The 226,862-nt window shown below is 70.7% G+C and carries 207 protein-coding genes, 1 tRNA gene, 9 pseudogenes and 1 riboswitch (2 of these 218 only partly in view); of the genes and pseudogenes, 138 read left to right on the top strand and 79 right to left on the bottom strand.

All coding sequences use genetic code 11. The annotated features are described in order from the left end of the window. Positions 1 to 534, bottom strand: the 5' portion of a protein-coding gene (gene nucS, locus WBK31_RS28440; protein WP_364061003.1) for an endonuclease NucS. 129 nt of this gene lie to the left of the window's left edge; 534 of the gene's 663 nt are visible here — the first part of the coding sequence; the start codon lies at positions 532 to 534; the stop codon falls past the left edge of the window. A 36-nt stretch (positions 535 to 570) separates the two neighbouring features. Between nucS and WBK31_RS28435 the strand changes: the two genes are divergently transcribed. From WBK31_RS28435 to WBK31_RS28405, 7 genes are all read left to right on the top strand, one after another. Then, on the top strand, positions 571 to 2,025 hold the full coding sequence (locus tag WBK31_RS28435; RefSeq protein WP_364061006.1) for a 3-hydroxybutyryl-CoA dehydrogenase: 1,455 nt from the start codon (positions 571 to 573) through the stop codon (positions 2,023 to 2,025). After that, complete coding sequence (locus WBK31_RS28430) at positions 2,022 to 2,312, top strand: ATP/GTP-binding protein (RefSeq protein ID WP_364061009.1); 291 nt, start codon at positions 2,022 to 2,024, stop codon at positions 2,310 to 2,312. The genes WBK31_RS28435 and WBK31_RS28430 overlap by 4 nt, the downstream gene beginning before the upstream one ends. Positions 2,313 to 2,323: 11 nt before the next feature. Continuing rightward, positions 2,324 to 3,028, top strand: coding sequence for an alpha/beta hydrolase (locus WBK31_RS28425; RefSeq protein ID WP_378790191.1), 705 nt, complete (start codon positions 2,324 to 2,326; stop codon positions 3,026 to 3,028). A gap of 327 nt (positions 3,029 to 3,355) precedes the next feature. After that, a complete protein-coding gene (locus tag WBK31_RS28420; protein ID WP_406673439.1) occupies positions 3,356 to 6,640 on the top strand; it encodes a LamG-like jellyroll fold domain-containing protein in 3,285 nt (1,094 codons plus the stop codon). 619 nt (positions 6,641 to 7,259) lie between these two features. Further along, positions 7,260 to 8,003 (top strand): alpha/beta fold hydrolase, encoded by a 744-nt coding sequence (locus tag WBK31_RS28415; protein ID WP_364061015.1) that lies wholly within the window; start codon positions 7,260 to 7,262, stop codon positions 8,001 to 8,003. A 425-nt stretch (positions 8,004 to 8,428) separates the two neighbouring features. After that, complete coding sequence (locus WBK31_RS28410; protein ID WP_364061018.1) at positions 8,429 to 8,854, top strand: helix-turn-helix transcriptional regulator; 426 nt, start codon at positions 8,429 to 8,431, stop codon at positions 8,852 to 8,854. Between the two features lie 5 nt (positions 8,855 to 8,859). Then, entirely contained in the window at positions 8,860 to 9,273 is a 414-nt protein-coding gene (locus WBK31_RS28405) for a VOC family protein (protein ID WP_364061021.1), read from the top strand. A gap of 281 nt (positions 9,274 to 9,554) precedes the next feature. On the opposite strand, the gene WBK31_RS28400 is transcribed toward WBK31_RS28405, so the two are convergent. The 3 genes from WBK31_RS28400 to mce form a co-directional block, all read right to left on the bottom strand. Continuing rightward, a complete protein-coding gene (locus tag WBK31_RS28400) occupies positions 9,555 to 10,823 on the bottom strand; it encodes an AI-2E family transporter (protein WP_364061023.1) in 1,269 nt (422 codons plus the stop codon). Between the two features lie 143 nt (positions 10,824 to 10,966). Further along, positions 10,967 to 12,271, bottom strand: coding sequence for a DivIVA domain-containing protein (locus tag WBK31_RS28395; RefSeq protein ID WP_364061026.1), 1,305 nt, complete (start codon positions 12,269 to 12,271; stop codon positions 10,967 to 10,969). A gap of 204 nt (positions 12,272 to 12,475) precedes the next feature. Next, positions 12,476 to 12,898 carry a methylmalonyl-CoA epimerase gene (gene mce / locus WBK31_RS28390; RefSeq protein ID WP_364061029.1) on the bottom strand — a complete coding sequence of 141 codons (423 nt, stop codon included), beginning with the start codon at positions 12,896 to 12,898 and terminating at the stop codon, positions 12,476 to 12,478. Between the two features lie 85 nt (positions 12,899 to 12,983). On the opposite strand from mce, the pseudogene WBK31_RS28385 reads away from it, so the two are divergent. Beyond that, a pseudogene (locus tag WBK31_RS28385) lies at positions 12,984 to 14,170 on the top strand (acetyl-CoA C-acetyltransferase). A gap of 7 nt (positions 14,171 to 14,177) precedes the next feature. On the opposite strand, the gene WBK31_RS28380 reads toward WBK31_RS28385, so the two are convergent. The 3 genes from WBK31_RS28380 to WBK31_RS28370 form a co-directional block, all read right to left on the bottom strand. Then, a complete protein-coding gene (locus tag WBK31_RS28380; RefSeq protein ID WP_364061035.1) occupies positions 14,178 to 14,549 on the bottom strand; it encodes a hypothetical protein in 372 nt (123 codons plus the stop codon). A 515-nt stretch (positions 14,550 to 15,064) separates the two neighbouring features. Beyond that, a complete protein-coding gene (locus WBK31_RS28375) occupies positions 15,065 to 15,736 on the bottom strand; it encodes a DUF4230 domain-containing protein (protein WP_364061041.1) in 672 nt (223 codons plus the stop codon). Positions 15,737 to 15,924: 188 nt separating this feature from the next. Then, positions 15,925 to 17,316, bottom strand: coding sequence for a hypothetical protein (locus WBK31_RS28370; RefSeq protein WP_364061044.1), 1,392 nt, complete (start codon positions 17,314 to 17,316; stop codon positions 15,925 to 15,927). Between the two features lie 228 nt (positions 17,317 to 17,544). Here WBK31_RS28370 and WBK31_RS28365 point away from each other — a divergent pair, with 228 nt between their 5' ends. The 4 genes from WBK31_RS28365 to WBK31_RS28350 are packed head-to-tail and all read left to right on the top strand — an operon-like array spanning position 17,545 to position 21,117. Further along, positions 17,545 to 18,096 carry a MarR family transcriptional regulator gene (locus WBK31_RS28365; RefSeq protein WP_364061047.1) on the top strand — a complete coding sequence of 184 codons (552 nt, stop codon included), beginning with the start codon at positions 17,545 to 17,547 and terminating at the stop codon, positions 18,094 to 18,096. Continuing rightward, positions 18,080 to 19,012 (top strand): tetratricopeptide repeat protein, encoded by a 933-nt coding sequence (locus tag WBK31_RS28360; protein WP_364061050.1) that lies wholly within the window; start codon positions 18,080 to 18,082, stop codon positions 19,010 to 19,012. Before WBK31_RS28365 ends, WBK31_RS28360 begins: the two co-directional genes overlap by 17 nt. 9 nt (positions 19,013 to 19,021) lie before the next feature. After that, the gene (locus tag WBK31_RS28355; RefSeq protein WP_364061053.1) at positions 19,022 to 19,651 is read left to right on the top strand and encodes a cytidylate kinase-like family protein; all 630 of its coding nucleotides are present in this window, start codon (positions 19,022 to 19,024) and stop codon (positions 19,649 to 19,651) included. Between the two features lie 56 nt (positions 19,652 to 19,707). Beyond that, positions 19,708 to 21,117: an NAD-dependent malic enzyme gene (locus tag WBK31_RS28350; protein WP_364061056.1), complete on the top strand. Its 1,410-nt coding sequence runs from the start codon at positions 19,708 to 19,710 to the stop codon at positions 21,115 to 21,117. A 225-nt stretch (positions 21,118 to 21,342) separates the two neighbouring features. Here the strand turns inward: WBK31_RS28350 and WBK31_RS28345 are convergent, their stop codons facing one another. Further along, the gene (locus tag WBK31_RS28345) at positions 21,343 to 21,840 is read right to left on the bottom strand and encodes a hypothetical protein (RefSeq protein ID WP_364061059.1); all 498 of its coding nucleotides are present in this window, start codon (positions 21,838 to 21,840) and stop codon (positions 21,343 to 21,345) included. Positions 21,841 to 22,032: 192 nt separating this feature from the next. On the opposite strand from WBK31_RS28345, the gene WBK31_RS28340 reads away from it, so the two are divergent. The 5 genes from WBK31_RS28340 to WBK31_RS28320 all read left to right on the top strand — a co-directional run bounded on the left by WBK31_RS28340 (position 22,033) and on the right by WBK31_RS28320 (position 27,590). Further along, entirely contained in the window at positions 22,033 to 23,061 is a 1,029-nt protein-coding gene (locus WBK31_RS28340; RefSeq protein WP_364061062.1) for a rod shape-determining protein, read from the top strand. A gap of 155 nt (positions 23,062 to 23,216) precedes the next feature. After that, on the top strand, positions 23,217 to 23,999 hold the full coding sequence (mreC, locus tag WBK31_RS28335; protein ID WP_364061065.1) for a rod shape-determining protein MreC: 783 nt from the start codon (positions 23,217 to 23,219) through the stop codon (positions 23,997 to 23,999). 503 nt (positions 24,000 to 24,502) lie between these two features. Continuing rightward, positions 24,503 to 26,425 (top strand): penicillin-binding protein 2, encoded by a 1,923-nt coding sequence (gene mrdA / locus WBK31_RS28330; protein WP_406673438.1) that lies wholly within the window; start codon positions 24,503 to 24,505, stop codon positions 26,423 to 26,425. After that, on the top strand, positions 26,422 to 27,192 hold the full coding sequence (locus WBK31_RS28325; RefSeq protein ID WP_406673437.1) for an FtsW/RodA/SpoVE family cell cycle protein: 771 nt from the start codon (positions 26,422 to 26,424) through the stop codon (positions 27,190 to 27,192). The genes mrdA and WBK31_RS28325 overlap by 4 nt, the downstream gene beginning before the upstream one ends. Then, positions 27,114 to 27,590 (top strand): FtsW/RodA/SpoVE family cell cycle protein, encoded by a 477-nt coding sequence (locus tag WBK31_RS28320; RefSeq protein ID WP_378786799.1) that lies wholly within the window; start codon positions 27,114 to 27,116, stop codon positions 27,588 to 27,590. The genes WBK31_RS28325 and WBK31_RS28320 overlap by 79 nt, the downstream gene beginning before the upstream one ends. A gap of 2 nt (positions 27,591 to 27,592) precedes the next feature. Here the strand turns inward: WBK31_RS28320 and WBK31_RS28315 are convergent, their stop codons facing one another. The 3 genes and pseudogenes from WBK31_RS28315 to WBK31_RS28305 form a co-directional block, all read right to left on the bottom strand. Then, a complete protein-coding gene (locus WBK31_RS28315) occupies positions 27,593 to 29,143 on the bottom strand; it encodes a glycerol-3-phosphate dehydrogenase/oxidase (protein ID WP_364061074.1) in 1,551 nt (516 codons plus the stop codon). Continuing rightward, positions 29,140 to 30,623: pseudogene (gene glpK, locus WBK31_RS28310) on the bottom strand (glycerol kinase GlpK). Before glpK ends, WBK31_RS28315 begins: the two are co-directional and overlap by 4 nt. A 74-nt stretch (positions 30,624 to 30,697) precedes the next feature. Beyond that, positions 30,698 to 31,444, bottom strand: coding sequence for an IclR family transcriptional regulator (locus WBK31_RS28305; RefSeq protein WP_406673436.1), 747 nt, complete (start codon positions 31,442 to 31,444; stop codon positions 30,698 to 30,700). Between the two features lie 97 nt (positions 31,445 to 31,541). On the opposite strand from WBK31_RS28305, the gene WBK31_RS28300 reads away from it, so the two are divergent. After that, entirely contained in the window at positions 31,542 to 32,162 is a 621-nt protein-coding gene (locus tag WBK31_RS28300; RefSeq protein ID WP_364061083.1) for a TetR/AcrR family transcriptional regulator, read from the top strand. Positions 32,163 to 32,211: 49 nt separating this feature from the next. Here the strand turns inward: WBK31_RS28300 and WBK31_RS28295 are convergent, their stop codons facing one another. Beyond that, positions 32,212 to 32,727 (bottom strand): hypothetical protein, encoded by a 516-nt coding sequence (locus tag WBK31_RS28295; RefSeq protein WP_364061086.1) that lies wholly within the window; start codon positions 32,725 to 32,727, stop codon positions 32,212 to 32,214. A gap of 110 nt (positions 32,728 to 32,837) precedes the next feature. On the opposite strand from WBK31_RS28295, the gene WBK31_RS28290 reads away from it, so the two are divergent. Then, a complete protein-coding gene (locus WBK31_RS28290; RefSeq protein WP_364061089.1) occupies positions 32,838 to 33,416 on the top strand; it encodes a YqgE/AlgH family protein in 579 nt (192 codons plus the stop codon). A 216-nt stretch (positions 33,417 to 33,632) separates the two neighbouring features. On the opposite strand, the gene WBK31_RS28285 is transcribed toward WBK31_RS28290, so the two are convergent. Further along, positions 33,633 to 34,247 carry a TetR family transcriptional regulator gene (locus WBK31_RS28285; RefSeq protein ID WP_364061092.1) on the bottom strand — a complete coding sequence of 205 codons (615 nt, stop codon included), beginning with the start codon at positions 34,245 to 34,247 and terminating at the stop codon, positions 33,633 to 33,635. Between the two features lie 160 nt (positions 34,248 to 34,407). Here WBK31_RS28285 and WBK31_RS28280 point away from each other — a divergent pair, with 160 nt between their 5' ends. The 7 genes from WBK31_RS28280 to WBK31_RS28250 all read left to right on the top strand — a co-directional run bounded on the left by WBK31_RS28280 (position 34,408) and on the right by WBK31_RS28250 (position 43,198). Then, positions 34,408 to 36,003, top strand: coding sequence for an MFS transporter (locus WBK31_RS28280; protein WP_364061095.1), 1,596 nt, complete (start codon positions 34,408 to 34,410; stop codon positions 36,001 to 36,003). A gap of 150 nt (positions 36,004 to 36,153) precedes the next feature. Beyond that, positions 36,154 to 36,411: a DUF3039 domain-containing protein gene (locus WBK31_RS28275; RefSeq protein ID WP_364061098.1), complete on the top strand. Its 258-nt coding sequence runs from the start codon at positions 36,154 to 36,156 to the stop codon at positions 36,409 to 36,411. Between the two features lie 75 nt (positions 36,412 to 36,486). Continuing rightward, entirely contained in the window at positions 36,487 to 37,434 is a 948-nt protein-coding gene (locus WBK31_RS28270; RefSeq protein WP_364061101.1) for a zinc metalloprotease, read from the top strand. Positions 37,435 to 37,457: 23 nt separating this feature from the next. Then, positions 37,458 to 38,843, top strand: a complete 1,386-nt coding sequence (locus tag WBK31_RS28265) for an MFS transporter (protein ID WP_406673435.1) — start codon at positions 37,458 to 37,460, stop codon at positions 38,841 to 38,843. Positions 38,844 to 39,440: 597 nt separating this feature from the next. Next, complete coding sequence (locus tag WBK31_RS28260; protein ID WP_364061107.1) at positions 39,441 to 40,688, top strand: hypothetical protein; 1,248 nt, start codon at positions 39,441 to 39,443, stop codon at positions 40,686 to 40,688. A 124-nt stretch (positions 40,689 to 40,812) separates the two neighbouring features. Next, positions 40,813 to 42,564 carry a DEAD/DEAH box helicase gene (locus WBK31_RS28255; RefSeq protein ID WP_364061110.1) on the top strand — a complete coding sequence of 584 codons (1,752 nt, stop codon included), beginning with the start codon at positions 40,813 to 40,815 and terminating at the stop codon, positions 42,562 to 42,564. A 256-nt stretch (positions 42,565 to 42,820) separates the two neighbouring features. Further along, entirely contained in the window at positions 42,821 to 43,198 is a 378-nt protein-coding gene (locus WBK31_RS28250) for an STAS domain-containing protein (RefSeq protein ID WP_364061113.1), read from the top strand. A gap of 61 nt (positions 43,199 to 43,259) precedes the next feature. Here WBK31_RS28250 and WBK31_RS28245 read toward each other — a convergent pair whose 3' ends face one another. From WBK31_RS28245 to WBK31_RS28235, 3 genes are all read right to left on the bottom strand, one after another. Next, on the bottom strand, positions 43,260 to 43,784 hold the full coding sequence (locus WBK31_RS28245; protein ID WP_378786807.1) for a hypothetical protein: 525 nt from the start codon (positions 43,782 to 43,784) through the stop codon (positions 43,260 to 43,262). A 171-nt stretch (positions 43,785 to 43,955) separates the two neighbouring features. Beyond that, complete coding sequence (locus WBK31_RS28240) at positions 43,956 to 44,525, bottom strand: nicotinamidase (RefSeq protein WP_364061119.1); 570 nt, start codon at positions 44,523 to 44,525, stop codon at positions 43,956 to 43,958. Positions 44,526 to 44,540: 15 nt separating this feature from the next. Then, positions 44,541 to 45,779 (bottom strand): nicotinate phosphoribosyltransferase, encoded by a 1,239-nt coding sequence (locus WBK31_RS28235; RefSeq protein WP_378786809.1) that lies wholly within the window; start codon positions 45,777 to 45,779, stop codon positions 44,541 to 44,543. An 85-nt stretch (positions 45,780 to 45,864) separates the two neighbouring features. On the opposite strand from WBK31_RS28235, the gene clpS reads away from it, so the two are divergent. From clpS to WBK31_RS28210, 5 genes are all read left to right on the top strand, one after another. Next, positions 45,865 to 46,164, top strand: coding sequence for an ATP-dependent Clp protease adapter ClpS (gene clpS / locus WBK31_RS28230; protein ID WP_378786810.1), 300 nt, complete (start codon positions 45,865 to 45,867; stop codon positions 46,162 to 46,164). Between the two features lie 97 nt (positions 46,165 to 46,261). Continuing rightward, positions 46,262 to 46,786 carry a DUF2017 domain-containing protein gene (locus WBK31_RS28225; RefSeq protein ID WP_364061128.1) on the top strand — a complete coding sequence of 175 codons (525 nt, stop codon included), beginning with the start codon at positions 46,262 to 46,264 and terminating at the stop codon, positions 46,784 to 46,786. 9 nt (positions 46,787 to 46,795) lie between these two features. Further along, positions 46,796 to 47,197: a Mov34/MPN/PAD-1 family protein gene (locus tag WBK31_RS28220; protein ID WP_378786812.1), complete on the top strand. Its 402-nt coding sequence runs from the start codon at positions 46,796 to 46,798 to the stop codon at positions 47,195 to 47,197. A 207-nt stretch (positions 47,198 to 47,404) separates the two neighbouring features. Continuing rightward, complete coding sequence (locus WBK31_RS28215) at positions 47,405 to 47,677, top strand: MoaD/ThiS family protein (protein ID WP_364061134.1); 273 nt, start codon at positions 47,405 to 47,407, stop codon at positions 47,675 to 47,677. Position 47,678: 1 nt separating this feature from the next. Beyond that, a complete protein-coding gene (locus tag WBK31_RS28210) occupies positions 47,679 to 48,626 on the top strand; it encodes a cysteine synthase (protein ID WP_364061137.1) in 948 nt (315 codons plus the stop codon). 185 nt (positions 48,627 to 48,811) lie between these two features. On the opposite strand, the gene WBK31_RS28205 is transcribed toward WBK31_RS28210, so the two are convergent. Beyond that, entirely contained in the window at positions 48,812 to 50,689 is a 1,878-nt protein-coding gene (locus tag WBK31_RS28205) for a DUF3352 domain-containing protein (RefSeq protein WP_364061140.1), read from the bottom strand. Between the two features lie 84 nt (positions 50,690 to 50,773). Next, positions 50,774 to 51,100 (bottom strand): hypothetical protein, encoded by a 327-nt coding sequence (locus WBK31_RS28200; protein WP_364061143.1) that lies wholly within the window; start codon positions 51,098 to 51,100, stop codon positions 50,774 to 50,776. A gap of 102 nt (positions 51,101 to 51,202) precedes the next feature. On the opposite strand from WBK31_RS28200, the gene WBK31_RS28195 reads away from it, so the two are divergent. From WBK31_RS28195 to WBK31_RS28185, 3 genes are all read left to right on the top strand, one after another. Further along, positions 51,203 to 51,994, top strand: a complete 792-nt coding sequence (locus WBK31_RS28195; protein ID WP_364061146.1) for a thioesterase family protein — start codon at positions 51,203 to 51,205, stop codon at positions 51,992 to 51,994. 148 nt (positions 51,995 to 52,142) lie between these two features. After that, entirely contained in the window at positions 52,143 to 52,967 is an 825-nt protein-coding gene (murI, locus tag WBK31_RS28190) for a glutamate racemase (RefSeq protein ID WP_364061149.1), read from the top strand. Further along, entirely contained in the window at positions 52,964 to 53,716 is a 753-nt protein-coding gene (locus WBK31_RS28185; RefSeq protein WP_364061152.1) for an MBL fold metallo-hydrolase, read from the top strand. The genes murI and WBK31_RS28185 overlap by 4 nt, the downstream gene beginning before the upstream one ends. A gap of 162 nt (positions 53,717 to 53,878) precedes the next feature. On the opposite strand, the gene WBK31_RS28180 is transcribed toward WBK31_RS28185, so the two are convergent. Then, the gene (locus tag WBK31_RS28180) at positions 53,879 to 55,120 is read right to left on the bottom strand and encodes an MFS transporter (protein ID WP_364061155.1); all 1,242 of its coding nucleotides are present in this window, start codon (positions 55,118 to 55,120) and stop codon (positions 53,879 to 53,881) included. Positions 55,121 to 55,188: 68 nt separating this feature from the next. On the opposite strand from WBK31_RS28180, the gene rph reads away from it, so the two are divergent. The 5 genes from rph to WBK31_RS28155 all read left to right on the top strand — a co-directional run bounded on the left by rph (position 55,189) and on the right by WBK31_RS28155 (position 59,569). Next, complete coding sequence (rph, locus tag WBK31_RS28175; RefSeq protein ID WP_364061158.1) at positions 55,189 to 55,908, top strand: ribonuclease PH; 720 nt, start codon at positions 55,189 to 55,191, stop codon at positions 55,906 to 55,908. After that, a complete protein-coding gene (rdgB, locus tag WBK31_RS28170) occupies positions 55,905 to 56,495 on the top strand; it encodes an RdgB/HAM1 family non-canonical purine NTP pyrophosphatase (RefSeq protein WP_364061161.1) in 591 nt (196 codons plus the stop codon). Before rph ends, rdgB begins: the two co-directional genes overlap by 4 nt. A gap of 242 nt (positions 56,496 to 56,737) precedes the next feature. Further along, on the top strand, positions 56,738 to 58,378 hold the full coding sequence (locus WBK31_RS28165) for a molybdopterin-dependent oxidoreductase (RefSeq protein WP_364061164.1): 1,641 nt from the start codon (positions 56,738 to 56,740) through the stop codon (positions 58,376 to 58,378). Between the two features lie 118 nt (positions 58,379 to 58,496). Continuing rightward, positions 58,497 to 59,303, top strand: a complete 807-nt coding sequence (locus tag WBK31_RS28160; RefSeq protein ID WP_364061167.1) for a toxin glutamine deamidase domain-containing protein — start codon at positions 58,497 to 58,499, stop codon at positions 59,301 to 59,303. Further along, complete coding sequence (locus tag WBK31_RS28155; RefSeq protein ID WP_364061170.1) at positions 59,300 to 59,569, top strand: hypothetical protein; 270 nt, start codon at positions 59,300 to 59,302, stop codon at positions 59,567 to 59,569. Before WBK31_RS28160 ends, WBK31_RS28155 begins: the two co-directional genes overlap by 4 nt. A gap of 101 nt (positions 59,570 to 59,670) precedes the next feature. Here the strand turns inward: WBK31_RS28155 and WBK31_RS28150 are convergent, their stop codons facing one another. The 5 genes from WBK31_RS28150 to WBK31_RS28130 form a co-directional block, all read right to left on the bottom strand. Beyond that, the gene (locus WBK31_RS28150) at positions 59,671 to 60,906 is read right to left on the bottom strand and encodes an FtsX-like permease family protein (protein ID WP_378786817.1); all 1,236 of its coding nucleotides are present in this window, start codon (positions 60,904 to 60,906) and stop codon (positions 59,671 to 59,673) included. Next, on the bottom strand, positions 60,855 to 62,156 hold the full coding sequence (locus tag WBK31_RS28145) for an FtsX-like permease family protein (RefSeq protein WP_406673434.1): 1,302 nt from the start codon (positions 62,154 to 62,156) through the stop codon (positions 60,855 to 60,857). Before WBK31_RS28145 ends, WBK31_RS28150 begins: the two co-directional genes overlap by 52 nt. A gap of 1 nt (position 62,157) precedes the next feature. Further along, entirely contained in the window at positions 62,158 to 62,910 is a 753-nt protein-coding gene (locus tag WBK31_RS28140) for an ABC transporter ATP-binding protein (protein ID WP_364061176.1), read from the bottom strand. Positions 62,911 to 63,031: 121 nt separating this feature from the next. Further along, entirely contained in the window at positions 63,032 to 63,715 is a 684-nt protein-coding gene (locus WBK31_RS28135) for a response regulator transcription factor (protein ID WP_364061179.1), read from the bottom strand. After that, on the bottom strand, positions 63,712 to 64,929 hold the full coding sequence (locus tag WBK31_RS28130; RefSeq protein WP_364061182.1) for a histidine kinase: 1,218 nt from the start codon (positions 64,927 to 64,929) through the stop codon (positions 63,712 to 63,714). Before WBK31_RS28130 ends, WBK31_RS28135 begins: the two co-directional genes overlap by 4 nt. Positions 64,930 to 65,093: 164 nt before the next feature. Between WBK31_RS28130 and WBK31_RS28125 the strand changes: the two genes are divergently transcribed. After that, the gene (locus tag WBK31_RS28125) at positions 65,094 to 65,564 is read left to right on the top strand and encodes a hypothetical protein (RefSeq protein ID WP_364061185.1); all 471 of its coding nucleotides are present in this window, start codon (positions 65,094 to 65,096) and stop codon (positions 65,562 to 65,564) included. 55 nt (positions 65,565 to 65,619) lie between these two features. Here the strand turns inward: WBK31_RS28125 and WBK31_RS28120 are convergent. Both WBK31_RS28120 and bcp read right to left on the bottom strand, forming a co-directional pair. Continuing rightward, positions 65,620 to 65,692, bottom strand: a tRNA-Leu gene (locus WBK31_RS28120). Between the two features lie 209 nt (positions 65,693 to 65,901). Next, on the bottom strand, positions 65,902 to 66,375 hold the full coding sequence (gene bcp / locus WBK31_RS28115) for a thioredoxin-dependent thiol peroxidase (protein ID WP_364061188.1): 474 nt from the start codon (positions 66,373 to 66,375) through the stop codon (positions 65,902 to 65,904). Positions 66,376 to 66,553: 178 nt separating this feature from the next. Here bcp and WBK31_RS28110 point away from each other — a divergent pair, with 178 nt between their 5' ends. Then, entirely contained in the window at positions 66,554 to 66,883 is a 330-nt protein-coding gene (locus WBK31_RS28110; protein WP_364061191.1) for a DUF3618 domain-containing protein, read from the top strand. Between the two features lie 49 nt (positions 66,884 to 66,932). Here WBK31_RS28110 and WBK31_RS28105 read toward each other — a convergent pair whose 3' ends face one another. Then, complete coding sequence (locus tag WBK31_RS28105) at positions 66,933 to 68,126, bottom strand: amino acid deaminase/aldolase (protein WP_364061194.1); 1,194 nt, start codon at positions 68,124 to 68,126, stop codon at positions 66,933 to 66,935. Between the two features lie 137 nt (positions 68,127 to 68,263). Here WBK31_RS28105 and WBK31_RS28100 point away from each other — a divergent pair, with 137 nt between their 5' ends. Next, complete coding sequence (locus tag WBK31_RS28100; protein WP_364061394.1) at positions 68,264 to 68,863, top strand: DUF6286 domain-containing protein; 600 nt, start codon at positions 68,264 to 68,266, stop codon at positions 68,861 to 68,863. A gap of 88 nt (positions 68,864 to 68,951) precedes the next feature. Continuing rightward, positions 68,952 to 69,467, top strand: a complete 516-nt coding sequence (locus tag WBK31_RS28095) for a hypothetical protein (protein WP_364061197.1) — start codon at positions 68,952 to 68,954, stop codon at positions 69,465 to 69,467. On the opposite strand, the gene WBK31_RS28090 is transcribed toward WBK31_RS28095, so the two are convergent. From WBK31_RS28090 to WBK31_RS28060, 7 genes are all read right to left on the bottom strand, one after another. Next, complete coding sequence (locus WBK31_RS28090) at positions 69,448 to 70,824, bottom strand: L-serine ammonia-lyase (RefSeq protein WP_378786822.1); 1,377 nt, start codon at positions 70,822 to 70,824, stop codon at positions 69,448 to 69,450. The genes WBK31_RS28095 and WBK31_RS28090 overlap by 20 nt on opposite strands. A 57-nt stretch (positions 70,825 to 70,881) precedes the next feature. Further along, a complete protein-coding gene (gcvH, locus tag WBK31_RS28085; protein ID WP_364061203.1) occupies positions 70,882 to 71,271 on the bottom strand; it encodes a glycine cleavage system protein GcvH in 390 nt (129 codons plus the stop codon). Next, positions 71,268 to 72,353, bottom strand: a complete 1,086-nt coding sequence (gcvT, locus tag WBK31_RS28080) for a glycine cleavage system aminomethyltransferase GcvT (protein WP_364061206.1) — start codon at positions 72,351 to 72,353, stop codon at positions 71,268 to 71,270. The genes gcvH and gcvT overlap by 4 nt, the downstream gene beginning before the upstream one ends. Positions 72,354 to 72,483: 130 nt before the next feature. Further along, positions 72,484 to 72,581: riboswitch (glycine riboswitch) on the bottom strand. Between the two features lie 65 nt (positions 72,582 to 72,646). Next, a complete protein-coding gene (locus WBK31_RS28075) occupies positions 72,647 to 73,339 on the bottom strand; it encodes a gamma-glutamyl-gamma-aminobutyrate hydrolase family protein (protein ID WP_364061209.1) in 693 nt (230 codons plus the stop codon). A gap of 29 nt (positions 73,340 to 73,368) precedes the next feature. Beyond that, positions 73,369 to 74,133, bottom strand: a complete 765-nt coding sequence (locus WBK31_RS28070; protein WP_364061212.1) for a 3-oxoacyl-ACP reductase — start codon at positions 74,131 to 74,133, stop codon at positions 73,369 to 73,371. A 5-nt stretch (positions 74,134 to 74,138) separates the two neighbouring features. Beyond that, positions 74,139 to 75,482 carry an aldehyde dehydrogenase family protein gene (locus tag WBK31_RS28065; protein WP_378786824.1) on the bottom strand — a complete coding sequence of 448 codons (1,344 nt, stop codon included), beginning with the start codon at positions 75,480 to 75,482 and terminating at the stop codon, positions 74,139 to 74,141. Between the two features lie 9 nt (positions 75,483 to 75,491). Then, the gene (locus tag WBK31_RS28060) at positions 75,492 to 76,862 is read right to left on the bottom strand and encodes a glutamine synthetase family protein (RefSeq protein ID WP_364061218.1); all 1,371 of its coding nucleotides are present in this window, start codon (positions 76,860 to 76,862) and stop codon (positions 75,492 to 75,494) included. A 136-nt stretch (positions 76,863 to 76,998) separates the two neighbouring features. Between WBK31_RS28060 and WBK31_RS28055 the strand changes: the two genes are divergently transcribed. From WBK31_RS28055 to WBK31_RS28025, 7 genes are all read left to right on the top strand, one after another. Further along, positions 76,999 to 77,703: an FCD domain-containing protein gene (locus tag WBK31_RS28055; protein WP_364061221.1), complete on the top strand. Its 705-nt coding sequence runs from the start codon at positions 76,999 to 77,001 to the stop codon at positions 77,701 to 77,703. Between the two features lie 121 nt (positions 77,704 to 77,824). Continuing rightward, on the top strand, positions 77,825 to 78,583 hold the full coding sequence (locus tag WBK31_RS28050) for a hypothetical protein (RefSeq protein ID WP_364061224.1): 759 nt from the start codon (positions 77,825 to 77,827) through the stop codon (positions 78,581 to 78,583). A gap of 413 nt (positions 78,584 to 78,996) precedes the next feature. After that, a complete protein-coding gene (locus tag WBK31_RS28045) occupies positions 78,997 to 80,703 on the top strand; it encodes an ABC transporter ATP-binding protein (RefSeq protein ID WP_364061227.1) in 1,707 nt (568 codons plus the stop codon). A gap of 120 nt (positions 80,704 to 80,823) precedes the next feature. Beyond that, positions 80,824 to 81,627, top strand: coding sequence for a MurR/RpiR family transcriptional regulator (locus WBK31_RS28040; RefSeq protein ID WP_364061230.1), 804 nt, complete (start codon positions 80,824 to 80,826; stop codon positions 81,625 to 81,627). 46 nt (positions 81,628 to 81,673) lie between these two features. After that, positions 81,674 to 82,360 (top strand): SDR family oxidoreductase, encoded by a 687-nt coding sequence (locus WBK31_RS28035; RefSeq protein WP_364061233.1) that lies wholly within the window; start codon positions 81,674 to 81,676, stop codon positions 82,358 to 82,360. Between the two features lie 167 nt (positions 82,361 to 82,527). Then, positions 82,528 to 83,469 (top strand): sigma-70 family RNA polymerase sigma factor, encoded by a 942-nt coding sequence (locus tag WBK31_RS28030; protein ID WP_364061236.1) that lies wholly within the window; start codon positions 82,528 to 82,530, stop codon positions 83,467 to 83,469. A gap of 139 nt (positions 83,470 to 83,608) precedes the next feature. Then, on the top strand, positions 83,609 to 84,379 hold the full coding sequence (locus WBK31_RS28025) for an MOSC domain-containing protein (RefSeq protein WP_364061239.1): 771 nt from the start codon (positions 83,609 to 83,611) through the stop codon (positions 84,377 to 84,379). Between the two features lie 109 nt (positions 84,380 to 84,488). Here the strand turns inward: WBK31_RS28025 and WBK31_RS28020 are convergent, their stop codons facing one another. Then, a complete protein-coding gene (locus WBK31_RS28020; protein WP_364061242.1) occupies positions 84,489 to 85,415 on the bottom strand; it encodes an iron-siderophore ABC transporter substrate-binding protein in 927 nt (308 codons plus the stop codon). Between the two features lie 204 nt (positions 85,416 to 85,619). Between WBK31_RS28020 and WBK31_RS28015 the strand changes: the two genes are divergently transcribed. From WBK31_RS28015 to WBK31_RS27980, 8 genes are all read left to right on the top strand, one after another. Continuing rightward, positions 85,620 to 86,936 carry an ammonium transporter gene (locus tag WBK31_RS28015; RefSeq protein ID WP_364061245.1) on the top strand — a complete coding sequence of 439 codons (1,317 nt, stop codon included), beginning with the start codon at positions 85,620 to 85,622 and terminating at the stop codon, positions 86,934 to 86,936. Beyond that, positions 86,933 to 87,271, top strand: coding sequence for a P-II family nitrogen regulator (locus tag WBK31_RS28010; protein WP_364061248.1), 339 nt, complete (start codon positions 86,933 to 86,935; stop codon positions 87,269 to 87,271). The genes WBK31_RS28015 and WBK31_RS28010 overlap by 4 nt, the downstream gene beginning before the upstream one ends. 160 nt (positions 87,272 to 87,431) lie before the next feature. Then, entirely contained in the window at positions 87,432 to 89,243 is a 1,812-nt protein-coding gene (locus WBK31_RS28005; RefSeq protein WP_378786829.1) for a [protein-PII] uridylyltransferase, read from the top strand. After that, entirely contained in the window at positions 89,150 to 89,656 is a 507-nt protein-coding gene (locus tag WBK31_RS28000; protein ID WP_406673433.1) for an ACT domain-containing protein, read from the top strand. The genes WBK31_RS28005 and WBK31_RS28000 overlap by 94 nt, the downstream gene beginning before the upstream one ends. Before the next feature lie 133 nt (positions 89,657 to 89,789). Continuing rightward, entirely contained in the window at positions 89,790 to 92,966 is a 3,177-nt protein-coding gene (locus WBK31_RS27995) for a nitrate- and nitrite sensing domain-containing protein (protein ID WP_364061254.1), read from the top strand. 21 nt (positions 92,967 to 92,987) lie between these two features. Then, positions 92,988 to 93,410 carry a roadblock/LC7 domain-containing protein gene (locus WBK31_RS27990; protein ID WP_364061257.1) on the top strand — a complete coding sequence of 141 codons (423 nt, stop codon included), beginning with the start codon at positions 92,988 to 92,990 and terminating at the stop codon, positions 93,408 to 93,410. A gap of 26 nt (positions 93,411 to 93,436) precedes the next feature. Then, entirely contained in the window at positions 93,437 to 93,799 is a 363-nt protein-coding gene (locus tag WBK31_RS27985) for a DUF742 domain-containing protein (RefSeq protein ID WP_364061259.1), read from the top strand. After that, positions 93,780 to 94,361: an ATP/GTP-binding protein gene (locus tag WBK31_RS27980; RefSeq protein ID WP_364061262.1), complete on the top strand. Its 582-nt coding sequence runs from the start codon at positions 93,780 to 93,782 to the stop codon at positions 94,359 to 94,361. Before WBK31_RS27985 ends, WBK31_RS27980 begins: the two co-directional genes overlap by 20 nt. 6 nt (positions 94,362 to 94,367) lie before the next feature. Here the strand turns inward: WBK31_RS27980 and WBK31_RS27975 are convergent, their stop codons facing one another. After that, positions 94,368 to 95,147, bottom strand: a complete 780-nt coding sequence (locus tag WBK31_RS27975) for a TetR/AcrR family transcriptional regulator (protein WP_364061265.1) — start codon at positions 95,145 to 95,147, stop codon at positions 94,368 to 94,370. A 78-nt stretch (positions 95,148 to 95,225) separates the two neighbouring features. Here WBK31_RS27975 and WBK31_RS27970 point away from each other — a divergent pair, with 78 nt between their 5' ends. Together WBK31_RS27970 and WBK31_RS27965 are read left to right on the top strand one after the other, a co-directional pair. Next, on the top strand, positions 95,226 to 96,158 hold the full coding sequence (locus WBK31_RS27970) for an ATP-binding cassette domain-containing protein (protein WP_364061268.1): 933 nt from the start codon (positions 95,226 to 95,228) through the stop codon (positions 96,156 to 96,158). After that, positions 96,155 to 96,949: an ABC transporter permease gene (locus tag WBK31_RS27965; RefSeq protein ID WP_364061271.1), complete on the top strand. Its 795-nt coding sequence runs from the start codon at positions 96,155 to 96,157 to the stop codon at positions 96,947 to 96,949. The genes WBK31_RS27970 and WBK31_RS27965 overlap by 4 nt, the downstream gene beginning before the upstream one ends. An 8-nt stretch (positions 96,950 to 96,957) precedes the next feature. On the opposite strand, the gene WBK31_RS27960 is transcribed toward WBK31_RS27965, so the two are convergent. The 6 genes and pseudogenes from WBK31_RS27960 to WBK31_RS27935 form a co-directional block, all read right to left on the bottom strand. Beyond that, positions 96,958 to 97,083, bottom strand: a complete 126-nt coding sequence (locus tag WBK31_RS27960) for a hypothetical protein (RefSeq protein ID WP_406673432.1) — start codon at positions 97,081 to 97,083, stop codon at positions 96,958 to 96,960. After that, positions 97,044 to 98,582, bottom strand: coding sequence for a choline dehydrogenase (locus WBK31_RS27955; protein WP_406673431.1), 1,539 nt, complete (start codon positions 98,580 to 98,582; stop codon positions 97,044 to 97,046). Before WBK31_RS27955 ends, WBK31_RS27960 begins: the two co-directional genes overlap by 40 nt. Continuing rightward, the gene (locus tag WBK31_RS27950; protein ID WP_378786831.1) at positions 98,579 to 99,517 is read right to left on the bottom strand and encodes an ABC transporter substrate-binding protein; all 939 of its coding nucleotides are present in this window, start codon (positions 99,515 to 99,517) and stop codon (positions 98,579 to 98,581) included. The genes WBK31_RS27955 and WBK31_RS27950 overlap by 4 nt, the downstream gene beginning before the upstream one ends. 65 nt (positions 99,518 to 99,582) lie before the next feature. Further along, positions 99,583 to 100,548, bottom strand: coding sequence for an ABC transporter substrate-binding protein (locus WBK31_RS27945; protein ID WP_406673430.1), 966 nt, complete (start codon positions 100,546 to 100,548; stop codon positions 99,583 to 99,585). A 55-nt stretch (positions 100,549 to 100,603) separates the two neighbouring features. Next, a pseudogene (locus WBK31_RS27940) lies at positions 100,604 to 102,154 on the bottom strand (ABC transporter permease); the annotation flags it as partial. A gap of 302 nt (positions 102,155 to 102,456) precedes the next feature. Beyond that, entirely contained in the window at positions 102,457 to 103,485 is a 1,029-nt protein-coding gene (locus WBK31_RS27935) for a glycine betaine/L-proline ABC transporter ATP-binding protein (protein ID WP_378790193.1), read from the bottom strand. Between the two features lie 365 nt (positions 103,486 to 103,850). Here WBK31_RS27935 and WBK31_RS27930 point away from each other — a divergent pair, with 365 nt between their 5' ends. From WBK31_RS27930 to WBK31_RS27915, 4 genes are all read left to right on the top strand, one after another. Continuing rightward, positions 103,851 to 106,514: a nitrate- and nitrite sensing domain-containing protein gene (locus WBK31_RS27930; protein WP_406673429.1), complete on the top strand. Its 2,664-nt coding sequence runs from the start codon at positions 103,851 to 103,853 to the stop codon at positions 106,512 to 106,514. Beyond that, the gene (locus WBK31_RS27925; protein ID WP_364061292.1) at positions 106,511 to 106,933 is read left to right on the top strand and encodes a roadblock/LC7 domain-containing protein; all 423 of its coding nucleotides are present in this window, start codon (positions 106,511 to 106,513) and stop codon (positions 106,931 to 106,933) included. The genes WBK31_RS27930 and WBK31_RS27925 overlap by 4 nt, the downstream gene beginning before the upstream one ends. Before the next feature lie 66 nt (positions 106,934 to 106,999). Beyond that, on the top strand, positions 107,000 to 107,314 hold the full coding sequence (locus WBK31_RS27920; RefSeq protein WP_364061397.1) for a DUF742 domain-containing protein: 315 nt from the start codon (positions 107,000 to 107,002) through the stop codon (positions 107,312 to 107,314). Continuing rightward, entirely contained in the window at positions 107,295 to 107,864 is a 570-nt protein-coding gene (locus tag WBK31_RS27915; protein ID WP_406673428.1) for a GTP-binding protein, read from the top strand. The genes WBK31_RS27920 and WBK31_RS27915 overlap by 20 nt, the downstream gene beginning before the upstream one ends. Here WBK31_RS27915 and WBK31_RS27910 read toward each other — a convergent pair whose 3' ends face one another. Then, positions 107,865 to 108,833, bottom strand: coding sequence for an SIS domain-containing protein (locus WBK31_RS27910; RefSeq protein ID WP_364061298.1), 969 nt, complete (start codon positions 108,831 to 108,833; stop codon positions 107,865 to 107,867). It abuts the gene before it with no gap. Continuing rightward, complete coding sequence (locus WBK31_RS27905) at positions 108,830 to 110,149, bottom strand: hypothetical protein (protein WP_406673427.1); 1,320 nt, start codon at positions 110,147 to 110,149, stop codon at positions 108,830 to 108,832. The genes WBK31_RS27910 and WBK31_RS27905 overlap by 4 nt, the downstream gene beginning before the upstream one ends. Positions 110,150 to 110,509: 360 nt before the next feature. Here WBK31_RS27905 and WBK31_RS27900 point away from each other — a divergent pair, with 360 nt between their 5' ends. From WBK31_RS27900 to WBK31_RS27885, 4 genes are all read left to right on the top strand, one after another. After that, on the top strand, positions 110,510 to 111,631 hold the full coding sequence (locus WBK31_RS27900; RefSeq protein WP_364061304.1) for a spermidine/putrescine ABC transporter substrate-binding protein: 1,122 nt from the start codon (positions 110,510 to 110,512) through the stop codon (positions 111,629 to 111,631). A gap of 74 nt (positions 111,632 to 111,705) precedes the next feature. Continuing rightward, positions 111,706 to 112,509, top strand: a complete 804-nt coding sequence (locus WBK31_RS27895) for an ABC transporter permease (RefSeq protein WP_364061307.1) — start codon at positions 111,706 to 111,708, stop codon at positions 112,507 to 112,509. Continuing rightward, complete coding sequence (locus WBK31_RS27890; RefSeq protein ID WP_364061310.1) at positions 112,502 to 113,281, top strand: ABC transporter permease; 780 nt, start codon at positions 112,502 to 112,504, stop codon at positions 113,279 to 113,281. Before WBK31_RS27895 ends, WBK31_RS27890 begins: the two co-directional genes overlap by 8 nt. Continuing rightward, positions 113,268 to 114,317, top strand: a complete 1,050-nt coding sequence (locus WBK31_RS27885) for an ABC transporter ATP-binding protein (protein ID WP_364061313.1) — start codon at positions 113,268 to 113,270, stop codon at positions 114,315 to 114,317. The genes WBK31_RS27890 and WBK31_RS27885 overlap by 14 nt, the downstream gene beginning before the upstream one ends. On the opposite strand, the gene WBK31_RS27880 is transcribed toward WBK31_RS27885, so the two are convergent. Then, complete coding sequence (locus tag WBK31_RS27880; RefSeq protein ID WP_364061316.1) at positions 114,311 to 114,916, bottom strand: TetR family transcriptional regulator; 606 nt, start codon at positions 114,914 to 114,916, stop codon at positions 114,311 to 114,313. The two genes, WBK31_RS27885 and WBK31_RS27880, sit on opposite strands and share 7 nt — an antisense overlap. A 126-nt stretch (positions 114,917 to 115,042) precedes the next feature. Here WBK31_RS27880 and WBK31_RS27875 point away from each other — a divergent pair, with 126 nt between their 5' ends. From WBK31_RS27875 to WBK31_RS27850, 6 genes and pseudogenes are all read left to right on the top strand, one after another. After that, positions 115,043 to 116,308 (top strand): glycosyltransferase, encoded by a 1,266-nt coding sequence (locus WBK31_RS27875; RefSeq protein WP_364061319.1) that lies wholly within the window; start codon positions 115,043 to 115,045, stop codon positions 116,306 to 116,308. A 27-nt stretch (positions 116,309 to 116,335) separates the two neighbouring features. Then, positions 116,336 to 117,732: pseudogene (locus WBK31_RS27870) on the top strand (aminobutyraldehyde dehydrogenase). A 249-nt stretch (positions 117,733 to 117,981) separates the two neighbouring features. Further along, positions 117,982 to 121,134, top strand: coding sequence for a nitrate- and nitrite sensing domain-containing protein (locus WBK31_RS27865; protein WP_378786843.1), 3,153 nt, complete (start codon positions 117,982 to 117,984; stop codon positions 121,132 to 121,134). Between the two features lie 5 nt (positions 121,135 to 121,139). After that, entirely contained in the window at positions 121,140 to 121,553 is a 414-nt protein-coding gene (locus tag WBK31_RS27860; RefSeq protein WP_201760494.1) for a roadblock/LC7 domain-containing protein, read from the top strand. A 22-nt stretch (positions 121,554 to 121,575) separates the two neighbouring features. Next, positions 121,576 to 121,983, top strand: coding sequence for a DUF742 domain-containing protein (locus WBK31_RS27855; RefSeq protein ID WP_245956307.1), 408 nt, complete (start codon positions 121,576 to 121,578; stop codon positions 121,981 to 121,983). A 28-nt stretch (positions 121,984 to 122,011) separates the two neighbouring features. Then, positions 122,012 to 122,542 carry an ATP/GTP-binding protein gene (locus tag WBK31_RS27850; protein WP_393203973.1) on the top strand — a complete coding sequence of 177 codons (531 nt, stop codon included), beginning with the start codon at positions 122,012 to 122,014 and terminating at the stop codon, positions 122,540 to 122,542. Between the two features lie 90 nt (positions 122,543 to 122,632). Here the strand turns inward: WBK31_RS27850 and WBK31_RS27845 are convergent, their stop codons facing one another. The 5 genes from WBK31_RS27845 to WBK31_RS27825 all read right to left on the bottom strand — a co-directional run bounded on the left by WBK31_RS27845 (position 122,633) and on the right by WBK31_RS27825 (position 127,436). After that, complete coding sequence (locus WBK31_RS27845) at positions 122,633 to 123,403, bottom strand: ABC transporter ATP-binding protein (RefSeq protein ID WP_364061332.1); 771 nt, start codon at positions 123,401 to 123,403, stop codon at positions 122,633 to 122,635. Positions 123,404 to 123,564: 161 nt separating this feature from the next. Next, positions 123,565 to 124,788 carry a flavin-dependent oxidoreductase gene (locus WBK31_RS27840; protein WP_406675535.1) on the bottom strand — a complete coding sequence of 408 codons (1,224 nt, stop codon included), beginning with the start codon at positions 124,786 to 124,788 and terminating at the stop codon, positions 123,565 to 123,567. Between the two features lie 19 nt (positions 124,789 to 124,807). Then, on the bottom strand, positions 124,808 to 125,626 hold the full coding sequence (locus tag WBK31_RS27835; protein ID WP_364061335.1) for an ABC transporter permease: 819 nt from the start codon (positions 125,624 to 125,626) through the stop codon (positions 124,808 to 124,810). Beyond that, the gene (locus WBK31_RS27830) at positions 125,623 to 126,438 is read right to left on the bottom strand and encodes an ABC transporter permease (RefSeq protein ID WP_364061338.1); all 816 of its coding nucleotides are present in this window, start codon (positions 126,436 to 126,438) and stop codon (positions 125,623 to 125,625) included. Before WBK31_RS27830 ends, WBK31_RS27835 begins: the two co-directional genes overlap by 4 nt. Next, the gene (locus tag WBK31_RS27825; RefSeq protein WP_364061341.1) at positions 126,435 to 127,436 is read right to left on the bottom strand and encodes an ABC transporter substrate-binding protein; all 1,002 of its coding nucleotides are present in this window, start codon (positions 127,434 to 127,436) and stop codon (positions 126,435 to 126,437) included. The genes WBK31_RS27830 and WBK31_RS27825 overlap by 4 nt, the downstream gene beginning before the upstream one ends. A 661-nt stretch (positions 127,437 to 128,097) precedes the next feature. Between WBK31_RS27825 and WBK31_RS27820 the strand changes: the two genes are divergently transcribed. From WBK31_RS27820 to WBK31_RS27805, 4 genes are read left to right on the top strand one after another with little or no spacing between them, the layout of a single operon-like run. Continuing rightward, on the top strand, positions 128,098 to 130,995 hold the full coding sequence (locus WBK31_RS27820) for a nitrate- and nitrite sensing domain-containing protein (RefSeq protein WP_406673426.1): 2,898 nt from the start codon (positions 128,098 to 128,100) through the stop codon (positions 130,993 to 130,995). Beyond that, the gene (locus WBK31_RS27815; RefSeq protein ID WP_378786848.1) at positions 130,992 to 131,414 is read left to right on the top strand and encodes a roadblock/LC7 domain-containing protein; all 423 of its coding nucleotides are present in this window, start codon (positions 130,992 to 130,994) and stop codon (positions 131,412 to 131,414) included. The genes WBK31_RS27820 and WBK31_RS27815 overlap by 4 nt, the downstream gene beginning before the upstream one ends. Beyond that, positions 131,414 to 131,836 carry a DUF742 domain-containing protein gene (locus WBK31_RS27810; protein WP_364070914.1) on the top strand — a complete coding sequence of 141 codons (423 nt, stop codon included), beginning with the start codon at positions 131,414 to 131,416 and terminating at the stop codon, positions 131,834 to 131,836. The genes WBK31_RS27815 and WBK31_RS27810 overlap by 1 nt, the downstream gene beginning before the upstream one ends. Beyond that, complete coding sequence (locus tag WBK31_RS27805) at positions 131,817 to 132,404, top strand: ATP/GTP-binding protein (RefSeq protein ID WP_364070916.1); 588 nt, start codon at positions 131,817 to 131,819, stop codon at positions 132,402 to 132,404. Before WBK31_RS27810 ends, WBK31_RS27805 begins: the two co-directional genes overlap by 20 nt. 70 nt (positions 132,405 to 132,474) lie before the next feature. Here WBK31_RS27805 and WBK31_RS27800 read toward each other — a convergent pair whose 3' ends face one another. From WBK31_RS27800 to WBK31_RS27785, 4 genes are all read right to left on the bottom strand, one after another. Next, the gene (locus WBK31_RS27800) at positions 132,475 to 133,479 is read right to left on the bottom strand and encodes a methyltransferase (RefSeq protein WP_364070918.1); all 1,005 of its coding nucleotides are present in this window, start codon (positions 133,477 to 133,479) and stop codon (positions 132,475 to 132,477) included. A 16-nt stretch (positions 133,480 to 133,495) separates the two neighbouring features. Continuing rightward, the gene (locus tag WBK31_RS27795) at positions 133,496 to 134,293 is read right to left on the bottom strand and encodes an ABC transporter permease (protein WP_364070921.1); all 798 of its coding nucleotides are present in this window, start codon (positions 134,291 to 134,293) and stop codon (positions 133,496 to 133,498) included. Next, positions 134,290 to 134,874, bottom strand: a complete 585-nt coding sequence (locus WBK31_RS27790; RefSeq protein WP_378786851.1) for an ABC transporter permease — start codon at positions 134,872 to 134,874, stop codon at positions 134,290 to 134,292. The genes WBK31_RS27795 and WBK31_RS27790 overlap by 4 nt, the downstream gene beginning before the upstream one ends. A 187-nt stretch (positions 134,875 to 135,061) precedes the next feature. Then, positions 135,062 to 136,051, bottom strand: coding sequence for an ABC transporter substrate-binding protein (locus WBK31_RS27785; RefSeq protein WP_364070925.1), 990 nt, complete (start codon positions 136,049 to 136,051; stop codon positions 135,062 to 135,064). A gap of 520 nt (positions 136,052 to 136,571) precedes the next feature. Between WBK31_RS27785 and WBK31_RS27780 the strand changes: the two genes are divergently transcribed. The 14 genes from WBK31_RS27780 to WBK31_RS27715 all read left to right on the top strand — a co-directional run bounded on the left by WBK31_RS27780 (position 136,572) and on the right by WBK31_RS27715 (position 148,113). Beyond that, positions 136,572 to 139,334 (top strand): nitrate- and nitrite sensing domain-containing protein, encoded by a 2,763-nt coding sequence (locus WBK31_RS27780; protein WP_364070928.1) that lies wholly within the window; start codon positions 136,572 to 136,574, stop codon positions 139,332 to 139,334. Between the two features lie 73 nt (positions 139,335 to 139,407). Next, positions 139,408 to 139,830: a roadblock/LC7 domain-containing protein gene (locus tag WBK31_RS27775; RefSeq protein WP_378786848.1), complete on the top strand. Its 423-nt coding sequence runs from the start codon at positions 139,408 to 139,410 to the stop codon at positions 139,828 to 139,830. A gap of 5 nt (positions 139,831 to 139,835) precedes the next feature. Further along, on the top strand, positions 139,836 to 140,231 hold the full coding sequence (locus WBK31_RS27770; RefSeq protein ID WP_378786854.1) for a DUF742 domain-containing protein: 396 nt from the start codon (positions 139,836 to 139,838) through the stop codon (positions 140,229 to 140,231). A gap of 7 nt (positions 140,232 to 140,238) precedes the next feature. Beyond that, positions 140,239 to 140,799, top strand: coding sequence for an ATP/GTP-binding protein (locus tag WBK31_RS27765; RefSeq protein ID WP_364070263.1), 561 nt, complete (start codon positions 140,239 to 140,241; stop codon positions 140,797 to 140,799). Positions 140,800 to 140,856: 57 nt separating this feature from the next. After that, positions 140,857 to 142,404: a signal recognition particle protein gene (gene ffh, locus WBK31_RS27760; protein WP_364070076.1), complete on the top strand. Its 1,548-nt coding sequence runs from the start codon at positions 140,857 to 140,859 to the stop codon at positions 142,402 to 142,404. Positions 142,405 to 142,880: 476 nt separating this feature from the next. Next, entirely contained in the window at positions 142,881 to 143,321 is a 441-nt protein-coding gene (gene rpsP / locus WBK31_RS27755; RefSeq protein WP_364070078.1) for a 30S ribosomal protein S16, read from the top strand. A gap of 1 nt (position 143,322) precedes the next feature. Continuing rightward, positions 143,323 to 143,568, top strand: coding sequence for an RNA-binding protein (locus WBK31_RS27750; protein WP_043634919.1), 246 nt, complete (start codon positions 143,323 to 143,325; stop codon positions 143,566 to 143,568). A gap of 73 nt (positions 143,569 to 143,641) precedes the next feature. Next, positions 143,642 to 144,142 carry a ribosome maturation factor RimM gene (rimM, locus tag WBK31_RS27745; protein ID WP_378786856.1) on the top strand — a complete coding sequence of 167 codons (501 nt, stop codon included), beginning with the start codon at positions 143,642 to 143,644 and terminating at the stop codon, positions 144,140 to 144,142. Then, positions 144,142 to 144,921: a tRNA (guanosine(37)-N1)-methyltransferase TrmD gene (gene trmD, locus WBK31_RS27740; protein WP_364070082.1), complete on the top strand. Its 780-nt coding sequence runs from the start codon at positions 144,142 to 144,144 to the stop codon at positions 144,919 to 144,921. The genes rimM and trmD overlap by 1 nt, the downstream gene beginning before the upstream one ends. A 155-nt stretch (positions 144,922 to 145,076) precedes the next feature. Beyond that, a complete protein-coding gene (gene rplS, locus WBK31_RS27735) occupies positions 145,077 to 145,439 on the top strand; it encodes a 50S ribosomal protein L19 (protein ID WP_364070084.1) in 363 nt (120 codons plus the stop codon). Between the two features lie 141 nt (positions 145,440 to 145,580). Then, a complete protein-coding gene (gene lepB, locus WBK31_RS27730) occupies positions 145,581 to 146,435 on the top strand; it encodes a signal peptidase I (protein ID WP_364070086.1) in 855 nt (284 codons plus the stop codon). Then, on the top strand, positions 146,435 to 147,028 hold the full coding sequence (gene lepB, locus WBK31_RS27725) for a signal peptidase I (protein WP_378786859.1): 594 nt from the start codon (positions 146,435 to 146,437) through the stop codon (positions 147,026 to 147,028). Before lepB (WBK31_RS27730) ends, lepB (WBK31_RS27725) begins: the two co-directional genes overlap by 1 nt. Before the next feature lie 53 nt (positions 147,029 to 147,081). Next, a complete protein-coding gene (locus WBK31_RS27720; protein ID WP_364070090.1) occupies positions 147,082 to 147,750 on the top strand; it encodes a ribonuclease HII in 669 nt (222 codons plus the stop codon). A 39-nt stretch (positions 147,751 to 147,789) separates the two neighbouring features. Then, positions 147,790 to 148,113: a DUF2469 domain-containing protein gene (locus WBK31_RS27715; protein WP_364070092.1), complete on the top strand. Its 324-nt coding sequence runs from the start codon at positions 147,790 to 147,792 to the stop codon at positions 148,111 to 148,113. Between the two features lie 54 nt (positions 148,114 to 148,167). On the opposite strand, the pseudogene WBK31_RS27710 reads toward WBK31_RS27715, so the two are convergent. Continuing rightward, positions 148,168 to 148,548: pseudogene (locus tag WBK31_RS27710) on the bottom strand (response regulator transcription factor); the annotation flags it as partial. Between the two features lie 267 nt (positions 148,549 to 148,815). Continuing rightward, positions 148,816 to 148,932, bottom strand: a pseudogene (locus WBK31_RS27705) (histidine kinase); the annotation flags it as partial. Between the two features lie 976 nt (positions 148,933 to 149,908). On the opposite strand from WBK31_RS27705, the gene WBK31_RS27700 reads away from it, so the two are divergent. The 8 genes and pseudogenes from WBK31_RS27700 (at position 149,909) to WBK31_RS27665 (ending at position 158,934) form a co-directional block, all read left to right on the top strand. Next, on the top strand, positions 149,909 to 150,793 hold the full coding sequence (locus tag WBK31_RS27700) for an ABC transporter ATP-binding protein (protein WP_364070095.1): 885 nt from the start codon (positions 149,909 to 149,911) through the stop codon (positions 150,791 to 150,793). Positions 150,794 to 151,182: 389 nt separating this feature from the next. After that, the gene (locus tag WBK31_RS27695; RefSeq protein WP_378786862.1) at positions 151,183 to 151,527 is read left to right on the top strand and encodes a hypothetical protein; all 345 of its coding nucleotides are present in this window, start codon (positions 151,183 to 151,185) and stop codon (positions 151,525 to 151,527) included. A gap of 656 nt (positions 151,528 to 152,183) precedes the next feature. Further along, positions 152,184 to 152,543 carry a YraN family protein gene (locus WBK31_RS27690; RefSeq protein WP_378786864.1) on the top strand — a complete coding sequence of 120 codons (360 nt, stop codon included), beginning with the start codon at positions 152,184 to 152,186 and terminating at the stop codon, positions 152,541 to 152,543. After that, positions 152,544 to 154,100, top strand: coding sequence for a YifB family Mg chelatase-like AAA ATPase (locus tag WBK31_RS27685; protein WP_406673425.1), 1,557 nt, complete (start codon positions 152,544 to 152,546; stop codon positions 154,098 to 154,100). It abuts the gene before it with no gap. A gap of 1,465 nt (positions 154,101 to 155,565) precedes the next feature. Then, positions 155,566 to 155,943: a hypothetical protein gene (locus tag WBK31_RS27680; RefSeq protein ID WP_378786868.1), complete on the top strand. Its 378-nt coding sequence runs from the start codon at positions 155,566 to 155,568 to the stop codon at positions 155,941 to 155,943. A gap of 5 nt (positions 155,944 to 155,948) precedes the next feature. Continuing rightward, positions 155,949 to 156,815, top strand: coding sequence for a DNA-processing protein DprA (gene dprA / locus WBK31_RS27675; protein WP_378786870.1), 867 nt, complete (start codon positions 155,949 to 155,951; stop codon positions 156,813 to 156,815). 1,220 nt (positions 156,816 to 158,035) lie between these two features. Continuing rightward, positions 158,036 to 158,584: pseudogene (locus WBK31_RS27670) on the top strand (tyrosine-type recombinase/integrase); the annotation flags it as partial. Between the two features lie 53 nt (positions 158,585 to 158,637). Continuing rightward, a complete protein-coding gene (locus WBK31_RS27665) occupies positions 158,638 to 158,934 on the top strand; it encodes a tyrosine-type recombinase/integrase (RefSeq protein WP_406673424.1) in 297 nt (98 codons plus the stop codon). A gap of 759 nt (positions 158,935 to 159,693) precedes the next feature. On the opposite strand, the gene WBK31_RS27660 is transcribed toward WBK31_RS27665, so the two are convergent. Next, positions 159,694 to 161,418: a peptidoglycan DD-metalloendopeptidase family protein gene (locus tag WBK31_RS27660; protein WP_406673423.1), complete on the bottom strand. Its 1,725-nt coding sequence runs from the start codon at positions 161,416 to 161,418 to the stop codon at positions 159,694 to 159,696. A 280-nt stretch (positions 161,419 to 161,698) separates the two neighbouring features. Next, on the bottom strand, positions 161,699 to 163,039 hold the full coding sequence (locus WBK31_RS27655) for an MFS transporter (protein ID WP_378786874.1): 1,341 nt from the start codon (positions 163,037 to 163,039) through the stop codon (positions 161,699 to 161,701). A 71-nt stretch (positions 163,040 to 163,110) separates the two neighbouring features. Here WBK31_RS27655 and WBK31_RS27650 point away from each other — a divergent pair, with 71 nt between their 5' ends. The 6 genes from WBK31_RS27650 (at position 163,111) to WBK31_RS27625 (ending at position 170,075) form a co-directional block, all read left to right on the top strand. Further along, positions 163,111 to 163,971, top strand: a complete 861-nt coding sequence (locus WBK31_RS27650; RefSeq protein WP_406673422.1) for a helix-turn-helix domain-containing protein — start codon at positions 163,111 to 163,113, stop codon at positions 163,969 to 163,971. An 823-nt stretch (positions 163,972 to 164,794) separates the two neighbouring features. Next, on the top strand, positions 164,795 to 165,685 hold the full coding sequence (gene rpsB, locus WBK31_RS27645; RefSeq protein ID WP_364070116.1) for a 30S ribosomal protein S2: 891 nt from the start codon (positions 164,795 to 164,797) through the stop codon (positions 165,683 to 165,685). 1,130 nt (positions 165,686 to 166,815) lie between these two features. After that, the gene (gene tsf / locus WBK31_RS27640) at positions 166,816 to 167,649 is read left to right on the top strand and encodes a translation elongation factor Ts (RefSeq protein ID WP_364070119.1); all 834 of its coding nucleotides are present in this window, start codon (positions 166,816 to 166,818) and stop codon (positions 167,647 to 167,649) included. Positions 167,650 to 167,794: 145 nt separating this feature from the next. Beyond that, positions 167,795 to 168,493, top strand: coding sequence for a UMP kinase (pyrH, locus tag WBK31_RS27635; protein ID WP_364070266.1), 699 nt, complete (start codon positions 167,795 to 167,797; stop codon positions 168,491 to 168,493). 43 nt (positions 168,494 to 168,536) lie between these two features. After that, a complete protein-coding gene (gene frr / locus WBK31_RS27630) occupies positions 168,537 to 169,094 on the top strand; it encodes a ribosome recycling factor (protein ID WP_364070122.1) in 558 nt (185 codons plus the stop codon). 141 nt (positions 169,095 to 169,235) lie between these two features. Continuing rightward, a complete protein-coding gene (locus tag WBK31_RS27625; protein WP_364070125.1) occupies positions 169,236 to 170,075 on the top strand; it encodes a phosphatidate cytidylyltransferase in 840 nt (279 codons plus the stop codon). Positions 170,076 to 170,081: 6 nt separating this feature from the next. On the opposite strand, the gene WBK31_RS27620 is transcribed toward WBK31_RS27625, so the two are convergent. Then, on the bottom strand, positions 170,082 to 171,101 hold the full coding sequence (locus WBK31_RS27620; RefSeq protein ID WP_364070128.1) for a suppressor of fused domain protein: 1,020 nt from the start codon (positions 171,099 to 171,101) through the stop codon (positions 170,082 to 170,084). Between the two features lie 119 nt (positions 171,102 to 171,220). On the opposite strand from WBK31_RS27620, the gene rlmN reads away from it, so the two are divergent. Continuing rightward, complete coding sequence (rlmN, locus tag WBK31_RS27615) at positions 171,221 to 172,321, top strand: 23S rRNA (adenine(2503)-C(2))-methyltransferase RlmN (protein ID WP_364070131.1); 1,101 nt, start codon at positions 171,221 to 171,223, stop codon at positions 172,319 to 172,321. 155 nt (positions 172,322 to 172,476) lie between these two features. Here the strand turns inward: rlmN and WBK31_RS27610 are convergent, their stop codons facing one another. Continuing rightward, the gene (locus WBK31_RS27610) at positions 172,477 to 173,148 is read right to left on the bottom strand and encodes a hypothetical protein (RefSeq protein WP_406673421.1); all 672 of its coding nucleotides are present in this window, start codon (positions 173,146 to 173,148) and stop codon (positions 172,477 to 172,479) included. Continuing rightward, a complete protein-coding gene (locus WBK31_RS27605; RefSeq protein ID WP_406673420.1) occupies positions 173,145 to 173,864 on the bottom strand; it encodes an ATP-binding cassette domain-containing protein in 720 nt (239 codons plus the stop codon). Before WBK31_RS27605 ends, WBK31_RS27610 begins: the two co-directional genes overlap by 4 nt. 115 nt (positions 173,865 to 173,979) lie before the next feature. Between WBK31_RS27605 and WBK31_RS27600 the strand changes: the two genes are divergently transcribed. Both WBK31_RS27600 and WBK31_RS27595 read left to right on the top strand, forming a co-directional pair. Further along, positions 173,980 to 174,516 (top strand): DivIVA domain-containing protein, encoded by a 537-nt coding sequence (locus WBK31_RS27600; RefSeq protein ID WP_364070140.1) that lies wholly within the window; start codon positions 173,980 to 173,982, stop codon positions 174,514 to 174,516. An 81-nt stretch (positions 174,517 to 174,597) separates the two neighbouring features. Further along, positions 174,598 to 174,936 carry a GNAT family N-acetyltransferase gene (locus WBK31_RS27595; RefSeq protein WP_406673419.1) on the top strand — a complete coding sequence of 113 codons (339 nt, stop codon included), beginning with the start codon at positions 174,598 to 174,600 and terminating at the stop codon, positions 174,934 to 174,936. A gap of 161 nt (positions 174,937 to 175,097) precedes the next feature. Here WBK31_RS27595 and WBK31_RS27590 read toward each other — a convergent pair whose 3' ends face one another. From WBK31_RS27590 to iolC, 5 genes are all read right to left on the bottom strand, one after another. Further along, positions 175,098 to 176,309 (bottom strand): AI-2E family transporter, encoded by a 1,212-nt coding sequence (locus tag WBK31_RS27590; protein WP_406673418.1) that lies wholly within the window; start codon positions 176,307 to 176,309, stop codon positions 175,098 to 175,100. Between the two features lie 61 nt (positions 176,310 to 176,370). Further along, positions 176,371 to 178,218 carry a 3D-(3,5/4)-trihydroxycyclohexane-1,2-dione acylhydrolase (decyclizing) gene (gene iolD, locus WBK31_RS27585; protein ID WP_378786890.1) on the bottom strand — a complete coding sequence of 616 codons (1,848 nt, stop codon included), beginning with the start codon at positions 178,216 to 178,218 and terminating at the stop codon, positions 176,371 to 176,373. Beyond that, positions 178,215 to 179,054 (bottom strand): 5-deoxy-glucuronate isomerase, encoded by an 840-nt coding sequence (gene iolB, locus WBK31_RS27580; protein WP_364070151.1) that lies wholly within the window; start codon positions 179,052 to 179,054, stop codon positions 178,215 to 178,217. The genes iolD and iolB overlap by 4 nt, the downstream gene beginning before the upstream one ends. Further along, entirely contained in the window at positions 179,051 to 179,959 is a 909-nt protein-coding gene (locus tag WBK31_RS27575) for a deoxyribose-phosphate aldolase (protein WP_378786894.1), read from the bottom strand. Before WBK31_RS27575 ends, iolB begins: the two co-directional genes overlap by 4 nt. Further along, positions 179,956 to 180,894, bottom strand: a complete 939-nt coding sequence (gene iolC, locus WBK31_RS27570) for a 5-dehydro-2-deoxygluconokinase (RefSeq protein ID WP_364070154.1) — start codon at positions 180,892 to 180,894, stop codon at positions 179,956 to 179,958. Before iolC ends, WBK31_RS27575 begins: the two co-directional genes overlap by 4 nt. Before the next feature lie 264 nt (positions 180,895 to 181,158). On the opposite strand from iolC, the gene WBK31_RS27565 reads away from it, so the two are divergent. The 10 genes from WBK31_RS27565 to WBK31_RS27520 all read left to right on the top strand — a co-directional run bounded on the left by WBK31_RS27565 (position 181,159) and on the right by WBK31_RS27520 (position 192,406). After that, complete coding sequence (locus WBK31_RS27565; RefSeq protein ID WP_406673417.1) at positions 181,159 to 182,553, top strand: extracellular solute-binding protein; 1,395 nt, start codon at positions 181,159 to 181,161, stop codon at positions 182,551 to 182,553. 76 nt (positions 182,554 to 182,629) lie between these two features. Further along, on the top strand, positions 182,630 to 183,454 hold the full coding sequence (locus tag WBK31_RS27560; protein ID WP_364070160.1) for a sugar ABC transporter permease: 825 nt from the start codon (positions 182,630 to 182,632) through the stop codon (positions 183,452 to 183,454). Then, positions 183,451 to 184,269, top strand: a complete 819-nt coding sequence (locus tag WBK31_RS27555) for a carbohydrate ABC transporter permease (RefSeq protein WP_364070163.1) — start codon at positions 183,451 to 183,453, stop codon at positions 184,267 to 184,269. Before WBK31_RS27560 ends, WBK31_RS27555 begins: the two co-directional genes overlap by 4 nt. Then, complete coding sequence (locus tag WBK31_RS27550; RefSeq protein WP_364070166.1) at positions 184,269 to 185,333, top strand: ABC transporter ATP-binding protein; 1,065 nt, start codon at positions 184,269 to 184,271, stop codon at positions 185,331 to 185,333. Before WBK31_RS27555 ends, WBK31_RS27550 begins: the two co-directional genes overlap by 1 nt. Beyond that, positions 185,330 to 186,523 carry a CehA/McbA family metallohydrolase gene (locus WBK31_RS27545; RefSeq protein WP_364070168.1) on the top strand — a complete coding sequence of 398 codons (1,194 nt, stop codon included), beginning with the start codon at positions 185,330 to 185,332 and terminating at the stop codon, positions 186,521 to 186,523. The genes WBK31_RS27550 and WBK31_RS27545 overlap by 4 nt, the downstream gene beginning before the upstream one ends. Continuing rightward, complete coding sequence (locus tag WBK31_RS27540) at positions 186,514 to 187,407, top strand: TIM barrel protein (protein WP_364070171.1); 894 nt, start codon at positions 186,514 to 186,516, stop codon at positions 187,405 to 187,407. Before WBK31_RS27545 ends, WBK31_RS27540 begins: the two co-directional genes overlap by 10 nt. After that, the gene (locus WBK31_RS27535; RefSeq protein WP_406673416.1) at positions 187,404 to 188,483 is read left to right on the top strand and encodes a Gfo/Idh/MocA family protein; all 1,080 of its coding nucleotides are present in this window, start codon (positions 187,404 to 187,406) and stop codon (positions 188,481 to 188,483) included. The genes WBK31_RS27540 and WBK31_RS27535 overlap by 4 nt, the downstream gene beginning before the upstream one ends. After that, positions 188,480 to 191,224 carry a glycoside hydrolase family 38 C-terminal domain-containing protein gene (locus WBK31_RS27530; RefSeq protein ID WP_378786902.1) on the top strand — a complete coding sequence of 915 codons (2,745 nt, stop codon included), beginning with the start codon at positions 188,480 to 188,482 and terminating at the stop codon, positions 191,222 to 191,224. The genes WBK31_RS27535 and WBK31_RS27530 overlap by 4 nt, the downstream gene beginning before the upstream one ends. A gap of 35 nt (positions 191,225 to 191,259) precedes the next feature. After that, positions 191,260 to 191,667 (top strand): hypothetical protein, encoded by a 408-nt coding sequence (locus WBK31_RS27525; RefSeq protein WP_364070178.1) that lies wholly within the window; start codon positions 191,260 to 191,262, stop codon positions 191,665 to 191,667. A 94-nt stretch (positions 191,668 to 191,761) separates the two neighbouring features. After that, positions 191,762 to 192,406, top strand: a complete 645-nt coding sequence (locus WBK31_RS27520; RefSeq protein WP_364070181.1) for a cyclase family protein — start codon at positions 191,762 to 191,764, stop codon at positions 192,404 to 192,406. A 9-nt stretch (positions 192,407 to 192,415) separates the two neighbouring features. Here WBK31_RS27520 and WBK31_RS27515 read toward each other — a convergent pair whose 3' ends face one another. Then, positions 192,416 to 192,907 carry an Lrp/AsnC family transcriptional regulator gene (locus tag WBK31_RS27515; RefSeq protein WP_364070183.1) on the bottom strand — a complete coding sequence of 164 codons (492 nt, stop codon included), beginning with the start codon at positions 192,905 to 192,907 and terminating at the stop codon, positions 192,416 to 192,418. 197 nt (positions 192,908 to 193,104) lie between these two features. Here WBK31_RS27515 and WBK31_RS27510 point away from each other — a divergent pair, with 197 nt between their 5' ends. The 7 genes and pseudogenes from WBK31_RS27510 to WBK31_RS27480 form a co-directional block, all read left to right on the top strand. Beyond that, positions 193,105 to 194,538, top strand: a complete 1,434-nt coding sequence (locus tag WBK31_RS27510) for a gamma-aminobutyraldehyde dehydrogenase (RefSeq protein WP_364070186.1) — start codon at positions 193,105 to 193,107, stop codon at positions 194,536 to 194,538. A 19-nt stretch (positions 194,539 to 194,557) separates the two neighbouring features. Next, positions 194,558 to 195,649, top strand: a complete 1,092-nt coding sequence (locus WBK31_RS27505; protein ID WP_364070188.1) for an ABC transporter ATP-binding protein — start codon at positions 194,558 to 194,560, stop codon at positions 195,647 to 195,649. A gap of 21 nt (positions 195,650 to 195,670) precedes the next feature. Then, a complete protein-coding gene (locus WBK31_RS27500; protein WP_364070190.1) occupies positions 195,671 to 196,873 on the top strand; it encodes a spermidine/putrescine ABC transporter substrate-binding protein in 1,203 nt (400 codons plus the stop codon). Between the two features lie 2 nt (positions 196,874 to 196,875). Beyond that, positions 196,876 to 197,727 carry an ABC transporter permease gene (locus WBK31_RS27495; protein ID WP_364070192.1) on the top strand — a complete coding sequence of 284 codons (852 nt, stop codon included), beginning with the start codon at positions 196,876 to 196,878 and terminating at the stop codon, positions 197,725 to 197,727. Continuing rightward, positions 197,724 to 198,509, top strand: a complete 786-nt coding sequence (locus WBK31_RS27490; protein ID WP_364070195.1) for an ABC transporter permease — start codon at positions 197,724 to 197,726, stop codon at positions 198,507 to 198,509. The genes WBK31_RS27495 and WBK31_RS27490 overlap by 4 nt, the downstream gene beginning before the upstream one ends. A gap of 181 nt (positions 198,510 to 198,690) precedes the next feature. Then, on the top strand, positions 198,691 to 200,085 hold the full coding sequence (locus tag WBK31_RS27485; protein WP_406673415.1) for an NAD(P)/FAD-dependent oxidoreductase: 1,395 nt from the start codon (positions 198,691 to 198,693) through the stop codon (positions 200,083 to 200,085). A gap of 214 nt (positions 200,086 to 200,299) precedes the next feature. Then, a pseudogene (locus WBK31_RS27480) lies at positions 200,300 to 200,998 on the top strand (serine hydrolase); the annotation flags it as partial. Positions 200,999 to 201,017: 19 nt separating this feature from the next. On the opposite strand, the gene WBK31_RS27475 reads toward WBK31_RS27480, so the two are convergent. Beyond that, entirely contained in the window at positions 201,018 to 202,112 is a 1,095-nt protein-coding gene (locus tag WBK31_RS27475; protein ID WP_406673414.1) for an MFS transporter, read from the bottom strand. A 4-nt stretch (positions 202,113 to 202,116) separates the two neighbouring features. On the opposite strand from WBK31_RS27475, the gene WBK31_RS27470 reads away from it, so the two are divergent. Then, positions 202,117 to 202,755, top strand: coding sequence for a hypothetical protein (locus tag WBK31_RS27470; RefSeq protein ID WP_406673413.1), 639 nt, complete (start codon positions 202,117 to 202,119; stop codon positions 202,753 to 202,755). A 282-nt stretch (positions 202,756 to 203,037) separates the two neighbouring features. Here WBK31_RS27470 and WBK31_RS27465 read toward each other — a convergent pair. Then, positions 203,038 to 203,406 (bottom strand): annotated as a pseudogene (locus tag WBK31_RS27465) (AfsR/SARP family transcriptional regulator); the annotation flags it as partial. A gap of 146 nt (positions 203,407 to 203,552) precedes the next feature. Here WBK31_RS27465 and WBK31_RS27460 point away from each other — a divergent pair. Continuing rightward, entirely contained in the window at positions 203,553 to 203,726 is a 174-nt protein-coding gene (locus WBK31_RS27460; protein WP_364070206.1) for a hypothetical protein, read from the top strand. On the opposite strand, the gene WBK31_RS27455 is transcribed toward WBK31_RS27460, so the two are convergent. The 6 genes from WBK31_RS27455 to WBK31_RS27430 all read right to left on the bottom strand — a co-directional run bounded on the left by WBK31_RS27455 (position 203,699) and on the right by WBK31_RS27430 (position 208,521). Beyond that, the gene (locus tag WBK31_RS27455) at positions 203,699 to 204,436 is read right to left on the bottom strand and encodes an isocitrate lyase/phosphoenolpyruvate mutase family protein (RefSeq protein ID WP_364070208.1); all 738 of its coding nucleotides are present in this window, start codon (positions 204,434 to 204,436) and stop codon (positions 203,699 to 203,701) included. The two genes, WBK31_RS27460 and WBK31_RS27455, sit on opposite strands and share 28 nt — an antisense overlap. Beyond that, positions 204,433 to 205,176, bottom strand: coding sequence for a cytochrome P450 (locus WBK31_RS27450; protein WP_364070210.1), 744 nt, complete (start codon positions 205,174 to 205,176; stop codon positions 204,433 to 204,435). The genes WBK31_RS27455 and WBK31_RS27450 overlap by 4 nt, the downstream gene beginning before the upstream one ends. A 49-nt stretch (positions 205,177 to 205,225) precedes the next feature. Continuing rightward, positions 205,226 to 205,933, bottom strand: coding sequence for a DUF998 domain-containing protein (locus tag WBK31_RS27445; protein WP_364070213.1), 708 nt, complete (start codon positions 205,931 to 205,933; stop codon positions 205,226 to 205,228). Beyond that, positions 205,930 to 207,135, bottom strand: a complete 1,206-nt coding sequence (locus WBK31_RS27440) for a glycosyltransferase (RefSeq protein WP_364070272.1) — start codon at positions 207,133 to 207,135, stop codon at positions 205,930 to 205,932. Before WBK31_RS27440 ends, WBK31_RS27445 begins: the two co-directional genes overlap by 4 nt. Positions 207,136 to 207,200: 65 nt before the next feature. After that, positions 207,201 to 208,001, bottom strand: a complete 801-nt coding sequence (locus WBK31_RS27435; RefSeq protein WP_364070215.1) for a DMT family transporter — start codon at positions 207,999 to 208,001, stop codon at positions 207,201 to 207,203. A 37-nt stretch (positions 208,002 to 208,038) separates the two neighbouring features. Continuing rightward, entirely contained in the window at positions 208,039 to 208,521 is a 483-nt protein-coding gene (locus WBK31_RS27430; RefSeq protein WP_406673412.1) for a DedA family protein, read from the bottom strand. 529 nt (positions 208,522 to 209,050) lie between these two features. Between WBK31_RS27430 and WBK31_RS27425 the strand changes: the two genes are divergently transcribed. Then, complete coding sequence (locus WBK31_RS27425) at positions 209,051 to 210,283, top strand: sensor histidine kinase (RefSeq protein WP_406673411.1); 1,233 nt, start codon at positions 209,051 to 209,053, stop codon at positions 210,281 to 210,283. After that, on the top strand, positions 210,276 to 211,259 hold the full coding sequence (locus tag WBK31_RS27420) for a hypothetical protein (protein ID WP_378786924.1): 984 nt from the start codon (positions 210,276 to 210,278) through the stop codon (positions 211,257 to 211,259). Before WBK31_RS27425 ends, WBK31_RS27420 begins: the two co-directional genes overlap by 8 nt. Here the strand turns inward: WBK31_RS27420 and WBK31_RS27415 are convergent. Beyond that, complete coding sequence (locus WBK31_RS27415) at positions 211,167 to 211,808, bottom strand: VC0807 family protein (protein ID WP_364070224.1); 642 nt, start codon at positions 211,806 to 211,808, stop codon at positions 211,167 to 211,169. The genes WBK31_RS27420 and WBK31_RS27415 overlap by 93 nt on opposite strands. A gap of 212 nt (positions 211,809 to 212,020) precedes the next feature. Continuing rightward, complete coding sequence (leuE, locus tag WBK31_RS27410) at positions 212,021 to 212,680, bottom strand: leucine efflux protein LeuE (protein ID WP_364070227.1); 660 nt, start codon at positions 212,678 to 212,680, stop codon at positions 212,021 to 212,023. A gap of 360 nt (positions 212,681 to 213,040) precedes the next feature. On the opposite strand from leuE, the gene WBK31_RS27405 reads away from it, so the two are divergent. The 3 genes from WBK31_RS27405 (at position 213,041) to WBK31_RS27395 (ending at position 217,921) form a co-directional block, all read left to right on the top strand. Then, positions 213,041 to 214,615, top strand: a complete 1,575-nt coding sequence (locus WBK31_RS27405; protein WP_378786926.1) for a chitinase — start codon at positions 213,041 to 213,043, stop codon at positions 214,613 to 214,615. Next, positions 214,612 to 216,051: a carbohydrate-binding protein gene (locus WBK31_RS27400; protein ID WP_364070232.1), complete on the top strand. Its 1,440-nt coding sequence runs from the start codon at positions 214,612 to 214,614 to the stop codon at positions 216,049 to 216,051. Before WBK31_RS27405 ends, WBK31_RS27400 begins: the two co-directional genes overlap by 4 nt. Positions 216,052 to 216,115: 64 nt before the next feature. Next, the gene (locus tag WBK31_RS27395; RefSeq protein ID WP_406673410.1) at positions 216,116 to 217,921 is read left to right on the top strand and encodes a chitinase; all 1,806 of its coding nucleotides are present in this window, start codon (positions 216,116 to 216,118) and stop codon (positions 217,919 to 217,921) included. Positions 217,922 to 217,923: 2 nt separating this feature from the next. Here WBK31_RS27395 and WBK31_RS27390 read toward each other — a convergent pair whose 3' ends face one another. After that, positions 217,924 to 219,501 (bottom strand): molybdopterin-dependent oxidoreductase, encoded by a 1,578-nt coding sequence (locus WBK31_RS27390; RefSeq protein ID WP_364070238.1) that lies wholly within the window; start codon positions 219,499 to 219,501, stop codon positions 217,924 to 217,926. Between the two features lie 128 nt (positions 219,502 to 219,629). On the opposite strand from WBK31_RS27390, the gene WBK31_RS27385 reads away from it, so the two are divergent. Continuing rightward, positions 219,630 to 221,039: a hypothetical protein gene (locus tag WBK31_RS27385; protein WP_406673409.1), complete on the top strand. Its 1,410-nt coding sequence runs from the start codon at positions 219,630 to 219,632 to the stop codon at positions 221,037 to 221,039. Here WBK31_RS27385 and erm read toward each other — a convergent pair. Beyond that, positions 221,034 to 221,810, bottom strand: a complete 777-nt coding sequence (gene erm, locus WBK31_RS27380) for an ErmE/ErmH/ErmO/ErmR family 23S rRNA (adenine(2058)-N(6))-methyltransferase (protein WP_406675534.1) — start codon at positions 221,808 to 221,810, stop codon at positions 221,034 to 221,036. The genes WBK31_RS27385 and erm overlap by 6 nt on opposite strands. Positions 221,811 to 222,109: 299 nt before the next feature. Here erm and WBK31_RS27375 point away from each other — a divergent pair, with 299 nt between their 5' ends. The 4 genes from WBK31_RS27375 to WBK31_RS27360 form a co-directional block, all read left to right on the top strand. Continuing rightward, positions 222,110 to 223,171, top strand: a complete 1,062-nt coding sequence (locus WBK31_RS27375; RefSeq protein WP_364070246.1) for a MoxR family ATPase — start codon at positions 222,110 to 222,112, stop codon at positions 223,169 to 223,171. Continuing rightward, the gene (locus WBK31_RS27370) at positions 223,168 to 224,940 is read left to right on the top strand and encodes a DUF2201 family putative metallopeptidase (RefSeq protein WP_364070249.1); all 1,773 of its coding nucleotides are present in this window, start codon (positions 223,168 to 223,170) and stop codon (positions 224,938 to 224,940) included. Before WBK31_RS27375 ends, WBK31_RS27370 begins: the two co-directional genes overlap by 4 nt. Positions 224,941 to 225,096: 156 nt before the next feature. Continuing rightward, positions 225,097 to 225,957, top strand: coding sequence for a hypothetical protein (locus WBK31_RS27365; protein ID WP_364070252.1), 861 nt, complete (start codon positions 225,097 to 225,099; stop codon positions 225,955 to 225,957). A 35-nt stretch (positions 225,958 to 225,992) separates the two neighbouring features. Further along, positions 225,993 to 226,862, top strand: partial view of a helix-turn-helix domain-containing protein gene (locus WBK31_RS27360; RefSeq protein ID WP_406673408.1) — the 5' portion only. It continues 348 nt past the right edge of the window; only the first 870 of its 1,218 coding nucleotides appear in the window; it begins with the start codon at positions 225,993 to 225,995; the stop codon falls past the right edge of the window.

Below are 226,862 nucleotides of genomic sequence, written 5' to 3'. Positions count from 1 at the left end.
GCGTACGGGGGCCAGGATCGGATCGCGGTTGAGCAGCTCCAGGTAGCGGGTGAGCTGCTCGACCCCGTCGATCTCGCCTCGGCGCTTGATCTCCACCGCCACCGTCGCGCCCGAGGCGTCGCGGCACAGGATGTCGACCGGGCCGATGGCCGTCATGTACTCGCGGCGGATCAGCGTGTAGCCGGGGCCCAGCGTCGTGATGTGCTCGGCCAGCAGCTCCTGGAGGTGCGCCTCGACGCCGTCCTTGATCAGGCCGGGGTCGACGCCCAGCTCGTGGGAGGAGTCGTGGAGGATCTCGGCCATCGTCAGCACCAGCTTCTCGCCGGTCTTGCCGTGGGTGACCGTCCAGGTGTCGCCGTCCTCTTTGAGCTTGCACGGCGGGTTCATCCAGTTGAGCGGCTTGTACGCGCGGTCGTCGGCGTGAATGCTCACGCTGCCGTCGGCCTTGATGAGCACCAGCCTGGGCGCCATGGGCAGATGTGCCGTGAGCCGTCCGATGTAATCCACGCTGCATCGCGCGATGACCAGCCGCATGACCGTCCACCTTAATGCCTCTGGAAAACTGGACGCATGGCGTTCGAACGGGTGGGTGTCGTCGGCCTCGGCACGATGGGGGCCGGCATCGCGGAGGTGTTCGCACGAGCCGGGCTGCGCGTGCTCGGCGTCGAGGCCGACGCCGAGGCCCTGGCGAGAGGCCGTTCCCTGCTGGAGAAGTCCACGGCGCGGGCGCTCGACAAGGGCAGGCTCACCGCGCAGGAGCGCGAGGCCATCCTCGGCCGCGTCACGCTGACCACCTCCAGGGAGGACCTGCGCGAGGCGGACCTCGTCGTCGAGGCCATCCCCGAGCACCTGGAGCTCAAGCTCAGGCTGTTCGCCGACCTCGACCGCATCTGCAAGCCCGAGACCGTGCTCGCCACCAACACCTCGTCGCTGCCGGTCACCGCGATCGCCGCCGCCACCGGGCGGCCTGGCCGGGTGGTCGGCCTGCACTTCTTCAACCCCGCGCCGGTCATGCGGCTGGTCGAGGTGGTGCGCACCGTGCTGAGCGACCCCGGCGTCGTCGGCGCGGTCGAGGGGCTCGCCGAACGGCTCGGCAAGACCGCGGTGACCGTGGGCGACCGGGCCGGGTTCGTGGCCAACCGGCTGCTGCTGCCCTATCTCAACCACGCCGCCGTGCTGCTGGAGCTGGGCGTGGCCACGCGTGACGGCATCGACGCCGTGATGCGCCAGGGCGCCGGGCTGCCGATGGGGCCGTTCGAGCTGCTCGACCTCATCGGGCTCGACACCGCGTACGAGATCATGGAAGTCCTCTACGACGAGACCCGCGACCGGCGGCACGCGCCGTCGCCCCTGCTGCGCGAGCTGGTCACGGCCGGGCGGCTGGGCCGCAAGTCGCAAGGCGGCTTCTACACCGGAGAGCCGCCGCAACCGCAGGACGCGCGGAGCTCGGGGGTGAGGACGTTCGACGTGGCCGGGCCGGGGGCCGACGAGCTGGCCGGGCGGCTCGATGCGGCCGGGTTCAAGCGCTCGGGCGAGGCCGCCGACGTCGTGCTGCGGCTGGGCGACCGGCCGGTGGTCGAGCACGCCGTACGCCTGCGCGACCCGGCGAAGCTGGTCGGGGTGCGGCTGCACGGCGACCGGGTGGCCGAGCTGGCCGTCACCGCGCTCACCTCGCAGGAGGCCGTGGCCGCCGCGTCCGACCTGATGAAGGTGCTGGGCATCACGCCCGTGCCGTGTAAGGACCGCGCCGGGTTCGTCGCCGACGCGCTGCTGCTGCCGTACCTCAACGACGCCGTCCGCATGTACGACGCCGGCTACGCCTCCGCTGCCGACATCGACACCGCGATGCGGCTGGGCTGCGGCTACCCCGCCGGGCCCTTCGAGACGCTGGAGGCCATGGGGCTGGAGCGCGTACGCGACGGGCTGCGCGCGCTCTACGCCGAATACCGCGAGCCCGCCTTCGCCCCCGCCCCCCTGCTCGACCAGCTCGTCGTCGCCGGCGCGAGCGCGTTCCCCCGCTCATGAGCCCCCGCCGCGCCCGCCGCAGGGAGTCCACCCGTCCGTTCTCCTTCCCGACCGGGATCGACAAGGTGGAGGAGTGGCCCGACGGAGAGTGGAAGGTCCGCATGCTCACCGGCGCCACCTCCACGAAGAACTACCGCTGCCCCGGCTGCGACCAGGAGATCCGCAGCGGGCAGCCCCACCTGGTGGCCTGGCCCAACTGGCCGGGCGGCGACGAGGAGCGCCGCCACTGGCACCAGGCCTGCTGGCGTAAGAGACTCGACCGCGGCCCGGGCCGCACGCGTTACTGAAGGGATCGATGGTGGAGATTCGCGCGGCGACCGTGCTGCCCGCCCGGCGCGAGCCGATCGAGCTGCACACGGCCGACGGCCTGACCCTGGTCGGCGAGCTGGCCCAGCCCCTCGACAAGCCGCCGGTGGCCACGCTGGTCACCCTGCACCCGCTGCCCACCCACGGCGGGTTCATGGACAGCCACGTCTACAAGAAGGCGGCCAACCGGCTGCCCGCCCTGGCCGACCTGGCCGTGCTGCGCTTCAACACGCGCGGCACCTCCTCAGAGCGCGGCACCTCTGAGGGCGCGTTCGACGGCGGCGAGGGGGAGCGGTTCGACGTGGCCGCGGCCCTGGAGTACGCCGAGTTCCACGACCTGCCCAGGGTGTGGGTGGTCGGCTGGTCGTTCGGCACCGAGCTGGCGCTGAAGTGGGCGCACGACCCGCTGGTGGAAGGCGCGATCCTGCTGTCGCCCCCGCTGCACAGGGCCACCGACGCCGACCTCGACGCGTGGGCGGAGTTCGGCAGGCCGCTGGTGGTGCTGGTGCCGGAGTTCGACGACTACCTGCGGCCCGACGAGGCCAAGGCCAGGTTCGCCCGGGTGCCGCAGGCCGAGGTCATCGGCGTCGACGGGGCCAAGCATCTGTGGGTGGGCGAGCCGTACGTACGGATCGTGCTCAACGAGATCGTCAAGCGCGTCAACCCGGCCGCGGCGCCGCTCCCCACCGAGATCTGACGAGCCTCGCCGCCGTGCCCGGCCGCGGGCGCCCTGCTCAGCGGGGTCTGGTGAGTCTCGCTGTCGTGTCCGGCTGCGGGCGCCCTGCTCAGCGGGGTCTGGTGAGTCTCGCTGTCGTGCCCGGCTGCGGGCGCCCTGCTCACCGGGGTCTGGCGAATCTCTCCGTCGCGCCCGCCTGCGCTGAAGAATTTCTTGAGCATTATGAGCAGAACTCTGGCCTTCGCGATCGTCGCGGGCGAGAATCCGATCGTCAATTGAAGATCGCGGAGACGCCGGGCGACGTTCATCGTCCGCGCGTAATCCCTGCTCAGCGTGGGCGAGGCGCGAATGCGAGTAGTGCACGGGCTGGTGGCGGCGGCGTTATCGATCACGACTTTGGCGGCAGCGCCTCCATCGGAGGCCGAACAGGTGCCGCGTCCAGGCCCGGCGGCCCGGCAGGAGCCGGCGCCCGTCGCAGGGCCGGAGAACTCCGAACGCGCGGCGCTCGCCAAGGCCCGTGACACCGGGCAGCCGGTCGAGGTGGAGACGCTGCGCAGCGAGATCCGTACGGTCTTCGCCCAGCCGAACGGCACCATGAAGATGGAGCTGAACGTGCGCCCGGTCCGCGTCCGCAAGGACGACCGCTGGGTGCCCGTGGACACCACGCTGCGCCTGCGTCCCGACGGTGCGGTGGAGCCGGTCGCCGCCGCCGTCGATCTGACGTTCTCCGGCGGCGGAGACGCCCCGCTCGCCCGCCTCTCGCGCGGCGCCAAGTCGATGGAGCTGGGCTGGACGGGCCCGCTCCCCAAACCCACGCTGAACGGCGACACCGCCACCTACGCCGACGTCATGCCCGGCGTGGACCTCCAGGTCACCGCCGACGTGGACGGCTTCTCCCACCTGCTGGTCGTCAAGTCGCGGCAGGCCGCCGAAAAGCTGACCGAGCTGTCCTACCCGCTCTCCGCCAAGGGCCTGAACCTGGAGATCGACAAGGCGGGCAATCTGGAGGCCACCGACAAGGGCGGCGGCACGCTGTTCATCGCGCCCACGCCGAAGATGTGGGACTCCAAGGGCGTCACCAGTCAGCAGGCGCTCAAGGAAGGCCGCTCGCCCGAGGCCCGCGAGGCCACCATGGGCGTGGAGCTGGCGGGCAAGAAGCTGCGGCTGCGGCCGGACCGCGAGATGCTGACCGACCCCGGCACGAAGTTCCCCGTCTACCTCGACCCGTACTTCTCGGCCGCGCGCAACGCCTGGACGGCCGTGTGGAGCAACTGGCCCAACTCCAACTACCTCAACTCCAGCGACGTCGCCAGGGTGGGGCACGTCGAGTCGCAGACGAACCGCTCGTTCTTCCAGATGAACACCGGCTCGGCCATCCACGGCAAGCAGATCATGAAGGCGACGCTGCGCACGTACGAGACGTGGTCGTACTCCTGCAGCGCCCGCAAGGTCGAGGCGTGGGCCACCGGCAAGATCAGCAAGTCCACCACCTGGAAGAACCAGCCCGACTGGGTCACCCTGCTGGACACCAAGAACGTCGCCAAGGGCTGGGGTTCGAGCTGCCTGCCCGGCGGCGTGGAGTTCGACGTCACCCCACAGGTCATCCAGGCCGCCGCGCTGAACTGGCCGAACGTCACCATCGGCCTGCGTGCCACCAGCGAGTCCGACGTCTACGCGTGGAAGAAGTTCAAGAACAACCCGAGCCTGGTCATCGAGTACAACTCCTTCCCCGACGACCCGTCCGCGGCCGACGTCTGGTCCGACCCGGGCGGCCCCTGCGTCTCCGGTGACGACCGGCCCGTCATCAGCACCCCCGCACCCAGGCTGTGGGCCAGGCTGAAGGACGTCGACAACACGCTCAAGGCTCGCTTCCAGTGGTTCGACGGGGACGGCAACAAGATCGGCGACTACACCACTCCGGAGGGGTCGTCGGGCACCGCGTTCAGCGTCTCGATCCCGCAGGCCTACTACGCCGACGGCGCGCTGCTGCGCTGGCGGGCACGGGCCGAGGACGGCACCGCCAACAGCGAGTGGAGCCCGTGGTGCGAGGCCACCGTGGACGCCAGCGCCCCCGGTAAGGAACCGGTCGTGAGCTCGCCCGAGTTCGAGGAGAACGCCTGGAGCGACGGCGTCGGCCTGGCGGGCACCTTCACCTTCGACCCCAACGGCGTCACCGACGTCGTCTCCTACCTCTACGGCCTGGACACCACGCCGACGACCGAGGTGGCGGCCGGCGCCGACGGCACGGCCACGATCCGGATCACGCCGTCGCACGACGGGCCCAACGTGCTCTCCGTACGCAGCAAGGACCGCGCCGGCCAGCTCGGGCCCATCCGCACCTACGTCTTCAACGTCAACGCGGGACGCGCTCCCGCCGCGCACTGGAAGATGGACGAAGGCCAGGGCGGCACGGCCGCCGACGTGAGCGGCGCCCACCCGGCCACGCTGCACGGCGCCACCTGGACCTCCGGCCGTACGGGCGGCGCGATCAGGCTGGCCGACGCCTACGCGCAGACGTCAGGGCCGATCGTCGACACCAGGCGCAACTTCACCGTCGCCGCATGGGCCCGGCTGACCGCCACCGACGGCGACGCCACCCTCATCACCCAGGAGGGCTCCGCCACCGGCGCGTTCGCCCTGCAGTACGTCAAGGCAGACGACCGCTGGGCGCTGACCATGACCGAAGCCGACGCCGACTCCGCCCCGGCCGTGCGGGCCCTGTCGTCCGCCGCGCCGCGCGTCGGCGAATGGACCCACCTGGTCGGCGTCTACGACGCGGCGGCCGGCCGGATCACCCTCTACGTGAACGGCAGGCGCGAAGGCACCGCTGCCGTCATCACCACATGGAACGCCACAGGCCCCCTGACGATCGGCCGCGGAAAGGTCGCCGGGGCGGCTTCGGACAACTGGCCAGGAGACGTCGACGAGGTGCGCGTGTACGACCGCGCGCTGTTCGCCGACGAGGTCGCCGATCTGGTCCACAGCGCTGCCACGCTGGTCGGACACTGGAAGCTGGACGAGGAGTCCGGCACCACGGCGGCCGACTCCTCGGGCCGGGCGACCGCCGCGACGCTGTCCGGAGCCGCCTCGTGGACGTACGGATGGCTGGACGGAGCGCTCGCCCTCGACGGTGTGGACGGCCACGCCCAGACCGGCGGCCCCGTGGCCGACACCAGGAACAGCTTCACCGTCACCGCCTGGACCCAGCTCGACCACCTGCCCACCGCCGACACCACCGCCGTCGCCCAGGCCGGTGACCGGGCCGCCGGGTTCCAGCTCGGCTTCGACCAGGAGCAGGGCAGGTGGGTGTTCGGCATGGCCACCGCCGACACCGACGCGGCATCGGTCGTACGGACGAGGTCCGACGCCATCCCCACCCCGCTGGAATGGACGCACCTGGCCGGCGTGTACGACGCACTCGCCGGGCAGCTCCGCATCTACGTCAACGGCCGGCTCGCATCCAGCACCGTCGTGGACCACGTGAGCACCTGGAACGCCACGGGGCCGCTGCAGCTCGGCCGGACGAAGGCGGAGGGCGCGTTCACCGGGTACTGGCCCGGGGCCGTGGACGACGTCCGCGTCTACGACTCCGCGCTGAGCGCCGAGCAGATCGCTCAGCTCGCCGCGCAGTGACCGCTGGGGCGCGAGCGGTGACCGCGGTCGCGGCCCGCCCGCCCCGGCAGCGGCCGTGAACGACGGCGACGCCCGGCACCGAAGTACCTCCCGGTGCCGGGCGTCGCCGTCTCCGGCCCTGTCGCCGTCGGCGGCCCCGGGAAGGGGACGCTCCCGCACCGGGGAGTCCCCCGGGAGCCGGAAGCCGCAAGCCGCAAGCCGCAAGCCCGCGAGCCGGAAGCTGGAACCCTGGACGTCGGGAACCGGGAGGGGGAGGCCCCTGGACGTGGGAAACCGGGAGCGGGAGGCGCCGGCCGTCGGGAACCGGGAGGGGGAGGCCCCGGCCGTCGGAAACCGGGAGCGGGAGGCCCCGGCCATCGAGAACCGGAAGCGGGAGGCCCGGGACCGAGCACCGAATATCGGCATCGAGCACTGGGAACCCGAAAACCGGGGGCGGTCGGAGTGGGATGGTGCGGGTGATTTAATCGCCGAGCAATGCCAGTTTTAGGGCGGACATTAGCCGTGTGCGACATTTAGCGCGATATTCAGCTTGGGCCATTGAGTGAATGTCGCCGTGAACCGCGTTACCGTGAGGTCCGTGCAGCTCTACACGAGATCGGCCGGGACCGGGATCCCGCTTGTGCTGCTTCACGCATTCCCGCTCTCGTCGGCCATGTGGCTGGCCCAGCGGGAAGGACTGGCCAGGGTCTGCCACGTCATCACGCCCGACCTGCGCGGCTTCGGCGGGTCGCGGCTGGGCGACGATGAGCCGTCACTCGACCTGATGGCCGACGACGTCGCCGCGCTGCTCGACGACGAGGGCATCGACAAGGCCGTGATCGGCGGGCTGTCGATGGGCGGCTACGTGACCATGGCGTTCTGCAGGCGGCACCCCGACCGGGTGCTCGGCGTCATCCTGGCCGACACCAAGGCCAGCCCGGACCCGCCACAGGCGAGGGAGAACAGAGAACGCATCGCCCAGGCCGTGCTCGCCTCCGGCAGCGAGGTGCTGGTGCGCGAGGTCCTGCCCGGGCTCATCGGGCCGACGACCAAGGAACGCAGGGCCATGGTGTTCGGCCGGGTCAAGGGGCTCGTGCAGTCGGCGCCTCCCGGCGCGGCCGCCTGGGCGCAGCGCGCGATGGCGGCCCGGCCCGACTCCTCCGACACGCTGGCCGCGCTCAAGGTGCCGCTGCTGGTCATCGTGGGGGAGGAGGACGAGCTCTCGCCGCCCTCCGACGCCGCCGCCATGGCCAAGGCCGCGCCCGACGGCCGGTTGGAGGTCATCCCCAAGGCGGGGCACCTTACGGCGGTCGAGCAGCCGGAGGCGTTCAACGCGGCGGTCACGGAGTTCCTCCGCACGGAGCTGCGCAACCACCGGCCCTGAGGTCAGGTACGTCGCACGCGCGCATCTGCGCGGCGACCGGCCTTGCCATGTGTAAGGGCTCGCGCGGCGACCGGCCCTCAGGCGCGTGCGGGCTCGCGAGGGGACCGGCCCTCAGGCGCGTGCGGGCTCGCGAGGGGACCGGCCCTCAGGCGCGTGCGGGCTCGCGAGGGGACCGGCCCTCAGGCGCGTGCGGGCTCGCGCGACGACCGGCCTGACGTGCGTGAAGCCGTGCGGTGACCGGGCCGGCCGAGTGCGAGGCGGAGCGCTGCCCGGCCGTGCCGATCCAGGTGGACAGTGGCGCAGCGGGTGACCGGGTGTGCGTGCGGAAGGGCGCGCCGCCGCCGTGACCCGGCGAGTGAAGGGCGGGGCGTGCGTGGCTGAGCCGGGGGCGGGGGATTGTCGGTGGGGTGTGCCATGCTGGGGACGTGACGCTTGAGGACCTGGTCAGGCTGCGGCGAGCACGCGATGTGATCAATCGCGACTATGCCGAGCCGCTCGACGTGCCCGCGCTGGCTCGCGTCGCCCTCATGTCGCCCGGGCACTTCTCGCGCAGCTTCCGTGCGGCGTTCGGGGAGACGCCCTACAGCTACCTCATGACGCGCCGCATCGAGCGGGCCAAGGCGCTGCTGCGGCGCGGCGACATGACGGTGACCGAGGTGTGCTTCGCGGTCGGCTGTACGTCGCTGGGCTCGTTCAGCTCCCGCTTCACCGAGCTGGTCGGCGAGAGCCCGAGCGCCTACCGCGCCCGTGACCACCACGAGGCGGCCGCCATCCCGTCCTGTTACGCGAAGAAGTATTCCCGGCCGGTGCGGCGTCAGGCGGCGAAGACAGCGTCCCGACACGTAACGTGACCGGCATGGACATCCGACTCAACACCTGCTTCATCGCGGTCGACGACCACGACAAGGCGCTCGCCTTCTACCGCGACTGCCTCGGCCTGGAGGTGCGCCAGGACGTCGGTTTCGAGGGCATGCGCTGGATCACGCTCGGCTCGCCCTCGCAGCCCGACGTCAACATCGTCCTGGAGCCGCCGCTCGCCGACCCCGACGCCTCGCCCGCCGACCGGCAGGCCATGGCGGAGCTGCTCGCCAAGGGGCTGCTGCGCGCGGTCATCTTCGAGACCGACGACTGCGATGCGACGTTCGAGCGCATCAGGGACGCCGGCTACGAGGTGCTGGAGGAGCCGACCGACCAGCCTTATGGCGTACGCGACTTCGCCGTCCGCGACCCGGCGGGCAACATGCTGCGCATCAACCAGGCGGCCAAGTGACCCTCCGGGCACTCCGGTTGCCGATGCTCCGATGGGGCGGCCCGCTGGGTCTCGGTCAGACGCGCCGGTGACGGCGCCGCTTGCCGTGACCGGCCCTCTGCTGCGTATCAGCCGGTGACGGCGCTGCTTGCCGTGGCTGGCCTTCTGCTGCGTATCAGCCGGTGACGGCGCTGCTTGCTGAGGTTCGGCCATCTGCTGCGCATCAACAGGTTGCGCGGATCACCACGCTGCTCCGGGCCGGCCCGGCCGGGGGCAGGTGCCCCGGTGGTGCGGGGCGGGGGTCAGATGCGGTCTTGGTGGGGTACGACGACCTCGCGGATGATCAGGGCGATCGCCGCCGCCACCGGGATCGCGAGCAGGGCGCCGACGATGCCGAGGAGGGCGCCGCCGAACAGGGCGGCGATCACGGTCACCGCGGGCGTGACGTCCACCGAGCGCTTCATCACCCTGGGGTAGACGAAGTAGTTCTCGATCTGCTGGTAGACCACGAAGAAGATCGCGCAGGCGATGCCCGCGGGCAGGGAGTCGAGCAGCGCCACGCCGGTGACGATGACCGCGCCGATGGTGGCGCCCACGAGCGGGATGAGGTCGGTCAGCGCCACGACGAGGGCGAGCGCGAGCGCGTACTGGACGCCGATGATCGACAGGAAGATCCAGGTCAGCACGCCCGCGATGGCGGAGATGAGCACGTTGCCGGCGACGTACCCGCCGATGCCGGTGAGGATCTCCTCGGCCATCGCCCGCGTCCGCGCCCGCCGCGAGGCCGGGACGAGCTTGAGCAGATACTCCTTGATCGTGTGCAGTGAGCCGAGGAAGTACAGCATGAGCACCACGAGCGTCACCGTGGTGAACACGCCGTTGAGCACCACCAGGCCCGCGCCCATGATGCCGCTGGCCAGCGCCGGGCCGAGCGTGGTGGTGACGAACGTACGGACCTGGGGGAGTATCTGGTACTCGGCGTCGAGCTTGCGCAGCGTGGGATGGTTGCTCAGCTCGGTGATGTAGCCCGGCAGGGCGTCGATGAACTCGGTGAGCTGCTTGCTGACCGGCGGCACGATCGCCAGCCCGAACAGCACGAACGCCACGATGACGCCGATGAACACGATCGCGATGGCGCCCCGCCTGGCCAGGCCGCGGCGCTGGAGCGCCTCGACGATCGGGTTGAGTCCGACGGCCAGGAACATCGCGACGACGACCAGGATGATCGTGCTCAGCGAGGCCACGATCATCTGGGCGAGCGCGATCGCCGTCAGCACGCCCAGGCCGCCGACCAGGCCGAACAGGAAGGGGCCGCGAGCCAGCGGCTTGCCGGGCGCCCCATAGGCCCGCCCGCCCACGCTGCCGGTGGCCTCCTCGCGTTCGGAGGGGCGTCCCGGCTCTCCGTCGCCGGCTGGCTCGCGTGATGCGGAAGGCCGCTCCGCCTGTTCGTGTTCCGGGGGTACTCCTGGCTCGCCGTCCGGTGACTGCTCGCGTACGGGAGGGTGGTCGGCCGGAGGCGGCGGGGGTGGTGCTTCGTCCCGCTTGGTCGCGGGCCCGACGTCTGCGGACAACAGAGAACTCCAGGAGGGGTCGGTGACGACGGTGCATGACGGGCTCGTACCGGTTCGTACACGCCCATCGGCAAAGAGAGAGCCTAGCGACCGTGCGGTCGCCAGGCTCTCCCCAGCCGTCGTTCAGCCCCCGTGAGCGGTCGCTACTCCTGCCACCACTCAGCGTCGTCCTCGGCCTTGGCCTCGGCCTTCGAAGCGGGCGTCGTCGCCGGGGCGGACGACTCCGAGGCCGACGTCGAGGCGGCGGCGAGTGCGGGCTTCGCCGGAGCCGCGGTGACGGGCTCGGGGGCGGGGGAGTCCATGCCCGGCAGCGGGGCGCCGCCGAGGAGCTGGCGGAGCTGCGCGAGGTGGCTGGTGATGCTGTCGCGCTGGCGGGTCAGCTCGTCGACCTGGCGCTGCATCGCGGTGCGGGTGCGCTCGGCCTCGTTCTTCGCCTCGGTGACGATGGTCTCGGCGCTGGCCTTGGCCTCGGCGACGATGCTCTCGGCGCTCTTGCGGGCGTTGGCGACGAGCTGCTTGGCGTGCAGGTCGGCCTCGCGGCGGGTCTGCTCGGCCTGCTGCGTGGCCTTAGTGGCCCGCGACTCGGCGGTGGCGGCGCGCTGCTCGGCCTCGGCGACCAGCTTCTGCGTGGCGGCCTGGGCGGTGGCGTGGCGCTCGGCCTCCTGGCGCTCGGCCTCCTCGCGGCGGGCGGCGAGCTGGATCTCGAACTCGGCTTCGTCCTGGGCCCGCTTGGCCTCGGACTCCTCCAGCACCCGCTGCGCCTGGGCGCGCATCTCGTCGGCCTGCCGCTTGGCGGCGGTGAGGATCTCGTCGCGCTCGCGCTTGGTCGAGGCCCGCAGCTGGGCGACCTCGCGCTCGGTGGTGGTGCGGAGCTTGGCGATCTCGCGCTCGGCGTCGGCGCGCTTCTCGGCGACCTCGTGGTCGGCGGTGGCGCGGAGCTTGGCGGCCTCGCGCTCGGTGGTGTTGGTCAGCTCCTCGGCCTCGCGGCGGGCGGTCGAGCGGATGTCCTCGGCATCGCGCTCGGCGCTGGTGCGCATCTCGTCGGCCTCGCGGGTGGCCTGGGCGCGCTTTTCGGCGGCCTCGGCCTCGGCGGCGGCGCGCATCTCGGCGGCCTCTACCTTCGCGGCGGCCTTGATCTCGTTGGCCTCGGACCTCGCGGCCTGGACGAGCTCGGTCGCCTGCTCCTCGGCCAGGCGGAGCAGCTGCTCGATGCGGGCGCCGAGACCGGAGTAGGTGGGGCGTTCCTGCTCCTGCAGCTGGCGCTGGGAGTCGGACAGGTCGCGCTGGAGCGCGGCGATCTGCTCCTTGGCCTGGCGGAGCTCCCCGTCGAGCTGCTTGAGATGGTCGTGGACCTGGTGCCGGTCGTAGCCGCGCAGCACGACGTCGAACTCGCGTGCTGGGGCGTCCTCGAAGAAGTTGTTGAGCTGGGCGTCGATGTCGGACTGCATGGAGGCTCGATCCTGGGTTGTCGAGACGGCTACACGGGCCGGACGGGGGGTTCGGGGCATCCGTACCAGGAGCCTGTGCCTCTCGGCAGGCCCCATGTCCGGTGGAAGGTCAAGCGTACTCCGCTGGTGCCGCGTGCGAAGCCCCGTCCAACTTTCTGCGTGACTAGTTACATATGAGCGGTTTTTACGTTTTGTGGCGGTCTGCTATCGCTTGGCGGCTTGGACCAGCTCTGTCAGCATTCCACCCACGTCTTTGGGGTGCAGGAACGCGATTTGCGAGCCCATGGACCCGTGCCTGGGACGCTCGTCCAGCAATCTCACACCCTTCTCCCCGATTTTCGACATGGCGTCAGCGACGTCGGGCACCCCAAATGCCACGTGATGGACGCCCTCGCCCCGCTTCGCCAGGAATTTTCCCACAGGTGAGTCGTCGGAGAGCGGTTCAAGGAGCTGAATGTAGGAACCCCCGCCCTCGCCGTCGGCGATGTGCAGCATGGCCTCCTTCACCCCCTGCTCCTCGTTGACCTCCCTGGCGACGACCTCAAGATCGAACAGCCGGGAGAACAGCTCGATCTTCTCTTCCAGATCTCGACAGGCGATCCCGATGTGGTCGATGCGCATGAACATGTGTGGTCCACCTCCATGGCGAGCGGCGCCTTACTCGTGGGTATGGTGTCAAAGACCCGACGCGCGAGCACAGGAGGCCGTTGTCATGTCCAGTTCCGTCATCGTCGCCGGAGCTCGCACCCCCATCGGCAAGCTGCTCGGTTCCCTGTCCGGACTGCAGGCCGTGGAGCTGGGCGGCATCGCGATCAAGGCGGCGCTCGAAAGGGCCGGAGTCGCCCCCGACGCCGTCGAGTACGTGATCATGGGCCAGGTGCTCCAGGCCGGCGCTGGGCAGATCCCCTCCCGCCAGGCCGCCGTGAAGGCCGGCATCCCGATGACCGTCCCGTCGATCACCATCAACAAGGTCTGCCTGTCGGGCCTCGACGCCATCGCGCTCGCCGACCAGCTCATCAGGGCGGGCGAGTTCGAGATCGTGGTGGCGGGCGGCATGGAGTCCATGACCAACGCGCCCCACCTGCTGCCGGGACTGCGCAAGGGCGTCAAGTACGGTGGCTCGCAGGTGATCGACTCTATGGCGCACGACGGCCTGTTCTGCGCGTTCGACCAGTGCGCGATGGGCGAGTCCACCGAGCGCCACAACGCCAGGCTCGGCATCGGCCGCGAGGAGCAGGACCGCCTGGCGGCCCGCTCGCACCAGCTCGCCGCCGCGGCCATCAAGAACGGCGTGTTCGACGACGAGATCGTCCCCGTCGAGATCCCGCAGCGCCGGGGGAGCCGGTCATCGTCAAGGAGGACGAGGGCGTACGCGGCGACACCACCGTCGAGACGCTGGCCAAGCTCCGCCCGGCCTTCGCGCCCGACGGCACGATCACCGCGGGCTCGGCCTCCCAGATCTCCGACGGCGCCTGCGCGGTCGTCGTGATGTCCAAGGCCAAGGCCGAGGAACTGGGACTGCCCTGGCTGGCCGAGATCGGCCGCCACGGCAACGTCGCGGGCCCCGACGCCTCGCTGCAGTCGCAGCCCGCCAACGCCATCAAGCACGCCATGAAGCGGCAGGGCGTCACGGCCGACGACCTCGACCTGGTGGAGATCAACGAGGCGTTCGCCAGCGTGGTGCTCCAGTCGGTCAAGGAGCTGGGCGTGCCGCTCGACAAGGTCAACGTCAACGGCGGCGGCATCGCGCTCGGCCACCCGATCGGCGCCTCGGGCGCGCGCATCGTGCTCACGCTGGCGCACGAGCTGCGCCGCAGGGGCGGCGGCCTGGGCGCGGCCGGTCTGTGCGGCGGCGGCGGCCAGGGCGACGCGCTGCTGATCAGCGTTCCGAAGTCCTGACGCCCGCTCAGGAGGGGCCGTCCTCCGGCGGCGGCTCGGTGGTCATGCTGCCGTCCTCACGGGGTGGCTGAGCGGTCATGCGGACGTCCCCTCGGGGCGGCTCTGTGGTCATGTGTACGTCGGCCGCGTTCCCAGTCGCGATGACGCCCGAGTTGTCGCCGTTGACCACCACGGAACCTGCTCCTGCATTCCGGGGCGGGTCGCCGCGGATCAACCCGTACACGGAGACCCCCAGCCCGGCGAGCCCCACGAACGCCCCGACCACCCCGGTCAGGGTGTCGGTCTCGTCCAGCCCCGTGCCCGCGGCGTGGACGCAGAGCGCCGCCAGGGCGACGACAGCGACCACGGAGCCGCTCCACACCAGTGCGCGCCTGCTCATACGAGCATCATCATCCGCCCGCGCGCGATGACACAACGTGACGAACGCCGGGCATGACGAAGCCCCGGTCCGCGCTGAAGGACCGGGGCCTCGTCGATGCCGCCTCCCGCACCGGCCAGGACTCCGGCACGGAAGTTCGGGGCCGCCCCTACGGGGGCGCTTCAGCCCGGCCGCGAGGGAGGATGCGGCCGGGCCGTCTGTGGGCGGTCATGAGGACAGCAGCCGGGCGAAGACCGAGCGGTGCCGGCGCTGCGGCCGGCCGCTCGCGTCCCGCCTGCCGCGCGCGGCGCTCCTCGGCGGCGGCGCGGCGCAGCTCGGATGCCTGGTACTGCATGACCGCGTAGTCGAATTCGGCGTTCATCCCGATGCCCCTTCAGTTCGTTCCCCTGCACTCTTAAGACTCCGCCTAAGGCCCCCTCCCGCACATCGGGCGGATGCCCTATCTCTCGGCGCCGGCCCGGATGAGGAGTACTTAGACGGGCGCACGAAGCGCCTAAGGCGCAGGTGAGGAGCGTCTAGGGCTCGTCGGTGAACTTGACCGTGACCTTGGTGAAGCCCAGGGATCTGAGCAGTCCCGACAGCATCGCCTTGGTGTTGGCGTCGGCCCTGGCCCGCAGGTCGCCGGCCACGGCCGCCTCGGTGATCTTCTTCTCGGCCAGGAGGTACAGCTCCCGCTGGTCGCCGGGCGAGCCGGACAGGAAGTCGCTCACCCGGTCGATCAGGCCGCGCTGCTGGGCGAAGACATAGGAGCGCCGGTTGTCCAGGTTGGGCTTCTCAAGCTGCGCCCTGGGCACGCGGACGGTGGCCTCGGTGCGGTCCTGCGAGACCGTCACGCCGTCCGCCGCCAGCGTGGAGAAGTCGACGTAGGCGTCCACCCCGCCCGCCCCGACGAACAACGTGCGGGTGCCCTTGATGGCGTCGGGCAGGAAGGCGGCGTCCTTCTCCAGGTCGACGACCACCTGGAAGTTCCCCGTCGCGGCCTCGAACCTGGCCAGGTCCTTGATGGACTGCAGCACCACCGGCTGGCTGCGGTCGATGGTCCGCTCGCCCAGCGGGTCGAGCCACGACCAGGCCAGCCGCCCGCCCACCACCAGCAGCACGGCCAGCACCAGCAGGCCCGCCGCGTATCGCCACCACCGGCTCCGCCCGGGACTCACCGCGGGCGGCGACGTCTGGGAAGTCGTCATGCGGCATGAGTACCCGCTGAGCGATCATCAGTGCCCGCTTCCCGGTGACAACTTGGCTCCCTTTAGGAGACGGACCCGCTTCAGGAAACGGACCCGCCGCCGGACGCGGACCCGCCTCAGGACGCGGACCCGCCTCAGGACGCGGACCCGCCTCAGGACGCGGACCCGCCTCAGGACGCGGACCCGCGTCAGGAGACGGAGCCGCCCGCCGCCTCGGGCCGGCCAGCCGACGGGGTCTGCGACGTGGTGCCGGGCGCCGCGTCCACCGTGGTCCCGGGGCCCGGGTAGACGGGGTAGACGTGGCTCGACTCCGGCGTCGGACGCACCTGCGGCGCCATGCGCGCGTGGCCCGGGCCGCCGCCGAAGTGGGTGCTCGACAGGCGGCAGCCCTGGAAGTCGGTGTAGAACATGCGCAGCCACTCGCGGCGCTGCGGCTCGCTCAGCGAGGAGAACCACTGCGTGGCGAACTGGTGCTCGGGCAGCGGAGTGCCCGGCAGCGGCTCGCCGCGCAGCCAGGCCGTCACGATCTGCCGGTAGCCCTCCGCCACCGTGGTCTGGCAGCGGGGCGCCAGCGACTCGACGTACTCGTACGCCGCCTCCTCGGCGAACCCGGCCGACAGGTCGGGCACGTGCACCGGCGCGAGCCCGTTGGCCGGCTTCAGCTCGTCGTCCAGCGGGCGCTGCTCGACCCGCGTGAACGCGGCGGGCGTGCCCGCCAGCCTGGAGGCGATCTGCGTGAACGTCGCCCCAAGCTCGGTCAGCCCCGCCCGCATGCCGGGATGCACGCACACGGTGATCGGCCACTCCTGGCAGCTGTAGGCGATGTCGACCGCCGCGGCCGGCTTGGCCTGGGTCAGCACCCGCGACACTCCCATGCCGGCCGCGAGCACGGCGAGCAGCGCGCACGCCAGCACCATGGCCTGCCTGGTCACCAGCGCCGCCCAGCCGAGCAGCAGCGCGGCCGTGATGCCGAGCAGCCAGATCGTCTGGTCGAGGAACGTCGTGCCGCTGAGGCCCTGGAACAGGTCGTACGGCTCGCCGGTGCCGGGCGCGAGCTTGTCGGCCCAGCCCCGGTCGTCGGCCAGCCAGGAGAACAGCCCGTAGCAGGCGAGCCCGGCGATCGGCGGCGTGTACGGCCGCGGCGCGACCCAGCCGGCCACCCACCCGATCACCGAGTAGAGCGCCAGCCCGGCCATGCCCATGCCGAGGCCCGAGAAGCTGAGCCGGCCCGCCTGGTCGGTGAGCACCGTCTTGACGGCCAGCACCAGCACCGTGGCGCCGAACGAGCCCAGCACCACCACCACGATCGCGAGCGGCGCCTTGAGCGCCCGCCACGTCGTGAGCGAGCGCCCGCGCAGCGCGCGGCGCTTGCGCAGCGCCACCCAGGCGGCGAAGGCCGCGGCCACGGGCCCGGTCAGCCGGAGCGAGCCGATGACCGCGGCCACGATGTTCTCCCACGCGTCTACGCCCGGGATCAGGACGTTCCACGCCGCGATCAGGCCGACAGCAAGCAGGACGGCGACGGTGACGGCCGCGCTGTGCTTCAGCTCCTCCCGTGAAACGCCCGCGTGCTCACGCACCCTTATCCCCGTTGAAGTTCATCAAGCACCCCCCGTGCCCCGAGGCGAAGCGGAGCCGGACAGTCACGGCCGGTCCCCACAGGCCGTGAACTTGGCGTCCGCGTCACCATACGTACGAGAACCATAACTGAGCGTGATGATTGACGTCCGGATTCTTGGTCAAGCAAAGAGAGCTGTCGCTGACAGTAATCAGACGAACCGGGACGAGCGGCGCGCTACCGTAGCGCTGTGTCGCAGCCCAAGCCGCTCAACCTGCCGTTCGATCCCATCGACCGCGCCGCGGAGAGCTGGCGCGCTCACTTCGGGCCTTCCGCCGCCATGGCCGCCGTCACCTCGATCATGAGAGCGCATCAGATCCTGCTGTCGCAACTTGACTCGCTCCTGAAGCCCTATGACTTGACCTTCGCCAGATATGAGGCGCTTGTCCTGTTGACCTTCAGCAGAACGGGTGCGCTGCCGCTGTCCAAGATCGGGGAACGTCTCATGGTTCATCCCACGAGCGTCACGAACACGGTGGACAGGCTGGAGAAGTCCGGTTTCGTGTGCCGCATGCCCAACCCGCGCGACGGCCGCGGCGTGCTCGCCGAGATCACCGACAAGGGCAGGGACGTCGTGCGCCGCGCCACCGCCGACCTCATGGAGGCCGAGTTCGGTCTCGGCATGTACGCCGAGGACGAACTCCACCGGATGTTCGACCAGTTGCGCACGTTGCGGGTGGCGGCGGGTGACTTCCCGGCTTCGTCCATACGGCAAGATGAAGAGCATGGCGGACTTCTCTAGGCCCGGGTCACTCTACGGAGCGATAGACCTGGGCGCGCGCAAGCAGGCTCTTGAGGCGCAGGCCCGGCGGGAGGCGGCAGGTCCCCAGGCGGCGTCGGCCTCGGTCGTCGACGTGACCGAGGAGACGTTCTCTGCGGAGGTGATCGAGCGGTCGATGACCGTGCCGGTCGTCATCGACCTGTGGTCGCCGAGGGCGCCGGGCAGCGCACAGCTCAGTCCCGTCCTGGAGAAGGTGGTCGGCGACCTGGGCGGCAAGGTCGTCCTGGCCAAGGTCAACGTTGACGCCAGCCCGCAGATCGCGCAGGCGCTGCGGGTGCAGGCGGTGCCGACCGTGCTGGCGATCTTCCAGGGCCAGGCCGTGACCGGATTCCAGCAGGTGCTGCCCGAGCAGGAGGTGCGGCGCTGGCTCGACGAGCTGATGAAGGCCGTCGAGCAGTTCTACCAGGCCAATCCGGGCGCCAGGCCGCCGGCGCAGGGCGAGGGCCAGGCGCAGGCCGCCCCGCCCGCCGACCCCGACCTGGTCGCCGCCGAGCAGGCCATCGAGGCGGGCGACTACGACGCGGCGATCGCGGCCTACGAGCGGCTGCTGGCCCGCGCGCCCGGCAACGAGGACGCCAAGATGGGGCTGGCGGGGGTCAGCCTGATCAAGCGCACGTCTCAGCTCGACCCCGCCGACGTGCAGCGGCGCCAGGAAAACCCCGACGACATCGACGCCCAGCTCGACGCCGCCGACCTGGAGATGCTGGCCGGCAAGGTCGACGAGGCGTTCAACCGCATCATCGCGGTGGTCAAGCGCACCTCAGGCGACGAGCGCGACCGGGCGAGGAAGCATTTGCTCGGCCTTTTCGACACCCTGCCCGCCGATGACCCATCTTTGGGGAAAGCGCGCAGAGCGTTGGCGAGCGCCCTGTTCTAGCCTGGGGGTATGCGGGTCGTCACCATATCGGCGACATACGGCACGGCCGGTAGCCAGATAGGCCCGGCCGTGGCCGAGCGGCTCGGCGTGCCCTTCGTCGACCGCGCGATCCCCAGCGCGGTGGCCGAGGAGCTGGGCTGCACGCTCGAGGAGGCGCTCGCCCACGACGACCGCGCCGAGCACGGCCTGGGGCGGCTGTTCTCCGGGGCGATGCGGCTGCCGACGGTGACGTTCGGGGGCGTCGACATGTACGTCCCCGGCGCGATGCCGCTCGCCCCCGAGGAGTTCGTCCGCCACACCGAGCGCCTGCTCAAGGAGATGGCCCGCGACCAGGGCGGCGTCTTCCTCGGCCGGGCGGGCGCGGTGGTGCTCGCCGGCCATCCCGGCGCGCTGCACGTGCGGCTCGACGCGCCGCTGCGGCGCCGCGTTCACCAGACGGCCACGCTCGGCTCGATGAGCGAGCGTGAGGCACGCGACATCATCGAGGACAACGACCGCGCGAGGACCGCGTACGTACGCCACTTCTACCGCGTCGATCCGTCCGATCCGTGCCTGTATCACATGGTTCTCGACAGCACCACGATTCCCATTCCCGCGTGCGTGGAGCTGATCGTCATGGCGGCCGAGGCGCGGGGTTGACCGAAAGCCCCCTAACATGGGAGGCATTCTTGGTCAGTCCCGAAGGAGCGATCGACGTGACGACCGTCCCAAGTGTGTCGTACTCCATCACCGTGCGGCTTGAGGTGCCGGCCGGCGGCAGTGCCGTAAGCCAGCTCACCCACGCCGTCGAGTCGGCCGGGGGGGTCGTCACCGCCCTCGACGTCACCAATGCGGGGCATGAGAAGCTCCGCATCGACGTGACCTGCGCGGCGAGGGACACCGACCACGCCCAGGCGATCGTCGACAGCCTTGAGGCCATCGAGGGCGTCGTCATCCACAAGGTGTCCGACCGCACGTTCCTCATGCATCTCGGCGGCAAGATCGAGATGAAGTCGAAGGTGCCGCTGCGCAACCGCGACGAGCTGTCCATGGCCTACACGCCCGGCGTGGCGCGCGTGTCGATGGCGATCGCGCGCAACAAGGAGGACGCGCGGCGCCTGACCATCAAGCGCAACACCGTGGCGGTCGTCACCGACGGTTCGGCCGTGCTGGGGCTGGGCAACATCGGTCCCGAGGCCGCGCTGCCCGTCATGGAGGGCAAGGCGGCGCTGTTCAAACGCTTCGCCGGCATCGACGCCTGGCCGATCTGCCTCGACACCCAGGACGTCGACGAGATCGTCCGCACCGTGCAGGTGATCGCTCCCGGGTTCGGCGGCATCAACCTCGAGGACATCGGCGCGCCGCGCTGCTTCGAGGTCGAGCGGCGGCTGCGCGAGCTGCTCGACATCCCCGTCTTCCACGACGACCAGCACGGCACCGCCATCTGCGTGCTCGCGGCGCTCACCAACGCGCTGCGGGTGGTCAACAAGAACATCGAAGACGTCAAGATCACCATGGCGGGCGCGGGCGCGGCCGGCAACGCCGTGCTGCGGCTGCTGCTGGCGGCCGGGGCCCGCAACGTCATCGTCTGCGACTACCTCGGCGCCGTCCACAAGGGGCGCGACGACCTCGACGACTCGCTGCGCTGGATCGCCGACCACACCAACGCCGAGGGCTACTCCGGCGACCTGCGCGGCGCGGTCAAGGGCGCCGACGTGTTCGTGGGCGTGTCCGCGCCCGGCATCCTCACCGGTGACGACATCGCCTCGATGGCGCCCGATCCGGTCGTGTTCGCGCTGGCCAACCCCGAGCCCGAGGTGTCGCCCGACGAGGCGCGCCAGCACGCCGCCGTGGTCGCCACCGGCCGCTCCGACTACCCCAACCAGATCAACAACGTGCTGGCCTTCCCCGGCGTGTTCCGCGGGCTGCTCGACGCGCAGGCCGCCGGGGTGACGCAGGAGATGCTGCTGGCCGCCGCCGGTGCCCTGGCCGCCGTCGTCACGCCCGAGGAGCTGGGGCCCAACTACATCATCCCCAGCGTCTTCCACCCCGACGTCGCCACCGCGGTTGCCGCCGCCGTCCGCGAGTCCGCGGGCGGTCGTGCCCGGGGCTTCACCGAGGCCTGATCTCCCGCGAGGCCGCGCGCCCCGGCCTCCGCGCTGGAGCCCGTCGCCGGTCCGTCCGCCTTCGAGCTTCGCGCCGAGGCCGGTCCATCCCGGTTCGGCTGCCGAGCCGGGCGCCCAGATTCCCGCGCTGAGGCTCGGCCCGTTGGAGTTCGGCCGCCGCACTGAGGCTTTGTCCGCCCCGTCCCCTTCACTCAGGGGGCGGGGCGGTCGCATGTGCGCGGCCGGTCATGAGGCGGGGACGGCGCTGGTCGCGGCGGGCATCAGGCGGTGGCTCTCCTGGAAGACCAGGTTGTGGGCGTCGGCGGCGGCGATGGCGCGGAGCGTGTCGAGCTGCCCGGCCGCGTCGGACTCGTCGAAGACGTTCAGCGGCCAGTCGCCGACCGTGTTGCCGCGCAGGTGCGGGTGGAGGAAATCGCAGCCGAAGTGGGCGACGAGCGCGATCGGCTGCACGCGGGCGGCGCGCTGCTCCGGCCAGGTGAGCGACCACATCGCGTTCAGCCCGCCCTCCCGCGACCGGGTGACGCCGCTGGCGACGACCTCCCCGGTGCCGAGCAGCAGGTCGGCATTGGCCTCGTCGAGCACCCGGCACGCCACCGGGTCGAGCAGCTCGACGGCACGGGCGAAGAGGCGTTCCTTGTCATCGCGCGTGACGGCCCCGCCGTGCACGCCGTCGCGCAGATCCGTGAAGTGCCTGATCAGGGCTTCGTTCATCGGTGTACGCATGCCCACCACCTGCCCCGCCATAGGCGCACGCCACCTCACCTTGGGTACAACTCCCGCTACAGAAAAGCTCTACTCACATGTTGCGAAAACTTGCTTATGGAGTTATAAGTTTTTCAGATGCGGGCGAAGTGTCACACCGCCCTGAGTGCTGTTCCTCTGTCACCGCGGGTCCAGTCCATTTCCTGGGGGGACATGTCTGTGCTGGATTTCCTCGGCCGTGACATGGCAGTAGACCTCGGCACGGCCAACACGCTCGTCTACGTCCGCAACAAGGGCATCGTCCTCGATGAGCCCTCGGTCGTGGCGCTCAACACCAGGACCGAGAAGATCGTCGCGGTCGGCGCCGAGGCCAAACAGATGATCGGCAGGACGCCCGGTCACATCGTGGCCATCCGCCCGCTCGCCGACGGCGTCATCACCGACCTGGAGGTGGCGGAGCGCATGCTGCGCTACTTCATCCAGAAGGTGCACCGCCGCCGCCACTTCACCCAGCCGCGCCTGGTGGTGGCCGTGCCGAGCGGGACGACCGGGGTGGAGCAGCGCGCGGTCAAGGAGGCGGGCTACCAGGCGGGCGCCCGCAAGGTGTACATCATCGAGGAGCCCATGGCGGCCGCCATCGGAGCCGGGCTGCCGGTGCACGAGGCGGTCGGCAGCATGGTGGTCGACATCGGCGGCGGCACGACCGAGGTGGCGGTGATCTCGCTGGGCGGCATCGTGACCGCCCGTTCGCTGCGGGTCGGCGGTGACGAGCTGGACGAGGCGATCATCTCGTACGTCAAGAAGGAGCACTCGCTGCTGCTGGGCGAGCGCACCGCCGAGCAGATCAAGATCGAGCTGGGCTTCGCCTGGCCGCAGGAGGAGGAGCCGAAGGCCGACATCAGAGGCCGCGACCTGGTCAGCGGGCTGCCGAGGACGGTCACGATCTCGGCGGGGGAAGTCCGTGAGGCCATCGAGGAGCCGGTGCACATGATCATCGACGCCGTCCAGACGGCGCTCGACCAGTGCCCGCCCGAGCTGGCCGGCGACCTGGTCAGGACCGGCATCGTGCTGACCGGCGGCGGCGCGCTGCTGCGCGGCCTGGACAAGCGGATGAGCCAGGCGACCGGCATGCCGATCAGGACCGTGGACAACCCGCTGCACTCGGTGGCGCTGGGGTCGGGACGGTGCGTGGAGGAGTTCGACCGGCTCCACGGCGTGCTGATCCCCGAACCCAGACGGTAGGGCCGTACACCCGACCGGCCTGCCTCAGGCGGGCCCTTTTCGAGAACGGGTGTGCCCGGCCGATCCGGTTCCCCCGATGGCCCGCCAGGGAGGGTGGCGTAAGCGCCCTCCCCGAAGTCGTTCCGGCACGTTCTGCTTTCGAGAGGTGGTGAGCGATGCGTGGGCGTCCGTTGCGGCGTCACCGGGTACTGGCGATCCTGCTGGTCGCCGGTGCCGTGCTGGTCACGCTGGACCTGCGCGGGCACGCGTCGGTGATGCGTGCCGCGTCCGCCGCCGTGGTGGGGCCGGCCGAGGAGTTGCTCGGCGAGGCCACCAGGCCGCTCGGCTCGCTCGCGGGCGGCGGTGACGCGGTCCGCCGCGCCGAGGAGGCCGAGCGGCGCGCCAACCGGCTGGCCGCCGAGCTGTGGGCCGAGCGGGCGGCCCGCGCCCGCGACGCCCAGCGCCACCGCATCGAGGCGGCGCATCCGAGCGTGTCGCTGGTCGACGCCCGGGTGGTCGCGGTACGCGGCGACAGCGTCACCATCGACGCGGGCACCCGGCAGGGAGTGGCCGCCGACATGGCCGTCGTCACCGCGGACGGCCTGGCGGGACGGGTCGTCGAGGCCGGTCCCGACGTCGCCACCGTACTGTCGATCACCGCGCCGTCGGCCGCCGTCGGAGTCAGGGTGGCCGGTTCCGGCGTGATCGGCACGGTCGAGGGCCGCCGCGACGGGCTGCTCGCGCTGCGGCTGCTCGACGCCGACACCGAGCTTCGGCCGGGCCGGCGGGTGGAGACGCTGGGGTCGAGCGGGGGCAGGCCATACCCGCCAGGCGTGCCCGTGGGCACCGTCGAGCGCGTGGACCCCGCCCGCGACCAGCTCACCCGCACCGCACTGGTGCGCCCGGCCGTCACCTTCAGCACCCTCGACGTGGTGGGCGTGATCAAGGATGCGGATTAGGCTCGCCGCGGCGGTGGCGCTGGCCCCGCTGCTCGACGTGACCCTGCTCGGGCGGCTGCCGTTCCCCGCGCCCGATCTGTCGCTGGCCGTGGCGGTGGCGGCCGGCGTGCTGACGGGGCCGGTCTCCGGAGCGGTGACCGGCTTCGCGGCCGGGCTGGTCGCCGACCTGGTGCCGCCCGCGCTGCCGCCCGCCGGGCGCAGCGCGCTGCTGTTCTGCCTGGCCGGATACGCCGCGGGATGGCTCGCCCGCAGGCTGCCGGGCACCGCCGGGGTGTTCGCCGCGAGCGCGGCCGGCGGCCTGCTCCCGGTGCTCGCCGCGCTGCTCCTGGGTGTCTGGCCGGGCGCGCCCGCGCCGGAGCCCGGCCACGTGGCGGACGCCACGGCGGCCATCGCCCTGCCGGACGCCGGAGCGGCGCTCGCCGCGTTCCCGTGCAACCTGATCGCCGGCCCGCTGATGTGGCGCCTGCTGATCCGGCGCCGCCGGGCTTCACGGAGACTTCCCGATGCGACACTCACGCTTCCGGCTGCCACTGGTGCACCTGCTGGTGGCGGTGCTCTTCATCACCTTGCTCGGACGGCTGTGGCAGGTGCAGATCGTGGACGGCGAGCGCTACACCCGAGCCGCCGTCGCCGACCACGTACGCCGCATCGCCATCCCGCCCGTGCGCGGGCGCATCCTCGATGACCGGGGCCGCCCGCTGGCCCGCAACCGCGCCGAGATGACGGTCTCGGTGGACCGCGTGGCGCTGCGCCGCCAGCCCGACGGCGGCCGCGCCACGCTGCGGGCGCTGGCCGAGCTGCTCGACCGGCCCTACAAGGAGCTGGCCAGGCGGCTCCGGCTGTGCGGGCCGAAGGTGGGCAAGCCGTGCTGGGCGGGCTCGCCGTACCAGCCGATCCCGGTCGCCGAGGGGGTGGCCGAGCGCAAGGCGATGCAGATCGTCGAGCGTCCCGAGCGCTTCCCCGGCGTGAGCGCGGCGCCCGCCCCCGTACGCGACCACCCGCGCGGCGAGCTGGCCGCGCACGTGCTCGGCTACCTGTCGCCCGGCGAGGGCAAGGGCGCCGACGGCCTGGAGGCCGCCTACGAGGCCGACCTGAAGGGCCGCCCCGGCAGCAGGGAGGTGGTGGTGGACAGCGCGGGCCAGGTGCTGCGCACGGTGCGCGAGCAGCCGCCGGTGCCCGGCTCGACGCTGGTCACCAGCATCGACGCGGACGTGCAGCGGGTCGTGGAGCGCGCGCTGAGCAAGGCGGTACGCGGCGCGCGCGGCGCTGACTCGGGCGCGGCCGTGGTGATGGAGGCGCGCACCGGCAGGATCGTCGCGATGGCCTCCGCCCCCGGCTATGACCCCCGCGTGTGGACGGGCGGCATCGACCAGGCCGACTACCGGAAGCTGACCAGGGACGACCGGCTGCTGTCGCGGGCCGTTCAAGGTCAGTGGCCGCCCGCGTCCACCTGGAAGATCGTCTCCACGGCCGCCGCCGCGGCCTCCGGCTACCCGCTCGACGGCCGCTACGACTGCCCCGGCTCGTACCAGGTGGGTGACCGTGCGTTCCGCAACGCGGGCGGCGCGGACCTCGGCACCATGAACCTGCACCGCGCGCTCGTCGTGTCGTGCGACACGATCTACTACCGCTTCGCCGAGCAGCTCTGGGGCAAGGGCGACGACGAGGCCATGCAGCGCATGGCGCGGGCGTTCGGCTTCGGCGCGAAGACCGGCGTGGACCTGCCCGGCGAGGCCGCGGGACGGGTGCCCGACCGGGCGTGGAAGAAGGCGTTCTGGGAGGCGACCAGGGACGAGACGTGCGAGGCGGCACGCAAGGGCTACCCGGAGGTCGCCAAGAAGGACCCCCGCAGGGCCGCCTACCTGAAGGCGGTGGCCGCCGAGAACTGCGCGGGCGGCTACGCCTGGAGCGCCGGAGACGCCGCGAACTTCTCCATCGGCCAGGGCGACGTGCTGGTCACGCCGCTGCAGCTGGCCCGCGCGTACGCGGCGCTGGCCAACGGCGGCACGCTGTTCAGCCCGCGCGTCGGCAAGGAGGTGCGCGGCCCCGACGGCGCCCTAGTACGGAAGATCACCCCGCCCGTCGCGGGACGCCTGCCGGTGCCCGCCAAGACCCTGCGCTACCTGCGCGACGCCCTGGCCGAGGTGCCGAGGTCAGGCACGGCGGCGCAGGCGTTCGACGGGTTCCCGTTCGGCAGGCTGGCGGTGGCCGGCAAGACCGGCACGGCCGAGGCGTACGGGGCCACCGACACGTCCTGGTTCGCCTCCTTCGCCCCCGCGAAGAAGCCGAAGTACGTGGTGGTGGCCGTGGTCTCCAAGGGCGGCGCGGGCGGCGAGGCCGCGGCGCCCGCCGTCAGGGAGATCTGGTCCGGCATGTACGGCCTGGAGGGCCGCAAGGCCGCGCTGCCCGAGCGGAGCCGCCGATGACCGCCACCCAGGATCCCCAGGTCCTGCGCCGCCTGCGCGCGGACGGCGCGCTGCCGGGCTCGCGCCGCCGCGGGCTGCTGCGGCTGCTCAAGGCCGTGGACTGGCCGCTGCTGCTGCCCGCCCTGGCGCTCTCGCTGGCCGGCGTGCTGCTGGTCTGGTCGGCGACCCGGCCGAGGATGGCCGCGGCCGGTGACGACCCGCAGACGTACCTCGTCAGGCAGTCCGTGAACGTGCTGGTCGGCCTGGCCGTCATGGCGGTGGTCGCGCTGCCCGGCCGTGGCGCGCTGCGCGCCTGGGCGCTGCCCGCCTACCTGGTGAGCGTGCTCGGCCTGGCCGCCGTGCTGACCCCGCTGGGCAGGACCGCCAACGGCGCGCAGTCGTGGCTGAGCATCGGCGGGCTTGAGCTGCAGCCGTCGGAGCCGGCCAAGGTCACGCTGGTGCTCATGCTGGCCGTGCTGCTCGCCGAGCGCTCGCGCAGGCGGGTGCCGCTCGCGCTGGCGGCGGCCGGGCTGCCGCTCGGCCTCATCATGCTCCAGCCCGACCTCGGCACCGCGATGATCATGGTGGTGACCACCGGCGGCATGCTCGTGGTGGCCGGTGTGCGCTGGCGGTGGCTGGCGCTGCTGGCCGGGGCGGGGCCGGCGCGGCGGTCGCGGCCTGGTTCCTCGGGCTGCTCCGCCCGCACCAGGTGCAGCGGCTGCTCACGTTCGCCGACCCGATGGCCGACCCGCAGGGCGCCGGCTACAACGCGGCGCAGGCGCTGGTGACGGTCGGCTCCGGCGGGCTGTTCGGGCGCGGGCTGTTCCACGGCGACCAGACCGGCGGCAGGTTCGTCCCCGAGCAGCACACCGACTTCATCTTCACGGTCGCGGGGGAGGAGCTGGGCTTCGCCGGCGCGGCGCTGCTGCTCGTGCTGCTCTGGCTGGTGCTGCACAGGGCGCTGGCGATCGCGGCGGCGGCCGCCACCCCGTACGGCAGGCTGGCCGCCGCCGGCATCGTGTGCTGGCTGGCCGCGCAGACGTTCATCAACGTCGGCATGGTGGTGGGGCTGACCCCGATCGTGGGCGTGCCGCTGCCGTTCGTCTCGTACGGCGGCTCGTCGATCGTGGCCTGCCTGGCGGCGGTGGGCGTGCTGATGTCCGTACGCCGCCAGGCGAGCCGGTGACTTCAGGCCAGCAGTTCGGCGATCTTCGCCCGGACCTCGGGCGTGTCCAGGCCGCGTACGGTGAGCGTGGTGCGGCGGCGGACGATGTCGTCCACCGTGGCCGCCCACTCGTGGTCGCGGGCGTAGACCGCCTGCGCCCAGATGTCGGGCCCGTCGGGGTGGATGCGCTCGCCGAGCGACGGGTCCTCGCGGATCATCCTGGCCAGGTCGAACGCGATCGACCCGTAGTGGGTGGCGAGGTGCCTGGCGACCAGCGGGTCCATGCGGGCATCGCGCTCGCGGTCGGTCCACAGCCGCATGGCCACCGCGTCGGGGCTGGCCAGGCCCGGCAGCGGCACCGCGGGCAGCGGGGTGACCAGGTCGTCGCCGAGCGGCCGGTCCGGCAGGTGGGCGAGGATGTCGAACACGTGCTTGCCGATGTGCCGGTACGTCGTCCACTTGCCGCCCGCCACCGACAGCATGCCGCCTGAGCCCATGGTCAGCACGGTCTCCCGCTTGGCCGCCGTCACATCCTCGGGCCCGCCGGGCAGCACCCGCAGGCCGGCGAAGGCGTAGGTGATGTCCTCGCGCCTGAGCTGGGTGTCGCGTACGGAGTGCCCGGCCTCGTCGAGGATCTGCGCGATGTCGGCCTCGGTCGGGCGGACGTCGGCCGGGTCGCCCACGTACTCCTCGTCGGTGGTGCCGAGCAGCAGGTGGTCCTCCCACGGGATGGCGAACGACACCCGGTACTTGTCGATCGGCGTGGTCAGCGCCGCCTTCCACGGCTCGTGACGGCGCAGCACCAGGTGCGCGCCCTTGGACAGGCGGATGCTCGGCGCGGCGTCCGGGTCCTCCATGCGCCGCAGGTGGTCCACCCACGGCCCGGTGGCGTTGAGCACGAGCCTGGCCGAGACGCCGAACTCGGTGCCGTCGAGCCGGTCGCGCAGCTCGGCGCCGCACACGGTGCCGTTCGTCTTGCGCAGGTCGACGACCTCGGCGTGGTTGAGCACGGTGGCGCCCGCGTCCACGGCGGCCCGCACGGTCATGACGGCTACGCGGGAGTCGTTCATCTGGTGGTCGCCGTAGACGGCCGCGCCGCGCAGCCCCTCGGTGCGCAGCGCCGGCACCTTGGCCACGGCCTGGTTCGGCGTGATCACCTTGCCCATGCCGTCGCCGAACACCGACAGCGCCGAGTACAGGAACACGCCCGCGCCCAGCTTGGCCGCGCCGTGCGGCCCGCCCTTGTAGATGGGCACCAGGAACGTCAGCGGCTTGACCAGGTGGGGGGCGATGTCGGCGGCCAGCGCCCGGCGCTCGCGGTGGTTCTCCGCCACCAGCTTGACGTTGCCCGTCTGCAGGTAGCGCAGGCCGCCGTGGACGAGCTTGGATGAGGCGCTGGAGGTGGCGCCGGCGAAGTCGCCCGCGTCCACCATCGCCACCCGCAGCCCTGCCTGGGCGGCCATCCAGGTGACCGAGGTGCCGAGGATGCCGCCGCCGATCACCAGCAGGTCGAAAGTGGTGGTGGAGAGCTCCTCGCGGACCTGTGCCCGGTCGGTGCCGATCGTGGTCGTCATGCACACTCCTCCTGCTCGACCCAGTCGAGGGTCCTGGCCACGGCCTTCTTCCAGTTGCGGTATTCGCGCTCGCGGACCTGCTCGTCGATGGCCGGCCGCCACTCGGCGGCCTTGTGCCAGTTGGCGCGCAGGCTGTCGAGATCGGGCCAGTAGCCGGTGGCGAGGCCCGCGGCGTACGCGGCGCCGAGCGCGGTCGTCTCCGACACCATCGGCCTGATCACCGGCACGGCAAGCACGTCGGCGAGCGTCTGCATGAGCAGGTTGTCGGCCGTCATGCCGCCGTCGGCGCGCAGCGTCGTCAGGTCGAGGCCGGAGTCGGCGTTCATGGCGTCGACGACCTCGCGGGTCTGCCACGCGGTCGCCTCCAGCACGGCCCGCGCGATGTGTCCCTTGGTCACGAACCCGGTCAGCCCCGCGATCACGCCCCGCGCGTCGGAGCGCCAGTGCGGAGCGAACAGCCCCGAGAAGGCGGGGACGAAGTAGCAGCCGCCGTTGTCGTCGACGGTCCGCGCCAGCGTCTCGATCTCGGCCGCGCTGGAGATCAGGCCGAGGTTGTCGCGCAGCCACTGCACCAGCGAGCCGGTGACCGCGATGGCGCCCTCCAGCGCGTACGTGGCCGGTCCCGCGCCGATCTGGTAGCCCACGGTGGTCAGCAGGCCGTGCTTGGAGACCACCGGCTCGTGCCCGGTGTTCATCAGCAGGAAGCTGCCCGACCCGTACGTGCTCTTCACCTCGCCGGGGAGAAGCAGGTCTGGCCGAACAGCGCCGCCTGCTGGTCGCCGAGCGCCGACGCCACCGGGACGCCGTCCTGCGTGCGCCCGTAGACCTCGGCCGACGGCCGGATCTCCGGCAGCATGGCGCGCGGCACCCCGAGCGCGGCCAGCAGCTCGTCGTCCCACTCCAGCGTGTGGATGTTCATCAGCATCGTGCGGCTGGCGTTGGTCACGTCGGTGATGTGGCGGCCGGTGAGGTTCCACAGCAGCCAGCTGTCCATCGTGCCGAACAGCACCTCGCCGCGCTCGGCCCGCTCGCGCAGGTCGTGCTCGTCGAGCAGCCAGCGGATCTTGGGCCCGGAGAAGTAGGTGTGCAGCGGCAGCCCGGCCCGCTCCCTGAACAGCGGCTCCCGGTCGGCCAGCGACCTGGTCAGCGCGTCGGTGCGGGTGTCCTGCCAGACCACCGCCGGGCAGACGGGACGGCCGGTGTCGCGCTCCCACAGCACCGTGGTCTCGCGCTGGTTGGTGATGCCCAGCGCGGCGATCTGGCCGTTGTCGATGCCGGCCCCGCTCACCGCCTCGGCCAGCACGCCGCGTACGCATTGCCAGATCTCGCCGGCGTCGTGCTCGACCCAGCCCGGCCTGGGGAAGATCTGCCGGTGCTCGCGCTGGGCGACGGAGATGATGTGGCCGCCTTCGTCGAAGACGATGCACCGGCTGGACGTGGTGCCCTGGTCGATGGCTGCGATGTAGTGCGGTCGAGGCACTGGGTTCCTCGCTAGTGCTCCGGGTTCGACAATGCCGAACGAATGCTATGTGGTGGGTGGTAGGTGTTCAAGTGTCATCTGGCCAGGTCACGAGTGATCGCCCGGGCGGCGTCCCGTACGTAGGAGACGTACTCCATGTGCAGCTCGCCGCCGGGCGCGAGCCGCTCGACGGCGCCGCGGATGCCGATCGCGCCCACCACCAGGCCGCGCGGGTCCTTGATCGGCGCGGCGATGGCCACCTCGCCCTCCGTCAGCTCCTCCATCTCCGCCGCCCAGCCGCGCGATCTCACCAGATCGAGCTCCCGCTCCAGCGCGGCCGGATCGACCAGCGTGTTCTTGGTGTACGGCTCAAGGGGGCCTGGCGGCTCGTCGTAGGGGTCGTAGGCGAGCAGCACCTTGCCCAGGGCGCTCGCGTGCGTCGGCAGATACGTGCCCACCTGCAGCGTCTGCATGCTGTTGTCGGGGCGGAAGACGTGGTGGATGACCAGCACGTGGCCCTCGTGCAGGGTGCCGATCCAGGCGCTCTCCCTGCTGCGGCCGGCCAGCGCGTCGGCCCAGTTGATGGAGCGGGCGCGAAGCTCGTTGACGTCGAGGTAGCTGCTGCCGAGGTGGAGCAGGGTGGCGCCCAGGCGGTACTTGCCCGTCTCCTGGTCCTGCTCGACGAAGCCCACCCGCACGAGTGTCCGCAGGATGCCGTGTAGCGTCCCCTTCGGCAGGCCGAGCGCCCTGGCCAGCTCGGCGACCCCGAGCTGGCGCGGGCCGGAGGCGAGCAGCCGCAGGATCGCGGCGGCTCGTTCGACGGACTGAATCGTCTCTCCCACGTGAGGGACACTAGCGCACTTTCGTTCGGCAATGCCGAACGCGAACCTAATGGAACGCCAGTTTCGATAAGCTGTCGGCAGACGGCGAGGAGACTCGATGGACCGACCTTCCCGTTCGGCGGGAACCGTGCGGCCGGGCGGCCGCACCGCGCGGGTGCGCGCCGCCGTGCTCGAGGCCACGCAGGACGCGCTGGTCGAGCATGGCTTCCACGCGCTGAGCATGGATCAGATCGCGGCCAGGGCGGGCGTCGGCAAGACGACCGTCTACCGGCGCTGGGGCACCCCCGCGGGCCTGGTGACCGATCTGATGAACGAGCTCGCGAACCAGTCCGCGCCGCACTCCGACACCGGCGGCATCGAGGGCGACCTGCGCGCGAACGCGCTGATGGTGCTGGAGGCGATCAACGACCCCCGGCTCGGCGCCACGTTCCAGGCCGTCATCGCCGCCGCCACCGGCGACGAGGAGGCGGCCCGCGCGCTGCGCACCTTCTACCGGCGCCGCATCGACGAGTGGGCGGCCGTCGTGGACCTCGCCGTCGCCAGGGGCGAGCTGCCCCCGGGCACCGATGGGAAAGAGCTGATCAAAGCCGTCTCCGCGCCGCTGTACTACCGGCTGGTCGTCACGCGCGAGCCGGTCACGCGGGAGGCCGCGCTGGCCTCCGTGGACCGCGCGCTCGCCGCCGCCAGGGCGGGCGCGTTCGTGGCGGAAACCGTGTGACAAGGCGTCCGTGACAGCGGGTTCGGCCTGGAAGGCGCGTGAACCCGTGTCACGATGAGCGTGGCCAGATCGAGCCGTACCACCAGAGGATCCCGCCCATCACGACCATGCCGCCCGCGGTGGCGAGCTTGCCCAGCAGGTCGGTGGGCGGGCCGGTGAACGGAAGCTGCCGGCGGTGGTGGCCCCACGGGCAGTCGTTCTCCACCCGGGTCGAGTCGATCAGCGTCTCCGGCGTGCTGTCGCTCACCGAGAACGCCTCGATCTCGGCGCTGCTGCCCCTGCGCACCTTCACGTGCCGGACGATCGACTTGCGGGCCGGGATCGACCCGCTGGCCACGCTCTCGCCGTCGGCCTTCAGGTCGAACCTGACCATCTGACGGGTCTGGTTGTGCAGCCGTACGGTCGCCCGGCCCGTACGGCAGGCCACGTCGTCCACCGTCATCGTGAACGGGTCACCGGTGTCCGACCCCGGCCAGGCGTGGGCGGGCGACGGCAGCAGCAGGGGAAGGAGCACGAGAGCCGCCAGCGGCAGGCAGGCCAGGACGAGACGAGTACCGATGCGCATGGCTCCCCCCGAACGTGATCTTCGCTACCTAAAGTTCCCAAGCGTGCACGAAAAGTAACATGGGGGGATCGGGGGAGCGCGCACCCCCGGTGAGCCTTCATGATGGATGTATGGCGGAAGCGATCTACGTCGGCGGGTTGTTGGTGGCGACGCCGCTTCTCGACGACCCCAACTTCCGGCGTAGTGTCGTGCTGATCCTGGAACACGACCACGACGGCGGAACGTTGGGCGTCGTGCTCAACAGGCCGAGCGACATCTCGGTGACGCAGGTGCTCCCGGTCTGGGATCCTCTCGTCACCGGGCCGCCGGTGCTGTTCGAGGGCGGGCCCGTGCAAACCGACAGCGCGCTCGCATTGGCCGCGGTCCCGAGCGGCGAGGAGCCCCTGGGCTGGCGGCGGCTGCACGCCGGCACCGACTCGGTGGCCAGGCTGGGCACGGTCGACCTCGACGCGCCCCCCGAGATCCTTCAGGGCGAGATCGCGCAGATGCGCATCTTCGCCGGGTATGCGGGGTGGTCGGCGGGCCAGCTCGAAAGCGAGATAGCCGAAGGCGCCTGGTACGTCGTCGACTCCGAGGTCGGCGACACCTTCCACGCCGACCCCGCGTCCCTGTGGCGGCAGGTGCTGCGCCGCCAGCGCGGGGAGCTGGCGTTCGTGGCGACCTGCCCCGACGACCCGACCATGAACTGACCGTTCTCCCCGCGAGTTTTCCCGCAAGCGCTCGCCTGCGGCCTTCGGGGGCGCGCGCTCGCGGCGGGCCTTGTACGGCCTCCGCTCGCGGCGGGCCTTGTACGGCCTCCGCCCGCGGCGGGCCCTGTGCGGCCTCGGCTCGCGGCGGGTGCGGGCGCGCTGCCGGGAGGGCGCGCCCGGGGACGCGGTCGGCGGCTCGTGCGGCGCCGCCGCGAGTCAGGGCTGCTGGTCCCACCCGGGGCGCAGGCAGCGCTCGGTCATCTCCAGCGTCTGCGCCATGCGCTCCTTGATCTCCGCCATCGACGTGGTGTTGCGCGGGCACTCCATGCCGACGCGCATGGCGGACAGCGCGAACGCCACGATCAGGTGGGCGAACTGGTCCTCGTCCGGGTCGGTGCCGCGGCGGGCGGCGATCTCCGCGGCCAGGCGGCGCTGGGTCTCCGCGCTTCTGGCCGCCGAAAGCCCGACCAGGTGCGGGTAACGCTCGAAAAGTCTGCGGAGCTTGAGGAACCTCTCCACGTCCTCCGGCGTTGACTCCTCCAGGTCGGCGAGCACGGCGCGCAGCCCGCTCATCAGCGAGGCGAACGGCGGCTCGTCGTGCGGGCGTTCGGCCAGGGCGTCGAGCATGATCGCTTCACCGTGGTCGTGGAACCACAGCACCAGGTGGTCCTTGCTGGTGAAGTAGCGGAAGAAGGTGCGAGGGGAGATCTCGACCGCCCCCGCGATCTGCTCGACGGTGGTCGACTCGTACCCTTGTTCGAGGAAGAGGTCGAGCGCGGCGTCGAGGATGGCGGCGCGCGTCTTCTCCTTCTTGCGTTCCCGCAGACCCACTGTCGTCACTCCCTCGACATCGAACTGTCACAGTGTGCCATAAGTCATAGCCCGCCATAAAAAAGTCAGTTGTGAAGTGTCATACTGTGTCATTAGATTACCTGAGGCTTGACATACATGTGCCCTGATCTTGGGCGACACGTGGGAAATAGGGGGATTTATGGCTCACGCGAAGGCGGTCGACGCACCGTCATCGCCCGGCCCGGCCGAGACGGGGACCGGGGGCAACCCGTGGCTTGTTCTGCTGGCGGTCAGCCTGGGCGTCATCATGGTGATGCTCGACGGCACGGTCGTCGGCATCGCGAATCCGGTCATCCAGGCCGACCTGAAGGCGTCGCTGTCCGACCTGCAGTGGGTGACCAGCGGCTACCTGCTAGCGCTCGCGGTCTTCCTCATCACCGCCGGCAAGCTCGGTGACCTCTTCGGGCACAAGCGGGTCTTTCTCATCGGTGTGGCGGGCTTCGCCTTGTCGTCGGTGGGCATCGGCTTCAGCGCCGAGCTCGCCGACATCATTCCCGGTGTCACCCCCATCGGCGCGCTGATCGGCCTGCGGGTGGCCCAGGGTCTGTTCGGCGCGCTGTTGCAGCCCGCCGCGCTGGCGCTGCTGCGCGGCGCGTTCCCCGGCCCCAAGCTGAACCAGGCGATGGGCGCGTGGGGCGCCATCATCGGTCTGTCCAGCGCCGCCGGGCCGATCGTGGGCGGCCTGCTCGTCGACAGCGTCAGCTGGGAGTCGGTCTTCTTCATCAACGCCCCCGTCGGCGTCATCGCGCTGATCATGGGCATCATCCTGATCAAGGAGAACCGCGCGCAGACCCTCGCCAGGATCGACTGGCTGGGCGTGGTGCTGCTGTCGGGCGCGATGTTCTCGCTGGTCTGGATGATCATCAAGGCCCCCGACTGGGGCTGGGGCGACAGCACGACCCTGACGTTCCTCGCCGTGTTCGTGGTGCTCATCGGCCTGTTCATCTTCTGGCAGAGCCGCGCGAAGCAGCCGCTGGTGCCGCTGTCGCTGTTCGCCAACCCGTCCATCTCCATCGGCACCTTCCTGATGATGATGGTCGCCTTCGCCATGTTCGGCGCGATGTTCTTCCTGGGCTTCTTCTTCCAGGGCGTGCACGGCCTGGCGCCGCTGGAGGCGGGCCTGCGCATGCTGCCGATGAGCGCGGGCATGATCTTCGCCTCGCCGCTGGCCGGCATGATGCTGAGCAGGTTCGGCCCGAAGCTCACCATGGCCGGCGGCCTGCTGATCACCGCGTTCGCGATGTTCCTCATGTCGCGGCTCGGCATCGACGCCACGTTCATCGAGAGCGCCATCCCGTTCGTGCTGCTGGCCTTCGGCCTCTCGCCGGTCTTCGTCGGCGCCACCGAGATCATCGTGGGCAACGCGCCGGTCGAGCTGAGCGGCGTCGCGGGCGGCGTGCAGCAGTCGGCCATGCAGGTCGGCGGCGCGCTCGGCACCGCCATCCTGGGCGCGGTGATGGCGTCGGAGATCTCCAGCAAGATGCCCGGCTACCTCGGCCCGATCGCCCAGCAGATCCCGCCGGAGCAGATGGCCGCGCTGGAGAAGGCCGCCGCGTTCGGCGCGGCGCCTCCCGGGCTGCCCGAGCCGATCGTCAACGCCGTGCACAACTCCTTCATGGACGGCATGCACCTCGCCTTCGTCGTGAGCACCTGCATCGCGGTGATCACCGCCGCCCTGACGATGTTCGTCAAGGCCGGCAGGAAGACCGAGGGCGCACCGGTCCACATGGGCTGAGCCCCGGCGCGCGTACGCACGGCCTCCGTCCTTCCGGGGCGGGGGTCATTGCGCACGCTGGGCCTCGGCGCGCGTACGCACGGCCTCCGTCCTTCCGGGGCGGGGGCCGTCGCGCTCTGCGGGGTCCTGGACGGGCATAAACTCGATGGGGTGAGCACGAAGATCCTCCCAGAGCAGGAGACCACTCCGCGGACGTCGCACGGCGACGGCGATCACGAGCGGTTCGCCCACTACGCGGACAAGCACAAGATCACCGAGAGCATGGTGACCGGCACGCCCATCCGCGCCCTGTGCGGCAAGGTCTGGGTGCCCAGCCGTGACCCCAAGAAGTACCCGGTCTGCCCGGAGTGCAAGGAGATCTACGAGAGCCTGCCGCCCGGCGGTGGCGAGGGCGACGACAAGCAGTGAGTGTTGCAGAGCGGTAATCCCCGTACGGAGCGTTACGGTCTGTAGCCAGATCGTCTCGCAACCGTGGGGGATTGCATGGTCCGGCGCGCGACCGCCGTCTCGTTGGCATGCCTGTTCGCGGCCGGGCTCGTCCCGCCGCTGCGGCCGGGCGCGGCGCTCCCGCACGGATCGGCGTCCAGGTCGAAGGCCGAGCCGGAGGAGCGGTGCGACGACGGGCGGCCGGAGACGGCCGCTCCTGCCCGCGCTCCCGGCCCGCGATCGCCCAAGCCCGAAGACGTCGCCAAGGTCATCGCCGAGCTCGGCCGCCGCCTGGCCGGGGTCACCCCGCCGACGCGGATCACCGTGCCCACCCGGGTCCACGTGATCGCCGGCGCCGCCGGCCGCCCGGTCTCCGACGAGGCGGTCAAAGCCCAGATCGACGTGCTCAATTCCGCGTACGCCGGCAAGTTCGGCGGCGTCGACACCGGCGTGCGCTTCCGCCTCGACGGTATCGCGGTCCGGCACAGCGAAGCCTGGTTCACCGACCCCGTCGGCAACGAGAAGGTCATGAAGAGGGCCCTGCACGAGGGCGGGCCCGGCACGCTCAACCTCTACATCGCCCAGCTCAGCGAGCTGATGCTGGGCTTCGCCAGCTACCCGTACTGGTACGAGGGCGCGCCCGCGCTCGACGGCGTCGTGATCGACTGGCGCAGCCTGCCCGGCGGCACGATGACCAACTACAACCAGGGCTTCACCGGTGTCCACGAGATCGGCCATTGGCTGGGCCTGTTCCACACGTTCGAAAACGGCTGCCGCGAGCCCGGCGACGGCATCGACGACACCCCGGCCGAGGCCCGGCCCACCGAGGCGTGCCCGCAGGACAAGGACACCTGCGCCGACCGGCCGGGCAAGGACCCTGCGCACAACTTCATGGACTACTCGCACGACCGCTGCATGTGGGAGTTCACCGCAGGTCAGGCCCGACGCATGCACGAGATGTGGGCGGCGTTCCGTGCCCCGGCGAGGGGCAGGTCGGAGGTCTGAACCGGGTGAACTACGATGTGCGGGTGACAGCACCAAAAGCACTCGACACTCCCATGAAGCCGCCAGGCATCTTCAACCCCGCATACCGGGCGGCCACCTTAGGGATCCTGCTGGTGGTCACGCTGATCGCCTTCGAGGGCATGTCGGTCGGGGTGGTCATGCCGTCCATCGCCGACGAGCTGAACGCCCTCGACCTGTACGGCATCAGCTTCTCCGCCTTCCTGATCGCCAGCCTGTTCATGAACGTCGTGGCCGGGCTCTGGTCGGACCGGCGCGGCTACCCGGCGCCGTTCCTGGCCGGCGTGGTGCTGTTCGCCGCCGGCATGGCGCTGGCCGGGGCCGCGTCCAACGCCGGGATGTTCCTTCTCGCGCGGGTCGTGCAGGGGCTCGGCGGCGGCGCCGCCATCGTCGCCCTGTACGTGATGATCGCCCGCGTCTACCCCATGGACATCCGGCCCAAGGCGTTCGCCGCGATCTCCGCCGCCTGGGTGGTGCCCGCCATGGTGGGGCCGTCCGTGGCCGGGTTCGTCGGCGACACGTGGGGATGGCGTTACGTCTTCTACGGCATCGTCCCGCTGGTCGTGCCCGCGCTGGTGATGCTCGTACCGGCGCTGCGCATGGGCTCCGAGCACGAGGCCGAGCCTGCCACGGGCCCGCGCTCCAGGCCCGTGGCGATGACGCTCGCCGCCACCGCGACCGCGGGCGGCGCCGGGCTGCTGCTGTACGGCGTGGACGGGCTGCACCGCGACGCCATGCCCGCCGCCTTGGAGAGCGCGGCCGGGCTCGCGCTGGTCGTCTTCGGCCTGTACCGGCTGCTGCCGCCGGGCGCGCTGCTGCTGCGGCGCGGGCTGCCCACGACCGTCCTCATGCGCGGCTTCTTCTCCGCCTCCTTCTTCGGCGTCAACAGCTTCATCCCGCTCGCCTTGCAGGAGGTGAAGGAGTTCGACACCACCTCGGCGGGCATCGCGCTGACCACCGGCGCGCTGGGCTGGTCGGCGGGGGCGTACCTGCAGGCCAGGCACTCCACCGAGGCGCACAAGCGGATCAGGCTGGGCGCGGGCTGCGTCACCGCCGGCATCCTCGTCAGCCTGCTGTCGGTGCTGCCGGGCGTCACGGGGTGGGTCGCCGTGCCCGCGTGGATCATCGCCGGCCTCGGCATGGGCTACGGCATCACCACCGTCAACGTCACCGCGCTCAAGCAGTCGCCGCTGAACGAGCAGGGCGCGAACTCGGCCGCGCTGTCGGTGTCCGACCAGTTCGGCTCGGCGCTGTCGGTCGGGATCGGCGGCGCGCTGGTGAACGTGATCGGCCATGCCCCGTCCCAGATCGCCACCGGATTCCTCGTCATCTCCGGCCTCATGGCCGCCATCGCGTTCAGCGGGACCCTGCTCGCCGGGCGCACCCGCTGAAATTTCCGTCCCTCCCGTCACAGCCGTCACAGTTCGCCTGCCGGCGATCGCAAGGAGTGATAGGACAGCGGGCAGGGAGGTGACATGGAGGGTGATCACCGGGTCTGGCCCCCGCTGCCGGGGCCCAGGCACCGCCGTCCTTCGGCTCCTTCGCCGTCGCCTTCCCCCGACCGGCCCCAGCTCGATCAGCCACCGCCCGATCAGCCACCGCCCGATCGGACACAACCCGACCGGCTTCCGTCCGACCGGCCCCGGTCCGACCAGCCACTGTCCGTCCGGCGACCGTACGGCCAGCCACCGCCCCGGGCCGACCAGCCACCGCCCCGGGCCGACCAGCCACCGCCCCGGGGCGCGCAGTCCCCGCCCGGCCTGACCGCGGTTCCGTCCGAGGACGCCGAGCCTCCGGCCGGTCGAACCCGGCCGCCGGGGGATGGTGCCGCGCCTTCCGGTCCGGCGCCGGGGGGTGGTGCCGCGCCCCCCGCCGGTCTCGCGCCGGAGGGCCGTGCTGCGACCTCTGCCGGTTCCGTGCCGGGGGGTGGTGCCGCGCCCCCCGCCGGTCTCGCGCCGGAGGGCCGTGCTGCGACCTCTGCCGGTTCCGTGCCGGGGGGTGGTGCCGCGCCCCCCGCCGGTCTCGCGCCGGAGGGCCGTGCTGCGACCTCCGCCGGTCCCGCGTCGGCGGGCGGCGACCCGCTGACCGCCGTACCGTCCCCGCGCCCCAGGACCATCCGGCCGCCGTACCAGGACGACCGCCGCCGGGCCGAGCAGCACTGGGCGGAGAGCCGCGGGACCGCCTCGGACCCCAGCCGGCAGCCGCCGCCCGCCTGGGGACGCAGGCGGGCGCAGGACCGCGCCGCCGAGCCCGCCTGGGGCGCGGAACCCGCCGGGCCCGCAGGCCCCCTCAGCGGGGAGGGGAGCCGCCGCAGGCGGCCGCACGACGACGGGCCGGACCGGCAGCGGTCCGGCGACCCCGGCTGGGGCGGCTCCGACGGCTCGGGCTGGGCGCGTACCGAGGCCCAGGGCTCCGGGAGGGACGGCGACGACGGCTGGGGACACGACCCCGCCTGGGCGCGTGACGAGGACGCGGGGCGGAGGCGGCGGCATCCGCTCGATCTGGAGCCGGACAAGGAGTTCTGGGGCGAGGACGACCTGGACGACGACGCGGACGACGACGAGCCGTCCTGGAACCCGCGCATCCGCGGCGCCGTCCGCCAGAGCGGCGCCGCCGACGACGACCTGCCTCCCTCGGCCCGGCTCTACCGCTCGCCCACGGCGCCCAAGCAGCACGCCACGCGCGCCCAGAGCGGCGCGGGGACGGCCAAGAAGGTCGCGGCCGTGCTGGCGGCGCTGGCGGCCGGTACGGCGCTCGTAGCGGCGGCCACGAGCGCCGCCCTGCGGTTCGTCGCCCCGCAGCCGGAGGCGGACCGCCTGAGCGACTCGCTGGCCGGGGTGGCGGCGCCGTTGCCCGAAGGCTGGCGTACGAGCCCGGTGCCGCCGGTGACGGGCTTCACCTCGGTCGCCCGCGACGGCGACGGCGCGGTGGTGATGGCCCGCCCGGTGCCGGGGCCGATCGAGGACGCGAAGAAGACCGCGGCGCAGGCCGCCCAGCTCTACTCCAGGCTGCTGCTCAAGGGCGACCGCGTGACGGTGGTGGACGACCGCGGCACCCGGGACGGCTACACGCGGGCGCTGCGCGCTGAGTACCGCGATGTGGTCAACCGCCCGGCGTTCCTGCGCGTGATGCTCGTCACTCGTGAAGACCAGCCGGTGCTGCTCGTCGGGCTGCTGCAACCCGAGGACCAGGTCCGCAGGCAGGCGCTTGAGGCGGTCATGACGAGCCTCCGATAAGCCGCATAGCACGTGAGGAGAACCTTGGCCAGAATCCTCGTCTCACGGCACGTCTTGTCGGTGGCCCCGATTACCCTTGGATCACTGTGAGAGAGCGAAGCACACCAACCCCAGAGGTGATGCGGTGAGCACCTTCGCCGCGTCCCACCTATCGCCTTCCTATCCAGATCGGGCCGCCTGGGGCACCGCTCCCAAGCTGCGCGCCTGGCAGCAGCAGGCGTTCGACCTCTACTTCAGCCGCGAGCCGCGTGACTTCCTCACCGTGGCGACGCCGGGCGCGGGTAAGACGACCTACGCTCTGCGCATCGCCAGCGAGCTGCTCGCGAGGGGCGTGGTCAAGGCGGTCACGATCGTGACGCCCACCGAGCACCTCAAGCGCCAGTGGGCCGACGCCGCAGGGCGGGTGGGCATCGCCGTCGATCCCGAGTTCAAAAACAGCCAGGGCACCACCTCGCGCGACTACATCGGGGTGGCGGTGACCTACGCGCAGGTCGCCATGCATCCGGCGCTCCACAGGGCTCGCACCGAGGCCCGCAAGACGCTCGTCATCTTCGACGAGATCCACCACGCGGGCGACGCCAAGTCGTGGGGCGACGGCGTCCGCGAGGCGTTCGAGCCCGCCACCAGGCGGCTGCAGCTCACCGGCACGCCGTTCAGGTCCGACGACAACCCGATCCCGTTCGTCACCTACGAGGAGGACGCCGAGGGGGTCAAGCGCAGCGTCTCCGACTACTCCTACGGCTACGGTCCCGCGCTCGCCGACGGGGTCGTCCGTCCGGTGATCTTCCTGGCGTACTCCGGCGAGATGAAGTGGCGCACCCGTGCGGGCGACGAGATCGCCGCCTCGCTCGGCACCCCGCTCACCAAGGATCAGCTCTCCCAGGCGTGGCGGGCCGCGCTCGACCCCAAGGGCGACTGGATCCGCCAGGTCATGCACGCGGCCGACCGCCGGCTCACGGAGGTGCGCAGGGGCGTGCCCGACGCGGGCGGCCTGGTCATCGCCACCGACCACGAGACCGCCCGCGCGTACGCCCGCCACCTGCGCAACATCACCGGCGAGACCGCCACGGTGGTGCTCTCCGACGACCCCGGCGCGTCGAAGAAGATCAAGCAGTTCTCGGCCTCGCAGGACCGCTGGCTGGTGGCCGTGCGCATGGTGTCGGAGGGCGTCGACATCCCCCGCCTGTGCGTGGGCGTCTACGCCACCTCCACCTCCACGCCGCTCTTCTTCGCCCAGGCCGTGGGCCGCTTCGTGCGCGCACGCAAGCGCGGCGAGACCGCGTCCGTCTTCCTCCCCTCGGTGCCGACCCTCCTGGGCCTGGCCAACGAGATGGAGGCCGAGCGCGACCACGTGCTCAACAAGCGGCCGCCCGAGGACGGCCTCGACGACACGCTGCTCGAACAGGCCAACCGCCAGAAGGACAACCCCGACGTCCTGGGCGACGAGCTGCCGTTCGAGACGATGGAGGCGACCGCGACGTTCGACCGCGTGCTGTTCGACGGCGGCGAGTTCGGCACCGGCGGCGCTGTGGGCTCCGCCGAAGAGGAGGACTTCCTCGGCCTGCCCGGCCTGCTCGAGCCCGACCAGGTGGCCACGCTGCTGCGCAAGCGGCAGTCCGAGCAGCAGGCGGCGCGGCGCAGGCAGCAGGCGGCCCAGCCCAAGCAGGAGCTGGCTCCGCACGAGCAGATCGCCGAGCTGCGCCGCGAGCTCAACGGCCTCGTCGGCGCGTGGAACCACCGCACGGGCCAGCCCCACGGCGTGATCCACAACGAGCTGCGGCGGGCCTGCGGCGGGCCGCCGATCGCGCAGGCGACGCTGGAGCAGATCCAGGAGCGCATCGCCATGATCCGCCGCTGGGCCACCCAGCGCCGCTGACCGTCCCGGCCGGCGGCGCTTGGCTCCCCGCCCGGGACGGGCTCTGTACCCGGGACAAGCCCTGCGCCCGGGTCGGGCTCTTCGCCCTGGACGGGCGGGAGGTCCCTGGTTATCCCAGGTCAAGGGATATGAGGCTGGCCGTCACGTTACGTGACTATGCGCATTTGGTCACAGAGCGCTGGCCATCTGTTAGAAGCTCGACGGAACCGGCAACAACACTCTTGGCTGTCTTGGGATACGCAGAAGGACTTTGCCCATGTCGTCTGAGGCCACCGGAAAGCCGACGCTCACCGTCACCTCTGGCCTCTCTCGAAACGCGATCATCATCAAGCTCGAAGGCGAACTCGACGTCAACGCGTTGCCGATCTTTCAGGAGCACATCCAGCGCATCTGGGAGCTGCCTCCCAAGCCCTTTCTCATCCTCGACCTCGGCGAGGTCTCGTTCTGCGACTCCATGGGCATGAACGAGCTCGTCCACCTCATGCAGCGCTGCGAGGCACAGGGCACCCGGCTGCTGCTCGGCGGGGTGCAGGGGGTCATGGCGCGGGTGTTGTCGATCACCGGGCTGCGGCACGCGTTCGAGGTGTTCGCCCGGTTCGACGACGCGATGCGGCTGGCCGTCACCCACGCCTGACCGGCAGGGCGCCGGCTCACTCGGCCCCGGCCGCGTGCCGCCGGCCCGTGACGCCCCCGGCTCATGTGGCGGGGATCGGGCGGCCGCTGTGGCCGTCGACCGGGGTCACGCCGGGCTTGAAGTGCAGCGGCACCGCCAGCGACGCCGTGCCGCCGCGCACGTGCACCGGCCGCGTGTAGGCGTGGCGCGACGGGTGGCGGCAGGCGCGCGGGGGCGCGTACACCCAGATCATGAGCTGCTTGCCGCGGGGGAGCAGGACCACCTCGGCACTGCCGCACTCGCCGGAGACCGCCGGCCAGGTCAGCACCAGATGCCGGCCCACCTCGGCGGAGGCGGGAACGGGCTCGTGCGCCCGGCAGGGCGGAGTGGCGGGCGGCCGGGCGGCGACGGCGCCGGTCGCGGGCGCCGTGCCCGCGTGCGCCGGGGCGGGCGGCGGGCGCAGCGCGCTCATCGCGATGGTGCCGGCCTCAAGCAGAGCCAGCGTCACGACGGCCGCCGTGCGGTCGGCCCAGGTGCCCCTGAGCAGTAACCACAGGGCGAGCGGCCCGAGAACGAGCCAGGCCACGCCGAGTGACACAGGCAGCATGGAGAACCTCCCACCGCTAGGAAGAGTGATCACTCTCCGTGGTACTCCTGCTTCGGAGCGTGGTCCGTTCTCCTCGATATCACATGACCGCAGCGTTGCAAACCGTATACGTTGGGTGAACGTGTACGGCCGCGCGCCTGAGCGGCCCGGTGCCGGTGCCGGGGCCGGGGCTCAGCGCACGACGGGGGTGCCCTCGAGGGTGACGCCGGCCTGCTTCATCTCCGCCAGCGCCGCCTCGGTCGTCTCGGGCGCCACGCCGGCCGTCAGGTCCAGCAGTACCCGCACGGTAAGGCCGTGCTCGGCCGCGTCGAGCGCGGTGGCGCGGACGCAGTGGTCGGTGGCGATGCCCACCACGTCCACCTCCGTCACGCCGCGGTCGGTCAGCCACCGCACCAGCGGCACGCCGTCCTCGGAGAGACCCTCGAAGCCGCTGTAGGCGGCCTCATAGGCCCCCTTGCTGAAGACCTCCTCCACCCGGGAGGCGTCGAACGCGGGATGGAACTCGGCGCCCGGCGTGCCGGCCACGCAGTGGGCGGGCCAGCTCGCGGCGTAGTCGGGGGTCTCGGCGAAGTGGTCGCCGGGGTCGATGTGGTGGTCGCGGGTGGCCACAACGTGGTCGTAGGGGTTCTCGGCCACGTGGCGGGAGATCGCCGCGGCCACCTCCGACCCGCCGGCCACGGCCAGGCTGCCGCCTTCGCAGAAGTCGTTCTGCACATCGACGACGATCAACGCGGTGCCCATAGATAGCACGATACGTCAGGCGAATTCGGTGGGAATCGCCGCATACCCCCGGCCGAGCTGGAGCGCCTCCTGGGGGAGCGTGGCGACGGCCGCGGCGTGGCGCTCGCGGGCGGCGGACAGGGGTTCGCGCCCGACGATCTCGCCGTCGCGCACCAGCTCGTGCAGCAGCGGCACGCCGCCCTCGGGGACGAGCCCGCCGGTGGTGATCAGCTCGGTCTCGGCGTGGCCGGACTCGTTGAGCAGCCGGTACGCGTTCTTGCGCCCGCCGCGCGACGGCTTGCCCACCGACCGCTTGGCCACGGCCTCCAGCTTGCCCGTCGCCGTCTCCCTGGCCACCAGCTTGTAGACCAGGGCCGCCGTGGGCACGCCGGAGCCGGTCACCAGCGAGGTGCCGACGCCGTAGCCGTCCACGGGGGCGGCGGCGAGCGCGGCGATGGCGTACTCGTCGAGGTCGGAGGTGACGATGATGCGGGTGTCGAACGCGCCCAGCGAGTCGAGCAGCTCGCGCACCTCCTGGGCGGCCGCGGCCAGGTCGCCCGAGTCGATGCGGACCGCGCCCAGCTTGTTTCCGGCGACCTCGACGGCCGTGCGCACGGCCTCGGCCACGTCGTAGGTGTCCACCAGCAGCGTCGTCTCGGGCCCGAGCGAGGCGATCTGGGCCTCGAACGCCGCCTGCTCCGAGTCGTGCAGCAGCGTGAACGCGTGGGCCGCCGTGCCCGCCGTGGGCACGCCGTACATCTTCCCCGCCATCAGGTTGGAGGTGGAGGCGAACCCGGCGATGTAGGCGGCCCGCGCGGCGGCCACCGCGGAGTGCTCGTGCGTACGCCGCGAGCCCATCTCGATGATCGGCCGCTTGCCCGCCGCGTTGGTCATGCGCGAGGCGGCGGAGGCGATGGCGCAGTCGTGGTTGAGTATCGACAGCGTGAGCGTCTCCAGCAGCACGGCCTCGGCGAACGTGCCCTCCACGACCATGATCGGGGAGGCGGGGAAGTAGAGATCGCCCTCCCGATAGCCGTAGATGTTGCCGGAAAACCGGTAATCGGCGAGAAACGCCAGGGTCTCCTCGTTGACGATGTTGTGCTCACGCAGAAAGGTGAGTTCATTGTCACCGAAACGGAAGTTCTCCAGCTCGTCGAGGACGCGCCCCGTTCCGGCGACGACCCCGTATCGCCGCCCACCGGGGAGATGGCGGGCGAACACCTCGAAAACCGCCCGCCGGTGCGCGGCACCGCTGCGCAGGGCGGCCTGCAACATTGTCAGCTCATAGTGATCTGTGAGCAACGCAGTGCTCATGGTCATTCTCACGACTCGAAGACTACGGCCCAGATAGGGCAGACTCATGGATGTGGGTAGCACCGCTCCAATCGCCGTTGAGCGTCCGTCATCGGACGTCCGGCCCGATCTGCCTTGGGTGACCATCGTCTGGAACGACCCCGTCAACCTCATGTCCTACGTGACCTATGTCTTCCAAACGGTCTTCGGCTACACCCGCGAAAAGGCCGAGAAGCTGATGCTCGACGTGCACCACAAGGGCAAGGCCGTCGTGTCCAGCGGCACGCGCGAGGAGATGGAAAGAGATGTGCAGATTCTCCACTCCTACGGCCTGTGGGCGACGCTCCAGCCGGACTCGGTCAAGTGAGACCCGGCCAAGTGAGACGCGGCCAAGTGAGACCCGGCCAAGTCAGACCCGGTCGAGTGGGACGCGCGGGTCGCGGCACTACCAGGAAGAGGCACAGGTGAGTTCGGGGTTCTCGCGGGGGAAGGACGGCGGGGTCGTCGCCGAGTTCGAGGCGGCGGAGGTCTCGCTGCTGCGCTCGCTGGTCTCCATGATGCTCGGCATCGTCTCGCCGGGGCAGACCAGCGACGACCCGCTGGAGCGCGCGCTCGGCATCGGCGACAGCACGGCGCCGTCCGACCCCGTGCTCGCCCGGCTGTTCCCGTCGGCGTACGAGGACGAGAAGGACGCCGCCGAGTTCCGCCGCTACACCGAGGCGACGCTGCGCGACGGCAAGCGGGCCGACGCCCAGACCGTGCACGACACCGCGCGGCCGGGCCGCGCCGAGCTGTCGGCCGAGGAGGCGCAGGCGTGGCTGCGCTCGCTCAACGACCTGCGCCTGACGCTCGGCACCAAGCTCGACGTGACCGAGGAGGTCCACGACGAGATCGCCGTGATGTCGGAGGACGACCCCCGCTACCCGGCGTACGTCACCTACGACTGGCTGACCTACCTCCAGGACAGCCTGGTCCGGGCGCTCTGGTAACTTCCGGGCATGCTGTCGATCTCGCAGGAACTGGCTGACAAGATCGTCGCGCATGCCCGCGCCGATCACCCGGACGAGGCGTGCGGCGTCATCGCGGGCCGTAACGGCGTGCCCGAGCGCTTCATCCCGATGCAGAACGCCGAACGCTCGCCCACCTTCTACCGCTTCGACTCGATGGAGCAGTTCCGGGTGTGGAAGGAGATGGACGAGCGCGACGAGGAGCCGGTCGTCATCTACCACTCCCACACGGCCACCGAGGCGTACCCGTCGCGCACCGACGTCTCCTACGCCTCCGAGCCGAACGCCCACTACGTCCTGGTCTCCACGCGGGACGAGAACGAGGTGGAGTTCCGCTCCTTCCGGATCCTCGATGGGGAGATCACCGAGGAAGAGGTAAGGTTTCTCCCATGATGGTCAGGCCGGTGCAGAGCTTCCTGTTCGCACACACTCCTGCCGTCGTCGTCTACGACTGTCCGGCCGGAGACCCGCTGGTCTCGCGCCCGTAGGACGTCTCTGTCCGGCGAGCGGCGCAGCCGGCGTACGAGCCCATGGAATCCGCACCACTCCATCGGCGTTGCTGCCGATGGGACGACGACTGACCTGAGGAGACTGACCGCGATGGCCATCGAGGTTCGCATCCCGACCATCCTGCGTAACTACACCGACGGCGCGAAGGCCGTGAGCGCCGAGGGCGCCACGCTCGAAGAGCTGATCAGTGATCTCGAGTCCCGCCACCCCGGCATCAAGGAGCGGCTGGTCGACGACGGCAGCCTGCGCCGCTTCGTCAACGTCTACCTGAACGACGAGGACGTCCGCTTCCTCGGCGGCCTCGGCACCCCGCTGTCCGACGGCGACACGGTGACCGTCCTGCCTGCCGTGGCCGGCGGGTGACATGCGTTTCGACTCGCTGATCGACTCGGTCGGCCGCACCCCGCTGGTCGGCCTGCCCAGGCTGTCGCCCTCGGGTGAGGTGCGCATCTGGGCCAAGCTGGAGGATCGCAACCCGACCGGGTCGATCAAGGACAGACCGGCCCTGTGGATGATCCAGCAGGCCGAGAAGGACGGGCTGCTCACGCCGGGCTGCACCATCCTTGAGCCGACCAGCGGCAACACCGGCATCTCGCTGGCCATGTCGGCCAAGCTCAAGGGCTACAGGCTGATCTGCGTGATGCCGGAGAACACCTCCGAGGAGCGCCGCCAGCTCCTGCGCATGTGGGGCGCGGAGATCATCTCCTCGCCCGCCGCCGGCGGCTCCAACGAGGCCGTGCGGGTGGCCAAGGAGCTGGCCGCGAAGAACCCGTCGTGGGTGATGCTCTACCAGTACGGCAACCCGGCCAACTGGCGCTCACACTACGAGACCACCGGCCCGGAGATCCTTGCGGACCTGCCGACGGTCACCCACTTCGTGGCGGGTCTCGGCACCACCGGCACCCTCATGGGCGTCGGGCGCTACCTGCGCGAACACGTGCCCGGCGTGCAGATCGTGGCCGCCGAGCCGCGCTACGGCGAGCTGGTCTACGGCCTGCGCAACGTCGACGAGGGCTTCATCCCCGAGCTCTACGACGAGTCCGTGCTGACCACCCGCTTCTCGGTCGGCTCGGCCGACGCGCTGCGGCGCACGCGCGAGCTGCTGGCCTCCGAGGGCATCTTCGCCGGCGTCTCCACCGGGGCCGCGCTGCACGCGGCGCTGGGGGTGGCCAAGAAGGCGGTCAAGGCGGGGGAGCGGGCCGACATCGTGTTCGTGGTGGCCGACGGCGGGTGGAAGTACCTGTCGACGGGCGCGTACGAGGGGACGCTCGAAGAGGCCGAAGAACGCCTCGAAGGCCAGCTCTGGGCCTGACCCGCGGGCTTCGAGTCCCAGGCGGGCTCCGGGTCCCAGGCGGGCTCCGGGTCCCAGGCGGGCTCCTGGGCGTGGTGTGACCGGCGGGCCCCGCGCGGCCCTCGCTCACCGGTGGGTCATGAGAACGGCAGGCGGCCGGCCCCTGTGCAAGGGGCCGGCCGCCTTTTCGCGTGTTCGGAAAGCCGTCAGTTGAACAGCAGCCGCATCGAGAAGTTCGCCTCGGTGTCGGTCTGGCTGCCGCTCACGCCGACGGCCCGCAGCACCTCGGCGTTGGCCTTGTCGTCACCCTGCATCGACTGGAGGTAGAGGTTCTCGATCTTGTCGAGGTCGACGAAGATGGCGAAGTTGGCGTCGTCGGCGTTCGGGATGGCCGTCTGGAACGTCTCCGACTCGCCCAGCGTTCCCTCGGTGGCCAGCTTCTTGGCGTAGTCGTCGGTGGTCGCGACGGTGAAGACGCCGTCCCCGGCGACCTTGGCGATCTGCGGGGCGGGCTGGCCGTTCTGCGCGAACGCGTTCAGCACCTTGTCCACGATCGCTTGCGCCTTGGCCGCGTCGGTGGTGACGCGCACGCCGCCCTTGATCTGGTCGGTGTTCAGGCCCTCGCTGTCGACGGCGACGGTGAAGTTCTGGCCGAGCACGGTGGCGAGGTCGGCGGGCAGGTTCAGGCCGAACCGGGTCTTGAACTGCTGCAGCATCTGCGAGACCTGGGCGTTGCCCGCGGCCGTGGCCTGCTTTTCGATCTCGGCCCACTGCTTGGTGACCATCTGGTCGAGGCCGGAGATCGAGATGGCGCCCGCCGTGGTGTCGGGGAGCGTGCCGATGTTCGCCTTGGGCAGGTCGCCGTCCGGGGCCATGCCCTTGGCGCCGCGTACGACGCCGGCGAGCTCGACGTAGGCGCTGTCGAAGCGCAGGGCGCCGGCGAACCTGGCGTTCTTGATCGCTTCGATCGACGCGACCTGATCGGCGGGGATCTCCTTCTTGGCGAGGTCGATGATGCCGCTCATGGAGGCCCAGAACGACAGCACGCCCTGCTCGCCGACCGCGCCCATGTCCTCGCTGAACTCGGCGTTGTCCGTCAGGCTGCCCTCGGCCTCGGCGTACTTGGTGGCGAGGTCCTGGGACTCGGTGATCAGCGCGTAGTCGTCACGGAAGGCGATGCCGTACTTGTCGTCCTCCATGAGCTTGGCGATGCCGGCCTTGGCGGCCTCCTGGTCCGTGACCTGGACGGCCACCGCGATGTCGGGCTCGTCCTTGCCGGACGGGACGGCGGCGACGCCGATGCGGCTGCCCAGCCAGGGGTCCACGTCCTTGGCGAAGTCGGCCTTGGCGCTGCCGTCCTCGTTGAGGAGGTCGAACAGGGCCTTGCGCGGGTCTTCGCCGGAGAAGGCGTCCTTGGTCGCGGAGAACTTCCTGGCGATCTGGAAGAGCGCCACCTTCTGGTTCGCGGCCGGGTCGAGGTCGAAGCGGGCGTAGGCGATGGAGTTCGCGGGCAGGACGTCGCTCGGCTGGGCGCCACCGCCGCCGAGCGCGCCGACGGCCCACACCGCGCCGCCGCCGAGGAGGACGACGGCCACCGCCGCCGCCACCGCGATGATCCAGCTCTTGCGGCCCTTCTTCGCGGGCTCGGCCGGGCCGAAGCCCTCAGGGCCCTGCTGTTGCCAGCCGCCTTGCTGCCAGCCCTGCTGCTCCTGCTGCCAGCCGCCCTGCTGGTACTGCTGCTGGGGTTGCTGCTGCCAGCCCTGCTGCGCGGGCTGCTGCTGCCAACCTTGCTGCTGCTGCCAGCCGCCCTGCGCCTGCTGGCCGCCGTACGGCTGCTGCGGGCCCTGCGGGGGCTGCGGCTGGCCGTACTGGGGGTTGTAGGGGGGCTGCTGCTGGCCGTAGGCCCCCTGATGCCCGTAAGCACCCTGCCCCTGTGCGGACTGCTGGCCGTAAGGCTGCTGGGGAGGGTAGGGCTGCCCCGGATACTGCGCCGTCGGCTGGTTCTCCGGCTGCTGCCCCTGGTTCCAGTTGTACGCCGTGGTCCGGTCAGGATCCTGGCCATAGGGGGGATTGTTAGCAGACATCACTCAACTCACAATGTGGACTTTTGACCACAGAGAAGGTAGCTGATGTTGCTAGACGTGCGCTTGCAATGTACTGAAGTCGGATTAGACCCGATTCAGCTCATTTCGCAGGACGCCGATGTGCACCTCCCCGCCTCCGTAGTCGACGACGTTCTCCCACGGCACGAAGGTGCAGCCGGCGTAGACGATGCGGGCCAGCAGGCGGGACAGCCAGGACGACCTGCCCTGGCGTTCGCGGGTGAGGCCGAGCAGGAACGGCGCGCGCACGCTGGAGACCACCAGACCGTAGACGGTGTGGCTCTTCTGGAGCTCGCCCTTGTGCTTGACCACGCGGATGTCCACCACGAAACCGACCCACACCCCGTTGGAGTCCCAAACGGACTGTCCGATGAGTTCGGTGACACTAGCCATGATCAAACGGTGTCAGCCGAATCACATTTTCGCAGGTAGGCGCGCTGATGGGCGAATGCTCTAGCATGTCTAGAACATAGTTCGGACGTGAGGCGGGAGCGGATGACGAAGTTCGACGAGGCCACGCAGGCGATCAAGGTCGATGATCACACCTATGACGTCTGTCTCGATCCCGGATATGCGATCGGCGGGCCGCTCAACGGCGGCTACCTGATGGCGACGATCCTGCGGGCGGCGGTGGACGCCTCGCCGTTCGAGCATCCGGTGAGCACGACGGCGCAGTTCCACAGGGCGCCCGTGGCGGGTCCCGCCCAGGTGATCGTGGAGCCGCTGAAGGCGGGCAAGACGGTCGCGTTCGCCCGCGCGAGCCTGGTGCAGGACGGCGTGACGCAGATCGAGGGCCTGATCACCACGGCCACACTGCACGACGTCGAGCCGATTTATGCCGATAAACCGGCTTACGAGATGCCGCCGATCGAGGAGTGCGTCAAGCTCCCCGACCCCAAGCCCGAGTCGAACATGACCTTCAACGCCCAGATCGAGCTGGTCTTCGACCCGCCCACGATCGGCTGGCTGCACGGCAGGCCCACCGGCCGCCCCGAGTCCCGCGCGTACTTCAGGATGGCCGAGCCGCAGGACCCCGACCCGTACGTGCTGGCGCTGGCCGTGGACGCGCTGCCGCCCGTCGTCTTCTCCTCCGGAGCCCGCGGCTGGGCCCCCACCGTGGACCTCACCTGGCACCTGCGCGCCCTGCCCGCCCCCGGCTGGCTCACGCTGCTCGGCAGCGGCCGGCTGGTCGCCGACGGCTGGTTCGACGAGGAGGTCGAGGTGCGCGACTCCACCGGCCGCCTGGTCGCCCAGTCACGCCAGCTCGCCCGCGTCGGCCGGGGCTGACGGACGCGGCTCAAGGCGGAGCCGATCGCATGTTCACAGGACCGATGGTCGCACTGTGACCAAGGCAACACCGCGACATGCTCATGGGTCACCGGTGTGAGGATTCTTACGCAGTGCTGATCGGCGCAGGTCGCCTACCCTCGAGAACGTGCCGGACGCGAGTATTGGGATCTTCGATAGCGGGGTGGGCGGCCTGACGGTCGCGCGAGCGATCATCGATCAGCTCCCCCACGAGTCCATCACCTACGTGGCCGACACGGCGCGGCAGCCGTACGGGCCGAAGCCCATCGCGGAGCTTCGGGCGTACGCGCTGGAGGTCATGGACCACCTGGTCGAGCAGCACGTCAAGATGCTCGTGATCGCGTGCAACAGCGCGAGCGCCGCCGTGCTGCGCGACGCGCGCGAGCGTTATGACGTCCCCGTCGTCGAAGTGATCATGCCGGCCACCCGCCGCGCGGTGCGCGCCACCCGCAACGGCAAGGTCGGCGTGATCGCCACCAGGGCGACGATCGAGTCCATGGCCTACCACGACGCCTTCACCGCCGCCCCTGATGTGGAGCTCACCGGCGTGGCCGCCCCGCGCCTCGTGGAGTACGTCGAGCGCGGCGAGACGATGAGCGACGAGCTGATCGAGGTCGTGCGCGAGTACCTGCAGCCCATCAGGGCCGCCGGATGCGACACGCTCATCCTCGGCTGCACCCACTACCCGCTGCTCACCGGCGCCATCTCCTACGTCGCCGGCGAGGGCGTCACGCTCATCTCCAGCGCCGACGAGACGGCCAAGGACGTCTACCGGATCCTGCACGACCGCGGTCTGGCGGCAGGAAGCGACGCCACCCCCCGGCACCGTTTCCGCGCCACTGGCGACTCCCTGCTCTTCGCCCGGCTCGGGCGGCGTTTCCTGGGGCCGGAGATCGATGCGGTCGAAGTCGCACCAGTGGGGGGTACGACCTTCAACGGGAGGCCCACATGAAGGTGACCATCGTCGGATGCTCGGGCAGCTACCCCGGGCCCGACAGTCCCGCGTCCTGCTACCTCCTCGAGGCCGACGGGTTCAGGATGGTGCTCGACCTCGGCAGCGGCTCGCTGGGCGCGCTGCAGCGCCACATCGGCCTGTACGACGTGGACGCGATCTGCCTGTCCCACCTGCACGCCGACCACTGCCTCGACATCTGCGGCTACCACGTGGCCAGGACGTACGGGCCGAACGCGCCGTACCCCATCGTCCCCGTCTACGCCCCGGCCGACGCGCCCAGGCGGCTGGCGGGCGCGTACGGCATGCCTGACGAGCCCGCGCTGGAGACGGCCTTCGAGTTCGTCCCGCTGCGCCCCGGCTCGTTCGAGATCGGGCCGTTCACGCTGACCGCCGGCCTGGTCAACCACCCGGTCGAGGCGTACGGCTTCCGCGTCACCGACGGCCGCAGGAGCATCGCCTACTCCGGCGACACCGGCGAGTCGCAGGAGCTGGTCAAGCTGGCGGCGGGCACCGACCTGCTGCTGTGCGAGGCGTCGTTCGTCGAGCGCCCCAACCTGCCTCCCGGCCTGCACCTGACCGGACGTCAGGCGGCCGAGCACGCGGCCAAGGCGGGCGTGGGCCGGCTCGTGCTGACGCATCTCGTGCCGTGGAACGACCAGGCGACCGTGCTGGAGGAGGCGTCCACCGGCGGTTACGCGGGGCCGGTCGAGCTCGCCCGCAGCGGCGCCGTCTACGACCTGTCCTGACCGCCGCCGCGGCGCCTTTCACGGCGTCCGCCACAGCATCTGACACAGCGTCCGGCCCAGTGTCCGGCCCAGCGTCTGACACAGCGTCCGGCCCAGCGTCTGACACAGAATCTGACACAGAATCTGACACTGGGCCGCCCGCCATGGCCGCCTCCGCGCGCGTCACTGGCGGGGCTGCGCCTCGGCGAAATCGCGCATGCGCGGCAGCGGTGAGAACAGCAACGGCACGAACGCCACCGCCCGGCCCAGCATGAGCAGCCACAGCGCCTCCCGCACCCCGATCTGCTGCGCCACCAGGCCGCCGAGCAGCGCGCCGAGCGGCATCACGCCCCAGGTCACGAACCGCACCGACGCGTTCACCCGGCCGAGCAGGTGGTCGGGCGTGACGGTCTGGCGGTAGGTGCTCTGGCCGACGTTCGACATGGTGGCGGCCCACGAGATCATCATCGACGCGAGCGCGAAGCAGATCACCCGCCAGTCGGCCTGCGTCATCGGCAGCAGCAGCCCGAACGGCGCCCCGATGGCGGTGGCCAGCATGGTCGCCCTGGCGGTGCCGAGGCGCCGCATCAGCCACCCGCCGGTCAGCCCGCCGAGCACCCCGCCGATGCCGCCGGACATGAGTAATGCCCCGATAGCGCCCGGGGCCAGCTTGACCGTCTCGGCGAGGAACAGCACCGACAGGCCCAGCACGCCGCTCACGCACAGATTCCCGAGCGCGGACGAGGCACTGAAGGCCCGCATCAGGCGGTCCTGCCACACGTACGCCACGCCTTCCTTGATGTCCCGCCGCATCGGGCCGCGTTCCGCCTTCTCGATCGGCGGCTTGTCCGGCACCTTCACCGTGGACAGGAAGAGCACTGACGCGAGCGCCCCGAGAGCGGTGGTCAGGACCGTCCGGGGCGCGCCGAGTAACTGCACCAGCGCGCCGCCGACGCCCGGGCCCGCGAGGAACGCGCCCGACCGCACCGTCTCGAGCTTCGCGTTGCCGTCACCGAGCTGCGTGGTGCTGACCAGGTTGGGCAGGTACGTCGAATCCGCCACGTCGTTGAACACCTGGGCCACGCCCGCCAACAGGGCCACCACCAACAGCATCTCGATGCTGAGCAGCTCGAGGCCGGCCGCCAGCGGGATGCTGCCGAGCAGCACGAATCGTGCGAGGTCGGAGGCCATCATCACCCGACGTTTGCGCATCCTGTCGACCCACACCCCCGCGGGCAGGCCGAGCAGGAGGAACGCCACCGTCTGCAGCGACGACAGCAGACCGACCTGCGCCGGACCGGCGTGCAGCGTCACCACCGCCACGAGCGGCAGCGCCACACGCGAAATATTCGCTCCGAGTTCGTTCGCGGCGTGCGAACCGAGGAACCGGAGAAAGTCAGGGTTTCGCAACACCCCCGTTGTCATTGCGTCAGGATCTATGTGATGGACACATTTGGTCAAGCGTGTGGTGGCACGGAGATAGGGTGATCTGTATGTCCCGACAGGATGGCCGCAACCCTGACCAGCTCCGTCCCATTACCATCACCAGGCAATGGCTCGCCCATGCCGAAGGATCAGTGCTGGTCGAATTCGGCGGCACCAGGGTGTTGTGCGCGGCGTCCGTGCAGGACAGCGTGCCTCGCTGGCGCCGGGGGAGCGGCCAGGGCTGGGTTACGGCCGAATACGCGATGCTGCCCAGAGCGACCAATACACGTAACGATCGTGAATCGGTTCGGGGAAAAATCGGTGGACGTACTCACGAGATTTCCCGGCTGATCGGCCGATCGCTGCGTGCCTGCGTCGATTACAAAGCGTTGGGGGAGAACTCCGTACTGCTCGACTGCGACGTGCTCCAGGCCGACGGCGGCACGCGAACGGCCGCCATCACCGGTGCCTACGTCGCGCTCGCCGACGCGGTCGAGTGGATGCGCCAGCGCGGCATGTGCCCCGGCGAGCCGCTCATCAACTCCGTCTCGGCCGTCTCCGTCGGCGTGGTCGGCACCGTCCCCATGCTCGACCTCTGCTACACCGAGGACGTCGCCGCCGAGACCGACATGAACGTCGTGATGACCGGCGACGGCCGCTTCGTCGAGGTGCAGGGCACCGCCGAGGGCACGCCGTTCGACCGCGACGTGCTCAACAAGCTTCTCGACCTCGCCGTGACCGGCTGCGCGGAGCTGACGCGGCTGCAGCAGGAGGCACTCGCTTCATGAAGATCGTGCTGGCGACCCGCAACAAGGGCAAGATCGCGGAGCTCCGGCGCATCCTCGACGGATTCGACATCGTCGGGCTCGAAGAGTTCCCCTCGATCGGCGAGGTCGCCGAGACCGGGGTCACGTTCGAGGAGAACGCCCTCATCAAGGCGCACGCCGTGGCCAAGGCGTCCGGGCTGCCCGCCGTCGCCGACGACTCGGGGCTCTGCGTCGACGTGCTCAACGGCATGCCCGGCGTCTTCTCCGCCCGCTGGGCCGGCCGCCACGGCGACGACCGCGCCAACCTGGAGCTGCTGCTCGCCCAGGTCGCCGACGTGCCCGCCGACAAGCTGACCGCCCACTTCGCCTGCGCCGCCGCGCTGGCCCTCCCGTCCGGCGAGGAACGCGTCGCCACCGGCACGCTGCCCGGGCGGCTGGTCAAGACGCCGAGGGGGACCAACGGGTTCGGCTACGACCCGATCCTCGTGCCCGACGGCGAAGAGCGCACCACCGCCGAGATGGCGCCCGAGGAGAAGGACGCGATCAGCCACCGCGGGCGCGCCTTCCGCGCCCTCGCCCCGATCGTCCGCGACTTGCTCACCCCCTGACCGTCTGAGGGCTTCACGCCTCCCCGGGCCGCGGCGTCAGTGGCCGGCATCCGCTCAGTGCGCATGTGAGGGCGTTCACGGCCCGGCCGGGGTCCCGGTGTACGCGCCTGGTGCGCAATGGCTTCAGCGGGGCGTGTGGTGCCTCCTGGGCGGTCTCCAGGGCGGCTCCGGCGGCAGAGATGCGGGGCATACGTAACCATCGCGTAAGAAACCTGCGGGGTCGGCGGGCGTAGCGTCGGAGCGTGAGCAAATCGAGCGTTCCCGCCTGGGCGGGCGGGCTTGCGGGGCTGGTGTCAGGAGGCGTGGCCCTCGGGGTCGCGCGGCTCGTGGCCGGGGTCGTCGGGCCTTCGTCGTTCCCCGTGGTGGCGGTGGGGGACACCGCCATCGACGCCGCGCCGGCGCCGCTGAAGGACTTCGCCATCCGGACCTTCGGTGAGAACGACAAGGCCGTGCTGGTCGGTGGCGTGCTGGTGGTGCTGGCCGTGGTCGCGGCGGTCATCGGGGTGTCGGCCAGACGCAGGCCGAGCCTGGGGATCGCGGGGTTCGCGGTGTTCGGGGTGCTCGGGGCGCTGGCCGTGCTCACCCGGCCCGGCACCGGGGCCGTGGATCTGCTGCCCACCGTCCTCGGCACGCTGGCCGGTGCGTGGACCCTGCGGTGGTTGCTGGGCCGTGCCACCACCCTCGTCCCTGCGTGGGCTCCCGAGCGTGCGCCCCAGCCCGCTGCGGTGCACGGCGGAGCCGCGGACGACCGGCACGAAGTGCCCGCTGACGAGCCTGAGCGGCCGGCGGTGATGCGGCCGGGCGGGGCGGTGGCCGAGTTCGATCGGCGGCGGCTGCTGACCGGCGTCGCCGGGGGCGTGGTCGTGGCGGGCGCCGCGACGGTCCTGGGTCAGCAGCTCGGCGGGCGGCAGGCGGTGGACGCCGCCAGGGCCGACGTGGCGCTGCCCAGGCCCACGACCCCGGCCAGGCCGCTTCCCGCGGGCGTGGACTTCAAGATCCCGGGCCTGTCGCCGTTCGTCACGCCCAACAGGGACTTCTACCGCGTGGACACCGCCATCGTCGTCCCCCAGGTGAACCCGAACGAGTGGACGCTGCGCATCCACGGCCTGGTGGACCGCCCGATCGAGCTGACCTACGCCGACCTGCTGGGGCGCCCGCTCACCGAGGCGGACGTCACCCTGACCTGCGTCTCCAACGAGGTGGGCGGCCCGTACGTCGGCAACGCCCGCTGGCTCGGCGTGCGCATGGCCGACGTGCTGCGCGAGGCGGGCCTGCGTTCGGACGCCGACATGCTGCTGTCCACCTCCGCCGACGGCTTCACCTGCGGCACCCCGGTGGACGTCGTCATGGACGGCCGCGACGCGCTGTTCGCGATCGCGATGAACGGCGAGCCGCTCCCGGTCGATCACGGTTTCCCGGTACGGCAGGTGGTACCCGGCCTGTACGGCTACGTCTCGGCGACCAAGTGGGTCGTGGACATCAAGGTGACGAGGTTCGACGCCGACGTGGCGTACTGGACGCCGCGCGGCTGGGCGGAGAAGGGCCCGATCAAGACCCAGTCGCGCATCGACGTGCCCGGCTCAGGCGACAAGGTGAAGGCGGGCCGCACCACGATCGCCGGGGTGGCCTGGGCGCAGCACACCGGCATCGACGCGGTCGAGGTGCGGGTGGACGGCGGCCAGTGGCGGGTGGCGAAGCTCGCCGAGGTGCCGGGACCGGACACCTGGCGGCAGTGGTCGATCGACTGGGACGCGACTCCGGGCGAGCACACCATCCAGGTACGCGCGACCGACGCGGCCGGGCGTACGCAGACCGAGCAGCCCGCCCCTCCGGCCCCCGACGGCGCCACCGGCTATCACACGATCACCGTGCGCGTGAGCTGACGTATGCGGCGTTTGCCCAGATAGATGCCCTGGCTCTTGCGGGGAATCTCGCCGACTTCGCCCCCTTGTCACCGCGCCGCCTCTACGATCGTCGTCGAAGCATGACAGGAGGCAGGCCGTGTTCCGCGAGCACAAGCCGAGTGTCCGGTGGGTCCTTCCAGATGGCCGATACAACCCCGTCGTCGCCGACGGGATGCGGTGGCTCGACTACGAGCACGCCGCCGAGACCGATGCCGACTCCGCATCCGCCGCCGCGCCATCGGACGAGCTTCTGCCCGCGACGGCCGCGCAGCCCTCTGGCGGCGGCGACTGGTTCGACGGCCCGCACCGGCCGCCCAGGCTGGCCGACAGCCGCCCCTACGGCGTGCCCGGCGGGCTCGCGCACCCCGACCCGCAGGTGGAGCGGGACCTCGCGGAGGCGGTGCGCGGCTGCGTACGCTTCCCCGACCCGCGCGGCACGTGGGTGCGCCTGGTCAACGGCGGCGGCCCGGCCGACGACCCCTTCAGGGCGTCCAACGCCGCCGACTGCGCGCTGGCGGTGCTGTCCACCTGGCACGGCGAGCCCGCGGCGGCCGCGCCCCGGCTGCCCGAGTACGACCGGATAGGCCGCCCGGTGCTGACCGGCGAGCAGGGCAGCGTGGCGCGGATCGAGCGCTGGGTCGGCCACCGCCTGCAGTACGCCGGGCAGGGCAGGCACGCCTACCCGATGATCGCCCACCGGCTCGCCGAGGCCGGTCACGGGGCGAGCGCCGTGATCGTGGTGCGCTGGCCGGGCGGCGGCAGCCACGCGTGGAACGCGGTCAACTTCGAGGGTGAGGTGATTTGGATCGACGCGCAGCGGGGCCACATGTCGGTCGAGCCGCCGTACCGGACGGTGACCGGGGTGTTCTGCGTGATCCTCGACAGGCAGGGACGGCCGCGATGAACCTGGAGCAGGCCAGAGCGCTGGCGGAGGAGTACTTCAACGGGGTCCGCCCGCCGGAGGAGGCGGTGCCCGTGGGCGTCTACGGCTTCGAGGGCGGTTACGTCGGGTGGGTGCGCGACCTGGAGCCCGACGACCCGGTCTGTCTGCCGGATACGGCCGGTGCGGGGTGCATCGTGATCGATCGGGCGACGGGCGAGGTGGTGGTGCGGCCGCTGCTCGACGTGGAGACGGTGGCCGAGCTCTGGCCCGGCCCGACCCCGCGCTGAACGCTCCCGTACGCGCGAAGCCGGGCGCCGCCCCCATGAGGCGCCCGACCTGCGCGTTCCCTCCTATCCGCTTTTTCTGGATTTATTCACAGATGTCGGATTCAGTCGGCCGCCAGCGATCCCACGATGGACGCCCGGGCCGCCCGCCGCGCCGGAAGGACGGCCGCCAGCACCCCCGCCACCCCGGACAGCGCCACGAACACCACGACCTGCGCGACGGGCACCACATAGCGCGAGTCCGGCAGCAGCGCCCGCATCGCCACCCACCCGTAGACGAGCCCGAGCGCGACGCCCACCAGCGCCCCGATCAGCCCGAGCAGCAGCGCCTCCACCGACAGCATCCGGCGTAGTTGCGCCCGGGTCAGGCCGAGGGCACGCAGCAGGGCGGACTCACGGGTACGTTCGTGCACCGACAGCGACAGGGTGTTCGCGATGCCGAGCAGCGAGATGAGGATGGCCAGCCCGAGCAGCCCCATCATGATCATCACGAGCATGTCGAGCGTCTCGTCGAACTGCCCGCGCACCTCCGTCGCGCTGTTGACGTGCACGTTCGGGTAGGGCGCGGCGGCGGCGTCCACTACCGCGCGGGCCCGCTCCGCGGGCACGCCGTCCTTGATCGAGACCAGCACCTGCGCATCGGGCACCGCGCCGAAGTAGGCGTCGAACGCCCGCTCGGGCACCGTGACCGCGGGCAGCACGGTCTGGTCGCCGTCGACCAGCGCGACCACCGTCAAAGAGACCGTGCCCGCCCGCTCGGTCGCCAGCTCAGCGGTGCCGCCGAGCCGCAGCCCGAGCCGGGCCGCCGTGCGCTCGTCCACGGCCACCTGACCGGCCGCGAACCCGTCCAGCGACCCGGCCGTCACATACGGCTCCACGCGCCCGCTGAAGGTCCCCACCTGCTGCGTCCTGCCGCCGAAGACGGCCGTGACCCGGCGGACCTGCGCCACCGAGTCAAGCTCGGGCCGCCCGCGCAGCTCCTCGCCGACCGAGCGCGGGATGACCGACTCGTGCTCCTGGTCGACCAGCACGTAGTCGATGGGGAACTGCTCGTCCAGCTTGGCCGTCATGGTCAGCCGGGTCGAGGCGCTGACCACGGAGATGAGCGTCATCAGCGTCACCCCGATCGTCAGCGCGACTGTGGTGGTGGCCGCCCGCCTGGGGTTGCGGGCCGCGTTGTCCACCGCGAGCCGCCCCGGCACCCCGAACAGCCGGCGCGGCAGCAGGCCCACGACCGCGCTCAGCGGCCCGACCAGCACGGGCCCGAGTATCAGCACCGCGAGGAACGTCAGCGCGCCCCCTGCCATGACGACGACCAGCGCGGCGTCTCCTGGTGGCATCCGGAACGCGCCCACGCCGCTCGTGCCGGCCCCGCCAGCAGGAAGAGCGCCGCGAACAGGACGCGCACCTTTCCGGTGCGGAACGCCTGCTCCTCGGGCTCGCTGCGCAGCGCGGCGATCGGCGCCACGCGGGTCGCCGCCCTGGCGGGCAGCACGGCCGCGCACACCGTGACCGTCACGCCCACGCCGAGCGCGACGCCGACGGTGACAGGGGAGAGCGAGACGGCCGCGTCGGTGGGCAGCGGGACGTCGAACGCGCCGAGCACGGTCAGCGTGAGCGTGGCCAGGCCGTACCCGGCGGCGAGGCCGGCGAGCGAGGCGAGCAGGCCCACGACGGCCGACTCCAGCAGCACCTGGCCGAACACCTGCCGGCGCGTCGCCCCGATGCAGCGCAGCAGCGCCATCTCGCGGGTGCGCTGGGCGACGAGGATGGTGAAGGTGTTGTAGATGACGAGCGCGGCCACCAGCATCGCGACGACGCCGAACAGCAGCAGGCCCACCGTGACCACCCGCCGCTCCACGCCCGCCTGCTCAGCGAGCCGGTCGGCCAGCTCCGCGCCGGTCATGACCTGGTAGGAGCCCCCGGCCGCCGCCGCGACGGCCTGCTCGAGCCCGGGGCCCGAGCCCTTGACGTCGATCTCGGCGTACCCCTTGGCGCCGGTCATGCGCCGCGCCATCTCCGGGGTGAAGCCGACCGCGCCGGTGAAGGCGAGCTGCTGGTCGAGTCCCACGTCGATGAGGCCGACGAGGCGGAAGTCGTGCCGCCGCTTGCGGGAGTCGAGCACAGTGATCGTGTCGCCGAGCCGCAGGCCCTGGGCCTTGGCGGTGTTCTCGTCCAGCACGGCCGCGCTGTCATCGGTGCCGGGGCCGGTGCCCGCGACCACGTCGGTGCGATCGAGCGGGCCGGTGACGACCGAGACGGCGGTGGTGGGCGCGTTGCCGGCGGTCTTGCCGTTCTTGCCGAGCACGGGCGCGCTGCCGCGGATGAGCCCCTGTGCCTCGGTGACGCCGGGCAGCCTCCTGATCCGGTCGAGGAGGTCGGCGGGCAGCGGCTCGTCCTGGCTCTTGGCGAGCACGGCGACGTCCACCTTGCCGGCGTTGGCGGTCACCCGCTGGGCGAAGCCCGCCTCGATGGTGTCGTTCAGCACGAACGTGCCCGCGATGAAGCCCACTCCCAGCAGGATCGCGAGCGACGTGAGCATGAGTCTCAGCCGGTGCGCGCGCAGCCCGGCCAGCGTGGTCTTCAGCACCTCACGCCTCCAGCCGGACGAGCGTGTCCAGCACGGACTGCGGCGTCGGGGCGGTGACCTCGGTCACCAGCTCGCCGTCGCGCAGGAACACCACGCGGTCGGCGTACGAGGCCGCCACGGGGTCGTGGGTGACCATGACGATCGTCTGGCCCAGCTCGCGTACGGACGAGCGCAGGAACGCCAGCACCTCCGCGCCGCTGCGCGAGTCCAGGTTCCCGGTCGGCTCGTCCGCGAAGATCACCTGGGGCTTGCTCATCAACGCCCTGGCCACCGCCACCCGCTGCTGCTGCCCGCCGGACAGTTGCGCGGGCCGGTGCGAGAGCCGCTCGCGCAGCCCGACGGTGTCGATGACCCGCTCGAACAGCGCCTCGTCGGCCTGGCGGCTCGCGATGTCCAGCGGCAGCCGGATGTTCTGCTCGGCGGTCAGCGTGGGCAGCAGGTTGAACGCCTGGAAGATGAAGCCGATCCGCTCGCGGCGCAGCAGCGTGAGCTGCCGGTCGCTCAGCCCCGTCAGCTCGACGTCGCCGATGTGCACGGTGCCGGACGTGGCCGCGTCGAGCCCGGCCAGGCAGTGCATCAGCGTCGACTTGCCGGACCCCGACGGGCCCATGATCGCGGTGAACGCCCCCGTTTCGAAGGACACGGTGACCCCGCGCAGGGCGTGGACCCGGGCGTCGCCCTCGCCGTACACCTTGGTCAGTTCGGTTGCCACCACGGCGGCGGGCGCGCGCCGCCGGGTCTCGGTGAGCGTCACGTTCACTCCTCGATCGCAGGTCACGGATGCCGAACGCGACCAACGCTAGGAGCGGAAAAGTCCCGTCTCGTGGGCCTTGAGGAGGGATTTCACCTGCGCCGCCAGATGACCCCGGTCAGACTTATGGCCGATGTGACGGCGGCTGCGGGGCGTTCTGACCGGACCCGTGGGCGGGCACGACCAGGCCGGCCTCGTACGCGTACACGACGGCCTGCGCCCGGTCCCGCAGCCCCAGCTTGGCCAGCACCCGGCCCAGATGCGTCTTGACCGTCGCCTCGGCCACCTCCAGGCGGGCCGCGATCTCCGCGTTGGACAGGCCGCGCGCCACCATGAGCAGCACCTCGCGCTCGCGCGGCGTCAGGGAGGCGGCCTCCGGCGGCGCCTGACCGTCGGGCAGGTGCTCGGCGAAGCGGTCCAGCATGCGGCGCAGCGTGCTCGGCGACATCACGGACTCGCCCGCGTGCACCACCCGGATCGCGCTGACCAGGTCGGCAGGGGGCACGTCCTTGAGCAGGAACCCGGCCGCGCCCGCCTTGACCGCCGCGAAGGCGTACTCGTCGAGGTCGAACGTGGTGAGGATGAGCACCTTCGGCCCCCTGATCAGCCGGGTGGCCTCGACGCCGTCCATGCCCGGCATGCGGACGTCCATGAGCACCACGTCCACCTCGACCCGCTGGAGCAGCTCCAGGGCCGCCGCGCCGTCTCCGGCCTCCGCCACCACCTCGATGTCCGGCTGCGCCCCGAGCACCATCTTGAAGCCCGCGCGCAGCAGCTCCTGGTCGTCGACCAGCATCACCCTGATCACGCCGCCTCCCTCGCCAGCGGCAGCCTGGCCACCACCTCGAAGCCGCCGCCCCGCCGCGGGCCCGCCGAGACCGCGCCGCCGTACATGCCGGCCCGCTCGCGCATGCCGATCAGCCCGTGGCCGCCGCCGGCGTGCGACGCGGCGGCGCCCCTGCCGTCGTCGGTCACCCGGACCTGCACGTCGCCGCCGCTCACGTCGATCTCGACGGTGGCGCTCGCACCCGGCCCGCCGTGCTTGAGCACGTTCGTCAGGGCCTCCTGGACGATGCGGTAGACGGCGAGCTGCTGCCCCTCGGGCAGCCGCGCGGGATCACCGGAGACCCGCAGCGTGGCAGGCACCGCGAACGTCGCCACCAGCTCGTCGAGCTGGGCCAGGCCGGGTTGCGGGTAGTAGTCGGCGGCCCCTGCTCTTTCCGACGCTGCCTTTCCCGGCTCTGCCTCCTGCGAGTCGTCCTCGGTCTTGCGCAGCACGCCGAGCAGCCTGCGCATCTCGGCCAGCGCGGCCCTGCCGGTGGCGGAGATGGCCTTGACGGCCGTACGGGCCTGCTCGACGTCGGTGTCGAGGGCGTAGCCCGCGCCGTCGGCCTGCACCACCATCACGCTGACGTTGTGGGCCACGACGTCGTGCAGCTCCCTGGCGATCCTGGCCCGCTCGGCCGCCGCGGCCATCCGCGCCTGCTGGTCACGCTCGCGCTCGGCGCGTTCCGCGCGCTCCTCCAGGCTCTCCAGGTAGCGGCGGCGGGTGCTCGCGTACAGGCCGCTCAGCCAGATCGTCACCACGAAGATCGAGCTGCTGAAGAACAGGCCGAGACCCGGATCGTCCCAGTTGATCATGACCATCGCGACGCCCAGCTCGGCCACCAGGCAGGCCGCCATCGCCCAGCGGAAGCGGCACCGGTAGGCCACCGCGTAAAGCGCGACGAGCACGGCCAGATTGGCGGGCATCGGGGCCAGGCCGGCCAGCCACTGACCGAAGCTGACCAGCGCGATCGCCGCGAACGACAGCACCGGCCGGTGCCGCCACAGCAGCGGCAGCAGCAGGAGCGCCGTCAGGCCCAGGTAACCGCCCAGGCCGGGCACCGCGCCGCCGTCCGAGGTGCCCGCACCGCGGCTGGCGAACGCGCTCAGAACGCAGAACAGCGCCAGAGGGCTCGCCCAGAGGGCGTTGGCCAGCTTCTCGTGGTGTCGCGACCACTCCCGCACCCTGCCGAACACAACATCACGATATGCAGGCGTTTTCTGGCTTCTGTCCGCCTCAAGGGTGAAGTGCGGGTACGACCCAGGTCTGACATGATCGGGCGGCTTACGGGCGGCTTACGGGGGCTTTGGCATCCTCCCTATCGGGAGCGCCCCTGCGGGGCGAGTAAAGGGAGATCGTGATGGCGGATCATGATCGCTACGCCGGGCCGCGCGGTGATGAGGAAGCGCCGCGCGGCCCGAACCCTGAGTGGCAGGACTGGCAGCTGAAATACGGCGAACGTGCGGATCAGCCGTACGCCGACATCCCGCCCACGCAGCCGATGGCGGCCTGGGAGACGCCTGACGAGAGCGGCCGTGCCAGGCGCCGGCGGATCGTCGGCGTCGGCCTCGCCGGCCTGCTCGCGGGGGTCCTGATCGGCGGCTTCACCGTCGCCGCGGTCACTGACGCGATGCCTCCCGGCAGGTTCGGCGTCTGGTACGGCACGCCGCACTGGCTCGGGAACGGGAGCCTGGTGATCCCCAAGCCGCCGAAGCCGACCTGCTGGGAGAGCGGCGAAGAGGTGCGCTGCACCGTGCCGCAGCCGCCGCGCCTGCCGCGGCTGCCGTCGGCCCCTGACGCGGATGAGCCCCGGCAGACCTTCACCGGTTGACCGGCGATGTGACGGGGGCCGCGGCCGGTCGGGGCGTGGAAAACCCAATCGTTTGTAGGGCCGGTGGGATTCGAACCCACACTAACAGCCACCTAAAGACTGCGCCTCTGCCATTGGGCTACGACCCCTTTGCCATTGCCATGCCCCGCGAGTTTCGGTCGGGAAATGACAATTCGGGCACGGGAAGTGCCGCGTGCCGCCAATCTTACCGCCTGCGCCCGTGTCCGGCGCCCTGCTCGTGCCCGGCTTTATAGCGCGAATTACGTCGCTCCAAGCCTCGCCTCCGCGCGCCTGAGAGCGCGCGGGACCGTTCCGGGGCCGCCGCGGGGGCGGGGTGTCAGGCCAGGCCGAGCTTCTTCTTGAGCGAGGCCACGTGGCCCGTGGCCTTCACGTTGTAGAGCGCCTGCTCGATCTTCCCGTCGCCGTCGATGACGAACGTCGAGCGGATCACGCCCACGACCTCCTTGCCGTACAGCTTCTTCGTGCCGTAGGCGCCGTAGGCCTTATGGACGGCCAGCTCGGGGTCGGACAGCAGGGGGAAGGTCAGCGCGTCGCGCTCGGCGAATTTGGCCAGCTTCTCCGGCTTGTCCTTCGACACGCCGAGAACGACGAAACCCTCGGCGGTGAGCTGGTCGAGGTTGTCGCGGAAATCGCACGCCTGCTTGGTGCAGCCGGGGGTCATCGCGGCGGGGTAGAAATAGAGGATCACGCGCTTGCCGCGGTAGTCGCCGAGCGAGACGGTGGCGCCGTCGGCGGTGGGGAGCGTGAACTCGGGTGCGGCGTCGCCGGGCGCGAGCTTGGTTTCGGTCACTTGGCCCTCCTGAATTCCTGCCGCCAACTTACCGGCTCAACCTACCGGCCCCGCCGCGTCGCCCGGCTCACCGTACGCTACGGTCGCCGTGCCGTCCGGTGCGCCGACCTGACAGACTGATCACGACCAGAACGGACGGGCCCGCCGCGAGGGCACGCGTACGGTCGAAAGGAGAGCCATGGCCGACACCGATCCCGACGAGCTGGAGCGGCAGATCGCGCGGACGCGCGCGGAGTTGGCGCGGACGGTCGACGCCATCGCCGACCGGGTGAGCCCCAAGAGGGTCGCCGAGCGCACGGTCGCCGACGTCAAGAGCAGGGCAGGTCACTTCGTCGCCGCGGTCGGCGACGCGCTGGGGGTGACGGCACGGCCGGCGCAGCCCGGCGACGACGCCGGCCAGATGTGGGAGGACGAGCAGCCCGACCTGGGACCGGTGCTGATCGGGATCGGCGCGGTGCTGGTCGTCGGGGCCGCCATCGTCCTCATGCGCCGCCGCAAGCGCCGCTGACCCGGCACGCGGGCGGTCAGAGGGTGGTCAGAGGGTGCTCTGGGGACGGTCAGAGGAAGGTGCGGCCCTCGCCCCGGTACGTCGGCACCGACTCCACCAGCGTGTCACCCTCGACCAGGTGCAGCGCGTCGAACCGTTCGCACAGCTCGCCCGCCTTGGCGTGCCTGAAGTACACCCGGTCGCCGATCCGCAGCTCCTCGGCCGCCTGGCCGAGCAGCGGGGTCTGCACCTCGCCCGCGCCCTCGTCGGGCGCGTAGCGCAGCCCGGCGGGCAGATACGGCTGCGGCGCCCGGCTGGGCCCGGTGGGGCCTGAGGCGATGTAACCGCCGCCGAGCACGGTGACGACGTCCCTGGCGGGGCGGCGGACCACGGGGAGCGCGAAGAGCGCGGCGGGCCGCCCGGTGAAGCCCCGGTAGAAGTCGAACAGCCGGGGATGGAAGAGCCCGGAGCCCGCGGCCACCTCGGTGACCGCCTTCTCGCGTACGGTCCGCTCGACGGAGCCGGTGCCGCCGCCGTTGACGAATTCGAGGTCGGCGACCTGGCGTACGGCGTTGACGATCCTGCCCCTGCGCAGCACCAGCTCCCTGGCGGACAGCGCCTGCATGAGCCTGATGAGCCGGGCGTAGACGGCGCTGCCCGGCGGGTCGTCGCCGACCCCGGCGATCTGCGCCTCGTACGCCAGCAACCCGGCCAGCCGGAAGCCAGGACGCTTGGCGATGCGCGCGGCGAGCTCGGCGGCCTGCTCGGCCTCGCGGATGGGGGAGCGCAGCGCGCCGGCCCTGAACCTGCCGCCGAGGGCGACGTAGGAGGCGTCGATGTCGAGGCAGAGCTTGATCTCGGCGCGCGGCCGGACACCGGAGACGGCGGCCTCGATGTAGTCGAGGTGGGCGGCCGAGTCGATGGTGACGGCGATGCTCGCGGCGGCCTTGGGATCCGCCGCCAGGGCGGCCAGGGCCTGCCGGTCGGCGGTGGGGTAGGCGAGGAGGATGTCGGTGTGGCCGTGCCCGGCCAGCCAGAGCGCCTCGGGCAGCGTGTAGGCCATCAGCCCTTGGAAGCCGTCCATGGCGAGCACGCGGTCGAGGACCGCCCTGCACCGTACGGACTTGCTGGCCACCCTGACGGGCTTGCCCGCGGCACGGCGTACGAGGTCGGCGGCGTTGGCCCGCAGGGCGTCGAGGTCGAGGAGCGCGAACGGCGGTTCGAGGCCGGCGGTGGCCCGGTCGTAACGCTGCCGGTGATCCATAACGGCAGCGTAACCGCATATCGGGCAAAAGAATATGAGGCTTGTTCGCGTTGATCTTCGTCCCCGTAATGATCGGGCAAACCGGCGGCGAGGGCGCGGTGTGGGCCGGGCGCCCTCCATGTACGTCTGTCGGTGTGATGACCACGCTTCAGCAGCTCCTGCCCGGTACCGTCGTCGCCCCGCGGAACACCGGGCTGCGCAGGGCGACCAGGGCACTGCGGCCGGCGCGTACCGTCCCGGGCGCCCTGGTGGCGCTCGCGCTGGCGACCGGGCTCGGGGCGACCACGGCCGAGGTGGTCGCGGCGCTGCTCGGCGCGCCGCTCGGCTGGGTGCCGGTCAACGAGCTGATCGAGCTGGCCGGCCGGAGCACCTGGCCGGAGCTGGAGACACTCGCGCTGGCCCTGGCGGGGGCGGGCGCGCTCCTGCTGGTGCTCGCGATCGTGCCAGGCCGTCCACGGCTGGTGCCGGTGGAGACGAACGACCCGCTCATCGTCATCGGCATCACCCGCTCGGGGCTGCGCCGCACCCTGCGCGCGGCGGCCCAGCAGGTGAACGGCGTGGAGCGGGCGAGCGTCCGGCTGCGCCGCCGCACGATCGAGGTGACGGTCATGACGAGCGGGGAGAGCTCGGGCCAGATGCTCAGGCAGGTCGGCGCCGTCGTGGGCGACCGCCTGGCCGGCGTCGGCACGCTGACCACCTGCGAGGTCGTGGTCCGCCTGCGCAGGAGGGCCGCGTGATGGGCCGGTTCGCAGGCGGCGGTCGGTTCGCAGGCGGCGGCCGGTACGTAGGCAGCGGTCGGTACGCAGGCAGCGGGAGGGCCGTCTGATGCGCCAATACGCAGGCAACCGTGTGGGACTCGCCGTCGTCGGGGCGATCCTGCTGGCACTCGGCGCGTACGCGTGGCTGCGCGGCCAGGACCGCTTCTTCGACCTGCCGCCGGGCGCGAAGGTGCTGCCCACCGGCGTGCGCAAGTCGCTCGCCGAGAGCCCGTGGCCGCTGTGGTTCGTCGCGTTCGGCCTGCTGCTGCTGACCCTGCTCGCGCTGCGCTGGCTGCTGCTCAGCCTCGGCTGGGGCCGCCGCGGCAGCCACAACGGCACGGGCACCGCGATGCTGTTCGTCGGGCTCAAGGGCGTGGACGGGCTGGGCAGGGCCGGCGTCCGGGTCGCCGCCGACGGCCTGCGCATCGGCCTGACCTGCCCGGCCGCCGCCGACGTCGGCGCGATCGTGAGCAAGCTCGACCAGGACATCGTGGGCCGGATCCGGCGCGAGGTCCGCGACGACGAGTGCCCGGCCGTGGTCCGGCTCCACGTACGGCGTCAGGTCAGCACTCGATCACGTTGACCGCGAGGCCGCCGCGCGAGGTCTCCTTGTACTTGTCGAGCATGTCGCGGCCGGTGTCGCGCATCGTCTTGATCGCCCGGTCGAGCGAGACGAAGTGGCGGCCGTCGCCGCGCAGCGCGATCCGCGCCGCGGTGATGGCCTTGTTGGAGGCCACCGCGTTGCGCTCGATGCACGGGATCTGCACCAGGCCGCCGATCGGGTCGCAGGTCAGCCCCAGGTTGTGCTCGATGCCGATCTCGGCGGCGTTCTCCACCTGCTCGGGCGTGCCGCCCAGGGCCTCGGTGAGCCCGGCGGCGGCCATCGAGCAGGCCGAGCCGACCTCGCCCTGGCAGCCCACCTCGGCGCCGGAGATCGAGGCGTTCTGCTTGAACAGCACCCCGATCGCGCCCGCCGTCAGCAGGAAACGGATGACGCCGTCGTCGTCGGCGTGGGGGACGAAGCGGGTGTAGTAGGTGAGCACGGCCGGGATGATGCCGGCGGCGCCGTTGGTGGGGGCAGTGACGATCCTGCCGCCGGCCGCGTTCTCCTCGTTGACGGCCAGCGCGAACAGCGTCACCCAGTCCATCGCCTGCAACGGGTCCTTCTCCGGCGGCTCTGACTGCAGGCGGCGGTGGAGCTGGTTGGCCCGGCGCTTGACCTTCAGCCCGCCGGGCAGCACGCCCTCCTTGGAGATGCCGCGCGCGACGCACTCCGACATGACCCGCCAGAGGTTCATCAGGCCGCTTCTGATCTCGTCCTCGGTGCGGCCGAACGCCTTCTCGTTCTCCAGCATCAGCGCGGAGATCGACAGGCCGGTGGCCGAGCAGTGCTTGAGCAGCTCCTCGGCGGTGCTGAACGGGTACGGCAGCACGGTGTCGTCCGGCTTGATGCGGTCGGCGCCGGTGGCCTGCTCGTCCACCACGAAGCCGCCGCCGACGGAGAAGTAGACCTTCTCCCGCAGCCGCTCGCCCGACTCCGACCAGGCGGTGAAGCGCATGCCGTTGGGGTGCTCGGGCAGCGTGATCTTGCGTTCGAAGACGAGGTGCTCGCCGACGACGAAGGGGATCTCGCGGACGCCGAAGAGCGTGACGGTGCCCGACTCGCGCATGGCGGCGATGCGGGCGTCCACGGTGTCCACGTCGACCAGCTCGGGCTTGTCGCCCGACAGGCCGAGCAGGACGGCCTTGTCGCTGCCGTGGCCCTTGCCGGTCAGGCCCAGCGAGCCGTACAGGATGACCTCCACGCGGGCCACCTGGTCGAGCAGGCCGTCCTGGTGCAGGCCGCGGGCGAACTTGTGCGCGGCGGCCATCGGGCCGCCGGTGTGCGAGCTCGACGGGCCGATGCCGATCTTGAACAGGTCGAAGACGCTGATCGCCATTGATGTGCGCCTTTCATGAAGGGCCGGGGCCCGGCCGCGCGGGCCCCGGCGGGTGGGTCAGGAGTCGCCCGCGGTGAGCGCGGCGTACTCCTCAGGCGAGAGCAGGTCCTCGGGGTCGCCCTCCACGCGGACCTTGAACATCCAGCCCTCGCCGTACGGGTCGCTGTTGACCAGGCTCGGGTCGTCCACGACCGCCTGGTTCACCTCGACGATCTCGCCGCCGACCGGCGTGTAGACCTCGTTCACGGATTTGGTCGACTCCACCTCGCCGACGGAGTCACCCGGCTCGACGTTGCTGCCGACCTCCGGGAGCTGCACATAGACGACGTCACCAAGGGATTCGGCGGCGAAGTCCGTGATGCCGACGGTCACGGTGACGCTGTCCTCGACGCCGCGCACCCACTCGTGCTCCTTGGTGTAGCTCAGGTCGTCAGGGATGTTGCTCACTTGTTCCTCCTGTAAAAGGGCAGCTCGACCAGGTCCACAGGTTCATGGCTGCCCCGGATGTCCACAGCCAGGCCAGAATCGGCGCCGCTGTCCACGTAGGCCATCGCGATGGGCTTGCCCAGAGTCTGGGAAGGCGCACCGCTGGTGACCTCGCCGACGACCGCGCCGTCTCGGGTCACCGGGTAACCGTGGCGCGGCACCCGGCGGCCCCGCGCGACCAGGCCGACGAGCCTGCGCCTGGGCTGGTCGTCCTTGACCGCCTCCAGCGCGGACCGGCCGACGAAGTCACCGGGCTTGTCGAATTTCACCACCCTGCCGAGCCCCGCGTCGAACGGGGTCAGCTCCGCGGTCAGCTCGTTGCCGTACAGCGGCATGCCGGCCTCCAGGCGGAGAGTGTCACGGGCGGACAGGCCCGCCGGCTTGAGCCCGTGCGGCTCGCCCGCGGCCGTGAGCGCGTGCCAGAGCGGGACGGCGTCCGCGTTGTGGATGAACAGCTCGAAGCCGTCCTCGCCGGTGTAGCCGGTGCGGGCGATGAGGGCCTTGCGGCCGTCCACGGTGCCGGGCAGGCCGGCGTAGTACTTGAGCCCGTCCAGGTCGGCGTCGGTGAGCGTGGCCAGGATCTCCTGCGAGCGCGGGCCCTGGACGGCGATCAGCGCGTACTGGTCGGAGCGGTCCTCGACGACCGCGTCGTACGCCTTGGCGCGCCCGGTCAGCTCGGCGGCGACCTTCTCGTAGTTGGAGGCGTTGGCGACGACCATGAACTCCTCGTCGCCGAGGCGGTAGACGATGAGGTCGTCGAGCACCCCGCCGCGCTCGTTGACGATCATGGTGTAGCGGGCCCGGCCGACGGCCAGCGCCGACAGGTGGCCGACGAGCGCGTAGTCGAGGGCCTCGGCGGCCTGCGGGCCGGTGACGAAGATCTCGCCCATGTGCGACAGGTCGAACAGCCCGGCCGCCTCGCGGACGGCGCGGTGCTCGGCGGACTCGCTGCCGTACCGGAGCGGCATGAGCCAGCCGGCGAAGTCGGTCAGGGTGGCGCCGAGGCTCTCGTGAACGTCTCGGAGCGGTGTCGGTCGGGACATTGGTCGCACCTCAGGACAGGAGTGGATGCCAGCATCCTCCCCCTCTGTCATCGGTGCCTGAGAGCTTCGCCCGACTTTTGCCGGACTTTCACCTTCGGCGAGGCCCCGAGGGCCTGCTTTCCAGAGACACCGTAGCCGTGCGGTCCTTTGCCTTGAGAGGTTCGCGGGGAGGGCTTGCTCCTTCAGGGGCCCTGACCGGCTGTCAGGGCACTCTCCCGCACGGTTTCATCGGTGATGCCCGCCAGCCTAGTGGTGTTATGGGGGTCTTGTCGCGTTCGCCGTCCGGCGAGGGTTCAGCAGGCCGCCACCAGCGCCTCGAAGAGCTTCGGGTCGGCCGCCACCTCCGGGTGCCACTGCACGGCCATCGTGAGGGCGTCCCGGTCCAGCTCCACCGCCTCGATCGTGCCGTCCGCCGCCGTCGCGGTGACCGCCAGGCCGGGCGCGAGACGGTCCACGGCCTGGTGGTGGTAGTGGGGGACCGGCAGCGGCTCCGCACCCAGGGCCTTGGCCAGCCGCGAGCCGGGCACGGGCGTGACCGGCAGGTCGCCGAAACGGCCGGGACCCGGGCAGTGGCCGGTGTGGCCCACGACGTCCGGCAGGTGCTGGTGCAGGCTGCCGCCGAGCAGCACGTTCAGCACCTGGAGACCCCGGCAGATGCCCAGGTAGGGCAGGCCGGCGTCGAGCGCGGCGCGCAGCAGCGCGAACTCGGCCGCGTCGCGGAACTCCCGCACGTAGCCGGTGCGCTCGTGCGGCGTCGCGGCGTACCTGGCCGGGTCGATGTCGCCGCCGCCCGCCAGGATGAGCCCGTCGAGCCGGTCCACGAGCGCGGCGGGCTCACCGGCCGGCGGCAGCACGACCGGCTGCCCGCCCGCCGCCGCCACCTTCTCCACGTACGCATGCGGCAGCAGCGCGGCGGGCGTGTCCCGCCACACCGTGAACGTGGCCTGCTCGACGTAACAGGTGATGCCGATGACCGGACGCCGCATGGCGTGTCCCCTTAGACCCGCGCCCCCTCTTACAGCGGTGTGACGTACGCGCCGGAGATGCCGCCGTCCACCAGGAATTCGCTGGCCGTGATGAACGACGCGTCGTCGCTGGCCAGGAACGCCACCGCCGCCGCGATCTCCGACGCCTCGGCGAAGCGGCCGATCGGCACGTGCACCAGCCGCCGCTGCGCCCGCTCCGGGTCCTTGGCGAACAGCTCCTGCAGCAGCGGCGTGTTCACCGGGCCGGGGCACAGCGCGTTCACCCTGATGCCCTCCCTGGCGAACTGCACGCCCAGCTCCCGCGACAGCGCCAGCACGCCGCCCTTGGAGGCGGTGTAGGAGATCTGCGAGGTCGCCGACCCCATGACCGCGACGAACGAGGCCGTGTTGATGATCGAGCCCTTGCCCTGCCGCCGCATGTACGGGATGACGTGCTTGCAGCACAGGTAGACGCTGGTCAGGTTCACCTCCTGGACCCGCCGCCAGGCCTCCAGGCCGGTCTCCAGGATCGAGTCGTCGTCGGGCGGCGAGATGCCGGCGTTGTTGAAGGCGATGTCCACGCTGCCGTATGTCTCGTGCGCGGTGGCGAACATGCGGATCACGTCGTCCTCGCGGGTCACGTCGGCCCGTACGAACAGGCCGCCGACCTCGCTCGCGGCCTTGGCGCCGGCGTCCTCGTCGATGTCCGCGCAGACCACCCTGGCGCCCTCCTCGGCGAAGCGCCGGGCCGTGGCCAGCCCGATCCCGCTCGCCGCCCCCGTGATGACCGCCACCCGATCCTGCAAGCGCTGCATCCGCGTCACTCCGTTGCGATGAAGACGTTCTTGACCTCGGTGAACGCCGCCAGGGCGTCAGGGCCGAGCTCCCTGCCGAGTCCGGACTGCTTGAAGCCGCCGAACGGGGTCCAGTAGCGGACCGACGAGTGTGAGTTGACCGACAGCGCGCCCGACTCGACCGCCCTGGCCACGCGCAGCGCCCGCCCCACGTCGCGGGTCCAGATGGAGCCGCTCAGCCCGTACGGGGTGTCGTTGGCGATGCGCACGGCGTCGGCCTCGTCGTCGAACCTGGCCACCGACACCACGGGCCCGAAGATCTCCTCGGTGAACGCCCGGTCGGTGACCTCGGGGGTCAGCACGGTGGGCGGGAACCAGAAGCCCTTGCCCTCGGGGCAGGAGCCCTGCAGGTAGGGGGTGCCCTCGACGAAGCCCGCCACGCGGGCCAGGTGCTCGGCGCTGATGAGCGGGCCCATCTCAGTGGCCTCGTCGCGCGGGTCGCCGACCTTGACGCCGAGCACGGCGGGGGCGAGCAGGGCCATGAACTCGTCGTACACGCTCGCCTGGACGAGCAGGCGGGAGCGGGCGCAGCAGTCCTGCCCGGCGTTGTCGAACACCGCGTACGGCGCCGTCGCCGCGGCCTTCTCCAGGTCCGCGTCCGCGAACACGATGTTGGCCGACTTGCCACCCAGCTCCAGCGTGACCCGCTTGACGTGGCGCGCGGCCTTGGCCGCGATCTCCTTGCCCACCTCGGTCGAGCCGGTGAAGACGATCTTGGGTACGCCGGGGTGCTCGACCAGGCGGGCGCCCGCGACCTCCCCTGCCCCGGGCAGCACCTGGAGCACCCCCTCGGGGAGGCCCGCCTCCAGGGCCAGCTCGGCCAGCCTCAGGGCGGTCAGCGGGGTCCACTCGGCCGGCTTGACGATCACCGTGTTGCCCGCCGCCAGCGCGGGCGCCACGCCCCACGACATGATCAGCATCGGGAAGTTCCACGGCACGATCACCCCGACCACGCCCAGCGGCTCGTGGAAGGTGATGTCCACGCCGCCCGGCACCGGGATCTGCTTGCCGTGCAGGCGCTCGGGGGCGGCCGCGTAGAAGTGCAGCACGTCGCGTACCGCGCCCGCCTCCCAGCGGGCGCCGCCGATCGGATGACCGGCGTTGGCCAGCTCCAGCTCGGCCAGCTCCGCGCCGTGCGCGTCCACCACCTCGGCGAACCTGCGCAGCAGCCGCGCCCGGTCGCCCGGCGCCACCGCGCGCCAGCCCGCGTACGCCTTCGTGGCACGCTCCACGGCCCGGTCGACCTCGGCGGCGTCGGCGAGCTCGACGTCGGCCAGGACCTCCTCCGTGGCCGGATTGATGATCTTCATGCGCCCCCGTCACATGCGCTCGAAACCACGGAACATCTCCCAGTCCGTCACCGCCGCGTCGAACGCGGCCAGCTCCACGCGCGCGTTGTTCGCGTAGTGCTCGACCACGTCCTCGCCGAACCAGTCCTTGGCCAGCTTCGACCCCTCGAACGCGGCCAGCGCGTCGCGCAGCGTCAACGGCACGGTCTCCGCGCCCGAGGTGTAGGCGTTGCCCGCGTACGGCTCCTCCAGCGGCAGCTCCTCGTCGATGCCGTGCAGGCCCGCCGCGATCAGCGCCGCCACCGCCAGGTACGGGTTCACATCGCCGCCCGGCACGCGGTTCTCCACCCGCAGCGACAGGCCGTGGCCCACCAGGCGCAGCGAGCAGGTGCGGTTGTCCACGCCCCACTTGAGCGCCGTGGGGGCGAAGCTGCCGGGCACGAAACGCTTGTAGGAGTTGATGTTGGGCGCGTACAGCAGGGTCAGCTCACGCATGCAGGCGAGCTGCCCGGCCACGAAGCGGGCGCCGAGCTGGGAGAGCCCGTGCGGACCTTCGCCCGCCATCACCGGCTCGCCGTCCAGACCGCGCAGCGAGATGTGGATGTGGCAGGAGTTGCCTTCACGCTGGTTCGGCTTGGCCATGAACGTGATCGACCGGCCCTCCTGGGCGGCGATCTCCTTGGCCCCCGTCTTGTAGATGACGTGGTTGTCGCAGGTCGCCAGCGCCTCGGCGTAGCGGAAGGCGATCTCGTGCTGGCCGAGGTTGCACTCGCCCTTGGCGGACTCGACGTACAGGCCCGCGCCCTCCATCTCGCGCCGGATCCTGCGCAGCAGCGGCTCCACGCGGGCGGTGCCGAGCAGCGAGTAGTCGACGTTGTAGAGGTTGGCGGGGGTCAGGTCGCGGTACGCGCGCTTCCAGGCGTCCTCGTAGCTGTTGTCGTAGATCACGAACTCCAGCTCCGTGCCCACGTACGCGGCTAGTCCGCGCTCGGCCAGCCGGGCGAGCTGGCGGCGCAGGATCTGGCGCGGCGAGGCGGTCACCTCCGAGCCGTCCTCCCAGGCCAGGTCGGCCATCAGCAGGGCGGTGCCCTCGTGCCACGGGATGCGGCGCAGAGTGCTCAGGTCGGGCTTCATGACGAAGTCGCCGTAGCCCCTGTCCCAGGACGACATGGCGTAGCCGGGGACGGTGTTCATGTCGACGTCGACGGCCAGCAGGTAGTTGCAGCCCTCGGAACCGTGCTGCAACACCTCGTCGAGGAAGTAGCGCGCCGACAGCCGCTTGCCCTGCAGCCTGCCCTGCATGTCGGCGATCGCGAGGAGCACGGTGTCGATCCGGCCGGCGGCGACCTCGTCGCGCAGCTCGGCCACGGACAGGAACCCGCTGCTCGCTCCATCGCTCACGCTATGCCGCTCCTCACTGGGCTCCGACCTGGCCTGACGCGCTCATTCGCCGATTGGGCTAGTCTCAGACCATTGAGGTGCATCGTGGGATCGCTTGTCAAGGCCTGAGGACACGTTGGACGAGTCGGCGCGTTTGATGACGGTGTTGCGGCCGGTCAGGGCGGGCAACGCCTTCGAGGAGACGGTCGAGCGGCTGCTCCAGGCGATCAAGCTCGGCGTCGTCCCGCCGGGCGGCAAGCTGCCGCCGGAGCGCGAGCTGGCCGTTCGGCTCGGCATCAGCAGGGTGACGCTGCGCGAGGCGATCAGGGCGCTGTCCGACGCCGGCTACCTCGACGTCCGCAGGGGCCGGTACGGCGGGGCGTTCGTCACGTACCGGCCGCCCGAGCCCGACGCCGGCACCGCCCGCCAGGCCGTCAACGCGATGGGGCCCGGCGAGCTGGCCGACGCGCTCACCTTCCGGCTCGCCGTCGAGAGCGGCGCCGCCCAGGTGCTCGCCGCCTCCGAGCTCGACGCCGCCAAGCGCGAGCTGCTGCTGCGCAGGCTCGACGAGCTGAACGCGGCCGGGCTCGACGACTACCGCCGCCTCGACACCGCGTTCCACCTGTCCATCGCCGAGCTGACCGGCTCCGGCCTGCTCGCCGCCGCCTGCGCCGACGCCCGCTCCCGGGTCAGCGACCTGCTCAACGCCATCCCCATGCTCCAGGTCAACCTCGACCACGCCGCCGTCCAGCACCGGGCCATCGTGGACGCCATACTCGCCGGCGACCCGGAAGCCGCCGGACGGGCCGTCGCCGAGCACCTGGAGGGCACGGCCGCGCTGCTGCGCGGTTTCCTGGCGTGAGGTCCTGGCCTGCTCCCCTGTGCGGGTACGGCCGGTGTGTGCGGGTACGGCGGGCTTTCCGGCGTGAGAGCAGGGCGGGCGCGACGGTCCCGCACGGCTCGTACCATCGATGGCGAGAGCCATGGGGAACTGGTTTCAACACAGCATCGTCGCCACAGGACGGCTTCCGCTGTTCTGCTACTTCGTCATGCTCATCGTGGCGTTCATCGCCACCCGCATCAACGTCCGCCTGATCAGGGCGAAGGTCGGCTGGTTCCGCAACTTCACCGTGGGCGAGATGCACATCCACCACGTGGTGTTCGGCGTCATCCTCATGCTGATCGGCGGCGTCACGCTCATCGTCTCGCCCGGCTCCCAGGTCGGCACCGCGGTCGCCGCCTCCATCTTCGGCGTCGGCTCCGCCCTCGTGCTCGACGAGTTCGCGCTCATCCTGCACCTGCACGACGTCTACTGGGAGGAAGAGGGCCGCACCTCGGTCGACGCCGTCTTCATCGCGATCGCCGTCAGCGGCCTGCTGCTCATCGGCCTGCGCCCCCTCACCTGGGACTACGGCCCGCCCGTCATCAACCCCGCCGCGCTCATCGTGGCCAACCTGGTGCTCGCCGTCATCACCCTGCTCAAGGGCAAGATCTGGACGGGGATGGCGGGCTTGTTCGTGCCGCCCATGCTGCTCGTCGGCGCCATCAGGCTGGCGCGGCCGGGGTCGCCGTGGGCGCGCTGGTTCATCGTCGAACGCTCGCCGCGCAAGCTCGCCAAGGCCGTGCACCGGGAAGAGCGGTGGCGGCGGCCGGTCATCCGGGCGAAAATCGCGTTCCAGGAGTTTCTGTCCGGCCGCCACGACCTTCCCTCCAGCCGCCGCACCCGCCGCTCGGCCCTCTGAGCTCTCGCTGGAACGTGTTCTAGGGCCGCACCCCACGAGCACCCCGTATCCCGCCTCGCTCTGGACGCTTCAGCCGCTGCCTCGCGGGCGTTGAGGCTGCGGCGGGTGGGCGTCTTCGGCGGGGGCGCCTGCGTGTCTCCGCTGAAGACGCCTCTGGCGGTGGAGGCTGGGCGCTTGGGCGCCGTTCGTGGCGCGGCGGAGGAGACAGGGCGTCTGGGGCGGTTCATAGGACGACGGTGATCTCGGGATCTCGGGAAGGCCGCAGGAATCGTCCGCCGCCTCCTCCTCAAGGAGGAGTGTCAACCAAAGTTGACATACTCAGGTCGTCAATTTAAGTTGACTGCTGTGCCCGGGTGCGGATCGCGCGGTCCCGTTCGTTGGGCGAGTCGAGAAATGTCGTGAAAGGAGCTGCGGTGGTCAAGGAGTTGCTCGCCTACCTCCGTCCGCACCGGAAGATCCTCGTCGTCGGCGGGCTGCTCGGCCTGATCGGCTCGGCGGCGGGCCTCGCCATGCCGCTGCTGGCCAAGTACGTCGTGGACGCCTTCGGCAGGAACGCCTCCATGGCGGGGCCGTTACTCGGGCTGACCATCGCGGTGGTGATCGGAGCCGCCGTCTCGGCCGGCGGCAGCTACCTGATGGAGCGCACCGGCGAGGGCATCGTGCTCGGCGCCCGGCGCAGGCTCGTGGACCGCATGCTGCGGCTCAGGGTGGCCGACGTGGACCGGCTCAAGCCCGGCGACCTGCTGTCGCGGGTGACCGGTGACACGACGCTGCTGCGCTCGGTGCTGACCAACGGCGTGGTGGACTCGATCGGCTCGGCGTTCATGCTGGTCGGCGCGATCGTGCTGATGGCCGCGATGGACGGCGTGCTGCTGCTGGTCACGCTGCTCGTCGTGGTGCTGATCGGCGGGCTGGTCGCGCTCATCATGCCGCGCATCCAGCGGGCGCAGGCGCAGGCGCAGGAGGCCGTGGGCGAGATGGGCGCCGTGCTGGACCGGGCGCTGCAGGCGTACCGGACGGTCAAGGCCAGCGGCGCGGAGGAGCGGGAGATCGCCGAGGTCGCAGGGGCGGCCGCGCGCGCCCGCGACCGCGGGCTGCAGGTCGCCGGCTGGACGTCGCTCGCAGGGGTGGCGACGTGGATGACCGTGCAGATCGCGTTCCTCGCCGTGCTGGCCGTCGGCGGCGCGCGGGTCGCGTCGGGCGCGCTCGAGGTCTCGTCGCTGATCGCGTTCCTGCTCTACCTGTTCTACCTGGTGGCGCCGATCGGGCAGCTCGTCAACGGCGGGGTCGAGCTACAGCAGGGCCTGGCCGCGCTCAAGCGCATCAAGGAGATCGAAGACCTGCCGGCCGAGCCCGCCGGAGTCGTCCCGCACGAGGAGAGCACGCCGATCGGCGTGGAGTTCCGCGACGTCGTCTTCCGCTACGGCGACGACCGGCCGATCGTGCACAACGGCGTCACCTTCGAGGTGCCCGCGGGCGGGCTGACCGCGCTCGTCGGCCCGTCGGGAGCGGGCAAGTCCACGGTGTTCGCGCTGCTCGAACGCTTCTACGACCACCAAGACGGGCGGATCCTGGTGGGCGGCCGCGACATCCGCGACTGGCCGCTCGGCGAGCTGCGCGCCGCGCTCGGCTACGTCGAGCAGGACGCCCCCGTCCTGGCCGGCACGCTGCGCGAGAACCTGCTGTTCGCCGCCCAGGACGCCACCGAGGACGAGCTGCGCTCCGTCATCGCGCGCACCCGCCTCGACGACCTCGTGGCGCGGCTGCCCGACGGGCTGGAGACCCCGGTCGGCCACCGCGGCGTGCTGCTGTCGGGCGGCGAACGGCAGCGCGTGGCCATCGCCAGGGCGCTGCTGCGCAAGCCCAGGCTGCTGCTGCTCGACGAGGCCACCTCGCAGCTCGACGCGGTCAACGAGCTGCGGCTGCGCGAGGTCATCGCCGAGGTCGCGGCGGAGACCACCGTGCTGGTCATCGCGCACCGCCTCTCCACGGTGACGGGCGCCGACCGGATCGTGGTGATGGAGGGCGGCACCGTACGCGCGGTCGGCCGCCACGACGAGCTGGTGGGCGAGGACGAGCTCTACCGGGAGCTGGCCGCCACCCAGTTCCTGGCCAGTTGAAAGCCGCTGAGCAGCACAAACGTGACCTGCGACGCCTTTTGTCACTGGTGGGCGGGATGAGAACGGCGGGTCTCGTGCGTTGCACGTTGCGTGGCGGACGGATTTCGCGGTGGGCTTGACATGCTGCTGGACGGCCGGAGGCTGTCCCCCGTTCAGCACAGGATCGCCGACTACCTCAGCGAGCACCTGGATGAGGCGATCTTCCTGTCCAGCGTCGAGCTGGCCGAGCGGGCCGGGGTCAGCCAGCCCTCGGTGACCCGCTTCGCCATGGTGCTGGGCTTCGCCGGATACCCCGAGCTGCGCCAGGCGCTGCGCCCCCTCGTGCTCGGCGGGGGCCCGGAGACGCCGCACGAGAGCCTGCTGCGCGGGGCCATCGACTGCGAGATCCGCAACCTCGTCACGGTCAGGGAACGCCTGTCCGCCTTCCCGATCAAGGAGCTGGGCGAGCACCTCGCCGCCACCGAGCCGCTGCCCGTGCTGGGCCTGCACGCCTCGTGCGGGCTCGCCACCACGTTCGCCTACTACGCCCGCCGCATACACCCCGACGTGCGGCTGCTCGTCCACGGCGGCTCCGAGCTGGCGGAAGGGCTGCACGCGGCCCAGCGGGCGGGGGCCGAGTGGGTGGTGGCCGTGGTGCTGCCGCGCTACCCGGCCGAGACGCTGGACGCGCTCGAGTACGCCGCCAAGCTCGGCCTGCGGGTCGCCGCCATCACCGACAGGGCCGGCCTGCCCGCCGAGGTCGTGCTCGACGCGCCCGTGGGCGACGGGCTGGTCTTCAACTCGCACGCCGCGCCGCTCGCGCTCGCCATGGCGCTGGTGGAGGCCATGGCCGAGGCGGTGCCGCTGCGGACGCGGGCCAGGCTTGAGGAGTACGACCGGATGGCCGAGGAGACCGGCACCTTCCGCACCCCCGACCCGGCCTGAGCCGTCCTCGTACAGGCGGGGCGGCCAAGGTCAATAAGCTGCCGCTATGACTGAACGACCGAAGGCGCTGGTCACCGGCGCTTCCCGAGGGGTCGGCGCGGCCGTCGCGCGGGCCCTCGCCCCCACCCACGACGTCCTGCTCGGCGGCCGTGACGAGCGGGCGCTGGCCGCGCTCGCCGCCGAGCTGCCCGGGGCACGGCCGTGGCCGGTGGAGCTGACGAAGGTGACGGCCGCCGACGTCGCGGGCATCGACCGGCTCGACGTGCTCGTGCACAGCGCGGGCGTCGCCACCCTCGGCCGCATCGCCGACCAGAGCGCCGACGCGTGGCGGCGCACGTACGAGGTGAACGTCGTCGCCGTCGCCGAGCTGACCAGGCTGCTGCTGCCCGCGCTCAGGCAGGCCGAGGGGCACGTGGTGTGCGTCAACTCAGGCTCGGGGCAGCGGGCCAACCCTCACTGGGCGTCGTATGCGGCCAGCAAGTTCGCGCTCAAGGCGTTCGCCGACGCGCTGCGGCTGGAGGAGCCCCTGCTCAGGGTCACCACCGTCTACCCGGGCAGGACCGCGACCGACATGCAGCGCGGCGTGCGGGAGTACGAGGGCGGCGAGTTCGAGCCGGAGCGCTACCTCACGCCGGAGACCGTGGCGCGGGCCATCGTGGCCGCCATCACCGCAGGGCCCGACGCCCACCTCACCGAGCTGACCGTGCGGCCCAGGGGCGGTCCGGTCAACTGACCGGGGCGCGCCCGTCCTCCCCCGTGTTCACCAGGCGTTTCACTGCGGTCTCCTCCTTGAGGAGGACATGCAGAACCCTCCCGCAGGCGTAGTGCTTTAGGGAATCTTTGCACGTGGCCGGACGTTGCCCGGGTATAGAACGCAGCTGCGGAACGAGGTGCCTGGGGATGGCAAGGCCTACGGGGAGTCGCACGCAGGAGCAGCACATCGCCGAGCGCGATCTGCTGGGGACCTACCTGGCCGAGATCGGCCGGGTCCCGCTGCTCACGGCGGAGGAAGAGGTTGAGCTCGCCAAGAGGATCGAGGCGGGCCTGTTCGCCGAGCAGCTGCTCGACAGCGGGGGCACGGAGCCGCGCATCGGAGACGCGGCCGACGAGGAGCTCGAACGGCTGGCGATATCCGGCCGGCGGGCGAAGGAGGAGTTCATTCAGGCCAACCTGCGCCTGGTGGTGGCGGTGGCCAGGAAATACTCAGGCCGTGGGATGCCGCTGATCGACCTGGTCCAGGAGGGGAACCTGGGCCTGGTGCGGGCGGTGGAGAAGTTCGACTACCGGCGGGGCTACAAGTTCTCGACCTACGCTACGTGGTGGATCAGGCAGGCCGTCGGGCGTGCCATCCATGAGCAGGCGCGGCCGGTGCGGCTGCCGACCCACGCGGGCGAGCAGATGACCCGGCTGATGCGGGTCAGGCGCGACATGCTGGCCGAGTTCGACATGGAGCCGACCGACGACGACCTCGCCGGCATTCTCGACCTGCCGATCGAGCGGGTGCGCGAGCTGCGGCGCTGGGCGTCCGACCCGGTGTCGTTGCAGCTCGGCGTAGGTGACGAGGACGAGACCGAGCTCGGCGACATGATCGCCGACGAGACGTGGGCCGATCCCGAGCAGCAGGCGATCGACATCCTGGAGCGCGAGCGGCTCGACCAGTGGCTCACCGGGCTCGAGGGGCCGACCAGCGAGATGCTGCGCTGGCGTTACGGCCTGGTCGACGGGCGCGAGCACACGCTCACCGAGGTGGGCGAGCGCTACGGCATCGGCCGCGACCGCGCCCGCCGCATCGAGCGCGACGCGCTGGCGCGGCTGCGCAAGATGGCCACGGCAGCCGCCTGACGGCCGCCCGCCGCAGAGGGCCGTCCGTCAGGCTCAGCCGACGGTGGCCCGCCAGGGAGGACGGCCGCCCGGCATCAGGGACTCAGGGCCCGCCGGCGCCCCTGAGGGGAGGGCGCCGGCGGGCCCTAGGCTTTTCGCCATGCATGTCGAGACCCTGCGGCGCTATCCGGTGAAGTCGATGCTGGGCGAGGAGCTCGCCGAGACCGAGGTGACCGAGCGCGGGCTGGCCGGCGACCGGGCGCGAGCGGTGCTCGACGTGGCCACCGGCAAGATCGCCAGCGCGAAGAACCCGCGGCTGTGGCGGCGGCTGCTCACCCTCGAAGGCGCGCGGGCGCCCGGCGACGCGGAGCTGTCGGAGCTGCTCGGGCGCGAGGTGCGGCTGATCGACGTGCCGCCCGAGGGTGCCGAGATGCTGCGATCTGTGCCCGAGCAGGTGCTGGCCGAGGGCATCGAGGCGGAGGTGCCGTACACGGTGAGCCCGGTCGGGGCGGGCGCTCCCGAGGGCACGTTCTTCGACTTCGCCCCCGTGCACCTGATCACCACCTCCGCGCTCGCCAGGATCGGCGCGCTCGGGCCGCGCGGGCACGTCGAGGCCGAGCGCTACCGGCCCAACCTGGTGATCGCCACCGAAGATGACGGGGACGAGGGGTTCGTCGAGAACGGCTGGGTGGAGCGGCGGCTGCGCGTCGGCGACGAGGTGGAGCTGCACGTCATCGTGGCCACCCCGCGCTGCGCGGTGCCGACGCTCGCGCACGGCGCGCTGGAGCGCGACACCGACGCGCTGCGCACCGTGGCCAGGCACAACAGGGTGCCGGTGTTCGGCATGGAGCCGCAGCCGTGCGCGGGCGTGTACGCCCGGGTGACCCGCCCCGGCCGCATCAGGGTGGGCGACCCGGTCACCGTGGTGTGAGCCGGGTCCTCGGCGCGCGGCCCGGCCGCTCACGCACGAGCGGCCGGGGCCTTCCGAGCGGCCGGGCCTTGTCACGGGCCGGGTGCCCGAAGTGGCCGGGGCTGGGAGGTCAGGCCAGCGGGGCGAGGTACTTGTCGAGGTCGTCGAGGATCTTGCCGGCCGCGGTGACGCCGATGCCGGTCATCCAGATCTCGTCGTCCACGTTGTGGGCGTTGCCCGACTTGACCGCCTTGAGGTTCTTCCACAGCGGCCCGCCGGTGACCTCGGCCTGCGCCTTGGCGGCGTTCTCGCCGTACGCGGTGTAGAAGATCGCGTCGCCGTCGGCCTTGGCGATGTTCTCCTGGCTCAGCTTGCCGAAGCGCCGGTCCTCCTGGTCCTTGAGCTGCTGGACCTCGGGCCTGGGGATGCCGGCGTCCTCGAGGACGATGCCGCTGAACGACTGCGGCCCGTACATGCGGATCTCGGTCGGCATGAACCGCACGATGCTGACCTGCAGCTCGGAGTACTTGGCTCCGATCTCCTTGGCCCTGGCCTCGTACGCCGACAGGAGCTGCTGCGCCTGCTCCTTCTTGCCCAGCGCCTCGGCGTCGAGCAGGAAGTTCTCCTTCCAGGTGATGCCGACCCGCTCGGTGAACACGGTCGGGGCGATCTTGGAGAGCTTGTCGTAGAAGGCGGCCTGGCGGAACTTCGAGCCGAGGATCAGGTCGGGCTTCAGCGCCATGATGGCCTCGATGTTGGGCTGCTGAAGGGTGCCGACGGGCTTGGTGTTCGCCAGGGCGGAGCCGAGGTAATCGGGCCACGTCTGGTTCTCCTGGGCCTGGGCGGCCCCCACGGGGGCGAGGCCGAGCGAGACCATCGAGTCGAGCTTGTCGGTGTCGAGCACGACGACCCGCTTCGGCGCCATGGGGACCTTCGTCTCACCCATGGCGTGTTCGACGGTACGGGTGGGGCCCGCATCCTGCGACGCGGTGGAGGTGCCGCAGGCGGCGAGGGCCAGAACGGGCAGCATGGCGGCGATGGCCAAGCGGAGGCGCATGGGCGTTCCTTGATCGTTAGGTAAGGCTAGCCTAAGTATCTCACGATCGATATCGCCATGCGGAAACCCGGCCTGTGAGGCATCCGAAACGCAGGCGAAACACCTGTGCGGCGAGATTCACGAATGTGAAACACACCTGGTCGAGCCACGAAACCCCGGGCGAACACGCTGTGGCCACACGTCACATGTAAGGAGGGTCGCGTCGTGAAGATCGACAGCGGCACGACTGCCTGGATGCTCACGGCCACCGCGTTGGTGCTGTTGATGACTCCGGGCCTCGCGCTTTTCTACGGGGGCATGACCAGGGCCAAGAGTGTCCTGAACATGATGATGATGTCGTTCGGCGCCATCGTCGTCGTGAGCGTCGCGTGGATGCTCTACGGTCACTCACTGGCCTTCACAGAAAGCCCCATCTCAGCGCTCAACTCTTTCGTCGGCGGCTTCGACGCCCTGGGCCTGCAGAGCCTGGTGGAGACCGCGACCAGTGACGACGGCACGGGCATGCCGAGCCTCGTCTTCTCCGCCTTCCAGATGACGTTCGCCATCATCACCGTCGCACTGATCAGCGGTGCCATCGCGGACCGCGCGAAGTTCGGCGCGTGGATGCTGTTCGCCGTCATCTGGGCCACGGTCGTCTACTTCCCGGTCGCCCACTGGGTGTGGGGCGGCGGCTGGCTCAACTCCATGGGCATCGAGGACTTCGCGGGCGGCACGGTCGTCCACATCAACGCCGGCGCCGCGGCCCTCGCCCTGGCGCTCGTGCTGGGCAAGCGGCAGGGCTGGCGCAAGGAGCCGATGCGGCCGCACAACCTCCCGCTGGTGCTGCTCGGCGCGGCGCTGCTGTGGTTCGGCTGGTTCGGCTTCAACGCCGGCTCCGAGCTGGTGGTCGACGGCATCGCCGGCCTCGCCTTCATGAACACGCAGGTCGCCACCGCGGTCGCGGTCGGTGCCTGGCTCACCGTGGAGAAGCTGCGTGACGGCCACGCCACCAGCCTCGGCGCGGCCTCCGGCGCGGTCGCCGGTCTGGTCGCCATCACCCCCGCCTGTGGTTTCGTCGACCCTTGGGCCGCGATGGTCATCGGCCTGCTCGCCGGCGCGATCTGCGCCTACGCCGTGGGCCTGAAGTACAAGCTCGGCTACGACGACTCGCTCGACGTGGTCGGCGTCCACATGGTCGGCGGTGTGATCGGCGCCGTCGCCCTCGGCTTCGTGGCCGCCTACCCCGCCACCGACGAGCAGAGCGAGGGCCTGTTCTACGGCGGCGGCTTCGGCCAGCTCGGCCTGCAGGTGCTCGGCCCGGTGGCCGTGGGCCTGTACTCCTTCGTCATCACCTGGATCATCGGCAAGATCATCGACAAGACGATGGGCTTCCGGATCAAGGCCGAGGACGAGATCACCGGTATCGACATCACCACGCACGCCGAGACCGGTTACGACCTCGGCACCGTTCACGCCTCCGGCGTGAGCTCCCCGAACGGTCCCGTCACCACGGCTCCGGCCACGAAGAAGGTGGACGCATGAGGCTCATCACGGCGATCATCAAGCCGTTCAAGCTCGATGACGTGAAGGCCGCGCTCGAACAGTTCGGCATCAAGGGCATGACGGTCAGCGAGGCCAGCGGCTACGGCCGGCAGCGCGGCCACACCGAGGTCTACCGGGGCGCCGAGTACCAGGTGGACCTGGTGCCCAAGGTGCGCCTTGAGGTCCTCACCGAGGAGGACGACGCCGAGGACGTGATCGACGTCATCACCAAGGCGGCGCACACCGGAAAGATCGGCGACGGAAAGGTCTGGTCGGTGCCGGTCGACACCGTCGTCCGCGTACGGACCGGCGAACGGGGTCCGGAAGCCCTGTGAAGATTCCGCGGCGAAGCGCGGGCACCCCTTGGCGGGCGTCCGCGCGGAGCGAGCCCCGCACGGCCGACGATGTCCGGCGGGGGATTCACAGGGGAGAGATGGACCCGAGGCGAAGCCTGGACAACGGCGTCCGGGCGGAGCTCGGCAAGGGGGCGCAGTAGTGAGGGGAGAGGCCCGTTCGTTCGCCGCGGCCCGCAAGGAGCGGACCGCGGACACCGATCGCTGGCTCAAGGATCTCTTCCGCACGGCGACCGACGGCGACCACGTCTCACTGGTCGCCGTCGGGAGTTTGGGAAGGGGTGAGCCGGCACCGGGCAGCGACCTCGACCTGGTGCTGCTCCACAACGGCCGGGCCGACGTGGCCAGGATCGCCGACCGGATCTGGTACCCGATCTGGGACGCGGCGATCGGCCTCGACCACTCCGTACGCACGGTGGAAGAGGCGGTCTCGGTGGCCCGGCAGGATCTCAAGGCCGTGCTCGGCCTGATCCAGGCCAGGCACGTGGCAGGCGACCCCGACCTGACCAGGAAGGCCAGGGAGGCGGTGCTGGCCGAATGGCGGGCCGACTCGCGGCGCCGGCTGGGCGAGCTGCGGGAGGCCGCCGATCAGCGGGCTCAGGTGAGCGGGGAGCTGGCGTTCCTGCTGGAGCCCGATCTCAAGGACGGACGCGGCGGGCTGCGCGACGTCCAGGCCATGCAGGCGGTGGCCGCCGCCTGGGTCGCCTCGGCGCCGGGGCCGCGGGCCCGCGAGGCGTACGAGTTCATCCTCGACGTGCGGCACGCGCTGCACGTCGTCACCGGACGCGGCACCGACCGGCTGGTCCTCCAGGAGCAGGACGCGGTGGCCGGGGTGCTCGGCCTCCTCGACGCCGAGGCGCTGATGCGCCGGCTGGCCGAGGCGGGCCGCACGATCTCACATGCTTTCGACGCCACCTGGCGCACGGTCGACAGGCTCGTGTCGGGGCCCGCTCCACGCGGGCGCCGCCCGCTGGCGGACGGCGTGGTGGAGCACGGGGGCGAGGTGGTGCTCGCCAGGGGTGTCGATCCGCGCAAGGACCCGGTGCTGGTGCTGCGTGCCGCGGCGGCCGCGGCGGACTCCGGGCTGCCGCTCGCACCGGCCACGGTGTCCGTGCTCGCGGCTCAGTCGCCGCCGATGCCGGTGCCCTGGCCCGAGGAGGCCCGTGACGCCCTGGTGTCGATTCTCGGCGCGGGCCGCGCCGCCGTACCCGTCTGGGAGGAGCTGGACCAGGCGGGAATTCTCGTCAAACTTCTTCCCGACTGGGAACGGGTGCGCCACCGCCCCCAGCGCAACCCGATCCACCGGTTCACGGTCGACCGCCACCTGATCGAGGCCGCCGCCAACGCCGCCAGCCACACCCGCGAGGTCTCGCGGCCCGACCTGCTGCTGATCGCCGCGCTCCTGCACGACGTGGGCAAGGGCTGGCCGGGCGACCACTCGGCGACCGGCGAGGTGGTGGTCCGCGACATCGGCACCCGCATCGGGCTGCCGCCGGCCGACGTCGAGACGCTCGCCACCGTCGTACGCCACCACTTGCTGCTGCCCGAGACGGCCACCCGCAGGGACCTCGACGACCCCGTCACGATCGAGAAGGTCGCGGCCACGGTCGGCTCGCGCGAGGTGCTCGACCTGCTGGCCGCGCTGGCGGTGGCCGACGGCATCGCGACGGGCCCGGCCGCATGGAACTCGTGGAAGGCCGGCCTGGTGGCCGACCTGGTGCGCCGGGTCCGCTCGGTGCTGGCCGGCTCGCCCCGCCCAAGCCGCCGACGCTCTCGCCCGAGCAGGCCGCGCTGGCCCGCCACGGCGGTGGAGCGGTCCGCGTGGTCGGGGGAGCGGTCACGGTCGTCGCGCCCGACCGGGTGGGGCTGCTGTGGAGCGCCGCGGGCGTGCTGTCGGCCCACCGGCTCGTGGTGCGCTCGGCCTCGTCCGCGTCCGCCGGCTCCACGGCGGTGATCGAGTTCTCCGTCGTCCCCGAGTACGGCTCCCCGCCGGATCCCGCGGCGCTGGAGTCCGACCTCCGTCTCGTCCTTGCTGGACGTCTTGACATCGAGCAACGTCTGGCCCGCCGCGCGAGGGGTGTCAGGCCGCCTCGCGTGCCGGTCGCTCCACCCCGTGTGACCTTGGTCGATGATGCCTCCGCCACCGCCACCGTGGTCGAAGTCAGGGCCCATGACAGGCCGGGGCTCCTGTGGCGTATTGGACGTGCGTTCGGCGAGTGCGGTCTTGACGTGAGGGCCGCTCGCGTGGAGACTCTCGGCGCGGAGGCGGTGGACGTCTTCTACGTTGTGGACCGCGCCGGTCGCCCCCTCAGCGACGAGGCGCAACGGGCCCAAGTCCGCGATCAAGTCCTTGCCGCACTGCGATGACCAGGAGCACACGACAACCGGCTACGTTTGTAACGATTGTGTCCGATATGCCTGTTAAGTCAGATGCTGCGGATACCTTGTGGACGGTCTGAAGACCCGTTGCGGACGGGACGATTGAGGGGTAGCGGGAGCGGTGACTACGGGGAATTCGGGCAACGGCACCACCGTGCGGCCGAGCCGTGCCGGCTGGCTACGGCGCTTCGGCCTGCGAAACTGGCGGGTGAGATGGCGGCTCACCGCCCTCATCCTGGTGCCGACCATCGCCGCCGTCGTGCTCGGGGGAGCACGCGTGGTCAGCTCGATCCAGAGCATCGCCGCCTATGACCGCACCGCCACCGCGGCCGAGCAGGCGGGACGCATCCGCGACCTGGTGCAGGCGCTCGGCCTGGAGCGCGACACAGGCGGCTGGATCGGCGCCAGCAGGGCCATGCGCAAGAAGCTCGCCAAACCGCTCGCGCAGCGCAAGGCGGCCGTGGACACGCTGGTCAAGGCCGTGCGCGCCGACCTCGACACCATGGACGCGTCCTACGGTCCCCGTGTGGTCAAGGCAGCGGAGCAGGCGAGGTACGACCTCAGCCGGCTCCCCAAGATCAGGACCGAGGGACAGACTAACACGATCCGTTACGACTTCCTCACCGATACTCTGATCAAGCTGCACGACGAGCTGGCCCTGATGTCGGACGACTCGCAGATCGTCGGCCAGTTCCGCGGCCTGAGCGCGCTCGTCGCGGCCAAGGAGGAGATCTCCCGCCAGCGCGTCCAGCTCCTGCAGGCGTCCTACGACGCCGACAGCGTGGACGCCAAGGAGGTCGAGCAGTTCATCGCCTCCAACGCCCGGCTACAGAGCGACATCGCCACCGTGGGCGCCGAGGCCGGCGTCGACGTCGGCCTGGAGCTGTCCAAGACGCTGGCGTCCCAGCCCGAGTACGTGAACATCCAGCTCACCAAGTCCCGGGCGATCGCCCTGGTCAGCGGCAAGGAGCCGGGCGCCCGCATCGTCGACAACCTGATCTCGGCCAGGGCCGAGCGCGAGGACTGGTTCAACAACAACACCGTCGCCGTCGACCTGCTGCACAACGTCGAGAAGGGCCTGGCGGAGCGGGTGAACCTGCGCAGCCAGGAGCTGCGCTCGACCGAGATCCGCAACGCGATCACCGGCGGGATCCTCGTGCTCGCGCTGCTGCTGGTCGTGCTGCTGCTCACGGTGGCCATCGCCCGCTCGATGGTCGTCCCGCTGCGGCGGCTGCGCACCGAGGCGCTGGAGGTGGCCGGCTTCCGGCTGCCCGACGTGGTGCGCCAGCTCCGCGTCAGCGGCGACCCGGCGTCCGTGCGCGAGGTGCAGCCCATCGCGGTCGACGGCAACGACGAGATCGGCGAGGTGGCCAGGGCCTTCGACCAGGTGCACCGGCAGGCCGTGCGCCTGGCGGGCGAGGAGGCCGAGCTGCGCAGCAACATCAGCGCGATGTTCGTCAACCTCTCCCGCCGCACGCAGACGCTGGTCGAGCGGCAGATCTCGCTCATCGACGGCCTGGAGAAGGGCGAGCAGGACGGCGGCCGGCTGGCCGACCTGTTCAAGCTCGACCACCTGGCCACCCGCATGCGCCGCAACTCCGAGAACCTCCTGGTCCTCGCCGGCCACGAGGCCACCCGCCGGCGCAGCCAGCCGGCCAAGCTGATCGACGTCGTACGCGCCGCCCTGTCGGAGGTCGAGGGCTACGAGCGCGTCCAGGTGCGGGTGCACCGCGGCACGTCCGTGCTCGGCAGCTGCGCCAACGACCTCGTCCACCTGGTGGCCGAGCTGGTCGAGAACGCCATCCAGTTCTCCCCGAGCAACTCCCAGGTCACCGTCACCAGCAGCCTCATCGAGGGCGGCGGCGCGCTGCTGTCGGTCACCGACAACGGCATCAGCATGACCGACGAGGAGCTGGCCGAGGCCAACCACCGCCTGGCCGAGCCGCCGGTCGTGGACGTGTCGGTCTCCCGGCGCATGGGCCTGTTCGTGGTCGGCCGCCTGGCGCTGCGCCACGGCATCCGGGTGCAGCTGCGCAAGGGCGAGGAGGGCGGCCTGATCGCCATGGTGCTGCTGCCGCCGACGCTGATCGCCGACGGCTCCCAGCAGCCGCTGCCGCAGCGGCCCGCGTTCGGCGGCGGCACGGTGCCGTCGCAGGCGGGCGCGCTCTCGCCGAACGGCGCGTTCCGGTCGTTCGGCAGCTTCGACTCCTTCGACGCCGCGCCGCCCAGGGCGGGCGCGCTGGACAACGGCTTCGGTCCCGGGCACCCGTCCTTCGACACGGGTCCGGCCAGGCCGGGCGGCCCGTCGACCTTCGACAGCGTCGGGCGGGGTCCTTCCACGTTCGACAGCGGTCCCGTCAGGCAGGGGCCGCCGTCCTTCGACACCCCCGCGCGCCAGGGCCCGGCCTCGCTCGACGGCGGTCCGGTCCGGCCGGTGCAGGGGCCGGTCAACGGCGGCGCCCGTCCCGGGCCCGGCGGCCTGCCGCGGCGGACGCCCGGTTCGTTCGAGGGCGCGCCGGGTCAGGGGCCGAGGTCGCTCGACGGCGCGCCGCAGGGCCAGGGCAACGGAGCCCAGGCGGGGCCCCAGCACACCGGACAGCAGCACGCGGGGCCGCGCGCGTTCGACGGCGGGCCCGAGACGCCCAGGCCGTCGTACGGATCGTTCCCCTCGGACCCGGGCCGCGCCGGGGTCAACGGCTTCACCGCCGACACCGACGGCGGCACCTTCCGCGGGCGGCCGGGGACGTACGACTCCGGTTCCTACCCCTCCTACCCCAGCGCCCCCGCCGGCGCATCTGGTAATGGCGCGTTCCAGAATCCGCCTGCGGGCTCCTACTCGACCAACGACGTGCGCACGCCGGACCCGGCCCCGTCGGCGGACACCCCCGCTGAGCAGGAACAAGAGGACTATCTGCCGATTTTCGCGGCGGTGGAGTCCGCCTGGTTCCGCCGGCCGCCCGCAGAAGCGGCGCAGGGCCAGGGAGAGTCCACGGGCGCGCACGCCGTACCCTCAGGGGAGGAAGCGTGGCGGACGGCCGCGGACGCCGGCTGGCAAGCGGCGAAAGCGGCCGCCGAGCCGAGCCTCGGCGGCATCACCGCCGCCGGGCTCCCCAAGCGCACCCCGAAGGCCAACCTGGTGCCGGGCACCGCGAGCCAGCCCGCGCAGGCGCAGCAGCGGCAGGCACCACCGCCGCCGCCGGTCTCCGCGGACCGGATGCGCAGCAGGATGGCCAGCTTCCAGCAGGGTGTGCGCAGGGGGCGCCAGGAGATTCGTGGACAGGAGAACAAGAGTGAGTAAGCGTCCCGCCGGGGAGGATGCGTGACAACCCTTAGTCATGAGGCCAACAAGTTCGACTGGCTGATCACTGACTTCGTCCGTAACACGCCCGGAGTCGCCCACGCCGTCGTCGTCTCGGCCGACGGGCTCTGCCTGGCCGCGTCCGAGGGGTTCCCGCCGGACCGCGCCGACCAGCTCGCCGCGGTGGCCGCCGGTCTGCTGAGCCTGACGGTGGGCGCCTCGCGGGTGTTCGAGGGCGGGGCGGTCACGCAGACCGTGGTCGAGATGCAGCGCGGTCTGCTGCTGGTCATGGCCATCAGCGACGGGTCCGTGCTCACGGTCCTGGCGGGTCCGGATTGTGACATGGGACTCGTGGCGTACCAGATGACGTTGCTGGTAGACAGGGCAGGACAGGTGCTGACTCCGGCCCTGCGCGCGGAGCTTCAGGCCGCCAGGACCCGGTGATGTGATGGAACTGATGGGAGCGGGCCGTGTACGGCACTGACGGGATCGGGGAAGAGGAGCCCCTGTTCCGTCCTTACGCGGTGACGGGTGGCAGGGCTGAGCCGCGCTACCACCTCGCGATGGAGACGTTGATCTCGTCGATGCCGATTCCGGACGAAGAGATGGCGCTGCTCACCCCCGAGCAGGAGGCCATCATGCAGCTGTGCAGGACGTTCCGGTCGGTAGCCGAGATCTCGGCCCTGCTCCGCGTCCCGCTGGGCGTGGCCAGGGTGCTCGTGGCGGACATGTCCGACGAAGGGCTTGTCCGCCTGCACCAGCCACGCCTCAGCGAGGGCCAGCCGGACCTCAACATGCTCGAAAGGGTGCTCAGTGGACTACGCAGGCTCTAGCCCCGGCCTCACGTCGACGAAGATCGTCGTCGCCGGGGGTTTCGGCGTCGGTAAGACGACTTTCGTGGGGGCGGTGTCCGAGATCCTCCCGCTCACCACGGAAGCGGTGATGACCGACGCGTCCGCGGGCATCGACGACCTCGGGCTGACCCCTCACAAGCAGACCACGACCGTGGCGATGGACTTCGGCCGTCTGTCGCTCGACCGTGACCTGATCCTCTATCTGTTCGGCACGCCCGGACAGCACCGGTTCTGGTTCATGTGGGACGACCTGGTGCGCGGCGCGATCGGCGCCGTGGTGCTGCTCGACACGCGCCGCCTGGCCGACAGCTTCCCCGCCATCGACTACTTCGAAGAGGCCAAGCTGCCGTTCATCATCGGCATCAACGGCTGGGACGGCCAGTTCCCGCACTCCGACGAGGAGGTCAGGGAGGCGCTGGCGCTGTCGCCGCAGGTGCCGATCGTGCGCACCGACGCGCGTAACCGCGAGTCGGTCAAGGCGACGCTGATCTCGCTGGTCGAGCACGTCGTACGCCTGCGCGCCGCCCCCGCCGCCTACTGAGACGCCCTACCCGGCCGCTTCACCGGCGGCCCGCCGCCGCACCAGCGCCTCGATGCCGTCGAGCACGCGCTGCAGGCCGAACTCGAAGGCGTGGTCGGGGCTGTAGGCCGCGTTCTGCGCCTCGCCCGCCGCCTGCCCGACCCGGGCGGCGATGGGGAAGCGCTCGGGGTCGGCGATGCGGCTGAAGAACGGCGCGTGCGCGGCCCACCACTGCTCGTCGGTCAGCCCCGTCTTGCTCTCGGCCTGCGCGGCCTCCACGGCGCCCCTGGCGGTGCCGTGCACGAACCCGGTGATCAGCGTGAGCACCGCGTCCATCTCGACGTCGGTCAGGCCGATGCCCTCGATGGCGCTCAGCTCGTAGTCGTACTTGGCCGTGACGTTGGGGCCCAGCACCGGCCTGCTGACCGCCACCTGCAGCAGCCAGGGGTGGCGGAGGTACAGGGCCCAGTTCTCCCTGGCGATCTGCTCCAGCCTGCCCCGCCAGCCGCCCGGCACGTCGGCCGGTCTGGCGGTCTCGCCGTAGACCGTGTCGAGCATGAGGTCGAACAGCTCCGGCTTGCCCGGCACGTACGTGTAGAGGGACATCGTCCCGACGCCCAGCCGCTCGGCCACGCGCCGCATCGACAGCGCCTGGAGCCCTTCGGCGTCGGCCACTTCGATGGCGGCGCGCACGATCCTGCCGACGCTCAGCTCCGGCTTGCCCTTGCGGCCGGTGGGCTCGCTGGTGCGCCACAGCAGCGCGAGGCTGCGCGCGGGGTCGCCCTTGCCCGAGTACTCAACGCTCACCCTCCGAACGGTACACCGTACGGTTGCCCGCCTCTACCGTATTGTGTACGGTACAGCGTACGACAAGGAGGCGGTTCTGTGGCAGCGATATCGGTACGAGGGCTGCGCAAGACGTACGGCGGGAAAACGGCCCTGGACGGCATCGACCTCGACGTCGCCCCCGGCACGGTCTACGGCCTGCTGGGCCCCAACGGCGCGGGCAAGAGCACCACCGTGCGCATCCTCACCACGCTCCTGCGCCCCAGCGGCGGGCGCGCGGAGGTGGCGGGCTTCGACGTGCGCACCCAGCCCCGCCAGGTGCGCGGCAGGATCGGACTGGTCGGCCAGCACGCCGCGGTGGACGAGCTGCTCACCGGCCGGCAGAACCTGGAGATGTTCGGCCGCCTGCACCACCTCGGCGCGGCGGCGGCCCGCGCCAGAGCGGACGAGCTGCTCGAACGCTTCGGCATCGAGCACCCAGGACCGGCCGGGGAGTACTCCGGCGGTATGCGCAGGCGGCTCGACCTGGCCGCGAGCATGATCCTGTCACCGCCCGTGCTCTTCCTCGACGAGCCGACCACGGGGCTCGACCCGCGCAGCCGCACGGAGATCTGGCAGGCGGTGCGCGACCTGGTGGCGGGCGGCACGACCGTGCTGCTGACCACCCAATACCTGGAGGAGGCCGACCAGCTCGCCGACCGCATCGCGGTGATCGACACCGGCCGGGTCGTCGCAGAGGGCACCCCGGAGGCGCTGAAAGCGCGGCTGGGCGGCGATCGGCTCGACGTGGTCGTCCATGACCGGGAGCGGCTGCTCGAGGCGGCAGAGATCATCGAGCGGGTCGCCGGCGAACCCGCCGAGACCGACCCCGGCACCCGCCGCGTGAGCGCGCCCGTCGCCGAGCGGGTGCGCACGCTCGCCGAGGCGCTGAACGCGCTGTCCGCGGCCGGCATCGAGGCCGAGGACGTCGCCCTGCGCCGCCCCACGCTCGACGAGGTCTTCCTGCACATCACCGGAGGTGACCGCCGATGACGGCCACGACCCTGCGCTGGGCGATCGCGGACGGCTGGACGGTCGCCCGCCGCGACCTGATGCACTGGGCCAACCAGCCGATGACGATCGCGGCCGGCGTGATCTTCCCCATCGTCATCACGCTCGCCTTCGGCTACCTGTTCGGCGGCGCGGTCAAGGTGCCGGAAGGCGTGGACTACTTCGCCTTCCTCATGCCCGGCATGTACGGCATGACGATGCTCTTCGGTCTCAGCTCGACCATGATCGCGGTCTCCACGGACGCGGCCAAGGGCGTGACGGACCGGTTCCGTTCGCTGCCGATGGCGCCGTCCGCCGTGCTCACCGGCCGGGCCGTCGCCGACCTGCTGCACTCGGTGCTGATCCTGGCCGGGCTGCTGCTGTGCGGGCTGGCCGTCGGCTGGCGCCCCGCCACGCTCTCCGGCGCCGCGGCCGCGATCGGCCTGCTGCTGCTCCTGCGCTTCTCGCTGCTGTGGGCCGGCGTGTACGCAGGGCTGCGCACCAGGAACCCGGGCGCGGCGGTGACGATCCAGGCCATGGAGTTCCCCATCGGCTTCCTGTCCAACGCCTTCGTCGCCCCCGCCACCATGCCCGGCTGGCTCGGGGCCGTCGCCGAGTGGAACCCGCTGTCGGCGACGGTGGCGGCGGCCAGGGAGCTGTTCGGCGACCAGGGCTGGGGCGGCGACTCCTGGGTCGCCCAGCACGCCGTTCTGATGGCCGTCGCCTGGCCGGCCGCCATCACCGTCGTCTTCTTCGTCCTGTCCGTACGGCTCTTCCAGCGCCTCGACAGGTGAGGTCCCGCTCAGGAGGCGCGGTAGAACTCGACCGGCTCCGGCGGCAGCGGGGTGTTGCCCAGGATGAGGTCGGCGGACTTCTCGGCCAGCATCATCACGGGGGCGTAGATGTTGCCGTTGGTGACGTACGGCATGGCCGATGCGTCCACCACGCGCAGCCCGTCGAGGCCGTGCACGCGCATGGTGTCGGGGTCCACCACCGACATCTCGCCGGTGCCCATCTTGCAGGTGCACGACGGGTGCAGGGCCGTCTCGCCGTCCTTGGCGACCCAGTCGAGGATCTCCTCGTCGGTCTGCACCTGCGGGCCGGGGAGATCTCGCCGCCGTCCAGGTCGGCCCAGGCGGGCTGCGACAGGATGTGCCTGGCGTGCCTGATCGCCTCCACCCACTCCCTGCGGTCCTGCTCGGTCGACAGGTAGTTGAAGCGCAGCGCGGGCTTGCGCCGGGGGTCGCCGGAGGTGATGCGGACCGAGCCGCGGGCGTCGGAGTACATCGGCCCGATGTGCACCTGGTAGCCGTGCCCGCTCGCCGGGGCCGAGCCATCGTAGCGGACGGCGATGGGCAGGAAGTGGAACATCAGGTTGGGGTAGGCCACGTCGTCGTTGGAGCGGATGAAGCCCCCGGCCTCGAAGTGGTTGGTGGCGCCGGGGCCGCCGCGCAGGAAGAGCCAGCTCGCGCCGATGAACGGCCGCCGCCACAGCGCCAGCGAGGGCTGCTGGGAGACGGGCTTGGTGCAGGCGTGCTGGACGTAGACCTCCAGGTGGTCCTGGAGGTTCTCGCCGACGCCCGGCAGGTCGTGCACGACCTTGACGCCGAGCGGTTCGAGCAGCGAGCGCGGCCCCACCCCGGACACCTGGAGGAGCTGCGGGGTGTTGATGGCGCCGCCGCAGAGGATGACCTCCCCGGCCTCGATGCGCTCGCCGTTGCACATGACGCCGGTCGCGCGCGTGCCGTCGAAGAGCACCTTCTCCACGAAGGCGCGGGTCCTGACGGTCAGGTTCCTGCGCTTGCGCACGGGGTGCAGGTACGCGCGGGCGGCGCTGAGCCTCCGGCCGCGGTGGATGGTGCGGTCGAAGGCGGCGAAGCCCTCCTGGCGGTAGCCGTTGACGTCGTCGGTCAGCCGGTGCCCCGCCTGCTGCACGGCCTCGAAGAACGCCTCGAACAGCGGGCCGCGCGCCGGTCCGCGTTCGAGCTTGAGCGGCCCGCTGTCGCCGCGGAAGTCGCTGCCCGGGTCGGCCAGGCAGTTCTCCATGCGCTTGAAGTACGGCAGGCAGTGAGCGTAGTCCCAGCTCTTCATGCCGGGATCGGAGGCCCAGCGCTCGTAGTCGAGCGGGTTGCCGCGCTGGAAGATCATGCCGTTGATGCTGCTGGAGCCGCCCAGCACCTTGCCGCGGGCGTGGTAGATGCGCCGGCCGTTCATGTACGGCTCCGGCTCGGACTCGTACTGCCAGTCGTAGAAGCGGTTGCCGATGGGGAACATCAGGGCGGCCGGCATGTGGATGAAGACGTCCCACAGGTAGTCGGGCCGCCCGGCCTCCAGCACCAGTACCGAGGTCGAGGGGTCGGCGCTGAGCCGGTTGGCCAGGGCGCATCCGGCCGAGCCGCCGCCCACGATGACGAAGTCGAACCTCAACGGGGGATCCAGTCCTTCCACACGATCTTGTTCTCTCGCACCCACCGCTCGGCGGCCTCTTCTGCGGACATCCGCTCGTTGATCATGTAGCTCGCCACGGCGTTCTGGTCGTCGTTGGTCCAGGTGAAGTTGCGGACCAGCTCATACGCCTGCCCGCCCGTCTCGGCGAACCGCCGGCTGACGATCTTGTCGAGCAGGTACGGCGGGTAGTCGCAGGCGACCTTCGCCGGGTCGCTGTCACAGCCCACCGCGTACGGCGGCAGCGCGACCTTGACGAGTTTGATCTTGCTGAAGAGCCATTGCGGTTCGTAGAAATACATCAGCAGCGGCGTCCGATTCTTCGTCGCCGCTTGGGCCGCTTTGATGAGCGCGGCCTCGCTGCCGGAGTAGACGACCTTGTAATTGAGCCCGAGGTTCTTGACGAGAGCCTCGTCGTTGGTGACGAATGTCGGATCCCCGTCAAGCACCTGTCCGGCATTTCCGGTTTTTTCGGTCCGGAAGAGATGTGCGTACTTATTGAGGTTTCGGTAGTCCGTAATGTCGGGATACTTCTTGGCCATCCACTCGGGCACGTACCACCCGATGACGCCTTTGTTGCCCGTCAGCCCCGCCGACAGCGCGACCTTCTTCTCCTCGATGTACTCCTTCTTCAGGTCGTTGTGACCCCAGCTTTCCACGATCACATCGACCTTGCCCGACTCGAAATCCCGCCAGGACTGGTCCTCTTTCGCGGGCCGCTTGTTCACCTGGTAGCCCAGCTCGTGTTCGAGCAGGTACGCCAGCACGGCGGCCTGGGCCTCGTACCCCACCCAGCCGTGGATGTCGATGTTCACGGTCCCCTTGGCCTTCGCCGTGGTCTCGGGCTCGCCGCCGGAGCAGGCGGCGAGCAGCAGGAGCGCGGCGAGCGGGCCGGCCAGCGTCTTCATTCGGATCATGAGAGGTCTCCGGTGACCGCGCCCCGCCGGGGACGGGCGCGCGGTCATGGGGGTTCAGGACGGGGTCACTGGGGGATCCAGGCCTGCCACTTGTCCGGGTTGGCCTCGATCCACTTCTTGGCGGCCTCCTCCCCGGTCATGCCGCCGTTGGTCATGTCGTCGGCCACGGCGTTCTGGTCCTCGTTGGTCCAGTTGAAGTTCTTGATCAGCTCGTACGCCTTGCCGCCGGTCTGCGCGAACTTCGTGCTGACGATCTTGTCGAGGTCCATCTCCGGGTAGTCACAGGCCACCTTCTTCGGGTCGGCGTCGCAGCCCTCGGTGTACGGAGGCAGCTTCACGCGCACCAGCTCGGTCTTGCTGAACAGCCAGTGCGGGTCCCAGAAGTAGAACAGCAGCGGCTTCTTCTGCTCCTGCGCCTGCTGGGCGCTCTTGATCAGGGCCGCCTCGCTGCCGCCGACCACGACCTTGTAGTTGAGCTTGAGGTTCTTGATCAGGGCCTCCTCGTTGCTGACGTACGAGGGGTCGCCGAACAGCAGCTGGCCCTTGCCGCCCGACTCGGAGGTCTTGAACAGGTCGGCGTACTTGTTGAGGTTCTTGTAGTCGGTGATGTCGGGGTACTCGTCGGCCATCCACTTGGGGATGTACCAGCCGATGACGCCCTTGTTGCCGGTGGAGCCGGCCTCCTGGGCGACCTTCTTCTCCTCGATGAACTGTTTCTTCAGGTCGGGGTGGCCCCAGTTCTCGATGATGACGTCCACATCGCCGGTCTCGAAGCCCTCCCAGGCGAGCTGCTCCTTGATCTCCGGCAGCTCCACGTTGTAGTTGAGCTCGTGCTTGAGCAGGTACGCCACGACGTTGGCGCTGGCCTCGTACCCGACCCAGGGGTTGATGGCGATCTTCACGGTCCCGGCGGACCCGGCGGAGGAACCGGACGCGGGCGCCGAGGAGCTGGGTGAGGTCTCCACGGTCGCCCCGCCGCAACCGGCGACGAGCCCTAAGGTGAGCAGGCCTGCGAGCAGGCGAATCTTCATGTGAACTTCCTCTTTCGGGGGACGGGCGCCTGGTGTCGGCGCCCTGCGTGATGCGGTCGAGCATGACGCCGAGGAGCACGGTGGCGACGCCGGCCACGAAGCCCATGCCGAAGTCGGGCCGCTGGGAGAATCCGGCGACCACGTCGTAGCCGAGGGCTCCGGCCCCGACCAGGCCGCCCACGACGACCATGGCGAGGGTCAGCACGATGCCCTGGTTGGCGGCGAGCAGGATGGCCCGCCTGGCCATCGGGAGCTGCACCTTCCACAGCAGCTGCCCCGAGGTGGAGCCGGCCGAGGTGGCGGCCTCGACGGCGGTGGCGGGCACGTTCTTGATGCCGTCTTCGACCAGGCGCACCACCGGCGGCACCGCGTAGATGATGGAAGCGAAGATCGCGGTGAACCTGGTGGTGCCGAAGAGCGCGAGCGCCGGCAGCAGGTACACGAACGCGGGCATGGTCTGCGCGGCGTCGAGCAGCGGGCGCTGGACGGCCGAATAACGCGGCGAGCGGGCCGCCGCCACGCCCAGCACCAGGCCGATGAGCAGCGTCACCAGCACCGCGACGGCGACCGTGGTCATCGTCTGCATGGCGTGCTCCCACACGCCGAGCAGCGCGATGCCGAGCAGGCAGGCCAGCGCCACCAGCGCGGGACGCGGGCCGCTCACCCGCCAGGCCAGGCCCAGCACCGCGAGCGCGACCAGCCACCACGGGGCGCTGGTCAGCAGTGACTCCAGCGGGTTGAGCAGCGCGTGCGAGGTGACGTCCTTGATGAACGTGGTGACCGGGTACCAGCTCGTCTCGGCCCAGCGCACGGCCGCGTTGACCTCGGCGACGACGTCGATCGTGAGGCTCTCCGGCCAGACGGGCGGCAGCACGGGGATGAGCGCGAGCCCGGCGGCGCCCAGCACCCCCGCGCCGATGAGGCCGGTCCTGCCGATCCTGGCGTGGGCGTCGCGGCGGGCGACCGCCATCATCATCCGGTCCAGCACCACCGCCATGACCACGATGGCCACGCCGGCCGGGAGCATGATGCCGACCTGCGCCCGCGACAGGCCGCGGATGATGTCGCCGCCCAGGCCGGGGGCCGAGATCAGGTTGGCGATGACCACCATTGACAGCGCCATCATGATGGTCTGGTTGACGCCCAGTGCCATCGTCGACCTGGCCAGCGGCAGGTAGACCTTGAACAGCGTCTGCCACCTGGTCGCGCCCAGCGAGGTGGACGCCTCCACCGCCGTGGGGGAGACCGACGAGATCGCCAGTGCGGTGATGCGGATGGCGGGCGGGATCGCGTAGATCATGGTGGCGATGGCCCCGGCCGGCGCGCCGATGTGGAAGAACAGCGCAAGCGGCGCGAGATAGGCGAACGTCGGCATGATCTGCATGACGTCGAGCACGGGCGTGATCGCCCGCCGCGTGCGCGCCGACAGCCCCGCCCACACGCCCACCGGCACGCCGATCGCCAGCGACAGCAGCACCGCCACCCCGACCAGGGCCAGCGTGTCCACGCTCGACTCCCACAGGCCCAGCACCCCGAACGCGCTCACGCCGCCGACCGCGAGCAGCGCGATCCGCCAGCCGCCCGCCAGCCAGGCCAGCGCGCCCATGACGCCGGTGATGCCGGGCCAGCCGAGCGCGTACAGGACGGTCTGGAAGAGCGTGTAGAGCTGGCCGACGAAGAGCCGGATGTAGTTGAGGAAGTACAGAAAGAGCGGGTTCTCGTTGCGGTGGTCGTCGATCCACTCGCGCAGCTCGGTGACGGCGAGGAACTGCGGCGCCTCCTTGTCGTGCGGCAGCGTCCCCGTGCCGCGGAAGACCAGGTACGCCGCCACGAACAGCACCGCCGCCCCCGTGGGGGCCGCCCACCTCGGCAGCCCGAGCCTGGAGGGCGTGGCGACGGCCGTGCTGCTCATGCCGTCGCCTTCACGGCCGTCTCCTGGCCGGCCAGGAAGGCCAGTATGTCGTCCCGGTCCACCACGCCTGCGAGCTCGTCGCCGTCCACGACCCTGATCGGCAGCGACGAGCCGGAGGCGACGGCGATGGCGTCCTTGATGACGGTGGTGACGGGCAGCTCGGGACCGTCCAGCGGGTCGCCGGGCGCGGGGTCGCGGCAGATCCAGCGCAGCGTCAGCACGTGGCTGCGCGGCACGTCGCGGACGAAGTCGGCCACGTAGTCGTCGGCCGGCGCGCCCACGAGCTCCTCGGCCGTGCCGAGCTGCACGATCGAGCCCGCCCGCATGATCGCGATGCGCTCGCCCAGCTTCAGCGCCTCCGACAGGTCGTGCGTGATGAAGACCATCGTCTTGCCGACCTCGCGGTGCAGCCTGATCACCTCGGCCTGCATGTCGCGCCTGATCAGCGGGTCGAGCGCGCTGAACGGCTCGTCGAACAGCATCACCTGGGGCTCGACGGCCAGCGCCCTGGCCAGCCCGACGCGCTGCTGCATGCCGCCGGAGAGCTGGTCGGGGTAGGAGTCGGCGTAGCCGTCGAGGCCGACGAGCGAGAGGATCTCGGCCGCTCGCTGGTGCCTGGCCGCCTTGGGCGTGCCCTGGATCTCCAGCCCGTACGCCACGTTGTCGATGACCCTGCGGTGCGGCAGCAGGCCGAAATGCTGGAAGACCATGCTCACCTGGTGGCGGCGGATCTCGCGCAATCGGGCGGGGGAGGCGGCACCGATGTCCTCGCCGGCGATCGTCACCTGGCCGGCGGTGGGTTCGATGAGCCTGGTCAGGCAGCGTACGAGGGTGGATTTCCCGCTGCCCGACAGGCCCATGACGACGAACACCTCGCCGGGGCGCACCTCGAAGCTCACATCGCGTACGGCGGCGGTGCAGCCGGTCTTCTCCCTCAGCGCGGACGGTTCCAAATGCCGATCATCGCTGTTCAGCACCTTGTGCGCCTTCGGTCCGAAGATCTTCCAAAGGCCTGCAACGGTGATTGCCGCGTTGCCGGGAGAATCTCCCACCTGCGCCTCCTCGATTGACGTCGATCAACATATGTGGTGAATAGCCCGTTTCTCAATGGCGTGACCTTCCGGAGATCGGGGTGCGCCGGTGGTGTTACGCGATTGGAACGAGCGAATCGCCCATATGTGGACATTGTCATTGTTAAAGGTTAATTTCGTGCTGCGGCAGCTTCGCGCATGGAGCACCAGGTTCTAACCTCATATGTCACGTGAACCAACATTTGTCGCGTTATGTTTGCTTGGCCACAAGCCATGTGATGTGTTCCAATAACCCGGCACTTGCTGATTTCCTCCGGGCACACGGCCCGATATAGGCCGATTCGGACGAGGTGCGTTCGGTGACAACACAGGTGGGCGTCAAGCAGGCCACTGAGGGCTGGCGGCTGCGCAACTGGCGGGTCCGCGCCCGGCTCGTGGCGCTCATTTTGGTGCCCACCGCGGCCGCCGTTCTGCTCGGCGGCATCCAGGTGCTCAACTCGGCCGCCGCCGCCTCCGACTACGCGCGGACGAACCAGTTCGCCCGGCTCTCGGCCGAGCTCGGCGAGTTCACCCACCTCGTCTCCGCCGAGCGCGCCAGAACCGCCTGGTACATCGCCCGCAACCGGCCCGCCGACGCCTTCGCCGAGGTGCAGTCCCACATGGCGCAGGTGGACCTGTCCGCCAAGCAGGTGCGCGCCATCGCCCAGGAGCTGCTGCCCGACTCCACCGGACGCACCGCCGACCAGCTGGAGAACCTGCTCAACCGGCTCAACGACCTCACCTCGCTGCGCCGCCAGGCCCTGGACGCCAACCTGCTGCCCGGCCCGGCCGTCGAGCTCTACACGGTGATCGTGGGCGGCCTGCTGTCGGTGCACAACGAGCTGGTCAAGGGCAGCGTGGACGACGAGCTGTTCCGCCAGACCCGCATGCTCGACGGGCTGGCCAGGGCCAAGGAGAGCGTGTCGTACCAGCAGGCCCTCATCATCGTGGCGCTGGTCGAGGGCTCGTTCGAGCCCGAGCCGCTCAAGCGGCTGCTCGGCGAGCAGTCCAGGGAGGCGGGCGAGCGCAAGGACTTCGCCGCCGAGGCCACCGCGGAGGAGCGCCGCTTCTTCGACGAGACCGTCAACGGCCGCTCCGCCGACCGCATGCTCTTCCTGCGCGAGCTGGTACTCATCAGGGCCACCACCGGGCTGCCGCTGCGCGGGCTCGACCTGACCAAGAAGGACGACGCCAGGGAGTGGTTCGAGGCGTCGAGCGTGGTACTCGACTCCATGCGCAAGGTCGAGCAGCGCCAGGCCCAGGGCATCGTGCAGCGCAGCGAGGCACTCAGCGCCGACGAGCGGCAGCGCGCCGTCGTGACCGCGATCGCCGTGCTCGCCCTGCTCGTGGCCGTGCTGCTGATCACGACCGGCGTGGCGAGATCCCTCGTACGCCCCCTGCGCCTGCTGCGCGGCGAGGCCCTGGAGATCGCCAGGCGGCTGCCCGAGTTCGTCCAGCACCTGCGCGAGTCCCGCGACGGCGCGGTCAACGTCGAGGTGCCGCCCATCGGCATCTTCACCAAGGACGAGGTGGGCGAGGTCGCGCGGGCCTTCGACGAGGTGCATCGCGAGGCCGTACGCCTGGCCGGCGACGAGGCCAAGCTGCGCTCGAACGTCAACGCCATGTTCGTCAACCTCTCCAGGCGCAGCCAGACCCTGGTCGAGCGGCAGCTCACGCTCATCGAGAAGCTGGAGCGCGGCGAGCGCGACGACGCCAGGCTCGGCGACCTGTTCAAGCTCGACCACCTCGCCACCCGCATGCGGCGCAACAGCGAGAACCTGCTGGTCCTCGCCGGTCAGGAGGCCGCGCGCAAGTGGAGCGAGCCGGTCGAGCTGATGGACATCGTCCGGGCCGCGCTGGGCGAGGTCGAAAGCTACGACCGGGTCAGCATCCAGGTCCAGTCGGACGTCGCCATCGCCGGACAGGCCGTCACCGACGTCGTGCACCTGCTCGCCGAGCTGGTCGAGAACGCGGTGTCCTTCTCGCCCGGTGACACCAAGGTCATCATCTCCAGCAGCCGCATCGACGGCGGCAGCCTGCTGCTGTCGGTCACCGACCACGGCATCGGCATGACGCAGGAGGAGCTGGCCGAGGCCAACTGGCGGCTGGCCAACCCGCCCGTCGTGGACGTGTCCGTCTCGCGGCGCATGGGCCTGTTCGTGGTCGGCCGGCTGGCCCTGCGGCACAACATCAAGGTGCAGCTCCGGCTGCAGGACACCGGCGGGCTGACCGCCATGGTGCTGGTTCCGCCCGTGCTCCTCACCGGAGTGCCGGGGCCGGTGCCCGGCGCGGGCCAGCGGCAGCGGGCGTCCCGGCAGCCGCACACGCCGGCGCACGCGGCCGCCCCGGCCCCCGCGTACCCGGCCCCGCCGTCCCCGCCGTCCCCGCCGTCCCTGACGTCGCTGCCGTCGCTCACCGGGGGACACCCGTCCTTCGACACCTCGTCAGACACAGGGGCGGCGCCGTCGTACGACGGGCTCGCGCTCCGCAACGGCGCGGCGGGCCAGGGCGCGGCCGAGCCGTCGTGGTTCGACGTCACCCCCACCCCGGCGCACGCGATGGAGCAGGCGGCCCCCGAGCCGCCGCCCGCACGGCCCGACCCGCTGACCGCGCCCAGCTCCGAGCTGGGCATCTCCCACAGGCCCGAGCCCGCCGCGCAGGACCACGCGCCCGAGCCCGTGACCGAGGTGAGCAGCTGGTTCAGCCGCTCAGCCCCCACCGCGGACCACCGAGACCAGTCCTGGCCGTCCGCGGCCGACCAGGGCCGGCAGGCCGCCGGCGCCGCCGAGCCGGTCAAGAGCGGGACCACGAACTCCGGCTTGCCGAAGCGAACCCCGCGCGCGAACCTGGTACCGGGGACCGCGAACCCGAAACCTCCGCCCGTTCCCGCTCCTCCGGTCTCCCCCGACCGGCTGCGCAGCCGGCTGGCCAGCTACCAGCAGGGTGTACGCAAAGGACGCGCCGAGCTTGAGGAGGACTCATGAAGGAGCTGAGCCAGGCCGCCAAAGACGTCAATTGGCTCGTCACCGGCTTCGTCGAAGAGGTCCCGGGCGTGGCGCACGCGGTGGTGGTCTCCGCCGACGGGCTGCCGATGGCCTACTCCCGCGGCTTCCCCCAGGAGCGCGCCGACCAGCTCGCCGCCATCGCGGCCGGCCTGGTGAGCCTGACGCAGGGCTCGGCACGGGTGTTCGGCGGTGGCGAGGTCACCCAGACCCTCGTGGAGATGCAGCGCGGGCTGCTGCTGGTGATGGCGATCAGCGACGGATCCTGCCTCGCGGTGCTGGCCGCGCCCGACTGCGACATGGGCCTGGTCGCCTACCAGATGACGATCCTGGTCGAGCGCGCGGGGCAGGTGCTCACTCCTGCCGTGCGAGCGGAGTTGTCCTCCGTGCGCCCCTGGTGATGGGAGTGAACCTTGGCATCGTGGCACGACCAGGAAGAGGAGCCGGAGCGCAGCTCGCTCGTCCGCATGTACGCCGTCACCGGCGGACGTACGGCGCCGCGGACGAACCTCGCCATGGAGGCCCTGGTGTCATCGGCCACCTCGGCTCAGCTCGGCACGACGTACACACGCGAGTACCGGGCGATCAGCGAGCTGTGCCGCCAGGTACGCTCGGTGGCGGAGATCTCGGCGCTGCTCAGCGTGCCGCTCGGCGTGGCACGGGTGCTGGTCGCCGACATGGAGGCGGACGGGCTGGTCAGGGTGTACCAGCCGCAGCTTGAGGCGGGCCTGCCCGACAGAGGCCTGCTCGAAAGGGTTCTCAGTGGACTTCGCAGGCTCTAACCCCGGGCTCACCTCGACGAAGATCGTTGTCGCCGGCGGCTTCGGCGTGGGCAAGACCACCTTCGTCGGCGCGGTGTCGGAGATCATGCCCCTCACCACCGAGGCGGTGATGACCGACGCCTCGACCGGCATCGACGACCTCGGCCACACGCCGGGCAAGAGCACCACCACCGTGGCGCTGGACTTCGGCCGGCTCTCGCTCTCCGACGACCTGATCCTCTACCTGTTCGGCACGCCGGGCCAGCACCGGTTCTGGTTCATGTGGGACGACCTGGTGCGCGGCGCGATCGGGGCGGTGGTGCTGGTCGACTCGCGGCGGCTGGCCGACAGCTTCCCCGCCGTCGATTACTTCGAGAACTCCGGCATCCCGTTCATCATCGGGTTGAACGGCTGGGACGGCCAGTTCCCGCACAACGAGCACGAGGTGCGGGAGGCGCTGACGATCTCCGCCCACGTGCCGATCGTGCGCACGGACGCGCGGGCCAGGGAGGCGGTCAAGAACACCCTGATCGCGCTGGTCGAGCACGCGCTTACTGTACGCGCGCACTGATCAGCCGTCCTCCTGGGCCGACCACCAGTAGGCCGCCACCAGCTCGGCCACCAGCGTCTCGGTGAGCAGGGCCACGTCGGGGTCGTCGTCGTGCACGTAGCGGACCGCCGCGGCGGCGTCCTTCACCTCGCCGCCCACGGTCACCACTGTGGAGCCGCGCTGCCGTACCCAGTCCATGGCCTGCTCGTCGTAGCGGGAGCCGGGGAAGAGCAGCGCGCGGTAGTCGAGGGTCTTGGTGAGGTAGACGTCCACGTGCGACCAGTCGCCGCTCTCGCAGGCGTCGGCCGGGCGGCGCGGGCCCTCCCGCAGCATCAGCGCCGACTGCTCCGCCGACGACAGGCGCTCGGCGGGGGCGATCGTGTAGACGCCGTGCGGGCCGTCCAGCAGCTCCAATGTCAGCGGCAGCCACTCGTCCCTGCGCTCCAGCAGGTCGGCGGTGGCCTCTGCGGCCCGCTCGACGAGCGCGGGCAGGTCCCGGGTGCGGCCGGTGAGCCGGCTCTCCAGGGCGAGCAGCAGGGCCAGCGTGTGCTGGAACGTCCGGCAGGCGACACCGCCGCGTTCCTCGCCCGCCCGCATCTCCACCACCAGGTCGGCGGCCTTCGCGAGCGCGGCGTCCGGGCGGTTGGTGAGCGCAGCCACGAACGAGGGCCCGCCCTGGTACGCCTCCACCGCGTCGAGCGTCTCGCGGCTGCCGCCGGTCGCCGAGATCGGCACCACCAGGGTGCCCGGGGCGGGCGGGAACGCGGCGGCGGCCGAGGCGTACTCGGCGACGGCGGCGACCCCGGCGGCGCGCAGCCTGCGGGCCGCCACCCCCGCCGCGTAGCGGGAGCTGCCCATGCCGAGGAACAGCACCCGGTCGACGTCCTCCGGCAGCCCGTCGAAGGGGTCGCCCGCCCGCAGCGCGGCGGCCAGGCCGGCGAGCGCCTCCGGCTTGCTCTCCAGGTCGGACAGGTAAAGCTCGGATTTCACGCGATGTTCTCCTCAGGTTTCTCCGCGCAGTGCCGCGAAGGGTCGTCTGCGGCCCGCGGCGCGGGCTCCTCCCCAGGGGTCTCCGTGGGGAACTGGGCGACATCCCCCGCAGGGGCGCCGGTGAGGTGCGGTGCGGGGGTGTCCGTGGGGTGCGGGGCGCCGTCTCCCGCAGGGGTGCCGGCGGGGTGCGGTGCGGGGGTGTCCGTAGGGTGCGGGGCGGCGTCTGCCGGCGGAGCGCCGGCGTCCGGCGCAGGGGTTTCCTCGGGGTACCAGGTGCGCAGGACGCCCATCGGGGCGTAGCGCCAGCGGGGCAGGTGGCGGGCGGCGTAGATCAGCTCGCGGCACTCCTGCTCCACCTCGAACGGGCGGATCAGCCGCTCATCCAGCAGATCGCTCCGGTGCCGCTCGGCCAGGCGGGCGCGGTAGGCGGCGAGCAGGGCGGCGCGGGCCTCTCGCGCCCAGGCGGCGGCCCGGTCCGGCGGGGTGCCGCGCCGCTTGATCGCCACCTGGGCCACGTGTTCGAGGCTGGTGGTGAGCTGGGCCACGTCACGGGCGGCCGGCTGGCGTGGGTCGGCGTCGGTGACCGTGGGGTTGCCGTCGAAGTCGATCACCGCGTAGCCGTCGCGCCACTTGAGTATCTGGCCGACGTGCAGGTCACCGTGGATCCTGATCAGCGGCGTGGTCATGGGTGCGGCCAGCGAGGCCAGCTCCCTGCGCATGGCGTCGGCCCGTCCGGCGAGCCACGCGCCGTCCTCGCCCTCGGTCACCGCCAGCGCCTCACCCAGCGCTTCCTCCGCCCGCTCCGCGAACGCCTGCTCCGGGCGCGTGTCCTCGGCTCGTTCCGCGGGCGCCGTCGTGGCGGCCGCCGCGTCTCCTGCCGCGCGCGCCTCTGCGGGCGTCCGCCCCGAGTCCGAGGAGGTGGGGGAGGCGGCGGGGCCGCCCGGGAGCGCGGGGCCTGCGGACGGCGGGGGCGCGGATTGCGCAGGGTGGGGGAGGGTGGACAGCGCGAGGTGGAGGTCGGCGGCGAGGCGGCCGAGTTCGGTCGCGAACGCCGTGGAGCCGGCGACGGCGTCGTCCACGCACCACTCCCAGCCGTCCCTGGCATCCGGAAGGTAACCGGTGACCAGCGCTAGGAGGTGTTCCCTGCCCTCTACCACGCCGGTCAGGACGGCGTAAGGAGGAGCGGTGTCCTTGAATCCAGCCTCAACGAGGTGGGCGAGGATGTCAGGGGTGGGATGGGGGAGGGGCGCGGGCGGGGTGAGCCACTTCACGACGACCCGCTCGTCCACCACCACCGAGTAGTTCGTCTGGTCCACGTGAGCTCCGAAGTCGCGCTCACCTGGGACCCCAGTGTGGAGATCTCCAAGCCCGTACGAGAAGGTGGGCAACGGCAGAAATCGCCGTACGGACAGAGGTGCCGGTGCCTCCTCCCCGAGGCACGCCACGAGCGCGGCGCTGAGCCCGCGATCTCGCGGGGTGAGCGGTCTCTCACCCAGAGAGAGCACCCGGCGGCGTATTGAATCCCAATTCAACTCGTGGACCAAACTTCCAGGTAGCAATGTCATCAAAAGTCTTGCTCATGTTGATTTCTGCTGCAACACTCCTGCTCTGGTCTGCTGTGTCCGGTAAGGTCGCGCGACCCCTCTTACATCTCAATTTCAGAAGGAGTAGCGGCCGTGTCCCGTTCCCGGTTCACCCGTCGTTTCCCGGCCACCATCGCGGTGGTCGGCCTCGCGCTTGCCGTCGCGGCGTGCGGCGGTGGGGCCTCGTCAAGTTCACAGGACACGACGGGGGCGGCGGCCGAGCTCAAGCCCAACGCGGACCTGACGAAGCAGTCGTTGCAGGTCACGGTGTGGGATGGCTACCTGCCTAAGGAGCTGGCCGACAAGGTCAAAGCGACCCTCAAGGTCAAGGACATGACCATCACCTTGCACGACACCAATGAGATCGCGATGACCAAGCTCACCGCCCCCGGCGACAGTGGCATCGACGTGGCGTTCGTCTCCGGTCAGTACGCCCAGGCGCTCAACGCCATGGGCCTGCTGGAGCCGATCCACCCCGAGCTGATCCCCAACTTGGCCAACCTCTACCCCGAGGCCACGCAGCTGTCCTATGACAAGGGCAACAAGTACTCCGTGCCCTACACCTGGGGCACGACCGGCATCTGCTACCGCAAGGACCTCGTGAAGAAGGTCCCGGACAGCTGGAACGATCTCCTCAAGCCGCCGGCCTGGGCCGACAAGAAGGTCACGATGATGACCACCGAGCGCTGGCTCGCCCTGCCCGCGCTCAAGGCGCTCGGCTTCTCGGTCAACACCGACAAGGACGAGGAGATCGAGCAGGCCCGCAAGCTGCTGCTCGAGCAGAAGCCCCACCTGCTCACCTACGACGACACCACGTTCGGTGAGCGCCTGCAGAGCGGCGAGGCCGTGATGGTGGAGGCGTGGGACGGCTGGTGCCCGACCACCGACCCCAAGGGCAACATCGGGTTCGCGAACCCCAAGGAGGGCAGCGACCTCTGGGTGGACACCATGGTGATCATGAAGTCCTCCAAGAACAAGGAGGCCGCGCACGCCCTGATCAACTACATCCTGAGCCCCGAGATCCACAGCTGGGCGGCCGAGAACATCAACTACAAGGTCCCCAACAAGGCGGCTATGGAGCGGGTGAAGATCCCGAAGGGTTCGCTGCTCGGCATCACGCCGGACAAGCTGCTCGACGGTGAGTCGATCATCGACCTCGGTCCGGCGTCCACCAAGTACACCCGTCTGTCCGCCGACATCCAGGCGGCGAAGTAGTTGTCGTTGTAGTGGAATCAAAGGTCAAGGCCCGGCCGGCGTCCCGCTCCCGAGGGCGCCGGCTGGGCGCGTTCGTGTTCCTGACGCCGGGGCTCACCTACCTGCTGGTGCTGCTGCTGGTGCCCCTCGCGCTGGTGCTCAGCTACACGGTCTTCCAGCGGGGGCGCTTCGGCGGGGTCGTCTACGAGTTCACCACCGAGAACTTCAGCCGCCTGCTCGACCCGCTCTACTTCGACGTGGTCGTCCAGTCGCTGAAGATCGCGGTGCTGACGACCGTGATCGCGCTGCTGATCGGCTATCCGACGGCGTACCTGATCGCGCAGCTTCCGCGTAAGTGGAAGACGATCGCGCTGGTCGCCGTCGTGCTGCCGTTCTGGACGAACTTCATCATCCGCGTCTACGCGTGGATCATCCTGCTGAGCGGTCCCGGTCTGATCAACAGCGCGCTGAACGTCTTCGGCATCGAGCCGCTGGAGCTGCTCTACAACGACGGCGCGATCGTGACCGGACTGTTGTACTCGTACCTGCCGCTCATGGTGCTGCCGCTGTACGCCGCCATCGAGCGTCTCGACCCGCAGCTCCGCGAGGCGTCGGCCAACCTGGGCGCCTCGGCGTTCACCACGTTCAGGAAGGTCACGCTGCCGCTGACCCTGCCGGGCGTGCTGACCGGGAGCATGTTCGTGTTCGTGCCGAGCCTCGGCAACTTCGTCATCCCCGAGCTGCTCGGCGGCAGCAAGTCGATCATGGTGGGCAACCTCATCAGGCAGCAGTTCCTGACGGCGCGCGACTGGCCATTCGGCTCGACGCTGGCGCTGGCGGTCATCGCGGTGCTGATCGTGCTGCTCATGATTCAGGCATGGGTGACGCGCCGTGCGTAGGTCGAAGTTCCTGTACGTCCCGTTCTGGGCCACGTACGTCTTCCTGTACCTGCCGATCGTCGTCCTGGTCGTGATGTCGTTCAACGCGGGCGACTCGGCCTACAGCTTCGACGGCTTCAGCCTCAAGTGGTACGGCGAGCTGGTCCGCGACGACCGGGTGCTCTCGGGCGTGGTGAACACGCTGATCGTGGCCGCCGGGTCCACGGTGATCGCCACCGTGCTCGGCACGCTGCTGGCGGTCGGCCTGGTCAGGCACACCAGATCCAAGGTGCTCGAAGCGATCTCGCTGATGCCCGCCGTGCTGCCCGACCTGGTGATCGCCATCGGGCTGCTGCTGTTCTACGGGGCGATCCAGCTCACGCTCGGCCTGTACTCGGCGGTGCTGGCGCACGGCGTGTTCTCGATGGCGTTCGTGGCGGCGGTGGTGCGCACCCGGCTGACGGGGGCCGACACCTCGCTGGAGGAGGCCTCGCGCGACCTCGGCGCGGGCCCGGTCACGACGTTCATGAAGATCACGCTGCCGCAGCTGATGCCGGGCATCGTGGCCGGCGCGCTGCTCGCGTTCACGCTGTCGCTGGACGAGTTCGTGATCGCGTACTTCACGATCGGCAACAGCGAGCAGACGCTGCCGATCGTCATCTATTCCATGATCAGATTCGGGGTCACTCCGAAGATCAACGCGCTGGCCGCGATCCTGCTCCTGGTGAGCTTCACCGCCGTGATCGCCGGACAGCGCCTGACCAAGATCGGGGAATCGCGTGCTCAAGATTGACGGGATCACCCGGAGATTCGGCAGTGTCACCGCGCTGGACGACGTCTCGCTGGAGATCCGCCAGGGGGAGTTCTTCGCCCTGCTCGGCCCCTCCGGGTGCGGCAAGACCACGCTGCTGCGCATCATCGCGGGCTTCGAGACGCCCGACGCGGGCGGCGTCACGCTCGACGGCGAGGACCTGCTCGCCAAGCCGCCGAACAAGCGGCCGATCAGCATGATGTTCCAGTCGTACGCGCTGTTCCCGCACATGACCGTGGCCAAGAACGTCGCGTACGGGCTGGAGCGCGAGCGCCTGCCCCGCGCCGAGATCAAGCAGCGGGTCGGCGAGGTGCTGGAGACGGTCGGCCTGTCGGCGCACGCCTCGCGCAAGCCCGCCCAGCTCTCCGGCGGCCAGCGGCAGCGGGTCGCCCTCGCCCGCTCGATCGTCAAGCGGCCCCGGCTGCTGCTGCTCGACGAGCCGCTGTCGGCCCTGGACAAGAAGGTCCGCGCCGACATGCAGCTCGAACTCAAGCGGCTGCAGAACGAGGTGGGCATCACGTTCGTGGTCGTGACGCACGACCAGGAGGAGGCCATGTCGCTGGCCGACCGCATCGCGGTCTTCGACAGCGGCAAGGTCTGCCAGGTGGACGAGCCGATCGAGCTCTACGAGCGGCCCCGCACGCCGTTCGTGGCCGACTTCGTCGGCGCCAACAACCTCTTCGAGGGCACCGTGAACGGTTCGGACGGCATCAAGAGCGAGGCGTTCGGCACGCTCGAGGGCACGCTGATCGAGGAGCTGGATGAGGGCACCGGCGCGCTGCTCGCGGTCCGGCCCGAGAAGATCGAGCTGGCCGGCGAGGACGACACCAGGGGCCTGCCGGGCACCGTGCTCGACGTCAGCTTCTTCGGCGGCGTCTCGCACCTGTCGATCGAGGTGAAGGACCGCGACAAGCCGGTGCTGGCCGCCGTCCAGGGCGCCAGCACGATCAAGGCCGGCGCCAAGGTCAAGGTGTGCTGGAAGGCCGAGGACGCGGTCATCATGGCGGCGGGTCAGTGAATCAGGTCGTTGCCCGTGGCCGCGCGGGCGTAGGAGAGGATCAGCTCGGCCGCCTCGTCCGGGCCGATCAGGGGGTGCCTGGCGGTGATGCGGTAGCCGTAGGCGTCCTCCAGGGCCACCAGGTTGCGGGCGATCGTCAGCGAGTCGGCGCTCAGCCGGAACACGCCGATCGCCGCCCCGGTGTCCAGGATCGCCTGGTACATCGAGACCTGGCGGTCGTAGAGGGAGGTGAGCAGCACGCCGTAGACGCGGTTGCGGCCCGCGGCTCCGCCCAGCTCGTTGAGCAGGCGCACGTCGGGGTCGAGCGGCCCGGTGGGCAGCCCCGACCTGATCGTGACGACCAGCTTCTCGACCGGGTCGGTGAGGGTGGCGAGCTGGCGCAGGCGCTGCTCGTAGAAGCGCTCCATGCCCGCCTGCTGCGCCTCGACCAGCAGCTCGCTGAGGTCGGGGTAGTGGTACAGCACGGCCCCGGAGGTCAGCCCGGCCTCCTCGGCGACGTGCGAGAGCTGTACGCCGTCGATGCCGTGGCGGATGATGGCCCTGCGCGCGGCCTCGATCAAGTCGATGCGCCGATCACTGCGGCTCTTACGCTGAGCCACCCTCACCACCTTCACTCGTTGGGCCACTTTTCAGTTAGCCGTGACCATAGTGCCCTTAACTTGACCTTCACGCTAGATCCGTTTTTGAATTCACCTTCAAAATAACGAGTGTCCCCAGGAGTCTCGATGTCTCTCACGTTCCTGTTCATGCCGGAAAGCGCGTACGGACCGACCAACAACTGCATCGGCATCGGCGACATCCTGCGCAAGCGCGGTCACCGCGTCGTCTTCGCCGCCGAGGCGTCATGGAAGGGCAAGCTCGAGGCCCTCGGCTTCGAGGAGGACCTGGTCGACCTGGCCCCGCCGTCCGACGAGGAGCAGGACCCGGGCCAGTTCTGGAAGGACTTCATCCGCGACACGGCGCCGGAGTACCGCAAGAGCACGAGGGAGCAGCTCGAGACCGTCATCAAGCCCATCTGGGCCGAGCTGATCGACGGCGCGAAGTACTGCGAGCCGCAGCTCAAGGCCATCATCGAGCGGGTGAACCCCGACGTGATCATCGAGGACAACGTGCTCACGTTCCCCGCTCTGATCACCGCGGGCAAGAAGTTCGTCCGGATCGTCTCCTGCCAGCCGCTGGAGGTGCGCGGCCCGAACATCCCGCCGGTCTTCTCCGGCCTGCCCGCCGGCGACCGCTCGGAGTGGGACGCCTTCCGCGCCGAGTACGAGCGCACCCACCGCGAGCTGTGGACCGCCTGGAACGAGTGGTGCGTCGAGCAGGGCACCCCGCCGCTGCCCGACCTCGACTTCATCCACGAGGGCGACCTGAACCTCTACGTCTACCCGGAGATCCTCGACTACGTCGCCGACCGCCCCCTGGGCCCGACGTGGCACCGCCTGGACTCCTCGGTGCGCGAGACCGACGAGGACTTCACGCTGCCCTTCGAGCGCAACGAGCACGCGCTGATCTACTTCTCGCTCGGCTCGCTCGGCTCCGCCGACGTGGAGCTCATGCAGCGCGTGATCGACGTGCTGGGCACCACCCCGCACCAGTACATCGTCTCCAAGGGCCCGCTGCACGAGGAGATCAAGCTCCACGACAACATGTGGGGCGAGGAGTTCCTTCCGCAGACTAAGATCATCCCACTGTGTGACTTGGTCATCACCCATGGCGGCAACAACACGACCACCGAGGCACTGCACTTCGGCAAGCCGATGATCTTGCTGCCGCTCTTCTGGGACCAGTACGACAACGCCCAGAGGGTCGATGAGCTCGGCTACGGTGTGAGGCTCTCCACCTACACCTTCGCCGACGAGGAACTCACAGGGGCGATCGCGAAGCTGCTCGGCGACACCGAGCTGCGGGCGCGCATCGCCGCCGCGGGCGAGGAGATCCGGCGCCGTGACGGCCTGCGCAAGGCCGCCGACCTGATCGAGCAGCTCGCTCGTTAGCACGACCTGAAAGTTGAAGTCTTCCTGATGCGCACACTGATCAACCCCGCCACCGGCCTCGCCTTCGCCGAGGTTCCCGACACGCCCGTGGAGGAGGTCGCCAAGGCCGTCGCCGCCGCGCGGGCCGCGTACGAGGAGTGGTCGCAGGCCACGCCCGCCGAGCGCGCCCGGGTGCTGCTGAAGGTGGCCGACCTGGTGGAGGCCGAGGCCGAGGAGCTGACCAGGCTGGAGGTCGAGGAGACGGGCAAGCCGGCGGCGGTCTTCCGCGACGGCGAGCTGCCCTTCGCCGTCGACAACCTGCGCTTCTTCGCCGGGGCCGCCCGTTCCCTGGAGGGCACGGGTGCCGGGGTGTTCAGCGCCGGCTACACCTCGGTCCTGCTGCGCAGGCCCGTCGGTGTGGTGGGGTCGATCGCGCCGTGGAACTTCCCGTTCGTGATGGCGGTCTGGAAGGTCGGGCCGGCGGTGGCCGCGGGCAACGCCGTGGTGATCAAGCCGGCCCCCAGACTCCCCGCACGACGCTGCGTCTGGCCGAGCTGTTCGCCGCGGCCGGCGCTCCCGAGGGCCTGGTACGCGCCGTCACCGGCGACGCCGAGGTGGGCCAGGCCCTCGTCACCGACCCCGGCGTGGACATGGTCAGCGTCACCGGCTCCACCGAGACCGGTCGCGCGGTCATGACCGGCGCCGCGGCCACGCTCAAGCGGGTCCACCTCGAACTCGGCGGTAAAGCGCCGGCGCTGGTGTTCGAGGACGCCGACCTGGCGGAGATGGCCCGTGGGGTGGCCATGGGGGCCACGTACAACACCGGCCAGGACTGCACCGCCGCCACCCGCGTCTACGTCGCCCGAGAGATCTTCGGCGACGCGGTGGAGGCGCTCAGGGAGACCCTGGCCGGCATCACCGTCGGCGATCCCTGGGATCCCTCGACGGACATCGGCCCGCTGATCTCCGCCGCGCACCGCGACCGGGTGCACGGCTTCGTCTCGCGGGCCGGCGGGCGCGTCCTGTACGGCGGCTCCCCGAGTGGGGGCTCCGGCTTTTTCTACCCGCCCACGCTTGTGACCGATGTCGCACAGACCAGCGAGATCGTCCAGGATGAGCTGTTTGGACCGGTCCTGGTGGCGCTCCCCTTCGATGGAGAGGACGAAGCGGTCCGGCTGGCCAACGACACTAGATACGGCCTCGCCTCGTCGGTGTGGTCGCGTGACGTGGCTCGCGCGATGCGCGTGTCCCACCGGCTGGACGTGGGCGTGACCTGGGTCAACGATCATCTGCCGATCGCCAGCGAGGCTCCGCACGGCGGGGTCAAGGGCAGCGGGTTCGGCAAGGACATGAGCCAGGAGGCGGTGCAGGAGTACTCGGTGACGCGGCACCTGATGGTGAAGCACGCGGCACCGGCCGAGCGGGATTCGTTCCGGCCCGCCTGAAAACGTGGTGGCGTCAGTGCCCAAAGTGCCTCTTTGGGCGCCTGTGATGGGATATGTTCAGTTGGCCGATCTGGTACGGGTTGTGTTCCAATTACCCGGCCGGACAGAATCCCATGCGCCACACGCGTGTCTGATTTTCTTCGAGCACGTACCGGCGAGAGGTTGCGAGACTCAGTGAGGACGAAAGACCCCAGGCACACCAGGCCAGGGGAGTACACAGGCGGACGGTTCCGGCTGGCGAACTGGCGTGTGCGCTCAAGGCTGGTCGCTCTGATCCTCATCCCCACCGTCGTGGGCGTGCTGCTCGCCGGCATCCAGCTGGCCGACGCCATCGGCACCAGCGCCGAGTACAAGCGGCTCACCCAGGTGGCCGAGCTGGTCCAGCGCGTCGGCGGGCTGAACCACGAGCTGGCCAGGGAGCGTACGCTCACCGCCTGGTACGTCGCCGACCGCCGCAGGGGCGGCCGCCTGGTGCAGCTCAAGACGCAGCGCCAGGCCACCGACAAGGCCAAGCAGCAGGTGCTGTCGGCCGCATCCGCCATCGACGCCTCCCACTCCGCGCGCGTGCGCGAGGGCGTCAGGAACATGCGCCGCTGGCTGGAGGGCCTCGACAGCCTGCGCGAGTCGATGACGGGCAACATCCCGCCCCGAGCCGTCGTCGGCACGTACAGCACGATGATCGAGACGTTCTCCAGCCTGCAGGGCGACCTCGGTGACGGCGTCGCCGACGACCGCCTGCAAGGTGACGTGGCCGCGCTCGGCTCGCTGCAGCGGATGAAGGAGGAGACGGCGCGCCAGCAGATCATCCTGATCAACACGATGATCCAGCGCGCGCTCAAGGTCGACAGCACCGACTGGTCGGACTTCCTCGGCTCCTGGGACAAGCAGCAGACCGAGCTGGCCTCCTTCGAGCAGGAGGCCGCTCCGGAGGACCTCAAGACCTACCGCGACACGGTCAAGGGCCCCGACGTCGACCTCGCCGACGCGATGCGGCAGCGCGCGCTCGCCCAGGTGAGCGCCGGCAACCGCATCCGCGATCTCGACGTCACCACCAACCGCGACCTCAACGAGTGGTACGAGGTCACCACGACCGTCTCCAACGCGATGCGCAAGGTCGAGGACGGCCTGGCCACCAAGATCGTGACGACCACCCGCGACCTGAGCGAGGCCGAGCAGCGCAACGCCATCATCTCCGGTGCGCTGATCCTCGTCCTGCTGCTCCTGGTCCTGATCATCACCACCCGCGTGGCCGGTTCGCTGGTCCGCCCGCTGCGCCGGCTGCGGGCCGAGGCGCTGCAGGTCGCCACGACCCGGCTGCCCGAGACCGTCCGCATGCTGCGTGAGCAGGGTGAGGGCGCCCAGGTGCCCGAGGCGCCGTCGGTCGGCATCAACACCCGTGACGAGATCGGTGAGGTGGCGCGGGCGTTCGACGAGGTCCACCGCGAGGCGATCCGCCTGGCGGGCGACGAGGCCAAGCTGCGCGCCAATGTCAACGCCATGTTCGTCAACCTCTCCCGCCGCAGCCAGACGCTGGTCGAGCGGCAGCTGCAGCTCATCGAGGGCCTGGAGCAGGGTGAGGAGGACGAGCAGCGACTCGCCAACCTCTTCCGCCTCGACCACCTGGCCACCCGCATGCGGCGCAACAGCGAGAACCTCCTGGTTCTCGCCGGCCAGGAGGCCGCGCGCAAGTGGAGCGAGCCGGTTCCGCTGGTCGACATCGCCCGCGCCTCGCTGTCGGAGGTCGAGGGCTACGAACGGGTCCAGATCCAGATCCCGTCCGGCACCATGATCGTCGGCGCCGCCGTCACCGACGCCGTCCACCTGCTCGCCGAGCTGATCGAGAACGCGATCTCCTTCTCTCCGCGCGAGAGCAAGGTCACCGTGACCAGCACGCCCACCGAGGGCGGCGTCCTAGTCACGATCAACGACCAGGGCATCGGCATGAGCCAGGAGGAGCTGGCCGAGGCCAACTGGCGCCTGGCCAACCCGCCCGTCGTGGACGTGTCCGTCTCCCGCCGCATGGGCCTGTTCGTGGTCGGCCGCCTGGCCCTGCGCCACGGCATCCGCGTCCAGCTCAGCCAGCGCGAGCACGGCGGCCTGAGCGCCCTGGTGATGATGCCCGACGTGCTCATCAGCACCGGCACCGGCAAGCAGCAGGGCGGCCAGTACGAGGCGTTCACCTCGTTCGACCCGAGCTCGTTCGGCCAGCCGTCGCGCAACGGCCACCCGTCGTTCGACGACGTGCCCGGCCAGGTCATGGACACCCAGTGGCCGGGTTCTGTGCCCCCGCCTGGCTCCGGCGGCAACTGGCCGTCGTTCGGCGAGCAGTCGCCGTCCTTCCCCGACCCGGCGCCGTCCGCGTTCGGTGACCAGCCGTCGGTCTTCGGCGGCGAGCAGCCGTCGGGCGCCGGCGAGCCGCAGCGGGCCGACGAGCCCCGCTGGCCGTCGTTCGCCGAAGAGCCTCCGGCCGTGCCGCAGCAGTCCGCCGGCGAGCCCCGCTGGCCCTCCTTCGCCGAGGAGACGCCGCAGCCCGCCGCGGAGCAGCAGTCGTTCGCGGAGAACCGGTGGCCCTCGTTCGCCGAGCAGCCACCGCCGCCGCAGAACGACGAGCCGCAGTGGCCGTCCTTCGCGACCGAGCCGCCGCAGCAGCAGGAGGAGGAGTCGAGCTGGTCGTCCTTCGCCGACCCGCTGCCGCGCAGGTCGCTGTTCGACGCGGGCGACCGGCCCAAGCCCCAGTTCGGCGAGGGCTACCGCTCGCCGTTCGCGGAGGAGCCCAAGCCGGCCGACCAGTTCGAGCAGAACGGCCACTCTTCCTACAACCCGTTCGGTCCCGGCGAGTACTCCTCGCAGGACATGACCGGTCCGCTCCCCGCGGTGCGCAACTCGCCGATGGACGAGCAGAACGAGGAGTACCTGCCGATCTTCTCGTCGGTCGGGTCCGACTGGTTCCGGCGTCCCGACCCGGAGGTGCTCAAGCAGCGCTCCGAGCCGGAGCCCGAGTCCGATCCGGAGAGCACCGCGGTCCATCCGCCGGTGAGCGCCGACGGTCCGCCGCCGCAGGGGGCGGCTCAGGGCGGCACGAGCCGGTCCGGGCTGCCGCAGCGCAAGCCGGGCGCGTCGGGCCTCAGCTCGTCGTGGTCGTCGCCCGCGGACTCCGGCTTCCAGGCCGCGCAGGCCGCCATCAAGCCGCAGATGGGCGGTGTGACGGCGTCGGGCCTGCCGCGGCGTGTCCCCAAGGCCAACCTGGTGCCCGGTACGGCTAGCCTGGCCGAGCCCCAGGCGACGTCACCGGCACCGCAGATCTCACCCGAGCGGTTGCGCAGCCGGCTCTCCAGCTTCCAGCAGGGTGTCCGGCAAGGCCGGGCGGTCACCCGCGGAGAAGTACACGAGGAGGACAAATGAGAGAAATGAGCCAGGGAGCGCGCGGCATTAGCTGGCTGATCACGGACTTCGTGAACAACGTGCCAGGCGTCGCCCACACGGTCGTGGTGTCGTCTGACGGGTTGCCGCTGGCCTTCTCCGAGGGGTTCCCCAAGGACCGGGCCGACCAGCTGGCCGCGGTGGCCTCCGGCGTGATCAGCTTGACCCAGGGCGCCGCGCGGGTGTTCGAGGGCGGTATGGTGACCCAGACCGTTATCGAAATGCAGCGTGGGCTCTTGATGATCATGTCGATCAGTGACGGATCCTGCTTGGCCGTGCTGGCCGCTCCCGACTGTGACATGGGTCTGGTCGCGTACCAGATGACGTTGCTGGTCGAGCGGGCCGGTCAGGTGCTGACTCCGGCCGTACGCGCTGAGCTGCAAGCGGCCCGCCCCCGCTGAAAACGGGCGGTGACAGGAGAACATGGTGTCAGGTCAGCAGGGTTGGGCTGGTGATAGTACTCCGCCGCATCCGGCGGCTCCCCGTCCGCAGAAGCCGAGCTCCCTGGTACGGCCCTATGCCGTGACCGGGGGGCGTACGGCCCCGCGGATGAAGTTCGCCATGGAGGCCCTCGTGTCCTCCGTGACGTCGGAATACCAAGACATTTCCCTACTAAGTCCGGAGTATCAGGCGATCATTCAGCTGACTCGGAACGTCCGGTCGGTTGCCGAGATCTCCGCCCTTTTACGCCAGCCTCTTGGCGTGGTCCGGGTGCTGATCGCCGACATGGCGTCGGAAGGCCTGATCCGCGTGCACCAGCCTGCGCTGGACGCGGGAAAGCCGGACCTCAACTTGCTCGAAAGGGTGCTCAGTGGACTTCGCAGGCTCTAGCCCCGGCCTAACCTCGACGAAGATCGTCGTGGCCGGAGGCTTCGGCGTGGGGAAGACGACGTTCGTGGGTGCGGTTTCGGAGATCCTGCCGCTCACCACGGAGGCGGTCATGACGGACGCCTCGGCGCACGTCGACGACGTCTCGCTCACGCCGAACAAGACGACCACGACCGTCGCGATGGACTTCGGCCGGGTCTCACTCGATCGTGATCTGATTCTCTACCTGTTCGGCACGCCCGGACAGCACCGGTTCTGGTTCATGTGGGACGACCTCGTACGCGGTGCCATCGGCGCCGTCGTCCTCGTGGACACCCGCCGGCTCGCCGACAGCTTCCCGGCCATCGACTACTTCGAAGAGGCCAAGCTGCCGTTCGTGATCGGCGTCAACGGCTGGGACGGGCACTTCGCGCACGCCGAGGAGGAGATCAGAGAGGCGCTGTCGATCGGTGAGCACATCCCGATCGTGCGTCTCGACGCCCGGCAGCGCGAATCGGTCAAGGCCACCTTGATCACTTTGGTGGAGCACGCCCTGACCCGCCACATGCACTCGCCGGTCTGACACACGTGTGACGAGGCGCCGCCCGGGAGGCCGGGCGGCGCCTCGTCGTGCGTACGGAGCCGGACACAGGGCCGGCTTTCGCAGGCGCCGTCAGACGGTGGCGTGGCCGCGCACCAGACGGCCGACCTCGGCGCGCAGGTGCACGAAGTCGGGGTGCTCGCGCGTGGTGATCTGGTCGCGCGGGGCGGGCAGGTCCACCTTCAGGTCGCCCACGACGTGCGCCGGCGCCTTGGACAGCACGACCACCCGGTCGCCCACGTAGACGCTCTCGTCGATGTCGTGGGTGATGAGCACGATCGTCATCTGGTGGTGGCCGCGCACCTTGAGCACCAGGTCCTCAAGGTCCTCCCTGGTCTGGGCGTCCACCGAGCCGAACGGCTCGTCCATGAGCAGCAGCGAGGGCCGGTAGGCCAGCGCGCGGGCGATCGCCACCCGCTGCTGCATGCCGCCGGAGAGCTGGAACGGGTATTTGCGCGCGGCGCCTTCGAGCCCCACCGACTCCAGGGCCTCCTGGGCGGCCTCGCGGCGCTGGCGCTTGTCCATGTTCTTGCGGCGCAGCGGCAGCGCCACGTTGTCGGCGACCGACATCCAGGGGAACAGCGAGCGGCTGTAGTCCTGGAAGACCACGGCGAGGTTGTCGGGCGTCCGGCGGACCAGCTCGCCCTCGACCTTGACCTGCCCGCCGGTGGGGGTGATCAGGCCGGCGATGGAGCGCAGCAGCGTGGACTTCCCGCAGCCCGACGGGCCGACGATGCAGAGCAGTTCGCCCGCGGCGACGCTCAGGTTGAGTCCTTCGATGGCGTGGTGCGCGTTGGGAGTACCGCTGCCGTACACATGGGAAAGGTTCTCTATCTCGAGCAATGGATTTCCTTGGGGGGCGAGACCGCGGGCAGTGCGGCGACTCTTTCAGAGCCGGAAATGACTCTAGCGGAGCGGTAAATGCATGACATGTCAGTCAGGTAACCCTATTCGGGGCGTGATCTTACTCTTGCGGGAACGTCACGGCCATGGGGGCCCGCGGTTCATACACTCCAGGACTCCCTTTCGTTCAGCGCGCGCACGTCGGCGTCCGAGATACTTCGCTGCGCGTCCGCCATGGCGGCCAGCTCCTCCTCGCTCAGCACCTCGCGGATGCCACCGAACCCGTTGGGGGCGCGCTCGGTCACCAGCGTGATCGTCTCTTCGATGGGCAGCGCCCGATGCGCAAGCACCAGCGCCGACGTGGGCGGGCGCCGCTCCTCCTCGTACGCCGCCAGCCCGCGCTCGGCGTCGTCGTGCGTGGCCAGGCAGCGCGCCAGCACCCGCGCGTCGAGCACCGCCTGCGACCCGCCGTTCGACCCGATGGGGTACATCGGATGGGCGGCGTCGCCGAGCAGCGTCACCCGCCCTTGCCGCCATTGCGGCAGCGGATCGCGATCGACCATCGGATATTCGAGTATCCGGTCGGTGGCGGAGAGCAAAGCGCCGATGTCGGCGAGGCGAAACTTCCAGGACGCGAAATGCGCCGACACCTCCGCCGAACTTCCCCGGCGGTACCAGTCGGCGGCGGAAACGACGCCCGGTTCGTCCACCTTCACCTCCGCGACCCAGTTGATCAGCCGCGGATTACGCGCAGAGATGTGATAAGTAACAAATTTTCCGGCGCGGTTGGAGCCGCCCACGAGCACGGTCGCGCCGTCCATGATCTGCTCGCCCTCGGCCACCCCCCGCCACATCCTGATGCCCGACCACAGCAGTGGCCCGCCGGACGGCCACAGCCGCTCGCGCACCGCCGACTGCACGCCGTCGGCGCCGACCAGCACGTCGGCCCGCTCCCGCACCAGCTCATCGCCCTCGCGCAGCGTGACGAGCACGCCGTCGCCGTCCTGCGCGACGTCCTCGAACCTGACGCCCGTGCGCACCGGCACGCCCCGCTCCCGCACCGCGGCGAGCAGCGCGAGCTGCAGCTCGCCGCGGTGAATGCTGTACTGGGGCCACCGGTAGCCGGCCTTCCGGCCGCGCGGCAGGGACAGGATGACGTTGCCGTGCCGATCGGCGAAGGTCATGAACGTCGTCTCCACGCCCAGCCCGGCCAGCGCATCGCCGAGGCCGAGCTCGGTCAGCTCGCGCACGGCGTGGGGCTGGAGGTTGATGCCCACGCCGAGCGGCCGCAGCGTACGGGCCGCCTCCACCACCACGCAGTCAAGTCCGGCGGCATGCAGGCTGAGCGCCGTGCTGAGGCCCCCGATGCCGCCGCCCACGATCATCGTCCGCACGGCAGGGACTCTAACCGACGAGGTTCCTGGCGGCGCGGTGCCAGGCGAGCACCCGCCGCTCGACGACCAGGAACAGCTCGTTGAGCAGGTAGCCCAGCACGCCGAGCAGCACGATACCGGCCCACATGGCGGGCAGGTCGAAGCTCTGGTAGGCGCCGGTGAGCTGGAAGCCGATGCCGTTGGACGTGCCGGGCAGCAGCTCGGAGAAGACCATGACGATCAGGGAGAGCGACACGGCCAGCCGCAGCCCGGCGAACATCTTGGGCAGCGTCGAGGGCAGGATCACCCGCCACAGCCGCTCGGCCCACGAGAGCCGGAACGCCTGGCAGGTCTGCAGATGCAGTGGCTCCACCGAACGGGCGCCGTCGGCGGTGTTGAGCAGCACCGGCCACACGATGCTGAAGATCATGAACGCCAGCTGCATCTTCATCCCGAACCCGAACAGCACCACGAAGACCGTGGCCAGCGCGGGCGGCGGGACCGCGCGCAGGAACTGCAGCACGCCGTCGAGGTAGTCGTACACCCGGGCCGACAGGCCCACCGCGAGGCCGAGCAGCACCCCGATCAGCGCGCCGGCGGCGAAGCCGATCGCCATCCGGCCCAGGCTGGGCAGGATGTTGCGGATGGCCTCGTCGGTCAGGAACAGCGTGGCCGGCGAGCCGGAGAACCACAGGGAGTGCATCCTGGTCACGATCGTGCTCGGCGGCGGGAAGAACGTGCTGCCCGCAAGCCGCGTGCCCAGCTCCCACAGCGCGACGAGCACGGCCAGCACGAGGACGCGGAAGACGGCCGTACGCCTGCCGCGCCCCCTAGCGAAGCCTCTCCTCATGACGGCCTCCCGAGCTGCTCGTGGTGCCAGCGGAAGGTGTGGCGCTCGACCCAGACCAGCAGCGCGTTGACCAGCACGCCGAACACCCCGACCCAGAACACCCCGGCCAGGATGTCGGTCATGCGGGCGGGCACCGCGATGCCGGCGAAGAAGATGAACACGCCGATGCCCTCGCCGCGGCCGGCCACGATCTCGGTGCTCACGGTCAGGATGAGCGCCACCCCGGACGCCAGGCGGACGCCCGTGAGGATGAAGGGCGCCGAGGCGGGGAGGCTGACGCGCATCAGGACCGACAGCGGGCCGAAGCCGTAGGAGCGCAGCGACTCCTTGGCCACGGGGTCGACGCCGCGCAGGCCGTACATGGTGTTGTAGAGGACGGGCCAGAGCGAGGCGTAGAAGACGAGCGCGACGCGCTGCTGCAGGCCGGTGCCGATGATCAGCGCCACCAGCGGGATCAGCGCCACCGACGGGATCGGCCGCAGGAACTCCACCACCGAGCGGGTGGCGGCGTCGATGATCGGCACGCTGCCCAGCAGCACGCCCAGCGGCACGGCGACCACGGCCGCCAGGCACAGCCCGATCGCCCAGGCGAGCGCGCTGGCCAGCGCGTGGGCATGGAAGGCGGGGTCGGCCACGAGCCCGGCCGCCCTGACGAGGATCTCGCTGGCGGGCGGCAGGAACTCGGGGTCGGCGAGACCCGTCCTGCTGAGCAGCTCGATCAGCGCGGCGAAGGCGAGCGCCCCCGCCGCCCGGCGCGACCACCGCGTGGCCGGTGACGCCGGGCGGGCGGGTGACAGGGTCTGCGCGCTCACCCGGACGTGGTGGGCGACATGAGCGTCTTGACGTCGATGGCCTTCGACAGCCACTTCGCCTCCAGCATCCAGTCGGCCACCCGCTGGAGGCGGACCGGGTTGTCGTTGCTGGAGAAGTAGGGGAAGGTCACCGTGGCCGCGGTGGCGGCGTCGATCTGCGTGAACGTGGGCAGCACCTTGGCCACCACCTCACGGTTGTTGGCCATGAGCTTGCCCGCGTTGTGTATGGCCCGCTGGAAGGCCGCGGCGGTCTTCGGGTGCTCGTCGTACCACTCCTGGGTGCTGACGTACCCGGAGATGGGGAACTCGGCCGCGGGGCCGGAGGCCGGGTCGAGGATCTTGCGGGCGCCCATGGTGGCCGTGGCGGCCGTGACCATGGGCTCGCCGAGATAGGCGGCGTCGATCTGGCCGCCCTTCCACGACGGCATGATGTTCTGGAACGTCACCTGCACATAGTTGATCTTGGTGGGGTCGACGTTGTTGGCCTTGAGCACCTGGGTGAGCGCCAGCTCCTGGAAGTTGTGCAGGACGTTGACGTTGATCGTCTTGCCCTCCAGGTCCTTGGGCGTTTTGATCGGTGAGTCCGGCAGGGCCATGATGCTGAGCGAGTCGGGGGCCGCGCGAGAGCCCTCGGCCAGGATGCGCACTTTCAGCGCCTGCTTGTCGTGCGCGGCGAACATCGACACGTAGTTGCCGAACATCGCGTCGATCTCGCCCTTGACCAGCATGGGTATGGCCTCTGGAGCGGCCTGGACGACTTGCGGGGTCACCTCCAGGCCCTCCTTCTCGAAGAGCCCTTGGTCGATGGCCACGTAGATGGCGGCGCTGTCGATCGCCGGCAGCGTGGCGACCTTGAGCTGGGTCTTCTCCAGCCCTCCCGCCGCGGCGGCGGACGGAGGGGCGCTGGTGTTCGGGTCGCCGCCCGAGCTGCACGCCACGGCACCGAGCGTCAAAGCGAACCCGATGATGGCGGCCCTGGCGGAACGGCCAAGCCTCATGTCAGGGACTCCTCTCGGATGGAGCCAAGGGGGGAACCGGGCGGCTTCTGCTCCCGGGGACTGTGTGCCTGACGCACAACAGAGATCGACGGTAGCACCAAAAAGCCGTTCATTATCGGAAAGCTGACACTTGTGGTTGCAATGTCTGTTTATCGCTCTATCGTGAAATTTTGGCGGACGTGTGCGATCTTGAAAAATGTCTGTTTTGGGAAGGGTGGTGCTACCGGGAACCTACGTTACTTCTGATTCTTGTCAAGCGTCTTCTGCGAGTCGGGAGGTGGCTCGCGGGGCGACCCCTCCTTGCCTGTTTTGCCTGGTAGAAGGCCGTTTATCGATTCTGTCATATTTTCTGGACATTCGGGGACAAACACCTCATCGGGGCACTAGTAGTGGTTGGCCCTTCCCCACCCGTGTGCTCAAATGACGCTTATCTCGATATGTCGTCGTACAAAACTGCCCCACCCTGCAATACCGCTGGTCCACCCGAGAATTCCCCTCCTCAAAGGGCGAGAGGTTGCGAAGGCAAGTGAGAACGCAGAACGCTGAAGCTTCCGCTGACCGCGAGCCGCACGGCCATCAGAAGCGACGGCTGTCCAAACCTTCATCGCGCAGGTTCGGACTGGGCAACTGGCATGTCCGATCGCGCCTCATCGCGCTGATCGTGGTGCCCACCGCCGTCGCCGTCGGCCTGGGCGGGCTGAACGTCATCACCTCGCTCAGCGATGCCCGCACCTACCAGACCCTCAGAGAGGTCGCCGAGCTCAGCCAGCAGCTTGGGGCCGTCACTCATGAGCTCGGCTACGAACGCGACGAGACCGCCCTCTACATCGCCGAGGGCCGGCCGGACAGCCGCGAGGCGCAGCTGCGCACCACCTACAGCCAGGTCAACGGCCTCATCGACGAGGCCAAGCAGCAGGCCAACGCACTCGGCGAAACCCACGGCGAGGCCGTGCGCCCCGTGCTGCGCCGGCTTGAGGAGATCCCGACGCTGCGGGAGACCGCGGTCAACGGCAAGATCCAGCCACTGCCGATGATCAGGAAGTACTCGGAGATCATCTCGGCGCTGCTGCAGTTCCACGACCAGGTGGGCCAGGTCGCGGTGGACGACGAGGTGGCCGACTCCGCCAGCGCGATGGCGGCCATCTCCAGGGCCAAGGAGCAGGCGTCCAGGCAGCGCGGCATCCTCGCCAGCGCGCTGGACAAGAGGGCGTTCGACAGCGGCGAGCTGGACGCGCTCACCGACGCCAAGTCGCGCGAGGAGAGCGAGGAGACGCTCTTCGCCACCCTCGCCACCCTCGACCAGCTCGAGCTCTACCGCAACACCGTCGTCGGCAGGGACGTCGACCAGACCGACCTGTTCCGGCTGCGCGCGATGGCGCAGGCGGCGGAGGGCAAGCAGCTGAGCATCGGCGGCGGCGCCGACCGGGACGTGGCCACCTGGTTCGACGTCAGCACCGGCAAGATCGACGCGCTGCGCAGCGTGGAACGCGAGCTGTCGTCCTCGGTGATCCTGCGGGCCAGGAGCCTGGAGGAGGGCGCCTACCGCGTGGCGATGATCTCCGGCGGGCTCATTCTGCTGCTGCTGATCGCGGTCATCGCGATCATCTCGCTCATCGCGCGCTCGCTCATCAGGCCGCTGCGCCGCCTGCGCCGCGAGGCGCTCGACATCGCAGGGCAGCGCCTGCCGGAGACCGTACGGCAGCTGCGCGAGAACGGTGAAGGCGCGATCGGCCCCGTCGAGCCCATCGGGGTGGACACGCTCGACGAGATCGGCGAGGTCGCGCGGGCCTTCGACGAGGTGCACCGCGAGGCGGTCCGGCTGGCGGGCGAGGAGTCGAAGCTGCGCAGCAACGTCAACGCGATGTTCGTGAACCTGTCGCGGCGCAGCCAGACCCTGGTGGAGCGGCAGATCACCCTCATCGACAGCCTGGAGCAGGGCGAGCAGGACGAGCAGCGGCTCGGCAACCTGTTCAAGCTCGACCACCTGGCCACCCGCATGCGGCGCAACAGCGAGAACCTGCTGGTGCTCGCCGGTCAGGACCCGCCGCGCCGCTGGAGCCAGCCGGTGAAGATCGTGGACGTGGCCCGCGCCTCGCTGTCGGAGGTGGAGAACTACGAGCGGGTCGTGCTCCAGGTGCCCGACGGGGTGTCGGTGGCCGGCCAGGCCGTCAATGACGTCATCCACCTGCTCGCCGAGCTGGTCGAGAACGCGCTGTCGTTCTCGCCACGCGAGACCAGGGTGACGGTGTCGGGCAGCAGGATCGACGGCGGCGGCGTGATGCTGTCGATCACCGACTCCGGCATCGGCATGACCCAGGAGGAGCTGGCCGCCGCCAATGAGCGGCTGACCGAGGCGCCCAGCGTGGACGTCTCCGTCTCCCGCCGCATGGGCCTGTTCGTGGTCGCCAGGCTGGCGCACCGCCACGGCATCCGCGTCCAGCTCCGCCCGCACAGCTCGGGCGGGCTGACCGCCATGGTGCTCATCCCCGAGAACATGCTGGGCTCCCAGACGCCCGGCTTCTCCGGCATGCCGTCCTTCTCCGGCAACCAGCCGCCCGCCCTGGCGGGCGCGGCGAGCGGCGGGCCGCGAGGGGACGAGCCCTACGCGGGGCCGCACCCCGCGCCGCCCGCCACAGACTGGCCCCAGCCGCCGGCCATGCAGTACGGCCCCGGCCATCCGTCCTTCCCGTCGAACCCAGAGCTCGGGTCCGGCTGGCCCGCGCCCAACCCGGAGGGCGCGGCGAGCTGGAGCCCGCCTCCACAGGGCCAGGACGGTGGCTGGAGCGGCACCGGGCAGGACGCCGGCGCGGGATGGGGCGCGTCCCCATCGGGGGCGTCCGGCCAGGAGCCCGGCGGCTGGGGCGCCACCCCGCCAGGTCACGACAGCGCGGGCGCGTGGGGCGCGCCGGGCTCGCTCGGCTCCTCCGGCTCATCCGGGCCGGAGGCGAGCAGCGCGTTCGGCAAGCCCTGGCAGCCCGACCCCGCGGCCTGGCCGCCGGAGCCGTACGCGAGCGACGTGTGGACCCCGGCGCGCAACTCGTCGTGGAACGGCGAGAACGGCCTGCCCAGGCGGCCGGAGTCCGAGTCGTCCGGCGGCGGCTGGAACCAGGACGGCACGTCGTCCCAGCGGCCCGGCTTCGACCGGCCGGAGCCGGGGAGCGCGAGCGAGCCGCCGTCGCGCACCGACGACCACCTGCCGATCTACTCGGCGGTCGAGTCCGCCTGGTTCGGCGCGAACGGCGCGAGCTGGGGATCGTCGAAGGCGGACGAGGGCTGGAGCGCGGCCGAGGCGGTACGCGAGCCGACCCGCGACGGCGTCACCGCCAGCGGCCTGCCCAAGCGGGTGCCCAAGGCGAACCTGGTGCCCGGCTCGGCCGACACCTCCGCCTCGCCCAAGGGCGTGTCGCCGATGCCGACGATCTCGCCCGACCGGGTGCGCAGCCGGCTGTCCAGCTTCCAGCAGGGCTTCAGAGCAGCACGTGACGACATCAGCGAGGGCAGGGCGTTTTCCTCTGGACCCTCAGGCCCTAAGGAGAACGAAAGGGAGGAGGACGCGTGAACGATCTCAGCCACGCGGCGCGTGGAGTCGACTGGCTGATCACCGACTTCGTCAACACGGTCCCCGGCGTCGCGCACGCGGTGGTGGTCTCGTCTGACGGTCTGCCGTTGGCGGCGTCGGCGGGTTTTCCTGCTGATCGTGCGGATCAGCTGGCTGCGATCGCGTCGGGGTTGGTGTCTTTGACGCAGGGTGCGGCGCGGGTGTTCGAGGGGGGTGCGGTCAATCAGACGATCGTGGAGATGCAGCGCGGGCTGATGCTGATCATGTCGATCAGTGATGGTTCGTGTCTTGCGGTGCTGGCGGCGCCGGACTGTGACATGGGTCTGGTGGCGTATCAGATGACGTTGATGGTCGATCGCGCCGGTCAGGTGCTGACTCCGGCTGTGCGTGCCGAGCTGCGCGCCAGTCAGTCAAGGTGATGTACGTGTCGGACCCCAGATGGAACAGCGGCGGTTGGGCCCCTCCACCTCAGCAGCCTCAGCCCCAGTCGCAGCTGAATCCCGACCCCGCATCGCCCGTCCGCCCGTACGCGGTGACGGGAGGGCGGACGGCTCCGCGGGTCAAGCTGGCGATGGAGGCCCTGGTGTCATCGGCGACCGCCGAGCAGCGGGAGTTCTCGCATATCACGCCGGAGTACCAGGCGATCAGCCAACTGTGCCGGCAGGTCAGGTCCGTCGCGGAGGTGTCGGCCCTGCTGCGGATCCCGCTCGGCGTGGTGCGCGTGCTGATCGCTGACATGGCGGCCGAAGGCCTGGTCCGCGTGCATCAGCCACAGCTGGACGCCGGCCGGCCGGACGTAAATCTGCTGGAAAGGGTTCTAAGTGGACTTCGCAGGCTCTAACCCCGGGCTCACCTCGACGAAGATCGTGGTCGCCGGTGGCTTCGGGGTGGGCAAGACGACGTTCGTCGGCGCGGTGTCGGAGATCATGCCGCTCACCACGGAGGCCGTCATGACCGACGCCTCCGCGGGAATCGACGACCTCGGCATGACGCCGCTGAAGTCGACCACGACCGTCGCCATGGACTTCGGCCGGGTCTCCCTGGACCGGGACCTCATCCTGTACCTGTTCGGCACGCCCGGACAGCACCGGTTCTGGTTCATGTGGGACGACCTGGTACGCGGCGCCATCGGCGCGGTCGTGCTGGTCGACACGCGGCGGCTCGCCGACAGCTTCCCCGCCATCGACTACTTCGAAGAGGCCCAGTTGCCGTTCGTCGTGGGCGTGAACGGCTGGGACGGGCAATATCCGCACAGCGACGCCGAGGTGCGCGACGCGCTCACCCTGGCGCCGCACATCCCCATGGTGCGGCTCGACGCCCGCTCCAAGGACTCGGTGAAGAACGCGCTGATCCAGCTCGTCGAGCACGCGCTGTCGGTGCGCATGGCCGTACCGGGCTGGGGCGGCTGACCCGGGCTCAGGTGCCGCGCCGGCCGGGAGCCGCGCCCTCCCGCTCGCCGGACGACGCGGCACCCAGGGCTCAGCGCGGCAGCGCCTCGATGAGGCTCGCGCCCGCGCCCAGCTCGATGACGTCGCCCATCGCCAGGCCGGCGCGGTCGAGCAGCGCCGCGTACTCGTCGCGGCTGCGCTCGGTGCCGCCGTTGAAGATCGCCAGCATCCGCAGATCGACGTCCATGCCCAGGTGCGGCTCCTCGGTGTCGGGCAGCACCACTTCCAGGATGAGCACGCGCCCGCCGGGGTTCATCGCCTCGCGGACGTTGCGGAGGATCTTGAGCGCGTCCTCGTCGTCCCAGTTGTGCAGGACGCTGGCCAGCAGGTAGACGTCGCCGCCCGAGGGGACCGAGACGAAGAAGTCGCCCGCGACCACCTCGGTGCGCTCGGTCAGGCCCTCGTCGGCGAGCGTGCGCCTGGCGTGGTCCACCACGTGCTCCAGGTCCAGCAGGATGCCGCGCATCTGCGGGTTGGCATGGAGCACCGTGGCCAGGATGTGGCCCTTGCCGCCGGCCACGTCCACCATGGTCCCGGTGGGCGGGAAGGCGTACCGCTTGACCAGGCCCTCGGTGAACGCGGCGGCCCTAGCCGTCATGTAGTCGTCGAACAGCTCGCTCGACTGCGGGTTGCGCGCCAGGTAGTCGTAGAGGTGGCCGTGGCGCTCGACGAAGGCCGAGCGGCCGGTGCGCACCGTCTCGGGCAGCGTGCCCATGGCGTACCAGAAGCCCTCCTCACCGAGCATGCGGATCGAGGAGCGCAGAAAGCCCGGTGCGTCCGAGCGCAGCGCCGCGCCCCGCTCGGTCAGGTCGTAGGCGTCGTCGCCCGCCCTGGTGACCAGGCCGAGGCCTGCCAGCGCGCGCAGCACCCTGCGCAGCGACGGGGCGTGCGCCCCCGCGCGCTCGGCCAGCTCGGCCGTGGTCAGCGGGCCCTTGGCGAGGTGGTCGGCCAGGCCGAGCTCGGCCATGGTGAGGAGGGCGGCGAAACGGGAGATGTCACCGTAGGCGCCCCACAGGAGGTCGTCGGAGTGTGGCATGAGTCCTTCCAGAAAGTCACGGGTTGCGCGTGGCCTGCCGGTGCCACACCAGCACCCGGCGCTCGGCCAGTACGAACAGGGAGTTGACGACGTAACCGAGGATGCCGAGCAGCGTGATCGCGGCCCACACCGCGGCGCCGTCGAAGCTGCGCTGGGCCTGCAGGAGCTGGTAGCCGATGCCGTCGCTGCCGCCGATCAGCTCGGTGATCACCATGAGGATCAGCGCGAGCGACAGGCTCAGCCGCAGCCCGGCGAAGATCTTCGGCGAGGCGGCCGGCAGCACGACCACGCGCAGCCGCTGCATCCTGGTGAGGTTGAAGACGGTCGCCGTCTCCATATAGGTCTTGTCGATCGCTCTGACGCCGTCGATCGAGTTGAGCAGCACCGGCCAGATCACCCCGAACACGATCGTGATGAGCTGGGTGATCAGCACGCCGTGCGGAGACTGGAAGCCGGCCTGCAGCACCAGGAACGCGGGGATCAGCAGCGGCGGCGGCAGCGCGCGGCCGAACTCGATGAGCGGATCCACGAAATCGGTGGCCGTGCGCGAGCGGCCGAGCAGCATGCCCGCCACGATCCCGACCACCGCCGCCAGGATCCAGCCGCCGAACATGCGGCCCAGGCTGGGCAGGATGTTGTCGATCGCGTCGTCGGTCAGGAAGGCGCGGCTCCCCGGGCCGGAGAACCACAGCTCGTACATCTTGCCCACGATCATCGTGGGCGGCGGGAAATCGCCGTCGCCTATCGCCCGGGTGCCGAACTCCCAGACGACGAGCACCACCGGGATGAGCCAGAGCTTGGTGAGCGCTTTCATCGCTCCGCCGCCCCCGTCCGCATCGTGTGCCAGCGGAACAGGCGGCGCTCGCCGGCCCGCAGCAGCACGTTCGCGAGCGCGCCGAGGATCCCGGCCCAGACCGTCGCCGCCCACATGAGGTCGGTCCTGTTGCCGCTGCCGGCCAGGTTGACGAAGACGCCGATCCCGGCGACGCCGCCGGCCAGCAGCTCGGCGCTGACCGCGAGCACGAGGGCGATGCCACAGGCGATCCTGATGCCGGTCGCCATGAAGGGCGCCGCGCTCGGCAGGCTCACCCTGACCAGGACGGCCAGGGGGCCGAAGCCGAAGCTGCGCAGCGACTCCTTGGCCACGGGGTCGACGTCGTGCATGCCGTACAGGGTGTTGATGAGGATCGGCCAGACCGCCGCGTAGACGATGACCGAGACCTTCATCAGCTCGTCCACCGGGATCAGCAGGATCGCCAGCGGGATGATCGCCACACTCGGGATTGGGCGCAGGAACTCCAGCACGGGCCTGATCGTCCGCTCCACCGGCGGCAGCGCGCCGAGCAGCACGCCCACCGGCACGGCGATGGCGGTGGCGATGAGCAGGCCGAGCACCCAGTTGATCAGGGTCGCGCCGAGCCCGGACAGGAAGTCGGAGTCGGCGGGCAGGCCGAAGGCCTCCTGCAGGACGGTGGAAGGCGGGGGAACTGCAGCTCCCCGTTGACGACGAAGCGGATGAACAGTTCCCCGAGAACAAGGAACCCCGCGACGCCGATGGCGCCGCGGAGCAGTCGTGCACGCGTCATCCGTTCGCCGCGGGGGCCGCGATGATCGACTTCACGTCGATCGGGCTCTTCAGGTAGCCGTACTCGAGCATGAGGTCGGCGACCTTCTGCAGGCGGTTGGCGTTCAGCTCACTGGGGAAGGTCCCGAGCGTGATCACCGAAGCCGTCTTGGCGTCGATCTTCGTGTACTTCGGCAGCATGGCCTCGATCTCCTTGCGGTCGCTGGAGACGAGCTGCTGCGCCTTGGCGATCGCGCGCTGGAAGGCGGCGAGCGTCTTGGGGTACTTCTGCGCCCAGTCCTCGGTGGCCATCCAGCCGGCGATGGGCAGGTCGGCCGTTTGACCCGTCATGGTGTCCGCCAGCTTGCGGAAGCCGTGCTGGCTCTGGTTGGCGGTGATGAACGGCTCGGTGATCCAGCAGGCGTCGGCCTGGCCGCTGAGCAGCGCGTTGCCCATGTCGGGGAACGGCTTTTCCACGAACTTGACGTCGTCCTCGGTGAGACCGGCCACCTTGAGCTGCGTGAGCGTGGCGAGCGTGGCGACGTTGTTGAGGTTGTTGACCAGAATGGTCTTGCCCTTCAGGTCCGCCACCGTCTGAATAGGCGAATCCTTCGGAACCATCAGGTTGAAGGTGTTCGGGCCCGCCTGGTACATGTCGGCGACCAGCTTGATCTTCTTGCCCTGGCTGACCGCGGCGAACGTGGAAACGTAATTGGTCTGGGAGATGTCGAGCGCGCCGCTTTCGATCTGCGGCAATGCCGCCGCGCCACCGGTGATCGTGACCGGCTGAACGGTCAGGCCCTCTTCCTTGAAGTAGCCCTTCTCGTTCGCGACATACAGAGCCACCGGGTCGGGAATGGGCAGCGCCCCGACCTTGATGGTGGTCTTCTCAAGGCCGCTGCCACCGGCCGACGCACTGCTGGGCTCGTCGGAACCGCCGCAACCGGCAAGAGTCAGAGCGACTGCGACGCCGAGAGCAATGGCGCTACAGCGCAGTTTGCGTGTCATTGGGGGGTTCTCCTACCAGGGGGAAGCTTCTGGAGATCGGCACTGCATGCCGGGCGTGAAGCGTACCGGAGGGGAGATCGAAACGGCAGCCACTATGCCTCGTTTATGCACTTTATCGGCTAAAGATGACCGTCCACGGATATAGATGTATATATATGCATAAAGTGGGTTTCTGAGCTATATGTCCGGATCGAGACTTTGGTTGCGCTCTGTGGTCAAGAGCTTGCCACGTGAACAGGGTGTCATTTGGAACGGTTGAAAACAGCCGAGACGTTGGCCTAAGTATGGGGTTTGTGCTCAAATTGGGCCTCGAACTTGCCTGCGATCACTCGTCCCTTGCGACGAAGCCGCTGAAACCCCCCAAGCAGGCCATGGCGAGAGGTTGCCACCAGTGAGGACAACAACGGCCGACTCCGGTCGTGGCAGGGCCCCGGACATTCCGGAACAGTCTGCGGGCGGAGAGGTTCCGCAGGTACAGCAGCCCGTTTCGGGCAGCCCGTTCGCGCTGCGCAATTGGCGTGTGCGCACCCGCCTCATCGCCCTCATCGCCATTCCCACGATCGTGGGCGTCATTTTCGGCGGGCTGCGGGTCACCGACTCGATCAGCAGCGCCCAGCAGTACCAGCTCATCAGCGACGTGGGACGGCTGGTCAGCCAGCTCGGCGAGCTGGCCCGCGACCTCGGGCTCGAACGAGGCCTGGCCGGCCGCTACGTCGCCGCCAACAAGCGGGCGAGCGAAGGACAGCGGCTCAAGAGCCAGCAGGAGATCGTGGACGCCAGCGCCGCCAGGACGAAGGCGGCCATCGCCGAGGCCCGCGACTCGGTGTCCGACATCGGCCGCAGGACCCTGGACCGCATCGAGGTCCGGCTCTCCCAGCTCGGCTCGCTGCGGGCGGCGTACACCAAGGACCAGATGCCGCCGCTGCCGACGGTCGAGAAGTACTCCGAGATCATCGCCGACCTGCTCCAGGTCTACGACGAGCTCGGCCAGGGCTCGACCGACGAGCAGCTCACCTCCACCGCCGCCGCGCTGCGCAGCGTCGCCCGCGCGGAGGAGGAGGCGTCCAAGCAGCGGGCGCTGCTGATGATCGCCCTGGTGCGCGGCAGGTTCGAGGAGCCGGAGTTCAAGGGCTTCCTCGACGCGGGCTCCCGCCGTGAGAGCGAGCGCTCCTCGTTCCTCGCGGTCGCCACGCCCGCCCAGCGGCAGAACTTCGACAACACCGTGGCCAGCCAGAAGATCGGCCGCGCCGAGTTCTACATCAGCCGCGCCGTGCTGCTGCACAACAGCGGCACCCCGCTGCGCCGGCTCGACAACTCCAGCACCAAGGACGTCGACCTCTGGTTCGACTCCATCTCCGAGACCGTCGACCGGCTGCACCAGGTGCAGAAGTCGCTGTCGGAGGAGGTCGCCACCCGCAGCGCCGACGTGGCGAGCGCCGACAGGCAGCTGGCCGCGATCAACATCGGCATCGTGGTCGTGCTGCTCGTGCTGGTCCTCGCGATCACCGCTCTCATGGCGGGCTCGCTGGTCCGCCCGCTCAGGCGGCTGCGCAGCGACGCGCTCAGGATCGCCGGCCACACGCTGCCCGACCTGGTCCGCCAGCTCCGCGAGAACGACATCGACCCCGACAAGATCAGGGTCCCGCCCATCGAGATCAACTCGAAGGACGAGATCGGCGAGGTCGCGCGGGCCTTCGACGAGGTGCACCGCGAGGCGGTCCGCCTGGCGGGCGAGGAGTCCAGGCTCCGCAGCAACGTCAACGCGATGTTCGTGAACCTGTCGCGGCGCAGCCAGACCCTGGTGGAGCGGCAGATCACCCTCATCGACAGCCTGGAGCAGGGCGAGCAGGACGAGCAGCGGCTCAGCAACCTGTTCAAGCTCGACCACCTGGCCACCCGCATGCGGCGCAACAGCGAGAACCTGCTGGTCCTCGCCGGCCAGGAGCCGCCGCGCCGCTGGAGCCAGCCGGTCCAGCTCGTCGACGTCGCCCGCGCCTCGCTGTCGGAGGTGGAGAACTACGAGCGCGTCGTGCTGGAGGTGCCGGAAGGCGTCTCCATCGCCGGCCAGGCCGTCAACGACGTCATTCACCTGCTCGCCGAGCTGATCGAGAACGCGCTGTCGTTCTCGCCCCGCGAGACCCGCGTCCCGGTCTCCGGCAGCCGGATCGACGGCGGCGGCATCATGCTCTCCATCAGCGACTCCGGCATCGGCATGACCGCCGAGGAGCTGGCCCAGGCCAACGAGCGGCTGAGCGAGGCGCCCACCGTGGACGTCTCCGTCTCCCGCCGCATGGGCCTGTTCGTGGTCGCCAGGCTGGCGCACCGCCACGGCATCCGCGTCCAGCTCCGCCCGCACGGCTCCGGCGGCCTGACCGCCATGGTGCTCATCCCCGAGTCGCTGCTCGGCCCGTCGGCCCCCTCGTACGCGGGGGCCGCGCCGGCCGCCTCCAGGGAAGAGCAGTTCCCGTCCGTGCCCCAGCCGGGACCGCAGGGCGGGTCGTGGCCCGCCGCGTCGTACCAGCTCGGACCCGGGCACCCGTCCTATCCCTCCTATCCCTCTGCAGAGGCGTTCCCGTCGGCCGGGTCGTGGCCGTCGAGCCCCGCACTGCCCGCCGAGGCGGCGGGGTGGATGTCCCAGGACTCCTCCAACGACGTCTGGGTCGCCTCGCGCGGCGCCCCCGCGGGCGAGAGCCGGCTCCCGCAGCGGGAGAACGGGCTGCCCCGGCGCGAGGGCTCGCTGCCCCAGCGCGGCGCCGGCGCCCTGTCCGACGACACCCGTCCGTGGACGCGCGAGCCCGCGTCCGGCGGCGACTTCGCCGACAGCGAGTCCGCGGCCACCGGCCCCCTGCCCGCCATCTCGTCCGGTCAGCCCGGTCAGTCAGGCCAGTCCGGCAACGGCAACGGCGAGTACCTGCCGATCTTCGCCTCGGTGGAGTCGGCGTGGTTCGACCACTCCGCGGCGTCCGACGACGCCAAGTGGAGCTCGCCGAAGGCGGACGAGGGCTGGAGCGCGGCCGAGGTGGTACGCGAGCCGGTGCGCGACGGCGCGACCGCGGCCGGCCTGCCCAAGCGGGTGCCCAAGGCGAACCTGGTGCCCGGCTCCGCCGAGACCGCCACGGCGCCCAAGGGCGTCGCCCCGATGCCGGCGATCTCGCCGGAACGGGTGCGCAGCCGGCTGTCCAGCTTCCAGCAGGGCTTCAGAGCCGCACGCGACGACATCAGCGAGGGCAGGACGTACGGGTCCGGGCCCAGGGATAACAGCAGTAGGAATGAGGGCGCATGAGCGAGCGTAACGAGCGGCCAGTACGACACGGCCGACTACCGTCGTCGCTCGAGCGACCGGCGAAGGAGAAGGTATGAACGACCTGAGCCACGCGGCACGCGGGGTGGACTGGTTAATCACCGACTTCGTCAACACGGTCCCCGGCGTCGCGCACGCGGTGGTGGTCTCGTCTGACGGTCTGCCGTTGGCGGCGTCGGCGGGTTTTCCTGCTGATCGTGCGGATCAGCTGGCTGCGATCGCGTCGGGGTTGGTGTCTTTGACGCAGGGTGCGGCGCGGGTGTTCGAGGGGGGTGCGGTCAATCAGACGATCGTGGAGATGCAGCGCGGGCTGATGCTGATCATGTCGATCAGTGATGGTTCGTGTCTTGCGGTGCTGGCGGCGCCGGACTGTGACATGGGTCTGGTGGCGTATCAGATGACGTTGATGGTCGATCGCGCCGGTCAGGTGCTGACTCCGGCTGTGCGTGCCGAGCTGCGCGCCAGTCAGTCAAGGTGATGTAGGTGAGCAATTCGTGGAACAGCGGCGGCTGGGAGCCCCCACCACCGCCCCCAAGATCCGAACCGCCATCGCCGGTGCGCCCCTACGCCGTCACGGGCGGGCGGACCGCGCCCAAGCTCAAGCTGGCGATGGAGGCCCTGGTGTCGTCGGCGACCGCCGAGCACCGGGAGTTCTCCCACATCACGCCGGAGTACAAGGCGATCAGCCAGCTCTGCCTGCAGGTCAGGTCGGTGGCCGAGGTGTCGGCGCTGCTGCGGATCCCGCTCGGCGTCGCGCGTGTTCTGATCGCGGACATGGCGGCGGAGGGCCTCGTACGAGTGCACCAGCCGCAGCTCGAGGCGGGTCGACCGGACGTCAACCTGCTGGAAAGGGTGCTCAGTGGACTTCGCAGGCTCTAGCCCCGGTCTGACCTCGACGAAGATCGTCGTGGCCGGTGGCTTCGGGGTGGGCAAGACGACGTTCGTCGGCGCGGTGTCGGAGATCATGCCGCTCACCACGGAGGCCGTCATGACCGACGCCTCCGCCGGGATCGACGACCTCGGCATGACGCCGCTGAAGTCGACCACGACCGTCGCCATGGACTTCGGCCGCGTGTCCCTCGACCGCGACCTGATCCTCTATCTGTTCGGCACGCCCGGACAGCATCGGTTCTGGTTCATGTGGGACGACCTCGTGCGCGGCGCCATCGGGGCCGTCGTGCTGGTCGACACGCGGCGGCTCGCCGACAGCTTCCCCGCCATCGACTACTTCGAGGAGGCGCAGCTTCCGTTCGTGGTCGGCATCAACGGCTGGGACGGCCAGTACCCGCACAGCGACGCCGAGGTGCGCGACGCCCTGACCCTGGCGCCGCACATCCCCATGGTGCGGCTGGACGCCCGCTCCAAGGAGTCGGTCAAGAACACGCTGATCCAGCTCGTCGAACACGCATTGACGGTCAGGATGGCCGTGCCAGGTTGGAGCGGCTAGCGGAGCGGCTAGGCTGGAGTCTTAGACGTACATTCGCTTCGAGGACTGGCCAACCACGTGTTCGAGACGCTATCCGACCGGCTGACATCGGTCTTCTCCTCCCTCCGATCCAAAGGGCGGCTGTCCGATGCCGACATCGACGCCACCACCCGCGAGATCCGCATCGCCCTGCTCGAGGCCGATGTCGCGCTGCCGGTGGTCAAGGCGTTCGTCGCCCAGGTCAAGGAGCGTGCCCGCGGTTCCGAGGTCTCCCAGGCGCTGAACCCGGCGCAGCAGGTCGTCAAGATCGTCAATGACGAGCTGATCGAGATCCTCGGTGGCGAGACCCGCAGGCTGCGCTTCGCCAAGACGCCTCCGACCGTCATCATGCTGGCGGGTCTGCAGGGTGCAGGTAAGACGACGCTGGCGGGCAAGCTGGCCAGGTGGCTGCGCGAGCAGGGCCACGCGCCCATGCTCGTCGCCGCCGACCTGCAGCGGCCCAACGCCGTCCAGCAGCTGCAGGTCGTGGGCGAGCGCGCGCAGGTCGCGGTCTACGCGCCGGAGCCCGGCAACGGCGTGGGCGACCCGATCGAGGTGGCCCGCAGGTCGGTCGACGAGGCCAGGCGGCTCAACCACGACATCGTCATCATCGACACCGCCGGCCGCCTGGGCATCGACCAGGAGATGATGAAGCAGGCCGCCGACATCCGCGACGCGGTTTCGCCCGACGAGGTCCTGTTCGTGGTCGACGCCATGATCGGCCAGGACGCCGTGGTCACGGCGCAGGCGTTCATGGAGGGCGTCGGCTTCGACGGCGTGGTGCTGACCAAGCTCGACGGCGACGCGCGCGGCGGCGCGGCCCTGTCGGTGCGCCACATCACCGGCAAGCCGATCATGTTCGCCTCGACGGGTGAGAAGCTCGAGGACTTCGACGCCTTCCACCCCGACCGGATGGCCTCGCGCATCCTCGACATGGGTGACATCCTCACCCTGATCGAGCAGGCCCAGAAGACGTTCGACGAGGAGCAGGCCGCCAAGATGGCGGGCAAGCTCACCTCGGGCGAGAACTTCACCCTCGACGACTTCCTCGAGCAGATGCAGATGGTCCAGAAGATGGGGCCCATCAAGAACCTGCTCGGGATGATGCCCGGCATGGGGCAGATGCGCGATCAGATCAACTCCATCGACGATCGCGACCTCGACCGCATCGCGGCGATCATCCGCTCCATGACGCCGGCCGAGCGCCAGGACCCGAAGATCATCAACGGGTCGCGCCGCGCTCGCATCGCCGCCGGTTCCGGCGTCAGCGTCAGCGCCGTGAGCAACCTCGTCACCCGCTTCTTCGAGGCACAGAAGATGATGAAGCGGATGGCGGGCGGCATGGGCATCCCCGGCATGCCGGGCGGCCGGAGCAAGGCGGCCAAGTCGCAGAAGAAGAACAAGAAGGGGCGGCGCGTCAGCGGCGACCCGCGCAAGGCGGCGCTCGGCAAGGCCGGGTCGTCGTCCGGCGACGGCGCCAAGAAGAGCGGCGGCGTGCTGGGCAACCTCGGCGGGAAGCTGCCGCCCGGGGTCGAGCTGCCGCCGGGCTTCGACCCCTCCAAGCTCCGCCTTCCCGGCCAGAAGTAGGCTGCTTCGGGTTCGCGCCGCCCCGAGGTTCGGGGCGGCGCCGCCGTGTCTTGGCGAGCTTCGCGACGACCGTCGGCTTTCCGGGTGAGCCTGCGACGACACGCCCGGCTGCTCGATGGGCTTCACGGCGACGCGCCCGGGGTTGCCTGGCGGCCGGCCGGTGTGCGGCGGGGGCTCTGGCCTGGTGGCGGGGTGGGAGCCGCCACGCTCGGCCGGAGCTCTCGCCAGGCCGTGCCCGGCGCTCCTCGCGGCGGGCTCGCCGATTCCCCGGGGATTGTCGGATCTTTGCGCCGAGCTGTGGTGACAGGTCGTGAGCAGTGCCGGGGATCTGGCAGAATGACATGTTGGAACACCGTGACCAGGCGGGTGCCCTCTCATCTCCCGCCGGACGCGTTTGTCCCTGGAGCGTCGTCGCGTCGTGCCCCACTCGGCGAGGCGCCGTTCACCCACGTGCGAATGCAGGAGAGACCACACCCGTGGCAGTCAAGATCAAGCTCAAGCGGCTCGGCATGATCCGCAACGCTCAGTACCGCATCGTCGTCGCCGACAGCCGCACCAAGCGTGACGGCCGGGCGATCGAGGAGATCGGTCTGTACCACCCGAAGGAGAACCCTTCGCGCATCGAGGTCAACGCCGAGCGTGCGGCCTACTGGCTGGGTGTCGGCGCGCAGCCGACCGAGCCGGTGCTCAAGCTGCTCAAGCTCACCGGTGACTGGCAGAAGTTCAAGGGCGAGCCCGCTCCGCCGCCGCTGAAGGTCGCGGAGCCCGCGCCTGACCGTCACGCCATCTACGAGGCCGCGGCCAAGGAGGCGCTGTCCGGTGGCGACACCGGCACGGCCGCCACCACGCCGAAGAAGTCCAAGAAGAAGGACGAGGCCGAGGCCCCCGCCGAGACCAAGACCGAGGGCGAGGCCTGACGTGCTCGAGGAGGCTCTCGAGCACCTCGTGAAGGGCATCGTCGAACATCCAGACGATGTCCGGGTCCGCGCACGCCGCATTCGCAGCGGGCGCGTCCTGGAGGTCCGGGTGCATCCCGAGGACCTGGGCAAGGTCATCGGACGCGGCGGGCGCACCGCCAAGGCGCTGCGCACGGTCGTGAACGCCCTGGCCGACGGGAAGTACGTACGGGTCGATCTGCTCGATCTGCACGAAGCAGTCCGTTAGCGTCAGGTTTCTGCGCCCTCATCGGCTTCGTACCGATGGGGGCGCTTGCGTTGATAAGAGAAGGCAGGTTCACGTGCAGCTGGTCGTCGGCCGGATAGGCCGCCCGCACGGGGTGCGCGGTGAGGTGACCGTGGAGGTGCGCACCGACGATCCCGAGCTGCGCTTCGCCCCCGGCACCGCCATCGCCACCGACCCCGCCGACCGGGGGCCGCTCGTCGTCGCCGGCCGCCGGTGGCACAAGGGCGTGCTGCTGGTGGCGTTCGAGGAGGTCCCCGACCGCAACGCCGCCGAGGAGCTGCGGGGCACCATGCTGGTCATCGACTCGGCCGACGTGGAGCCCTCCGACGACCCCGACGAGTTCCACGACCACCAGCTCATCGGCCTGACCGTGGTGACCGTCGCGGGCGAGCACGTGGGCGAGGTGGAGGACGTGCTCCATCACGGCCAGGACCTCCTCGTCGTCAAGAGGAAGGGCCAGGACGAGGCTCTCATCCCGTTCGTCAAGGCGCTGGTGCCCGAGGTCGATCCGGAGGCGGGGCGGCTGGTCGTCGATCCCCCGGAGGGCCTGCTGTGATGCGCCTCGACATCATCTCCATCTTTCCCGAGTACTTCGCGCCGCTCGACGTCTCGCTGATCGGCAAGGCGCGCGAGCGCGGCATCCTCGACATCCGGGTCCACCAGCTCCGCGACTGGACCCACGACGTCCACAAGACCGTGGACGACACGCCGTACGGCGGCGGCCCCGGCATGGTGATGAAGCCCGAGGTGTGGGGCGAGGCCATCGACGACGTGATCGGCGACGGCTCGCCGCGCATGATCGTGCCGACGCCGAGCGGGCGGCCGTTCACCCAGGAGCTGGCGCAGGAGCTGGCGGGGGAGTCGTGGCTGCTGTTCGCCTGCGGGCGCTACGAGGGCATCGACGCGCGCGTCATGGAGGAGTACTCCACGCGGCTGCGCGTCGACGAGGTCAGCATCGGCGACTACGTGCTGGCCGGCGGCGAGGTGGCGGTGCTGGTCATGATCGAGGCCGTCGGCAGGCTGCTGCCCGGCGTGCTGGGCAACGCCCAGTCGGCCGTGGACGACTCGTTCGCGCCGGGGGCGATGCGCAACCTGGTCGAGGGGCCGGTCTACACCAAGCCGCCGGTGTGGCGGGGACACGAGGTGCCCCCGGTGCTGCTGTCCGGACACCACGGAAAAGTCGCCAGATGGCGGCGTGACGAGGCGATCCGGCGTACCGTACGGAACAGGCCGGAACTGGCGGCGGCGCTCGACCCGGCGACGCTCGACAAGCATGATCGCAAACTGCTCGAAGAGCTGTCGTTTCGCCTCCAGCCGGAAGATATGGCAAACTGAATCGCTGCCGACCAACAGCGGTCGGTGCTGCGTGCCCGGGAAGAGCGACCCCGGACCCCAAGAGACAGCAAGCGCGTCCACTTCGCCGCCGTGCTCATGCCGAGTTCGGACGGGTGGACCTCCGCGTGCCCGCGAACTTTGAGGAATAGACTCTCATGCACACGAAGATCCAGGAGCTCGAGAAGGCGACCCTGCGCGATGACGTGCCGGACTTCCGCCCCGGTGACACGCTCGAGGTTCACGTCCGAGTCGTCGAAGGCAACCGTTCCCGAATCCAGGTCTTCAAGGGCTTCGTCCTGCGCAGGCAGGGCAGCGGCGCCCGCGAGACCTTCACGGTCCGCAAGGTGAGCTATGGTGTCGGCGTCGAGCGCACCTTCCCGGTGCACAGCCCGGTCATCGAGAAGATCGTCCTCGTGACCCGTGGTGACGTCCGCCGCGCCAAGCTCTACTACATGCGCGACCTTCGCGGTAAGGCCGCCCGCATCCGCGAGAAGCGCGAGACGACGGCCGCCAAGTAAAGCCTCGTTTTCCGATGGCCCGCGTGTAAGCGCGGGCCTTTCGGCTTTACAGCGGCGTTTCCTTTATGTGGAGCGACTCGTGCGTGGGTGTAACGTCGGTCGAGGGTTGTCGGGCCTAGTCATCATCTAGGCTCGTCAGCGATGACTAGCGAAAGCCAGGAGCACGGCGCTGCGCGCCGCCCTGTCGAGGACGAGGTGGACGTGGTCGCCGAAGAGACTCACAAGCCGGCCAAGGGCGAGAAAAAGGAGAAGAAGGGGTCATTCTGGAAAGAGCTCCCCGTTCTCATCGTGGTCGCCCTGGTACTGGCCCTGATCATCAAGACGTTTGTGGTCCAGGCCTTCTACATTCCGTCGGAGTCGATGGAGAACACCCTGCTCAAGAACGACAGGGTCCTGGTCAACAAGCTCGTTTACCACGTCAGGGACATCGAGCGTGGTGACGTGGTGGTCTTCTCCGGTGTCGACTCCTGGGACGGCGAGTTCCAGATGGAGGAGCCGTCCAACGCGGTCGCGGCGTTCTTCCGGTGGGTGGGCACCGCCTTCGGCGTGGTGCCCGGCGAGAAGGACTACATCAAGCGCGTCATCGGCGTCGGCGGCGATCACGTGAAGTGCTGCGACTCCCAAGGCCGCATCACGGTCAACGGCACACCGATCAACGAGGAGAGCTACCTCTATCCGGGCAACGTGCCCTCCGACACCTTCTTCGACATCACCGTGCCGGAGGGGCGGCTGTGGGTGATGGGCGACCATCGCTCGGTCTCGCTCGACTCGCGCTCCCACACCGGTGATCCGGGCGGCGGCTCGATCCCCGTCAGCCAGGTCATCGGACGGGCCTTCGTGATCGTGTGGCCGTTCGACCGGTTCGGCTCCATCGACATACCCGAGACCTTCGCTCAACCCGCGCTGCAGGCGCTCGGCGGGTCGGTCCCGCTGGTGGCCGGGTTCGGGCTGGCCGTACCCTTGGTCCTGGTTCGTCGGCGTCTGAGGAGGCGCTGATGGCCTTCTTCAAGAAGGCGGAGGGTGTGGCAAAAGAGAAGAAGAAGGGCGGTTTCCGGGAGACCGTCCTGCTGATCGTCATGGGGGTCGGCATAGCGCTGCTGCTCCAGGCGTTCGTGGTCGGGTCGTTCTACATCCCGTCGGAGTCCATGGAGAACACCCTGCTGGTCAACGACCGGGTGTTCGTCAACAAGCTCGCGGGCAAGCCGGAGCGCGGCGACATCGTGGTGTTCAAGGGCTGGAACGGCGAGGACACGATCAAGCGGGTCATCGGCGTCGGCGGCGACCATGTGAAGTGCTGCGACAAGCAGCGGCGCATCACGGTCAACGGCACCCCGCTCGACGAGGAGTCGTACCTCTATCCCGACGACTACCCTTCCGGCGACGAGTTCGACGTCACGGTGCCGGAGGGGAAGCTGTGGCTGATGGGCGACCACCGCAGCGCCTCGGCCGACTCCCGGGCCCACATGGAGGAGCCCGGAGGCGGTTTCATCTCGGAAGAGGACGTCATCGGCAAGGCCGTGGTGCGCTACTGGCCGCTGTCGCGGGGCTACCTGTTCTCCCGTCCCGAGACCTTCGACAAGGTCAAGTAGGCGTCCGCTTCAGGTCGCGGTTTGCGGCGAATGGGGCGTACGCTGCCTGTGTCATGACAGTAGCGTTCCGCCCTCGACCGAGCGTCGTCCGGCGCGATTCCGGACTCTACGCCTATGAGCGGGCGCTCGCCCGCCGCGGCCTCGCCCCCATCGCGGGCGTCGACGAGGCCGGCCGCGGCGCGTGCGCGGGCCCGCTGGTGGTGGCGGCCGTCATCCTGCGCAAGCAGGTCCCCGGGCTCGGCGACTCCAAGCTGCTGAGCCCGGTGGTGCGCGAACGCCTCTACGAGCAGATCATGCGCGTCTCCCACGTCGGCATAGTGGTCATCCCGCCTGGGGAGATCGACGCAAAAGGTCTGCACAAATGCAACGTCGCAGGAATGCGGCGAGCCGTCGCACAGTTGCCATGTGACCCGGAGTACATCCTGACGGACGGTTTCCCGGTTCCGGGGCTGCCGGCACCGTCACTGGCCGTGTGGAAGGGGGACCAGGTGGCCGCGTGCGTGGCGGCCGCGTCGATCGTGGCCAAGGTGACCCGAGACCGCATCATGGTCGCGCTCGACGAGCGCTACCCGCACTACGGCTTCGCCGAGCACAAGGGGTACGTCACACCGGGACATCGGCTGGCGCTGGAGACGCACGGCCCGTGTCCCGATCACCGTTACTCCTTCGTCACGGTGGCGAGGGGGATGGGTGAGAATGAATTGGGGGCCGGGGTTGCCTGAGCAGGCACACCGGGGGACCGGTACGACAGGAGGACCGCGATGAGCGCAGAGGATCTCGAAAAGTACGAAACCGAGATGGAGCTGCAGCTTTACCGCGAATACCGGGATGTCGTCGGTTTGTTCACATACGTGGTGGAGACTGAGCGGCGGTTCTATCTGACCAACTCGGTCGATCTCGACGTCCGTACCGCGGAGAACGGCGACGTCTTCTTCGATGTGAAGATGCAGGACGCCTGGGTGTGGGACATGTACCGGCCTGCGCGGTTCGTCAAGAACGTGCGCGTGGTGACGTTCAAGGACGTCAACGTGGAAGAGCTCGCCAAGGCGGACCTCGAGATGCCCAAGGAGGGGTTCGCGGGATAGCGCTCGCTCGCCGGGAGGAGCGCCTCTGCCGCTACGTGAGCCCCGCGCCGTGTTCTACGTGAGGCCCACGTCCTGGTCTACGTGGAGCACGCGCCGTTCTGCGTGGGCCCCGCGTCTCCACGTGAGCCCCGCGTCGTGGGCCAGGAGCGCGATCTGGGTGCGGTTGTCCAGGTCGAGCTTGGTCAGGATGCTGGAGACGTGGGCCTTCACGGTCGTGACGCCCATCGAGAGGTCTTCGGCGATGTCGGCGTTCGTACGTCCCCGCGCGATGGCCAGCGCCACCTCGTGCTCGCGCGGCGTCAGCACCGCCAGCGCGGCCCTGGCCCGCTCGTAGGCGCCCGCCTGGGCGATCGCCCGCTCCATCAGACGCCTGGTGACGCGTGGCGACAGGATGGGATCGCCCGCCGCCACCCTCGTGATCGCCTCCACGATCTGCGGACCTCGACCGGCTGGCCGGGGGCGTGTTTGCGGGCGTAGGTGAGGCCCTCCTGGATCACCCGGAGGCGGTCTTGTCCACCGGGGTGGTGGGGTGCCGGTCACCTCGTCGCGCAGCCGTACCGGCTGTCCTGCCTCCCGCGCCTCCCCGATCAGGCCGGGCAGGTCGGCCAGGCCGGGAGGCGGCTCGAACTCGTCCCGCTCGTCGTCCTGCTCGCGCAGCAGGCTGATCACCTGCCGCAGCTCCTCCAGCGCCTGCCGCACCCCCGTACGGACCACCCCCGCCGCTCGTGCGAGCTGCTCGGGGGAGGCGTCGGGACGGTACTCCAGCGCGCCCGCGTGCGTGGCCACCAGGGACAGGCGGTGGGCCAGAACGTCGTGCATCTCCCTGGCCAGCAGACGACGCTCGGCCGCACGGGCCTCCGCCACCCGGCGGCCCTGCTCGGCCTCGGCCCGGCGGGCGCGTTCGTGCAGCGAGGCGAGCAGGGCGCGGCGCGAGCGGGCCAGCGCGCCCCAGCCGAGGAGGGCACCGTACGCGGCGCAGATCAGCAGCAGCCACCACGGCAGCGAGATGCCGGAGCTGGGCCGCCACAGGCCCTGCACCAGGTGGGCCGCCATGCCCGCGGCCGCCACCCCCGCCGCCACCGGGAACCGCCTGCGCTGCGCCACCTGCAACGCGCCCAACGTCGCCGCCGGCGTCGCCACCGGGGACAGCGTGGCCAGGAGCGTCGCGGCCAGCGCGCCGCGTACCGGCCACCATAGCTGGGCCAGGGCCGCCGCCAGGCTCGCCACCGCGACCGCCACGTCCAGCGCCCAGCTCGCCTGGTCGGCCACGGCCCACAACGTGACGCCGGTGAGCGTGCCCGTCGCCAGGATGATGATGGCGATGGCGAGAGGGTACGAGGGGCGGAACGGGTACATCGGGCCAGGCTGGCCCGCGCGCCGGACAGGGCATCACCTACCAAAGTCGGAGACGTCCCCCACCGGGGGAGGGGGCGTCGCGACCTCGCGCCCGATGCGGTGGGTAGGGGCGCTCGGTCATGGTTGGCGGCATGAACGCTCCTACCCCAAGCTCACGTGCCTCCGTCCGAACGTCCACACGAGGGCCGCTCGGCTCCGTCAGAAGACCGCTCGCCGTGCTCGTCGCCGCCGCGATCGCCCTGGCCGTCTGGGCTCTGGCGGTGCCCCTCGCCGGGATCGTGCTGTCCGTGCGGATGGGGGCCTCTCGGCGGTGCCGTGGGTGGTGCGGCGATGTCGGTGCTGGTCGTGATGCATCTCGTCGTGGGTGCCCTCCTCGTGGGCGGGCTGGTACGGCGGTGAGCCCGGTCGCTTCCCGGTCGCGTACAGACAGGAGAACCCCATGACGGTCCTCGCCCGAGCGATCGACGTCACGCGCCGCTACGGCGAGGTGCGCGCGCTCGACGGCGTCTCGCTCGACATCCGGGCGGGCGAGCTGGTCGGGCTGCTCGGCCCGAACGGCGCCGGCAAATCCACCCTCATCAACCTCTTCACCGGTCTGCGCAGGCCGACGTCGGGCACGGTCGAGCTGCTCGGCGGTGCGCCGGGCGACCCCGTGCTGCGGCGCGGTATCGGCGTGACTCCGCAGGAGACCGGGCTGCCGGAATCGCAGCGGGTGGGCGAGATCGTCTCGTTCGTCGCCGCGCACTTCCCCGATCACGCTGACACGGCTGAGCTGCTCGCCCGCTTCGGCCTGGATGGCCTCGCCGGGCGGCAGGTCGGCGGGCTGTCCGGCGGGCAGCGGCGGCGGCTGGGGGTGGCGCCGGCGTTCGTGGGGAGACCGTGGAAGGTGTTCCTGGACGAGCCCACGACCGGGCTGGACGTCGAGGGCCGGCGGGCGCTCTGGGACGGCATCAGGGCGTTCCATGAGGAAGGCGGCACCGTCCTGCTCACCAGCCACTACCTGGAGGAGGTCGAGGCGCTGGCCCAGCGGGTCGTGGTCGTCGGGCATGGCCGTGTGCTGGCCGACGGCACCATGCGGGCCGTGCGGGGCATGGTCGGCACCCGGCGGGTCTCGTTCGCCTGTGATCGGCTGCCCGAGCTGCCCGGTGTCCTCGCTGCCGAACGCGTGGACGGTCGTGCCGACCTGGTCGTCAGCGATCCCGACCGGTTGGTGGTGGAGCTGGTGCGGAGTGGAGTGGCGTTCTCCGGGCTGGAGATCAGGCCGGCCACGCTCGAAGAAGCCTTCCTCGCGCTCACCGCCTCCAAGGAGACTGTTGATGCCTAGTCTCGTGCTCGCGCACACCCGTTTCCTGCTCATCGAGCAGATCAGGACCCCGATCGGGCTGCTGGCCGCCGCGTTCTTTCCGGCCGTGGCGATGGTGGCGTTCGTGGTGCCGTACGCGGGCCAGGACGCCGCGGCGGCGACCACGGCGACAAGCTCGCTGATGCTGTTCGGGGCCATGTCGTCCGCGCTGATCGGGCTCGGCACCGCCGTCGCGCAGGACCGGGAGCAGCCGTGGAGCCCGTACCTGCGCACCCTGCCGGCGGGGCCGCTGCCGCGCTTCGCCGGGCGCATCCTGTCCACGCTGGCCGTCATGCTGCTCTCGGTGATCCCTGTGCTGGTGATGGGGGCGCTGTTCACGGAGGCGGCGGTCACACCGGGCAGACTGCTGCTTGGGGTGGGGGGCGCTGGTGGTGGCCGTGGTGCCGTTCATGCTGATGGGGCTGGTCGTCGGGTACGTGCTGGCGTTCAAGGCCGCCATGGCGGTGGCGCAGCTGCTGTTCTTCCCCATGGCGGTGCTCGGCGGGTTGCTGCTGCCGCCGCAGGTTCTGCCCGGGTTCGTGCAGGTCGTCTCGCCGTACGTGCCGGCCAGGGGTGCGGCCGAGCTGATCTGGTGGGCCGTGGCCGGGACCCTGCCTGAGGTCGTGCCGCTTGTCATGCTCGCGGTGTGGACGGTGGGGATGGCGGTCGCGGCGGTGTGGGCGTACCGGCGGGACGAGGGCAGACGCTTCTCCTGAACGCGCCCGCAACGACGTACACGAAGGGGTGCCCCACCGCTACGAGGGGCCCGCCGATACGAGGGGTCCCACCGCTACGAGGGGGCCCGCCGATACGAGGGGCCCCGCCGATACGGGGGCCTACCGCTACGAGGGGGCCCGCCGATACGAGAGGGCCCGCCGATACGAGGGGGTGCCTCCACCGACAGCGCCGGCCACCGTCACTACCCGCCCCGATATTCCGCTACTGTCACCGCCCGACACGGGCAACCCAGTGCTTCCCAGGGCCTCCCGCGGGAGGGCATGCCACCGTCGCCACCCAACAGCACCCCGACACCGCAACCAGCACCGCCCTGCCACCATCGCAGTGATCGTCACCGCTCCACCACAGTGACCGTCACCGTCACGGGCGGAGCGTTCATGCACCGCCGTCACCACTCCCAGGGCGCTGGTCCACCGCCGTCACCACTCCCAGGGCGCTCGTCCACCGCCGTCACCACTCCCAGGTTCCTCATCCACAGCCGTCACCACTCCCGGGGACACACGGACACACATCCACAGGCGTCGCCACTCTTGGACCCCTCATCCACAGAATCCCGTTCGGCCCCTTCTCGCTGGGCCCGCATCCGCGATGGTCGTGCCACACCCCGCACCCACCGACAGGACGGAGTTCGGCAATGGCCACGGAGAGCAAACAAGAGCTGGGCAAACGCGGCGAGCACCTGGCGGCCGCCTACCTCAAGTCGCAGGGCATGCTTGTGCTCGAACGCAACTGGCGCTGCCGCCACGGCGAGATCGACATCATCGCCGAAGAGGGCCGCACCCTGGTCGTGGCCGAGGTCAAGACCAGATCGAGCAGGTCACACGGCTCGGCGCTGGAGTCGGTGAGCCGGGTCAAGCTGGCCAGGCTGCGGATGCTGGCCGCCATGTGGCTGGCCGGCCAGTCACGTTCGTACGAGTCGGTGCGGGTGGACGTGATCGCCGTCGAGCGCTTCGCGGGCGACTTCTCGCTGCGTCACGTACGCGGGGCGATCTAGATGGCCGTCGCCCGTACGCGAAGTGTGGCGCTGGTGGGGGTCGCGGGCCGCACGGTCGAGGTGGAGGCCGACGTGGGCAACGGCCTGGCCGGCATCCACCTCATCGGCCTGCCCGACACGGCGTTGAGCGAGGCCCGCGACCGAGTCAGGTCGGCCATGGTCAACAGCCACTACCCGTGGCCCGACGCGCGCATCATCGTCAGCCTCTTCCCGGCCAGCCTGCCCAAGCGCGGTTCGCAATTCGATCTTGCCATCGCCGTGGCGATACTCGGGGCGGCGGGCGTGGTCCCCGCCGAGCGCATCGCGGAGCCGTTCTTCCTCGGTGAGCTCGGGCTAGACGGCCGCATCAGAGGCGTGCGCGGCGTGCTCCCCTCCGTCTTGGGGGCGGCCGGCCACGGCGGCGTCACGGTCGTGGTCCCGGCGGCGAACACGGCGGAGGCCGTGCTCGTGCCCGACGTGAAGGTGGTCCCCGTCAGCGATCTGCGCCAGCTCGTGGAGTGGCTGCGCAAGGGCGACGACGCGCCGAGCCCCGTCATCGAGGAGCGCGAAGAGCCCGCCACAGAACACGTCGAGCCGCTGCAGACCACCGCCGCACCCGACGTGGACCTGGCCGACGTCGTGGGCCAGCCGGTCGCCCGCAGAGCCCTTGAGGTGTGCGCGGCGGGCGGCCACAACCTGTGGATGCTCGGCCCGCCCGGCACCGGCAAGACCATGCTCGCCGAGCGCCTGCCCACGCTCCTGCCCGACCTGGAGCTCGACCACGCCCTCGAGGTCACGGCCATCCACTCCGTGGCCGGCACCCTGCCGTCCGACTCTCCGATGATGTCGCGCCCGCCCTTCGTCAGCCCGCATCACACAGCCACGGCGGCGGCGATCATCGGTGGCGGCAGCACGACCGTACGCCCTGGGGCCGTCTCGCTGGCGCACCGGGGCGTGCTGTTCCTGGACGAGGCGCCCGAGTTTCAGCGCAGCGTGCTCGACGCCCTGCGGCAGCCCCTGGAGTCCGGGCAGGTGACGGTGTCGCGATCGGTAGGGTCGGTGATGTTCCCCGCCAGGTTCATGCTCGTCCTGGCCGCGAACCCGTGCCCCTGCGCCCAGGCGGACGACCAGAAGGACACCTGCCGGTGTACGCCGACGGTCAAGCGCCGCTACATCGGCAGGCTCTCCGGGCCGCTGCTCGACCGGATCGACATGAAGGTCATGGTCGCCCGGTCGTCACGGCGGGAACTGCTGGCCGATCGCCAGTTCGTGGAGAGCAGCAAGGTCGTGGCGGAGCGCGTACTCGCCGCCCGCGAACGCGCCGCCGCCCGCCTGGCCGGCACCCCGTGGCGCTCCAACGCCGAGATCCCGTCCTCTGTCCTGCACGCGGAGTTCCGCCCTTCCGCCGACGCCATGCGTCCCATGACGGCCTGCCTCGACGCCGGCACCCTCACCGCGCGCGGCCTCGACCGCGTGGTCCGCGTGGCCTGGACCCTCGCCGACCTGGCCGACAAGGACGCCCCCGGTCAAGACGAGACCAACACCGCCCTGGGCTTCTGGCTCGGCACCCACTCCTGACCCGACAGATTCGCTGCCTCAAGGAGCACCCATGCCCATCACCCCCACCCCACCCGCGCCCCGCCAACCCCTACGCGGCACCTCACGCACGGTACGGACCCTGCTGCCCACGCCGCCCGCGCCGTACCCGCAGGTGACCGAGACGCCAAGCCTCGAACGCTTCGGCACCCCTTTCCCGACGCCATACCCGAACGGCCTGCCGCCTTTCCCATCAGGCGCGGGCGTTGCGGCGAACATCCCACCCGGCATGGGCGTTCCAAGCGTCTCACCCGAGAGCAACGTTCCGGCGAACACCGCTACAGACGGCAGGGCAACATTCACGCCTGGGGATGCCTGTCCGGGGCGCGTACCCGAAGCAGGCGGTGCAGCCTTCGCACAAGAGACCGACGTCTCGACGCTTACGTCGCCCGTCGGCGAGGCTACCTACTGCCCACCCCAGCACTCCACGACCCCCTTCGAGACGTCGCACCGAACTTGCCGAGACAGCTTCTCCGCTGCCGGGGATGCCGACTCCCTAGCCCCGCCACTCCACGTGACACCCCTTGCCGCTCGCCACGAGGCACCGCTGACGCCCACGCCAACCGGGTCGACCTCCGGATACCCAGGCGATCACTGGACCACCGACCACTTGAGGAACACGGAGACACCGGCCGCCCAAGCCGGCACGACCGAGTCGCGGACCGGAGCCCGTACATACGAGAAGTCGAGCGCCACACCACTTCCGAGCGTCGAGGCTCGTGCGACCGGCCACCCGAGCGCCGTAAAACCACAAAGCGCCGAGGCGCGCACCGAAGTCGCGACCAGCACACACGCCAGCGCAGAACCCCACCCCGTGGCCGAGACCGATGGTTTCACCGCCGCCAAGACCAACACGTCCACCGCAGCAGCCCCGAGGAGCGGCATCACCCCCGGCACCCGAACCCCAGCCATGGGCGGGGCCGAGGGCGGGCCGGGAACCGAAGTCGGACCCTGGTCCGAAGCTGCGCCGGACACGTCCCCCGGGATGAGCGCTGGCACCCAGCCTGGTTTGGAAGCCGGCGTATGCACGGACGGCGGGACGGCCACCGGCTTCAAGCCGGAGCCCGTCACCGAGGCGCAGACCGATATCGGACCGGAGACCGAAGCTGCGCCGGGGAAAGTCGAACCGCGGACCGAAGTCGGACCGCGGACCGATGGTGGGCCGCTAACCGAAGTCGCGCCAGCGAACATGCGAACGCGGACGGAAGCCAGACCGGAGACCAAGCCTGGATCGGGCACCGAAGCCGCGCCGGACACCAACCCCGGCACCACCAGCACTGGTAGCGGGCCGGAGACCGCAGCAGGTGCTGGGCACCAAACCGGCACAAAAACTGGCATGGAGGCGGCGAGGACCGAAACCCCAGCAGAAGCCCGAGTCCGAACCAGAGCCAGAGCCAGAACCAGAACCTGGACAGGGCGCGAAACTTCCGGACCCGGCAGTCAGGGGATGAGCAGCGAGGCGGAGGCCAGGGCTGCGCTCATGCGCGCCTGCGACGTAGGCGACGTCATCATGGGCCGCCTCGTCGCCCGGTACGGTGCCCGCCAAGCCGTCGAGGCGATCCGTTCCCGAGCCTTGCCGCCGGAGTTCGTGGCGGAGGAAGCCCAGCAGGAGCGCCCGCCGGACCTGACGGCTCGCCTGCACACCTGGTACGTCCGTCTCGCCGCCGCCAACCCGGCGGCCGACCTCGAGGCAGGCACGAAGTCCGGAGCCCGCCTGATCTTGCCCGGCGACCCGGAGTGGCCCACCCAACTGGACCAGCTCGGCCCAAGCCGGCCCTGGCCCTCTGGGCGCACGGCGACGCGGACCTTCGCTTCTCCTGCCTGAAGTCCGTGGCCGTGGTCGGAGCGAGAGCCGCCACCCCATACGGTTCGCAGGCGGCGGCCGAGTTCGGGGTGGGCCTCGGTGAGTCGGGGTGGACGGTGGTGTCGGGCGGAGCGTACGGCGTGGACGCGGCCGCGCATAAAGGCGCCCTGGCGTCCGGCTCACCGACGGTCGCGGTCCTGGCCTGCGGCGTGGACGTCTGCTACCCCAGCAGCCACGAGACGTTGTTCGCCGCCATCAGGGAACAGGGAGTCGTGATCAGCGAGTGCCCGCCCGGCGTCCACCCGACCCGCGCGCGTTTCCTCATCAGAAACCGTCTCATAGCGGCCCTGTCGCGAGGAACGGTGGTGGTGGAGGCCGCCATTCGCAGCGGCGCCCTCAACACCGCCGCCCACGCCCTGTCCCTCAACCGGCACCTGGGAGCGGTCCCAGGCCCGATCACCTCGTCCATGTCCGCCGGGTGTCACAGGCTCTTGCGCGAACGCAAGGCCGTCTGCATCACTTCGCCCGAGGACATGATCGACCTGGTCGGCCTGATGGGCGACGACGCGGCCCCGCAGGTGCGTGCACCCGTCGTCCCCAGAGACCGGCTCAACGAACCCACGAAGAAGGTGCTCGACGCCGTCCCCACGCGCGGCGGCGCCGGCCCGGCCTCGATAGCTGTGGCGGCAGGCGTGACGCTGGACGTGGCCCTGAGCGCCCTGGGCGGCCTGGCCGCCGCCGGGTACATCGAACGCACCCCTCGCGGCTGGCGCCTCCGCAAGCAGACCACCTCCTACCGCAAAGCCCCCGACTCCGCCGCCCTCCAACCCCCGCTGTCCCCGGAGCCCGACCCAGCCGACATCCCACCCCCACCAGACGACCACTTCGATTGACGAAGTGTGCGGCGGCGCGCCGGCTCAGGCCGGTCGCGCAGCGTACGAGGAGCACGAAGGGCGACACATCGCCGCCATCGATGGTCGAGATCAGTGGCCAGAGGCGTGCGGCTCATGCTCGCGTCCCTGCCATGGCCGCCACGTCGCGCGCCGAGACCGGCGAGGGTGGATCACGCTCGACGTGGGCGGGGCCAGCCCCCGCTGACCTTCGACGTGGCCGACGCGGTCGCTTTGTGCGTCACCCGTCCTGCCATGGTGGGCGTTGGTGAACGCACCGGTGAGGGTGGAGGCATGCTCCTGGCCGGGCGCGATAGCTGCACGTTGATGGCGCCTGGGCGGCCGCCATGCTGCTGGAAGGGCGAGGCGCTGCGGGGAGAGGGGACCGTGGCGGCGGGTGCGCGAGGCGATGCTGGAAGAGGACCTTGTCGGCGGGGCGAGGATGTCGGCGGAGGGGACTGTGGTGGCGGGTGGGTGTGGCGATGCTGGAAGAGGACCTGGTTGTGGGGGCGAGGCGATGCTGGCGGAGAGGATTGGTGGCGGGAAAGCCCGTTGCACGCCGCAGGGGCTGGTGCACACTCCCGAGTGTTCACTGGGTTCAGTGAGCGATGAACCGAGGTCGGGGATGCCGACTCACCAGCTCCGCCAGTGCACGTGATGCTCCTTGCCATTCGTCACGAGGTGCCACTGGCTCGGCGGATGAGCGAGGGGAGCTGAGCGAGGCGTATGGCTCTGACGGCTCCCAGACTGATGTGTGCACGATTCCCGGACGGGCCCTGTGCGTAGTCCCCGGATAGTCCTGTGCGCGATCTCCGGACGAGCTTGTGCGTGGCTCCTGGGTTCGTCCACAGGGGTGGTGTACGAGTTTGACCTGGTCAGCTGGCGTGGCGTCGTGAAATGAAGACGGCCATCACGTGATCCCCGGCGACTCGGGCCCGCCGGGGATGACTGACTGGGGGGCCTCGCACACCCACCCAGAACCCGCTCCCACAGACACTTACCGCTTAACCCGCAGAAACAGGATCACGCCAAGATCGAGTCATACACCACGTCCGTGGACGTGAACCTCCTGGATGGACTGTCCGTGGTTCCCCCGGATGTGTGGCGTGCGAGGCCGTCTTCGGCCCTCGCTCCAGTTCCTCCCTAGCGCGTTCAGGTGGCCTTCGCCCGGGTGTCTGTGTGTTGGGGTTGGTGCGGGCTAGGGCTTGGGGCAGATTTGGGGGATGTGGAGGGAGATGGGTGTGGATCGGGATGAGGTTGTGGCGGAGTTCGGGCGGTATTTGCGGCTGGAGCGGGATCTTTCGCCTCATACCGTTCGGGCGTACCTGGGGGATGTGAACTCGCTGCTCGATCACCTGGGTGGGCGGCTGGAGGCGCTTGATATCGGGACTCTGAGAGAGTGGCTGGCTGAGCAGCATGCGGCGGGGAAGGCTCGGGCCACGCTGGCTCGGCGCACGGCCTGCGCCCGTACGTTCACCGCCTACTGCCATCGGCGGGGGTGGCTGGAGAACGATCCGGGGTTGTTGCTGGGCAGCGCCAAGGCAGGGCGTGAGCTGCCTGCGGTGCTTGATCAGCAGCAGGCGGAGGCCGTGTTGAATGTGGCCTCCACCGCTGACCCGAAGGAGCTGCGGGACCAGGCGATGCTCGAGTTGCTGTACGCGACCGGGGTGCGGGTGAGCGAGCTGTGTGCGCTCGATGTCGATGACGTGGATCGGGAGCGGAACGTCATCAAGGTACTGGGCAAGGGGCGTAAAGAGCGGGTGGTGCCGTTCGGGGCGCCGGCGTTGCGGGCGTTGGATCGGTGGTGCATCCACGGGCGGCCTAGGTGGGTACGGGCCGGGTCGGGGCCGGCGCTGTTCTGGGCGTACGTGGTGGTCGTATCGACGCGGGGACCGTGCGGCGGGTCGTGCATGCGAGGTTGGCGCAGGTGGAGGGGGCGCCCGACATGGGGCCGCATGGGTTGCGGCACAGCGCGGCCACGCACCTGCTCGAAGGAGGTGCGGATCTGCGTAGCGTTCAGGAACTGCTGGGGCATGCGTCGCTGAACTCCACGCAGATCTATACGCATGTGTCGATTGAGCGGTTGCGGGCGGCCTATCGGCAGGCGCATCCAAGGGCTTGATCCTCCATCCTTCGAGTGCTCAGCACTTAGCGATTAGCGTTCAGCGCTCAGGGCTCAGGGCGCGGGTTTCAGGGTCAGGGCTGGGCTGATCAGGGTGGTTCTGTGATTGAGGGCTGCTCGGAGGTCAAGGCGGCTTGAGTTAGTGGGCGGTCCCGAGGGTTTAGTTCGGAGGCTCGAGCGGGCTCGGGTGTTGGGGCCAGTGATCGGGCGGGTGGGCTTGGGTGTTTGGGGTTGGTGATCGGGCGGGTGGGCTTGGGTGTTTGGGGTTGGTGATCGGGCGGGTGGGCTCGGGTGTTTGGGGTTGGTGATCGGGCGGGTGGGCTCGGGTGTTTGAGGTTGATGATCGGGGGGTGGGTTTGAGTGTTTGGGATCAGTGATCGAGCAGGTCGGCTCGGGTATTTAGGGTCGGTGATCAGGCGGGCGGGCTTGATGCTTGGGGTCATTGATTTGGGCGGGCTAATTGCTGGGTTGGGTGCTGATTGAGTGGCTTGGGCGACTTGTGCTTGCTGGGTGAGGGCGGGGGCCGGCGGGGGGCTAGAGTCTCGGGTCTTGCGGCAGCGGCCAGTGTTTGCGGTGGGTGGTCTGGTTTGGGGGCAACCGTGCTCCCGGCTAGCGGGCGCGATTAGGGCCGTTGGGGTGTGGCTTCTGTCCCGTCCCCGCCCCGTCGTGGTTGCGTCGTGTCGTCATCGTGGGGGGTCGGCGGGGGTTAGGGCTGGTGTGGGTACGGGGAAGGCAGGCGGGGCGCGGGTGGGGCGTGGGTCAAGAATGATGGTGGTTTCTCGGTCTTGATCTTTGGCGGCGGGGGCGGTGAGGGCGGCGCTTGCGGTGTTGGCCTTTGGTAGCAGTTCGGCGGCGGGGTGTGGTTCGGTGGCCTCGGTGTTTGTGGCATCGGAGCGCTATGAGGAGCAGTGATGCCAAGAGGGCTGTTACGGCCAGGGCCGTAGTGAGTGGGTAGGACGCGGCTCGTATGAGGGTGGGGATCGGGTCCGGGCTGTCCGTGGTGGTTCGTGGGTGGCGGCGCGTGCTTTTCGAGGCTTTCGTTGTGAGTTCCTGAGGCTCGGTGGCGGCCCGCGTCTCTGCCGTGCCATTGGTGGGTGCGTCAAGTGCTGTTTCGGTCCCCTGGATGTCTCCGGCGGTGGTCTGTGTGTTGGGACTGCTTCTGACGCTCCTGACGTCTGCCAAGGGGGCGGATGCCGTGTCGCCTGCGCTGTCGGCCAATCTGATGACCTCAGCTTCCGGCCATCTTTCTCCCGTGGTGGCCAGGGTGTTGGCTGGGGGTTGGGCTGTGGCTGTCGCTGATGCGTTGGGTGCGGTGGCGGGTGGTGTGATCGCGATCGTTTGCTTGGTGGTGCTTGTGGACGGGGTTGGGAGTGCACGGGGATCCAGGGCTGGGAGTGCGCCGGCGACCGGTGAGTGGTGTGCGAGTGCGGTGAACGAGGGGTGGCTGTCGGCGGGCTTGGTGGCTCGGTGTAGGTCTGCGTCGGAGGGTTCGGTGATCTGGCGCGGGACTGCGTCGAAGGGTTCGGTGATCTGGCGTGGGATTGCGTCGAAGGGCCGAGTGTTGCCGATCGGTGCGTGTGGAGGCACAGCGGAAGGCATTGCGGTGGGGTGTGGGGTGACGGTGGTGCTGCGGTCGTGCGTGAAGCGGTTGCCAGCCTGGGGCCAGAAGGGGAGGAGGCGGGTGGGGGCGTGGCCGAGCAGGTGGAGGGGGTTGAGGTAGTGGGCGTCTCGGATGAGGCCCCAGTGCAGGCAGGACTCCGGGCAGTGCGGTTTTGAGCCGTCGATGACACCTATCTCGGTGCCTGGGGTCACCTGGTGGCCTCGGGACACGGAGGGCTTCACGGGGAGGTACGTGGTGCGCAGGCCGTTGGGGTGATCGATGGTCACCACGCCCTTCCCCGCTACCGGGCCTGCGAAGCGGATGGTGCCGGGGCCTGCTGCCAGGACCGGGGTGGCTACCGGGGCGGCCAGGTCGATGCCGCGGTGGCCGGCCAGCCAGGGCTTGGGCGGCGGAGCGAAGCGGCGCAGGATCCTGGGCTGTCCGTGCAGGGGCCAGCGCCAGGTGAGGGCTTCGGTCGGGGGCGAGGCCCTTGCTGGGATCGCTGGGAGGGGGAGGAGCGTGAATGCGGTTATGAGGGTTGTGAAAAGGGCGATCTTGATGCGGGCAGGCTGGGTGCAGGGTCTGGTCAGTGTGTACCGGGCAGGTTGAGTGCGGGCTCTCTTCGGTGAGTACTGGGCAGGTTGGGTGCGGGCTCTCTTCGGTGTGTATCGGGCTGGTTGGGTGCGGGCCTGGCTCAGTGGATAACGGGTGCGGGCCTCGCTCAGTGGATGGAGGGTGCGGGCTCTGGTCGGACAGCAAGACTGGCCTTGAGTGGCGCTGGGGTGGCCTGGAGGCAGGGGTGTGGGGTGTCTGCTGGCAGGTGTCGCTTCGAGGGGTTCGAGGGCGTTGAGGGTCGGTGGTTGGTGAGGGGGTGCGACGTTCATGCGCGGGAGTCTGGCCGGTGCGGTGGGTTCGGCGGGGCGGTGAACGTCGTTCTGTGGGTGGGAGGAGATCAGCGGGGTTGGGCTGTGGAGGAGTTGCTGAGGCGGGGCGGCAATGGCAACTGATCGTGACGGTGGTTCAGGGCGACGCTGTGGTGGTGGGGCGCGATGGTGGTCTGGCGACCGGGGTGTGGCGAGTCGGCTATCGCACAGGGCCGAGCCGAAGCCGGGTGATGGCGGGGCCGGCAGGGGCCGAGGGCAGCGGGCGCGGGTGGGGCGGTGGTCAGGGGGCGGAGTGGCGTTTCGTGGTGATGAAGGGTTCCGTGCTGGGAGGCGGTGACGGGGTGATCGGGCGGGTGGGGCGGCGGTGGCCGGGGCGGATGGGGGAGAACCAGATCCAGAACGTGGCCAGGGCTATGCCGCCGGCGCAGACGATGATCACGGGGCGTAGGCCGATGATCTCCGCCAGGAAGCCGCCCACCAGGCCGCCGAGCGACAGCACGCCCTGAATGGCGAACGTCATCGTGGCGTTCACCCGGCCCCGCAGCTGCGGGTCGGTCTCCTGCAGGACGATGGCGTTCATGCAGGTGGCGAAGGAGACCACGATGACGCCGACGGCCGTACCGGTCAGTGCCAGAACACCGAACTTCCACCACAGCGGGCCGGAGATCAGGCCGACGGTGAGGATCTCCAGGGGGAAGAAGAGCACGACCACGAGGAGTATCCGGTTCTCGCCGTACCTCTTGGAGAGGCGGGCGGTCAGCCACGCGCCCAGGAGGCCGCCGGCACCGCTGAAAGCGATCAGTACGCCGATCAGGCCCTTGGGGATGTTCAGCGTGTTGACCATGTAGAGCATGTAGACCGCCGTGTACGCCATGGCGAAGAAGTTGATCGTCACGCCGGCGAACAGCAGCGCGCGGAGCACCGGGTGCGTGATGTTCACCTTCAGGCCCTCCAGGATGTCGCGCCACATGCCTTTGGAGACGGCGGGCGTGTTCCGCTCAGGCGTACGTATGGCGCGCAGCAACAGGGCCGAGGCGAGGAAGGACAGCGCCTCCGCCAGTACGGCCAGCGGCGCCGTCAGAAGCTGCACCAGCAGACCGCCGAGGCTGGGACCGGCGACCGAGGCCACCGAGTACGTCGTCTGAAGCCCCGCCATCGCCTCCGTCCGCTGCTCGGGCCCTGTGATGGAGGCGACGTGGGGGAAGTTGGCCGCCCTGAACAGCACTCCCGCCGTCCCGATGACGAGCGCCACGATGATCAGCCAGGTCACGTTCAGCACGCCGAGCAGCCACGCCAGAGGCACCGTGACCGCGGCGGCGCAGGAGACCAGCTCGCACGCGATCATCAGCGGCCGATGGCGGGTGAGGCGGTCGGCGATGGCTCCCGATTGAAGGCCGAACAGCAGCGCCGGTACGGACGCCGCCGCCGTCAACATCCCCATCTGCGCCGGGGACGCGGCCAGCAGTGCCACGGCGGTCAACGGGATGGCCAGCTTGGAGACCTCAGAACCGGTGACCGAGATCGTACGGGCTGTCCACAGCAGCCGGTAGTCGCGCTGCTTGCGCAGGGGCACCGGGGCGGCCTTCGCGGGCTCCGGTGAATCGTGAAGGGAATGCTTCATAGATGTGAAGATAACCCTTCATAAATTGTGAAAGCAACCTTTCATAGTCTGAGGATGGGTACCGTTGCCTCATGACCGGCGACACTTCGACGCTCAGCGACCCCAAGGCGATGAGGGCGCTGGCGCACCCCGCGAGACTGGCGATCCTGAATCGGCTGGGCGTGGAGGGGAGCGCCACCGCCACCGAGGTCGCGGAGATCGCGGGCATCACCCCCAGCGCCGCCAGCTATCACCTGCGCATGCTCGCCAAGTACGGCTTCGTCGAGGACGCGCCCCCGCGCGGCGACGGCAGGGAACGGGTGTGGCGGGCCGTCGACCGCAGGCTCGCCGTCGGCATCCAGCCCGAGGACCAGCCCGAGGTGCGGACCGCCAAGCGGCATCTGATCGCCGCGTTGCGGCGTTCTGCGCATGAGGAGGCCGAACGCGCGCTGCAGGAGGTCGAGAAGGAGACCCAGGAGTGGCGCGACGCGGTCAGATTCGCCCGGCATCGCATCAGGGTGAACGCGCGTGAGCTGGCGTGGCTGAACCAGGAGATCGAGAAGCTGATCGAGCCGTACTTGGTGCGGAATCGGGATGCTGAGACGGCGCCTGAGGGGGCCAGGGTCTCCGAGGTGCAGCTCAACCTGTTCCCGGTCCCGCGCAGGCCGCGGCCCGGCCTGCCGACGGAGGATCACGGGTTCCCGCGGGGAGGGGGGAACGGGCGTCTGGGGGACGTGCCGGTCGGCTCGGAAGGTGCGGCGGCCTCTTCTGAAGGCGCGTCGGCCTCCTCTGGGGATGTGCCGTCCCCTTCGGAGGGTGTGCCGTCCCCTTCGGAGGGTGTGCCGTCCCCTTCGGAGGGTGTGCCGTCCCCTTCGGAGGGTGTGCCGTCCCCTTCGGAGGGTGTGCCGTCCCCTTCGGAGGGTGCGTCGGCCCCCTCTGCGGGAGACGAGTGAGAGGTTCCGGTGGTCGGGCTGCATGGGCGTCGCGGCCCATGTGCCGTCCACGGGCGTGGGCTGTCGCAGGGTGGCGCACGACGGCTCGCGTCGGCGGAGGGTGACACGCGCGCATCGAGCCGGCGGAGGTGACGTGGGGGCGAGCAAGCCGGCGGCTTGGGTGGTACCCGGGCGGGTCGGGGTGCTTGCGCTGTACGTGGCTGAGGTCGGGGCGGCTTGGATGGTGTTCTGGCGGGTCGCGGGTGTTGGCGCTGTGCGCCGTGGCTGCGGTTGGGGCGTCTTGTGCGCGCGTGGGTTCGTGGTGTGCTGTGGCGCGAGTGAAGCTGCGGGTGTGCGGTAATGCGTGGTTGGGTTCCTGGTGCGGTGTAGTGCGGGTGAGGCTGTGGGGGTGTGCCGTGATGGTGCGGGTCGGTTCGTGGTGCGGTGTAGTGCGAGTGGAGTTGCGGAGTGTGGACGGTGATGGCGCGGGGGTGGGTGAAGCAGGCCGTTGAGTACGGCGGGTCGTTGAGGGTGCTTCGTCACGGACGGTAGCGCCACCGGTGTGGGTGTCCGGTCACGGGGAAATGTGGACGGGGGCAGGTGAGGTCAGGAGATGTCCGTTTGACCGGGGACGGTCAGCCGGGGGCGGTGTGGGAGGTAGACTTTCCGGTGGCCTGTCACCGCAGGCCGACTTCGCATGCCCCATTGCGGACCGCACCGTCGGTCCGGGCCAGGTGCCCGGCTGGTGCGGGTTCGGGGCATCAGGGCGGCAGACAGCGCGCTGCCGCGGCACAACCGAGAACAGCGCCCATCCGCAGGGCGCCCAGACCTGGAGGACCAGCACATGGCCCCCGTCGTCACCATGCGACAGCTGCTCGAGAGCGGCGTTCACTTCGGCCACCAGACGCGGCGCTGGAACCCGAAGATGAAGCGGTTCATCTTCACCGAGCGTAACGGCATCTACATCATCGACCTTCAGAAGTCGCTGTCGTACATCGACCGCGCCTACGACTTCGTGAAGGAGACCGTCGCCCACGGCGGCACGATCCTGTTCATCGGCACCAAGAAGCAGGCTCAGGAGGCCATCGCCGAGCAGGCTTCCCGGGTCGGCATGCCGTACGTCAACCAGCGCTGGCTGGGTGGCATGCTCACCAACTTCTCGACCGTGCACAAGCGGCTGCAGCGTCTGAAGGAGCTCGAGGAGCTCGACTTCGACAACGTCGCCGCCTCGGGGCTCACCAAGAAGGAGCTCCTGATGCGCCGTCGCGAGAAGGACAAGCTCGAGCGCACGCTCGGCGGCATCCGTGACATGGGTCGTGTGCCCAGCGCCGTGTGGGTCGTCGACACCAAGAAGGAGCACATCGCGATCAGCGAGGCCAAGAAGCTCGGCATCCCTGTCGTCGCGATCCTCGACACCAACTGCGACCCCGACGAGGTCGACTACCCGATCCCGGGCAACGACGACGCCATCCGCGCCGTCGGCCTGCTGACCAGGGTCGTCGCCGACGCTGTCGCGGCCGGTCTGATGGCTCGCTCCGGCGCCGCTCGCGGTGACGAGAAGCCGGCCGCCGCCGAGCCGCTGGCCGAGTGGGAGCGCGAGCTCATCGAGCAGGGCGCGGGCGAGAACGCCGCCGAGGCGCCTGCTCCCGAGGCCGCTGCCGAGGGCGAGGCGAAGGCCGAGGCTCCGGCCGAGTCCGCCGCTCCTGCCGAGGGCGAGAACGGCCAGCAGGCCTGACGCCTTCACCCTGGGGTGACCACTGAGGGTCTGCCCCGGGCGGGTCCGGCCGTGTTCTGATGGAAGGACACGGTTCTGACCGGCTCGGTGACGGGTTCTCGGTGGTCGTCCCGCCGGGGGCGGTCGCTGCCGCCGGTCGCTCAGGTGCCCGGGGGCGGTTCCGCCGGACGGTACGGCGCTTGTGTGCCGGTGCGGATCCGGCCGGCTCGTGACGGCTCTGACAGGACCCACTGGGCGTTGGTCCTGGGCTCACACGGGCCGATCCGGGCGCGCGATGCGAGCCTGGATGTCCGGCCAGGCGAGGAGCCGGGCCGGTGTCGGGGGCCGATACCGGCATGGGGCGTCGATGCTCCGGCGGCCTGCCGGTCGGGCCTGGGAAGCCAGGGCCGTCAGCAAGGCGCACGTGACAGCTGAATACAGGCGGACCACCGCACACGGCCGCCGGGGCTCCGGCAGCCGGCCGGGCAGGGTGCCGGGCAAGGTGTACGTCGCGGTCAGGCAAACGACCGGCCTGCGACGGCACGCCGGAGCGGCTCACCCCCGCCGGGTGGGCTACTCCAGGGGCCAGGCGGCTCAGGTTGCAGCCCAAGCGGTTCGGGGCCGGCGGGCGCAGGGCTCGGTCAGGGCCTGGGGCCTGCGCCAGGCCCGGGGACCGGAAACGCGGCCACGGCTCAGGCCGGGCGCCGACCTAGGGCGAGGTCGGGCGCCAGGCCAAGGCCTGGAGCGCTTCGAACCGGGGCTCAGGGTTCGGGCCGGGGCTTGGGGCCTGTGCCAGGTACCGGGGCTCAGGGTTCGGTTCAGGGCTTGGGGCCTGTGCCAGGTATCGGGGCTCAGGTTCGGGCCAGGGCCTAGAGCCTGTGCCAGGGCTGAAACCCGGGCTGAGGGCTCAGGTGGCGGTGCTGTGGTGGTAGGCCGAGGCGAGGCTGGGCAGTATGCCGGGCGAGGCAGCGGCGAACGCTCGAACGCCGGCCCGAACCCGGTGAACGACCGGGCCAGGACCGGCGAGGACCGGTGAAAGGCACGACAAGGCTCACGTACGGCAGGCGCCCGGCCGTACGAACCAGGGTGGAGGGCTTCCCGCCCCCGCCCGAACCATGATCGACGACGATATCCCACAAGGAAAAAGAGCAATGGCTTCCGTGAACATGGCCGACGTCAAGCGGCTTCGCGAGATCACCGCTGCCGGCATGATGGACTGCAAGAAGGCGCTCGAGGAGGCCGAGGGCGACTTCGACCGCGCCATCGAGCTGCTTCGCCTCAAGGGCGCCAAGGACGTGGGCAAGCGCGAGGCCCGCACCGCGTCCAACGGCCTGGTGGCGCTCAAGCAGGACGGCGACTCCGCCGCCGCGCTGCTCGAGCTCAACTGCGAGACCGACTTCGTGGCCAAGGGCGAGCGCTTCCAGGAGCTGGCCGCCCAGGTCGTGGCGCACGTGCTGGAGACCCGGCCGGCCGACGTCCCGGCGCTGCTCGAGTCCTCCTTCGGCGGCAAGACCGTCAAGGAGCACCTCGACGAGGCCAACGCCGCGCTGGGTGAGAAGATCGAGGTCCGTCGCTTCGCGGTGCTGGAGGGCGGCTACATCGGCGCCTACATGCACAAGACCGACCCGGCCCTGCCGCCGGCCGTGGGCGTGCTGGTCCAGCTCGACAAGCCGAACGCCGAGGTCGCCAAGGACATCGCGCAGCACGCCGCCGCCATGGCGCCGCAGTACCTCAAGCCGGAGTCCGTCCCCGCCGAGATCGTCGAGAAGGAGCGCAAGCTCTTCGAGGAGATGACCCGCGAGGAGGGCAAGCCGGAGGCCGCGATCGGCAAGATCGTCGAGGGCCGCGTGAACGGCTGGTACCGCGACTTCACCCTGCTCCAGCAGGCCTTTGTCAAGGACAACAAGAAGAGCGTGGGCAAGTACGCCGAGGAGAACGGTGTCGAGGTCCTCGGCTTTGTCCGCTTCAAGGTCGGTCAGGCTTAGGCTTAGGCAAGCTGCGAGCTCAACGATCCACCGAATGAAGGAGGCCGCCGCCGTGCAGGACCACCGGGAGTCAGCCCACGAATCCACACGGACGGCGGCTTCCTCATCTCAAAACCCGCAAAGCCCGCTCAGGTGGAAGCGGGTGATGTTGAAACTGTCAGGAGAGGCGTTCGCCGGTAACGAGCCGCTCGGCATCGACCCGCGAGTGGTCGATCACCTGGCCGACTCGATCGCGGAGGCCGTCCGTGAGGGCGTGCAGGTCTCGGTCGTGGTCGGCGGCGGCAACATGTTCCGCGGCGCCACCTTGTCGCAGGGCGGCATCGACCGCGCCAGGGCCGACTACATGGGCATGCTCGGCACCGTCATCAACTGCCTGGCCCTGCAGGACTTCCTGGAACGGCGGGGTGTGGAGACGCGCGTGCAGACCGCCATCACCATGCAGCAGGTGGCCGAGCCGTTCCTGCCGCGCCGCGCGATCAGGCACCTCGAGAAGGGGCGCGTGGTCATCTTCGGCGCCGGGCTGGGTTCGCCGTTCTTCTCGACCGACACCGCGGCCTCCCAGCGCGCCCTGGAGATCGGCGCTGAGGCGCTGCTCAAGGGCACGCAGGTCGACGGGATCTATGACTCCGATCCGCGCAAGAACCCCGACGCGGTGCGGTTCGACCACCTCGACTACGGCGAGGTGCTGCTGCGCGACCTCGCGGTCATGGACGCCACCGCGATCAGCCTGTGCAAGGACAACGATCTGCCGATCGTCGTCTTCGACCTCATGGGCGAGGGCAACATCCTGCGAGCGGTACGCGGTGAGAAAATCGGCACGCTGGTGAGTCCCGCAGGCAAATGACGGAGCGAGCCCGATACCGCCAGCTAGAAGACAGGGAGCCGCTGTGATCGACGAAACCCTCCTCGAAGCCGAGGAAAAGATGGACAAGGCCGTTTCGGTGGCGAAGGAGGACTTCGCGAGCATCCGTACGGGCCGTGTCACCCCCTCGATGTTCAACAAGATCACTGCCGAGTACTACGGCACGCCGACGCCGATTCAGCAGTTGGCGTCCTTCCACGTGCCCGAGGCGCGCATGGTCCTCATCCAGCCCTATGACAAGAGCTCGATGGGCGCGATCGAGAAGGCCATCCGCGACTCCGACCTCGGCGTCAACCCCACCGACGACGGCCAGGTGATCCGCGTGACGTTCCCCGAGCTGTCGGAGGAGCGCCGCAAGGAGTACATCAAGGTCGCCAGGAACAAGGGCGAGCAGGCCAAGGTGTCGGTGCGCAACATCCGCCGCTCCGCCAAGGAGATCCTCGACAAGATGGTCAAGGACGGCGAGGCGGGCGAGGACGAGGTCCGGCGGGCCGAGAAGGAGCTCGACGACCTCACCCAGAAGCACGTCGCCAAGATCGACGAGCTGCTCAAGCACAAGGAAGCCGAGCTGCTCGAGGTCTGAGCGGCGCGCCGCACGGCGGGCCGCGTCCTGCGGGCCGTCTCGACAGGGAGGCGGGTCCCCGAACGCGGGGGCGCTGTCTCCAGCGGGTCTGCACTGCGGCCCTCGCCGCGATGGCGGGGGCCGTGGCTTATGGAGAAGTCTGTGGAGAAAAGTACGGCTGGCACCAGCTCGAGCGGCGGCAGCCGTACCGGAAGGAACCTGCCTGCCGCGATCGCGGTCGGGCTGGTGCTGGGCGCGCTGGTCCTCGGGACCATCTACACGGTCAAGGAGCTGTTCCTCCTCGTGGCCGTGGTGTGCGTGGGCGTCGGCGTGGTCGAGCTGACCAGGGCGTTCGCCACCCGTGACATCGTGGTGCCCGTTCCCCCGGTGCTGTTGGGACTGGTGGCCATGCAGGCCGGCGCCTATTGGGGCGGGCCGGTCTGGATGCTGGCGGCCTTCGCGGTGTTCGCGTTCGTGCTGCTGATCTGGCGGATGTTCAGCGCGGGCACGGACGGTTTCGTCCGCGATGCGTCGGCGTCGGTGTTCACGCTGTTCTATCCGGCGATGCTGAGCGGGTTCGTGGCGCTGCTGCTGAAGCCCGACGACGGCAGCCACCGGGTGCTGATCTTCATCGCGGTGACGGTGGCCAGCGACATCGGCGGTTACGTCGCCGGGGTGCTGTTCGGCAGGCATCAGCTCACGGCGATCAGCCCGAAGAAGACCTGGGAGGGCCTGGCGGGCTCGCTGATCGCCTGTACGGTGATCGGCGCCTGGCTGGTGACCTGGCTGCTGGGCGGCGAGCTGTGGCAGGGCGCGCTGATGGGCGCGCTGGGCGCCCTGCTCGCGACCGTGGGCGACCTGATCGAGTCGATGATCAAGCGGGATCTCGGCATCAAGGACCTGGGCACGATCCTGCCGGGGCACGGCGGGCTGATGGACCGGCTGGACTCGCTGGTGACGACGCTGGTGCCGGTCTGGCTGCTCATGACGCTCTTCTTCTGAGCACGCTCATGAGTGTGCCTGCATGGCCTGCGTGGTGATGGGGGAGAGCCAGAGCCACCGCACCGCCTCGCCCCCGAACGCAAAGCCCGACATGTCGGGCATGTGGGGTGGGTTGGCCTGCATGAGCACCCCCGAGTACTGCGGCCCCAGCGGGAACGTCGCCGGTTCGTGATACCACTTCGCCGTGTGGCCGTGGCCCAGCCAGGTCACCGAGTGCCACGGATATTGCGACAGCCAGACCAGCAGCAGCGCCGCGTCGCGCGGGTCCTCGCGGGTGGCCACGGCCAGCTCGACCCTGGCGTACGCGCCGGGCCGGTCGATCCACTGCTCGACCGTCGGCATGCGCTGGCAGCTCATCCCCACCGTCGACAGCACGGTGAACCCACGCTCGCCGTGCGGCGGACGCTCGGTGATGCCCACGGTCGGCAGCCGGTCGCCGCTGGCGTCCCAGTAGCGCCCCGCCGGGCCCAGCACCCGGTCGAGGTGGCCCATCACGAACTGCTGGAACGACGGCCACGACCCCTCGCTGTGCCGCCAGCGCCAGTAGGATCTGGCGTTCGCGATGCGGGGCCGCAGCCCTTCGAGCGCTTCCGACAGCGCCCAGGCGAACGGCGACTCGCCCACCGCGTCCCGCGCGTACCCCGGCATGCCGCGGCTCATGTCGGCCCAGCCGGGGATGACCGCGAGCAGCTCGTCGTCCTCGTAGAGCGCCACGCCGTCGCCCTCCTCGAACCACAGCGGGGTGAGCTCGCCGAGCGGGCGGCGGCCGTCGGGGTGGAGCGTGTTGGCCCTCGGCATGAGCGGCGGCAGACCGGCGTTGATGCGGGCCAGGTCGACGACCTGCGGCGCGGGACGGTGGTTGGCCAGCCAGACCGCGCCGTGCACGGTGCCGTCGGGCGAGCACAGGTAAGCCACCGAGGCGTCCTCGTCCCGCTCGACGACGAGCGTCCGGCTGCCGTACGGGTTGCCGGCGGCGAGCACGACCTCGGCGCCACCCTCGCCAGATGCCGACCGAGAAATCGCCATACGTCTCGACTGTAGATCGACCGGAGACCAGGACGCGAGCCCGACAGTGACCAGGAATTCCACCTCCGATCCGAACGTTCACTACCCTGGTCCCAAACCCCTCAAGCAAAGGCAGCACAGTGTCCCAGCCTCCTGGTCAGCTCACCTTCGTCGCCCCGCGCCGGGCCAAGCCCGCCCGGCACCTGGCCGACCTGTCGATGGCCGAGCGGCGGGCGGCGGTCACCGAGCTGGGTGAGAAGGCGTTCCGCGCCGACCAGCTCTCCCGCCACTACTTCGAGCGCCTCACCACCGATGTGCAGGCGATGACCGACCTGCCCGCGGCGTCCAGGGACAAGCTGGCCACACTGCTGCCCAACCTGCTGACCCCGGTCAGAGAGCTGACCACCGACGGCGGCACGACGCGTAAGACGCTGTGGCGGCTGTTCGACGGCGCCCTGGTGGAGTCGGTGCTCATGCGCTACCCCGACCGGGTCACCATGTGCGTGTCGTCGCAGGCCGGCTGCGGCATGAACTGCCCATTCTGCGCCACCGGCCAGGCCGGTCTGACCAGGAACATGTCCACCGCCGAGATCGTCGAGCAGGTCGTGGCGGGCGCGCGGGCGCTGGCGGCCGGCGAGGTGCCCGGCGGGCCGGGACGCGTCAGCAACGTCGTGTTCATGGGCATGGGCGAGCCACTGGCCAACTACAAGCAGGTGATCGGCGCGGTGCGGCGGCTGGTCGAGCCCGCGCCTCACGGTCTCGGCATCTCCGCGCGCAGCGTCACGGTCTCCACGGTCGGGCTGGTGCCGGCGATCGGCAAGCTCGCCGATGAGGGGCTGCCGGTCACGCTCGCGCTGTCGCTGCACGCGCCCGACGACGAGCTGCGCGACACGCTGGTGCCGATCAACACGCGGTGGAAGGTGGCCGAGGTGCTCGACGCCGCGTGGGCGTACGCGGCGCGCACCAAGCGGCGCGTCTCCATCGAGTACGCGCTGATCAAGGACGTCAACGACCAGGAGTGGCGGGCCGATCTGCTCGGCAAGCTGATCAAGAACAAGCTGGTGCACGTCAACCTGATCCCGCTCAACCCGACCCCGGGCTCCAAGTGGACGGCCTCCCGGCCGGAGGACGAGCGGGCGTTCGTGCGGCGGCTGCAGTTCCACGGCGTGCCGGTGACCGTGCGTGACACGCGCGGCCGCGAGATCGACGGCGCCTGCGGCCAGCTCGCCGCCGCCGAATAAGCCCGCGCGAAAGCGGGTGCGGCGGCCAAGTGCGGCGTCGCGCGGGGGCCCGACGGCGTGCGAGGTCGGGTCCGTCGACGTGTGAGGTCGGGCCGCCGGCGGTGTGCGGGGGCGGGCCAGCCGGCGTGTGGGGTCGGGCCCGGCGGTGTGCGCTGTCAGGCGCGGCGGTGGCGGAGCCAGGCGTACGCGGCCAGGCCGATCACGCACCACGCCACCGAGATCGGCCCCAGCTCCGGCAGCCGCTCCACGAGCTCACACCGGCTCGCCGCCCGCATCCACCCGATCAGCGGCACGGTGAGCCACGCCGGCGCCATGGCGCTGAGCAGCAGCATGGCCAGGTAGCCGAGCACCAAGGTCATGATCGAGACGGCCGGTGACGGCAGCACGGCCCTGCTGGTGAGCGCGCCGAGCGCGGTGCCGGTCAGCGCCGACACCACGTACAGGGCCGCCGCCGCGCTCAGTAGGCCGTCCGAGGGCCACTGGGTGACGCCCAGCAGGAGCGCCCATCCCATCCCGAGCGCCGCGAAGGCGGCACAGACCGCGAACGCCGCGAGCAGCCCCGCGGCCACCTCCCTGCCGCGCCCGCCCACCAGGACGGCCGACATCTCCCGCTGCCGGTCCGGCTCGGTGTCGAGCAGGCTCCGCGCCGCCCAGGCGAGCACGGGCACGAGCAGCACGGCGCCGTCGGCCAGCGCGGAGCCCTCCTGGCCGGCCGGGACCCGGCTGCCGTGCAGGATCGCGAGCAGCGCGAGGGCGAGCAGCAGCGCCTGGTAGACGCGGTGCGAGCGGACGTACGCGGCCAGGCGGTAGAGGGCCAGCGCGATCATGAGCTCTCCTCCAAGCGGCGGGCTTCATAGCCCTCCTCGCGCATCCTGGCCAGGAAACCCGGCAGCTCGTCGGCGGGCAGGGTGACGGCCACGGTGGCGCGGGCGGGCGGTGAGGGGGACGCCGCGCCCTCCTTGAGCCGGCCGTCCACGATGGCCCACTGCCGCAGCCCGGGTAACTCGCGCAGACCGCCCTGGTGGTCGGACGCCACGACGATGCCGCCCCGCCCCGCCACCTCGGTGGCGATCCCGGGCAGCGCGGCGCGGGTGTCGGCGTCGAGCCCGGCGAACGGCTCGTCCAGGATCAACAGCCCCGGCTCGGCCATCAGCGCCTGCGTCAGGCCCACCTTGTGGGCGCTGCCCTTGGACAGGTCGGCGAGCGCGGTGCCGAGGAGATGGCCCATGCCGAGCCGCTCGGCCCAGGGCTCCCAGCGGGCGCCACCGCGTACGAGGGACATGTGCCGCAGATAGTCGGCGACGGTGAACGGCTGGTCGGTGGGGAAGCGGTCGGGCGCGAAGCCGACCACCGCGGGACGGTCGGTGATCGTGCCCGAGGTGGGCCGGGCGAGCCCGGCGAGCAGGCGGAGCAGGGTGGACTTGCCCGCCCCGTTCGCGCCGGTCAGCTCGATGACGTCGCCGGGCGACAGGCTCGCGTCGGCTTCCTCGATGACGAGAGGATGACGCCTGCGGTAGCGGTAGGCGACTTTGGACAAGCGCATGATCCCGTAACGATATAGGCCGGGTCGCAGGGCCGGGATAAAGGTCCGACAATGGAAGCACCCCTGGCACCCCCCATCTCAGGAGGATTGAGGCTTGAACCGCTTTCCACGCGTCATGGGTTTGCGTTCAGGCTATGACCCCGTCGAGGTCGACGCCCTGATCGGGCGGATCGAGTCGACCTTGGGGCGGGGCTCCCACCTCCTGGAGCCCGTCACCGCCGACGAGGTGCGCAGCGCGACGTTCCGCGCCGTGCGTGGCGGCTATCAGGAGACAGCGGTGGACTTCGCGCTGGAGGCGTTCGTGGTGGCGCTGGAGGCGCAGGCCAAGCGGCCCGTACGGCTCGCGATGGCGGAGCCGACCGGCGACATGCTGCGCGAGGAGTGGTTCGAGACGCAGGCCGCCCGCGTCGAACGGGTCGGCTTCCGCACCGGCCGCATGGGCACCGGCTACAACGAGGACGAGGTCGATGCCTTCCTCGACCGCATCGTGGCCACGCTGCGCGGCACCACCCAGTACCCGGTGACGGGCGAGGACGTGCGGAATGCGAAGTTCTCGACCGTGCTACTGCGTCCCGGCTACCTGATCGCCGACGTCGACTCCTTCCTCGCGGGCATCGCCGACGTCCTCGACCAGCGCCTGAGCCGTTCGTAAGGGTCACGCCAGGGCGGCCTCGACGGCGGCGAGCAGGCAGAGCGCCGTGACAGTCGAAAGTCACGTCACATAATGAGCGCCATGGCGATATCCGTACGGCCCATCGGCCCCGAGGACGGGCGTGTCGTGGCCCGCGTGCTCACCGGAAGCTGGGCGGGCACCACCGTGATCGCGCTGGGGCGGGGCGAGCTGATCGACGCGGTGCGTGCGGTGGCGGCCGAGCGGGGGCTGGCCAGGCTCACGCTGATCACCACCAACGACAACACCCACGCGCTGCGCTTCTACCAGCGTTACGGCTTCGACCTCGTCGCCCTGCACCGCGAGGCCGTGGAACGGGCGCGCGAGCTGAAGCCGAGCATCCCGAAGGAGTCGGACGGCATCCCGATCAGGCACGAGCTGGAGCTCGAACTCCGCCTCTGAACGCGGCCGCCACGACCGAGCGGCGGGTGGCCGTCGAAAGGCGGGCGGCCGTCAAAAGCGGCTGGCCTTCAGAAGGCGGATGGCCGTCCGGGAGGCGGGCGGCCGTCACAAAGCGGCTGGCCGTCCGGGAGGCGGGTGACCGTCCGGGAGGCGGGCGGGTGCTAGGTGGCCGTTCGCAGGCCGGACGGCCCGGGTTTCGGCCCGCCGGATCCCCGCTGAGGACCCGCCCCTCCGGATTTCGGTCCGCCCGGCTGCGGCCCCGGCGGCTCCGGCCCCGATGGATGCTGGCCCGGCGGCCCGGAAGCGGCCGGTCCCGCGTCGGCGGGTCCCGCGCCGGGCGGTCCCGAGTCAGGTGGTCCCGCAGGGCCCGTATCGGGTCCGGGAGACTCCTCGTCGGCTCTGGCGCGGTGCAGCAGGGCGACGATCACCGATGTCACCGGCGCCGCCAGGAACGCCCCCGCGATCCCGGCCACCACGCTGCCCACCGCGATCGCCACCAGGATCACCGCGCCCGGCAGGTCGAGCGCCTTGCCGTAGATCTGCGGCGCCAGCACGTGCCCTTCGAGCTGCTGCACCGCCACGGTCACCGCGACCACGATCAGCGCGACCAGCCACCCCTTGGCGACCAGCGCGACGACGGCGGCGAGCAGCCCGGCGAACAGCGCGCCCACCACCGGCAGGAACGCCCCCGCGAACGTCAGCACCGCGAGCGGCAGCGCCAGCGGCACGCCGAGAATCCACAGCGCGACGCCGATGAAGAACCCGTCCACCAGCCCCACGATCGCGACACCGCGGATGTAGCGGCCGATGACGTCGAAGATGAGCGCTCCGGTCTCGGCCATCCGGGGCCGCGCGGGCGCGGACGCAAGCGAGATCAGCCAGCGGAAGAGCCGGTCGCCCGAGTGCACGAAGTAGACCGACAGGATGACGGCGAGCACCGCGCCGACCACGATCTCGCCCGCCGTCCGCACCCCGGCCAGGGCCCCGGTGGTGATCTGCCGGTTGCGCGATGACAGGTAGTCGCGGGCCTGCGCGAGGAGCTGCCGGTCGTCGAACCCGAGCCGGGTGACGAGCCCGTGCAGGTCGTCGAGCACCTTGCCGACGCTCGCGCCCAGCTCCGACAGGCTGGCCACGGTGGGCGGCACGAGCAGCGCGAACAGCGCCCCCGCGAGCAGCAGCCCGCCGGAGAAGACCACCGCGGTGGCGAGCGCGCGCCCGGCACCGCGCGACATCAGCCGGCGGGCCGGGGGCAGCAGCAGCGCCGTGAGGAAGACGCCGACGACGATGGACAGCGCCACCGTACGCAGGTGATGCAGGCAGAACAGGGCGACCGCGACGACCGCGATCCACCCCAGCAGCCGCCACGGCCCCATCGCCTTGCCCCCAATCGTGCCTGGTCAGAGGAGTTCCCCAGGCTGATCGGGGGCAATCATGCTAGGCGGGCGGCGCCAGGTGCGCGTGCTGGGCGCGCTTGTTCGCCTCGTACTCCTCCTTGGCGGACCGGGTGGCGTCGGTCGTGGCCACCTGCGCCACGGGCACGTCCCACCACGCCTCGGACGAGGGCACGTCGTCGGCGAGCCGGTCGGTGGGCACGTAGATGACCGTGGTCTCGCTCGCCGACCTGGCCGCCTCGAGGGCCTTGCGCAGATCGGCGACCGACTCGGGGCGCAGCACGGTCGCGCCGAGGCTGGCCGCGTTGGCGGCGAGGTCGACGGGCAGCGGGCCGCCGTCGCTCGCCTGGTAGGCGGTGCCGAGGCGTTCGGCGCCGACGCTCTCCGACAGCCGCCCGATGGAGGCGAAGCCGGAGTTGTCGACCAGCACCACGATCAGCTTGACGCCGTCGGCGACGGCGGTGACGAGCTCCTGGGCCATCATCAGGTACGAGCCGTCGCCCACCAGCACGAACACCTCGCGCTCAGGGGCGGCCCGCTTGATGCCGAGCCCACCGGCGATCTCGTAGCCCATGCAGGAGTAGCCGTACTCGACGTGGTAGCTGCCCGGGCCGCTGGGCCGCCAGAGCTTGTGCAGGTCGCCGGGCATCGACCCGGCCGCGCACACCACCACGCCGTCGTCGCCGGCCGCCGCGTTGACCGCGCCGATCACCGCCGCCTGCGAGATGGGGGTGCTCTCCACCGCGTACGCGGCGTCCACCTTCGCGTCCCAGGCCCGGATCAGCTCGGCGGCCCGCGCCCGGTAGGCGTCGGGGGTGCTCCAGCCCGCACACGCCTCGTCCAGGTCGGCGAGCCCCTCGCGGGCGTCGGCGACGAGCTGCAGGCCGGAGAGCTTGGCCGCGTCGAAGCCGGTGACGTTGAGGTTCACGAAGCGGGCGTCGGGCGCGAAGATCGTCCGGGAGGCGGTGGTGAAGTCGCTGTAGCGGGTGCCGATGCCGATGACCACGTCGGCCTCGCGGGCGAAGGCGTTGGCGGCCGTGGTGCCGGTCGCGCCGACCGCGCCGAGGGCGAGCGGGTGCCCGTGCGGCAGCGCGCCCTTGCCCGCCTGCGTCTCGGCCACCGGCACGCCGTGCGCCTCGGCGAAGGCCCGCAGCGCCTCGGTGGCCTCGCTGTAGATGACGCCACCGCCGGCCACGATGAGCGGGCGCTCGGCGGAGGTGATCAGCTCGGCGGCGCGGGCCAGCGCCGCGCGCTCGGGCCGGGGCCGCGCGATGTGCCAGACCCGGCGGGCGAACAGCTCGTCCGGCCAGTCGTAGGCCTCGGCCTGCACGTCCTGCGGCAGCGCCAGCGTCACCGCGCCGGTCTCGGCCGGGTCGGTGAGCACCCGCATGGCCGCGAGCAGCGCCGAAGGGAGCTGCTCGGGGCGGTTGACGCGGTCCCAGTAGCGGGAGACCGGCTTGAAGCAGTCGTTGACCGAGACGTCGTAGGAGCGCTGGTCCTCCAGCTCCTGCAGCACCGGGCTGGCGACGCGGGTGGAGAAGATGTCGCCGGGTAGCAGCAGCACGGGCAGCCGATTGATGGTGGCGCCCGCCGCACCCGTGATCATGTTGGTGGCTCCGGGGCCGATCGAGGTGGTGCACGCCAGCGTGGCCAGGCGGTTGCTCGCGCGGGCGTAGGCGGCGGCCGTGTGCACCATCGCCTGCTCGTTGCGGCTCAGGTAGTACGGCAGGTCGGTGCCGGAGGTGGCGAGCGCCTGGCCCATGCCGGCCACGTTGCCGTGGCCGAAGATGCCGACGCAGCCGCCGAAGAACCGGCGCTCGACGCCGTCGCGCTCGCTCCACTGCGCGGCCAGGAAGCGGACGACGGCCTGCGCGACGGTCAACCGGGTCATGACGTCCTCCCGAACGGCACTCTGGGGTCGATGGGCTGGCCGTCCCACGAGGAGCGGATCCAGGCGTGGCGGGGGTCGTCGCAGAAGGCCATCGACCGCTGCTCCGCCGGGCCGGCCAGGACGTTGAGGTAGTACAGGTCGTAGCCGGGCGCGGCCATGGAGGGGCCGTGGTAGCCGTACGGGATGAGCACGACGTCGCCCGACGACACCTCGGCGAGCGTGTCGATGTGGCCCCGCTCGGAGGTGTAGACGCGCTGGTAGCCGACGCCCTCACCGGCGACCTCGAAGTAGTAGATCTCCTCCAGCACCGCCTCGCCGGGGTTGGGGGTGTCGTGCTTGTGCGGCGGGTACGACGACCAGTTACCGCCGGGCGTGAGCACCTCGACCGCCATCAGCTTGTCGCACTCGAAGGCGTCGGGCGCGCAGAAGTTGTTGACCTGGCGGGTGGCCTGCCCCGCGCCCCTGATCTCGACGGACACCTCGGATGCGGGCACGTAGCGGGGGTCGAGCCCGCGCGTGGCGCGCGCCGACGGCAGCGCGATGCGGCCGGTGCCGGTCAGCGTCACCTCGGTGCCGATCGGCACGTACGCGAAGTCGGACGGCCCGTCGAAGACCGACGCCCGCCCGGTCAGCTCGAATGTCTCGCCCGGGATCGCGACCGTGCACGAGCCGGCCAGCGGCAGGACGAGGAACTCCTCCTCGCCGGTGTCGAAGGTGACCGGGGTCTCGCCCAGGTCCGTCACCCGCAGCCCCGAGTACGTCCACCCGGCCACGGACGGGGTGATCTCCACCGTCCAGGGGTCGCGGGCGGCTTTGCCGTAGGGAAGGTAGGTCATGCACGAACCTCTCGCACCAGGGCCGCGGCACCGTCGACCGCGGCCGCGACGTCGTCGTCCGGGGGATAGAGCAGGGCGCGCCCGACGACCAGGCCGCGCACCCCGGGCAGGCCGAGCGCGCGGTGCCAGTCGGCGTAGGCGGCGTCGATGTCGGGCGGGTCGCCGCCGAGCAGCAGTGCGGGCAGCGTGGTCGCGGCCATGACGCGCTCCATCTCGGCCACGGCGGGGATCTTCAGCCAGGTGTAGGCGGAGGTCACGCCGAGCGCCTGGGCGACGCTGATGGCCCTGATCACCGCGTCGGGCGACAGGTCGTTGCGTACGGCGCCCGACTCCGACCTGCGCGACCAGAACGGCTCCACCATCGCCACGAGCCGACGCCTGGCCAGGTCGCTGACCGCCCGCGCGCACGACTCCAGCGTGGAGACGGTGGCGGGGTCGGACGGGTCGATGCGGCAGAGCATCTTGCCGCCGTCGAGCCGCATGGCGTCGATGGCGTCGGCGTCGAAGCCGGTGAAGCGGTCGTCCATCTCGAAGACCGAGCCCTGCAGGCCGCCCCGGTTCATCGAGCCGAAGGCGAGCTTGCCCTCGAGGGCGCCGAGCAGCAGCAGGTCTTCGAGCACGTCGGGGGAGGCGAGGATGCCGTCCACACCCGGCCTGGCCAGCGCCACGCGCAGCCGGTCGAGCAGGTCCACCCGGCTGGCCATGGCGAGCGGCCGGTCGCGCACGCCGAGGGCGCCGCGCGCCGGATGGTCGGCGGCGATGATGAGCAGCCGTTCGCCCTCGGCGGGCAGGCCGCGCCGCTCGCGCCGGGCCGCGGCCTCGGCGATCTCCTCCGGCCTGGTGGCGCGGATGTGCGTGAGCCGCCCGTAGTCGGCCGCCCTGGGCGGCAGCGTGATGTCGCTCACGAGCGGGCCCCGTTCAGCAGTTCGTCCACCTCGGACGTGGTCGGCATGGCGTCGGCGCAGGCCAGGCGGGCGGCCACGAAGGCGCCGGCGGCGTTGGCGAAGCGCAGTGTGCGTTCGAGCGGCCAGCCGCGCAGCAGGCCGAGGCAGACGGCCCCGCCGAAGGCGTCTCCGGCGCCGATGCCGTTGACGACCTCGACCTTCATGGGCTCGACCAGCGCGCTCTCCTCGGCGGTGCGGGCGAAGACGCCCTCGGGGCCCATCTTCACGATCGCGACGCGTACGCCGGCGTCGAGCAGCGCCTGCGCGGCGGCCTCGGGCTCGCGCACGCCGACCGCCACCTCCACCTCATCGAGGTTGCCCACGGCCACGTTGGCGTGGGGCAGCGCCTTGCGCGCGGCCTCGTGGGCGGCCTCGCGCGACTCCCACAGGGTGGCGCGGTAGTCGAGGTCGAACACCGTCCAGCCGGAGGTGCGCACCGACAGCGCGGCCTCGTGGGCGGAGGCGCTCGGCTCCTTGCTGAGCCCGGTCAGCGAGAACCAGAACAGCGGGGTGCGGGCGATCGCGTCGAGGTCGAGCATGGACGGTTCGATGCGCAGGTCCGGCGGATGCTCGCCGCGGTAGAAGTAGATGGGAAAGTGGTCGGGCGGGAAGATCTCACAGAACGTCACGGGGGTGGGAGCGCCCTCGATGGTGCTGACGAAGGCGTCGTCCACGCCGAAACCGCGGATCGCCCGGCGCACGTAGTCGCCGAACGGGTCGGCGCCCACCCCGGTGATCACGGCGGGGCGCAGACCGTGCCGAGCGGCGGCGACGGCGACGTTGGTGGGGCTGCCGCCGAGGAACTTGCCGAAGCTCTCGACGTCGGCCAGGCCGACCCCGGTCTGCAGCGGGTAGACGTCGACGCCGCAGCGGCCGATCGTGATCAGGTCGTACAACAGCACCTCCAGGGACGGAGCTTACCCTCGACACTATGGCATATTGTCATGACATTCGGATGTCCGCTATGTTGCGCAATGTGCCCCGTCCGAAACCCCGGTGCTCACGTCTCAGGTGACCGAAATGTGAACATTCGGTCCTCCCTGGACAAAGCCGCAGTATGAGGGCACTTCCTTGATCATGGCCAGGTCTTTACGTCATCTGAATGTCATGACATATTGGCCCATGGCTGCCTCCCTTTAAGGACACGTCGGAGGGTTTGCATGGCATTGCGGAAACGGTCGTTGGGTGTGGTCGCGGTCATCACCGCGGCCGGTCTAGGGCTCGCCGCCTGCGGCCAGTCCTCCGGCGGCGGCGGAGGCGGTGACACCATCGAGCTGACGATCACCCAGAACGCCATCGCCGGTGGTAAGAACGCCGCCGCCGCGCAGCACATCACCGACTGGGTGATCCCGAAGTTCGAAGAGGCCCAGAAGGCGAAGGGCAAGAACGTCACGGTCAAGTTCGTACCCAGCGGCGTCGATGACGAGCAGTACAAGACCAAGCTCTCGCTCGACCTCAAGTCGGGCAAGGGCGCGGATGTGATCGACCTCGACGGCATCTGGGCCGGTGAGTTCGCCGAGGCCGGCGACATCAAGCCGCTGTCGGAGCTGGTCGGCCCCGAGGCCGACAACTGGGACGGCTGGGCGCAGATCCCCGAGGCCGTCCAGGGCATGACCGAGTTCAACGGCAAGAGGTACGCGCTGCCCATCGGCACCGACGGCCGCGTCCTGTACTTCAACAAGAACCTCTTCGCCAAGGCGGGCCTGCCGGCCGACTGGCAGCCCAAGAGCTGGCAGGAGATCATCGACGCCGGCACCAAGCTCAAGAACGCCGGCGTGCCCGTCCCGATCCAGATCAACGCCGGCACCGCCATGGGCGAGGCCACCTCCATGCAGGGCGTGCTGCCGCTGCTCGCGGGCGCGGGCGGCGAGGTGCAGAAGGACGGCAAGTGGACCGGCGCGTCCCAGCCGCTGAAGGACGCGCTCGGCTTCTACCAGAAGATCTACGGCGGCGGCCTCGGCGACCCCAAGCTCCAGCAGGAGGCCAAGGGCCGCGACAAGTCGTTCCAGCAGTTCGCCGAGGGCAAGATCGGCATCCTGATGGAGGGCGACTACTTCTGGCGCGGCGTGGTCAACCCCAAGACCGGCATCGCCAAGATGGCCGACCGCGACCAGGTCGTCGGCTACGCCATGATCCCCGCCATCGAGCCGGGCAAGGGCATCCGCGGCCAGGACTTCGTCAGCATGTCCGGCGGCGCGCTGCGCACGGTCAACCCCAACAGCAAGCACCCCAAGGAGGCGTTCGAGCTGGCCGCCTTCACGCTCTCGCCCGAGGCGCTGAAGGAGGAGACCAAGGACGGCAACGTGCGCATCACCCCGCGCGCGGACGTCAACAAGGAGATCCTGGCCGGCGAGCCGCTGCTCACCTACATCTCGGAGAAGGTGCTGCCACTGACGGCCTACCGCCCGCCGGTCGCGGTCTACCCGCAGGTGTCGGTGGCGCTGCAGGAGGCCACCGCCGCGGTCGTCGGCGGCACGTCGCCCGACCAGGCGGCGGCCGACTACCAGAAGAAGCTTGAGGGAATCGTCGGTGGCGCAGGCAATATCGCCTCCTGAAGTAGCGGCCGAGAGCGGCAAAGAGCGTTACAGCTCGGACGCGGCGGGCCTGGGCAAGGCAAGGGCCGGGGTCTTCATGGCCCCAGCCCTCCTGCTCATCGCGGCCTTCCTCGTCTTCCCCGCGCTGTGGGTGCTCTATCTCGGCCTGACCAACTACCGCCTGACCGGTGTCGCCGCCGCCGAGCCGCAGTTCGTCGGCCTGGACAACCTCCTCGACGCGGCCTCCAACCCGACGTTCTGGAGCTCGACCTGGCTGACCGTGGAGTTCGTGCTCGGCTCGGCGGTCATCGGTCAGGTCGTGCTCGGCTTCACCATCGCCTGGCTGCTGCGCGACAAGCGCGGCCCGATCAAGCGCGTCGTCGAGGGCCTGGTCATCCTGGCCTGGATCCTGCCCAGCGCCATCGTGTCGTTCCTGTGGGTGGCGCTGCTCGACCGCGACGCCGGCACGCTCAACGCGCTGCTCGGCATGCCCGGCATGGCCTGGCTGCTCGACCACCCGATGCTGTCCATCATCGTGTTCAACACCTGGCGCGGCACCGCGTTCTCGATGATGTTGTACGGCGCCGCGCTCGGCAACGTGCCGCCCTCCCACCTGGAGAGCGCCCGCCTGGCCGGAGCCTCCGGCTGGCAGCAGCTCAGGGACGTCGTCTTCCCCCACATCAGGGGGCACATCCTGACGAACCTGCTGCTCATCAGCCTGTGGACGTTCAACGACTTCAGCCCGTTCCTGCTCACCGCCGGCGGACCCGACGGCAAGTCCGAAGTGCTCGCCGTGCACGTCTACAAGGTGGCGCTGCAGGGCGGCGAGCTCGGCTACGGAGCCGCGGTCTCCACGATCATCCTGCTCATCAACCTGGTCGTGGCGGTGTTCTACCTGCGGCTGCTCAGGAGCAAGAAATGACGCGATTCGTCCTGGGCCGCATCGGGTTCTACACGATGATCGCCGTGCTGCTGGCGTTCTTCACGATCCCGCTGCTGTGGCTGGTGACCGCGCCCTTCACCTCCGACCCCACCTACGAGGTGCGGGTGCCCGACTTCACCTGGGACAACTTCAAGGCCGTCGTCGAGCACCCGTACGCGCTGCCGTCGCTGTGGAACTCGGTGGTGCTGTCGGTCGGCACCGCGCTGCTGGTCGTGATCTTCTCGGCCCTGGCCGCGTACGCGCTCAGCCGCGTGCGGGTGCCCGGCCGCGACGCCCTGCTCTACGCACTGCTCCTGCTGTCGTCGATCATCACCGGCACGGCCGCGATGGTGCCGCTGTTCCAGCTCGCGGTCGAGCTGAACCTCATCGACTCCCAGATGGGGCTCATCCTCATCCTGACCGGCGGCCTGCTGCCCGCGGCGATCTTCATGCTCAAGGACTTCATGGACTCCACGCCGAAGTCCTACGAGGAGTCCGCCCGGGTCTTCGGCGCCTCGCCGCTGCAGATCGTCCGGCACGTGGTCGTCCCCGTCGTCCGGCCCGGCCTGGCCACCATCGCCGTGTGGTCCGTGGCCAACGTGTGGGGGAACTTCCTCATGCCGTACCTGCTGCTCAGCGACGTGGAGAAGCAGCCGGCGGCGGTGATCACGTACACGCTGTACACCGAGGGCGGGCAGGCGAACCTGAGCATGCTGTCCACGTTCGGGCTGCTGTACTCGATCCCGGTGGTGCTCATGTACCTGTTCGTCAGCAAGAAGTACGGCTTCCGCTTCCACGGAGGGATCAAGCGTTAATGGCCGCCATCGAACTACGCGGGCTGACCAAGGTCTACCCCGGCGGGGTCAAAGCGCTCGACGCGCTCGACCTGGTCATCCCCGACGGCGAGTTCTTCGCCCTGCTCGGGCCCTCCGGCTGCGGCAAGACCACGCTGCTGCGGACGATCGCCGGCCTGGAGACCGCGACCGGCGGTGCCGTCGTCATCGGCGGCAGGGACGTCACCGGCGTGCAGCCGGGCGGCCGCGACGTGGCCATGGTGTTCCAGGACTACGCGCTGTTCCCGCACATGGACGTCACCGACAACATCGCCTACCCGCTGCGCATCAAGAAGGTCCCCAAGGGGACCCGCCGCGAGAAGGCCGCCGAGGTCGGCGCGCGGCTCGGCCTCGAGCACCTGATGGACCGGCGGCCCGGCCAGCTCTCCGGCGGGCAGCAGCAGCGCGTCGCGCTCGCCAGGGTCATGGCCACGCAGGCGCAGGCGTACCTGTTCGACGAGCCGCTGTCCAACCTGGACGCCAGGCTCCGCCTTGAGGCCAGGACGTTCCTCAAGAAGCTGCAGCGCGAGCTGGGCGTCACCACCGTCTTCGTGACCCACGACCAGGCCGAGGCGCTGGCCATGGCCGACAGGATGGCCGTCATGGAGGCCGGGCACATCCGGCAGATCGGCACGCCGTCCGAGGTGTTCCAGCGGCCCGCCAACACGTTCGTCGCCGCCTTCATCGGCTCCACGCCGATGAACCTGCTCGACGGCATCGTACGAGGTGACACCCTGGAAGTGGCAGGCTGCAAGGTCGCGGTCCCCGACTCGGCCGCGGGACTGCTGTCCGACGGGGAGCAGATCGTGTACGGCGTACGGCCGGAATACCTGGCCTACTCCGCCGAGCCCGCGGACGGCGCGTTCGGCGGGAAGGTGGCCATCGTGGAGAACCTCGGCGCCGCCCACCTGGTGACCCTCGACGTGGGCGGCGTCAGCGTGCAGGCCGTGGTGCCCGAGGGCAGCGAGCCCGCCGTCGGCGACGACGGCTTCGCCCTGCCCCGCCGCGACCGCGCACTCATCTACCGGAACGGAGAGCTCGTATGACCACCGGCCACTGGACGCTGGACGACCGCCTGGAGCGGATCCTGCGCGAAGTGCCGTTCGAGGTGCCGCCCGGCACCGCAGCCGTGCACGTCAAGCTCTCCTACGACAGGTCGCAGGGCGTGCTCGACCTCGGCTGCGGCGCCCCCGGCGGGTTCCGCGGCTGGTCGGGCGGCGCGCGCGACGAGTACACGATCACCCGCGACTGGGCCACCCCCGGCTACCTGCCCGGCGAGCCCGAGCCCGGCACCTGGCACGTGTGGCTGCGGCTGCACCGCATCCCGCCGCAGGGCCTCGACTACACGCTCGAGATCACCTGCGAGCGCACCGCACCGCCCGAGCCGGCCGCCGAGGAGCCACCGTACGGCGAGCGCCCGCCCCGCAGGGACATCCCCGACGTCGGCGGCCTGCGCTGGTTCGCCGGCGACTTCCACGCCCACACCGTGCACAGCGACGGCAGCCTCACTATCGCCGAGCTGGCCGAGCTGGCCCACGGGCGCGGGCTCGACTTCCTCGCCGTCACCGACCACAACACGGTCAGCCACCACCCCTGGCTCGGCAAGATCGACCGCGGCATCCGCCTGCTGCCCGGCCAGGAGGTCACCACCGACCGCGGCCACGCCAACGTCTTCGGCGACGTCGGCTGGGTCGACTTCCGCAAGGCGCCCGACTCCTGGTACGAGCACGCCGAGCGCAACGGCGGGATCATGTCCATCAACCATCCGCTCGGCGGCGACTGCGCCTGGCTGCAGCCCATCGAGCGCCGCCCCCAGGTCGCCGAGGTGTGGCACTCCGGCTGGTGGGACCGCCGCTGGGGCGCGCCACTCGCCTGGGCCGACGCCTGGCGCGACGACGTCATCGCGATTGGCGGCAGCGACTTCCACCGGCACGGCAACGACGGCCTGCCCGGCGCGCCCACGACCTGGGTGCTCGTGGCGGGTGACGAACCCGAGACGGAGGCGGTGCTCGACGGCGTACGGGCCGGGCGCACCGCGGTCTCCGCAGGCCCCGACGCGCCGCTTCTGCTCCGGCTGGGCGACGAGCTGCTCGCGCTGGACGCCGACGGCCTGGTGCTGGTCCGCCCCGACGGCACCCGCCAGGTCGTGCGCGGCGAGCACGTGCTGCTGCCTGCCATCGACGGGCCGCACCGGCTCGAAACCCACGAGAACGAGGTGATCGCCCTATGCGCGTGAGGAAAGTCGCCAACGCTCCCGTCAGCTTCGGCGTGTTCGAGCTGAGCGACGCCCCGCCACCGCTGACCGCCGACGAGATGGTCCGCGCCCTGGCCGACGCCGGCTACGAGGGCATCGACTCCGGCCCGATCGGCTACCTCGGCACCGGCAGCGAGCTGGCCGAGCGGCTGTCCGGCGCCGGGCTGCTGCTCGCCGGCGGCTGGGTGGACCTGCGCTACCACGACGCCGAGGCGTTCGAGCAGGACCTCGCCGGGCTGGACGCCGCGCTCGACTTCTTCGCCGCCGCGCCCGAAGGCGACCTGCCGCCCAGACCCACGCTGGCCGCGCCCGGCACGCCCGAGCGGTTCGCCAGGCCGGGAGGCAACGCGCCCGGACTGCCCGCATCCGAGTGGCCCGCCTACGCCGCTCGCATCCAGCAGGCCGTGAACCGCTGCCGCGAGCGCGGCTTCGAGCCCGCCTACCACCACCACCTCGGCACGTACGTCGAGACGCCCGACGACGTCGAGCGGCTGCTGGAGCTGACCGACGTCGAGCTGTGCCTGGACACCGGCCACCTGTTGCTGGCCGGGGGAGACCCCGTCGAGTGCCTGCGCAGGTGGGCGAGCCGGGTCACCCACGTGCACATCAAGGACGGCGACAACAAGATCCTCGCCCAGGCGCTCGCCGACGGCGTGGACCTGCGCGAGCTGATGGGCCGCGGCGGCTTCGCCCGGCTCGGGGAGGGCGAGCTCGACCTGCCCGCCGTCATCCGCACGCTCGACGAGATCGACTACTCCGGCTGGGTCATCGTCGAGCAGGACACCCTTCCGGGGCGGCGCACCGTCGCCCAGAACATCGCCGACCAGGCGGCCAACCGCCAGAAACTGAAGGACTTGGGACTGTGAGAATCGCGCTGGTGGGTTGCGGCGCCGTCACCCAGGCGGTCTACGTGCCGCTGCTGTCGCGCCGCCGCGACCTGTTCGAGGTGGTCGCCGTCTGCGACCTGTCGCAGACGCTCGCCGACGCCGTCGGCGACCGGCTGGGCGCGGGCAAGCGCTACACCGACGTCGCCGGCATGCTCGCCGACGGCGGGTTCGAGGCCGTCGTCGTGCTCGCCTCCGGCTCGCACGGCGAGACCGTGCGCCGGGCGCTCGAGGCCGGCTACGCCGTGCTCTGCGAGAAGCCGCTCGCCCTGACCAGGGCCGAGGTCGAGGCGCTGCCCGAAGGGCGGCTGATGGTCGGCTACATGAAGCAGTACGACCCCGCCGTGCGCCGCGCCGAGAAGCTGCTCGCCGAGCTGGGCGGGCCCGCCGCCATCAGGGCCATCGAGGTGACCGTGCTGCACCCGAGCGGGGAGTCGCAGCTCGCCTTCGCCAACCTCACCCAGGCCCGCGACGTGGACCCCGGGCTGCTCGCCTCCCTGCGGGCCGCCGAGGACGAGCTGGTCTCCCGGGCGCTGGGCGCCGACGCGCCGAAGCCCGTACGCGACCTGTACGGCGTCGCGCTCGGCTCCATCTGCCACGACCTGTCGCTGCTGCGCCGCTTCACCGGCTCGCCCGCCGAGATCTCGTACGTCGAGACGTGGGGCGAGACGCCCGGCTCCATCGAGATCTCCGGCCCCCTGCCCGAGACCGGCAGGTTCTCCATCCGCTGGCACTACCTGGAGGACTACCCGGCCTACCGCGAGACCGTGGCCATCCACCACGACAGCGGCTCGCTCGAACTCGTCTTCCCCTCTCCCTACCTGATGAACGCCCCCACCACGCTCACCGTGGTCACCCCGGGCGAGAGCCGTGCGGTATGGCGCGAGGTGACTGAGGCGTTCGAAGTACAACTCGCGGCCTTCCATGCTTACGTGAACGATGGCACGCCGCCGCTCACCGACGCGGCCGGCGGGCTTGAGGACATCGTCACGGCACAGCGGATCGCGGCTCGCTACGCCGTACAGCACGATCTGCCCATTGGAGGGGAAGCAGCGTGAGCACCGAGATCGTCGTCGTACCGCACACCCACTGGGACCGTGAGTGGTACGAACCCTTCCAGCGCTTCAGGCTGCGCCTGGTGGCGCTGCTCGACGAGGTGCTCGACACCATGGAGCGCGAGCCCGACTACCACTTCACGCTCGACGGCCAGCTCGCGTGCGTGGACGACTACCTGGAGGTGCGTCCGGAGAACCGCGACCGCGTCGCCGCCCTGGTGAAGTCGGGCCGGCTCGCGGTGGGACCGTGGCAGATCCTGCTCGACGAGTTCCTGTGCTCCGGCGAGAACATCATCCGCAACCTCGAACTCGGCATGTCCAGGGCCGACAAGCTGGGCGGCGCCATGCCGGTCGGCTACCTGCCCGACATGTTCGGCCACACCGCGCAGATGCCGCAGATCCTGCGCAAGGCGGGGCTGCTGCACGCCTGCGTCTACCGTGGCGTGCCGTCGTCGGTCACCACCGACGCCTTCGCCTGGACCGCTCCCGACGGCACGGCGCTGCGCACGCAGTACCTCCCGGCCGGCGGCTACGGCAACGGAGCCCACCTCTTCCACGACACCGAAGGGCTCAAGGAGCGGGCGGCCTCGTTCGTCAGGACCATGCGCGAGTGGCACGGGCCCGCGGGGTCGCTGCTCGCCATGTACGGCACCGACCACTCCGCGCCCGTACGCGGCCTGCCCGAGATGGTCGCCGCCATCGGCGCCCGCATGGACACCCTGTCCGGCTACATCAGCGCGTACTCCGGCGACGTGGAGGGCCTGCCCCAGGTCCACGGCGAGCTGCGCTCGCACGCCCGCGCCAACATCCTGCCCGGCGTCATCTCCATCCGTCCCCACGTCAAGCAGGCCATGGGCCGCGCCGAGCGGATGGTCGAGCGTTACGCCGAGCCGCTCGCCGCGCTCTGGGGCGACGAATGGCCGGGACGCTTCCTCGACATGGCCTGGTGGCGGCTCGTCGACGCCAGCGGCCACGACTCCGTGACCGGCTGCGGCGTCGACGACACCGCCCAGCAGGTCGCCGCCCGCATCGCCGAGGCCGAGCACCTCGGGCAGGCGGTGCGCGACATGGTGACCGCCAGGCTCGCCGAGGCCGCGCCGTCCGGCTCCATCGTCATCGTCAACCCCACGCCGAAGACCCGCTCGGGCATCGTCACCCTCGACGTCGCCGGCTCCGACCCCCTCGTCGACGCCACCGGCGCGCCCGTGCCCACCCAGCCGCTCGAATACGCCGCCACGCTGCTGCTCGACGCCGAGATGGACCCGGCCGTCGCGCTCACCTTCGTGCACGGCACCGAGCTGTACGGCCAGCACATCACCGACTGGTCCGTCGAGGGCGACACGCTCACCTTCACCGTGGCGCGCGAGACGTCCGTCGTCTTCGACATGGACGACCTGCGGGCCGCCATCGACGGCGTCACCCGGGTGCGCATCATCGCCGAGCCGCGCCGCACCGTCGCCGCCCTCGTCCAGGTGCCGCCGCTCGGCCACACCACGGTCAGGACCGCGCCCCGCTCCGAGGTGTACGGCCCCACCGACGCCACCGCCGAGCCCACCGCGCTGCCCGGCGAGCACCACCCGGCGTGCTGGCTGCGCTCCGACTCGGCCACCCTGCCCGTACGCGGCGACGAACGCGTGCTCGACAACGGGCTGCTGCGCGTCGTCATCGCCGACGACGGCCTGCTCGACCTGCACGCCGAGGACGGCACCGTGGTCACCGGCGCGGGCCGCATCGTCGACGGCGGCGACGTCGGCGACACCTACAACTACGCGCCGCCGCAGGCCGACCTGGTCGTCTCCCAGCCGGTCTCCGTCGAGACCGACCTGATCTACAGCGGCCCGCTGGTCGCCGCCGTGGACGTCCGCCGCACCTACCGCTGGCCCGTCGCCGGCGAAGGGCTCGACGGCGCCCCCGAGGTGCCCGCCGCCAACCGGCGCGCCGAGATGGAGGAGATCGTCGTCACCATGCGGGTCGAGCTGCGCGCGGGCGAGCCGTTCGTCCGGCTGCGCGTCGAGTTCGACAACCGGTGCGACGACCACCGCGTACGCCTGCACGTGCCGCTGCCGAAGCCCGCCACCGAGTCGTACGCGGAGGGGCAGTTCGCCGTCGTCACCCGCGCCCTGACCTCCGAGGGCGGCTGCGGCGAGACCCCGCTGCCCACCTTCCCCGCCTCCTCCTGGGTCGCCGCGGGCGGCGTGGCCGCGCTGCTGGAGCACGTCACCGAGTACGAGGTGAACGACGACGAGCTCGCGCTCACCCTGCTGCGCTCGGTCGGCTACCTGTCCCGCAACCGCAACGCCCTGCGGCCCGAGCCCGCCGGGCCCCAGCTGCCCACCCCGGCCGCCCAGTCGCGCGGGCTGCGCACGGTGAACCTGGCGCTCATGCCGTTCCAGGGGTCGTGGGAGAAGGTCGTGCCGCAGGCGGAGACGTTCCGCCACGACCTGCTCGCGGTGCCCGGCCTCGGCGACCGCTCGCTGCCCATGCCGCAGCCCGCCGCCGGCCTGTCGGTGACCGGGGACGGGGTCGTCATGACCTCGCTGCGCGACCGCGACGGCTGGCTCGAACTCCGCGTCGTCGCCATGACCCCCGATCCGACCGAGGCCGTCATCGCCGGCGGCCTCCAGGAGGCCCGCCACGCCGACCTCCGCGGCCGTCCCGGCGACCCGCTCGAGGTCACCGACGGCACCCTCCGCCTTCCTCTCGGCCCCTGGGAGATCGCCACCGTCCAGTTTCGCAAACTCTGAGTAATGACTCGAACGCGTGTAGTGATGTCCGGGCCATGGTCACGGCCCAGCATGAGGGTCTGAACAAGATCGCGACCCGCAATCTCGAATACACCCGGGACATGCTGCGGGCGCTGTTCGACCTTCCGGTCCCGAAGTCGGGTGCGGCACGACTCGCCTCACCCGACCTCTCGGAAGCGGATCCCGGCGTCTGCCGGGCGGACAGCGCCATCCTGTACGGCTCGGGCGAGGAGAATCTCATCGCCGAGGGAGAGGTCCGCGGCGAGCTCAAGGGCAGCGTCAGGCGAGGGGCGGAGGCTGTGCTCGAGGTGCTTGAGGCCCGGGGGCTGCCAGTGCCGGAGCACGTGCGTCAGCGGATCACCGGGTGCGAGGATCCCGGCCTGCTGCGGGAGTGGCACATCAGGGCGGTCACCGTCGTGTCGGCGGAGGACGTTTTCGGCTGAGGTCCCTGCCTGGTCGGGGGCCTGGAAAGGCTAGTCGGCGGGCGGCGCGCCGATGGCGTGCAGAGCAGCTCCACGTTCGCCACACTGAGGTGTCATGACGATCGTCGATCTGTCGGTGCCGATCGAGACCGGGATGCCCGTCTACCCGGGCGATCCCGAGGTCTCGGTCCGCCCGGCACTCACCGTGGAGCGCGACGGCGTCAACGTGCTCGGCCTGCATCTCGGCTCGCACTCCGGCACCCACGTGGACGCGCCGAAGCACATCGACGACGCGCTGCCCGCCCTGGACGAGGTGCCGCTCGACCGGTTCTGCGGTCCCGCGACGGTGGTGGACGTGCGCGGCCTGCCGCCGCGCGCCCCGATCGGCCCTGAGCCGTTCCGCGGGGTCGCGGCGGGGACGATCGTGCTGGTCGCCACCGGCTGGTCGCGGTGGTGGGGCGGCGACCGCTACATCGGGCATCCGTACCTGACGGAGGAGGCGGCGGCGCTGCTGATCGAGCGCGGGGTGCGGACGGTGGGCATCGACGCGCTGAGCGTGGACCCGACGCCCGCCGACCCCGCCGACGACTTCCCCGCACACCGGGTGCTGCTCGGCGCGCACGCGGTCATCGCCGAGAACCTGACCAACCTCGACCGGCTGCTCGCCGCGCCGGAGGGCCGGATCGAGGTGTCCCTGCTGCCGCTGCGGCTGCCGGGCGCGGACGGGGCTCCGGTGCGAGCGGTCGCGCGGATCGCCTGACGGCCCAGGTCAGCGGGTGCCCCACGAGTACGTCTGCTTGCGCAGCTTGAGGTAGACGAACGACTCGGTGGCGCGTACGGACGGGATGGCCCGGATCTTGCTGAGGATCTCCAGCAGGTGGCCGTCGCCCTCGCAGACCACCTCCACGATCACGTCGAAGGAACCCGCCGTGAGCACGACGTAGTCGATCTCGTCGATGGCCGCCAGCTCGTCGGCCACCGTCTCCAGGTCGCCCTCGCAGTTGACGCCGATCATGGCCTGCCGGGGGAAGCCCAGCGTGAGCGGGTCGGTGACCGCGACGATCTGCATGACCCCGGCGTCCTGCAGCCGCTGCACGCGCTGCCTGACCGCCGCCTCGGACAGCCCGACCGCCTTGCCGATCGCCGCGTACGGTTTGCGCCCGTCCATCTGGAGCTGCTCGATGATCTGCTTGGACAGATCGTCGAGCACCACGGGTCCTGACTTACCGTTGTTGCGGCGTACGCGCGGCGGCGTCGTCATCGAGCGGATCCTCCTAGCGGGCCGGCGTTACGGGGGCGTTCCCGCTGGGTTGCCGTCCTGGTGCGACATGTTGTCAGTTCTTGGCGGTCTGTCAAGCGAATTCGTAGCAATTTGATATCTTCACCACGAAATCCCTTGTCCAGATGCACCTGCTCTGTCAGAGTCGCGGCATCTCAGCCACCTCACCAGGAGGGCGAATGACAACCCGTCTGCAGAACTTCATCAACGGTGAGTTCGTGGACGCCAAGAGCGGCCGGTTCTCCGACATCATCGATCCCTGCACGGGTGAGGCGTACGTCCAGGCGCCGGTCTCCGGCAAGGAGGACGTCGACGCCGCCTACGCCGTCGCGGCCGCCGCTTTCGAGTCGTGGGGCCGGACCACTCCTGGCGAGCGTGCCGGGCTGCTGCTGAAGATCGCCGACGCGATCGAGGCGCGGGCCGACGAGATCAACGAGGCGGAGTGCCGCAACACCGGCAAGCCCCTGGCCAGGATGGCCGAGGACGAGACGCCGGTCGCCGCCGACCACTTCCGGTTCTTCGCCGGCGCCGCCCGCACGCTGGAGGGCCCGACGGCCGGTGAGTTCCTGGCCGAGCACACCAGCGTCATCAGGCACGAGCCGATCGGCGTCGTGGGCCAGGTGACGCCGTGGAACTACCCGATGATGATGGCGGTCTGGAAGATCGCCCCGGCGCTCGCGGCCGGCAACACGATCGTGCTGAAGCCGTCCGACACGACCCCGGTCTCCACGCTCAAGCTGGCCGAGATCGCCGGCTCCGTGCTGCCGCCCGGCGTCTTCAACGTCGTCACCGGCGACCGGGAGACCGGCGCGCTGGTCGTCGGTCACCCGACCGCGTCGATGGTGGCCATCACCGGCTCGGTCGGCGCGGGCATGTCCGTCGCCAAGAACGCCGCGGACGACCTCAAGCGGGTCCACCTGGAGCTGGGCGGCAAGGCCCCCGTCGTGGTGTTCGACGACGTCAAGGACCTGCGCAAGGCCGCCGCCGACATCGCCGCCGCGGGCCTGTACAACGCCGGCCAGGACTGCACCGCGGCCTGCCGGGTGCTGGTGCAGGAGAGCGTGCACGACGAGTTCGTGGCCGCGCTCACCGAGGCCGCGGCCGCCACCGTCACCGGCGGCCCCGAGGTCGAGGACGCCTTCTACGGCCCGCTCAACAACGAGAACCAGCTCGCCAGGGTGCAGGGCTTCATCGACCGCGTCCCCTCGCACGCCAAGATCCTCACCGGCGGTCACCGCGTGGGCGAGCGCGGCTACTTCTTCGCGCCGACCGTCGTGGACGGACTCAAGCAGGACGACGAGATGGTGCAGAACGAGGTCTTCGGCCCCGTGATCACCGTGCAGACGTTCACCGACGAGGCCGACGCGCTGGCCAAGGCCAACGACGTGCGCTACGGCCTGAGCGGCTCGGTGTGGACCTCCGACCACGGCCGCGCCATGCGCATGTCGAACCGGCTCGACTTCGGTGTGGTCTGGGTCAACACGCACATCCCGTTCGTGTCGGAGATGCCGCACGGCGGCTTCAAGCACTCGGGGTACGGCAAGGACCTCTCGGTGTTCGGCCTGCACGACTACACCCGGGTCAAGCACGTCATGCACTACATCGGCGAATAACTAAGGAAAAATCCTGGATATGACCGGGCTGAGTGCGATTGAGCTTGAAGACGTCGTCAAGGAGTATCACTCGCATGGCGAGGTCGTCCAGGCGGTCAAAGGCGTGACACTGGACATCGCCGAGGGGGAGTTCTTCTCCCTCCTCGGCCCGTCCGGTTGCGGCAAGACCACGACCATGAGGATGATCGCGGGCTTCGAGGCGCCCACGAAGGGCCTGGTGAAGCTGCACGGCCAGGACGTCACCAACGTCCCGCCGAACAAGCGCGACGTCAACATGGTCTTCCAGTCCTATGCGCTCTTCCCGCACATGAGCGTCTGGGACAACGTGGCGTTCGGGCTCAAGCAGCGCAAGACGCCGCAGGCCGAGATCAAGCGGCGGGTCGGCGAGATGCTGGAGATCGTCGACCTGACCGGCCGGGAGAAGCGCATGCCGCGCGAGATGTCCGGCGGCCAGCAGCAGCGGGTGGCGCTGGCCAGGGCGCTGGTCAACCGGCCCAGGGCGCTGCTGCTCGACGAGCCGCTCGGCGCGCTCGACCTGAAGCTGCGCCAGGCCATGCAGATCGAGCTCAAGCGCATCCAGCGCGAGGTCGGCATCACGTTCGTGTACGTGACCCATGACCAGAACGAGGCGCTCACCATGAGCGACCGCATCGCGGTCATGAAGGACGGCCTGGTCGAGCAGCTCGGCGGGCCGCGCGAGATCTACGAGCGGCCCGCGACGGCGTTCGTGGCCGGCTTCATCGGCACCTCCAACCTGCTCACCGGCACCGCGACGGGCGGTGAGCTGAAGGTCGGCGACGGCCGGGTGCTGGTGCCGGGGCACGACGGCGAGGTGACCGTGACCGTCCGGCCGGAGAAGATCACCATCGGCACCGAGGAGCCGGCGCGCGACCGCAGCGCCGTCCGCGGCACCGTCTCCGAGGTGGTCTATCTCGGCACCTACAACAGTTACGCGGTGCGACTCGCCGAGGGGGCCGACGGTGGCGCCGCGGAGACCGTCATCACCGTGTTCCAGCAGAACAGCCATGACGCGACGGCGACGGCGGAGCGTGGCGACTCCGTGTGGCTGTCCTGGCAGGCACAGCACTCGTACGTGATTGGAAGTCGATAGCACCCCATGGACCCCCTCCTCATGCGTGGATGGACGCAGCCCCGCTCCCGCCGCGACCTCTTCAGGCTCGCGGGCGCATCCGCCGCAGGACTCGCCCTTGCCGCCTGTGGCGTGCAGGGGCAGAAGCAGGCGCCGCCGAAGCCCGACGCCGTGGCCGATTTCTGGGCCAAGCAGACCAAGCACGGCAAGGTCGTCTTCGCGAACTGGCCGGAGTACATGCCGGAGGACAAGGGACCGCTGGAGCGGTTCAAGAAGGACACCGGCATCGCGTACGAGTACAAAGAGGTCATCCAGGAGAACGCCGAGTTCTTCGGCGCGGCCGACCCGGTGCTGCGGGCCGGTCAGTCGCTGGGCTACGACATCGTCGTCATGACCAACGGCATCCAGCTCCAGCACTTCCTGGAGCTGGGCTACGCGATCCCGCTCGACCACTCCAAGCTGCCGAACTTCCAGGCCAACGCCGGGCAGAAGTACAAGGAGCGGCCGTACGACCCGGGCAACAAGTACACGGTGCCGTACACGTCCGGGGTGACCGGCATCGCGTACAACACCAAGTACGTCAAAGAGGACATCACCAGCATCGAGGCGTTGTTCGACCCCAAGTACAAGGGGCGGGTCGGCATGATGAACGACGCCCAGGAGATCGGCAACTTCGGGATGTTCGCGCTCGGCATCGACCCGGAGAAGTCGACCGAGGCGGACTGGCGCAAGGCCGGGGAGAAGCTCAAGGCCCAGCGCGACGCCGGAATTGTCCGGAAATATTATGATCAGTCGTATATCGACGCGGTGGCCAAGGGTGACGTCTGGGTGACCATGGCCTGGTCCGGCGACGTCTTCCAGCGGCAGCTCGCCGGCGAGCCGGTCAAGTTCGTGGTGCCCGCCGAGGGCGGCACGATCTGGACCGACAACATGCTCATCCCCAAGGGCGCCGCCAACCCGGTGGACGCGCTCATGCTGATGGACTACCTCTACCAGCCGGCCGTGGCCGCCGAGCTGGACGAGTACATCCAGTTCGTCACCCCGGTCCCCGCCGTGCAGGACCTGCTGAGGGAGAAGGCCAAGACGGCCAAGGGCGAGGCCAAGAAGAACCTGGAGAGCATGATCGACAGCCCGCTCATGTTCCCCACCGAGGACGACTACGCCAAGCTGCGCACGTACACCCCGCTCACCAACGAGCAGGAGCAGGTGTTCAACCCGATCTTCCAGTCCATCACCCAGGCCTGACCATGCGGCGGCTCACCCCCTACCTGCTCGCGCTGCCGAGCTGGCTGTGGCTGGCGATCTTCCTGGTCGTGCCCATGGCGGCGATGGCCTCGGTGTCGCTGCAGACGGGCAACGCCATCGACGGCTACGCGCTGACGTTCAGCTTCTCCAACTACAGCGACGCGCTCGCCCGCTACAGCACCCAGCTCGGCCGCTCGCTCTGGTACGGCGCGCTGGCCACCGTCGCCATGCTGATCATCGGCTACCCGGTGGCCTACTGGATCGCGTTCAAGGCCGGCACCCGCAAGTCCGTCTACCTGTTCCTGCTCCTGCTGCCGTTCTTCGTCTCGTTCGTGCTGCGCACGATCTCCTGGAACTTCCTGCTGTCGGACAACGGCATCCTGTTCGGCACGCTGAAGGACTGGGGGCTGCTGCCCGGCGACTTCCACGTGCTGGCCACCACGTTCGCGGTGGTCGGCGGGCTGACGTACAACTTCCTGCCGTTCATGATCCTGCCGATCTACGTGTCGCTCGAACGCGTGGACCCGCGCGTGGTCGAGGCCGCCCAGGACCTGTACGCCACCCGCGCCGCCGCCTTCCGCCGGGTGGTGCTGCCGCTCTCGCTGCCCGGGGTGTTCGCCGGCGTGCTCATGACGTTCGTGCCTGCCACGGCCGACCCGGTCAACGCGGCCATCCTCGGCGGCACGTCCAACACCATGATCGGCAACATCATCCAGACCGAGTACCTGGTGAACCTCGACTACCCGACCGCGTCGGCGCTGTCGTTCACGCTGATGGCCGTGCTGCTCGTCGGCATCTTCATCTACGCGCGGGCGCTCGGCACCGAGAACGTCCTCGAGGCGGCGGCGCGATGAGGGGCACCAGGCTCGGCGACCGGCTGCTGCACCTGTACACCTGGCTGATCATCATCTGGCTGTCGTCGCCGATCGCCGTGATGATCCTCTTCGGTTTCAACGACAAGCGCAGCAAGTCCAACACCACCTGGCAGGGCTTCACGCTGCGCTGGTACGCCGAGCTGTTCGAGATCTCCGACCTGACCACGGCGCTGCGCAACTCGCTGGTGATCGCCGTGGTCAGCACGGTCGTCACCGTCGTCATCGGCACCATGCTGGGCCTCGCGCTCGGCCGGCACCGCTTCCGCGGCGCGGGGACCACGAACTTCCTCGTCTTCGCCGCCATCTCCACGCCCGAGCTGGTCATGGGCGCCTCGCTGCTGTCGCTGTTCGTCTCGGGCAACGTGCCGCGCGACGCGATCACGATCATCATCGCGCACGTGCTGTTCTCGCTGTCGTTCGTGGTGGTGACCGTACGGGCCAGGGTCGTCGGCCTCGACCCGGCGCTGGAGGAGGCGGCACGCGACCTCGGCGCGACCGCCTGGGGCACGTTCCGCCAGGTCACGCTGCCGTCGATCATGCCGGGCGTGCTCGCGGGCGCGATGCTCTCCTTCGCCCTGTCGATCGACGACTACGTGGTCACCAGCTTCGTCAACGGATCGACCGTCACGTTCCCGCTGTGGATCGTCGGCGCCGTCAAGACCGGAATCCCGCCGCAGGTCAACGTCATGGGTACGCTGATCTTCGGTATCGGGGTGCTGATCGCGATCGCCAATGCCGTCGCGGCGCGGCGGCGTGCCTGAGACCATGTCGCACAACCACCCCTCCGCACCTGCGCGGAGGGGCTTTTCGCACATGATCGGCTGCTGACCAGGAACAGGGAGGCGAGATCGGATTCCGGCGGGGGGAACCCGCGCGTGATCACCTCATTGATCCCGCTAATTTCATTCATCACACATGTAGACATGTAGGGAAGTGGGATTTGTGGATCCGCTGAAGGCGCTGGCTGATGCGGAGCGCAAGCCGTACTGGCTGGACAGCCCGGCCAGACCCGAGCCGCAGGCGCGGCTCTTCGGACATACCACCGCCGATCTGGTCGTCGTCGGCGGCGGCTTCTCGGGCCTGTGGACGGCCCTGATGGCCAAGGAACGCGATCCCTCGCTCGACGTCGTCCTGCTCGAAGGCCGCAGGATCGGCTGGGCGGCCACCGGCCGCAACGGCGGGTTCTGCATGGCGACGCTCACCCACGGCCTGGCCAACGGGCTGGAGCGGTGGCCGGAGGAGATCGACAAACTCGAACGCATGGGCGTGACCAACCTCGACGAGATCGAGGCCACGCTCACCCGCTACGGCATCGACTGCTCGTTCGAGCGCACCGGCGAGCTGCACGTCGCCACCGAGCCCTGGCAGGTGGACGCGCTCCACGAGCACCTCGACATCATCTCCGACCTCGGGCTCGACTACGTGCCGCTCGATGCGGAGCAGGTGCGCGCCGAGATCGACTCGCCCACCTACCTGGGCGGCCTCTGGGAGCGCAGCGGCTGCGCCATGCTCGACCCCGCGCGGCTGGCCTGGGGGCTGCGGGAGGCCTGCCTGCGGCTCGGCGTACGCGTCCACGAGCGCACCCCCGTGCGCGCGCTGCACGACGACGGCAAGACGATCACCCTGCGCACCCCGAACGGCGCGGTCGCCGCCCGCCAGGTGGCGCTCGGCACCGGCGTCTTCCCGCCGCTGCTGCGCCGGCTCAAGCACTTCGTGGTGCCGGTGTACGACTACGCGCTCATGACCGAGCCGCTGACCGAGGAGCAGCTCGCCTCGGTGGGCTGGCGCAACCGTCAGGGCGTCGGCGACTCGGGCAATCAGTTCCACTACTACCGGCTCACCGACGACAACCGCATCCTGTGGGGCGGCTACGACGCCGTCTACTACAACGGCGGCCTGGTCAAGCCGGAGTACGAGCAGCGCGACGAGACGTTCGTCAAGCTCGCGGGGCACTTCTACGAGACGTTCCCGCAGCTCGACGAGGTGCGCTTCACCCACCGCTGGGGCGGCGTCATCGACACCTGCAGCCGCTTCAGCGCCTTCTACGGGCAGGCGCACGGCGGCCGGCTGGTCTACGCGGCCGGCTACACCGGCATGGGCGTCGGGGCCACCCGCTTCGGCGCGAACGTCATGCTCGACCTGCTGTCCGGCAAGCCGACCGAGCGGACCGAGCTGCGCATGGTGAAGGAGAAGCCGATTCCGTTCCCGCCGGAGCCGGTGCGTTCCGGGGTTATCCAGTTCACCCGCTGGTCGATCGCCCAAGCGGACCAGCACCAGGGCAAGCGCAACCTGTGGCTGCGCGCGCTCGACCGGATGGGGCTCGGCTTCGACTCCTAGCGCCTGATGCGGGCTTGACTGCGGGCCGCGCACCGAGGGGCGGGCCGCCGGTGACGGTCGCGCGCCTGGCCGGTGCGCGGCCTTGCCCGGGCAACGGCGTGCTGAAGGTCTGTCCAGGAAAGCCCTAGTGTGAGGGATAGGCCGGTGATGCCGGGCATGTTCACGTACGACCCCCGTCGAGCTATCGGGGGTTGGTGGCGTGCGTGCGAGATGGATGCTCCTCTGGCTGAGCCTGACGCTCGTGGCCGGCTGCGGCAGCGAGCCGGCGTCCGTGGCACCGCCTGAGGCCGGGCGGGCCGGGGCGGGCATCCTCGTACGCCCCCCGGCCAAAGCCGTCCGCTGCCTGCTCGCGATCCCCAACCCGCGCGGCGCGGCCCTGGCCCGCACCCGGCTCCAGCGCGATATCGCCCGCTACCTCGCGGGACGCCCCGGCCGCATCGTCTACGGCGCGCTCGACCTGGTCACCGGCGTACGGATCGGCCAGGGCGAGCACCAGAACGACATGATCACCGCGAGCGGCGCGAAGGTGGACATCCTCGTCGCGCTGCTGCACCGGCGGGACGCCGGGCTCAGCGAGGGTGAGCGCGACCTCGCGGAACGCATGATCAAGGAGAGCGACAACAAGGCCGCCGACGCGCTGTGGTCGCGCGTCGGCGGCGGCGGTGCGATGAGCTCCTTCTACCGGGACATCGGCCTGCGGGAGACCACACCCGGGCCGAGCGTCTACTGGGGCGGCACCAAGACCAGCCCCGCCGACCGCATCCGGCTGCTGCGCGTGCTGGTCAAGGGCGGCAAGGGGCTGACCAGGGCCGACCGGCGGACGGTGCTGGAGCTGATGGAGCAGGTTCAGCAGGACCAGGCGTGGGGCGTCAGCGCGGCGGCCAGGCCGGGCGACCGGGTGGCGCTCAAGAACGGCTGGACGCCCAGGCCGTTCATCCAGAACACCTGGGCGGTGACCAGCTATGGGCGGGTCGCGGGGCCGGGACGCGACCTGCTGCTGTCGGTGCAGACCGACCGGCAGCCGGGGGAGGGGACGGGCATCGAGACCATCGAGGGCGTGGCCAGGATGATCGGGACGCGGCTCGACGGCCTCGCGCCCACGACCACCCGGCCCTGCCCCACCAACCCCACCCCCTGAGCGGGCGGCCGTCCGGCCGGGAGCGGGCCGCGCGCCCCTGAGCGGGAGGTCGGGAGCGGGCCGCGGCCGGCATCTCCTCCGGGATGACCTTCGGCACGCCTCGCAGGCCCACCAGCGCGAGCAGCGCCACCGCGGCCAGCATGCCCGCCGTGACGTACGACGCCAGGTGCATGCCGTCGAGGAAGGCCGACTGCGCGGCGCGTACGAGGCCGGCCGCCTGGCCCGCGGGCAGTCCCTCGGCCACGGTGAGCGCGCTCGCCAGCGACTCGCGCGCGGCCTCGCCCCGCACCCCCGCAGGCAGCTCCAGATTGCTCCGGTACGCGCCCGTCAGCACTGTGCCCAGCACCGCGATGCCGAGCGCGCCGCCCAGCTCGAACGCCGTCTCCGACACCGCCGCCGCCGCGCCCGCGCGCTCTCGCGGGGCCGTGGCCAGCACGTTGTCGTTGTTGACGGTGAACGCGAACCCGATGCCGATCCCGCCGATCACCATCGCGGGCACCAGTGTCAGGTAGGTCAGTTCGGTGCCGAGCGTCGTGTAGTAGAGGAACGCGCCCGCGTTCATCGCCAGGCCGAGCGCGACCACGCCGTTCCTGCCCAGCAGCGGGATCAGCCGGGCGGCCAGCACGCCGCCGACCGCGCCGCTCAGCCCGCCGGGAAGCTGCGCCAGGCCCGCCGGCAGCGGCGACCAGCCCAGCACGAGCTGCAGGTACCAGGAGAACATCAGCATCATCGCCGACATCGCGAAGATCGCCAGCAGGTTCGTCAGGATCGAGGCGCTGAACGCCCGCTGGGCGAAGAGCCGCACGTCGATCACCGGGTCCGCCAGCCGCCGCTGCCGCAGCCAGAACCAGCCCAGCAGCACGACCCCGGCCGCCCCCGCCACCAGCACGTCCGTGTGCTCCAGGCTCGATCGCCAGCGGCAGACCGTCGAGCGCCCGGCAGATCCGTACGACGTCCGCCCGGTTGCCGTCGTCCACCGCGAACCCGGGACGGACGGCGGCCGCCCGGTCGGCGAACAGCCGCACCGCCGGGTAGCCGAGCGGGTCGTCCGCCTCCGGTGGCGGCAACCGCAGCGGCGTCACCGGCAGCAGCGACTCGCCCGTGATGCCCAGCGCCTCCCTGCTGGTCGCGAGCACGCGCAGCCGGGGGCAGGCGGCCAGCAGGTGGTCGGCCAGCTCGGCCGTCTCCGCGATCAGGTGCTCGCAGTTGTCCAGGATCAGCAGCAGCTCCCTGCCGGCCAGCGCGGACACCAGCCGGTCCACGGGATCGACGTGGTGACGCTCGGGGACGTGCGTCGTGGCGTCGCGGATGTCCAGGCCCGCCAGCACCGCCTGCGACACGCCGCCGGAGATGGGCGCGAGCGGGACGAAGCACACCTCGCCGGTCTGCCGCGCCGCCGCCTCGATCGCGAGCCGGGTCTTGCCCGCCCCGCCTGGGCCGACCAGCGTGAGCAGCCGGCCGTCCCGCAGGCTCTCCTCGACCTGGCGCAGCTCCTCGGTACGGCCGACGAAGCCGGTGATCTGGCCGCGTAACCCCGACCGCAGCGGCCCCGGCCGCCCGTTCCCCGGCGGTCTGCCGGCGGCCGACGGCTCCGAGCCGGCCGGAGGGACGGTGGAGTGGGCGAGCGCTGCGGCGACGGGCTCGGCGGCTGCGGGCGCGGGCTTGGCAGCCGGGCTTCCGGGCGGCGTGAAAGCGGGGCGGGTGGGGGAGGCGATCGGCGGGTGGGGTGGCGGGGCCAGTGCCGGGTCGGCCCGCAGGACGGCCAGGTGGGCGGCGGCCAGTTCTGGGCCGGGTGTGACGCCCAGCTCCTCGTCCAGCAGCTTCCGCGCGTCCTCGTAGACGGTCAGCGCCTCCGCCTGGCGGCCGCTGCCGTACAGGGCGCGCATGAGCTGGGCGCGCAGCCGTTCGCGCAGCGGGTGCGCGGCGGTGAGGCTGGTCAGCTCGGCGACCAGCTCGCGGTGCCGCCCGAGCTCCAGATCGGCCTGGATGCGGTCCTCGGTGGCGGTCAGGCGCAGCTCCTCCAGGGCGGCAGCGGCGGCGCCGGCGTGCGGGGCGTCGGCGAGCGGCGCGCCCCGCCACAGCTCCAGTGCCTCGCGCAGCAGCGCCGCGGCCCGCCCGGCGTCGCCGCCGGCCAGCGCCTGCCGGCCCTCGCGGGCCAGCCGCTCGAAGCGGCGGGCGTCCACGTCCTCGGGGCCGGCGACCAGCCGGTAGCCCGCCGGGTGGAACTCGACGCGGTCGCGGCCGAGCGCCCTGCGCAGCCGGGAGACCTGGGACTGCAGCGCGTTGGCCACACCTTCGGGGGATCGCCGCCGTACATGCCGGCCACCAGATGTCCGGCGCCGACGATGCGGCCCGCATCCAGGGCGAGCAGGGTGAGCAGGGCGCGTACTCGGGGCCCGCCCAGCTCCACCGGCTCGCCGTCGGCCCGCCACGCGGCGGTGGGGCCGAGGATCCGGAAGCGCATACCTTCGATTATCAGCGCAACGTGGCGGCGATCTCCTGATAAGTCGGGATGGGCGGAGCGGGCTCCCCCCGTACGCCGAGCGCCGTGCCCAGCGCCGCCCCCAGCGCGGCCCGGTAGAGCAGCGACCCGGTGCTCACCCTGGCCACTCCGGCCTCGGCGAGCCGGGCGAGCGGCGGGCCGTCGGGCTGGTAGAGCACGTTGACCGGCAGCGGCGTGGCGGCGACCACCTCGGCGATCGCGGCGGGGTCGCTCAGGCCGGGCACGAAGATCCCGTCGGCGTGGCCGTAGGCGCGTACCCGCTCCAGCGTGTCGCCGGTCTTCAGCCAGCACGTGTCCGTACGTGCGTTGACGAACACCCCGTGGCCCTTGGCGGCCTCGATGATGCGCTGGTGCAGCTCGATCGGGCGCAGCGTGCCGTCGGGGCGGCCGTCCTCCAGGTTGACGCCCGCGACGCCGATCGCGGCGAGCGTCGCCACCAGGTCGGACACCTCGCCGGGGTCGTCGCTGAACCCGCCCTCGATGTCCACGGTGACCATGACGCCGAGTCCGCTGATCGTCTTGGCCAGCCCGATCGTCTCGGCCTTGGTCGCGCCGGCCGCGTCCGGCTTGCCGTGCACGGCGGAGACGCCGAGGCTCGTCGTGCCGATCGCGGGGAAGCCATGGGCGGCGAGCAGTGCGGCCGAGCCGTAGTCCCAGGCGTTGGGCAGCAGGAAGGGGTCGCCGGGGCGGTGCAGGTCGCGGAAGTTCACGGCAGCAGTCCCTCCAGCACGCCCGCCGCCAGGGCGAGCGCGTGGGCGGGCCCCGGGCAGGGGCGCACGCCGTGGCCGAAGGTCAGGTGCGGGGAGTGCGCGCGGTGCGGGTCGAAGCGTTCCGGGTCGGGGAAGACATCAGGGTCGCGGTTGGCGGCCACCAGGTCGATCGTCACCTCGTCGCCCGTTTCCGTGTCGATCCTGCGGGTGACCGTGAGCGGCGGATCGTGCCGGAGCGTCTCGCGCAGCAGCGCGTCCGCGTCCGTACCAAGGGTGAGACGGCGCAGCGCGTGCTCGATGAGGGTCTCGGTGGCGGTGTGGGCCTGGAGGAGCAGGGTGATCTCGGGGATGCCGGTCGTGGCGAGCAGCTTCGCGACGGCGGCGTCGGCGGCCGGGCCTGACTCGCCCGACAGGTAGCCGGCCGCGGCGTCGGCCACGGGAGCGGTGTCCGCGACGCCGAGCGCGGCCCCGAGCACTTCCGTGGGCACTCCGCGCCAGTCACCGTTTCGCCGTTCGGTCAGCGCCCTGGCCCGCACCCGCAGCTCAGCGGGATCGATGCCGTCGAGCAGCGCGACCAGGGCGCGGCGGCGCTCGGCGTGCGTGGCGCCGGTGCTGAAGCGCGACACCCTGGCGCGCAGCCAGGCCAGGGTTGCCTCCGCGCCGTCCTGAGGGACGGGAGGCGGCACGTACCTGGGGTCGGCGAGCACGGCCTCGGCTGCGGCATGGCGTGTGATGAGCATGGAGCCACGCTAGGACGGCGTTCCTTCGACGCCGCCCGAAGTGTGGGCGTCATGCGGCCAGCCGCTCCTGCTCGCCCGGCCGCTCGGGGTGGTCAGAGCGCCGCTCCGCCGGGACCTGGCCCGTGCTCGCGTGGTCGTGCGCGGTCCTGACGGCCGGGCGGCCTGTGGCGGTCGCCACCGCCATGGTGACGAGCAGCCCCATCTCGGCCAGCACCACGGCGCGCTCCAGCAGCCCGTAGTAGGCCGCGCCCCCGATGAGCGGCGAGGTGAACGAGGCCGGGTGGGCGGCCAGGTAGACCGCGAGCGACACCCCGGAGACCACGGCCATCGAGCGCACGGCGTTCCAGCGGGGCGCGCCGCCGCGTCCCCTGGCCAGCGCCCAGCCGGCGACGGGCAGCGAGGTGAAGACGATCGCCGCCGACCAGCGGTGGATCTCGCCGGACACCGTGCCCACCTGCGAGGTCCCCGGGTCGGTCGGGAAGATCGCGCTCATCATCAGCCCGGCGGCGCCGGCCACCAGCAGCACCCTGGTCGCCGCGGTCCGCGCGGGATCGGCGGCGGCCAGCCCGTACGCGAGACTCAGGCACGCTCCCGCGAGTGCCAGCATCCCGATGAGCACGGGCACCAGGCCGCCGGGGACCAGCGCGTAGTCGCTCAGCAGCACCTGCCAGGGCAGCGTCACCTCCGCGTAGACCAGCGCGCCCGCCGACACCACGGTGAGGAGCACTGTGCTCCACAGGGTCCGGCTTCGCGTCATCGCGCCACCTCGTCGTAGATGCGCTCGAACCTGGCCAGCGAGGCCTGGTCGTCGTGGGTGAGCGCCATCTCCCTGCTGGCCTTGCCCATCTTGGCGCGCAGCTCGTCGTCGGTGAGGATCGTGGTCAGGTGGCGGGCCAGCGCGACGACGTCGCCGGGCTGGTAGAGGTAGCCGTTGGCGTCGACCAGGTGCGGCAGCGCCATCGCGTCGGCGGCCACCACGGGCAGCCCCGAGGCCATGGCCTCCAGCGTCGCGATGCTCTGCAGTTCGGCGATGCCCGGCATGCCGAACACGTCGGCGGCGGCGAACACCTGCGGCATCGACTCGTCCGGCACGAACCCGAGGAAGAACACCCGGTCGCCGACGCCGATGCGCCCCGCCAGCCGCTCCAGTTCGGCGCGCTGGTTGCCCTTGCCGACCAGCGCGAGCTGGGCGTCGGTCTCATTGAGCACCATCGGCAGCGCGCGGACCAGCTCCTCCAGGTGCTTCTCCTCGTCGAGGCGGCCGACGAACAGCACGGTCGGCCGGTCCGGCAGGTCGAAGTTCTTGCGGGCCCACGACTTCGGCTCGGGGCGCGGGTGGAACCTGGTCAGGTCGATGCCGCAGGAGACCGCCTCGACCTCGCGGCGGAAGCCTTGGTCGGCGAGGAGCTTGGCGGCCAGCGGGGTGGGCGTGGTGATGTGGTCGGCCCGGTTGAAGACGCGGCTGAAGTCGCGCCAGGCGAGCCGGCCCGCCTGCTTGCGCAGCCGCGCCGGGATGTGCGCGAACTGGAAGAGGTTGTCGGGCATGAAGTGGTTGGTGGCGACGATCGGCACCCCGGCGCGGCGGGCGGCGGCGATGGCGGCCCTGCCGACCACGAAGTGGCCCTGGGTGTGCAGCACGTCGGGGTTGATGTCGGCGATCAGCCGGTCGAGCCGGGTCGGCACGGTGACCCGCATCGTCGGGTGGACCAGCAGCGGCGCCGAGCGCAATCGGTGCACGACCACGCCGTCCTCGACGTTCGCGGTGGCCGGGCCGGTCTCCGACTGGCACACCACGTGCACCTCGTTGCCGCGCGCGGCCAGGCCGGTGGCCAGGCGGTGCGTGAAGTACGCGGCGCCGTTCACATCCGGCGGGTAGGTGTCGGTCGAGATCAGCACGCGGCGGGGCCGCTCGGGGGCGGGGCGGAGCGACGGGGCCTGGGGGGTGCTGTGCAGAGGCATGGCCATGAGAGGTGACTCCATCTTCATTACGGACTCAGGGTCGGCCGGGATTTCGGTCAGAGACATCAGCGGGTTTCCAGTGGGCTCGTTCTGGCCAGGGCCACGGTGCCCACGGCCGTCAGCAGCGCCGCCACGACGGGCAGGACCCCGGTCGGCAGCGGCTCGCCCAGCAGCAGCGCGCCGAACGCGACCGCCGTCAGCGGGTCGGTGATCTGCAGGGCGGCGAAGGAGACGCCGAAGTGCCCGACGGCGTAGGCACGTTGCAGCATCATGAGCGCGAGCAGGGCGGGGACGGGCAGTGCCAGCAGGTACCACCAGTTCCAGCCGCCGTCCACCAGCACGCGCATGAGCGTGGCGGTGGCGCCGTACAGGACGCCGGAACTGGTGGCGAGCAGCGCCGCGCGGCCGGCCGGCGAGACGACCTGCGAGGCCGCCCACAGCAGCACCGCGGCCACGCCGGCCACGCCGAGCAGGGTCAGCACGCCGCTCGGGCTGAGATACGTGGGCCCGTCGGACTCCGGCACCAGCAGCACCAGGCCGACCAGCCCGGCCGCCACCACGACCGCGGCCGCCAGCTCCTTACGTGAGGGCCTGCGGTTGTGCAGCGCGGCGGCGAGCGGAAGCGCGAACAGCAGGCTGGCCACGCCCATCGGCTGGACGACGGTGAGCGGGCCGAGCCCGAGCGCGACGATGTGCAGGCCACCACCCGCGAGGATGGACGCGCCGCCGAGCAGCCAGCGCGGCCTCCGCAGCAGGACGAGCAGCCCCGGCTTGGCGGTGCCGACCGCCTCGAACTGCTGCAGGGCGGCTCCGAGCGCGAAGAACAGCGAACCGACCAGGGCGATCACCGCGGCCAGCACAGTCATTGCGCACTCCTTTCGAACGGATGGTCACCTGGCAGGGTCAAAGGGACGTGTCCACCGGAAGGCGTTCCGGGGAAGCCTGGGTGGCGCGCCGCTTCCTGACCCAGCGCACGACCTCCACCACGACCGTGATGGACACCGCGATGCCCAGGCCCAGCAGCAGCCCCTTGATCGGGTCCTTCTCGAACGCCATGCCGCCGAAGTAGCCGATCAGGCCGGAGTACAGGCCCCACGAGCTCGCCGCGATCGCGTCGAAGAAGCTGAACGAGCGCAGCGGATGCCGTACGGCGCCCATGGTCAGCGTGGTCGCGGTGCGGCCGCCCGGGATGTACCTGGCCACGACCAGGACGAGCCCGCCGCGTTCCGCCAGCGCGTTCCGCGCCCAGACCATCGCCTTCTTCTCCCGCAGCCTGCCCGCCGACTTGTTGCCGATCAGGTACGAGATGTGGTCACCCGCGAACGCGCCCAGTGCCGCGACCACGATGACCAGGACCAGCTCGGTCTGGCCCGAGGCCGCGAACACCGCCGCGGTGATGACGGCCGTTTCGGCCTGGCACGACCGGGAAGAACCCGTCGAGCACCGACAGGGCGAACAGCGCGACATACAGCCACGGCGACGACATCACTTGTTCAAGGAAGTCGAGGATGGCGTGCGACATGGGCGCGTACTCCGATCGTTGGGGGCACCACACAGACTGTCCGTGCGGGATGTCCCGGGGTATCGGGGATGCCCCGGGTCGAACGCGGCCCTGTCCCCGATTCGGGTCAGGGCCGCCACCCCTGGAAGGTAGGGACTCCGCAGGTCACGCACATCGGTCGATCGGCACGGTCCGTCCCCTACTTTCGTCGGGGTCGGGCCGGTGAACCTCTCCCGATGACACCATCGATCCAAGCCTTTCGCGGCGGCGAAATCAGGAGTGGAGGTAGGCGATTTCCAGGTAGGGCTAGCCCTACCGTCACGGTGGGCGGCACCCCACCCTGACTTTCGTCAGGTGCCGTACTCGACCTCCGTCGGTCCCCGCCGCGGCCACCGGGAGATAACGTCGGCAGGTGTGAGGTATCTGCGTCAGCTCCGCCGCGAGAGCCCCCGCCAGGTGGTCTATGACCTGCTGCTCTGGGCGGGGCTGTGCGTGATCATCGCCGCGATGGGAGCCGACCCCTTCCTCGATCCCGCGCGGTTCGCCATGGTGACCCTGCCGCGCTGGGGCCTTGCCACGGTGGCCGTGCTGGTGGGCCGCCGCTGGCCGCTGGCCGCGCTGATCCTGCTGCTGCCGCTCGGGCCGTGGCGGTTCGCCGAGGGGTTCGCGACGGTGGACCTGACGTGGCTGCTGCCCCGGCGCGACGTCAAGATCCTGCCGCTGCTGCCGACCACGCCGTTCGTCATGTGGTACGCCTACCTGACCGGCCGGCGGCTGGCCCGCACGACGCCGGCGCTGGCGGCCTTCTACCTGATCACGCTCGTCGGCGTGGCCGTGGTGCTGTGGATGGGCGGCGACCTCGCCTGGTGGGTGTCGATGGTCACCGCGCTGCTCGGCACGTACGTGGTGCCGTACCTGCTGGGCGTGCTGCGCAGGAGGCTGCTGCATCAGGCGCGGCAGGCCAGGCTGTCGGTCGAGGCGCAGGCCAGGCTGCGGGAGCGGGCGCGCATCGCGCGCGACATGCACGACTCGCTCGGCCACGACCTCGCGCTGATCGCGGTCAGGGCGGCGGGGCTGGAGCTGGCGCACGGGCTGGCGCCCGCCCAGGTCAAGGCGGTCGGCGAGCTGCGCGAGGCGGCCTCCGAGGCCACCGAGCGGCTGCGGCAGATCATCGGGATTCTGCGTGACGACGCCGACGCCGCGCCGCTGACGCCCCTGGACAGGCCCGCGGAACCCGCGCCGGGGGAGTCGGTGCCCGAGCTGGTGCACAGGGCCGCGGTCTCCGGCATGGCGATCAGGCTCGACCTGGCGGGCGGCCCGATGCCCGCCCTGGCCGGTCCGGTGGTGCAGGAAGGTCTCACGAACGCGGCCAAGCACGCGCCGGGCGCCGAGGTCGTGGTGTCGGTCTCGCCGCACCGCGTACGCGTGCGCAACGGGCCGCCGCGCACGCGGCCCACGGCCCGCAGGGGCGGTCTGGGACTGGCGAGCCTGCGCGAGCGGGTCCGGCTGGCCGGCGGCACGCTGACCGCGCGCCCCCTCGACGGCGGCTTCGAGCTCGACGTGACCCTCCCCCATGAGAGGGAGGAGGATCCCTGCCGCTCGGGAGGAGCGCGGGAGCCCGTCGCGACACCCTCGGAGCATGACTGACGCACGACCCGGCATCGGCCGTGTCACCGCCGCGATCGTGGCGGTCGCCGCCATGCTGCCCTATCTCACGCTGAAGCTGTTCTGGCTGGCCGGACACTACGTCGGCGTCGGCGACCCCGCCCTGATGGGCGACCCGGCGATGATCGGGCTGAACGCGATGACGTTCGGCATGAACGCTGTCGGCCTGCTGCCGGCGCTGGCCTTCACCATGCGCTGGGGCATGCGCCTGCCGGCCTGGCTGGTGCTGCTGCCGCTGTGGGTCGGCTCCGGCCTGCTGTCGGTGGTGGTCGTCAGCGCGCCGGTCGTGCTGGCCGCATCCGGGCTGGAGGCGCTGAGCGGAGGTCCCATCGAGCCGTGGGTCTACGCGATGGTGTACGGCGGCTTCGTCGGCCAGGGCGTGGGCCTGCTGGCCGCGTTCGTGCTCTACGCCAGGGACCGCTGGCCTGCGGTCTTCACCACCCGGCTCTCGCTCGCCTTCCCCAGCCCTTCCGCGCCGCTGCAGCGGGTGATCGCCTGGGGCGCTTTTCCGGTGGCCGTGGCGCTCGGCGTGATCATGCTGGTGGGGGTGATCGGGGCGGATCCGTACCTCGCGGTGCAGGATCTGCTGCGCGGCGCGCTGGCGATCGCGGCGGCGTTCGCGCTGGTCGAGCTCGTGCGCAGGAGGGGTGACGGCCCGTTCTGGCGTCCGCTGGCGCTGCTCTGGCTGGGCTCGGCCGTGCTGTTCTCCTGGGGCCTGTACGCGATGGTGCTCAGCGCGGCGGGCGGGCCGGTCAGCGCGGGGGAGGGCGGCCTGGAGCGGTTCGTGGCGCTGTTCGGCATGCTGACCGGGCTGGTGATGGGGATGTGCGGGGCGTTCCTCCTGACCGAACGCTCGGCAGCGCGGTCAGGTGTGCACGACGTGGAGGCGCTGCAGCAGCCGCTTGAAGGCGATGACCGAGAACGCGATCGCCGTACCGCTGATCAGGGCCACCGCTGACGTGCGCAGCAGCATGAACCCGGCCAATGTGCCCGCGAGCGACTCGTAGACCGCGAGCGCGATGCTGAGCGTGGAGTTCATCAGCAGCACGAACGCCCACAGCAGGGTGATCCGGGCGAAGAACCGGCGTACCCGCTCGTGCTTGAGCACCGCCGACGGCAGGTGGATGTAGTCGAGCGTGAGCTTCTGCACGAGCGGCCGGTTGAGCCGCACCGAGGCGAGGAAGGCGAAGCTGATGCAAATCGTGCCCATCTCGGGCTGGATGAAGAACCACATCCAGGTACCGGTCCAGAACGCCACGGCCGCGCGTACGGTGATCGCGAACGCGGCGAGGTACATCGTCGCGGGCACCTTCACCCGCCTGATCAGCCGCCAGATCACACCCAGGTAGACCCACGCGACGGTCAGGGCGAGCGCCCACTTGAAACCGAGGACCACCATGGCCAGGTAGAACACGGCCAGCGGCGCCACGACCGCCTCGAGCAGCTTGGGAGCCGCCTGCCTGGCGAGCGCGGTGAGGCGTGGAAGAGTGACCTGATGATGGTTCAAGGCTGCTCCGCAGATAGGCCGACGATCAGCGTCTACCCGGGCTTCCAGGGACCAGGCTTTCCCGATGGACCGCTCGCTGTCACCAGAGCGTCATCGCCGCCGTCCCGGGAAACACGCCGGTGGCTTACCGTACCTGAGGGCCGGTGGTGTGACGGCCTCTTTGACCTGTTCGATCTGTCTCCACGAAACCGGCAGAGCCTTGACCGCGGCTTTCAGCCGAGTGACGCCGTGGCGAGCTTCGCGCCGAATCCCAGGAAGACCACGCCGACGCCCGAGGTCAGGCCCGCCCCGAGCCGCCTGCGGCGGCGGAACTGCGTGGCGAGGAACGTGCCGCCGAAGATCAGCGCGGTCAGGTAGAGGAAGCTGAAGAGCTGGATGACCGCGCCGAGGATGACGAACGTCAGCGCCGGGTTGGGGTAGCCGGGGTCGACGAACTGCACGAAGAACGAGACGAAGAACAGGATCGCCTTCGGGTTGAGCAGGCTGATCGTCAGCGCCTTGCGGAACGGGCGGGGCTCCGACCTGGACGGCGCCGCCGTCACGGGCTCCTCCGACACCTCGGGGGCGGCCCGCCACGACTTCCACGCGCCGCGGATCATCTGCAGGCCGATCCAGGCGAGGTAGAGGGCGCCCGCGTACTTGACGATGGTGAACAGCACCGGGTTGGAGCGCAGCAGCGAGGCCGCTCCGGCCGCGCTGAGGAACATCAGCACCGTGTCGCCTACGAAGACCCCGCACGCCGCCCGGTAGCCCTGCCGCACGCCGTGCGCGGCGGCGTGGGTGAGCACGAAGAGCGAGTTGGGCCCCGGCAACAGGATGATCAGGAAGGCGCCGATGGCGTAGGCCCAGAAATCGGTGATGCCGAAGAACATGCCGCTTGCTCCAGAGGACGAACCGATGACATCACACGATATCCGGAGATCGATGACTTTCCCGCTCCGGTCCCCCTCTGTACGGGCGGCTCCTCCGCCGTGCGGGGCATCTGTCCCGTGCGGCAAAGGTCGTGTTTGGGTCTTGTAAGCGCGGTGTGTCAAAGCTACTATCGCGGCAATCCTTAGGAAAGTTTCCTAAAAGTAATCCCGATCCGAACCAGTCCTGACAACCGCAGCAAGGTCTCGCGCAGACACCCCCGAAAGGCCCGCGCACACCTCCGCGGGCCGTGCCGTACGGCTTGCGTTCTCACCCCCCTGCGCAAGCCGTACGGCACGCGACACCCCCCGAAGGAAAGACCCGTGAGATTACGCGCGATCCTCCTGGCACTCGCCACCGCCGCCGCACTCACCCTCCACGCCTCGCCGGCCCAGGCCGCCTCCGCCACCGCGACGTTCGTCAAGGTGTCCGACTGGGGCTCCGGCTTCGAAGGCAAGGTGACCGTCACCAACGGCACCACCACCGCCCTGCCCACCTGGAACGTGCAGTTCGACCTGCCGTCCGGCTACAGCATCCCGTCCGCCTGGGACGCCGTCATGGCCAGGAACGGGCAGCACTACACCTTCACCCCGCCGAGCTGGGCCGGCCCGCTCGCACCCGGGGCCAGCGTGAGCTTCGGCTTCAACGGCAGCCCCGGCGGCCTGCCCGGCGTCACCGGCTGCACGCTCAACGGCGCCCCCTGCGAAGGCGACGACACCCCGCAGCCCGGCGTCCCCGGCGCGCCGGGAACGGTCACCGCCACCGCCACCGACACCTCCATCACCCTGACCTGGGGCGCCTCCAGCGGCACCGTCACCGGCTACCGCGTCTACGAAGGCGGCACGGTCAAGGCCACGGTCACCGGCACCACGGCCACCATCGGCGGGCTCGCCGCCTGCCGGACGCACACCTACACCGTCAAGGCGTACAACGATCAAGGCGAGTCGGCGGGACGCGACGTCACCGCCACCACCACCGGCTGCACCGGAAGCCCGAACGACCTGCCCAAGCACTTCCTCACCGGCTACTGGCACAACTTCGTCAACCCGGCCGTCGAGCTCAGGCTCTCGGCCGTGCCCGACGAGTACGACCTGATCGCCGTCGCGTTCGGCGAGGCCACCGCGAGCCCCGGCGAGGTCACCTTCGCCGTGGACGGCGAGCTGGCCACGGCGCTCGGCGGCTACACCGACGCCCAGTTCAAGGCCGACGTCCAGGCCCTGAAACAGCGCGGCAAGAAGGTGATCCTCTCGGTCGGCGGCGAGGCCGGCCGGGTGCAGGTGGCCGACGCCGCCGCGGCGACCCGCTTCGCCGACTCGGTGTACGCGCTCATGCAGAGCTACGGCTTCGACGGCGTGGACATCGACCTGGAGAACGGCCTCAACGCCACCTACATGGCCCAGGCCCTCAGGTCGCTGCGCGCCAAGGCGGGCGACGGCCTCATCATCACCATGGCCCCGCAGACCATCGACATGCAGACGACCGGGATGGAGTACTTCAAGCTCGCCCTGTCGATCAAGGACATCCTCACCGTCGTCCACACGCAGTACTACAACTCCGGCAGCATGCTCGGCTGCGACCAGGCCCAGGCGTACGCGCAGGGCTCGGTGGACTTCATCACCGCCCTGGCCTGCATCCAGCTCGAGAACGGCCTGCGCCCCGACCAGGTGGCGCTGGGCCTGCCCGCCGGTCCCGGCGCGGCCGGCGGCGGCGTCGTCGCGCCCTCCGTCGTCAACCAGGCACTCGACTGCCTGGCCAAGCGCACCAGTTGCGGATCGTTCGTGCCGCCGCGCGCCTACCCGGACATCCGGGGCGCGATGACCTGGTCCATCAACTGGGACGCGAGCAACAACTGGTCGTTCTCCAAGACCGTCAAGCCTCACCTCCAGGGGATGCCATGAGAATTCGCAGCAGAGTCATCGCTTTAGCGACCGGCGTGGCACTCGCGCTGACCGGCGCGGGGCTCGCGGCTCCCGCACAGGCCACCGTTCAGCAGGTCAGGCAGCTCGCCGCCGAGTGGGCGCCGTACACCTCGTACGCGGTCGGCGCGGTCGTCACCTACCAGGGCGTCGACTACGTGTGCCTGCAGGCCCACACCTCGCTGCCCGGCTGGGAGCCGCCGAACGTGCCCGCACTGTGGCAGCGCGGCTCGGGCGGCGGCAACGACACCACGCCCCCGTCGGCGCCCGGCAACCTCCGTACGACCGGCGTCACCTCCAGCAGCGTCTCCCTGGCCTGGAACGCCTCCACCGACAACGTGGGCGTCACCGGCTACAACGTCTACCGCGGCGGCACCCTGGTCACCACCGTGACCGGCACGTCGTACACCGACACCGGCCGCGCCCCGAGCACCAGCTACACCTACACCGTCCGCGCCCGCGACGCCGCGGGCAACCTGTCCGGCGCCAGCAACTCCGTCACCGCGACCACCTCCGCGGGCGACGGCAACCCCGGGCCCAACCCGACGAAGATGGCCGGAGCCCCCTACCTCTACATGGGCTGGGGCAACCCGCCGAACCCCGGCACGGTGATGGACGCGACCGGCGTCAAGGGGTTCACGATGGCGTTCATCCTGTCCAGTGGCGGCTGCACCCCGGCGTGGGACGGCAACAGGCCGCTGACCGGCGGCCCCGACCAGCAGGCGATCAACACGATCAAGTCGAAGGGCGGCCAGGTCCAGATCTCCTTCGGCGGCTGGCAGGGCAACAAGCTCGGCCCCAACTGCTCGTCACCGCAGGCGTACGCGAACGCGGTGCAGCAGGTCATCAACGCCGTCGGCCCCGACGTCGTGGACTTCGACATCGAGAACACCGACGAGTTCGCCGACTACACCGTCCAGGACCGCATCCTGAACGCCCTCAAGATCGTCAAGCAGAACAACCCGAACATCAAGATCGTCGTCACCTTCGGCACCGAGCGGACCGGCCCGAACAACCACGGCGTCCGCCTCATCAACCAGGCCAAGGCGCTCAACGTGCCGATCGACAACTTCACGATCATGCCGTTCGACTTCGGCAGCTCCAACATCTACCAGGACACCGTCAACGCCGCCGAGGGCCTGAAGAACGTGCTCAAGAACGCCTACGGCTGGACCGACGCGCAGGCCTACGCCCACATGGGCATCTCCGGCATGAACGGCCTGTCCGACCAGCAGGAGCTGACCACCCCCGCCACCTGGACCCAGATCCGCGACTGGGCCAACTCCAAGGGCCTGACCAGGATGGCGTACTGGGCGGTCAACCGCGACCGCGGCTGCCCCGGCGGCGGCGTGGTCTCGAACTGCAGCGGCATCGCGCAGGCCGACTGGGAGTTCACCAGGATCACCGCCGGCTTCTGAGTCACCGACCGGCCCGCCCCTTCGCACAGGGGCGGGCCCCAGTGAGGCCACCCGTGAGGACAGCATGAGATCCCGAGCACCGGCGGTCCTCCTCGCCGCCGCACTCACCGCGTTCACAGCACGTCCCGCCGTCCCGGCACATGCCGCCGACATCGCCGTCAACCCCGGCTTCGAGTTCGGCCTGACCGGCTGGACCTGCTCGCACGCCGAGACCGTCACCTCACCCGTGCACGGCGGCACCCAAGCCCTGCGCGCCACCCCGCAGGGCGACGACCTGGCCCGCTGCGAGCAGACGATCGCCGTCCAGCCGGGCACCGCCTACCGGCTGTCGGCCTGGGTGCAGGGCTCGTACGTCTTCCTCGGCGCCACCGGCGACGGCGTCGACGCCAGCACCTGGGCCTCGCCCGGCGCGGCCTGGACGCAGCTCACCACCTCCTTCACCACCGGCCCCGCCACCACATCGGTGACCGTGCACCTCAACGGCTGGTACGGCCAGGGCCCCTACCTCGCCGACGACGTCGAGCTCGACGGCCCCGGCGGCGACCCCCAGGAGGACACCCAGCCGCCCACCGTCCCGGGGAACGTCACCGTCGGCCGCGCCACCGCGAGCAGCCTCGACGTGAGCTGGTCCGCCTCGTCCGACGACACCGGCGTGGCCAGGTACGAGGTGTCCAGGGACGGCGACGCCCCCACCGCCGTCACCGGCACCAGGTTCACCGCGACCGGCCTGGCCCCGCGGACCTCGTACGCCTTCCGCGTGCGCGCCTGCGACGCGGCGGGCAACTGCTCCCCCTACTCCGGCCCGGTCACCGGCACCACGACCGACGCCGGCGGAGGCGGGAGCGAACTGCCCGAGCGGGTCATGGTCGGCTACCTGCACGCCTCGTTCGCCAACGGCTCCGGCTACATCCGCATGAGCGACGTACCCGACGAGTGGGACGTCATCCAGCTCGCCTTCGGCGAGCCCACCTCCGTCACCTCGGGCGACATCCGCTTCAACCGCTGCCCCGCCTCCGAATGCCCGGGCGTCGAACCGGAGCCGGAGTTCATCGCCGCCATCAAGGCCAAGCAGGCCCAGGGCAAGAAGGTGCTGCTCTCGATCGGCGGCCAGAACGGCCAGGTCCAGCTCACCACCACGGCCGCCCGCGACGCGTTCGTCGGCTCCGTCTCCGCCATCATCGACACGTACGGGCTCGACGGCCTCGACATCGACTTCGAAGGCCACTCCCTCTACCTGAACCCGGGCGACACCGACCTCGGCCACCCGACCACCCCGGTCATCGTCAACCTCATCTCCGCGCTCAAGACCCTCAAGAGCCGCTACGGCGACGACTTCATGCTCACCATGGCGCCGGAGACGTTCTTCGTCCAGCTCGGCCACCAGTTCTACGGCCCGGGACCGAACGGCACGGCCGACAACAGGAGCGGGGCCTACCTGCCCGTCATCCACGCCCTGCGCGACGACCTCACCCTGCTCCACGTGCAGGACTACAACTCAGGACCGATCATGGGCCTCGACGGCCAGTACCACACGATGGGCGGGCACGACTTCCACATCGCCATGACGGACATGCTGCTGGCCGGCTTCCCCATCGCGGGCGACCCCGCCAACGTGTTCCCGCCGCTGCGCCAGGACCAGGTGGCCATCGGCCTGCCCGCCTCACCGAACGCGGGCAACGGGTTCACCACCGTCTCCGAGGTGCACAAGGCCTTCGACTGCCTGGCCAAAGGCAGCGGCTGCGGGTCGTACCGGCCGCGCGGCGTCTACCCGGACCTGCGCGGGCTCATGGCCTGGTCGATCAACTGGGACGCCTTCAACGGAAAGGAGTTCTCCCGCGAGCACCGCGCCTACCTCGACGCACTCACCTGACCTCAGGTGACCCTGACGAGCTGCGTCGGCTTGAGCGGGATGCCGAGGCCGGGCGGCCGGTAGGTGGGCAGCGCCTCGCCGTACTCGTGCATCCAGGCGTGGTCCACCATCAGCCGCATCCGGCCCGGCCGCGGCCGCTCGCCCGGCTCCGTCCTCGCCGGGCGGCCGGCCAGCCTGGTCACGGCCTCGGCCAGCAGCTCAGGGTCCGGCGGCGTCAGATCGCAGTGGTCGTCGGGCCCGATCAGCAGGTCCACGTCCGGCGGCAGCGGGTAGATCGGCCGCGGCAGCGCCAGCACCAGCGGCGGCGGCGCCATCGGCCATCCGCACTCCACCGCCTCCAGCAGCACCGACCGCGACGTCCTGCGCGCGAACAGTCCCTCGGCCAGCGCCCAGCTCAGCGCCCCGACATCGGCGCGGTCCTCGCCGCACGCGTGCAGGCACAGGTACGGCACCAGCGGGATGCCCGCGCCGCCCGCCTGCGCCCACCCGCCGCCGCATCCGGTCAGCACCAGCAGCGCCAGCATCGCCCGGTACGCGGTGTCCGCATGCGGCGTCTCCAGCCTGCCCGGCACGATCACGCACCGGCCGCCGGTCTTCTCCGCCGTCACCCCCAGCTCCCGCGCCGTCTTCAACGCCCGCGACGCCGCCACCCCCGTGTACGCCTCCTGCCACGCCGGCGTGTACGGCTCCGCCCGGTCCTCGTACCCGCCCGGCCACACACCCGGCAGCCCGGGACGCGGCACCCCGTACACCGCGAGCAGCAGGTCGAACACCGTCGTCACCGGCTCGCCACCGTCACGCAGCACCGGCACGCCGCGCCGCAGCACCCCCGTGCCGTCGTCGAAGCGCGGCAGCAGCACCTCGGCCGCCTGCCCGCCGTACACGGTCAGCCGGTCGCACACCTCGCCCGTCAGCCCGCCCGGCACGTACGCGCCCTCCCGCTCCCGCAGCCGCACCAGCGACGGCAGGTCCGTACGCTCCATCGCGTGCCCGGCGAACGGCGAGCGGTCCAGGTAGAACTCCTTGAGCAGCACATGCCCCATGGCCATCGCCAGCGCGCCGTCCGTGCCCGGCCGCACCACCAGCGTCTCGTCCGACAGCCGGGTCGGGTGCGTGCCGATCGCCACCACCTTCTGCCCCTTGTACCGCCCGGCGATCACCCACGGCGTGTCCGCCGTACGCGCCATCCGGTTGTTCTCGCCCCACAGCAGCACGTACGCCTGCCGCGCCCAGTCGTCGGCGCCGGGACCGGCGAACCAGGGCCCCAGCACCTGCTCGGGCGCGCACGGATGCTCGGTCAGCACCGCGCCCCCCATCGCGCCCACCAGCCGCGACAGCGGCGAGGTCGCAAGGGCCGCCACCCGCTCGGCCCCGTGCCTGGCCGCCGTGTCCACGATCGCGGCGGCGGCCATCTCCGCCGCCGTGGCGTCGTCCAGCGGCACCCGCCGCTCACCCCGGGCGCGGTGGTAGAGCTGAGAGTTTCCTGTGAGTTTCGCCCAGGCCGCGACCGGGTCGCGCACCCCGTCCCGTACCTCGAAATAGAGCCTGACCAGTGCCTGGTTGACCTGCGATCCCCCCATGGAAAAAGTTCAACACAGAGAGTGACGGCGTATGCGGATACGTGTCGGCATGTCGGGGATAAGAATCGGCAGCGCTCGCCCATGCCGAGTGGCAGCACGTCCCGGCATGCGGCAGGCTAGACCGCGCCATGGATTACGCAGCTCTCACGGGGATCGTCCTCGCCGCCGGTGTCATCCTCGCTCTCGTCGCGCAGTGGCGAGGCTGGCGCCCGCCGCTCTGGGTCTCGCTCACGGTCGGCATCGCCGTGCGCGTGCTCATCATGTACGTCGCGGCCATCGGCACATGGCAGCCGATCGACTTCGTCAACAGCTTCAAGCCCGCGGGCGAGGCCGTCCTGCGCGGCGAGGACCCGGTGCTGGCCAGCAACGGCGGCTGGCACTTCCTGCCGACCATCCCCTACGTCTACGGCATCCTGCTGTGGCTCGGCATCCCGTGGGAGTACGCCGGCCGCCTGGTCACCGTGGTCGCCGACATCGTGCTCATCCCGCTGGTCGGCAAGCTCGCCGGCGGCCCCAAGGCGTCGCTGCGCGCCTTCCAGTACGCGCTCAACCCGCTCGCCCTGCTCGTCGCCTCCGTGCACGGCCAGGTCGAGCCGGTCGCGCTGGTGTTCGGCGTGGCCGCGTTCGTGGTGGCGCGCGGCCCCGGCGACCCCGACAGGCCCGGCATGGTCACCGACGTCGTCGCCAGGGTGCGGCAGGGCATCAGCGCCTACGGCGTGCGCGGCTCCATCCCGCGCGTGATCGGCCGCGGCGGCATGCTGCACCGTGCGCTGATCCCCGGCCCCGACGACCGCGCCCACCTGCGCCGGGGTGCGCTGGCCGGCCTGCTCATGGGTCTCGCGCTGTGTGCCAAGAGCTGGCCCATCTGGCTGATCCCCGGCATGCTGCTGCTCCTGCCCAACCTGCGCGCCCGCGTCATGGGGCTGTTCACCACCGGGCTCGTGCCGGTCTTCTTCCTGGTGACGCTGCCGATCTTCGCTGGCACGTCGCTCAGCCAGATCCCGGCCGTCATCGACACCATCCGCGACATCCGGCCCATCGTCGGCGAATGGGGCTGGACGCCGTGGTTCACCGGCGGAAGCTGGGACCTGCGGCCCGAGCTGGCCTCGTTCGGCACCAACCTGATCTACGTCAGCGTCCTGGTCGTCATCCTGCTGTGGCGGCGGGCCGACCCGATCGACATGACCACGGCCATCCTGCTCATCTTCATGGTCATGACGCCCCGGCTCGGTGCCCAGTACCTGCTGTGGTTCATGCCGTTCCTGGTCGCCAGGCCCACCAGGTTCGCCTGGGCGGCCATCCTGACCACGTCGTTCTGGTCGGCCTACGGCTACCTCTACATGACCCAGTTCGATGCGCAGACCTGGTGGCTGCTGCACACGTACTGGTCGCGGGCCTCGATCGTGATGCTGCCGATCCTGCTGCTGGCGATGCCCTGGGGCCGCCGCGTCGCGAAGGTCCCAGGGCTCGCCCGCCCTCTTAAGGCCGGCACTAAGGTCGGCTCGCCGGCGTCCCCGGCGTCGCCGGCCGCCTCATAGGCACAGCCGCCGCCACAGCGTGACCCACTGGTCGGGGTGCACGTGGCCCACGACGGCGTCGCGGGCCACGCCGGCCGCCGCGAGCGCGGCGTCCACACCGGCGTAGTGCGGCTTCAGCGAGGCGCGCACCGAGCCGCCCACCCCGCCGAAACCCCGCTCCACCAGCTCCTGGTACGAGCGGCGGCCGGTGACCAGCGGCTGCGGCCTGCGCTCGATACGCAGGATCGCCGAGTCCACCGACGGCACCGGGCGGAAGCTCTCCCTGCCGATCGTGTCGCCGAGCCGCCAGTCGAACCACGGCCACGACCGCACCGTGACCAGGCTCCAGCGGCCGTAGTCGCCGGTGCGCTTGCGCGCGTACTCCCGCTGGGTGAGCAGCGTCGCCGAGGTCAGTCCGGGCGCCCGCAGGCACCAGTCCACGATCCGCGACGTCGCCGAGTACGGGATGTTCCCCACGACCGCGAACGGCTCGCCCGGCGGCCGCGCCCGCGCGAAGTCGCCCCTCACCACCTGGATGCGCGCATCGTCGGGGGTCCGCGCCGCCAGCGCACCGGCCAGCCGCGGGTCCAGCTCGTAGCCGATCACCCGCGCGCCCGCAGCGGCCAGCGCGAACGTCAGCACCCCCGTCCCCGGGCCGGGCTCAAGCACCAGCCCCTCGGGCGCGGCGGCCTTGACCACCAGGTGCACGGCATGCCGGTCGACGAGGAAGTTCTGCGACAGCGTGCGCCGCGCCCGATCGACGGGCGTGCGACCGCCACCGGCGTTCCTGATCTTCTTCTGAGTGTGTGAATGATTCCCGTGCGCGAAGTTCTGCGCCACAGCACTGCCCTTTCCTGGGCCTCGAGATGAACAGGTCTCTCGAACGGCCCCGGGCGCGCCTGCGGACGCTCAGCCTCTCGTCGTCAGCTCATCGCATCCGCTAGCGGGCCAGAGGCCGGCTGTGGCGGATGCGGATGAACACCGGGCAGCAGCACATGCTCGACATGGCGGCCACTGTAGGAGGCGGCGCTCCGGGCGGGCAAAGCATTTATTGCGTCGCGCGCGACGATCAGATCGGACAATCTGGAGACATGCAGGCGACGATCACGGTCACCCCGGCACAGCTCCCCGAGCTGCTGCTGCACGTCGCCGTGGTCCGTCCCGTCTTCCTCTGGGGCGCGCCCGGCATCGGTAAGAGCTCCCTGGTACGCGAGTTCGCCGATTCGCTCGGCCTCGACTGTGTGACGCTGCTCGGCACCCAGCTCGCCCCCGAAGACCTCATCGGCGTGCCCGAGCTGGTCGGCGGGCGCAGCAGGTTCGCCCCGCCCGAGACGATCGCCAGGCCCGAGCCCTACTGCCTGTTCCTCGACGAGCTCAACGCCGCCTCTCCCGAGGTGCAGAAGGCGTTCTACTCGCTGATCCTCGACCGCCGCATCGGCACGTACGAACTGCCCGCCGGCTCCGTCGTGATCGGCGCGGGCAATCGCGCCACCGACAACGCACTGGCCAGGCCCATGGCCTCCGCGCTGATCAACCGGCTGGTCCACGTCCACCTGCGGGCCTCCTCCGACGACTGGCTGAAGTGGGCCGCCGCCAACGGCATCCACCCGTGGATCATCGACTACCTCACCCAGCGGCCCGACCACCTGTGGAGCCCGCCGCCGAAGACCGAGGAGCCGTTCTCCTCGCCGCGCGCCTGGCACATGCTGTCCGACGTGCTGCTCTCGTACGGCGACGACATCTCCGACGAGACCCTCGGCGTGCTCGCCTTCGGCACCCTCAGCAACGCCCACGCCTCCGCCTTCCGCGCCTACGTCAAGACCGTGCGGCACGCCTACGACCTCGAAGCCGTGCTCAAGGGCGACGCGCCGTGGCCGCGCCGGCCGGAGGAACGCGACCTGCTGTACTTCCTCGCCGAGGCGTTCCGCGCCCGCCTGATCAAAGAGCTGCCCGCCGACAAGCGCGGCGCCTCGAGCCGGGGCCGCGACCTCGGCTTCCGCGCCAAGACGCTGCTGGTCGAGCTGGCCGAGATCTCCCTGGAGTGCGCCCAGCTCGTCATCGCCAACGACGCCGACGGCACGCCCGTGCTGCCCACCTGGTTCCTCGTCGAGGTCGGCAGGGACGTGCCCCGCCTGATGGCCGCCCGCTCATGAGCCGGCGCAAGGCCAAGGCCGACCCCTGGCGCGCCGAGGCGCTCAAGGGCTGGGAGACCGTCACCAGGCTGCCGCTGTTCCGCGTCTTCTCCAGCCGCCTGTACGAAGACGGCGACCTGGGCGCCGACACCTGGGCGTACGTCAACGCCCGCGGCCACGTGCACTTCCACGCCAAACGCCGCGCCCCCGCCGAGGAATGGGCGTGGGTGTTCGCCCACCTCCTGCTCCACCTCGGCTTCGGCCACGCCGACCCGCGCTCGTGCGCGCCCAAGGACATCGACGACGACCTGCCCGGCCCGGCGTACCACGCGGCCTGCTGCCTGGCCGTCGAGCGCTTCCTGCGCACCCTCAAGATCGGCCGCTGCCCCGCGCCGTTGCCCGCCGAGCTGCCACCGCACGACGAGGTGGCGCTGTCGGAGCTGTGGCGGCGCACCAGCGTGCCCGACGCCTACCGCCCCCTGGGCGCGCCCGACTTCCGCATCGGCACCGCCGAGCTGGCCGACCTCCTCGACTTCCAGCGCTCGTTCGCCATCGGCATCGCCGACGCCGCCACGGCCGCGCTGGATGCGGCGGGCGAGCCGCGCACCCCCGCGCAAGGCCACGTGAAAGGGCCGTGGGATGCGGCGCTGCGCTGGTTCGTGTCGTCGTACCCGCTGCTCGGCGCGCTGGCCGCGGGCATGACGATCGTCTCCGACGCCGACCTCGCCCGCGACCGGGACATCTCGATCGCCGCCGTCAGCGCCGAGGCGGGGGAGATCTACATCAACCCGCTCAGCAAGCAGACCGAGCAGGGCTGGCGCTTCGTGCTGGCACACGAGATGCTGCACGCCGCGCTCCGCCACGGCGAACGCGCCGGTATGCGCGACGCGTACCTGTGGAACGTCGCCTGCGACTACGTCATCAACGGCTGGCTGGTCGAGATGGGAGTCGGCGAGATGCCGGAAGGCCTGCTGTACGACCAGTCGCTCACCGGCATGTCCGCCGAGGCCGTCTACGACCGCATCGCCACCGACCTGCGCCGCCTCAGGAAGCTCGGCACGCTGCGCGGGCGCGGCCTCGGCGACGTGCTCGACCACCCGCCCCGCCGCCCCGCCGGCGGCTACGTCGATCTCGACGAGTACTACCGCAACGCCCTGACCACCGGCCTCGCCTACCACCAGTCCAGCGGCAGGGGCCTGCTGCCCGCCGGGCTCGAACAGGAGATCCGCGCCCTCGACCAGCCGCCGCTGCCGTGGGACGCCCGCCTCGCCCGCTGGTTCGACGAGCACTTCCAGCCCGAGGAGCGGCGCCGCACCTACGCCCGCGCCTCCCGCAGGCAGGCCGCCACCCCGCACATCCCGCGTCCCGGCCGGATCAGGCCAGAGGAGATCGTGCGCAAGACCACGTTCGGGGTGGTGCTCGACACCTCGGGCTCCATGGACGTCAAGCTGCTCGGCAAGGCACTCGGCGCCATCGCCTCCTACGCCGCGGCCCGCGACGTGCCCCGGGCTCGCGTGGTGTTCTGCGACGCGGCCGCCTACGACGCCGGCTACCTGCCCGTCGAGGAGATCGCCTCCAAGGTCAGGGTGCGCGGCCGGGGCGGCACCGTCCTGCAGCCCGGCGTCAGGCTGCTCGAACGCGCCGACGACTTCCCACCCGACGGGCCCATCCTGCTGATCACCGACGGGCAGTGCGACGTGCTGCGCATCCGGCGCGAGCACGCCTTCCTCATCCCGCAGGGCGCCTCACTGCCCTTCCGCCCGCGCGGGCCTGTCTTCCACCTCAAGTGACGCCGTGACAGACGACGGGCCGGCGCTTGACGGCCAGCACCTCCCAGCAGGGGACGGCGCGCAGGTGCGGCAGGCCGTCGCTCCACGCGGCCGATTGTTACAAGCGCACGGCCGGGCGGCCCCGTTAGCGTCGGAGGTCCACGACAGGAGGCCCTCATGGACGTACTCGACCGTGCCGAGCACTACCTGCTGCACCACGGACGCCTCATCGACAGGCTGCGCTTCCAGGCGCTCTTCCGAGGCGGCCCGCGCGAGCCGGTGCTGCACGCACTGCGCGCCTACCAGAACCCCGACGGCGGCTTCGGCCACGCGCTCGAACCCGACCTGCGCGGGGCGGCCAGCCAGCCGGAACCCGTCGAGGTGGCACTGTGGATCCTGGACGAGCTGGACGCCTTCGACTCGCCGATGGTGCCCGCCGCCTGCGACTACCTCGCCTCCGTGACCACGCCCGACGGCGGGGTGCCCTGGGTGCTGCCGACTGTCCGCGACGCGCCGCACGCCCCCTGGTGGCAGACGGACGACGACCCGCCCGGCGCCCTCGTGCCCACCGCGCCGATCGCGGGACTGCTGCACAAACACGGCATCACGCATCCGTGGCTGGACGGGGCCACCGCGTTCTGCTGGGCGCGGCTCGCCGACCTCAAAGAGCCCGGTCCGTACGACGCCATGGCCGTGCTGGCCTTCCTGAGCCACGTCCCCGACCGGGAACGCGCGCTTGCCGAGTTCGACCGGCTGCGCGACACCCTCCTCGGCACCGTCACTTACGACCTGTCCGCGCCCGGCCACGTCCACCACCCGCTCGACTTCGCGCCCCGCCCGTCGCCGCTGCCGCTCTTCCCCCAAGACCTGCTGGACGCCCACCTCGACGCGCTGCTCGCCGCCCAGTCAGAAGAAGGCGGCTGGGGGGCGAACTGGCCGATGTGGACGCCGCTGGTCGAGCATGAGTGGGGCGGTTACATCACCGTCCAGCGGCTCAGGACGCTGCAGGCGTACGGGAGGCTGGCCGATCTGCCGTAAGGCGATCTGTCGGAGGGGCGGCGTACGTTGGAGGCATGTACGCCGAACGGCCGCCGTCACCGGGCCTCGCGGGGCGCCTCGCCTGCGAGTGGCTCCGCACCAGCGACACGCTGGATGCCGCCGCCTCCGGCGCTCCGGCCTCTGGCCCCGTCGCCTGCGGCGTTTCGTCCTCTGACCTCGTCGTCTCCGACGTCTCCGACGTCTCCGACGCCTCCGACGCCTCCGACGCCTTCGCGCATGATGCCCTGGCTCTCGGCACTTCCGCTTCCTCCGGCGTTTCCTCCCCGGCCCGCGCGGCGGAGGGCGTTGGCTCGGCCGTCCTGGCACTTGCGGGCGGCGACGCGTGGCGAGAGGTGGGCGCGGCGGGCGGGGACGCGCGGCGAGGGGTGAGCGCGGCGGCGGTCGGTGACGCTCGGCAGGCGGTTGCGGCTGTCGCAGGCCGGTCAGTTCGGCAGGCGTCCCCCTCCCGAGAGGGCGAGCGCGTGGTCCGCGCGCAGTCCGGCGCACGGGCAGCAGGGGAAACAGGAGAACAGTCCCGTGCACAGGACGCCACGAGAGCCGCGGATCGGTTCGGCGCACAAGGCCCAGCCGGAGCAGGGGAGGGCACGGAAGCCGAGACCGTGCTCGTGGTGCCCGATGCCTGCGTCGATCTGATCTGGGGCGACGACGGGCCGTTCGTGGCGGGCCCTGACACCGGGCCCATACCGGCCACCATCGGGACGGGCGAGATCCTCATCGGGGTGCGGTTCAGGCCGGGCGCGGTCGGCGCGTTCTTCGGCGTACCGCTCGCCGACCTGCTCGACAGCCGCGTACCGCTGGCGGACCTGCCAGGCGGTCACGCCTTCATCCGCGAGCTGACCGACGGCCCCATCGACACCGCACAGGCGCGGCTGCAAGCCCTGCGT

The sequence above is a fragment of the Nonomuraea sp. N2-4H genome (assembly GCF_045291505.1).
Lineage (GTDB): Bacteria > Actinomycetota > Actinomycetes > Streptosporangiales > Streptosporangiaceae > Nonomuraea > Nonomuraea fastidiosa.
This window is presented reverse-complemented; position numbering and strand designations above follow the sequence as displayed.

What these genes read in the sequence shown, in the direction of transcription:
- WBK31_RS27660 (WP_406673423.1), bottom strand. Translation starts at nt 161,418, where the DNA reads ATGAACGTCGCACCCCCTCACCAACCACCGACCCTCAACGCCCTCGAA.
- WBK31_RS27590 (WP_406673418.1), bottom strand. Translation starts at nt 176,309, where the DNA reads ATGGGGCCGTGGCGGCTGCTGGGGTGGATCGCGGTCGTCGCGGTCGCC.
- WBK31_RS28360 (WP_364061050.1), top strand. Translation starts at nt 18,080, where the DNA reads ATGGCGGACTTCTCTAGGCCCGGGTCACTCTACGGAGCGATAGACCTG.
- WBK31_RS27495 (WP_364070192.1), top strand. Translation starts at nt 196,876, where the DNA reads ATGCGGCGGCTCACCCCCTACCTGCTCGCGCTGCCGAGCTGGCTGTGG.
- WBK31_RS27385 (WP_406673409.1), top strand. Translation starts at nt 219,630, where the DNA reads ATGGATTACGCAGCTCTCACGGGGATCGTCCTCGCCGCCGGTGTCATC.
- WBK31_RS27450 (WP_364070210.1), bottom strand. Translation starts at nt 205,176, where the DNA reads ATGCTCATCACACGCCATGCCGCAGCCGAGGCCGTGCTCGCCGACCCC.
- WBK31_RS28380 (WP_364061035.1), bottom strand. Translation starts at nt 14,549, where the DNA reads ATGAGCAGGCGCGCACTGGTGTGGAGCGGCTCCGTGGTCGCTGTCGTC.
- WBK31_RS27595 (WP_406673419.1), top strand. Translation starts at nt 174,598, where the DNA reads ATGGCGATATCCGTACGGCCCATCGGCCCCGAGGACGGGCGTGTCGTG.
- iolB (WP_364070151.1), bottom strand. Translation starts at nt 179,054, where the DNA reads ATGACCTACCTTCCCTACGGCAAAGCCGCCCGCGACCCCTGGACGGTG.
- WBK31_RS27715 (WP_364070092.1), top strand. Translation starts at nt 147,790, where the DNA reads ATGAGCGCAGAGGATCTCGAAAAGTACGAAACCGAGATGGAGCTGCAG.
- WBK31_RS27680 (WP_378786868.1), top strand. Translation starts at nt 155,566, where the DNA reads ATGAGCAGCGAGGCGGAGGCCAGGGCTGCGCTCATGCGCGCCTGCGAC.
- WBK31_RS27550 (WP_364070166.1), top strand. Translation starts at nt 184,269, where the DNA reads ATGGCCGCCATCGAACTACGCGGGCTGACCAAGGTCTACCCCGGCGGG.
- WBK31_RS28295 (WP_364061086.1), bottom strand. Translation starts at nt 32,727, where the DNA reads ATGCGCATCGGTACTCGTCTCGTCCTGGCCTGCCTGCCGCTGGCGGCT.
- WBK31_RS27855 (WP_245956307.1), top strand. Translation starts at nt 121,576, where the DNA reads ATGGTGTCAGGTCAGCAGGGTTGGGCTGGTGATAGTACTCCGCCGCAT.
- WBK31_RS27795 (WP_364070921.1), bottom strand. Translation starts at nt 134,293, where the DNA reads ATGAAAGCGCTCACCAAGCTCTGGCTCATCCCGGTGGTGCTCGTCGTC.
- WBK31_RS28270 (WP_364061101.1), top strand. Translation starts at nt 36,487, where the DNA reads ATGGTCCGGCGCGCGACCGCCGTCTCGTTGGCATGCCTGTTCGCGGCC.
- WBK31_RS28185 (WP_364061152.1), top strand. Translation starts at nt 52,964, where the DNA reads ATGAAGGTGACCATCGTCGGATGCTCGGGCAGCTACCCCGGGCCCGAC.
- mrdA (WP_406673438.1), top strand. Translation starts at nt 24,503, where the DNA reads ATGCGACACTCACGCTTCCGGCTGCCACTGGTGCACCTGCTGGTGGCG.
- WBK31_RS27775 (WP_378786848.1), top strand. Translation starts at nt 139,408, where the DNA reads ATGAACGACCTGAGCCACGCGGCACGCGGGGTGGACTGGTTAATCACC.
- WBK31_RS27520 (WP_364070181.1), top strand. Translation starts at nt 191,762, where the DNA reads ATGACGATCGTCGATCTGTCGGTGCCGATCGAGACCGGGATGCCCGTC.
- WBK31_RS28430 (WP_364061009.1), top strand. Translation starts at nt 2,022, where the DNA reads ATGAGCCCCCGCCGCGCCCGCCGCAGGGAGTCCACCCGTCCGTTCTCC.
- WBK31_RS27505 (WP_364070188.1), top strand. Translation starts at nt 194,558, where the DNA reads ATGACCGGGCTGAGTGCGATTGAGCTTGAAGACGTCGTCAAGGAGTAT.
- WBK31_RS27600 (WP_364070140.1), top strand. Translation starts at nt 173,980, where the DNA reads ATGGGTTTGCGTTCAGGCTATGACCCCGTCGAGGTCGACGCCCTGATC.
- WBK31_RS27525 (WP_364070178.1), top strand. Translation starts at nt 191,260, where the DNA reads ATGGTCACGGCCCAGCATGAGGGTCTGAACAAGATCGCGACCCGCAAT.
- WBK31_RS27700 (WP_364070095.1), top strand. Translation starts at nt 149,909, where the DNA reads ATGACGGTCCTCGCCCGAGCGATCGACGTCACGCGCCGCTACGGCGAG.
- pyrH (WP_364070266.1), top strand. Translation starts at nt 167,795, where the DNA reads ATGTTGAAACTGTCAGGAGAGGCGTTCGCCGGTAACGAGCCGCTCGGC.
- WBK31_RS28420 (WP_406673439.1), top strand. Translation starts at nt 3,356, where the DNA reads ATGCGAGTAGTGCACGGGCTGGTGGCGGCGGCGTTATCGATCACGACT.
- WBK31_RS28195 (WP_364061146.1), top strand. Translation starts at nt 51,203, where the DNA reads ATGACGAAGTTCGACGAGGCCACGCAGGCGATCAAGGTCGATGATCAC.
- rdgB (WP_364061161.1), top strand. Translation starts at nt 55,905, where the DNA reads ATGAAGATCGTGCTGGCGACCCGCAACAAGGGCAAGATCGCGGAGCTC.
- WBK31_RS27785 (WP_364070925.1), bottom strand. Translation starts at nt 136,051, where the DNA reads ATGACACGCAAACTGCGCTGTAGCGCCATTGCTCTCGGCGTCGCAGTC.
- WBK31_RS27420 (WP_378786924.1), top strand. Translation starts at nt 210,276, where the DNA reads ATGACTGACGCACGACCCGGCATCGGCCGTGTCACCGCCGCGATCGTG.
- WBK31_RS27500 (WP_364070190.1), top strand. Translation starts at nt 195,671, where the DNA reads ATGCGTGGATGGACGCAGCCCCGCTCCCGCCGCGACCTCTTCAGGCTC.
- WBK31_RS27825 (WP_364061341.1), bottom strand. Translation starts at nt 127,436, where the DNA reads ATGAGGCTTGGCCGTTCCGCCAGGGCCGCCATCATCGGGTTCGCTTTG.
- WBK31_RS28315 (WP_364061074.1), bottom strand. Translation starts at nt 29,143, where the DNA reads ATGACGACCACGATCGGCACCGACCGGGCACAGGTCCGCGAGGAGCTC.
- WBK31_RS27840 (WP_406675535.1), bottom strand. Translation starts at nt 124,788, where the DNA reads ATGATCGTGGGCGGCGGCATCGGGGGCCTCAGCACGGCGCTCAGCCTG.
- gcvT (WP_364061206.1), bottom strand. Translation starts at nt 72,353, where the DNA reads ATGTCCCGACCGACACCGCTCCGAGACGTTCACGAGAGCCTCGGCGCC.
- WBK31_RS28095 (WP_364061197.1), top strand. Translation starts at nt 68,952, where the DNA reads ATGCGCCAATACGCAGGCAACCGTGTGGGACTCGCCGTCGTCGGGGCG.
- WBK31_RS28070 (WP_364061212.1), bottom strand. Translation starts at nt 74,133, where the DNA reads ATGCAGCGCTTGCAGGATCGGGTGGCGGTCATCACGGGGGCGGCGAGC.
- WBK31_RS27655 (WP_378786874.1), bottom strand. Translation starts at nt 163,039, where the DNA reads ATGAAGCATTCCCTTCACGATTCACCGGAGCCCGCGAAGGCCGCCCCG.
- WBK31_RS27560 (WP_364070160.1), top strand. Translation starts at nt 182,630, where the DNA reads ATGGCCCCAGCCCTCCTGCTCATCGCGGCCTTCCTCGTCTTCCCCGCG.
- WBK31_RS28245 (WP_378786807.1), bottom strand. Translation starts at nt 43,784, where the DNA reads ATGCTGCCTGTGTCACTCGGCGTGGCCTGGCTCGTTCTCGGGCCGCTC.
- WBK31_RS28110 (WP_364061191.1), top strand. Translation starts at nt 66,554, where the DNA reads ATGGCCGACACCGATCCCGACGAGCTGGAGCGGCAGATCGCGCGGACG.
- lepB (WP_364070086.1), top strand. Translation starts at nt 145,581, where the DNA reads ATGACTAGCGAAAGCCAGGAGCACGGCGCTGCGCGCCGCCCTGTCGAG.
- WBK31_RS28020 (WP_364061242.1), bottom strand. Translation starts at nt 85,415, where the DNA reads ATGCGCCTCCGCTTGGCCATCGCCGCCATGCTGCCCGTTCTGGCCCTC.
- WBK31_RS27610 (WP_406673421.1), bottom strand. Translation starts at nt 173,148, where the DNA reads ATGATCGCGCTGGCCCTCTACCGCCTGGCCGCGTACGTCCGCTCGCAC.
- WBK31_RS28030 (WP_364061236.1), top strand. Translation starts at nt 82,528, where the DNA reads ATGGCAAGGCCTACGGGGAGTCGCACGCAGGAGCAGCACATCGCCGAG.
- leuE (WP_364070227.1), bottom strand. Translation starts at nt 212,680, where the DNA reads ATGTTCTTCGGCATCACCGATTTCTGGGCCTACGCCATCGGCGCCTTC.
- WBK31_RS28155 (WP_364061170.1), top strand. Translation starts at nt 59,300, where the DNA reads ATGAACCTGGAGCAGGCCAGAGCGCTGGCGGAGGAGTACTTCAACGGG.
- WBK31_RS27395 (WP_406673410.1), top strand. Translation starts at nt 216,116, where the DNA reads ATGAGATCCCGAGCACCGGCGGTCCTCCTCGCCGCCGCACTCACCGCG.
- WBK31_RS27650 (WP_406673422.1), top strand. Translation starts at nt 163,111, where the DNA reads ATGACCGGCGACACTTCGACGCTCAGCGACCCCAAGGCGATGAGGGCG.
- tsf (WP_364070119.1), top strand. Translation starts at nt 166,816, where the DNA reads ATGGCTTCCGTGAACATGGCCGACGTCAAGCGGCTTCGCGAGATCACC.
- WBK31_RS28025 (WP_364061239.1), top strand. Translation starts at nt 83,609, where the DNA reads ATGCATGTCGAGACCCTGCGGCGCTATCCGGTGAAGTCGATGCTGGGC.
- WBK31_RS28250 (WP_364061113.1), top strand. Translation starts at nt 42,821, where the DNA reads ATGTCGTCTGAGGCCACCGGAAAGCCGACGCTCACCGTCACCTCTGGC.
- lepB (WP_378786859.1), top strand. Translation starts at nt 146,435, where the DNA reads ATGGCCTTCTTCAAGAAGGCGGAGGGTGTGGCAAAAGAGAAGAAGAAG.
- WBK31_RS27490 (WP_364070195.1), top strand. Translation starts at nt 197,724, where the DNA reads ATGAGGGGCACCAGGCTCGGCGACCGGCTGCTGCACCTGTACACCTGG.
- rpsB (WP_364070116.1), top strand. Translation starts at nt 164,795, where the DNA reads ATGGCCCCCGTCGTCACCATGCGACAGCTGCTCGAGAGCGGCGTTCAC.
- WBK31_RS28375 (WP_364061041.1), bottom strand. Translation starts at nt 15,736, where the DNA reads ATGACGACTTCCCAGACGTCGCCGCCCGCGGTGAGTCCCGGGCGGAGC.
- WBK31_RS28325 (WP_406673437.1), top strand. Translation starts at nt 26,422, where the DNA reads ATGACCGCCACCCAGGATCCCCAGGTCCTGCGCCGCCTGCGCGCGGAC.
- WBK31_RS27925 (WP_364061292.1), top strand. Translation starts at nt 106,511, where the DNA reads ATGAAGGAGCTGAGCCAGGCCGCCAAAGACGTCAATTGGCTCGTCACC.
- WBK31_RS28395 (WP_364061026.1), bottom strand. Translation starts at nt 12,271, where the DNA reads ATGCAGTCCGACATCGACGCCCAGCTCAACAACTTCTTCGAGGACGCC.
- WBK31_RS28050 (WP_364061224.1), top strand. Translation starts at nt 77,825, where the DNA reads ATGGGGAACTGGTTTCAACACAGCATCGTCGCCACAGGACGGCTTCCG.
- WBK31_RS27875 (WP_364061319.1), top strand. Translation starts at nt 115,043, where the DNA reads ATGTCTCTCACGTTCCTGTTCATGCCGGAAAGCGCGTACGGACCGACC.
- WBK31_RS28405 (WP_364061021.1), top strand. Translation starts at nt 8,860, where the DNA reads ATGGACATCCGACTCAACACCTGCTTCATCGCGGTCGACGACCACGAC.
- WBK31_RS27400 (WP_364070232.1), top strand. Translation starts at nt 214,612, where the DNA reads ATGAGAATTCGCAGCAGAGTCATCGCTTTAGCGACCGGCGTGGCACTC.
- WBK31_RS28100 (WP_364061394.1), top strand. Translation starts at nt 68,264, where the DNA reads ATGACCACGCTTCAGCAGCTCCTGCCCGGTACCGTCGTCGCCCCGCGG.
- WBK31_RS27960 (WP_406673432.1), bottom strand. Translation starts at nt 97,083, where the DNA reads ATGCCGTACGTCACCAACGGCAACATCTACGCCCCCGTGATGATGCTG.
- WBK31_RS28105 (WP_364061194.1), bottom strand. Translation starts at nt 68,126, where the DNA reads ATGGATCACCGGCAGCGTTACGACCGGGCCACCGCCGGCCTCGAACCG.
- WBK31_RS28150 (WP_378786817.1), bottom strand. Translation starts at nt 60,906, where the DNA reads ATGCCACCAGGAGACGCCGCGCTGGTCGTCGTCATGGCAGGGGGCGCG.
- WBK31_RS28075 (WP_364061209.1), bottom strand. Translation starts at nt 73,339, where the DNA reads ATGCGGCGTCCGGTCATCGGCATCACCTGTTACGTCGAGCAGGCCACG.
- WBK31_RS28355 (WP_364061053.1), top strand. Translation starts at nt 19,022, where the DNA reads ATGCGGGTCGTCACCATATCGGCGACATACGGCACGGCCGGTAGCCAG.
- WBK31_RS27435 (WP_364070215.1), bottom strand. Translation starts at nt 208,001, where the DNA reads ATGACTGTGCTGGCCGCGGTGATCGCCCTGGTCGGTTCGCTGTTCTTC.
- WBK31_RS27555 (WP_364070163.1), top strand. Translation starts at nt 183,451, where the DNA reads ATGACGCGATTCGTCCTGGGCCGCATCGGGTTCTACACGATGATCGCC.
- WBK31_RS27965 (WP_364061271.1), top strand. Translation starts at nt 96,155, where the DNA reads ATGACGGCCACGACCCTGCGCTGGGCGATCGCGGACGGCTGGACGGTC.
- mreC (WP_364061065.1), top strand. Translation starts at nt 23,217, where the DNA reads ATGCGTGGGCGTCCGTTGCGGCGTCACCGGGTACTGGCGATCCTGCTG.
- WBK31_RS28340 (WP_364061062.1), top strand. Translation starts at nt 22,033, where the DNA reads ATGTCTGTGCTGGATTTCCTCGGCCGTGACATGGCAGTAGACCTCGGC.
- WBK31_RS27510 (WP_364070186.1), top strand. Translation starts at nt 193,105, where the DNA reads ATGACAACCCGTCTGCAGAACTTCATCAACGGTGAGTTCGTGGACGCC.
- clpS (WP_378786810.1), top strand. Translation starts at nt 45,865, where the DNA reads ATGGATGTGGGTAGCACCGCTCCAATCGCCGTTGAGCGTCCGTCATCG.
- WBK31_RS28055 (WP_364061221.1), top strand. Translation starts at nt 76,999, where the DNA reads ATGACGGTGTTGCGGCCGGTCAGGGCGGGCAACGCCTTCGAGGAGACG.
- WBK31_RS28040 (WP_364061230.1), top strand. Translation starts at nt 80,824, where the DNA reads ATGCTGCTGGACGGCCGGAGGCTGTCCCCCGTTCAGCACAGGATCGCC.
- WBK31_RS28010 (WP_364061248.1), top strand. Translation starts at nt 86,933, where the DNA reads ATGAGGCTCATCACGGCGATCATCAAGCCGTTCAAGCTCGATGACGTG.
- WBK31_RS27920 (WP_364061397.1), top strand. Translation starts at nt 107,000, where the DNA reads ATGTACGCCGTCACCGGCGGACGTACGGCGCCGCGGACGAACCTCGCC.
- WBK31_RS27685 (WP_406673425.1), top strand. Translation starts at nt 152,544, where the DNA reads ATGGCCGTCGCCCGTACGCGAAGTGTGGCGCTGGTGGGGGTCGCGGGC.
- WBK31_RS28235 (WP_378786809.1), bottom strand. Translation starts at nt 45,779, where the DNA reads ATGTTGCAGGCCGCCCTGCGCAGCGGTGCCGCGCACCGGCGGGCGGTT.
- WBK31_RS27460 (WP_364070206.1), top strand. Translation starts at nt 203,553, where the DNA reads ATGTCCGGCGCCGACGATGCGGCCCGCATCCAGGGCGAGCAGGGTGAG.
- WBK31_RS27690 (WP_378786864.1), top strand. Translation starts at nt 152,184, where the DNA reads ATGGCCACGGAGAGCAAACAAGAGCTGGGCAAACGCGGCGAGCACCTG.
- WBK31_RS27365 (WP_364070252.1), top strand. Translation starts at nt 225,097, where the DNA reads ATGGACGTACTCGACCGTGCCGAGCACTACCTGCTGCACCACGGACGC.
- WBK31_RS27605 (WP_406673420.1), bottom strand. Translation starts at nt 173,864, where the DNA reads ATGCGCTTGTCCAAAGTCGCCTACCGCTACCGCAGGCGTCATCCTCTC.
- WBK31_RS28240 (WP_364061119.1), bottom strand. Translation starts at nt 44,525, where the DNA reads ATGGGCACCGCGTTGATCGTCGTCGATGTGCAGAACGACTTCTGCGAA.
- WBK31_RS28345 (WP_364061059.1), bottom strand. Translation starts at nt 21,840, where the DNA reads ATGCGTACACCGATGAACGAAGCCCTGATCAGGCACTTCACGGATCTG.
- WBK31_RS27370 (WP_364070249.1), top strand. Translation starts at nt 223,168, where the DNA reads ATGAGCCGGCGCAAGGCCAAGGCCGACCCCTGGCGCGCCGAGGCGCTC.
- iolD (WP_378786890.1), bottom strand. Translation starts at nt 178,218, where the DNA reads ATGACCCGGTTGACCGTCGCGCAGGCCGTCGTCCGCTTCCTGGCCGCG.
- WBK31_RS27950 (WP_378786831.1), bottom strand. Translation starts at nt 99,517, where the DNA reads ATGATCCGAATGAAGACGCTGGCCGGCCCGCTCGCCGCGCTCCTGCTG.
- WBK31_RS28210 (WP_364061137.1), top strand. Translation starts at nt 47,679, where the DNA reads ATGCGTTTCGACTCGCTGATCGACTCGGTCGGCCGCACCCCGCTGGTC.
- WBK31_RS28435 (WP_364061006.1), top strand. Translation starts at nt 571, where the DNA reads ATGGCGTTCGAACGGGTGGGTGTCGTCGGCCTCGGCACGATGGGGGCC.
- WBK31_RS27800 (WP_364070918.1), bottom strand. Translation starts at nt 133,479, where the DNA reads ATGCCACACTCCGACGACCTCCTGTGGGGCGCCTACGGTGACATCTCC.
- WBK31_RS28065 (WP_378786824.1), bottom strand. Translation starts at nt 75,482, where the DNA reads ATGAAGATCATCAATCCGGCCACGGAGGAGGTCCTGGCCGACGTCGAG.
- WBK31_RS27835 (WP_364061335.1), bottom strand. Translation starts at nt 125,626, where the DNA reads ATGAGGAGAGGCTTCGCTAGGGGGCGCGGCAGGCGTACGGCCGTCTTC.
- WBK31_RS27860 (WP_201760494.1), top strand. Translation starts at nt 121,140, where the DNA reads ATGAGCCAGGGAGCGCGCGGCATTAGCTGGCTGATCACGGACTTCGTG.
- WBK31_RS27445 (WP_364070213.1), bottom strand. Translation starts at nt 205,933, where the DNA reads ATGACGCGAAGCCGGACCCTGTGGAGCACAGTGCTCCTCACCGTGGTG.
- WBK31_RS27375 (WP_364070246.1), top strand. Translation starts at nt 222,110, where the DNA reads ATGCAGGCGACGATCACGGTCACCCCGGCACAGCTCCCCGAGCTGCTG.
- WBK31_RS28125 (WP_364061185.1), top strand. Translation starts at nt 65,094, where the DNA reads ATGGCGGATCATGATCGCTACGCCGGGCCGCGCGGTGATGAGGAAGCG.
- WBK31_RS28090 (WP_378786822.1), bottom strand. Translation starts at nt 70,824, where the DNA reads ATGGCGATCAGCGTCTTCGACCTGTTCAAGATCGGCATCGGCCCGTCG.
- WBK31_RS27545 (WP_364070168.1), top strand. Translation starts at nt 185,330, where the DNA reads ATGACCACCGGCCACTGGACGCTGGACGACCGCCTGGAGCGGATCCTG.
- WBK31_RS27390 (WP_364070238.1), bottom strand. Translation starts at nt 219,501, where the DNA reads ATGGGGGGATCGCAGGTCAACCAGGCACTGGTCAGGCTCTATTTCGAG.
- WBK31_RS27945 (WP_406673430.1), bottom strand. Translation starts at nt 100,548, where the DNA reads ATGAAGATTCGCCTGCTCGCAGGCCTGCTCACCTTAGGGCTCGTCGCC.
- trmD (WP_364070082.1), top strand. Translation starts at nt 144,142, where the DNA reads ATGCGCCTCGACATCATCTCCATCTTTCCCGAGTACTTCGCGCCGCTC.
- rplS (WP_364070084.1), top strand. Translation starts at nt 145,077, where the DNA reads ATGCACACGAAGATCCAGGAGCTCGAGAAGGCGACCCTGCGCGATGAC.
- mce (WP_364061029.1), bottom strand. Translation starts at nt 12,898, where the DNA reads ATGTTCATGCGCATCGACCACATCGGGATCGCCTGTCGAGATCTGGAA.
- WBK31_RS28205 (WP_364061140.1), bottom strand. Translation starts at nt 50,689, where the DNA reads ATGTCTGCTAACAATCCCCCCTATGGCCAGGATCCTGACCGGACCACG.
- WBK31_RS27810 (WP_364070914.1), top strand. Translation starts at nt 131,414, where the DNA reads ATGTACGTGTCGGACCCCAGATGGAACAGCGGCGGTTGGGCCCCTCCA.
- WBK31_RS27620 (WP_364070128.1), bottom strand. Translation starts at nt 171,101, where the DNA reads ATGGCGATTTCTCGGTCGGCATCTGGCGAGGGTGGCGCCGAGGTCGTG.
- WBK31_RS28180 (WP_364061155.1), bottom strand. Translation starts at nt 55,120, where the DNA reads ATGACAACGGGGGTGTTGCGAAACCCTGACTTTCTCCGGTTCCTCGGT.
- WBK31_RS28300 (WP_364061083.1), top strand. Translation starts at nt 31,542, where the DNA reads ATGGACCGACCTTCCCGTTCGGCGGGAACCGTGCGGCCGGGCGGCCGC.
- WBK31_RS28200 (WP_364061143.1), bottom strand. Translation starts at nt 51,100, where the DNA reads ATGGCTAGTGTCACCGAACTCATCGGACAGTCCGTTTGGGACTCCAAC.
- WBK31_RS28290 (WP_364061089.1), top strand. Translation starts at nt 32,838, where the DNA reads ATGGCGGAAGCGATCTACGTCGGCGGGTTGTTGGTGGCGACGCCGCTT.
- WBK31_RS27540 (WP_364070171.1), top strand. Translation starts at nt 186,514, where the DNA reads ATGCGCGTGAGGAAAGTCGCCAACGCTCCCGTCAGCTTCGGCGTGTTC.
- WBK31_RS27565 (WP_406673417.1), top strand. Translation starts at nt 181,159, where the DNA reads ATGGCATTGCGGAAACGGTCGTTGGGTGTGGTCGCGGTCATCACCGCG.
- WBK31_RS28035 (WP_364061233.1), top strand. Translation starts at nt 81,674, where the DNA reads ATGACTGAACGACCGAAGGCGCTGGTCACCGGCGCTTCCCGAGGGGTC.
- WBK31_RS27515 (WP_364070183.1), bottom strand. Translation starts at nt 192,907, where the DNA reads ATGACGACGCCGCCGCGCGTACGCCGCAACAACGGTAAGTCAGGACCC.
- WBK31_RS27720 (WP_364070090.1), top strand. Translation starts at nt 147,082, where the DNA reads ATGACAGTAGCGTTCCGCCCTCGACCGAGCGTCGTCCGGCGCGATTCC.
- WBK31_RS27440 (WP_364070272.1), bottom strand. Translation starts at nt 207,135, where the DNA reads ATGCCTCTGCACAGCACCCCCCAGGCCCCGTCGCTCCGCCCCGCCCCC.
- WBK31_RS28280 (WP_364061095.1), top strand. Translation starts at nt 34,408, where the DNA reads ATGGCTCACGCGAAGGCGGTCGACGCACCGTCATCGCCCGGCCCGGCC.
- rph (WP_364061158.1), top strand. Translation starts at nt 55,189, where the DNA reads ATGTCCCGACAGGATGGCCGCAACCCTGACCAGCTCCGTCCCATTACC.
- WBK31_RS28220 (WP_378786812.1), top strand. Translation starts at nt 46,796, where the DNA reads ATGCTGTCGATCTCGCAGGAACTGGCTGACAAGATCGTCGCGCATGCC.
- WBK31_RS28215 (WP_364061134.1), top strand. Translation starts at nt 47,405, where the DNA reads ATGGCCATCGAGGTTCGCATCCCGACCATCCTGCGTAACTACACCGAC.